Source organism: Rhizobium sp. 007 (genome assembly GCF_015353075.1).
Taxonomy (GTDB): Bacteria; Pseudomonadota; Alphaproteobacteria; order Rhizobiales; family Rhizobiaceae; genus Rhizobium.
The window spans coordinates 1-230,686 of record NZ_CP064188.1 but is presented as its reverse complement, the minus strand read 5'-3'; the positions used below and the strand labels follow the sequence as shown (position 1 = coordinate 230,686).

Annotated in this window: 189 protein-coding genes, 39 pseudogenes and 1 riboswitch (1 of these 229 cut by a window edge); of the genes and pseudogenes, 113 read left to right on the top strand and 115 right to left on the bottom strand. The window is 59.2% G+C overall.

The window, feature by feature from the left end:
- Window positions 1-358 carry the final stretch of an adenylate/guanylate cyclase domain-containing protein gene (locus ISN39_RS22055; protein WP_246763381.1) on the top strand. Its footprint begins 1,079 nt before the window's first position, so the window shows 358 of its 1,437 coding nt (coding positions 1,080-1,437); its start codon lies off the left edge, out of view; the stop codon is at window positions 356-358.
- A 566-nt stretch (window positions 359-924) separates the two neighbouring features.
- Here the strand turns inward: ISN39_RS22055 and ISN39_RS22050 are convergent.
- A complete protein-coding gene (locus ISN39_RS22050) occupies window positions 925-1,146 on the bottom strand; it encodes a hypothetical protein (RefSeq protein WP_194730438.1) in 222 nt (73 codons plus the stop codon).
- A gap of 233 nt (window positions 1,147-1,379) precedes the next feature.
- On the opposite strand from ISN39_RS22050, the gene ISN39_RS22045 reads away from it, so the two are divergent.
- From ISN39_RS22045 to ISN39_RS22030, 4 genes are all read left to right on the top strand, one after another.
- Window positions 1,380-2,045, top strand: coding sequence for a hypothetical protein (locus tag ISN39_RS22045; RefSeq protein WP_022713150.1), 666 nt, complete (start codon window positions 1,380-1,382; stop codon window positions 2,043-2,045).
- Between the two features lie 943 nt (window positions 2,046-2,988).
- The gene (locus tag ISN39_RS22040) at window positions 2,989-5,118 is read left to right on the top strand and encodes an OmpA family protein (protein WP_246763380.1); all 2,130 of its coding nucleotides are present in this window, start codon (window positions 2,989-2,991) and stop codon (window positions 5,116-5,118) included.
- A 12-nt stretch (window positions 5,119-5,130) separates the two neighbouring features.
- Entirely contained in the window at window positions 5,131-5,625 is a 495-nt protein-coding gene (locus ISN39_RS22035; protein WP_194731870.1) for a Rab family GTPase, read from the top strand.
- A gap of 3 nt (window positions 5,626-5,628) precedes the next feature.
- On the top strand, window positions 5,629-6,699 hold the full coding sequence (locus ISN39_RS22030; RefSeq protein WP_194730436.1) for an adenylate/guanylate cyclase domain-containing protein: 1,071 nt from the start codon (window positions 5,629-5,631) through the stop codon (window positions 6,697-6,699).
- Between the two features lie 470 nt (window positions 6,700-7,169).
- Here ISN39_RS22030 and ISN39_RS22025 read toward each other — a convergent pair.
- Window positions 7,170-7,592, bottom strand: a pseudogene (locus tag ISN39_RS22025) (nucleotidyl transferase AbiEii/AbiGii toxin family protein); the annotation flags it as partial.
- Between the two features lie 342 nt (window positions 7,593-7,934).
- Window positions 7,935-8,885 (bottom strand): AraC family transcriptional regulator, encoded by a 951-nt coding sequence (locus ISN39_RS22020; protein WP_194730434.1) that lies wholly within the window; start codon window positions 8,883-8,885, stop codon window positions 7,935-7,937.
- Between the two features lie 112 nt (window positions 8,886-8,997).
- Here ISN39_RS22020 and ISN39_RS22015 point away from each other — a divergent pair, with 112 nt between their 5' ends.
- Window positions 8,998-10,125, top strand: coding sequence for a zinc-binding alcohol dehydrogenase family protein (locus tag ISN39_RS22015; protein WP_348651979.1), 1,128 nt, complete (start codon window positions 8,998-9,000; stop codon window positions 10,123-10,125).
- A gap of 54 nt (window positions 10,126-10,179) precedes the next feature.
- On the opposite strand, the pseudogene ISN39_RS22010 reads toward ISN39_RS22015, so the two are convergent.
- Window positions 10,180-10,500, bottom strand: a pseudogene (locus ISN39_RS22010) (TetR-like C-terminal domain-containing protein); the annotation flags it as partial.
- A gap of 171 nt (window positions 10,501-10,671) precedes the next feature.
- Complete coding sequence (locus ISN39_RS22005) at window positions 10,672-11,628, bottom strand: LysR family transcriptional regulator (protein WP_194730432.1); 957 nt, start codon at window positions 11,626-11,628, stop codon at window positions 10,672-10,674.
- A gap of 144 nt (window positions 11,629-11,772) precedes the next feature.
- On the opposite strand from ISN39_RS22005, the gene ISN39_RS22000 reads away from it, so the two are divergent.
- Window positions 11,773-12,735, top strand: a complete 963-nt coding sequence (locus ISN39_RS22000; protein ID WP_194731869.1) for an MBL fold metallo-hydrolase — start codon at window positions 11,773-11,775, stop codon at window positions 12,733-12,735.
- Window positions 12,736-13,011: 276 nt separating this feature from the next.
- Here ISN39_RS22000 and ISN39_RS36580 read toward each other — a convergent pair whose 3' ends face one another.
- Window positions 13,012-13,104 carry a hypothetical protein gene (locus ISN39_RS36580; protein WP_246763379.1) on the bottom strand — a complete coding sequence of 31 codons (93 nt, stop codon included), beginning with the start codon at window positions 13,102-13,104 and terminating at the stop codon, window positions 13,012-13,014.
- 293 nt (window positions 13,105-13,397) lie between these two features.
- Between ISN39_RS36580 and ISN39_RS21990 the strand changes: the two genes are divergently transcribed.
- The 9 genes and pseudogenes from ISN39_RS21990 to ISN39_RS37950 form a co-directional block, all read left to right on the top strand.
- A complete protein-coding gene (locus ISN39_RS21990) occupies window positions 13,398-14,618 on the top strand; it encodes an ATP-binding protein (RefSeq protein ID WP_194730431.1) in 1,221 nt (406 codons plus the stop codon).
- 166 nt (window positions 14,619-14,784) lie between these two features.
- A pseudogene (locus ISN39_RS21985) lies at window positions 14,785-15,309 on the top strand (substrate-binding domain-containing protein); the annotation flags it as partial.
- A gap of 375 nt (window positions 15,310-15,684) precedes the next feature.
- Complete coding sequence (locus ISN39_RS21980; RefSeq protein WP_194730429.1) at window positions 15,685-17,640, top strand: SARP family transcriptional regulator; 1,956 nt, start codon at window positions 15,685-15,687, stop codon at window positions 17,638-17,640.
- A 40-nt stretch (window positions 17,641-17,680) separates the two neighbouring features.
- Window positions 17,681-18,718 carry a phosphatase PAP2 family protein gene (locus ISN39_RS21975; protein WP_194730428.1) on the top strand — a complete coding sequence of 346 codons (1,038 nt, stop codon included), beginning with the start codon at window positions 17,681-17,683 and terminating at the stop codon, window positions 18,716-18,718.
- Window positions 18,719-18,749: 31 nt separating this feature from the next.
- Window positions 18,750-20,444, top strand: a complete 1,695-nt coding sequence (locus tag ISN39_RS21970) for a S8 family serine peptidase (protein ID WP_194730427.1) — start codon at window positions 18,750-18,752, stop codon at window positions 20,442-20,444.
- Between the two features lie 241 nt (window positions 20,445-20,685).
- Window positions 20,686-22,131: an HEXXH motif-containing putative peptide modification protein gene (locus ISN39_RS21965; RefSeq protein WP_194730426.1), complete on the top strand. Its 1,446-nt coding sequence runs from the start codon at window positions 20,686-20,688 to the stop codon at window positions 22,129-22,131.
- A complete protein-coding gene (locus ISN39_RS21960) occupies window positions 22,131-23,108 on the top strand; it encodes a ThiF family adenylyltransferase (protein WP_194730425.1) in 978 nt (325 codons plus the stop codon). Before ISN39_RS21965 ends, ISN39_RS21960 begins: the two co-directional genes overlap by 1 nt.
- Before the next feature lie 160 nt (window positions 23,109-23,268).
- On the top strand, window positions 23,269-23,463 hold the full coding sequence (locus tag ISN39_RS37955) for a hypothetical protein (protein WP_348651997.1): 195 nt from the start codon (window positions 23,269-23,271) through the stop codon (window positions 23,461-23,463).
- A gap of 74 nt (window positions 23,464-23,537) precedes the next feature.
- Window positions 23,538-23,840: pseudogene (locus ISN39_RS37950) on the top strand (DUF982 domain-containing protein); the annotation flags it as partial.
- Here ISN39_RS37950 and ISN39_RS36570 read toward each other — a convergent pair.
- Window positions 23,827-24,249 (bottom strand): hypothetical protein, encoded by a 423-nt coding sequence (locus tag ISN39_RS36570; protein ID WP_246763521.1) that lies wholly within the window; start codon window positions 24,247-24,249, stop codon window positions 23,827-23,829. The pseudogene ISN39_RS37950 and the gene ISN39_RS36570 overlap by 14 nt on opposite strands.
- Before the next feature lie 563 nt (window positions 24,250-24,812).
- Here ISN39_RS36570 and ISN39_RS36565 point away from each other — a divergent pair.
- The 11 genes and pseudogenes from ISN39_RS36565 to ISN39_RS21900 all read left to right on the top strand — a co-directional run.
- Window positions 24,813-25,003, top strand: a pseudogene (locus ISN39_RS36565) (integrase); the annotation flags it as partial.
- A 301-nt stretch (window positions 25,004-25,304) separates the two neighbouring features.
- On the top strand, window positions 25,305-26,054 hold the full coding sequence (locus ISN39_RS21945) for an SDR family oxidoreductase (protein WP_194730423.1): 750 nt from the start codon (window positions 25,305-25,307) through the stop codon (window positions 26,052-26,054).
- Between the two features lie 139 nt (window positions 26,055-26,193).
- A pseudogene (locus tag ISN39_RS21940) lies at window positions 26,194-26,459 on the top strand (SDR family oxidoreductase); the annotation flags it as partial.
- A gap of 424 nt (window positions 26,460-26,883) precedes the next feature.
- Window positions 26,884-30,246 carry an adenylate/guanylate cyclase domain-containing protein gene (locus tag ISN39_RS21935; RefSeq protein ID WP_194730422.1) on the top strand — a complete coding sequence of 1,121 codons (3,363 nt, stop codon included), beginning with the start codon at window positions 26,884-26,886 and terminating at the stop codon, window positions 30,244-30,246.
- Window positions 30,247-30,345: 99 nt separating this feature from the next.
- Window positions 30,346-30,445, top strand: a pseudogene (locus ISN39_RS21930) (ATP-binding protein); the annotation flags it as partial.
- A 230-nt stretch (window positions 30,446-30,675) separates the two neighbouring features.
- Window positions 30,676-30,903, top strand: coding sequence for a hypothetical protein (locus tag ISN39_RS21925; RefSeq protein ID WP_194730421.1), 228 nt, complete (start codon window positions 30,676-30,678; stop codon window positions 30,901-30,903).
- Between the two features lie 44 nt (window positions 30,904-30,947).
- Window positions 30,948-31,844, top strand: a complete 897-nt coding sequence (locus ISN39_RS21920; RefSeq protein ID WP_194730420.1) for a LysR family transcriptional regulator — start codon at window positions 30,948-30,950, stop codon at window positions 31,842-31,844.
- Between the two features lie 55 nt (window positions 31,845-31,899).
- Window positions 31,900-32,295 (top strand): annotated as a pseudogene (locus tag ISN39_RS21915) (TrbI/VirB10 family protein); the annotation flags it as partial.
- 8 nt (window positions 32,296-32,303) lie between these two features.
- On the top strand, window positions 32,304-32,450 hold the full coding sequence (locus ISN39_RS37945) for a DUF2274 domain-containing protein (protein WP_348651978.1): 147 nt from the start codon (window positions 32,304-32,306) through the stop codon (window positions 32,448-32,450).
- Window positions 32,451-32,789: 339 nt separating this feature from the next.
- Complete coding sequence (locus tag ISN39_RS21905; RefSeq protein WP_194730419.1) at window positions 32,790-33,419, top strand: isoprenylcysteine carboxylmethyltransferase family protein; 630 nt, start codon at window positions 32,790-32,792, stop codon at window positions 33,417-33,419.
- Between the two features lie 149 nt (window positions 33,420-33,568).
- Window positions 33,569-34,261 carry a DUF3313 domain-containing protein gene (locus ISN39_RS21900; RefSeq protein WP_194730418.1) on the top strand — a complete coding sequence of 231 codons (693 nt, stop codon included), beginning with the start codon at window positions 33,569-33,571 and terminating at the stop codon, window positions 34,259-34,261.
- Window positions 34,262-34,540: 279 nt separating this feature from the next.
- Here the strand turns inward: ISN39_RS21900 and ISN39_RS21895 are convergent.
- Window positions 34,541-34,741, bottom strand: a pseudogene (locus tag ISN39_RS21895) (transposase); the annotation flags it as partial.
- Window positions 34,742-34,880: 139 nt separating this feature from the next.
- Here ISN39_RS21895 and ISN39_RS21890 point away from each other — a divergent pair.
- Window positions 34,881-35,633 carry an IS6 family transposase gene (locus ISN39_RS21890; RefSeq protein ID WP_194730417.1) on the top strand — a complete coding sequence of 251 codons (753 nt, stop codon included), beginning with the start codon at window positions 34,881-34,883 and terminating at the stop codon, window positions 35,631-35,633.
- A gap of 106 nt (window positions 35,634-35,739) precedes the next feature.
- Here ISN39_RS21890 and ISN39_RS21885 read toward each other — a convergent pair whose 3' ends face one another.
- On the bottom strand, window positions 35,740-36,171 hold the full coding sequence (locus ISN39_RS21885; protein WP_194730416.1) for a helix-turn-helix domain-containing protein: 432 nt from the start codon (window positions 36,169-36,171) through the stop codon (window positions 35,740-35,742).
- An 89-nt stretch (window positions 36,172-36,260) separates the two neighbouring features.
- Between ISN39_RS21885 and ISN39_RS21880 the strand changes: the two genes are divergently transcribed.
- The gene (locus ISN39_RS21880; protein WP_194730415.1) at window positions 36,261-37,076 is read left to right on the top strand and encodes an oxidoreductase; all 816 of its coding nucleotides are present in this window, start codon (window positions 36,261-36,263) and stop codon (window positions 37,074-37,076) included.
- A 275-nt stretch (window positions 37,077-37,351) separates the two neighbouring features.
- Here ISN39_RS21880 and ISN39_RS21875 read toward each other — a convergent pair whose 3' ends face one another.
- On the bottom strand, window positions 37,352-38,029 hold the full coding sequence (locus ISN39_RS21875; RefSeq protein ID WP_194730414.1) for a TetR/AcrR family transcriptional regulator: 678 nt from the start codon (window positions 38,027-38,029) through the stop codon (window positions 37,352-37,354).
- A 105-nt stretch (window positions 38,030-38,134) separates the two neighbouring features.
- Here ISN39_RS21875 and ISN39_RS21870 point away from each other — a divergent pair, with 105 nt between their 5' ends.
- The 3 genes from ISN39_RS21870 to ISN39_RS21860 all read left to right on the top strand — a co-directional run bounded on the left by ISN39_RS21870 (window position 38,135) and on the right by ISN39_RS21860 (window position 40,472).
- Window positions 38,135-39,100 (top strand): SDR family oxidoreductase, encoded by a 966-nt coding sequence (locus ISN39_RS21870; RefSeq protein ID WP_194730413.1) that lies wholly within the window; start codon window positions 38,135-38,137, stop codon window positions 39,098-39,100.
- Window positions 39,101-39,204: 104 nt separating this feature from the next.
- Entirely contained in the window at window positions 39,205-39,627 is a 423-nt protein-coding gene (locus tag ISN39_RS21865) for a DUF2147 domain-containing protein (RefSeq protein WP_348651977.1), read from the top strand.
- A gap of 440 nt (window positions 39,628-40,067) precedes the next feature.
- Window positions 40,068-40,472: a hypothetical protein gene (locus tag ISN39_RS21860; RefSeq protein WP_194730411.1), complete on the top strand. Its 405-nt coding sequence runs from the start codon at window positions 40,068-40,070 to the stop codon at window positions 40,470-40,472.
- A gap of 185 nt (window positions 40,473-40,657) precedes the next feature.
- Here ISN39_RS21860 and ISN39_RS37680 read toward each other — a convergent pair whose 3' ends face one another.
- Together ISN39_RS37680 and ISN39_RS36555 are read right to left on the bottom strand one after the other, a co-directional pair.
- Window positions 40,658-41,530 (bottom strand): methyl-accepting chemotaxis protein, encoded by an 873-nt coding sequence (locus tag ISN39_RS37680; RefSeq protein WP_281438322.1) that lies wholly within the window; start codon window positions 41,528-41,530, stop codon window positions 40,658-40,660.
- A gap of 77 nt (window positions 41,531-41,607) precedes the next feature.
- Window positions 41,608-41,785 (bottom strand): annotated as a pseudogene (locus ISN39_RS36555) (DNA mismatch repair protein MutT); the annotation flags it as partial.
- A 4-nt stretch (window positions 41,786-41,789) separates the two neighbouring features.
- Here ISN39_RS36555 and ISN39_RS21850 point away from each other — a divergent pair.
- Window positions 41,790-42,088 (top strand): annotated as a pseudogene (locus ISN39_RS21850) (penicillin-binding protein); the annotation flags it as partial.
- Between the two features lie 119 nt (window positions 42,089-42,207).
- Here the strand turns inward: ISN39_RS21850 and ISN39_RS21845 are convergent.
- The 5 genes from ISN39_RS21845 to ISN39_RS21825 form a co-directional block, all read right to left on the bottom strand.
- Window positions 42,208-43,842: an FGGY-family carbohydrate kinase gene (locus tag ISN39_RS21845; protein WP_194730409.1), complete on the bottom strand. Its 1,635-nt coding sequence runs from the start codon at window positions 43,840-43,842 to the stop codon at window positions 42,208-42,210.
- 50 nt (window positions 43,843-43,892) lie between these two features.
- Complete coding sequence (locus ISN39_RS21840) at window positions 43,893-44,621, bottom strand: SDR family oxidoreductase (protein WP_194730408.1); 729 nt, start codon at window positions 44,619-44,621, stop codon at window positions 43,893-43,895.
- Window positions 44,622-44,642: 21 nt separating this feature from the next.
- Window positions 44,643-45,893 (bottom strand): sugar ABC transporter permease, encoded by a 1,251-nt coding sequence (locus ISN39_RS21835; protein ID WP_194730407.1) that lies wholly within the window; start codon window positions 45,891-45,893, stop codon window positions 44,643-44,645.
- The gene (locus ISN39_RS21830; RefSeq protein ID WP_194730406.1) at window positions 45,890-46,708 is read right to left on the bottom strand and encodes an ATP-binding cassette domain-containing protein; all 819 of its coding nucleotides are present in this window, start codon (window positions 46,706-46,708) and stop codon (window positions 45,890-45,892) included. The genes ISN39_RS21835 and ISN39_RS21830 overlap by 4 nt, the downstream gene beginning before the upstream one ends.
- 73 nt (window positions 46,709-46,781) lie before the next feature.
- Window positions 46,782-47,828, bottom strand: a complete 1,047-nt coding sequence (locus tag ISN39_RS21825; protein WP_194730405.1) for a sugar ABC transporter substrate-binding protein — start codon at window positions 47,826-47,828, stop codon at window positions 46,782-46,784.
- 282 nt (window positions 47,829-48,110) lie between these two features.
- Between ISN39_RS21825 and ISN39_RS21820 the strand changes: the two genes are divergently transcribed.
- A complete protein-coding gene (locus ISN39_RS21820) occupies window positions 48,111-49,157 on the top strand; it encodes a LacI family DNA-binding transcriptional regulator (RefSeq protein WP_194730404.1) in 1,047 nt (348 codons plus the stop codon).
- 232 nt (window positions 49,158-49,389) lie between these two features.
- Here the strand turns inward: ISN39_RS21820 and ISN39_RS21815 are convergent, their stop codons facing one another.
- The 10 genes from ISN39_RS21815 to ISN39_RS21770 form a co-directional block, all read right to left on the bottom strand.
- Window positions 49,390-50,430, bottom strand: a complete 1,041-nt coding sequence (locus ISN39_RS21815; RefSeq protein WP_194730403.1) for a glycerol-3-phosphate dehydrogenase — start codon at window positions 50,428-50,430, stop codon at window positions 49,390-49,392.
- A 45-nt stretch (window positions 50,431-50,475) separates the two neighbouring features.
- Window positions 50,476-52,524, bottom strand: a complete 2,049-nt coding sequence (locus ISN39_RS21810) for a bifunctional aldolase/short-chain dehydrogenase (RefSeq protein ID WP_194730402.1) — start codon at window positions 52,522-52,524, stop codon at window positions 50,476-50,478.
- A 70-nt stretch (window positions 52,525-52,594) separates the two neighbouring features.
- Window positions 52,595-53,659, bottom strand: a complete 1,065-nt coding sequence (gene ugpC, locus ISN39_RS21805) for a sn-glycerol-3-phosphate ABC transporter ATP-binding protein UgpC (protein WP_194730401.1) — start codon at window positions 53,657-53,659, stop codon at window positions 52,595-52,597.
- Between the two features lie 58 nt (window positions 53,660-53,717).
- Window positions 53,718-54,443: an SDR family oxidoreductase gene (locus tag ISN39_RS21800; protein WP_194730400.1), complete on the bottom strand. Its 726-nt coding sequence runs from the start codon at window positions 54,441-54,443 to the stop codon at window positions 53,718-53,720.
- 83 nt (window positions 54,444-54,526) lie between these two features.
- Entirely contained in the window at window positions 54,527-56,026 is a 1,500-nt protein-coding gene (locus tag ISN39_RS21795) for an extracellular solute-binding protein (protein WP_194730399.1), read from the bottom strand.
- A 73-nt stretch (window positions 56,027-56,099) separates the two neighbouring features.
- Window positions 56,100-56,981: a carbohydrate ABC transporter permease gene (locus tag ISN39_RS21790; RefSeq protein WP_194730398.1), complete on the bottom strand. Its 882-nt coding sequence runs from the start codon at window positions 56,979-56,981 to the stop codon at window positions 56,100-56,102.
- Window position 56,982: 1 nt separating this feature from the next.
- Entirely contained in the window at window positions 56,983-57,870 is an 888-nt protein-coding gene (locus ISN39_RS21785) for a sugar ABC transporter permease (RefSeq protein ID WP_194730397.1), read from the bottom strand.
- A 166-nt stretch (window positions 57,871-58,036) separates the two neighbouring features.
- Window positions 58,037-59,584 carry a glycerol-3-phosphate dehydrogenase gene (gene glpD, locus ISN39_RS21780; protein WP_194730396.1) on the bottom strand — a complete coding sequence of 516 codons (1,548 nt, stop codon included), beginning with the start codon at window positions 59,582-59,584 and terminating at the stop codon, window positions 58,037-58,039.
- Window positions 59,581-60,393 (bottom strand): HAD-IIB family hydrolase, encoded by an 813-nt coding sequence (locus ISN39_RS21775; protein WP_194730395.1) that lies wholly within the window; start codon window positions 60,391-60,393, stop codon window positions 59,581-59,583. The genes glpD and ISN39_RS21775 overlap by 4 nt, the downstream gene beginning before the upstream one ends.
- Window positions 60,394-60,397: 4 nt before the next feature.
- The gene (locus ISN39_RS21770) at window positions 60,398-61,753 is read right to left on the bottom strand and encodes an iron-containing alcohol dehydrogenase (RefSeq protein WP_194730394.1); all 1,356 of its coding nucleotides are present in this window, start codon (window positions 61,751-61,753) and stop codon (window positions 60,398-60,400) included.
- Window positions 61,754-61,888: 135 nt separating this feature from the next.
- On the opposite strand from ISN39_RS21770, the gene ISN39_RS21765 reads away from it, so the two are divergent.
- From ISN39_RS21765 to ISN39_RS21750, 4 genes and pseudogenes are all read left to right on the top strand, one after another.
- Window positions 61,889-62,845 (top strand): sugar-binding transcriptional regulator, encoded by a 957-nt coding sequence (locus ISN39_RS21765; protein WP_194730393.1) that lies wholly within the window; start codon window positions 61,889-61,891, stop codon window positions 62,843-62,845.
- A 104-nt stretch (window positions 62,846-62,949) separates the two neighbouring features.
- The gene (locus tag ISN39_RS21760) at window positions 62,950-64,437 is read left to right on the top strand and encodes an FGGY-family carbohydrate kinase (protein ID WP_194730392.1); all 1,488 of its coding nucleotides are present in this window, start codon (window positions 62,950-62,952) and stop codon (window positions 64,435-64,437) included.
- Between the two features lie 150 nt (window positions 64,438-64,587).
- A complete protein-coding gene (locus tag ISN39_RS21755) occupies window positions 64,588-65,007 on the top strand; it encodes an RpiB/LacA/LacB family sugar-phosphate isomerase (RefSeq protein ID WP_194730391.1) in 420 nt (139 codons plus the stop codon).
- 180 nt (window positions 65,008-65,187) lie between these two features.
- Window positions 65,188-67,832, top strand: a pseudogene (locus tag ISN39_RS21750) (Tn3 family transposase); the annotation flags it as partial.
- Between the two features lie 145 nt (window positions 67,833-67,977).
- On the opposite strand, the gene ISN39_RS21745 reads toward ISN39_RS21750, so the two are convergent.
- Entirely contained in the window at window positions 67,978-68,700 is a 723-nt protein-coding gene (locus tag ISN39_RS21745) for a LuxR family transcriptional regulator (RefSeq protein ID WP_194730390.1), read from the bottom strand.
- Between the two features lie 473 nt (window positions 68,701-69,173).
- On the opposite strand from ISN39_RS21745, the gene ISN39_RS21740 reads away from it, so the two are divergent.
- Window positions 69,174-70,967 (top strand): PAS domain-containing methyl-accepting chemotaxis protein, encoded by a 1,794-nt coding sequence (locus tag ISN39_RS21740; protein WP_194730389.1) that lies wholly within the window; start codon window positions 69,174-69,176, stop codon window positions 70,965-70,967.
- Between the two features lie 296 nt (window positions 70,968-71,263).
- The gene (locus ISN39_RS21735) at window positions 71,264-72,244 is read left to right on the top strand and encodes a sensor domain-containing diguanylate cyclase (protein WP_194730388.1); all 981 of its coding nucleotides are present in this window, start codon (window positions 71,264-71,266) and stop codon (window positions 72,242-72,244) included.
- Between the two features lie 201 nt (window positions 72,245-72,445).
- On the opposite strand, the gene ISN39_RS21730 is transcribed toward ISN39_RS21735, so the two are convergent.
- Complete coding sequence (locus tag ISN39_RS21730; protein ID WP_194730387.1) at window positions 72,446-73,531, bottom strand: AI-2E family transporter; 1,086 nt, start codon at window positions 73,529-73,531, stop codon at window positions 72,446-72,448.
- A 244-nt stretch (window positions 73,532-73,775) separates the two neighbouring features.
- Between ISN39_RS21730 and ISN39_RS21725 the strand changes: the two are divergent.
- Both ISN39_RS21725 and ISN39_RS36550 read left to right on the top strand, forming a co-directional pair.
- Window positions 73,776-74,841, top strand: a pseudogene (locus tag ISN39_RS21725) (histidine kinase dimerization/phosphoacceptor domain -containing protein).
- A gap of 64 nt (window positions 74,842-74,905) precedes the next feature.
- A complete protein-coding gene (locus tag ISN39_RS36550; protein ID WP_246763376.1) occupies window positions 74,906-75,175 on the top strand; it encodes a hypothetical protein in 270 nt (89 codons plus the stop codon).
- 137 nt (window positions 75,176-75,312) lie between these two features.
- Here ISN39_RS36550 and ISN39_RS21715 read toward each other — a convergent pair.
- Together ISN39_RS21715 and ISN39_RS21710 are read right to left on the bottom strand one after the other, a co-directional pair.
- Window positions 75,313-75,621, bottom strand: a pseudogene (locus ISN39_RS21715) (histidine kinase); the annotation flags it as partial.
- 108 nt (window positions 75,622-75,729) lie between these two features.
- On the bottom strand, window positions 75,730-76,101 hold the full coding sequence (locus ISN39_RS21710) for a response regulator (protein ID WP_194730385.1): 372 nt from the start codon (window positions 76,099-76,101) through the stop codon (window positions 75,730-75,732).
- A gap of 241 nt (window positions 76,102-76,342) precedes the next feature.
- Here ISN39_RS21710 and ISN39_RS37675 point away from each other — a divergent pair, with 241 nt between their 5' ends.
- The 4 genes and pseudogenes from ISN39_RS37675 (at window position 76,343) to ISN39_RS21695 (ending at window position 78,784) form a co-directional block, all read left to right on the top strand.
- Complete coding sequence (locus ISN39_RS37675; RefSeq protein ID WP_281438321.1) at window positions 76,343-76,465, top strand: hypothetical protein; 123 nt, start codon at window positions 76,343-76,345, stop codon at window positions 76,463-76,465.
- A gap of 197 nt (window positions 76,466-76,662) precedes the next feature.
- A pseudogene (locus ISN39_RS21705) lies at window positions 76,663-77,297 on the top strand (hypothetical protein).
- 553 nt (window positions 77,298-77,850) lie between these two features.
- A complete protein-coding gene (locus tag ISN39_RS21700) occupies window positions 77,851-78,168 on the top strand; it encodes a PepSY domain-containing protein (protein ID WP_194730384.1) in 318 nt (105 codons plus the stop codon).
- A gap of 16 nt (window positions 78,169-78,184) precedes the next feature.
- Entirely contained in the window at window positions 78,185-78,784 is a 600-nt protein-coding gene (locus ISN39_RS21695; protein ID WP_194731867.1) for a general stress protein, read from the top strand.
- Between the two features lie 386 nt (window positions 78,785-79,170).
- On the opposite strand, the pseudogene ISN39_RS36545 reads toward ISN39_RS21695, so the two are convergent.
- Window positions 79,171-79,287, bottom strand: a pseudogene (locus tag ISN39_RS36545) (ATP-dependent DNA ligase); the annotation flags it as partial.
- A 903-nt stretch (window positions 79,288-80,190) separates the two neighbouring features.
- On the opposite strand from ISN39_RS36545, the gene ISN39_RS21690 reads away from it, so the two are divergent.
- Window positions 80,191-80,610: a CopG family transcriptional regulator gene (locus tag ISN39_RS21690; protein ID WP_194730383.1), complete on the top strand. Its 420-nt coding sequence runs from the start codon at window positions 80,191-80,193 to the stop codon at window positions 80,608-80,610.
- Window positions 80,611-80,641: 31 nt separating this feature from the next.
- Complete coding sequence (locus ISN39_RS21685; RefSeq protein ID WP_194730382.1) at window positions 80,642-81,904, top strand: PHB depolymerase family esterase; 1,263 nt, start codon at window positions 80,642-80,644, stop codon at window positions 81,902-81,904.
- A 215-nt stretch (window positions 81,905-82,119) separates the two neighbouring features.
- Here ISN39_RS21685 and ISN39_RS21680 read toward each other — a convergent pair whose 3' ends face one another.
- From ISN39_RS21680 to ISN39_RS21665, 4 genes are read right to left on the bottom strand one after another with little or no spacing between them, the layout of a single operon-like run.
- Entirely contained in the window at window positions 82,120-83,202 is a 1,083-nt protein-coding gene (locus ISN39_RS21680) for a YihY/virulence factor BrkB family protein (protein WP_194730381.1), read from the bottom strand.
- A gap of 46 nt (window positions 83,203-83,248) precedes the next feature.
- Window positions 83,249-84,262 carry a DUF3618 domain-containing protein gene (locus ISN39_RS21675; RefSeq protein ID WP_194730380.1) on the bottom strand — a complete coding sequence of 338 codons (1,014 nt, stop codon included), beginning with the start codon at window positions 84,260-84,262 and terminating at the stop codon, window positions 83,249-83,251.
- Window positions 84,262-84,678: a phage holin family protein gene (locus ISN39_RS21670; RefSeq protein WP_022714470.1), complete on the bottom strand. Its 417-nt coding sequence runs from the start codon at window positions 84,676-84,678 to the stop codon at window positions 84,262-84,264. Before ISN39_RS21670 ends, ISN39_RS21675 begins: the two co-directional genes overlap by 1 nt.
- Window positions 84,671-85,234, bottom strand: coding sequence for a nutrient deprivation-induced protein (locus ISN39_RS21665; RefSeq protein WP_246763375.1), 564 nt, complete (start codon window positions 85,232-85,234; stop codon window positions 84,671-84,673). Before ISN39_RS21665 ends, ISN39_RS21670 begins: the two co-directional genes overlap by 8 nt.
- A gap of 206 nt (window positions 85,235-85,440) precedes the next feature.
- On the opposite strand from ISN39_RS21665, the pseudogene ISN39_RS21660 reads away from it, so the two are divergent.
- Both ISN39_RS21660 and ISN39_RS21655 read left to right on the top strand, forming a co-directional pair.
- A pseudogene (locus ISN39_RS21660) lies at window positions 85,441-85,769 on the top strand (SDR family NAD(P)-dependent oxidoreductase); the annotation flags it as partial.
- Between the two features lie 376 nt (window positions 85,770-86,145).
- Window positions 86,146-86,572: pseudogene (locus ISN39_RS21655) on the top strand (helix-turn-helix transcriptional regulator); the annotation flags it as partial.
- Between the two features lie 128 nt (window positions 86,573-86,700).
- Here ISN39_RS21655 and ISN39_RS21650 read toward each other — a convergent pair.
- Together ISN39_RS21650 and ISN39_RS21645 are read right to left on the bottom strand one after the other, a co-directional pair.
- Window positions 86,701-87,324 carry a response regulator gene (locus tag ISN39_RS21650; RefSeq protein ID WP_194730379.1) on the bottom strand — a complete coding sequence of 208 codons (624 nt, stop codon included), beginning with the start codon at window positions 87,322-87,324 and terminating at the stop codon, window positions 86,701-86,703.
- The gene (locus ISN39_RS21645; protein ID WP_194730378.1) at window positions 87,314-89,224 is read right to left on the bottom strand and encodes a PAS domain-containing sensor histidine kinase; all 1,911 of its coding nucleotides are present in this window, start codon (window positions 89,222-89,224) and stop codon (window positions 87,314-87,316) included. The genes ISN39_RS21650 and ISN39_RS21645 overlap by 11 nt, the downstream gene beginning before the upstream one ends.
- A gap of 495 nt (window positions 89,225-89,719) precedes the next feature.
- Between ISN39_RS21645 and ISN39_RS21640 the strand changes: the two genes are divergently transcribed.
- From ISN39_RS21640 to ISN39_RS36540, 3 genes and pseudogenes are all read left to right on the top strand, one after another.
- The gene (locus ISN39_RS21640) at window positions 89,720-90,694 is read left to right on the top strand and encodes an alpha/beta hydrolase (RefSeq protein WP_194730377.1); all 975 of its coding nucleotides are present in this window, start codon (window positions 89,720-89,722) and stop codon (window positions 90,692-90,694) included.
- A 99-nt stretch (window positions 90,695-90,793) separates the two neighbouring features.
- On the top strand, window positions 90,794-91,420 hold the full coding sequence (locus ISN39_RS21635) for a pyridoxamine 5'-phosphate oxidase family protein (protein ID WP_194730376.1): 627 nt from the start codon (window positions 90,794-90,796) through the stop codon (window positions 91,418-91,420).
- Window positions 91,420-91,509 (top strand): annotated as a pseudogene (locus ISN39_RS36540) (DUF1348 domain-containing protein); the annotation flags it as partial. The gene ISN39_RS21635 and the pseudogene ISN39_RS36540, both read left to right, overlap by 1 nt.
- Here ISN39_RS36540 and ISN39_RS21630 read toward each other — a convergent pair.
- The 4 genes and pseudogenes from ISN39_RS21630 to ISN39_RS21615 all read right to left on the bottom strand — a co-directional run.
- Window positions 91,502-91,809: pseudogene (locus ISN39_RS21630) on the bottom strand (hypothetical protein); the annotation flags it as partial. The pseudogenes ISN39_RS36540 and ISN39_RS21630 sit on opposite strands and share 8 nt — an antisense overlap.
- A gap of 167 nt (window positions 91,810-91,976) precedes the next feature.
- On the bottom strand, window positions 91,977-94,034 hold the full coding sequence (locus ISN39_RS21625; protein ID WP_348651976.1) for an EAL domain-containing protein: 2,058 nt from the start codon (window positions 94,032-94,034) through the stop codon (window positions 91,977-91,979).
- Between the two features lie 734 nt (window positions 94,035-94,768).
- Complete coding sequence (locus tag ISN39_RS21620) at window positions 94,769-96,331, bottom strand: DHA2 family efflux MFS transporter permease subunit (RefSeq protein WP_194731865.1); 1,563 nt, start codon at window positions 96,329-96,331, stop codon at window positions 94,769-94,771.
- 75 nt (window positions 96,332-96,406) lie between these two features.
- Window positions 96,407-97,597 (bottom strand): HlyD family secretion protein, encoded by a 1,191-nt coding sequence (locus tag ISN39_RS21615; RefSeq protein ID WP_194730374.1) that lies wholly within the window; start codon window positions 97,595-97,597, stop codon window positions 96,407-96,409.
- 444 nt (window positions 97,598-98,041) lie between these two features.
- Between ISN39_RS21615 and ISN39_RS21610 the strand changes: the two genes are divergently transcribed.
- Window positions 98,042-98,692, top strand: coding sequence for a TetR/AcrR family transcriptional regulator (locus tag ISN39_RS21610; protein ID WP_194730373.1), 651 nt, complete (start codon window positions 98,042-98,044; stop codon window positions 98,690-98,692).
- Window positions 98,693-98,819: 127 nt separating this feature from the next.
- Window positions 98,820-99,181: pseudogene (locus ISN39_RS21605) on the top strand (transposase); the annotation flags it as partial.
- 217 nt (window positions 99,182-99,398) lie between these two features.
- Here the strand turns inward: ISN39_RS21605 and ISN39_RS21600 are convergent.
- Both ISN39_RS21600 and ISN39_RS21595 read right to left on the bottom strand, forming a co-directional pair.
- Window positions 99,399-99,813: pseudogene (locus ISN39_RS21600) on the bottom strand (transposase); the annotation flags it as partial.
- Window positions 99,814-100,151: 338 nt separating this feature from the next.
- Window positions 100,152-101,495 (bottom strand): PLP-dependent aminotransferase family protein, encoded by a 1,344-nt coding sequence (locus ISN39_RS21595; protein ID WP_194730372.1) that lies wholly within the window; start codon window positions 101,493-101,495, stop codon window positions 100,152-100,154.
- 177 nt (window positions 101,496-101,672) lie between these two features.
- Between ISN39_RS21595 and ISN39_RS21590 the strand changes: the two genes are divergently transcribed.
- The 6 genes from ISN39_RS21590 (at window position 101,673) to ISN39_RS21565 (ending at window position 107,623) form a co-directional block, all read left to right on the top strand.
- Window positions 101,673-101,864 (top strand): DUF1127 domain-containing protein, encoded by a 192-nt coding sequence (locus tag ISN39_RS21590; RefSeq protein WP_022713686.1) that lies wholly within the window; start codon window positions 101,673-101,675, stop codon window positions 101,862-101,864.
- A complete protein-coding gene (locus tag ISN39_RS21585; RefSeq protein ID WP_194730371.1) occupies window positions 101,861-102,640 on the top strand; it encodes a sulfite exporter TauE/SafE family protein in 780 nt (259 codons plus the stop codon). The genes ISN39_RS21590 and ISN39_RS21585 overlap by 4 nt, the downstream gene beginning before the upstream one ends.
- Before the next feature lie 749 nt (window positions 102,641-103,389).
- Entirely contained in the window at window positions 103,390-104,223 is an 834-nt protein-coding gene (locus tag ISN39_RS21580) for an SDR family oxidoreductase (protein ID WP_194730370.1), read from the top strand.
- A 55-nt stretch (window positions 104,224-104,278) separates the two neighbouring features.
- Window positions 104,279-105,634: an epoxide hydrolase family protein gene (locus tag ISN39_RS21575; protein ID WP_246763374.1), complete on the top strand. Its 1,356-nt coding sequence runs from the start codon at window positions 104,279-104,281 to the stop codon at window positions 105,632-105,634.
- A 69-nt stretch (window positions 105,635-105,703) separates the two neighbouring features.
- Complete coding sequence (locus ISN39_RS21570; RefSeq protein ID WP_194730369.1) at window positions 105,704-106,333, top strand: VOC family protein; 630 nt, start codon at window positions 105,704-105,706, stop codon at window positions 106,331-106,333.
- 339 nt (window positions 106,334-106,672) lie between these two features.
- On the top strand, window positions 106,673-107,623 hold the full coding sequence (locus ISN39_RS21565; RefSeq protein ID WP_194730368.1) for a GlxA family transcriptional regulator: 951 nt from the start codon (window positions 106,673-106,675) through the stop codon (window positions 107,621-107,623).
- A gap of 617 nt (window positions 107,624-108,240) precedes the next feature.
- Here ISN39_RS21565 and ISN39_RS21560 read toward each other — a convergent pair.
- Genes ISN39_RS21560 through ISN39_RS21555 form a run of 3 tightly spaced genes read right to left on the bottom strand, consistent with a single transcriptional unit; the run spans window position 108,241 to window position 110,044 of the window.
- Window positions 108,241-108,912 (bottom strand): recombinase family protein, encoded by a 672-nt coding sequence (locus ISN39_RS21560; protein WP_194730367.1) that lies wholly within the window; start codon window positions 108,910-108,912, stop codon window positions 108,241-108,243.
- A complete protein-coding gene (locus ISN39_RS37670; RefSeq protein WP_267903808.1) occupies window positions 108,909-109,031 on the bottom strand; it encodes a hypothetical protein in 123 nt (40 codons plus the stop codon). The genes ISN39_RS21560 and ISN39_RS37670 overlap by 4 nt, the downstream gene beginning before the upstream one ends.
- 2 nt (window positions 109,032-109,033) lie before the next feature.
- Entirely contained in the window at window positions 109,034-110,044 is a 1,011-nt protein-coding gene (locus tag ISN39_RS21555; protein WP_246763373.1) for a nitronate monooxygenase, read from the bottom strand.
- 114 nt (window positions 110,045-110,158) lie between these two features.
- Between ISN39_RS21555 and ISN39_RS37940 the strand changes: the two are divergent.
- A pseudogene (locus tag ISN39_RS37940) lies at window positions 110,159-110,484 on the top strand (sulfite exporter TauE/SafE family protein); the annotation flags it as partial.
- A gap of 238 nt (window positions 110,485-110,722) precedes the next feature.
- Here the strand turns inward: ISN39_RS37940 and ISN39_RS36535 are convergent.
- From ISN39_RS36535 to ISN39_RS21520, 7 genes and pseudogenes are all read right to left on the bottom strand, one after another.
- Window positions 110,723-111,390: pseudogene (locus ISN39_RS36535) on the bottom strand (pyridoxal-phosphate dependent enzyme).
- 141 nt (window positions 111,391-111,531) lie between these two features.
- A pseudogene (locus tag ISN39_RS21540) lies at window positions 111,532-112,290 on the bottom strand (ATP-binding protein); the annotation flags it as partial.
- A gap of 153 nt (window positions 112,291-112,443) precedes the next feature.
- Window positions 112,444-112,863: pseudogene (locus tag ISN39_RS36530) on the bottom strand (CHASE3 domain-containing protein); the annotation flags it as partial.
- Between the two features lie 1,135 nt (window positions 112,864-113,998).
- A complete protein-coding gene (locus ISN39_RS21535; RefSeq protein WP_281438332.1) occupies window positions 113,999-114,307 on the bottom strand; it encodes a tyrosine-type recombinase/integrase in 309 nt (102 codons plus the stop codon).
- Between the two features lie 405 nt (window positions 114,308-114,712).
- On the bottom strand, window positions 114,713-115,027 hold the full coding sequence (locus ISN39_RS21530; protein ID WP_194730363.1) for a DUF736 domain-containing protein: 315 nt from the start codon (window positions 115,025-115,027) through the stop codon (window positions 114,713-114,715).
- A gap of 841 nt (window positions 115,028-115,868) precedes the next feature.
- The gene (locus tag ISN39_RS21525) at window positions 115,869-116,792 is read right to left on the bottom strand and encodes a zincin-like metallopeptidase domain-containing protein (protein ID WP_194730362.1); all 924 of its coding nucleotides are present in this window, start codon (window positions 116,790-116,792) and stop codon (window positions 115,869-115,871) included.
- Window positions 116,793-117,662: 870 nt separating this feature from the next.
- The gene (locus tag ISN39_RS21520) at window positions 117,663-117,929 is read right to left on the bottom strand and encodes a DUF2277 domain-containing protein (protein WP_194730361.1); all 267 of its coding nucleotides are present in this window, start codon (window positions 117,927-117,929) and stop codon (window positions 117,663-117,665) included.
- Between the two features lie 205 nt (window positions 117,930-118,134).
- Between ISN39_RS21520 and ISN39_RS21515 the strand changes: the two genes are divergently transcribed.
- Window positions 118,135-118,596, top strand: a complete 462-nt coding sequence (locus tag ISN39_RS21515) for a ProQ/FINO family protein (RefSeq protein WP_194730360.1) — start codon at window positions 118,135-118,137, stop codon at window positions 118,594-118,596.
- Window positions 118,597-118,865: 269 nt separating this feature from the next.
- On the opposite strand, the gene ISN39_RS21510 is transcribed toward ISN39_RS21515, so the two are convergent.
- The 11 genes and pseudogenes from ISN39_RS21510 to ISN39_RS21470 all read right to left on the bottom strand — a co-directional run bounded on the left by ISN39_RS21510 (window position 118,866) and on the right by ISN39_RS21470 (window position 128,836).
- The gene (locus ISN39_RS21510) at window positions 118,866-119,072 is read right to left on the bottom strand and encodes a cold-shock protein (RefSeq protein ID WP_194730359.1); all 207 of its coding nucleotides are present in this window, start codon (window positions 119,070-119,072) and stop codon (window positions 118,866-118,868) included.
- Window positions 119,073-119,678: 606 nt separating this feature from the next.
- Complete coding sequence (locus ISN39_RS21505; protein ID WP_194730358.1) at window positions 119,679-121,502, bottom strand: HAMP domain-containing methyl-accepting chemotaxis protein; 1,824 nt, start codon at window positions 121,500-121,502, stop codon at window positions 119,679-119,681.
- Window positions 121,503-121,713: 211 nt separating this feature from the next.
- Window positions 121,714-121,864: pseudogene (locus ISN39_RS36525) on the bottom strand (recombinase family protein); the annotation flags it as partial.
- 419 nt (window positions 121,865-122,283) lie between these two features.
- A pseudogene (locus ISN39_RS36520) lies at window positions 122,284-122,465 on the bottom strand (hypothetical protein); the annotation flags it as partial.
- A 41-nt stretch (window positions 122,466-122,506) separates the two neighbouring features.
- Entirely contained in the window at window positions 122,507-122,788 is a 282-nt protein-coding gene (locus ISN39_RS21500) for a hypothetical protein (protein WP_194730357.1), read from the bottom strand.
- Between the two features lie 133 nt (window positions 122,789-122,921).
- Window positions 122,922-123,224 carry a hypothetical protein gene (locus ISN39_RS21495; RefSeq protein WP_246763372.1) on the bottom strand — a complete coding sequence of 101 codons (303 nt, stop codon included), beginning with the start codon at window positions 123,222-123,224 and terminating at the stop codon, window positions 122,922-122,924.
- Between the two features lie 231 nt (window positions 123,225-123,455).
- Window positions 123,456-124,175, bottom strand: a complete 720-nt coding sequence (locus ISN39_RS21490) for a response regulator transcription factor (protein WP_194730356.1) — start codon at window positions 124,173-124,175, stop codon at window positions 123,456-123,458.
- 14 nt (window positions 124,176-124,189) lie between these two features.
- Complete coding sequence (fabG, locus tag ISN39_RS21485; protein WP_194730355.1) at window positions 124,190-124,966, bottom strand: 3-oxoacyl-ACP reductase FabG; 777 nt, start codon at window positions 124,964-124,966, stop codon at window positions 124,190-124,192.
- A complete protein-coding gene (locus ISN39_RS21480) occupies window positions 124,963-126,678 on the bottom strand; it encodes an acetolactate synthase catalytic subunit (protein WP_194730354.1) in 1,716 nt (571 codons plus the stop codon). Before ISN39_RS21480 ends, fabG begins: the two co-directional genes overlap by 4 nt.
- Window positions 126,675-128,036, bottom strand: coding sequence for an aspartate aminotransferase family protein (locus ISN39_RS21475; RefSeq protein WP_194730353.1), 1,362 nt, complete (start codon window positions 128,034-128,036; stop codon window positions 126,675-126,677). Before ISN39_RS21475 ends, ISN39_RS21480 begins: the two co-directional genes overlap by 4 nt.
- Window positions 128,037-128,125: 89 nt before the next feature.
- Window positions 128,126-128,836 carry a GntR family transcriptional regulator gene (locus ISN39_RS21470; protein ID WP_194730352.1) on the bottom strand — a complete coding sequence of 237 codons (711 nt, stop codon included), beginning with the start codon at window positions 128,834-128,836 and terminating at the stop codon, window positions 128,126-128,128.
- Window positions 128,837-129,049: 213 nt separating this feature from the next.
- Between ISN39_RS21470 and ISN39_RS21465 the strand changes: the two genes are divergently transcribed.
- The 4 genes from ISN39_RS21465 to ISN39_RS21450 all read left to right on the top strand — a co-directional run bounded on the left by ISN39_RS21465 (window position 129,050) and on the right by ISN39_RS21450 (window position 132,968).
- On the top strand, window positions 129,050-130,147 hold the full coding sequence (locus tag ISN39_RS21465; protein WP_194730351.1) for an ABC transporter ATP-binding protein: 1,098 nt from the start codon (window positions 129,050-129,052) through the stop codon (window positions 130,145-130,147).
- A 113-nt stretch (window positions 130,148-130,260) separates the two neighbouring features.
- A complete protein-coding gene (locus ISN39_RS21460; RefSeq protein WP_246763494.1) occupies window positions 130,261-131,061 on the top strand; it encodes an ABC transporter permease in 801 nt (266 codons plus the stop codon).
- 40 nt (window positions 131,062-131,101) lie between these two features.
- Window positions 131,102-131,881, top strand: coding sequence for an ABC transporter permease (locus ISN39_RS21455; RefSeq protein WP_194731861.1), 780 nt, complete (start codon window positions 131,102-131,104; stop codon window positions 131,879-131,881).
- 43 nt (window positions 131,882-131,924) lie between these two features.
- Window positions 131,925-132,968 carry an extracellular solute-binding protein gene (locus ISN39_RS21450; RefSeq protein ID WP_246763371.1) on the top strand — a complete coding sequence of 348 codons (1,044 nt, stop codon included), beginning with the start codon at window positions 131,925-131,927 and terminating at the stop codon, window positions 132,966-132,968.
- A gap of 34 nt (window positions 132,969-133,002) precedes the next feature.
- On the opposite strand, the gene ISN39_RS21445 is transcribed toward ISN39_RS21450, so the two are convergent.
- A complete protein-coding gene (locus ISN39_RS21445) occupies window positions 133,003-134,244 on the bottom strand; it encodes an aminotransferase class I/II-fold pyridoxal phosphate-dependent enzyme (protein WP_194730349.1) in 1,242 nt (413 codons plus the stop codon).
- A 120-nt stretch (window positions 134,245-134,364) separates the two neighbouring features.
- Window positions 134,365-135,054 carry a response regulator transcription factor gene (locus tag ISN39_RS21440; protein ID WP_194730348.1) on the bottom strand — a complete coding sequence of 230 codons (690 nt, stop codon included), beginning with the start codon at window positions 135,052-135,054 and terminating at the stop codon, window positions 134,365-134,367.
- A 303-nt stretch (window positions 135,055-135,357) separates the two neighbouring features.
- On the opposite strand from ISN39_RS21440, the gene ISN39_RS21435 reads away from it, so the two are divergent.
- The gene (locus ISN39_RS21435; RefSeq protein ID WP_194732002.1) at window positions 135,358-135,573 is read left to right on the top strand and encodes a hypothetical protein; all 216 of its coding nucleotides are present in this window, start codon (window positions 135,358-135,360) and stop codon (window positions 135,571-135,573) included.
- Window positions 135,574-135,882: 309 nt separating this feature from the next.
- Here the strand turns inward: ISN39_RS21435 and rbsK are convergent, their stop codons facing one another.
- From rbsK to ISN39_RS21405, 6 genes are all read right to left on the bottom strand, one after another.
- Window positions 135,883-136,812, bottom strand: a complete 930-nt coding sequence (gene rbsK, locus ISN39_RS21430) for a ribokinase (RefSeq protein WP_194730347.1) — start codon at window positions 136,810-136,812, stop codon at window positions 135,883-135,885.
- Window positions 136,809-137,270 (bottom strand): RbsD/FucU domain-containing protein, encoded by a 462-nt coding sequence (locus ISN39_RS21425; RefSeq protein ID WP_194730346.1) that lies wholly within the window; start codon window positions 137,268-137,270, stop codon window positions 136,809-136,811. Before ISN39_RS21425 ends, rbsK begins: the two co-directional genes overlap by 4 nt.
- Window positions 137,271-137,313: 43 nt before the next feature.
- Window positions 137,314-138,342 (bottom strand): LacI family DNA-binding transcriptional regulator, encoded by a 1,029-nt coding sequence (locus ISN39_RS21420; protein ID WP_194730345.1) that lies wholly within the window; start codon window positions 138,340-138,342, stop codon window positions 137,314-137,316.
- Between the two features lie 17 nt (window positions 138,343-138,359).
- The gene (locus tag ISN39_RS21415) at window positions 138,360-139,271 is read right to left on the bottom strand and encodes a carbohydrate ABC transporter permease (protein WP_194730344.1); all 912 of its coding nucleotides are present in this window, start codon (window positions 139,269-139,271) and stop codon (window positions 138,360-138,362) included.
- Window positions 139,271-140,389 carry a sugar ABC transporter permease gene (locus tag ISN39_RS21410; RefSeq protein ID WP_194730343.1) on the bottom strand — a complete coding sequence of 373 codons (1,119 nt, stop codon included), beginning with the start codon at window positions 140,387-140,389 and terminating at the stop codon, window positions 139,271-139,273. Before ISN39_RS21410 ends, ISN39_RS21415 begins: the two co-directional genes overlap by 1 nt.
- A gap of 72 nt (window positions 140,390-140,461) precedes the next feature.
- Window positions 140,462-142,102 (bottom strand): extracellular solute-binding protein, encoded by a 1,641-nt coding sequence (locus ISN39_RS21405; RefSeq protein ID WP_194730342.1) that lies wholly within the window; start codon window positions 142,100-142,102, stop codon window positions 140,462-140,464.
- 351 nt (window positions 142,103-142,453) lie between these two features.
- Between ISN39_RS21405 and ugpC (ISN39_RS21400) the strand changes: the two genes are divergently transcribed.
- The 4 genes from ugpC (ISN39_RS21400) (at window position 142,454) to ISN39_RS21385 (ending at window position 148,777) form a co-directional block, all read left to right on the top strand.
- A complete protein-coding gene (gene ugpC / locus ISN39_RS21400) occupies window positions 142,454-143,521 on the top strand; it encodes a sn-glycerol-3-phosphate ABC transporter ATP-binding protein UgpC (protein ID WP_194730341.1) in 1,068 nt (355 codons plus the stop codon).
- The gene (locus ISN39_RS21395; protein ID WP_194730340.1) at window positions 143,518-143,754 is read left to right on the top strand and encodes a hypothetical protein; all 237 of its coding nucleotides are present in this window, start codon (window positions 143,518-143,520) and stop codon (window positions 143,752-143,754) included. The genes ugpC (ISN39_RS21400) and ISN39_RS21395 overlap by 4 nt, the downstream gene beginning before the upstream one ends.
- An 860-nt stretch (window positions 143,755-144,614) precedes the next feature.
- Window positions 144,615-145,643, top strand: a complete 1,029-nt coding sequence (locus tag ISN39_RS21390; RefSeq protein ID WP_194731860.1) for an efflux RND transporter periplasmic adaptor subunit — start codon at window positions 144,615-144,617, stop codon at window positions 145,641-145,643.
- Window positions 145,640-148,777 (top strand): efflux RND transporter permease subunit, encoded by a 3,138-nt coding sequence (locus ISN39_RS21385; RefSeq protein ID WP_194730339.1) that lies wholly within the window; start codon window positions 145,640-145,642, stop codon window positions 148,775-148,777. Before ISN39_RS21390 ends, ISN39_RS21385 begins: the two co-directional genes overlap by 4 nt.
- 561 nt (window positions 148,778-149,338) lie before the next feature.
- Here ISN39_RS21385 and ISN39_RS21380 read toward each other — a convergent pair.
- Window positions 149,339-150,235, bottom strand: coding sequence for a DUF3313 domain-containing protein (locus ISN39_RS21380; protein ID WP_194730338.1), 897 nt, complete (start codon window positions 150,233-150,235; stop codon window positions 149,339-149,341).
- Between the two features lie 42 nt (window positions 150,236-150,277).
- On the bottom strand, window positions 150,278-151,435 hold the full coding sequence (locus ISN39_RS21375) for a patatin-like phospholipase family protein (protein ID WP_194731859.1): 1,158 nt from the start codon (window positions 151,433-151,435) through the stop codon (window positions 150,278-150,280).
- 387 nt (window positions 151,436-151,822) lie between these two features.
- On the opposite strand from ISN39_RS21375, the gene ISN39_RS21370 reads away from it, so the two are divergent.
- Complete coding sequence (locus ISN39_RS21370; RefSeq protein ID WP_194730337.1) at window positions 151,823-152,017, top strand: hypothetical protein; 195 nt, start codon at window positions 151,823-151,825, stop codon at window positions 152,015-152,017.
- A gap of 84 nt (window positions 152,018-152,101) precedes the next feature.
- Here ISN39_RS21370 and ISN39_RS21365 read toward each other — a convergent pair whose 3' ends face one another.
- Window positions 152,102-152,842 (bottom strand): response regulator, encoded by a 741-nt coding sequence (locus tag ISN39_RS21365; RefSeq protein ID WP_194731858.1) that lies wholly within the window; start codon window positions 152,840-152,842, stop codon window positions 152,102-152,104.
- Window positions 152,843-153,159: 317 nt separating this feature from the next.
- Window positions 153,160-153,993: a MipA/OmpV family protein gene (locus tag ISN39_RS21360; protein WP_246763370.1), complete on the bottom strand. Its 834-nt coding sequence runs from the start codon at window positions 153,991-153,993 to the stop codon at window positions 153,160-153,162.
- A gap of 383 nt (window positions 153,994-154,376) precedes the next feature.
- Between ISN39_RS21360 and ISN39_RS21355 the strand changes: the two genes are divergently transcribed.
- Both ISN39_RS21355 and ISN39_RS21350 read left to right on the top strand, forming a co-directional pair.
- Window positions 154,377-157,208 carry a glycosyltransferase family 39 protein gene (locus ISN39_RS21355; protein ID WP_194730336.1) on the top strand — a complete coding sequence of 944 codons (2,832 nt, stop codon included), beginning with the start codon at window positions 154,377-154,379 and terminating at the stop codon, window positions 157,206-157,208.
- Between the two features lie 540 nt (window positions 157,209-157,748).
- Window positions 157,749-159,128 carry a HAMP domain-containing sensor histidine kinase gene (locus tag ISN39_RS21350; RefSeq protein WP_194730335.1) on the top strand — a complete coding sequence of 460 codons (1,380 nt, stop codon included), beginning with the start codon at window positions 157,749-157,751 and terminating at the stop codon, window positions 159,126-159,128.
- Between the two features lie 189 nt (window positions 159,129-159,317).
- Here the strand turns inward: ISN39_RS21350 and ISN39_RS36515 are convergent.
- The 4 genes and pseudogenes from ISN39_RS36515 to ISN39_RS21335 form a co-directional block, all read right to left on the bottom strand.
- A pseudogene (locus tag ISN39_RS36515) lies at window positions 159,318-159,432 on the bottom strand (peroxiredoxin); the annotation flags it as partial.
- Window positions 159,433-159,486: 54 nt separating this feature from the next.
- Window positions 159,487-160,806 carry a HAMP domain-containing sensor histidine kinase gene (locus tag ISN39_RS21345; RefSeq protein WP_194730334.1) on the bottom strand — a complete coding sequence of 440 codons (1,320 nt, stop codon included), beginning with the start codon at window positions 160,804-160,806 and terminating at the stop codon, window positions 159,487-159,489.
- On the bottom strand, window positions 160,803-161,543 hold the full coding sequence (locus tag ISN39_RS21340) for a response regulator (protein ID WP_194731856.1): 741 nt from the start codon (window positions 161,541-161,543) through the stop codon (window positions 160,803-160,805). Before ISN39_RS21340 ends, ISN39_RS21345 begins: the two co-directional genes overlap by 4 nt.
- A gap of 100 nt (window positions 161,544-161,643) precedes the next feature.
- Window positions 161,644-162,687, bottom strand: coding sequence for an alpha/beta hydrolase (locus tag ISN39_RS21335; RefSeq protein WP_194730333.1), 1,044 nt, complete (start codon window positions 162,685-162,687; stop codon window positions 161,644-161,646).
- Between the two features lie 322 nt (window positions 162,688-163,009).
- On the opposite strand from ISN39_RS21335, the gene ISN39_RS21330 reads away from it, so the two are divergent.
- The 4 genes and pseudogenes from ISN39_RS21330 to ISN39_RS21315 all read left to right on the top strand — a co-directional run bounded on the left by ISN39_RS21330 (window position 163,010) and on the right by ISN39_RS21315 (window position 167,593).
- On the top strand, window positions 163,010-164,785 hold the full coding sequence (locus tag ISN39_RS21330) for a cytochrome c biogenesis protein DipZ (RefSeq protein WP_194730332.1): 1,776 nt from the start codon (window positions 163,010-163,012) through the stop codon (window positions 164,783-164,785).
- 50 nt (window positions 164,786-164,835) lie between these two features.
- Window positions 164,836-165,603 carry an alpha/beta hydrolase gene (locus ISN39_RS21325; protein ID WP_194730331.1) on the top strand — a complete coding sequence of 256 codons (768 nt, stop codon included), beginning with the start codon at window positions 164,836-164,838 and terminating at the stop codon, window positions 165,601-165,603.
- A gap of 60 nt (window positions 165,604-165,663) precedes the next feature.
- A pseudogene (locus tag ISN39_RS21320) lies at window positions 165,664-165,822 on the top strand (cupin domain-containing protein); the annotation flags it as partial.
- A 433-nt stretch (window positions 165,823-166,255) separates the two neighbouring features.
- Complete coding sequence (locus ISN39_RS21315; RefSeq protein ID WP_194730330.1) at window positions 166,256-167,593, top strand: epoxide hydrolase; 1,338 nt, start codon at window positions 166,256-166,258, stop codon at window positions 167,591-167,593.
- Between the two features lie 254 nt (window positions 167,594-167,847).
- Here ISN39_RS21315 and ISN39_RS37935 read toward each other — a convergent pair.
- The 9 genes and pseudogenes from ISN39_RS37935 to ISN39_RS21275 all read right to left on the bottom strand — a co-directional run.
- Window positions 167,848-167,961 (bottom strand): annotated as a pseudogene (locus tag ISN39_RS37935) (IS66 family insertion sequence element accessory protein TnpB); the annotation flags it as partial.
- 28 nt (window positions 167,962-167,989) lie between these two features.
- Entirely contained in the window at window positions 167,990-168,223 is a 234-nt protein-coding gene (locus ISN39_RS21310; RefSeq protein WP_246763369.1) for a hypothetical protein, read from the bottom strand.
- Window positions 168,224-168,334: 111 nt separating this feature from the next.
- Window positions 168,335-169,567, bottom strand: a complete 1,233-nt coding sequence (locus ISN39_RS21305) for a cyclopropane-fatty-acyl-phospholipid synthase family protein (RefSeq protein WP_194730329.1) — start codon at window positions 169,565-169,567, stop codon at window positions 168,335-168,337.
- A 395-nt stretch (window positions 169,568-169,962) separates the two neighbouring features.
- The gene (locus tag ISN39_RS21300; RefSeq protein WP_194730328.1) at window positions 169,963-171,036 is read right to left on the bottom strand and encodes a histidine kinase dimerization/phosphoacceptor domain -containing protein; all 1,074 of its coding nucleotides are present in this window, start codon (window positions 171,034-171,036) and stop codon (window positions 169,963-169,965) included.
- A 937-nt stretch (window positions 171,037-171,973) separates the two neighbouring features.
- Window positions 171,974-172,114, bottom strand: a pseudogene (locus ISN39_RS21295) (IS630 family transposase); the annotation flags it as partial.
- 330 nt (window positions 172,115-172,444) lie between these two features.
- Complete coding sequence (locus tag ISN39_RS21290) at window positions 172,445-173,176, bottom strand: transporter substrate-binding domain-containing protein (RefSeq protein ID WP_194730327.1); 732 nt, start codon at window positions 173,174-173,176, stop codon at window positions 172,445-172,447.
- Between the two features lie 35 nt (window positions 173,177-173,211).
- Window positions 173,212-173,979, bottom strand: coding sequence for a 4-hydroxy-2-oxoheptanedioate aldolase (gene hpaI, locus ISN39_RS21285; protein WP_194730326.1), 768 nt, complete (start codon window positions 173,977-173,979; stop codon window positions 173,212-173,214).
- A gap of 8 nt (window positions 173,980-173,987) precedes the next feature.
- Window positions 173,988-174,770, bottom strand: coding sequence for a 2-oxo-hept-4-ene-1,7-dioate hydratase (gene hpaH, locus ISN39_RS21280; RefSeq protein ID WP_194730325.1), 783 nt, complete (start codon window positions 174,768-174,770; stop codon window positions 173,988-173,990).
- Between the two features lie 21 nt (window positions 174,771-174,791).
- Window positions 174,792-175,685 (bottom strand): dioxygenase, encoded by an 894-nt coding sequence (locus ISN39_RS21275; RefSeq protein WP_194730324.1) that lies wholly within the window; start codon window positions 175,683-175,685, stop codon window positions 174,792-174,794.
- Window positions 175,686-176,001: 316 nt separating this feature from the next.
- Here ISN39_RS21275 and ISN39_RS21270 point away from each other — a divergent pair, with 316 nt between their 5' ends.
- The 11 genes and pseudogenes from ISN39_RS21270 to ISN39_RS21220 form a co-directional block, all read left to right on the top strand.
- Entirely contained in the window at window positions 176,002-176,709 is a 708-nt protein-coding gene (locus ISN39_RS21270; protein ID WP_239597283.1) for a GntR family transcriptional regulator, read from the top strand.
- Window positions 176,710-177,540 (top strand): TIM barrel protein, encoded by an 831-nt coding sequence (locus ISN39_RS21265; protein WP_194730322.1) that lies wholly within the window; start codon window positions 176,710-176,712, stop codon window positions 177,538-177,540.
- Between the two features lie 76 nt (window positions 177,541-177,616).
- Window positions 177,617-178,285, top strand: coding sequence for an amino acid ABC transporter permease (locus ISN39_RS21260; RefSeq protein ID WP_194730321.1), 669 nt, complete (start codon window positions 177,617-177,619; stop codon window positions 178,283-178,285).
- An 11-nt stretch (window positions 178,286-178,296) separates the two neighbouring features.
- On the top strand, window positions 178,297-178,947 hold the full coding sequence (locus ISN39_RS21255; protein ID WP_194730320.1) for an amino acid ABC transporter permease: 651 nt from the start codon (window positions 178,297-178,299) through the stop codon (window positions 178,945-178,947).
- Window positions 178,948-179,000: 53 nt separating this feature from the next.
- Window positions 179,001-179,843: a transporter substrate-binding domain-containing protein gene (locus tag ISN39_RS21250; RefSeq protein ID WP_194730319.1), complete on the top strand. Its 843-nt coding sequence runs from the start codon at window positions 179,001-179,003 to the stop codon at window positions 179,841-179,843.
- 25 nt (window positions 179,844-179,868) lie between these two features.
- Window positions 179,869-180,630: an amino acid ABC transporter ATP-binding protein gene (locus ISN39_RS21245; protein WP_281438320.1), complete on the top strand. Its 762-nt coding sequence runs from the start codon at window positions 179,869-179,871 to the stop codon at window positions 180,628-180,630.
- Window positions 180,631-180,642: 12 nt separating this feature from the next.
- Entirely contained in the window at window positions 180,643-181,518 is an 876-nt protein-coding gene (locus ISN39_RS21240) for a shikimate dehydrogenase (RefSeq protein WP_194730318.1), read from the top strand.
- 25 nt (window positions 181,519-181,543) lie between these two features.
- Window positions 181,544-181,912, top strand: a complete 369-nt coding sequence (locus ISN39_RS21235; protein WP_194730317.1) for a 5-carboxymethyl-2-hydroxymuconate Delta-isomerase — start codon at window positions 181,544-181,546, stop codon at window positions 181,910-181,912.
- A gap of 28 nt (window positions 181,913-181,940) precedes the next feature.
- Window positions 181,941-182,390: a type II 3-dehydroquinate dehydratase gene (aroQ, locus tag ISN39_RS21230; protein ID WP_194730316.1), complete on the top strand. Its 450-nt coding sequence runs from the start codon at window positions 181,941-181,943 to the stop codon at window positions 182,388-182,390.
- A gap of 26 nt (window positions 182,391-182,416) precedes the next feature.
- Window positions 182,417-183,442 (top strand): Gfo/Idh/MocA family oxidoreductase, encoded by a 1,026-nt coding sequence (locus ISN39_RS21225; RefSeq protein ID WP_246763368.1) that lies wholly within the window; start codon window positions 182,417-182,419, stop codon window positions 183,440-183,442.
- Window positions 183,443-183,525: 83 nt separating this feature from the next.
- Window positions 183,526-183,717, top strand: a pseudogene (locus tag ISN39_RS21220) (transposase); the annotation flags it as partial.
- Between the two features lie 194 nt (window positions 183,718-183,911).
- Here the strand turns inward: ISN39_RS21220 and ISN39_RS21215 are convergent.
- Window positions 183,912-184,814 carry a LysR family transcriptional regulator gene (locus ISN39_RS21215; RefSeq protein ID WP_194730314.1) on the bottom strand — a complete coding sequence of 301 codons (903 nt, stop codon included), beginning with the start codon at window positions 184,812-184,814 and terminating at the stop codon, window positions 183,912-183,914.
- Window positions 184,815-184,923: 109 nt separating this feature from the next.
- On the opposite strand from ISN39_RS21215, the gene ISN39_RS21210 reads away from it, so the two are divergent.
- The 4 genes from ISN39_RS21210 (at window position 184,924) to ISN39_RS21195 (ending at window position 188,661) form a co-directional block, all read left to right on the top strand.
- Window positions 184,924-186,006, top strand: coding sequence for a 4-oxalomesaconate tautomerase (locus tag ISN39_RS21210; protein ID WP_194730313.1), 1,083 nt, complete (start codon window positions 184,924-184,926; stop codon window positions 186,004-186,006).
- 47 nt (window positions 186,007-186,053) lie between these two features.
- The gene (locus ISN39_RS21205) at window positions 186,054-187,055 is read left to right on the top strand and encodes an ABC transporter substrate-binding protein (RefSeq protein ID WP_194730312.1); all 1,002 of its coding nucleotides are present in this window, start codon (window positions 186,054-186,056) and stop codon (window positions 187,053-187,055) included.
- 75 nt (window positions 187,056-187,130) lie between these two features.
- Entirely contained in the window at window positions 187,131-187,901 is a 771-nt protein-coding gene (locus tag ISN39_RS21200) for an ABC transporter ATP-binding protein (protein ID WP_194731854.1), read from the top strand.
- On the top strand, window positions 187,885-188,661 hold the full coding sequence (locus ISN39_RS21195; RefSeq protein ID WP_194730311.1) for an ABC transporter permease: 777 nt from the start codon (window positions 187,885-187,887) through the stop codon (window positions 188,659-188,661). The genes ISN39_RS21200 and ISN39_RS21195 overlap by 17 nt, the downstream gene beginning before the upstream one ends.
- Window positions 188,662-188,805: 144 nt before the next feature.
- On the opposite strand, the gene ISN39_RS21190 is transcribed toward ISN39_RS21195, so the two are convergent.
- Entirely contained in the window at window positions 188,806-189,402 is a 597-nt protein-coding gene (locus tag ISN39_RS21190; RefSeq protein WP_194730310.1) for a TetR/AcrR family transcriptional regulator, read from the bottom strand.
- An 88-nt stretch (window positions 189,403-189,490) separates the two neighbouring features.
- On the opposite strand from ISN39_RS21190, the pseudogene ISN39_RS21185 reads away from it, so the two are divergent.
- Window positions 189,491-190,398 (top strand): annotated as a pseudogene (locus ISN39_RS21185) (saccharopine dehydrogenase).
- Window positions 190,399-190,831: 433 nt separating this feature from the next.
- Here ISN39_RS21185 and ISN39_RS21180 read toward each other — a convergent pair.
- Window positions 190,832-191,731 carry a LysR family transcriptional regulator gene (locus ISN39_RS21180; protein ID WP_194730309.1) on the bottom strand — a complete coding sequence of 300 codons (900 nt, stop codon included), beginning with the start codon at window positions 191,729-191,731 and terminating at the stop codon, window positions 190,832-190,834.
- Between the two features lie 119 nt (window positions 191,732-191,850).
- Between ISN39_RS21180 and ISN39_RS21175 the strand changes: the two genes are divergently transcribed.
- The 7 genes and pseudogenes from ISN39_RS21175 (at window position 191,851) to ISN39_RS21145 (ending at window position 199,307) form a co-directional block, all read left to right on the top strand.
- Complete coding sequence (locus tag ISN39_RS21175; RefSeq protein WP_194730308.1) at window positions 191,851-192,783, top strand: ring-cleaving dioxygenase; 933 nt, start codon at window positions 191,851-191,853, stop codon at window positions 192,781-192,783.
- 107 nt (window positions 192,784-192,890) lie between these two features.
- Window positions 192,891-193,577, top strand: a pseudogene (locus ISN39_RS21170) (hydrolase); the annotation flags it as partial.
- A gap of 74 nt (window positions 193,578-193,651) precedes the next feature.
- Complete coding sequence (locus tag ISN39_RS21165) at window positions 193,652-193,942, top strand: XapX domain-containing protein (protein WP_194730307.1); 291 nt, start codon at window positions 193,652-193,654, stop codon at window positions 193,940-193,942.
- Window positions 193,942-195,924, top strand: coding sequence for an amidohydrolase (locus ISN39_RS21160; RefSeq protein ID WP_194730306.1), 1,983 nt, complete (start codon window positions 193,942-193,944; stop codon window positions 195,922-195,924). The genes ISN39_RS21165 and ISN39_RS21160 overlap by 1 nt, the downstream gene beginning before the upstream one ends.
- A 207-nt stretch (window positions 195,925-196,131) precedes the next feature.
- A complete protein-coding gene (locus tag ISN39_RS21155; protein WP_246763493.1) occupies window positions 196,132-196,572 on the top strand; it encodes a DoxX family protein in 441 nt (146 codons plus the stop codon).
- Window positions 196,569-198,164 carry an MFS transporter gene (locus tag ISN39_RS21150; protein ID WP_194730304.1) on the top strand — a complete coding sequence of 532 codons (1,596 nt, stop codon included), beginning with the start codon at window positions 196,569-196,571 and terminating at the stop codon, window positions 198,162-198,164. Before ISN39_RS21155 ends, ISN39_RS21150 begins: the two co-directional genes overlap by 4 nt.
- Before the next feature lie 162 nt (window positions 198,165-198,326).
- Complete coding sequence (locus tag ISN39_RS21145; RefSeq protein WP_194730303.1) at window positions 198,327-199,307, top strand: alpha/beta hydrolase; 981 nt, start codon at window positions 198,327-198,329, stop codon at window positions 199,305-199,307.
- A gap of 168 nt (window positions 199,308-199,475) precedes the next feature.
- Here the strand turns inward: ISN39_RS21145 and ISN39_RS21140 are convergent, their stop codons facing one another.
- On the bottom strand, window positions 199,476-200,204 hold the full coding sequence (locus ISN39_RS21140; RefSeq protein ID WP_246763367.1) for an AraC family transcriptional regulator: 729 nt from the start codon (window positions 200,202-200,204) through the stop codon (window positions 199,476-199,478).
- On the opposite strand from ISN39_RS21140, the gene ISN39_RS36510 reads away from it, so the two are divergent.
- Window positions 200,178-200,537 carry a hypothetical protein gene (locus ISN39_RS36510; protein WP_246763366.1) on the top strand — a complete coding sequence of 120 codons (360 nt, stop codon included), beginning with the start codon at window positions 200,178-200,180 and terminating at the stop codon, window positions 200,535-200,537. The two genes, ISN39_RS21140 and ISN39_RS36510, sit on opposite strands and share 27 nt — an antisense overlap.
- A gap of 135 nt (window positions 200,538-200,672) precedes the next feature.
- The gene (locus ISN39_RS21135; protein ID WP_194731852.1) at window positions 200,673-201,506 is read left to right on the top strand and encodes an AraC family transcriptional regulator; all 834 of its coding nucleotides are present in this window, start codon (window positions 200,673-200,675) and stop codon (window positions 201,504-201,506) included.
- Between the two features lie 334 nt (window positions 201,507-201,840).
- Here ISN39_RS21135 and ISN39_RS21130 read toward each other — a convergent pair whose 3' ends face one another.
- The 4 genes from ISN39_RS21130 to ISN39_RS21115 are packed head-to-tail and all read right to left on the bottom strand — an operon-like array spanning window position 201,841 to window position 207,237.
- Complete coding sequence (locus tag ISN39_RS21130) at window positions 201,841-203,364, bottom strand: adenylate/guanylate cyclase domain-containing protein (RefSeq protein WP_194730302.1); 1,524 nt, start codon at window positions 203,362-203,364, stop codon at window positions 201,841-201,843.
- 35 nt (window positions 203,365-203,399) lie between these two features.
- Window positions 203,400-203,765: a response regulator gene (locus tag ISN39_RS21125; RefSeq protein WP_074071048.1), complete on the bottom strand. Its 366-nt coding sequence runs from the start codon at window positions 203,763-203,765 to the stop codon at window positions 203,400-203,402.
- Between the two features lie 14 nt (window positions 203,766-203,779).
- Complete coding sequence (locus ISN39_RS21120; RefSeq protein WP_246763365.1) at window positions 203,780-206,452, bottom strand: response regulator; 2,673 nt, start codon at window positions 206,450-206,452, stop codon at window positions 203,780-203,782.
- Window positions 206,453-206,490: 38 nt separating this feature from the next.
- Window positions 206,491-207,237, bottom strand: coding sequence for a DUF3365 domain-containing protein (locus ISN39_RS21115; protein WP_194730300.1), 747 nt, complete (start codon window positions 207,235-207,237; stop codon window positions 206,491-206,493).
- Window positions 207,238-207,531: 294 nt separating this feature from the next.
- Here ISN39_RS21115 and ISN39_RS21110 point away from each other — a divergent pair, with 294 nt between their 5' ends.
- A complete protein-coding gene (locus tag ISN39_RS21110) occupies window positions 207,532-207,687 on the top strand; it encodes a hypothetical protein (protein ID WP_246763364.1) in 156 nt (51 codons plus the stop codon).
- A 3-nt stretch (window positions 207,688-207,690) separates the two neighbouring features.
- Here ISN39_RS21110 and ISN39_RS21105 read toward each other — a convergent pair whose 3' ends face one another.
- The 3 genes and pseudogenes from ISN39_RS21105 to ISN39_RS21095 all read right to left on the bottom strand — a co-directional run bounded on the left by ISN39_RS21105 (window position 207,691) and on the right by ISN39_RS21095 (window position 209,778).
- Entirely contained in the window at window positions 207,691-208,770 is a 1,080-nt protein-coding gene (locus ISN39_RS21105; protein ID WP_246763363.1) for an alpha/beta fold hydrolase, read from the bottom strand.
- 193 nt (window positions 208,771-208,963) lie between these two features.
- Window positions 208,964-209,146: pseudogene (locus tag ISN39_RS21100) on the bottom strand (gfo/Idh/MocA family oxidoreductase); the annotation flags it as partial.
- A 200-nt stretch (window positions 209,147-209,346) separates the two neighbouring features.
- Window positions 209,347-209,778, bottom strand: coding sequence for an Lrp/AsnC family transcriptional regulator (locus ISN39_RS21095; RefSeq protein WP_194730299.1), 432 nt, complete (start codon window positions 209,776-209,778; stop codon window positions 209,347-209,349).
- Window positions 209,779-209,917: 139 nt separating this feature from the next.
- On the opposite strand from ISN39_RS21095, the gene ISN39_RS21090 reads away from it, so the two are divergent.
- Window positions 209,918-211,021, top strand: coding sequence for a saccharopine dehydrogenase family protein (locus tag ISN39_RS21090; protein ID WP_194730298.1), 1,104 nt, complete (start codon window positions 209,918-209,920; stop codon window positions 211,019-211,021).
- Between the two features lie 331 nt (window positions 211,022-211,352).
- On the opposite strand, the gene ISN39_RS21085 is transcribed toward ISN39_RS21090, so the two are convergent.
- Window positions 211,353-211,814 carry an NUDIX domain-containing protein gene (locus ISN39_RS21085; protein ID WP_194730297.1) on the bottom strand — a complete coding sequence of 154 codons (462 nt, stop codon included), beginning with the start codon at window positions 211,812-211,814 and terminating at the stop codon, window positions 211,353-211,355.
- A 167-nt stretch (window positions 211,815-211,981) separates the two neighbouring features.
- On the opposite strand from ISN39_RS21085, the pseudogene ISN39_RS36505 reads away from it, so the two are divergent.
- A pseudogene (locus ISN39_RS36505) lies at window positions 211,982-212,180 on the top strand (EF-hand domain-containing protein); the annotation flags it as partial.
- Window positions 212,181-212,324: 144 nt separating this feature from the next.
- Here the strand turns inward: ISN39_RS36505 and katG are convergent.
- On the bottom strand, window positions 212,325-214,526 hold the full coding sequence (katG, locus tag ISN39_RS21080; RefSeq protein WP_194730296.1) for a catalase/peroxidase HPI: 2,202 nt from the start codon (window positions 214,524-214,526) through the stop codon (window positions 212,325-212,327).
- Between the two features lie 234 nt (window positions 214,527-214,760).
- Here katG and ISN39_RS21075 point away from each other — a divergent pair, with 234 nt between their 5' ends.
- The gene (locus ISN39_RS21075) at window positions 214,761-215,699 is read left to right on the top strand and encodes a hydrogen peroxide-inducible genes activator (protein WP_194730295.1); all 939 of its coding nucleotides are present in this window, start codon (window positions 214,761-214,763) and stop codon (window positions 215,697-215,699) included.
- Window positions 215,700-215,715: 16 nt separating this feature from the next.
- Here ISN39_RS21075 and ISN39_RS21070 read toward each other — a convergent pair whose 3' ends face one another.
- The 3 genes from ISN39_RS21070 to ISN39_RS21060 form a co-directional block, all read right to left on the bottom strand.
- Entirely contained in the window at window positions 215,716-215,946 is a 231-nt protein-coding gene (locus ISN39_RS21070; RefSeq protein ID WP_194730294.1) for a hypothetical protein, read from the bottom strand.
- Between the two features lie 282 nt (window positions 215,947-216,228).
- Window positions 216,229-216,810 carry a cysteine hydrolase gene (locus tag ISN39_RS21065; protein ID WP_194731850.1) on the bottom strand — a complete coding sequence of 194 codons (582 nt, stop codon included), beginning with the start codon at window positions 216,808-216,810 and terminating at the stop codon, window positions 216,229-216,231.
- Between the two features lie 17 nt (window positions 216,811-216,827).
- Window positions 216,828-217,058, bottom strand: coding sequence for a hypothetical protein (locus ISN39_RS21060; protein WP_194730293.1), 231 nt, complete (start codon window positions 217,056-217,058; stop codon window positions 216,828-216,830).
- 228 nt (window positions 217,059-217,286) lie between these two features.
- Between ISN39_RS21060 and ISN39_RS21055 the strand changes: the two genes are divergently transcribed.
- A complete protein-coding gene (locus ISN39_RS21055; protein WP_074071038.1) occupies window positions 217,287-217,784 on the top strand; it encodes a ferritin-like domain-containing protein in 498 nt (165 codons plus the stop codon).
- Window positions 217,785-218,015: 231 nt separating this feature from the next.
- Here ISN39_RS21055 and ISN39_RS21050 read toward each other — a convergent pair whose 3' ends face one another.
- The 6 genes and pseudogenes from ISN39_RS21050 to ISN39_RS21025 form a co-directional block, all read right to left on the bottom strand.
- Window positions 218,016-218,504 carry a metallophosphoesterase family protein gene (locus tag ISN39_RS21050; protein WP_194730292.1) on the bottom strand — a complete coding sequence of 163 codons (489 nt, stop codon included), beginning with the start codon at window positions 218,502-218,504 and terminating at the stop codon, window positions 218,016-218,018.
- Window positions 218,505-218,572: 68 nt separating this feature from the next.
- Window positions 218,573-218,700, bottom strand: a pseudogene (locus tag ISN39_RS21045) (IS630 family transposase); the annotation flags it as partial.
- Window positions 218,701-218,872: 172 nt separating this feature from the next.
- The gene (locus ISN39_RS21040) at window positions 218,873-219,379 is read right to left on the bottom strand and encodes a hypothetical protein (RefSeq protein ID WP_194730291.1); all 507 of its coding nucleotides are present in this window, start codon (window positions 219,377-219,379) and stop codon (window positions 218,873-218,875) included.
- Between the two features lie 6 nt (window positions 219,380-219,385).
- Window positions 219,386-219,769, bottom strand: coding sequence for a type II toxin-antitoxin system VapC family toxin (locus ISN39_RS21035; protein ID WP_194730290.1), 384 nt, complete (start codon window positions 219,767-219,769; stop codon window positions 219,386-219,388).
- The gene (locus ISN39_RS21030; protein WP_194730289.1) at window positions 219,766-220,023 is read right to left on the bottom strand and encodes a type II toxin-antitoxin system prevent-host-death family antitoxin; all 258 of its coding nucleotides are present in this window, start codon (window positions 220,021-220,023) and stop codon (window positions 219,766-219,768) included. Before ISN39_RS21030 ends, ISN39_RS21035 begins: the two co-directional genes overlap by 4 nt.
- A gap of 194 nt (window positions 220,024-220,217) precedes the next feature.
- A pseudogene (locus ISN39_RS21025) lies at window positions 220,218-221,320 on the bottom strand (RHE_PE00001 family protein).
- A gap of 144 nt (window positions 221,321-221,464) precedes the next feature.
- Here ISN39_RS21025 and ISN39_RS21020 point away from each other — a divergent pair.
- From ISN39_RS21020 to ISN39_RS21010, 4 genes are all read left to right on the top strand, one after another.
- Window positions 221,465-222,661 carry a metallochaperone AztD gene (locus ISN39_RS21020; RefSeq protein WP_246763492.1) on the top strand — a complete coding sequence of 399 codons (1,197 nt, stop codon included), beginning with the start codon at window positions 221,465-221,467 and terminating at the stop codon, window positions 222,659-222,661.
- Window positions 222,662-222,700: 39 nt separating this feature from the next.
- A riboswitch (cobalamin riboswitch) is annotated at window positions 222,701-222,935 on the top strand.
- A gap of 249 nt (window positions 222,936-223,184) precedes the next feature.
- Complete coding sequence (locus ISN39_RS36500) at window positions 223,185-224,225, top strand: ABC transporter substrate-binding protein (protein ID WP_246763362.1); 1,041 nt, start codon at window positions 223,185-223,187, stop codon at window positions 224,223-224,225.
- A 59-nt stretch (window positions 224,226-224,284) separates the two neighbouring features.
- Window positions 224,285-225,262 (top strand): iron ABC transporter permease, encoded by a 978-nt coding sequence (locus ISN39_RS21015; RefSeq protein WP_246763491.1) that lies wholly within the window; start codon window positions 224,285-224,287, stop codon window positions 225,260-225,262.
- Window positions 225,259-226,023, top strand: a complete 765-nt coding sequence (locus ISN39_RS21010) for an ABC transporter ATP-binding protein (protein ID WP_194730286.1) — start codon at window positions 225,259-225,261, stop codon at window positions 226,021-226,023. The genes ISN39_RS21015 and ISN39_RS21010 overlap by 4 nt, the downstream gene beginning before the upstream one ends.
- A 714-nt stretch (window positions 226,024-226,737) precedes the next feature.
- Here the strand turns inward: ISN39_RS21010 and repC are convergent.
- The 3 genes from repC to repA all read right to left on the bottom strand — a co-directional run bounded on the left by repC (window position 226,738) and on the right by repA (window position 230,462).
- Window positions 226,738-228,000, bottom strand: coding sequence for a plasmid replication protein RepC (gene repC, locus ISN39_RS21005; RefSeq protein WP_194731849.1), 1,263 nt, complete (start codon window positions 227,998-228,000; stop codon window positions 226,738-226,740).
- A 149-nt stretch (window positions 228,001-228,149) separates the two neighbouring features.
- Window positions 228,150-229,196 (bottom strand): plasmid partitioning protein RepB, encoded by a 1,047-nt coding sequence (gene repB, locus ISN39_RS21000; RefSeq protein WP_194730285.1) that lies wholly within the window; start codon window positions 229,194-229,196, stop codon window positions 228,150-228,152.
- A gap of 51 nt (window positions 229,197-229,247) precedes the next feature.
- A complete protein-coding gene (gene repA, locus ISN39_RS20995; protein WP_040116398.1) occupies window positions 229,248-230,462 on the bottom strand; it encodes a plasmid partitioning protein RepA in 1,215 nt (404 codons plus the stop codon).
- Window positions 230,463-230,686: the final 224 nt, after the last annotated feature.

The following is a 230,686-nucleotide window of genomic DNA, read 5'->3' as shown; positions in this document are numbered from 1 at the left end:
GGCAGCGTTCCTGAGGCCTGCCGATGCCGTGCGCGCGGCGCTCGACATGCGCAGCGAAATCGCCTCGTTCAACAAGCGGCAGCCAGACAAGGCTCTGATCCTCAAGATCGGCGTTCACAGAGGCGCGGCAATTGCGGTCACGCTGAACGAGCGCCTCGACTATTTCGGCCAGACCGTGAACATTGCTGCGCGCGTCCAAGGCCTTGCCGACGCCGACGAGATTTTTGTCAGCCAGGACGTTTACGACGCGACCGGGGTTCGCGACGGACTGGCGGCTTTTGCGGTCGACCCGAGAACTGCACATCTTCGAGGCGTGCGGCAGGAACTGCCGGTGTTTCGGGTGGGAGGGGCCGTTTAAGGCGAGCTGAGCGATTGGCCCACGGACCATGCGTCAGAAAAGCAGTGTGTGTGTGTGTGTGTCGAACCCCCGATCACCGAAAACTCCCGAGGGAATTGGTTCGACCCGCTCTGTTGCCAACGCGACTTCGTTCGGGGAGGTCAAAGTGGCCAAGGTCAGCGCTGCGATCTATCTCAGCCCACCTGTGACGATGTTGTGGGGTTGGATGCTGTTTTGCGAACCGCTGACAACAGCGATGTTCGCGGGGCGGCCCTGCACATTGCGGGGCCGCACCTCCCAGAACGATTTTCCGTGTTTCCAAGTTGAGCGGTCGGCTATACGCCGTCATGGCAGCCGTTGGACACAGACTTATTCGATCCCGTAAGCAGGCGTTCGGACATTGTAGCCGCACGAGTTGCGCCCGCACCTTTCGGCTCCGCCATGCTCGTCGACATGACTTTCGTCGCCTAGCCGCTGCCGGGCCAGTTCGGCGAGTTCAATCGCCTCGACTTCAAGGTAAGTATGGCCCAAATGGCAACGCAACAGCCCGTCTACCGAATTGGAATCCTGAGGCCGCTCCAAAGGCGCTACGACCCCTTCTTGACGTCTGGAAGGTTCGTCACGCCATCCGCGAGTGCGCGCGCAAACGCCCGCAGTGTTGCCGTGTAATTGGTGAAGCGCTTCTTATCGAGCTTGATGGGATCGCCCTCCTTGAGCGCGATATTGCGCCCTGCCGCCGTCGTTACTCGAGTGATCGCCTTGCGGTTGAACACCGTGATGCCGTGAGCGCAGAGATTGCGGACCGTCACTGCTCGACGACCGTGCGCGCTTGCCGCCTTTGATCCCCGACCAGTCGCGGCCGCCCGCTTTTAAGATGGCATCGCCCCAAACTTCCATTGCTACGTCAGTGACGTAGCGCTCGGCTGCGTCACGAATCGGCTTGAGTCAAGAAGATTCCGGCTTGTGGGCCGGCTATTTTGCTGACATTATTCCCTGTTAACGGGGTTGCACTGTGGCAGGTGTTCAAATGGGGGGCATAAGGATGGCAAAGGAACCTTCGAGTACCGCTTCTTCTGCGAATAAGGCGGACGAAAATCTGATAGGTAATGCAGAGGGAAACGGGCTGAACTTCATGGCGGCCCAGGCCCGCGAGGGCGGGATCTCCGGTGACGCTGTAGGTGTCGACAAGATACGCGATCTGCTGTTCGGCAACCAGATGCAGGACTATGACCGCCGTTTTTCCAAGCTAGAAGACCGGTTCTTGCAGCGCTTTAAGGATGTCGAATCCGAGGCCAAGCGCAATCTTGAAACGTACGAGTCAAATGCAAAGAAGCAGGTCGAATCGCTCGCGGCGCAATTGCGGAGCGAAAAAGATGCACGAGCCGAGGCCGACAAGGAGATTGACCGGAATCTTCGCGAGCAAAATCAGGCACTTGAAAAGCAGGTGCGCGCGTTGTCGGATCAATTGAGCGAGCTTGAGCGCGACGTTGCGGACCGGATAAATCGAAGCGATCATTTGCTGCGTGAGGAAATCAAGCAAAAGAATGAAAGCATTCAGATGCTAATGGAGAAAATGTTTTCCGATCTCAGCAACGTCAAGACCGACAGAAATCTTTTGGCTGGCCTGTTTGTCGAGGTTGCAAAATGCATAAATCAGGATTCCGGCGGTAGCAAGAGCAACTCGGAACGTGGCTGGAAAGTGAGTTGATCGGAACTTGACGTCAACCGTCGACCCAATCAGGCTTCCTCAAAAAGCCGCCTCGAACGATACCGAGATTGATCGCGCGGCTCTGGCTATTCTTTTGGTCGAAATTGCTCGGAACATTGATCCGGACCATCATGCGCGTTTCGACGGAGTTCCAACCGCCGATCGTCGCATGGAAACGCTGCGCCAGTTGCTGGTCGGCCGCGAAATTTCGGAGCTTTCACGAGTTACGCATCTGCTGGGCGAACCGGAGCAGCTTGCGGAAGCAGTGGGCGGCGTTCTTCCCAGTGCAGCCGCACGGGCGCCTCATGCGCAGCTCGGCGAGGCCCTTGCGCCAGCCGTCGAGAGGGCTGTGCAACGGTCGATCCAGAAGAGCCCGCGCACGCTGACGGATATATTATACCCGGTGTTTCTGCCGGCAATTCGCAAGTCGATCGGGGAAAAGATCGACCAGACCTTTCAGTCGCTGAATGAAACTTTAAGACATATATTTACCTGGCATGGGCTCAAGTGGAGATTTGAATCTTGGAGAACTGGTGCCAGCTTCTCGGAAGTTGTTCTGAAGCATTCTCTTGTCTATCGTGTAGAACATGTCTTTCTCATTAACCGAAATTCCGGGCTTTTGATCGCGCATGTAACTGCCGATAATGCAACGAGCGAGGATCCTCAACTCATTTCTTCGATGCTCAGTGCAATTCAAGACTTTGTTAAAGACTCATTTAACGAGAAAGAACAGAGCGGCCTGGACACTATCCGCTTTGGGGAGCTTCGTCTCTGGTCAGAAGTTGGACCGTTTGCGACCTTGGTTGCGGTGATCCGGGGAAATCCGCCAGAGGAATTACATGAAATAGTTCGCGATGTGTTGCTTCGCATCCATGATGAATACTCACAGGCTTTAGAGCAGTTTGACGGCGACGGTTCTCAGTTAGCCGGCATAGAGACGCAGTTGCAGACCTGCGTTGAACTGAAGCAGGAGGACTCAAACCAGGGATTTCCGTGGCTGGTGGCGGCTGCAGTCCTGCTGGTTTTGATTCCGGCAGGCGGTTGGTTCTTTCTTTCCTGGCAATCCGGGCAGCGCTGGCAGGCCTATGTGTCGCGACTGGAGGCCCAACCGGGCATCATCGTTGCGGAACAAAAGGTGCGCGATGGCCAATTCTACATTTCCGGCCTGAGAGACCCGCTTGGCGCCGACCCGCAGTCGCTGTTGTCTGGAACGCATGTCGATCCCGCCCGCGTTCATTCGCAGTGGCAATTCTATCAGAGCCTTGAGCCGGAGTTCGTGTTGAAGCGGCTGACGGCGTCGCTGGCTCCGCCGGATACAGTACGACTTTCGATCGTCAAGGATCGCATCGTTGCCGAGGGTGAGGCTGCCGACACCTGGATAGATCGGGCGCGCGCAGCGGCCCGACAGCTTTCGGCAGGCGGACCGGAATTCGACATCTCCAAGGTTCGTGATGTGAGCCCCGAAGCACGCGCGGCGGAGCACTGGCAGGCCTATGTGTCGCGACTTGAGGCCCAACCGGGCATCATCGTTGCGGAACAAAAGGTGCGCGATGGCCAATTCTACATTTCCGGCCTGAGAGACCCGCTTGGCGCCGACCCGCAGTCGCTGTTGTCTGGAACGCATGTCGATCCCGCCCGCGTTCATTCGCAATGGCAATTCTATCAGAGCCTTGAGCCGGAGTTCGTGTTGAAGCGGCTGACGGCGTCGCTGGCTCCGCCGGATACAGTACGACTTTCGATCGTCCAGGGTCGCATCGTTGCCGAGGGTGAGGCTGCCGACACCTGGATAGATCGGGCGCGCGCAGCGGCCCGACAGCTTTCGGCAGGCGGACCGGAATTCGACATCTCCAAGGTTCGTGATGTGAGCCCCGAAGCACGCGCGGCGGAGCACTGGCAGGCCTATGTGTCGCGACTTGAGGCCCAACCGGGCATCATCGTTGCGGAACAAAAGGTGCGCGATGGCCAATTCTACATTTCCGGCCTGAGAGACCCGCTTGGCGCCGACCCGCAGTCGCTGTTGTCTGGAACGCATGTCGATCCCGCCCGCGTTCATTCGCAATGGCAATTCTATCAGAGCCTTGAGCCGGAGTTCGTGTTGAAGCGGCTGACGGCGTCGCTGGCTCCGCCGGATACAGTACGACTTTCGATCGTCAAGGATCGCATCGTTGCCGAGGGTGAGGCTGCCGACACCTGGATAGATCGGGCGCGCGCAGCGGCCCGACAGCTTTCGGCAGGCGGACCGGAATTCGACATCTCCAAGGTTCGTGATGTGAGCCCCGAAGCACGCGCGGCGGAGCACTGGCAGGCCTATGTGTCGCGACTTGAGGCCCAACCGGGCATCATCGTTGCGGAACAAAAGGTGCGCGATGGCCAATTCTACATTTCCGGCCTGAGAGACCCGCTTGGCGCCGACCCGCAGTCGCTGTTGTCTGGAACGCATGTCGATCCCGCCCGCGTTCATTCGCAGTGGCAATTCTATCAGAGCCTTGAGCCGGAGTTCGTGTTGAAGCGGCTGACGGCGTCGCTGGCTCCGCCGGATACAGTACGACTTTCGATCGTCAAGGATCGCATCGTTGCCGAGGGTGAGGCTCCTGCCAACTGGATCAACCGGGCGCGGGCAGCCGCAGAACAACTTTCGGCGGACGGAGTGGTTCTGGATGTCTCGCAGCTGCGTGAGCTGAACCTTGCAGAACTTAATTATTTGAGAGAGGCCATCCAGGCGACCGATATTTTCTTCTATTCCGGCAAAGCTGTGCCGGGACCAGAGCAGATGCCGGTCCTCGACAGGTTGGCGGATCAAATAAAGGAATTCGCCCAAAATGCCCGCAAGTCAGGCGTAACATCGCGGTTCATGTTGACCGGCCATGCGGACGCCACGGGCCGTGAGACGGCCAACGTGTCGATCAGCGCCGCCCGCGCCGAGACAGTTCGTGCGCTTCTCAACAAGCGCGGCGTCGCTCCGGAACTGCTGCTGGTTCGGGGCGCTGGCACCTTTGAGCCGGTGGTGCCTGAAAATAGTCGAACTGGGAGCTCCACCAATCGCCGGGTTTCGATTACGGTAAGCCTAGAGTAGTGCGGAGCTAGGATATTGCAAAAAAAGATCTGCATGTTGGGTGGGTTCGCTGTCGGAAAGACGAGTCTGGTTCGCAGGTTTGTGCAAAGCATCTTTTCAGATACCTACTTGACCACGGTGGGAGTGAAAATCGACAAGAAGAGTGTCGCACTCCCGGACAAAACCGTGGATCTAATTTTGTGGGATTTGGCCGGCGAAGACGATATCGGCTCATTCCGCGTCAGCAATGTGCGGGGTGCGACCGGGCTCGTGCTTGTCGTCGATGGAACCCGCGCCGCTACTCTTGCCGTGGCGCTCACTCTGCGCGAGCGGGCCGAGGCCGAATTCGGCGCTATGCCGTTTGTATTGCTGTTCAACAAATCCGACCTGGCCGATCGGTGGGCAATATCGGATAGTGAGATTAACGAACTCAGGCAACTTGGATGGCAAATCTATCGAACAAGTGCGCTTTCGGGTGAACATGTTGATGATGCGTTTCGTCAGCTTGCTTCGATGGTCACCAAATAGACCATGCATAGATTGCCAAGAGAAGTCGGAAGCTGGATTTACGATTTCTTCTACAATGAGCACTCTGTCGCATATCTGAAAATTGACGCCCAGCTTTGCATAGCTGCGAAGGGCGGTAACGTTAAACATTACGGGCTCTCATCGCTTCGCATTGGCAAGCCTGTTGCCGATCAGCTTGAATTTATGGAAGGTTTGCTGCCTTGCCCGGAGCTTCCATATCATATGGCCATGGTCGAACTGCCCAGCGGGCGTGTCGCGGACCTTCATCTTTTTGCCGGCAATGCCTGCGTGTGGCTGCTCTTTCTTGACGCCACTGCCGAACGCGACAACAAGCAGCGGCTTCAACAGAAGGCCTATGAAATGACGCTCCTGCAAGAGAGGGAGCGTCAACTCAACGAGAAATTACAATCGACGAACGAGGCGTTGAGGAAGAGCCAGGAGGGATTGTCGCGTGAATACCAGCGCGCCGAATCCCTACTCCTCAACATTCTTCCGGCGTCGATCGCGGAGCGGTTAAAAGCGCACAAAAAAATTGCAGACAACCACGCAGAGGTGAGTGTGCTTTTTGCCGACATCGTCGGTTTTACGGAAAGAACGCGGAGCGTCGGAGCCGTGACGACGCTCGCTATCTTAAATTACTTCTTCAAGGCGGCGGATCGGCTCTCGGAACGATACGGCTGCGAAAAGATCAAGACAATCGGCGATTGTGTGATGGTGGTCGCTGGCCTGCCCACCGCGCGATCCGATCATGCAGAAGCCCTCGCGCACTATGCACTTGAACTGCGGAAGGCGGTTAAGCGCGAACGCTTCGCAGGAGAACCGCTGAGACTCAGAATTGGAATTCACTCGGGACCAATCGTCGCTGGCGTCATAGGCAAAAGGCGGTTCGCCTATGACCTGTGGGGCGAGACCGTTAATCTCGCCTCACGCATTCAAACGTCCGCGGAGCCCGATGAGATCCGTATTTCGGATGCAACTCACCAACTGCTTGGACCAAAATTTGCTTGCGACCTACTCGAGGAAACGGAATTGCGTGGTACAGGTCGTGTGCGAATGTGGCGGCTCCCGGCTTGATTTGCCGCTTGGCAGTGCCGACCCTGGAACGCATTGCATCTCAAACTAATCAAACATCATGGTTTCGAATGTCCGCAGAGGTGCGCGAAGCAGTCGACCACCGAGCGACCGCCAAAGGTCTGTCCTGGGTCAACTCAGAACATCGGATCCTGGAGATTTAAGTCCGCTATCGTTCTTCCCTGCGCCACAAGCGGACCTACTGCTCTCGGCCCCTTTCCAGTCATTCGTCGAGACCGCAACGAGTAGCCTTTCCCGCCCTTATTTGCCGTCTGTGCTCTTGAAAGGATATGAACCTTCGACCTCTCCCAGACGATAGGTTAAACATTTGGTGCGAAATTGGACATGACCGGCTTTCGACGGCCGCCCAAGTCCTGGCAGGTCGATGATGAAATGCGAAAAATCGACTAGGCCTCCACGGCCGCCAGTGTCTTCCGGTTTTGCTGATTATCGAGATTGCGCGCTTCTTCTTTGAAGAAGTCCGGAAAATCGGCCGTCGCATAGGGATGAATGATCTTCTGCTCGGTGGGCGATCGACCACCCCGCGCGCGCCGAGCTCCAGCTTCACCCGCGGGGTGATCTAGGCCCTCGACGATGGCGGACCGAAGCGCGGGAAGCAGCTTCTCGGCAATATGCCGCTCGACATCACCCACCAGGGCTTCAATGAGTTTGTTCGCTTGTTTTTTGCTGATGCCTTCCTTTTCCGGATCGCGGTCGCCAGTATAGCCGAGCTCTGCTCGATCGAACGAAAGGTCGATATCCTCGGAAAAGCGGCGGATGGCGCCGAATGCCTCGGAAAGGGATGTACCACCCTTGAAAACAAGCGTGGCCGCATCCTTTTCCTGCAGGCCGAAAAGGCGCTTCAAAGTCCAGCAGACCCAGAAGTCTTTTTCGATGGGTATGGCGCTGACATATCTCTCGCTCATCTCGTCAGCTTTGGTGACTGGCGGTAGCATATTGCTCTCGTAGCCAATAATAACCCGGTCCCCGAGTTCAATTGTTTTCATCGGACTGCTTGGCAAGCTTGGACTACGTTGGCTCGAAAGAGGCCTAGCCGGTGAAGCTCTTGACGAGAATCGAACCGCAGATCAGTAACGGGTTGCTCGCCTAAACTGGTTGCAGGGGCTCGCAACCATCGTTACTTGCTTTGTCGAGAAGCAGCCTAGGTCATTGTTTATATGAAACATTCCTGCGGTGCTTGTCCATTAATAGCGCAAAAAGTATGCGCCTAGAGGAAGTCAGAGATCGCCGCTTGGTAGATGTTCGACAAAGGAGCGCGCATCGGCGGCTTTGGAATAGCGCCGCGGTGACGACCCCATAACGCGCGTAAACGCTGTGTTGAATGCGTTCTCGGATTCGTAGCCGACAGCGCGCGCGATACGCGCCAGCGTTTCGCTGCTATTCACAAGTCGCTCGGCGGCCAGCATCATCCGCCAGCGCGTGAGATAGGCGACCGGCGTCTCTCCCGTCTTCTTTCGGAAACGTCGCGAGAAAACGGTTCGTGACATGCCTGCATGTGCCGCAAGTTCTTCAAGCGTCCAACCATGTCCCGGATCAGCGTGGATCGCTCCTATGGCGGTGCCGACCTGCGGGTCGGCGAGGCCCGCGAACCAGCCGATCTCAGCGCCGGATTGCTGCGACAGATAAAGGCGGAGCGTCTGCGCCAGCATTATATGCGCAAGGTGCTGCGCCACGAGAGATGCGCCCGGCCTAGCTTCCCGCAGTTCCTGCATCATCAACTCGATCGACCAGCGAAGCGCCTCCTGGTCCCCGGCAGCCTTGAGGTGGATGACGGGCGGCAGCGTCCGGAGCAGCACGTCGGCATGCCGACCGCTAACTTCGAAGCGGCTTCCGGCCAGAAACACGTCTCCGCCGCCGTTGTAGGTGACAGTCTCTCCATCCCGGTCCGGCGCAAGGGCCTCGCTTGCAAGCGTCGGGGCCAGCGCCGGGTCGCTCGATATCCGCACTGGGCGTCCGCTCGGCAGGACGAAACAGTCGCCGGCGACGATTTGGACGGACTCTCTGGCGTCCTCGAGCGACAGCCAACAACTGCCGCGTATCACGGCGTAGCATTTGATCCGTCCGGCGAGATCGTCGAGCCGCAGCGACCAGTCGCCGCCGGCGTCGAACCCGGCGGTGATGTAGCTGCGCGGCTTCAGCAGCGAGAGGATTTCGGAAAGCGGGTCCATGGAAAAGGCACGTTCGCGAAGAAATTGATACTTTTAGCTAGAGAGCGTACCACGGATCGCAGCTATCTTCCTCTCTAAATCGACAGTTCGGTTGTCCATACGGAGAAAAGAGATGAAAGCTGCAGTAGTTACGGATTTCGGCAAGCCGCCCACCTATGGCGATTTCCGGGAACCCGTCGCGAGTGAAGGGGAAACGATTGTGCGGGTTCACGTTGCGCCGCTAAGCCCCATCGTCAAGGCGCTGGCGTCAGGCAGACATTATACAAGCGGCGCGCAGGCTGGCTTCGTGCCGGGTGTGGATGGCGTCGGCACTGATCCGGAGGGCCGGCGGGTATATTTCCTTTTTCCCAGGGGCCCCTTCGGCTCGATGGGCGAACTGGCGCTGGTCTCGAACGAAATGATCGTTCCTATCCCTGACGATATCTCCGACGTACGCGCTGCGGCGGTCGCGACCGGCGGCCTGGCCTCATGGGTTGCCCTGACGCGCCGGGCGCCGATCCAGCCCGGCTCTACCGTGCTCGTCAACGGCGCGACCGGCGCTGCCGGCGGCATGGCGGTGCAGGTGGCGCGGCACTTCGGCGCCGGCAGGATTATCGCGGTCGGTCGCAGTCGCGAGCGGCTGGACCGGCTCGAAGTCGAAGCGCGAATTGCTCTCGACGACGTCGCCGACGAGGCGCTGCGCGCCGAGTTCGACCGGGGCGTCGATGTCGTGCTCGACTTTATCTGGGGCGAGCCTGCCAGCCGGGTGATCGCGGCCGCGACGAAGAATCGCGGTTCCAGACTGGGCGAGCCGAGGGTGCGTTACGTCCAGCTCGGCACGGTTGCAGGCGACGAGATTTCACTCCGTGGCGATGCTTTCCGCGGTTCGGGGCTCGAATTGATGGGCAGCGGCATCGGCAGCGTCGCCATCCGGGAGTTGTCGGCCGGCGCCCGCGAGCTTCTGACGGAAATGAACAAGGCAGGGTTTGACGCTCCCGTCACGACGCTTCCGCTCACGGCCGTCGCCGACGCGTGGGCCGGCCCCTCTGATGTTCGCTACATCCTGTCCCCCGGCAAGCCACACACGTTGACGCGGAAGGGCAATGTCCGTCTACGGCTGTTGAAGCGGAGGGGCAGCGCCTTGCACAGAGCCCCGGCTGTTTTGAGGACGTCGGTCTTGACCAAGGTTCTGGGAGAACACGTCGCAAGCGCGCGGCTGCTTCCTCGGCCATGCATCTATGCTCCTCGGGATCGACGATAGGCGTCGTCAAGACGGCGGCGCATGTGAAAGAATTAAGAGCGTTACGGCGATATGCTACTCTTCCGGCCAGGTCTCCTGCACAAGCAGCTGCACAAATTTCTTCGCGAGTGCGCGCTCTCTATCGCGGGCGACTTTCTGGTGAAGTAGGCCCGAATTGTCGCCGAGAAGCACAAGTCCGTGCAGCGTGCTCCAGATCCCTACGGCGCGCTCGATTGCTTCCTCCTGTGAAAACCCTTTGCGATCCACCCGGACGCCGACCACCATCTGGAAGCAATCATCGGAAACTCCCTCTACGTGGCTGATATTCTCCGGAAGAATGTTCTCCGGCCGGAACATCATCCTGTATGTGCCGGATTGGATCGCGCGAAATTCACGTAGGCAGTAGCCAAGGCCTTAAGCCTGTCCCCTTCGTTATCCTTCTGGCTGCCGTCGTCTGCCGTGGCGTTCCAGTGGGATATGATAAAAAATAGTGTAACGAAAGTGTCTTTAGCGGCGCAATAATCCTGGGCTTATGCGGCGCGCTGAGCATTACTTGATGATTGGAGATCATCTCTGATTGCGGATGTATTCGAGAAAAACTCGCACGGCCGCGCTCGTATGCCGCCGGCTTGGATAATACAGATACCAACTCGGCAGCTTCTGCTTCCAGTCGCTGAGCAATTCGATAACTCTGCCTTGTTCGACTTCATCACGGACATAATCCTCAAACAGGTGAGCGATTCCCGATCCCGCAAGCGCGGCCTGGAGCTCTTGATGCGCTGAACTCAGTGTCAACCGACCTTTCGGGGTGATTTCCACTTCGTCGCCGTCCCTTTCAAATTTCCACGTCACCATGGTTCCGCCGGGGAAACGGCGACGAATACAGTCGTGCTGTAAGAGATCGTGCGGTGAGTCCGGTCGACCGCGCTTGCGAAGGTAATCAGGCGAGGCCACGATCGCATATCGCAAGGCGGGGCCCAGGGGCATGGCGATCATGTCCTGGGCAAGTTGGTTCCCGAAACGCACGCCAGCGTCGAAACCTTGCTCCACGATATCGATGATCGCAGCATCGCTGACGATCTCGACGTTGACGTCGGGGTAAATCTTCATGAACTCAAAGGTCAGAGGGCACAGAACGTGGTCGGCGGCCGGACCCGGTGCATTGATCCGCACGGTGCCAGATGGGCGCTCGCGAAGCTGATTGAGATCGTCGATCGCTGTTCTGATGTCGTGAAGAGCGGGCCTTAGTCGCTCGAGAAGCTGCTCGCCTGCTTCAGTAGGCGCGACGCTGCGTGTCGTTCGGTTCAGCAGCCGGATGCCCAGTGCGTCCTCGAGCACGCTGATCGATTGACTGATAGCGGACGACGAAACGCCCCTGCCAAGCGCGGCGGCTCTAAAGCCACCGCAGCGCACGACGTCCTCAAAGATCTCCAAGCTGTCAAGGCGTAGTGGCCGCATTGCAAAGTCCTGCTTAATAAGCTGATCCATTTTGATTAGCTTATCCACACGGCCGATCTGTGTCATCCCTAGAGAACAAGTCGCGAGGCGGCGCGCCACGGATAATCGCGGCCCTTACCGCCGACGCTGAAATCAAACGAGGCACCTGCGATCAGGTATTTGGACGGGATCAAAAACATGGGTGAAATCACACTGAATCGTAGGAAGATCATGCTGACAGCCGCATCGGCCGTGGCGGGACTGGCCTTGCCGACCGGTATGACCCTTGTGCAGGCTGCTCCCGTCGTGTCGCCCGCAATCCAGGGCGGAAATGCCGGCCATTACCGCTTTCGCGTCGGCGACATCTCAGCAACCGTGTTGAGCGACGGGCTGATCGGCGGCCCTCCGAGGGTCTACGCCAGCAATGCGCCGGAGGCAGAACTGCAGGAGGTTCTAAGGCGCGCCTTCCTGCCGACCGACCGCCTGACGCTGAATCTCAACACGCTTCTTATCGAGACGAATGGCAGGCGGATCCTCCTCGAAGCCGGAGCCGGGCAAACCATGGGTCCGCAAGGCGGTCGCATCTTCGAGAACCTGGCCGCCATCGGATTACGGCCCGAGGACATCGACGTTGTGGTTGTCTCGCACACGCACCCGGACCATGTCGGCAACCTTCGAACGGCCGACGGCGGCAAGGCATTTTCGCGGGCGGCCGTCTTTGCGCCTCGTGCCGATTGGGACTTCTTCGTCCGTAACGATCCGGACCTTTCCTACATGCCGGTGCCCGAGGATTTTCGCCGCAATTTCGCAGCGGCCATTAAGCGGAGCGTCGAGCCCGTCACGAATGGGATCGAGTTGTACGAAGCGGGCGAGGAGATCGTCCCTGGGCTGACCACGCTTCCGGCATTCGGCCACACGCCCGGCATGGCGAACTTCCTTGTTCAATCCGGGAACGGTCAGCTCCTGCTGACGGCCGATCTCGCCTACCACCCGATCGTCAATGTCGACCGGCCATGGGTGCCTGGGCCAGATCGCGACAAGGAGACCGCCCTCGCCTCCCGCCGCCGGGTCTTCGACATGGCGGCGGCAAACCGGCTCCTCGTTCTCGGCTTCCACTATCCGTTCCCGGGGCTTGGCCGAATGCTCAAGACGGACGCCGGCTATGCCTGGGTCCCGGTCAATTGGCAATTCTAATCCGGTGAATCACGGGGGCCCCGCAATGACGACATCAAGGCGCGCACTTCTATCGGGTTTTCTGGCGATGCCGCTCCTGCCGCTGGCTGGAGCGATCGCTTTCGGACAGGAGGCGCCGTTGCTGCCGTGGTTGCGGGGGCTCGCAACACCCGATTCCTGCGATTGGTCGAGTACCAGATACCGAACCTAGCGGCGTGTGTGTTCAAGGCAATCGTTGAAGGCCGCCTGAGGCGGTGGGGCTCAGACCTCTCCGAAATCGAGCAATCGCCTATTCAATTAATCTGCCGACAAGTTCCGATACGGCACACCACTTGCCTCCAGAACCGTCAGATAGATGCTGATATTCGTGAAGCCTGGTATGTTGTTCAACTCGTTGACGACGAGTTCCGAGTCCCCCGTGAAAAAGTCGACGCGGACCCATCCCTTAACAGCCTTAGTGCCTGAAAAGCACGTACAGAGGCGTCCCTAAATCCCACCCACACCCCAACTCTGAGGGTGCGTTGCGGGGTCTCCCCGCTGCAGGGGTGCACTGGCAACGAACCGCCGGTCAGGGGGAGGCGTTCCTCCTTCCAGATAGCGACGTTGAAAGTTCCAATTAGCGCCCCGTTGACTTCCAATCAGCCGAGAACCATAGTTCCAATCGTCCGAGATTCGGGGAAGACATGTTCGAGAGGTTTGTAGAGCAGAGGGCGGAGGAAGCCCTTTCGGATACCCCAGTCGTCCTTATCGTAGGACCTCGCCGGGCTGGCAAGACCACCCTCGTCCGAAAGATGGGAGACGCCAGACGAAGCTATATCACGCTCGACGACCAGACGGTTCTGGAGGCCGCCCAATCCGACCCTGCTGGCTTCATTCGGGGCCTCGATCGAGCCATCATCGACGAGATTCAACGCGCACCCGACCTGCTGCTGGCGATCAAGAAGACAGTCGATGAGGACTATCGTCCGGGCAGGTTTCTGCTCACCGGGTCGGCGAATGTGCTGACTCTGCCGCGGATTGCGGACAGCCTAGCCGGCCGGATGGAGACCATCCGAATGCTGCCACTGGCGAGAGCAGAGATCGCGGGTCAGGCGCCGACCTTTCTGGAGCGCCTTTTCGATGGGAAACTAAAGAACCAGCAGAACTCGATCATTGGAGATGATTTCGTCCAGCTCGTTCTGCTCGGCGGCTTTCCCGAAGCGATCAGCCGCGACAGCGAACGGCGACGGCAGGACTGGGCTCGTTCTTATCTAACTTCGATCCTGACCCGAGATTTGCGGGACATTGCCGATGTGGAGAAGCTGACCGAGCTGCCAAAGTTCGTGCGGCTATTGGCCGAGCATGCAGGCCAATTGGTCAACTACTCGCAGTTCGGCGGCAGCATCAACGTCAGCCACAAGACGGGGCAGCGTTATGTCGGGCTGCTCGAACAGGTGTTCTTGGTCGCGACGCTGCAACCCTGGTTCACCAATACACTGAAGCGCATCGTCAAGACACCCAAGCTGCATTTCCTCGATTCCGGTCTACTGGCCAGCGTGCGCGGACTTACCTTCGACCGGGTGAAGGCCGATCGCGGAACATTCGGCGCGCTGCTGGAGAGCTTCGTGTTCTCTGAAGTGCTGAAACTGATGACGGCCTCAGACCTGCGGCTGACACCATATCATTTCCGGGATCGAGACATGCGCGAGGTGGACATCGTGCTGGAACGCGACGACGGGATGATCGCTGGCATCGAGGTCAAGGCGAGCGCAACGGTCAAGGCCAGCGATTTCGGGGGGCTTCGCGCACTTGCTGAGGCCTGCGGCGATCGTTTCGCCTTCGGCGTTGTCCTCTATGACAGCACGGATGTCGTGCCGTTCGGCGACAAGCTGGCCGCAGCGCCGCTATCCAGCATGTGGGGTTGAGAATGGTCGCGGAAGCCACAGGGAGGACCATGCAACACATCGTCGAAGGTAAAGACGCCATTAACCAGTGATATCTGCCTTAGCTTCCGCTATGGCTCCGGATTTTAAATGAGATGCTCACTTCCGATAAGTATCGCTTATCGGAAGTGAGTAGTCTGACGGCAAGAAACCCCTTCTGCCGTCCCTACCGCCGACGGTTCTCCTCAACAACATGCCGACGCAGCGATTTCCCGCTGCGGTCACGGCCGACAACCGCCGCGCTGGACGCGAACTTGCCGACTTTCTGATCGCTATGGGACACCGACGCATCCTCTTCGTATCGGGAAATTTCGTCGCCTCCGACAGAGCTAGATCCCGCTATGCCGGTCATGTCGACGCCATGCATGTAAGGGGCCTTACGCCGCTGGATGCGGTCGAGATCCCGTTTGTCAGCGGTTATGAGGAGCTTGATCTGCGCGAGGCGATGACCACGTTTTCGCCGACAGCGCTCATCGCCTCCAATGATCTTCTTGCCTTCGGCGTAATCGGCGCGCTCCGGCGCGAGGGCTTCTCGGTGCCCCGCGACGTTTCCGTCGCCGGCTTCGACGGTATCGCGATCGGCCGGCTGATGGACCCGCCGCTGACGACGATCGAGATGCCCGATGCCAGCATGGGAGCGACGGCGGCCTCGCTGCTCCTCGATATCTCGAAGAGAATTCTTAGCTTCGTTACTGCTTCTTCGATGCGTTGCTCCGTCGTTTTTCGGCGGCTTGCGATACGGTCGTCGCCTGTTCCGACGTGATGGCTGCAGATTGGCCCAGCAGGTCGACATCAATGCGCAGGAGTTCTGTGTCGTCCGAGCGATTGATTAACCCTCGCTCTGCCAGTGACTGCTTGCGCTGGAGCTCGTCTTTTACGACGTCCGCCTGCTTTTGAATGGCAGCCTTCTGTTCCCTCAAGCCGTAACGAGTCTCGTCAAGCTCTTCGAGGCGTTGCTCAAGGATAAAAATAACATTGCTTTGACGCTGCTTTGACGGCAGGGCGCTACGACCGGTTGCCAAGTCACGTAGAGGGATCTCAGCCGGTTATGCTTCAGTTTAATTATCACCAAAGCATCGATCTTCCTTTCGGAATCCCGATTTCCCTTCCCGGTTGCTTGCCAGGCGCCGCAGGTATGGCAGACTGGTCTCCAGATGCCAGGTCTTCGGCCTGCCAAACGAGCGCATCGGAGGCAACGGGGGCGGGGCCGGTGGATCGCATGAACAAGGAGCAAAATCCGTTTCGGATGTTCCTGCTCGGGCCTTTTGCCCTTGTGGACGCTGAAGGGCGATCGGTCACTCCGAAATCCAAAAAAGCCCAGGCCCTTTTGGCGATGCTTGCATTGTCCGCCCGGGGCTCGCGCTCCAGAATCTGGCTTAGGGACAAATTGTGGAGCGACCGCTCTGACGACCAGGCGGCAGCTAGCCTGCGCCAGGCCCTTTTGGACATTAATAAGACTCTAGGACCTGCACGTGATCTCTTGATTGCGGATAAGAATACCGTTTGGCTGGATATGGACCGACTCGTGCTTGATACCGACCTGGCGGTTCGGACAAAGCGGTCCGCGGATCAAATCACCGACGAGTTGCTCGAAGGTATAGACATCCGCGATCCAGAATTCGAGGACTGGTTAACGCTGGAACGGCAGAACTGGTATAGCCGGCTCAATGTAGGACAAGTCCACGATGTCTTCGAGCCGCGACAGCAGCCGAGCCGCGATATCGCCAAACATTCCGCCCTGCTACCTTTGACAGGCGCCCCGGATATGCCAAGACGAGGCAAATCCGTGGAAATCGCCAGCAGCAACCCATATCGGCGGACGGCCGACGGTGACTGGCAATGGATCATGGTCCTTCAGCCCCCTATCGTGGTGGGTGCTGGAGAGGGCGGACAAATTGCTACGACACGGTTCCAGAATCTCATTGCAAAAGCAATCATCGATGGGCTGGCCATTGGCGTCAGCGACCTCTCCTTCAGCTTGCCCGATATTGAAGAGAGCGAACAGCAGATCAGCCTTCCGATATGCCTACAGCTTCGCCTCACGTTTGACGGCGACATGGTGATGATCGAACTGGTGATGAAGCACCTGATCAACAACCGGATTCATTGGCTGGGCAGTCAGGCAATCAACCGCATGCAGTTCGAGCGGGCCGAGTTCGGCACCGCCGCTGCGCTAATCAGCCAGGCCGTCGATCAGCTGGCCTATTTCCAGGAGACCCAGGCAAACGACAGTCGATTGTCGCAAGACAGCCTCCTGATCGACGCCGTCAATGCGATCTTTCGGCTGTCGCGCGGCGATCTAGATAACGCGGAGCGGCGCCTGGAAGAACAAATCCGGTATCAGCCGCGGTCATCGACTTTTGCCTGGCTGTCATTCATCCGGACGTTCCAGGTTGGCCAACGTTTCAACGCGCTTGACGCGCATCTGATCGAGGAAGCTCAGGCCTATGCGCGCAAAGCGCTGGAACTCGATCCGCAGAATTCCGTATCGCTCGCGCTCGTCGGCCACGTCCATTCGTTCCTGTTCTGCGAATATGACTATGCGGCCAACCTGTTCGAAAAATCGATCCGCCTGAACCCGGCCCTGCCGCTCAGCTGGGATCTCTATGCGATGCTTCATTGCTATGCAGGCCAGCCCGACAAGGCCGTGGCCATGGCGCGTTGGGTACAAGAGCTCGGCGTCTACAGCCCCCATAAGTATTACTTCGACACGACCAAATGCATTGCAGCAGCGCTTGCAGGCGATCATGCCGCAGCGATAGCTGCAGGCGAAGAAGCCCTACGGGCACGGCCGAACTTCAACAGCTTGCTGCGCTATCTTGCCTCCAGCCATGCTCATTTCGACGATCTAGGTGGCGCGCGCCATTACCTGCAGCGTCTTGAAGCGGTCGAGGGCAGTTTCTCCATCAATGCCTTTCAAGGCAGCGGCTATCCGCTGCTCAATACAGGCGGCGGCCAGATCTTGATCGACGGCCTGCTCAAGGCGGGCGCCAAGCTGCGCTGAACCCGGACAATTTTTCAGAACTTCGCGCAAGGAGGCTGCAATGGAAGAAGCAGACAATACTGTGGAATCGCAATCAAAAATTGTTTTATTTCTAAACACTTATAGATTCAAGATTGAGCCGGATACGGTTCTTCCATGCGAACCCAGGGACGGGGCCGGCGCTGATCCTCTCGCCGGTGCATCGCCGGTTGCGCCTGATGCAGTCTCCGAACCTGCGCTCTTCCTCGGCACGGATGAAAATGCACCGCCCCTGGCTGAGCCAATGATGGCGACGATGGCCGCAGCCTCCGTCCTCAACAAGAGCGTGGCGAATAAGTCGGTGCTCAACAAGGCATCGCTGAACAAAAACAAGAACAAGAACAAAAATAAGAATAAAAACAAGAACAAGACGACGATGGACGGTACCAGTTTTGGCGTGTCGCAGCTTATCCCTTCCTTCGAGTTGCGCAGGCTGCACCAGCAGCCGTCACGCAACGCCTATACCGCGGCGCGGCGCTTCACCTGGGAAACGCTTGATATACTGCCGCCGCCAGGCCCCGATTATACCCGTCTCGAAACGACGGTGCTTCTCTCCATGCAACGCCGCGACCGGGAACGTGCGCGGCGCCTGCCCGACATCCAGATCGAGTCGACGATCTCCGTGACGGAATTCACCCGCGCATTGCATATCGAGGATCTCGGCGGTTTCGAGCAGACGGAAGGACTTTTCCAGGCGATCCTGACGGCCTGCGAATATGTAGGACTGATCTACAAGAGTCAGTTCAACCGGCTGCGGCCAAACCAGTTCGAGCCCATGCTGCGGCCGTTGCTGGCCGTGCCCGTCCACGAGTCCTATCCCAGCAACCACTCGTTCCAGTGCTTTTCAATCGCCTTCGCTTTCTCGACGATCCTGCCGGAACATCCGGCCACCGACGAGCTTGCCCGCATCGCCCAGAACGTCGCCGAAAACCGTGAATGGGCTGGCCTCCACTATCCCAGCGACACGCAGGCGGGGCGAGATCTCGCCCGACGCTTCGCTCCCTACCTCCACGACGCGTTCGGTCCTCTATTCCAGGCCGTACACGACGAATGGGTCTGAATTCGCCAGCTGCACAACAGGGATTATGAACATGACGGATCAATCACAAATGCCTGGGCCCGCGCCGATCAACTACTATTATCTCTGGCACCTGACTGCGCTTGGTGTGGTCGACGCGGAATACGGATCGGCTCCGCCTGCTCCAGCCGCGCTCGATGCGAGCGCCGCACGCGCGCTCCCCGATCCCCTCATCACCGGCACGGTCTGGGATGCAATCGCTTCCGCCGGCCCGTTGCGACCCGCGCGGGTCGCGCTGATCGATGTCGGCGTATCTCCGGACCATCCCAATCTGGCAACCCGGCTTGACCGGGAAGCGTCAATCGATTTGACGACCCATCGTTACGGCGCGCGCGTGCTCGAAATACTCGGTACGACTACGTCGTTTGACCGCGAAGAAAGGCATGCCTTCTTTGCCGGGCTCAACATCGCTCCGCTCGGCAATATCGGCCTTTCGAATGACGACCGGGATTATCTCAGTGACCTGGTTGCCGAATATGCCACGTCGGAGGGTGTTCTCCGGCGGCTCTACAATCCGGAATCGCTTTTTGCATCGCATGGTACGTGCTGCGCAGGGCTGATCGTCGGCGAACCCGCCGTTGTTGCGGAAGAAGGCACAGCAAGCGCTCCGCCGGAGGGAGCCTTCTACGGCAATGGTGACGAGTTGCGTACGAGCGGTAATCGCAATGTCATCCCCTATTTCGGCGTTGACCCTTTTTCAAGGATCATCTCTATCAGGACGTCCTTCGAAGACGATGTCAGGCAGTTCATCGCTGCCTTTCTTTATGCCTATCATCAGAAGGCGGACGTGATCGTCTTGCCGCGTGGTCTGCCGGACCCAAAACGCAGCGTCGTTGATCCGAAGAATGAGCTGAAGGCCGACTTGGAACTATGGAAAAACCAGGATGCCGCCAATCTCTTCACGCGCATCGCCTTCGCCGACCAGGGTGGGCCTGAACTGGAGCCGAAGGCTGCGCAGAAAGGCTCCAATCCGGATCGCCCGTGGCATATCCTCAAACAGCTCATCCTCGCCATCAGCCGGCACATTCCGATCGTCTGCGCCGCGGGAAACAGTGGCGAGAGCCAGCTGATCTATCCGGCAAGTCTTGCCGACGACGACAACGGCATCATCGCCGTCGGGGCCGTTACCGTCGAAGGTTTCCGTTCGGGCTACAGCAATTACGGCGAGGGATTGACGGTTGTCTCCCCCTCCGACGACGGTGAGGTCTTGAACCGGCATCAGTTGCGCCTCGACCGGCTTTCTCCATTTGCCGCACAGCACGACTACAGTGCTTTTCGAATGCGGGAATATTGCTATTCGCACTTCTCGCTGCTGACGACGGACCTGCCGGGGATTTTTGGCTATGATCACGGCTCCGATCCATGGTCGGCGATCGTGCCGTTCGGAACCAATCCCGGCATCGGTGGAGGATACTACACCACCTTCGGGGGCACCTCCGGCGCGTCGGCGCAGGTGGGGGGGCTATGCGCTCTGATTCAGCGGGCCTACAAGAGCCGCCACAATCCCGGTGACCGCCTCTCGGGTCCTCATGTCAAGTCCATTCTGAAAGCCGCGTCCCGCCTGGACGCCATTGTCGCACCCGGAACGAGGAAACTGACGGCGGATTGCATGAATGCAGAAAGCGAGGACGCTCTCGAGGCGGCCTATTTCTTCGGGTCAGGCCTGCCGAACGCGCGGGCGGCGATACAGGCTGCTCTGGCGATCTGACCGCTGCGCGTGCGTTTTCCGAATTTAAAGCCTCCTCGATCGAGGAGGCATTTTTCTTTGTTTAGCTCATTTTTACGGATTTTTAACGCGGAACTGGCGGGCGAATGACGCCCTTGGGGAATAGTGCCTCTCAACCGAAGACGCGCAACGTTCCGATGCCGGACGAAGCCGTCCGAACTCGGGCATTTTCGCCCGAGATGCAACCTTGATCCGTCCGAAGACTAACCCACGGAGGCTGCCGATGTCCGAGTCCCGTATACAAGAATTAGCAGATGAGGCGCGCCTCCTGCTCAAGCGCAATCCCCTGATGGCAAGTACCGTCTCCCTGCAGCGCGTGGCAACTCGCAACCTTTTGAAGCGACGCTTCCAGTATGGCCGCACGCTTGCGGCGGCTTCGAAGCTCGCTGATTGTTCGGTCGGGATAGAGGCGCTGGCAGGTTATTTCCCCGATCTTGCAGATGGCGGATACACTCGTCTGCTGGAGCTTCCGTCAGCGGTTGCCGGACCGGTCGGTGCCGACCCATACCGTTCATCCGCGCTTGCAGCCTGGATGGGTGGGCTCGCGCGCAGTCTGGAATGGCAGGCAGCCCGCCCCGATGTGCAAGTCGTCAGCGGTTATCTGCAGCCGGATCTGATCGCATCGGATCTTGAACTCGAACGTCAGCCGGCGTGCCGGCTCTCTTGCGGCATCGGCCTCGTCCGCATCGAAAGCCCGGCGCGAAGCCCTATCATGCAAGCCCTCCTCCGCCAATGCATGCCGGACTATCCCGGGCCCGACCGCCCCATCACGGACGATGCGGAATTGGATCGCATCGCCGGCCATCTGGAGAAGGCCTTCGCATTAATCGCGGAATTGGACGAGTGCGGCTATCAGCGTCTGATCGCCGGCCTGCACACGCTTCACGTTGGCGTGCGGCGCGAACCGCAGTGTTCCTTTTCGAGTTCGAACGAATTGCCGGGCAGCGCGCTCATCGCTCTTTCCAGAGGAAGATTGCGCGACGGCGATCATGCCGCGACAGCGGCCCAACTGCTTCACGAGGCGGGGAATATCCTGCTTGGGTTTTATACGACCTCCGCGGCGGCATCCCTGCCTGGGGAGCTCCAATATGTTTCCCCATACAAAAACGACCTACAGACGCTCGAGAGCATCCTGCATACGGCCTACACCATTCCCTGGGAGTGCGCCATGCGCATGGCATGCCTATCCACCGAGGCGGATCCTGAGCGCCGCGCCCGGAAAACGGCATTCATAATCGCCTATGCCGCGCCGCAAATCCCGCTCATCGACATCGCTCAGAAAGGAATCGAACGTCTCGACGGCGATGTCCTCCTCGACCTCCCAGACATCGCCGCCATTCCTTCCTGGAGTGGCCGTATCCTGGACCTCGTGGGCCAGTTGCTTGCCGAAGAGCCTGTCGCGCGCCGCCAGGCCCATCTTGCCGAGCGCCAGCGAGTTCTCGATCGCCAAGCCTGGGATATCGGACAGATGCTCCTGCGCGGCAAGGAGCCGATCGATCCTCGGATGGGCCGGCGAGAGATCGATGACAGCGGCGACAATATCAGCCTCTGGTACGACGGAAAATTCCACGTGATCCCGAAGGCCGCCGTCCATGCGGTGAGCAAGGATTACGGTCGCTACGCCGCGACGATCCGCGGAATCGCGCCCAGCGAAATGGAGGCGATGTGATGATCAATTATCGGTCTAGACGATTGTCAGCGGCAGTCCGTGCGCCCGTCGACTTCCCGAACTTCTTCGCCCACAGCCTTGGGTGGGGCGGCAGGCGGGCTCTGTTCATCGGCAATAGTACCGATGCTGTCGAGGAACAGAGCCCCCCTGTTACTAGGCCTGCGTTCGGAGGCGCGTTGGAGGGTTCCAACATGCCGGCTGAGAACGAATATGTCTCCGCCGCAATCGATCACGACGACGCCTTCCTGACGCCTCGTTGCCATCGGCAACGCGGCTTCGCAGGGTTTCGCGAAATCGACTTCGTCATCATCGGATGCGGCGGCCTGGGCTCGCAGATTGCCATCCAGCTTGCGGCCCGCGGCGCGCGCCATTTCCTTCTCGTGGATGCCGATCGTATCGACGAGAACAACTTGAACCATCTCCCATGGGCGAGCGAAGCTGATCTCGGCTGTCTGAAGACGGACAAGCTGGCGACCTTTCTGGCCGCGTGTTTCTCGGCCAATGTCTTCGCGCTGCCGGAATTTGCGGAAGGGGCCGCAGCGCTCCGATTAATCGCAGATTACGCCCACAATCCGTTCGTCGTTCTTGCCGGCGACGATTCTCATCCGGCCCGCGAGTTCCTGACGGCCTGCCACGCATCGAAAGCCGGCCTTCCGCCCCACCTGCATGTCGGCCGCTCCAGGGCCTATTGCATGGAAGGTCCCTCGGTCGCAGTGCATGAGGACGCAAATCCCGTCTGCCATTGCGCCGCCCAGGTCGCAACCGACGACAGCTTTCTCGCCCCACCGGCCGCTGCCGACAACGCATTTATCGCTGGCCTTGCCGTGTCGCAGATCACCGAAGAGTGCCTTTCTAAGCACTCCGCATCACGGGCACGCCAATGGATATTGGACCTCAAAAGCAATCCGGCCGAGTTCCGTTGTCTTTCCAAACACCTTGAATGTGCGCACCTGTTTCGCCGCTACGAGAGGCACTGATATGGATCATATCGAAATCGCTGATGCCATCTATCCGGCTGCGACAGATTCGGAGCCGCGGTCGCTCGCGCTGTGCTCAGTCATCGGCTATGTCGGGGCAGCTGGCGGAAAGAACGATGAGCTGACCATATCCGAAGCTCTTCGTGATCCACTGATCGCCATGGTGATGCGCGCCGATGGCGTGACCTCCGAAGAATTCAAGCGAGTTCTTCAGACGGCAGCCCGTGAGATGGAAACTAAACTGGCCAACCCTATCAGAGGAGATGGGAAGGAACAGGCAATGAGGACGCCCCCGCCTTCTCACCAATGGGAGAACACGCGACGTTTTTGTCGAAACGACGCGGAGGATGGTTGACGAGCATGTAGTCAATCCCGGTTCGAACCATAGCACCGGGATTCACATTGGCTGTCCGGCGGAGTTCAGGGGCAATGAAATTCGATATGTCGAGAAGGTTCCCAACGATAATTCTTGCTTTCGCGGAAGGCAAAGATCGCAAGGTGATCCGTACCGCACGCGAGGCTGCCCAGCTCTTGCTGAAGGAATGGCCCACCGACGATGGTGAGGAATTCTTCACGGCGGTGAGAACCTGTTTGGAGGTCCTTACCGGAAAAACCGAACCCGAGAACTTGCACGAGGCGATCGTCCGCGCCGCATATGAAGCGGGTATCGCGGCGATCACGACTGATCACCACCTGGGTATCCTTAGGATCTATCCAGTCAGCGAGGTCCGCCGCGCATGCGCTCATCGCAATCCCGCTCCCATCGAACCGCTTCGGCTATCGCCATCAGTGCGCCGACGTCGGCAGCGAAAATGGTCGGGGCGAACCAAAAAGGCATTGATCGGAAATGCATCGGGGCGTTTCGAATGAAGGCGAAACTGCCCCGCCTGCTGGGCAAGTTGGGTTTCAAATTCCGCTGGCGAACGATAGCCGAGGGCAGGTACGTCTCGAAAGAGAGTGGCTTTTCATCAACATCATTGGCGCCATGACGCGATAGCCGCCGCGCAAATCTTCGATACGGGAATCGCATACAATGATCTCCTTTATTTAACCGTTTTCCATTCAATGATTTGGCAGTCACGCGCTCTTGAATATCTCCCCAGTGCTCCAGCTGTGACGCTGGATAAACCAGTTGCACCAAGAGACCCCCCTAGACGAAATGATGCGTGCAGTTGGGAGCCGGGACGGTTCCTTCTCCTTTGCAGGCAATTGCCACCGTCGGCTCGGCGTCCCAGCGATCTCGGTAAAGGGTCTGCCATTGCCACCTGCCAGTCGACGGTGGGATCTGCTTGATTGCTTGCAGGCCGTAAGTCGTCTCAGGCCGACTTTTTTTGTATTGTGATACGTCCGCATCAAAAAGTGTGGCCACATCTCGCAGACCACCCATCGGCGATGTCCAGGCTCGCAAGAAAATCTGCAAAATCCTTCTGGAGCCAGGAACTCTAAACTCGGCCTGATTTCGCGCCGTCTTGTGACTGACCTCTGGGAGCAACGCGATTAATAACGCTGAATCAACCAGCCTTGAGGGGAGAAGCTTTTGCGGGCCGTAGAAATACTGGGATGGAATGCGAAACGATATCTCGCTCCCTCGAAGGTGATAACTTTTTCCCCGGCATCATCTCCTCGGCCACAGTGAGGGCAACTGAACTAGCGCCCGCAACCATTAGCACAAGTGTCACTGTATAAACGCTGATCGTGGCACTCGCGGAGCGGCTGAACGAAAGGAGGTTGCGCGCCTGGTCAAGCGTGCCTCCATTGCCGGAGTTCGTGGTGATCTCAGCGAACTGGAGCGCGCGTTCAAATTCTCAGGCCACTCGTTGCGCGCGGGCCTCGCCTCTTCCGCCGAGGTCGATGTACGCTACGTCCAGAAGCCGCTGGGACATGCCTCGGCGGAGTGACTCGCCGCCTACCGCGGATGTCAGCGGACACGACGCCGACAGAGAACTCGATAATGGTTGCGAGAAAGTCTCGCCATTGTCGCCTGTCGACACCATAAACATTGCAACCTCCGGAGGCGGCGCAGCCTATCGCTGGGAGATTGTGCATTTCCTATATGACGTGCGCTCCTCGGATCGTTCGGCTCTGCCGAACAGCAGATTGGCGGTCTGCAGACTAATCCGGACGGGCATTTCGGTTTAAATCAGTGTCATCACCCCCGGTCTGGGGCGAGCAACCGATCAACGAAAGGAATTCATCATGTCCAGACTTGCAAACAAGACCGCCCTCATCACCGGCGGCACCAGCGGCATCGGCCTTGAGACCGCCCGTCAGTTTATCGCCGAAGGCGCTCGCGTCGCCATCACGGGCAGCAGCGCAGCCAGCGTTGAGAACGCCCGAAAGGAACTCGGCGACAAGGCGCTCTTCATCCAGTCCGACGCCGGAAACGTCGAAGGACAGAAGGAAGTCGCCCGGCAGATCGAGCAGGCGTTCGGTCATCTGGACATCCTCTTCGTAAATGCCGGCGTGGCCCAGTTCGGTCCGGTAGAAGGCTGGACGGAGACCGACTTCGACAAGTCGGTCGCGACGAACGTCAAGGGTCCGTATTTCCTGATCCAGGCGCTGCTGCCGATCTTCGCCAAGGGTGCGGCCATCGTGCTGAACACCTCGATCAACGCGCACATCGGAATGCCCAATTCCAGCGTCTACGCCCTTACCAAAGGTGCGCTTCTCACCTTCGCCAAGACGCTCTCGGGCGAGCTGATCGGCCGCGGCATCCGCGTCAACGCCGTCAGCCCCGGCCCGATCGCAACGCCGCTATACGGCAAGCTCGGAATGTCGGAGGCAGACTCGAAGTCCATGGCCAGCCAGATCCAGAGCCAGATCCCCGCCGGCCGCTTCGGCGATGCGGCCGAGGTGGCTAAGACGATCATCTTCCTCGCTTCGGACGAAGCTTCCTACATCGTAGGCAGCGAGCTGATCATCGACGGCGGGATGAGCAACCTCTAAGGGGTAGCCATCTCGCCAGCGTGCTCGGGAGTTTCGCGCGGCCTCACTGTCCTTCTCGTTCGCTGGCATCTGGCAGCCCGTCATTCTCGATCCGGCCGCCTATAACGAACGGCTGGATCCAGCGACGCCGCGGGCTCGGGCGAAGGAAGCGGAGCGCGCGCCGACCCGGACCGCAGCGCGCGAATGGGGTCCAGACGGGATCACCGTCAACAACGTGCTCCCGGTTGCCGATACATGGGGCGCGGGAGCCGACACTCCACCCGCCACAATGCCCTCGGACGGCACGGGTCGCCCGAAGACGACATCGCGCCGGTCGTCCTGTTCCTGGCAAGCAGCGATTCCAGGTTCATCACCGGATCGAGCCTCACACCTGACGGTGGTCAGAATATCGACGCCGCCCGCTGATCCTCGGGAGTGCGCGTCTATCAAACCGCGCACTCCGTTTTCTCAGGAGTAACAGAATGACCACTCTTCCGATGACGTCACTGTTTGCCGCCGGCTTCGCGCTGGCCCTGATCGCGCTTTCAATTCCGATCTCCCTCCGACGCGTCAAAACGGCCGCGTTCTTACAATAAAGTGCCTGTCTGCACAGATTGGGCGATCTCCGGAGAGCATTTCTGATGCTTTTCAATCCCGCTCCGGAATTTAGCTTCACGGGGCAAATCGTGAACCCGGACGAGACTTGATGAACCGCGGTGGTGGTCGTGCAGCTCGTGCGATTGAATTGACGAGGACTAAGCAGGGTCACAGGTGTAAACTGAATATCCTGAACCTGTGGGACAGCTCATCAGAACAACCGTATTCGACCATGTCAGATGGATGCTAGGTCATGCCCGACATCGGAGACTGGCTTGCCAGCATTAGGCTTGAGCGGTATCGCCAAACCTTCTTGGAAAATGGCATCGATCTCGATGTCGTCGACGATCTCACCGATGTCGACCTGAAGGAGCTCGGACTGTCCCTTGGTGACCGCAAGCGGTTTCTCAGGGCGGCCGCGGCCCTAGCTCACCAGTCGCCTCCTGCGGCGACACCGCACCCCTCGGTGTCCCCGATCCACAGCGAGGCGGAACGGCGACAGCTTACGGTGATGTTCTGCGATCTCGTTGGATCGACAGCACTCTCCACGCGTCTCGATCCAGAAGACCTCCGGCAGTCGATCGTCGCGTACCATTCTTGCGCCACCCAGATCGTCGGCCGGTACGACGGCTTCGTTGCCAAGTATATGGGCGACGGCGTCCTCGTATACTTCGGCTATCCGCAGGCTCACGAGGAGGAAGCCGAGCGGGCCGTGAGGGCCGGCCTCGCGGTTGTTGAGGCAGTTGACCGGCTGGATGCGGCAGGCGAACGCTTAGCTGTTCGCATCGGAATTGCCACTGGCCTTGTTGTGGTGGGCGACATCATTGGCGCCGGTGGGGCCGAGGAACGTAGCGTAGTGGGTGAGACGCCGAACCTAGCGGCCCGCCTGCAGGCGCTGGCCGAGCCCGGCACAGTCGTCATTGCCGAAGCGACGCGCGCGCTGCTGCGGGGCCAGTTCAAGCTAGAAAGCCTCGGGGTGCGGCCGATCAAGGGGTTTGCTGAGGCGGTTGAGGCCTTTCGGGTGCTCGGCGAAGTGCGGAGCGAGGACCGCTTCGAGGCCGGTCACGCGACTGTGCTACCGTTGGTCGGCCGAGATCAGGAACTCGCACTGCTGGTTGATCGCTGGACTCTGGCCAAGGCCACCGAAGGTCAAGTCGTCCTGCTCGAGGGCGAGGCCGGAATCGGCAAGTCGCGTCTTGCGCTGGCACTTCGCGAGCGCATCTTCAGGGAGCCGCATCTGTTGCGCCGCTACTTCGCCTCACCCTACCACATCAACAGCGCGCTTCGTCCGGTAATTGCCCAGCTCGAACAGGCAGCGGGCTTTGAACGCAATGATTCATCGGCCGTCAAGCTCGCCAAGCTCCAGGCACTGCTCGCGGAACAGGTGGGTGAGGTGAGCGAAGCTATCCCATTGCTGGCAGAGCTTCTCGGAATCCCAAGCAGCGGCCGCTATCCAAGACTGAATCTTGCGCCCCAGCAGCGCAAGAATCGCACCTTCGAAGTGCTCATCGCCCAGCTTGCCAGACTGGCTGCCGAGCAGCCGGTGCTCATGATACTTGAGGATGCGCACTGGCTGGACGCGAGCAGCCTTGAGCTGTTCGGCTTGTTCGTGGACCGCATCCAGCAGCTCTCGGTTCTGCTGGTCATTACCTACAGGCCCGAGTTCGTGCCGCCTTGGCGTAGTTACCCGCACGTGACAAAGGTGGTCTTGAATCGTCTCGACCGGGTGCAAGCTCAATTGCTGGTCGAACGGCTCACCGGTGGAAAGCTCTTGCCTGTCGGAGTGCTCGATTCCATCGTGGCCAACACCGATGGCGTGCCGCTGTACCTTGAGGAGTTGGCCAAAACCATGCTCGAATCTGGCCTATTGGGAGTGGCCGGCGATCAGTTTGGACTGCCTGCACCTATACCGCCGCTGGCGATCCCGGTAACGCTCCACGACTCGCTTATGGCCCGCCTCGACCGCCTCGGCGGGGCCAAGGTGGTCGCCCAGATCGGCGCCTGCATTGGGCGCGAGTTCTCCTATGAGTTGATTGCAGCGTTGGCCGTGCTCGATGAGCCTGAGCTGCAGCAGGGACTCGATCAACTGGTTGGTACTGAGCTGGTTTTTCGGCGCGGAAGTCCCCCTAAAGCGATCTACAGCTTCAAGCACGCGCTTGTTCGCGATACCGCATATCAGTCCCTCCTCAAGAGCCGTCGTCGGGAGCTCCATCGTCGTATTGCCCAGGTCATCGAAGAGCAAGCTCCACACGTCGTGGCCGCCGAGCCGGAGGTCTTAGCGTATCATCTCACGGAGGCCGGACAGCTACCGCAAGCGGTCGTGTTCTGGCACCGTGCCGGCGAGCACGCCAATGACCGGGCGGCGAATGCCGAGGCCGCCGGCCATTTGGCCAAGGGCCTCGATCTGCTCACTCAGATGCCCGAGAACCCGGAGCGCCTCGAGCATGAGCTGACATTGTTGACGACCCTGGGGCAAGTGCTTACCGCTGCGAAGGGCTATGGCCACCCGGAGGTCGAGCGTGTCTACAACCGTGCTCGCAACCTGACGGAGCGGGTCCAAGATACGCCCAGGCTGTTCCCGGTGCTTCTCGGCCTCACCATCAACCATGCAGTGCGATCTGAGCTTTCCGCGGCGCGGGGCCTTGGCGAACGGCTCTTGGCGTTGGCGCAGCAAGCCTCGGATCCCGTGCTCATGGTGGAAGCGTCCTACGCGCTGGGCATCACATGCTCCTGGCTTGGCGAATTCGCCTCGGCATGGCAGCACCTCGAACGCGGGATCAACCAGTACGACATCGCCCAGCACCAGGCGCATCTGGCGCTTTATGGACAGGATGGAGGACCGATCTGCCTGTCCCGCGGAGCCATGGCGCTGTGGTATCTCGGCTACGACGATCGGGCGCAGGAGCTGATGGACGAGGCGCTCGCCATTACTGCGAAGCTCGGACATTTGTTCAGCCGCGCCTATGTCCTAACATGGGCGGCGATTCTGCACGTGCATCGACGGGACGTCGCGAAGGCGCAAGAGGCGGCGGAGTTGGCGTCAGCCTTCGCGGCCGAACACGGATTTCCATTCTGGCACACCCAGGGAGTCTTCCTGCAGGGGTGGGCGCTGGCCGAACGGGGCCAGGTCACGACAGGCATCGAGCGGTTGCGAGAAGGGCTGGCTGGCATGCAGGCGATCGGGTCACGAATGACCGAGCCTTGGGCGATGGGCTTACTCGCGAAAGCGTATGGCAAGGTCGATCGTTTTGCTGAGGGCGACACCTTGGTTGCCGAGGCGCTTACCATTGTCGCGCGCACTCGCAACCGCTGGTGCGAGGCGGAGCTGCATCGGCTCAAGGGCGAACTCATATCATCGCGCTCGGAGCGCGATCCTGCCGAAATCGAGGCGTGCTTCCGCCGCGCCCTTGACGTCGCCCGCATGCAGGATGCCAAGATGTGGGAACTGCGCTCGGCGGTGAGTTTGGCCCGGCTTTGGCGAGCACAGGGTCTTAGGGCGCAGGTTTGCGAGTTGCTCATGCCGCTCCTCGGCTATTTCTCGGAGGGCCACGGGACGCACGATCTTCAGGACGCCCAAGCGGTCCTTGAGAGCTGCGGAGGTAAATTGAGCACCTGAACACGAAGCGCTGTTTTAACGCCACGTTGAAGGGATGCCTAGGTCGGCGAGTAGGGCTTCGGCACGCGGTGCGAGAGTCAGCACTACAGAAGCATGACGTTGACCACCGCCCTTCTCGACCGGCTGACGCATCACTGCGAGATTGTAGAAAACGGAAACGAACAAATCCTGGCGCGTCAAGAACCGCTCGCAAGGGTAAAACCGGAATCCTCCATCACCCGCACTTGGCCCGCCCTCTGCAACCCCGGCCAGCGCCGGGCGGGCCAATTGCTGATCCGCAATGCGCATGGGTGTCATATTGTATGCCAGGGTCAAAAAGAGCTATGACGCCAACCATGCCGAGATTCTCATCCGCCGCATGACAGCTCGTACAGAAAGGGTGATCGCAAGACGGCCGGCCACCAGCCAGCGACGTCGCAGGTGCACGGCATGATCGCCAGCATCCTGGCGTCGATGGAAGTTCTCGACCTGATGACCAAGCGCTATCTCGCGGAAATACAGAACGATTTCGAGGAGAAGCTGGCGGCCTGCGAACTTGCTACGGAGGCCAAACGCAAAGAGCTCCTCAACCGCTATGGTGAGGAGCTCAAGGGCAAATGCGCCCTCCGAGGCGCTGCCGCGGGACGAAACTTGTCATTCCTGTTTGTGATGCGGTAGTGCTCGTTCCTGATGAGCTGTGTCGCAAAACGGGGAACGCCAAAGTGGACATTGAGGACTTGCGGACTTTTGTTGAAGTAGCGGATGCCGGAGGCGTTTCAGCTGCCGCGCTGCGACTTGGCATCTCCAAGTCGATGGTCAGCCGACGGCTCATGCGGCTCGAAGCGGAGCTTGGTGTCCAGCTCCTTGCCCGATCCACCCGCGGGGCTTCCCTGACCGAGGCCGGCGCAACGTTCCGGGACTATGCAGCCAGGGTTTCCGCCGAGATCGATGTGGCCAGGGAAACAATTGTGCCCGCCGGTGAGCTCCGCGGCCGCCTCAGAGTTGCCGCGCCTCTTTCCTTCGGTCCGACGCATTTCGCAGCGGTGATTGCGCAAATGGCACGCCGCCATCCTCATCTCCAGATCCAGACCTGTTACAGTGATCGCTTCGTGGATCTGATCGCGGAAGGCTATGATTGTGCGATCCGCGTTGGCACACTTCAGGACTCCAGCCTGATCGCAAGACGCGTCGGTCCCCTCTATGGGAGTTTCGTTGCAAGCCCGGACTATATCAAAGCCCATGGCTCTCCGGAGACACCGGACGAGCTTGTCGCCCATCAGGCTCTCATGCAGGGAACGGAAACCTGGCAAGTGATGGATGGAGACAAGGTGATAACCGTTCGCCCACAGGGACGCTTCAAGGCCGACAACGGGGTTGCTCTCGCTGTCGCCGCAGTAGCCGGTTTGGGTATCGCCGCGCTCCCTGACGAGCTTATAAAAGATTATCTGGCCTCAGGCGAGTTGGTTCCGGTCATGAAACGCCATCCACCAACCCCGATCGGGATATATGTCGTCAGACCGCCCGGGCAGCATCCTGCAAGAAAAGTCCGGGTGCTGACCGAAATGCTGATCGAGTGCTTCGACCATGGCCCGGCATTGCCGAAAACAGCTTACCCGTAGTATCGCGGCACTCTTCCCAACGACGTCCGCGATGCCTCGGCTAGCGATCAGCAACGGCCAGTACGATAACAACGTGCAGTTCGGTCAGAGACGGGCGCTCCTGGTCTGGAACCGTCTGATCTTTCCGAACGGTCGTTCTATCGTGCTCGAACGCCAGCCTGGCGCCGACACGCAAGGCTACGCCGGTCTTGAGGATGGGGTCGATTACCACTGGTGGGATCTCGCCAAGGCGGCCGGTCTCTCCACGCTGCTCGCTGTTGGCACTGAACTGGCCGTTAGCGACGAGGACCGCCTGGTGCGCGCCATCCGTGACGGCGCGCAGGACACCATCAACGACGCCGGCCAGCAGATCGTCCGACGCCAATTGCAGGTCGCACCCACCCTGACCCTTCGGCCGGGCTTCCCCGTCCGCGTCATCGTGACGCGCGATTTAGTCCTCGAACCCTATTGAGGTTGACCATGGCAAAGCTCAAACTTGGTCCGATTGCCGACGACAAGCCTCTCAAGGTCACGGTAGAGTTGCCCGCACAGCTCCATCGCGATCTTGTCGAATATGGTCGTCTGCTCGCAGAGCCCGGAACCCACCCCTCGAGCCGGTTCGCCTGATCGTCCCTATGCTTGAGCGCTTCGTTGTGACGGATCGCGGGTTTGCTAAGGCACGGCGCTCATCCCACTCTCCGAGTGGCGTGGGATAGCACCGCTGGCCTTGCCGACCCTTGCCATCGAGCGTGCCAAGCTGAGCAGTCGTCTGAAGGCCGGATTGTCGTTTCGGGGGGACCAAAAGGTTGCCCCGCGAGACAAAGATCGAAGCCGGGAACGTTCGGCGTCGTGGAGCGAGCCCATAGTCGAAGTTAAAGGGCGCAAAGCGCATCAGGCATGACTGAGGCTCGCACACGCGAGAGCGAGAGCCTGTGTCGGTACTCGAAAATTACAGAGTTGAACACAATGACCATTTACACGACATCTTCTGATCGCCCTTTCAAGCAAAAGCGGCGAATCTGGACGCTTTGGGCACTCGCTGCGGCGTTTATTACTTTCCACCTTGTCGCTGGCCCGGGTTTCCCCCTCGAAAGCCTCGCTTTGGCGCTCTTCGCCCAGATTGGAACATTGCTGATCGCGTTTGGCGTCATCGGGCGCATCTGGTCGATCATCTATGTGGGAGGATTAAAAAACTCGGAGCTTGTGACCGAGGGGCCATATTCGGTCACCCGTAATCACCTTTATCTCTTTTCCCTATTTGCGATCAGCGGCATTTGCCTGGTGTTCGGAAGCCTGCTTGCGACGGCAATTTTTACGCTGCTCGCATATCTTGTATTCAGATACACGGCAAAACGGGAGGCACTGCATTTGTCGTACCTGTTCGGCGAACAATACGCAGAATATGCCCGTCGCACACCGTTGTTTTGGCCAGATTTCTCAATGTTTAGGTGGGGGAATGTCCATGCCGTTTCTCGAAAAGCACTGCTGGTGACAACTCGGGACGCCCTTTTCATTTTGGCGATGATCCCTTTTTCCGAGCTGGTCGAATATCTCCGCGAAAGCGGCCTTCTTCCGGTAACGATTGCCGTCCCCTAAGAGCAAAAACGCATCAAAACCCTAACCGTGCACTGCATATCAAAGGGAGACAACGCATGTTGCGACGTCTTTCTCTTTTTGGACTGCGGCACGACTTTTCGCGCGTCATGCACCTCTAAACTACTTCGTAGCCCCATCTGGAGTTTCTCATGTCATTAAATCTTATAGGTTTTTCCCGGTCTGCTCTGATTGCGCTGACGGCTATCTCGGCTGGCTGCGCTAGCACCGATCCGGTGGCCTACCAAGGCATCTCGTCTTCTAAACAGCTATCTGTCAACACCCAGAATAAGGACGGAAAGGTCCCACTGCTCTATTCCGGCGGTGGTGTGAATTTCAGAGCCTACTCTGCGGTGATCGTTGAGCCTGTCGAAGTTTATAGAGGCCGCGATCAACAGTTTGGCAGTACAAGCGATAAGAACAGGATTGTCCTTGCCTCCTATATGAAGGACACATTCGAAAAGCGGTTGAAGTCAAAATACACACTGACCTCGATACCGGGCCCTGCCACGCTAAGGCTCAAACTCACATTGACAGGTGCGAAGGCAAACGCTCCTGTCCTCTCCACCGCAGCAAAACTTATGCCCGTCGGTCTGGCCGTCAACAGCGTTCAGGCTGCCCGTGGAAAAGAAGGGACACTCAGCGGTTCCGTCAATTACTCTGTCGAGTTGTACGACAGTGCCACCAACAAACTGCTCTTAGCCTATGTTTCGAAGCAGTATCCCGGTGCACTCGATGTGAGAGCAAGCTTGGGACCGCTGGGTGCGTCCAAAGTCGGAATCCAAAAGGGCGCCGATGATCTTGTTGGACGACTCCAGCCCACTGTGGCCACTTCGCCTCAGTGATTCCGTTCGGTGTTTCCTGCGCGCCGGACGGCTTCGGTGGTCCGGATCGCGCAGCCACCAGCGCTTGTGATCAAGAGATCTGTCCAATAACCAAGACGCATCAGGATCCCCTGCGGATAAGGGACATGACCTGCCACTGAACTTTCATCCAGCGGCGACTAGAGTCCCGGCAGTGGTTGAACCGCTCCCAAACGTTGGACCGCCGGAGGCTAGAGTTTTCCGGCTTGTGAACCGCCCCAGGATTCTGGACCACTGGAGGCTGGAGTTTTCCGGCTTCATTCAGGGAGGTGGGCTGGTTGCGCCTCCCGGATTCATCAGTAAGATTGGCACATTATTGCCGATGGCACCATGTGGCCGAACCTCATTGTAGTCTCTGCGCCAATCCTCCATCGTTTCGCGGGCATCCGCAAGGGTCAGGAACCAATGCTGGTTCAGACATTCGGCTCGGAAGCGGCCGCTGGAGGCGACGCCCCAACTCGATCTCGGTGCGGTACCTATGCGTAGTCAAGCGTAATTGGCGGAAGGATGGTTTTGAGGGGCCCGTCGCAAATTTTCGTGGTTAACGAGCTGTTGACCGTCGGCGAGGAAATTGCCGCTCCCGATGTTGTGGAGCGTGTCAATGATTCTGAATGCCATTGCTGAGAAACTGAAGCGCCAGTCGAAGGATGACTTCAAAGGGCGGCATTTCGAGGCATGGCTTATCGTGCAGGCAGTGACCTGGTATCTGCGCTATCCGCTCAGCTATCGAGACCTTGAGGAGATGTTCCGAGAGCGCGGCTTCGAGGTCGACCACAGTACAATCAATCGCTGGGTTCTCGCCTATGCGCCTATGATCGAGAAGCGGCTGCGCCAGTTCCGCAAACCGCATTGCGGCTCCGTCCGGATCGACGAGACCTACGTCAAGATCCGCGGCAAGTGGCGCTATCTGTACCGCGCCATCGACAAGCACGGAAACCCGATCGACTTCCTTCTGACTGCAAAGCGCGACCTCGATGCCGCCAGGCGTTTCTTCAGCAAAATGCTGAAGGACGAGCCTTTGATGTCGCCACAGAAGATCGGCACAGATGGCGCCAACACGTTCCCGGCCGCAATAAACTCATCGGTCGGCGACCGGCTGCTCCATCCCGATCCCGTGCACTATGTCACCAAGCATTTGCAGCAGGGCATCGAGAGCGACCATTTCAGGGTGAAGAAGAACATGCCGAAGATCGGCGGATTCCAATCCTTCAACACCGCGCGCCGAACGATCGCTGGGTTCGAAGCGATGCTGTGGTTGAAGAAGGGCTTCGGCTTCACTGGCGATTGGACCGTCAACGATCAGAACGACCTGCTCGCGCGCCTCTTCGGACTTCAAAAAGTTAATAAAGCGTGAAGCGCACCCCATTCAGGGGTGAACTGCGGGTCGAACCTAAATTTGCGACAAGCCCTTGCCGAACCATTCCGATTCACGAAATACGTAGCGTCTCGGCATTGATGACTTACTCGGGCGCGACGATACAAATAGCACGGGTCCCGACCGGCGCACCGGTCGACCGGTCAATGGTGACGGGATCGATCTCGGTTCCGGTCTCGGCGTCGAAGAAGCGGATCACCTTGCCCCCGCCACGATGTTTGCGTCCCCACGCCCCGATCGCAAACAGCACCGGCAGAAAGTCGCGGCCGGCTTGTGTCAGCACATATTCGTCCCGCGGCGGACGGTCGGAATAGCGACGTTTCTCCAGCAGTCCATCGTCAGTCAGGGCAGAAAGCCGCGCCGTCAGCATTGTCGGCGCGATACCGAGGTTCTTGCGGAACTCGTCGAAGCGGGTCAGCCCTGCATGGGCGTCGCGCATGATCAGCATGCTCCATGCGTCCCCTACAAGCGCCAGGCTGCGAGCGATCAGGCAGGGGTGGTCCGAAAGATTCTTCATGTTAATATCATTTTCGTAGTGACTTGATATTTTTTTGATAGTAACATTGCGCTCATGGTTACGCCACCACAAAATGGAAGTAGGAGCAAATGAGTAAAAGAGATCGAGGCATTGCCCTGGTCACAGGCGCGTCTTCCGGCATCGGGCTGGTCACGGCACAAGCTTTGCGGCGCGACGGCTACCGTGTCTTCGGTACCAGCCGAAAGCCGATGCCTGATACCGCAGATGGGATCACGATGCTGATCTGCAACGTGATCGACGATGCCTCCGTGCAGAGTGTCGTCAACGAGGTCGTAAGCCGAGAAGGGCGGATCGATCTTCTCGTCAACAATGCAGGGATCGGACTGCTTGGCGGCGCTGAGGAATCTACGACGGAACAGGCTAAGGCTGTATTCGACGTCAACGTGTTCGGGACCATACGAATGACCAATGCGGTCCTGCCGGTGATGAGACGGCAGCGTAAAGGCCGGATCATCAACCTCAGTTCCATACTCGGGCTGATCCCCGCTCCCTATAATGCACTCTACGCATCGACGAAGCATGCCATTGAAGGCTATTCGGAATCTCTCGACCACGAAGTGCGGACGCAGGGCATCCGCATCGTGCTTGTCGAGCCCGGTGTGACGCGCACTTCCTTCGAAGAAAACATTACGCGACCCGACCGGCCGCTCACTATCTACGACACGGTTCGCGCCAACGCTGAGAAACTCATGCGCGAAATCGTCGCCAAGGGCGATGCACCAGAAATCGTCGCCAAAGCCGTCGTAAGGGCCGCCAATGCAGCATCGCCAAAACGGCGTTATACCGCTGGAAAATCTGCAGGACAGATCCGTTTTCTGCGTCGCTTTCTGCCGGAAGCAATGGTCGATAAGAGTCTTCGGAAATTCAACGGGCTTCCCGCATGAGCTCTCATCCTTATCGATCACCATAAAAAGCGCTGCGTCCTGCGGCGCGGCAAAAAAACCGTACCAAGCCGCAGGACAATACGTCTCGGTAGAGCTCTCACCCTTAAGTCGACACAGAAGTCAGCTGACCGTCGAGCTATCGGCCGAGAAGCCCACCCCGCCAGATCGACAGACACTACAATAAGCGCACGCAACTCGATCGGATGCGATCCATGCAGTCCATCCTCTACTTTGAGGACTATCAGGTCCGCACGCCGCTTTGATAGTCGCTCTACTTAGCCGGCTTGATTCGTGCTCTCTTGCGATAGCCCCCGTAGAAGTAGGAGAAGTACGCGCGCAAGTTCGTCGTGGAAGCTGTAACGAAAAGCAGCAAGTTCGGGTGCTTCGAGCACCACAGCTGTCACCGGTGATGGATGTGAAAGCGGCCAAAGCCCTGTAATTGAGATAATGGTTCGATGAATGAATTCCTCACAGGCGGAAATCGATAGGTACGGGGCTCGCTCATGAAGGAAGCGCGCAGCGTCCTGCAACAATTGCAGTGATGATGTCTTGAATTCGCGGACACTCTCGATCGAGACGTTATGTTCGATAATCGAAGGCATTATGCTTGTTAGATGACCTAGGAGCGGTCGAGCTGTGGCGGTCCTTGCGACGGCTTCAGCAATCTCCTCCAGGGCAATGGGATGGCTCAGTGCGGAAAGTTCTGCTCCCAGGGCCTCGTACCACAGATCCCCCTCCTCCCGCAGCAATTCCAGCAGAACTGCTTCTCGGCTTTCAAAATAGCGGTAGACATTGGATTTGGTCATTCCGGCATGCCGAGCTAGCTCATTGAGACCAAAAACGGGCGTACCCGAATTCTCGCTGAGCAGTGCTCGCGTCACCTCCAGCAAATGAACGCGCCGCTCCTCCTTTTGCTCCGGGCGACGGGCGCGCTGAAATTCAACTGGCGTCATTTCGATCTCCTGGCTTGACAAGAGCCCATCGGTCTCTTATTTAGAGACCATCGGTTTCTTAACCGGTATTTACCCGATCGTCATAAAAATGGAAAGCTTTTCGTTATGGCAAAAGCCCCTCTCATGGTCCGTCCGGAATTGCTGTCTCGGAACCTTGCAGGCAATATATATATCGTCACAGGTGCAAATTCAGGCATCGGGTTCGTCACCGCCAAACAACTGGCAAAGCAGGGCGCCACAGTGATTATGGCCTGCCGTCGTATAATCGACGGCGAGCGTGCCGCTCGGGAAATATCCAATGACCACCCCAAGGGCAAACCCGAAGTAATGAAACTTGATTTAGGCAGCCTTGCCTCCGTCCGCGCCTTCGCGGCACTGTTTCAGCAGCGCTACAACCGCCTTGACGGGCTTGTGAACAATGCCGGCGTCATGAACACCCCCAAAGGCTGGACAAGGGATGGTTTCGAAACCCAGTTTGGCGTGAACTATCTCGGTGCTTTTCTTTTGACTGCACTGCTGACGAACCTTCTCAAGGCGAGCGCGCCTTCTCGCGTCGTCAATGTGTCAAGCTCCTACCACGAGCAGGCCATGGGCCGCGTTGGCTCTATCCACTTTGACGATCTGAACTACATACGGCGGCGCTTCGATAGTTGGGAAGCCTATGCCCAATCAAAGCTAGCGAATCTTATGCACGCACGAGAATTTGCTCGGCGATTGGACGGGACTGGGGTCACTGCCGTAAGTCTAAATCCCGGCTTCGTACGGACCAATCTCGTCAAATTGCCAGTCCCCCCCTCCGCTGCAAAAATTCTGACCTTCATTCTGACTCCGGTCCTTCGGCTCGGTGGTATGATTGAGCCTTGGGAAGGCGCGCAAACCACGCTTCATGCTTTGCTGGCCCCAGAAATTGTTAATCAGAACGGCGCGTATTTCAGTCAAATCGGTCTCTACAAGGACAAGGCTTCGCGCCGCGGTGGATGGCCGATGCGCTCGCCCAATCCTGCCGCCTATGATGATGATGTAGCGCGGCGTCTGTGGGACGTGAGCGAGACGCTCGTCGGTCTGGCATGAGGTCGGCCGAAAGCCGCGCCAACTACCAAAGTAACCCTGCCACCACTTCCCGATATGGAGATAGGTCGATGCTTAGATTTGAAACCGCAGGCGCTCTCGCGCTTATGCTCGCCACAGCAGTCATGCCCTCGTCAGCTTGGGCCGACAATACGTCCCCTGTTGGCTTGTGGAAAAACATTGACGATGCCACGGGAAAGCCGCGGGCGCTGATCCGTGTGACGGAAACGGCTGGCACACTGCAAGGCACGGTCGTTAAGGTGTTCCCCGGCCCCACGGAGGATCAGAATCCGAAATGCACAAAATGCGAAGGCGCTCGCAAGAATGCTCCGATCGTCGGCATAGTCATGATAACCGGCATGAGGAAGGATGGCGACGAATACTCGGGAGGTGAAATTCTCGATCCGGAAAACGGCAAAGTCTACAGCAGCAATATGCATCTACTCGACGGCGGCAAAAAGCTGAGTGTGCGCGGCTATATCGGCGTGTCACTGTTGGGCCGTTCACAAACCTGGATACGGCAGGAATAAAAAGCGATTTTCCGCCGATGCTTCCACCCGCATCGGAGTCGACCGTGCTGAGCACTTTGCGCGTCTTGAGAACGACCTCGTGCCTGTGGTGCGGCACAATGGGGGCTCTGGGAGCCATCTGCGACAAGAAACGGGCGCAGCCGTCGACATCATCCAGGCAGATGTCACAGGAGCAAGGAGCTTGAGAGGATGGAGAGGCGGCTGCGCGACGACATCCTGCGGACCGCCCCATTAACACGACGGCGCGTGTGCAGCTCTCCAGCACTTCGCTCCCCGCCTTGCAGAGGCAGGCAATGGCGCCATCATCAATATCGCTTCCGTCGCGGGCGACCCTTGCTCACGCAGGCGGTTTAGGCCGAGGTCGCCGTTTTTTCTCGCCAAGCAATAGATCTCACGACGTCATCGTCTTACGGAAAAACTGGAGCAGGAGACACCATGCCATGAAACTGACCTTTCGAACTGTCGCAATTCTAATCGCGCTGAGCTTCTTCGCCTTAGCGCTTACGTTGATGTTTACACCAAATCTCTTGCTCGCAGACTGGGGCCTCGAAAACACGTTGTCGGTTGGCGTCATTTGCCGTCGCGCGGCGGCGCTGTTTGCCGGAATCGCTGTCATGTTCTTCTTGGCCAGGAATGCAGAGCCCTCGGCGGCTCGATCGGCTTTGATCAACGGGTTGGTAGTTTCCTGTTTTCTCTTGGCGGCACTTGGAGGCCTTGAACTGGCGCTCGGCCATGTCACTCCCAGAATCCTGGTGGCCGTTTTCATCGAGGTCGTGTTCACCCTAGCATTGCTGCATGTGGGCCGCGCTGCCGATCCTGTAACTCAAATGCATCTCGACCGGTGAATTTCCGAGGCGCGCTCCGCGTTGCTCGCAACGCTCAGTGGTAAAAGCACTGGAGATCGCCCGGTCGGTGGCGGACAGCAGCCGCTTCCTCGGCGATCGCAGCGTAATGGTGCGTTGACCTTTCCACTTCGTTAATCGCGGTGCTCACTTGCTCAATCCGGCGAGTTGGTCGCTTGACGATTGCGCTACGGCACCCATATGAAGTTCCATGGTTGCGACGGAAACGGAGATTGACGACAAAGCTGTTCTGACACGCCATCAGCGAGCGTGACGCCAACGGCAATTTCGGATGTCGATGCGTCGATCAGGATCTTTATTTCTTCGCCTGCACAAGCCGAACGCCGTGGAAGCTCACGTACCTCATGGGCAGCCACCGCAAAACCCTTGCCGGAGTCACCGGCTCGTGCCGCCTCGACGCCGGCGTTCAGCGCCAGGAGATCTGTCTGAAAGGCGATCTCATTGATCACGCCTAATATTGTGGAAATCTCGCGAGAACAATTTTCGATGCGCCGCATCGCGGCCTCCATGTCCTCGGCGACAAGAGCCGTGGCAGCGGCATTACCATTCGCGTGATGCGTCAATGACCTTGCATCCTCGACCCTCCCCAGCCAACGAGGATCCAGAGATTGTTGACCGTCGCCTCCGCTCCCGCCTCGCGCAGGGCCGCAACGATGGCTGCTACATCGGTCGGAGTATCCGGCTGGGCAAAGGCCGGACTGGTCAACAGGAACGGCTGATCTTCGGCGAGCCTGGCCCGTGCCCCACTTGGTACGGGCAATGTCGGCGATCTCCTCTAGGCGGTCGCGGGTGTATACCTGGTCGGCCGACGAATGCCAAAAGTGCCCTTCCAGGGCGTGTCCTTGGAGTTGTCGTCGGAAGAAAAAGCCGCCATTTCCCCCGATCACACCGTCCACGGGCCACATGCGTGCCATCTGATCGCAACAGCCTGCCGGAGCAGCCGTTACCGGAATGACTTTCACTCCATTTGCCTGCAGCTGCTCCAGCGCATCGTAGGTCGCTGCGGATAGTCTTCCGTGATGTGTCGGCGTTTCATCCATATCGGTAAGGACTCCGCATTGTCGGCCTCGGAGAGCGGCCCTCATTTGGCGCTCGGTCCGTGCGCTTTAATCAGATTTCATTGTTTTCCACTCGGTTTGAATTCCACAAGAAGCAAACTTCAGCTCAATCTCACGAACGCGTCTTGCTGCCTCGCCCGGACAGACCCATGCCAAGGTTCGTTCACCTCGCTCCTTAAAATTGCCGTTCACCTTCGAAACCTCGATCGAGAAAACATCAACGATGCATGGAGTGACCCGCGCTCCCTACCAGTCCGATCTCGTCGGGCTCCTGCAGTTGGCAGTCGAGCCGCGGGCACCGGGCGTGGAGCAGATCCCGGCACGTTTGCGGCCGGCAAGACCGGTACCAGCCAGAACAACCCTGATGCCTGGTTCGTCGGCTGCACGGAATCGCTCGTCGTCAGTGTCTGGGTCGGCGATGATGACGACGCGCCGATGAAGGGGGTGACGGGCGGCGCCCTGCCAGCGCATATTTGGCGGGACTTCATACGCGAGGCGACGGCAGAGCCACTGAATGGAGTGCGATCGACAGAAGCGGCAAGCGGTACCCAAGGCGCGGCGGATTCGGCACGGCAAGTGACCAATGCCCCGCGAGGGGGATGAGATTATACGGTGAGTCCGTATGTGAGTCGCCCGATCGGGGCGGGTCTCAGCAAAACTCAACTATCTTTCAGCCCTCTGGCCAGCTTCTGTAATGCAGCAAAGGCCGAGTAACGTTTGGCATGAATCTCCGCCAACGCGCCCACCGCCGGCCCATAAACATGCGCGGGACTGCACAACCGTTTCATCGCCGAGACTACGTCCGGAAAGGCACCGCCCGCAACCGCTCCAAGGATCGCCGACCCAAGCAGAACCGGCTCTTCCGATACGGTCCCCACCACCGGCGCGCCACAGGCGTCGGCAAGTATCTGTCGGACCAGTTCATGCTGCCCCGCACCGCCACTGATGACGACGCTTTCGATATGCGCACCGGCTTGAGCTTGGGTCTCGATGATCTGTCGCAGACCGTAACCGATGCCACAGAGCCCTGCCACATACAGCGCCACGAGACTGTCGAAACCGCGTTCCATGCCAAGGCCTGCGATCACCGCTCGGGCATGCGGATCGGCAAAAGGCGCGCGATTGCCAAGAAATTCGGGAACGACATGCAGGCCCCTTGCCAGACGTACGGCCTCAGACGTGGTGCCGGCTTTTTCAGCGGCGGCATTTGCGATCAGGACCGGTAGCGGCACACGTCGTTGTTCTGCCATTGCATGCGCTTCGACTGCGGCAGGATGAAAGTCCAGCAATTGATCGATCGCCGCACCGGCAGCACTTTGTCCCCCTTCATTGAGCCACATGCCAGGGACCATGGCTGAGTAATACGGTCCCCAAACACCCGGCACGAAGACGGGCTCGATGGTCGAAGTCATGGTACAGGACGAGGTTCCGAAGACGTAGGCGAGATTGGCTCCCGGGCGGCCACCGATACCAACCGTGCCGATGCCTCCAGCATGAGCGTCGATCATACCAGCGGCGACTGCAGTTCCTGACTGCAAACCCATGGCCATCGCAGCCTCCGCCGTCAGCCCCTGTCCTAGCGGTGTTCCTGGCTCGACGATGCGCGTGCCGATCCGGGCGAAGCCTTCGTCGGCAAGCGACCCGAGACCGATTTCTTGGAAATAGGTTGAGTCCCATCTTTGCTCGTGGGCGAGATAGGTCCATTTGCAGGTCACGGTGCAGGTGGAGCGCGCAAGGTCGCCGGTTGCCTTCCAGGTGAGGAAATCGGCGAGGTCGAAAAATTGCCACGCCGCATCGAACGTTTCCGGACGATTCTCCTTTAGCCAAAGGATCTTCGGCGTCTCCATCTCCGGCGAAATCCGTCCGCCCACATATCGCAGGACATCGTGCCCCATATCGTTGATCCGTTCCGCCTGGGCGAGAGCGCGGTGGTCCATCCAGACGATGATGTCGCGGTTGGGATTCTCCGACGGACCGACAGCGAGGGGGCGCCCGCCCTCGCCGAGCACGACCAGCGAGCATGTCGCATCGAAACCAAGACCAATGATCGCCGCAGTATCCACCCCGGCAGCCGTGACCACCTCGCGGATAACAGTACAGACGGCGTCCCAGATCTCAGTACTCGACTGCTCGACAATGGTGCCGGCTTCCCGGAAGAGGGAAATGTCGCGCTTGGCCACCGCCAGCAGCTGGCCCGCCAGATCAAAGAGCCCGGCACGTGCGCTTCCAGTGCCGACATCGACGCCGATGAGATAGCGTGAGGCGGGCGTCGTGGTGTTCGCTGCGTCGATCATGATTGGCTCTTGCATATCTTGGGATGTTGGGAAGGTGCCGTCGGCGTCGATCAGAGATCGACGCTGTTGGGCAGGATGACGAGGTCGCGGATGGTGACGTTGCGAGGGCGAGACAGCATGAAGAGCACAGCATCCGCTACTTCCTTCGGCTGCATCAGACTGCCATTAGCTAGTGCTTCCTCCATCTTGGCCTTCGGCCAGTCATCGAGCAGAGCGGTGACCACCGGACCAGGCAGAATTGCGCCCACGCGCACCCCATCCTTTGCGACCTGTCGGCGGGTCGAATGAACAAAAGCCTGAACGGCGAATTTCGAAGCCGTGTAGATCGGCTCCCAGACAACCGGCACTACACCGGCAATCGAACTGGTGAACAGGATGTCGCCCGACTTTTGTGCGATCATGTGCGGCAGCACTGCGTGAACCGAGCGGAAGGCGGCGTTGATATTAAGGCTGAGCATCCGGTCCCAGGCATCCGGATCGCCTTCCGCGACCGGACCGCCAATATATCCACCGGCATTGGCATGGAAAATATCGAGACTGCCCGCGACCTCGAGAATGCGCGGCAGAATGCCGGACAATTCTTTACCGTCGAGCAGATCGACCACGAGCGGCTTGGCGCGGTCTCCGAGTTCCGCGCACAGCGCTTCGAGCTTTTCCTTGGCCCGGTCGATCAGCACCACGGTTGCGCCTTCCGCCAGCAGGGTACGGGCGCATTCCAGACCGATGCCCGATGCGGCGCCGGTGATTGCGGCAACTTTGCCCTTCATGAGTTCAGCCATGAGATTTCCTCCAGTTTGTTGTTAGGCACGGCCATGGCTGACACGCGAACGGCGTGCAAGCGAGTCGACGATGACAGCAATCGCCAGCACGGCGCCGGTGATCATGTAGCGCAGGGACGAACTGAGATTGAGCAGGGTAAGGCCATTGGAGATCGCCTGGATGACAATGATGCCTAGCAGGGCCGAATAAGCGCTGCCACGGCCGCCAAACAGGCTTGTCCCGCCGATGACGGCTGCCGCGATCGCATTCAGATTGACATCGCCAGTGCCGGCCTGCTGGCTGGATGATGCCAGGCGAGATGCCGAGAGGATGCCACCGAGGGCGCCCAAGGTCGAGCAGAGCATGAAGGCGCTCAGATAGATGCGACGGACATTGATGCCCGAGCGGCGGGCCGCTTCACGGTTTCCGCCGACGGCGAACATCGACCGCCCCCACTGCGTCTTGGTCAGCGCATAGTTCAAGATGACGACCAGCGCGACGAACAGGCCGAACATCCACGGCACGCCGCGGCCGAGGTTCAGATAATAAACAGCGAATTCCAGAGCGACCGTTAGCACGGCCACCTTGACCAGGAGATTGCTCAACGGTCGCGAGGAGAGATTGACCGATTGCCTGCGCTTGCGAATGGCAAAGCCGGCAATGACCATGACGAGACCCGGCACCAATGCCAGAGTATGCGACATCCAACCCGGCATCACCAGGATCTGACCGAAGCGCACCAGGGGTGAGGCATAGGGAAGATTGATGCTTCCGGTCGCACCAAGGATATAGAGCTGCAAACCGAGGAGTGCGAGTAGGCCTGCAAGCGTGGCAACGAAGCTCGGCATGCCCAGTCGGTTGTACATAAGCGCGTAGAGCGCGCCGACCAAAGCACCGGTGGCGAGCGCCGCGAAAACCGCGACGATGACAGGCAGACCCGAGTTGACCCAGAGCACACCGATGATAGCTGATGACAGGCCGCTCATCGAACCGACAGACAGGTCGATCTCGCCCAACAGTAGAACGCAGACGATGCCGAGCGAGATGATGCCCACGGTCGCGCAATCGAACAGCAGATTCACGAGATTGTTCGGTGCCAGGAAGATCGGGTTGAGAATGCTGAAGACCGTTGAGATGACGATCAGCCCCACCGCCACCGGCAGCATGCCGAGATCGCCGGAGCGCACGCGATTAATGAAACTCCTGAGCATGCCGGCCAGGCCATCATCATGTTTGACCCTGATGTCGCCGCGGTCCAGGGCCTGATCCTTGTTTGACATTTTCTCGCTCATACGACGCTCCCCCTGCTTTCGTTTTGGCCCACCTTACGATCCAGGCGGCGCGACACGGAGTTTTCCGTGGCTCCGGTGATGGATGCGACGAGTTCCTGATTGGATGCGTCGGGGCTGAAGATGCCGTTGTTGCGCCCGAGACGCAGGACAACGATGCGGTCAGCAACCGCACGCACATCTTCCATATTGTGGCTGATGATGATGACGCCTAACCCGCGATCACGGACGCGTTCGATGAGGTTCAGCACCTCGGCTGTCTGCGCCACGCCGAGAGCCGCGGTGGGTTCGTCGAGCATGATTATTTTCGGGTCGAGAAGCAGGGATCGCGCGATGGCAACTGTCTGGCGCTGACCACCTGACAGTGAGGCAATAGGCTCTCGTACCGACGGAATGCGCGCCGCCAGCTCTTTCAAGAGCGTCCAGGCGCGGACCTCCATGGCGATTTCATCGAGATTCCACGGCGACAGTTCATGACCCAGGAAGAGATTGGCGACGACGTCGAGGTTCTCGCAGAGGGCCAGATCCTGAAACACTGTGGCGATGCCGAGTTCAAGGGCGCGGCTTGGACTGTCGAGCGCCACCTCCTGGCCACAGAACTCGATTTTTCCGGACGAAGGCTGGTGAACGCCTGCCAGCACCTTGATCAGGGTCGACTTGCCCGCGCCATTGTCTCCGACGAGAGCAACGACTTCACCGGCACGCACTTCCAGATCAATATCGGTCAGCGCCGACACCGCACCAAAATTCTTTGAGATATTGGTGAGCCGGAGAATGGGACTATCTTTCTCCGGGTTCGCCCTGTGTTCTTGCACCATGGTTTGACGCTCTTTTTAGGTTCGGGGTATCTCCGACCACGCCTTGGCGCGGCCGGAGATCTCGGGAGAACTATTACTTGGTAATGCCGAGCTTTTTGCAGCCTTCGGCGTATTCACCGGTGCAGACCTCGTCAGGAGTCTGGATCTTCTTGTCGAAGACTTCCGCCTTGATGTTGTCTGCCGTCACGACGGCCGGCACGAAGAGTTCGGACGGCGTGTCGTAAAGCGAGGTCTTCGCCTTCGGCTTTTCGCCCTTCAGAAGCTGTACCGCCACCTTGGCAGCAGCGGCAGCCACGATTTCCGACGGTTTGGAAATCGTGTTGTACTGATCGCCGGAGATGATCAGCTGCAAGGCTGCGATTGTCGCGTCATTGCCTGTGACGGGCGGAACAGGGTTTACGCCTGCAGCCTTGAAGGCAGCGATCGCGCCGCCACCCGTGCCGTCATTGGCGGCGACAACGCCCTTGATATCTGCGCCAAAGCGGGTGATCTGACCGGCGGCCCATTCCTGGGCCTTCGGCGGCGCCCATTCCGGGGTGTCGAATTCCGCAAGTGTCTTGTAGCCGGAATCTTTCAGGCCGCGATGGATACCGTCACGGATAAGGCCAGCCGCCGCGTCGGTCGGAGAGCCATTGATCTGCAGCAGGCCGGAGCCCGCTGCAACGCCGCTTGCCTTGAGATGCTGAACCAGTGACTCGGCGATGGCATGACCGATGCCTTCATTATCGAAGGACACATAGAAATCCGCCGGCTTGGCAGGGATCGGACGGTCATAGGCAATGACCTTGACGTCCTGGGACTGTGCGATCTCGACGAGCGCGGCCGCAGCGGCCGAGTCGACCGGGTCGATCACGACAACCTTGGCGCCCTGGGCGATGACCGAATTGAACTGCTGCTGTTGAAGCGCCATATCGGCATTGGCATTTTGGTAGATGACCGTGCATTTCGCGCACAGCTTGTCCATCTCCGCCTTGAACCCTGGATAGTCATGGTTCTCGTAGCGCGTCGACGCCTGGTCCGGCATCAGGAATGCGACCGTAGCGGCGTCTTGCGCATAGGCCGAACCGGCAATCATGGCGGCGGCAGCAACCGACACCCTCATCATTGAACGGAATTCCATTGTTTCCTCCTTTTGAAATCATAACACGTGCCGAGAGGCGCGTTCCGGTTTCATGTCCAAGCCTCTCCTCACGCCTTGCTGCAGAGGCAGCAAAGCGTGCATATCACCGCCCCCGCCAACCCAGGTCGACGCGGGTCATGATCGTGGATCTTCCCGGACACCTCCCGGTCGACTCTCCACAGCCAACCAACTTCATCGATTGAGCATCCGTGCTCAATCGATGAAGCAACAATTGCCACCTTCCTTCAATAATGTCAAGCTGCGATCGAAGTGGAGATATCAGTGAATCAGGACAGGCCGACAAAAAAGACCACGATCTATGATCTGGCGGAGCTAGCGGGAACGTCGGCCAGCGCTGTCAGCGCTGTGCTGAACGGAAATTGGAAGAAGCGCAGAATCAGCAGTCAATTGGCGGAGAAAATCACCCGGCTCGCGGAGGAGCAGGGGTATGCCATCAACATGCAGGCTAGCCTGCTTCGACGGGAGAAGTCGAAAATCATTGGCATGATCGTGCCCAAATATGACAACCGCTACTTCGGATCGATCGTCGAGACCTTTGAGACCATGGCACGCGAGCGAGGTCTTTTCCCGATCATCACCTGTACCCGCCGCGACCCTGAACTGGAGGTCGATGCGGCCCGGACCATGCTTTCCTATCAGGTCGAATGGCTGGTCTCGACTGGCGCCACGGATCCCGACCGCATCAGTGATATCTGCGGGGCCGCGGGCGTGGGAAGTCTCAATCTCGATCTGCCCGGCACCAAAGCGCCTTCCATCATTTCCGACAATTTCACCGGCGCCAGAGAATTGACGCGGCGCATTCTCGTCAACAGCGAGCGCAAGCTGGGCGCGGCTCGCCCTCTTCTATTCATCGGTGGCCGCGGCAGCGATCACAACACCGCAGAACGCGTGCGCGGTTTTCGCGCGGCCCATGCCGATATCGGTGTACGGATCGACGAGAGGCATATCCTGACCTGCGGATACGCACCGGAAAAAGCCGAGATGTCTCTTCAGGCGCTGGCCATGGTAGAGCGTGAGCTGCCGAGCGGCATGTTCGTGAATTCCACCATTTCGCTCGAAGGCGTCATGCGTTGGATCAGGCGCTCGGGCCACTACGTCAATCACACCCCGGTTATGGGGTGCTTCGACTGGGACCCCTTCGCGGCACTGCTAGGCGACGAGATCGAGATGGTGCGCCAGGACGTCCAGGGCATGCTCAACGCCGTGTTCGAGGTCATCGACAATGGAGTCACGGGCCCCTCGCTGATCGAGATCCCGCCTATCTTCGTGGATAGCAACTACGCCCTCATCAATGATCCAATGGCGTGAGAGGCATCGAGCCGATCGCACCGGCGTCTTGATTTCCGTTGCGAGCCGGGCACCCACTGCCTCGACGATTACCTGCCTGCTCACCCTTTGGAGGGGGCGCTGTCCATCGTCCGCGGCTGCGATACGCAAACTTCTCCAAACCATGGACAAAATCGACCGCCCCTTCAAAGGAGGTGGCTCGGTTGTCCGGAAAGTTCGAAGCGTTTCTTTGATAAGTGGATTTCGGCCCCGTTTACCGCACAATCAAATTCGCAAAGTCCAGCACAAACGATTTCTGCTCAAGAATCGAATCCATAATGGCGAAAGTGAGCGGAAAATAGTCGTCACTTTCCATCTTAATAGCCGCATTGCCCAAAATCATCGTTGCCAAGGCGCGGGCCGTGTCCACGCCTTCCACCGTTTCGCCCGCCAGTTCGTTGGACATGAGGTCCATGATGGTTTGGTTGCGGCCCAGACCGTGGCCAAGCCGGCTGTTGCGCCCGCCGCCGACGGTGACATGCAGATCGCCCAGTCCGGCAAGGCCGAACGCGGTGGCGGGATGTCCCCCCAGCCTTTCGCAAAGTCTCGCCATCTCAAGTGTTGCCTGGGTAAAAGCGGCCGCCGTTGGATTTTTCGATTGTCCACCCCCGCGTTTTTTGTCGGGGTATCGTGTCTGCATGGCGCTGACGCCAATTGCAAAGAAGTTTTTGAGGGCGGCGCAGGCTTCGACACCGGTATCATCGGTGGTAATCGACAGCCGATAATAGTCGGTCCGCATCAAAGCAGCGAAACGTTCGGCAACCTGCAGGTCCTTGCAGGCATAGATGCTGGCCGTCGGCTGACGGTTGGCGAGTTCGCGCGCAATGCACGGACCGCCGATCCCGATGAAGGCATGCATTTGGCGCAATTGTGGAGGAAGCGTTTCGGCATAGGTCGCCAACCCCTCGCCCCGGACAGCGAGCCCCTTGGTCACGAACGCCACCGGCAGTCGATTGGCCATCAGATTGTTCAGGACATCGACCGCCCACCCTATGCCCGGGCTGCTGACACCGACAATGACAATGTCCGCACCCTCCAGATGCTCCGGTCCCAAATCATCAACCGATATCGCTGTGACAAGCCGTGAACAGGGCTCGTCAAGCTTCGGATGGCTCCCACCGCGGCGGTGCAGTTCGGCGATAACTTTGCGGTCCAGCGGCGTGCCGACAAGCAGAACGTTATGGCCGTTGTCCGTTGCCGGCACTGTCAGCGCTGTCCCCATCACACCGGCACCGAGAATGACTATTTTCGCCACGATCCTGATCCTTTGGCTCTCTTCGATACTGAGCGGAAGCCCAATTTACCGCATCATGGCAGCGACATTGCCGCCATCGACGGTGATCACCGCACCAGTGCTGGTGCGTGCCTTGGCAAGATGAATGAAGGCCGCTGCAACGTCCGCACCGGTCACTTCGCGGCCGACAAGGTTGCCGCGCATATAGGCCTCTGGCGTCAGGCCACGCGCCCGGCTTCTCTCGACCACCATCTGATCCGTCATCAGTCCGGTGCGTATCCGGTCGGCATTGACCGCGTTCGCCGTGATGCCCGATGGGCCATGCTCAATGGCATATTGCCGCATCAGCGCCATCAGCGCAGCCTTCGATGTGCCGTAAGCTCCGAAATCGGCGCCGGGATTGACCGCCTGTTTGGACACGTTGAAAACGATGGCGCCGCCGCTTCTCTGCTTTTCCATCACTCGGACAACCGCCCGCGCGACATAGTGGTGGCTCCAGAAGTTGAGATCGAACGCCTTTCTGAAAACGTCCTCCGATACCTCAAGCAGACCTCCTTGGAAGGCAGCGCCTGCATTGGAGATAAGAATGTCCACACCCCCGAAATGCTGCGCCACCCTGGCGATGGCCGCGTCCACCGCGGCGGGATTGGTGACGTCGCAGGCGACACCCAGCCCGCCCAGCCTTTTTGCCTCGCGTGTCACACTGTCTTCGGCAATGTCAATCAATGCCACTTCCGCACCTTCGGCACGCAGGGCTTCGGCGATCGCCAGGCCGAGCCCGCCGGCAGCACCCGTGACGATCGCCACCTGGCGCGTCAGCGGCTTTTCTACCTGCTTGGTAAGTTTGACCTGTTCCAGAGACCAGTATTCGATATCGAAGAGGTCCGCTTCCGGCAGCGCCTCAAACGACGAAATCCCTTCTGCGTTGGTGATGACCGCGATCGTCGCTTCGGCCACATCAGCGCCGACAAGCGCGTTCTTGCGCGTGGCCCCTGCCGCAAATAGTCCGACGCCCGCAACATAGAAGACACGCGGCATCGGATCCAGCATCGTCTTGCCACCGCCGGCGCGATCGTTGTTGCGCTGGAAATACGCCCTGTAGTCCGCCTCGTATGCCTCAACGGCGGCCCGCACCGTGTCGCCCCATTCAGCAAGGCGTCCGGACTCCGGCGCCGGCAGAGCGATGCCGAAACGCTTGATGTGAATGACATGCTCCGGGGTGGCATTGCCGCGCTGCACGAGGCTTTCGGCCGTTTCTGCATTGCAGAAATCCAAGATTTTCTCACTGCTGCGGTGTTCGAGAATGAGGCGTTTTGGCGCGCCCTCTATCCCAGTATCGATGGCAATGGCACCCCTCAGGATTGGCGCGATGTCCTTCGCTGCCGCGATCTCCTGCGGAATGGCGACCGGGACGAAAGGCTTCGCGCGGCCCCGTGCCAGACGCCGTTCAGCCTGATCGATCTTGGCGATCATATCTTCATAGGCTTCGCGCGGATCATTCGACCAGGTGAAAATCCCATGTTTCAGAAGGATCATGCCGTCGCCCGTGGGATTGGCGCGAAACGCCGCGTCGCAGGCCTTCGCCAGGACGAACCCGGGCATCACATAAGGGACGATAATCGAATTGGGAAACAACTCCCGCACAAGGTCCTCACCATGCGGCTGGTTGGTCAGAGAGACGATCGCATTGGCATGCGTGTGATCGATGTGCCTGAAGGGCAGGATCGCATGCAGTATCGCTTCCACCGATGGATTCGGCGCATTCGGGTCCATGAGCAGCCGTCGCTGCAGCATCACCATCTCGTCGTCGGTCAGTGCGTCGTAGCCTACCATCGCCTTCAGCGGGTCGAGCCGTACGGCCGGCAGCCCCTGTGGCTCGATTGTGCCCATGTCCCAGCCGCTGCCCTTGACACAGAGAACATCCACCGACGACCCGTCGCGATCGATAAACGCGGTCTTGACCGACGTATTGCCACCGCCGTGCAGAACCAATTCCGGATCCTGACCGAGAAGACGTGTCGTATATGTCCTGATTGCCAGATCGCGGTTGATGCCCTTGGCCACGTAGGCATTGAGCAAGGAGGCAAGTTCGCCGTCGTTCCATCTTGATTTCATCGGTATCACCTTTCATTCCCGCATCCTTCTGGAGCGGGTCAAAGTATGTTGAATGAGCCGCAGTGGCGGGTCAGATGCGATCTTCCGTTGCCGCGTCGAAAACGTGGACTTTCTCTGAAGCGACCGAGAAACGGACTTCGGCCCCCTCGTCAAATCGTGCCGACTTGTCGACAATGGCCAGAAACTGGCCTTCCGGTCCTTGGCAGCAAAGCTGGGCTTCGTGTCCCATGCGCTCGATCAGCAGCGAACGCGCCGCAACAGAGCCATTCGGGTCGACCAGGACATCGGTCGGGCGGATGCCGCAAATCACCTTTTGCCCCACAGATACCTTGAGCGCCGGGTCGAGACGAATGAGGCCGGCACTGGTTTGAGCCGCCGGTACGCCCTGATCGGCGACAACCACGCCGCCGAGGAAATTGATCGCCGACGAGCCGATGAAGTCGGCGACATATTTGCTGGCCGGCCGGTCGTAGACATCGTCAGGCGTGCCGATCTGCTCGATCTTGCCCGCGCGCATGACGACTATCTTGTCGGCCATGGTCATCGCTTCGATCTGGTCATGGGTAACGTAAATCGTCGTCGTCTTCAGGCGATTGTGCAACTGGCGGATTTCGGTGCGCATATGGGCGCGCAACTTGGCATCGAGATTGGAAAGCGGTTCGTCGAAAAGAAACACCGCCGCTTCACGCACCATGGCGCGCCCCATCGCAACACGCTGGCGCTGGCCGCCGGAAAGCTCCTTCGGGTAGCGCTGCAGATAAGGCGTGAGATTGAGAATCTCTGCAGCGTGTTCCACCCGCCTCTTGATTTCGGCGGGCGGCAACTTGGCCACCTCTAGGCTGAAGGCGATATTTTCATAGACCCTCATCGTCGGGTAAAGTGCATAATTTTGGAACACCATGGCGATATCGCGGTCGCGCGGATGTACGTCGTTGACGCGGCGTCCCGAGATCATAAGGTCGCCGGCAGTCACGCTCTCGAGCCCGGCCGTCATGCGCAAAAGGGTTGTCTTGCCACAGCCTGACGGCCCCAGCAGAACGACAAACTCATGGTCCTCGATCAGGAAGGAAATGTCGCGCATGATGGTGAAGGCGCCGAAGGCCTTGCCGATATGCTTGTATTCAACGGTTGCCATTGCAGATTCCACTCTCTGTTTTATATCGGCCGCGCATGTGGGCTATGCACATCCGCGCTCAGTATTTCTGCCGGGTCGGCGTGATGACGATTTCCTGCACGATCGCCCCTTGCGGAAGCTGATAGGCATTCAAGATCAGGTCGGCGACGATGTCAGCGGTAATCCCGCCGCCGATCGCGGCCTTGTTGGCCTTGTAATTGGCGAGCGTCGCCGGATCCTTCACGTGATCCAACACCTCGGTTTCGACGATACCGGGCGACAAGACGATGACCCGCACATCATGCGGAGCAAGATATTCGCGCAGGCTCTCGGAAATCGCGTGGACGAAAAACTTGGTGCCGCAATAAACGGTGTGGTCCGGATAGGTTTTGCGACCGGCAATCGAGCTCATCATCATCAGGGTCCCCGATCGGCGCGCAATCATGCCGTTCAACACCGCATGGACGCTGTTCATCACGCCCTTGGTGTTGATGTCGATCATCTCGTCCCATTCCTCCGGGGGCTGTGTCGCAATATCCCCCAGCCGGGCGATACCTGCATTGGCAAACATCATGTCGACCGGCCCGAACCGGGCCTCGGCCTCAGCAACGGCCTCAATGATCGCCGCGCGGTCCCGAACATCGACCTTTTTCAAGACCACTTCGGGGAGATCGAGCGCCTCCAGCCGGTCCAGCCGACGCGCCATCAGAAGAAGCGGATGACCGGCTGCCGAAAAGGCGCGCGCGGTAGCTTCGCCGATACCGGAACTGGCGCCGGTGATCGCAATCAGGGATTTTCTGGTCATTCCTAAAACTCCAAAATGCACAGGTACGGCGATCCTTGCGGCGACGATCGCGGCAGACGCCACGATCGTCGCCGCGCGGTCAGTCAGCCCTTGAGAACCTCGCCCACCTGCTTGGCGATGTCATCGAGTGCTTCCTTGGGAGAACCGTAGCTGCCTGCAAAATACTTGCCCAACGACACCGGGATCGTGTCGCTCGACAATTGCGCCCATTCCGGAAGATCCGGCTCGGAGCCCATATGTTTCGCGATGGTTTCGCGGACGACCGGCAGGTGTCGTGTGGTGCCGGCACCGACACGGGCCTGCGCCAGCACGCGCGGATCATCATAGACGCTGGCGCGCGTCGGGCCTGTGCCGCCCCCGAGCGTTGTGATCAGGGCCTGGGTATCGGCGCAGGTCGCCCATTGCATGAAGATCCAGGCAGCATCCGGGCTCTTCGAGTATCGGGAAACCGCAAGCGATGAACCACCCTGGTGACCGACGCCGGGGATTTCGCCATACCCGGTTTCCTTGACGGTGCGAAGCGACATGGCCCGGGGCGGGACGGCGACTTCGCAAAGGCCGGAGACCTTCGTCTGAGTCGGATCGTCGAAATACGGGAAGAACTCGCCCCAGGACAGCATGGACGCAGCAACGCCCTGCGCCACCGACTGACCCTGGCCATCCCAGGTCCAGCCGTCGACACCCGGAGGCATCGTCGCCTTGAGCTTGGTCCAGTATTCCAGCGCTGCAACGCCCTTCTCATCATTGCCGGTAAACTTGCCATCCGGTCCGAAGATGGAACCGCCATGCCCCCACAACCATGCCGTCCAGTCGCATTCGAGGCTGTAATGCCCGGACTTCATCTGGCCGGTCGTGCCGTAGACCTTCGGCCCCATCTCATCAGTGATGATCTTGGAGTTGGTGTAGAGCTCCTCAATCGTTTCCGGTGCCTTGAGGCTGAGCTTGTCGTAGATGTCCTTGCGGTAGATCATGATGAAGATCGGGATATCGTAGGGCACGCCGACCCATCGATCCTCGTATTTGGCGATCCCGTCGACCAGGGCGGGCAGGAAGTCGTCGAGATTGTAGTTCGGCATGGCAAGGTCAGCCTTGGCCGAATATTGTTCGCGTGGATCGAAGACATCCTGGCTGAAGCTTGCCGCCCAGCTTTGGTCGATGTAGTAGAGATCGTAGGTTCCCAGATTGGACGCCACGTCGAGCGTCAGCTTCTGCAGCACCTGCTCAAGCGGAAGCACCTCGATCTCGACCTTGATGCCGGTGGCTTCCTCGAAATACTTCTTCAGCTGGCCGTTGATGGCATTCGATGGCGGGGTTGATTCCGTCGCAAGCTTCAATGTCGTGCCGGCAAAAGGCTTACCGACATCCGCGAGCCATTTGAGGATTTCAGGGTTGGGGGTCAATTCCTCGGCTGCCCTGGCACTGGAAAACGCACCAAACGGACGATTGCCGAAACCCATCCCGAGCGCACCTGCCCCAAGGCCAAGCTTTCCAGCGGCTCGCAGGAACTCCCGGCGCCCCAATTGACCCCGGACGAACTTGTCCGTGATCGACGCGAGGTATTGTTTTCTCACACTGTCTTTCATCAACTTCTCCTCCTCTAAATCGGCCGACGGGATCGCCGTCCGGATGCTCCAGATGCGCCGCTGGCGCACCCTCCTATTGCTTCAGCGAACCCATCGTCAGGCCACGAACCAGATGGCGCTGCACGAGCAGGACGACGATGAAGGCGGGAACGATGGCTGCCGCTCCCAGGGCAGCCATGTTGCCCCAGGCCGTGCCGATGGACGTGACGAATGTCGATGACACGACCGGGACAGTCTTGATGCCGGTCTGCGTCAATGTCAGCGCAAACAGAAACTCCGTCCAACTGAAGATGAAGCAGAGCACGGCGGATGCGGCGATGCCCCCCTTGGCCATGGGTAGGACAATGCGCTTGAAAATCGTCCAGCGGGACGCGCCGTCGAGCAACGCACTTTCATCGATCTCAGCGGGAATGTCGTCGAAGAAGCTCTTCAGCAGCAATACGGCCAACGGCAGGTTCATCAGTCCATGCACGAGGATCAGGCCCAGATAGGTATCGAGCAGGTTCAGCTGCTTGAAAATGAAGAACATCGGAATGGCGACGGCAACCGGCGGCATCATGCGGGTCGACAGAACCCAATTGACGAACTCGTGCCGCCCACGGAATTGCATACGCGACAGGCAATAGGCGGCCAGCGTCGCCACCATGATCGCAAGCACCGTCGACATCGAGGCGACGACGATCGAGTCCCACAGGCGAGGCGCCATGTAGAAATTACCGCCACCCGGATTGACCGTCTCCTGTGTGCCGAAGCCGAACCCAAGCGAGATGCCGAAAACCTGCTCGAAATTTCTGACCGTCGGCTCGAACTCGAAGAACTTCGGCGGCCACGAGAAAATATCCTTAGCGTCGCGGAAGGCGACCGAAGTCCAAAAGAAAATCGGGAAGAAGAAGAAGGCAACGACGAGCCAGCCGGCGAGCGTTCTGAAAATCCGCATGGATTTGCTTTGCGGCATGTTACCACCTCACCTTGAAGGCCCGGATGAAGAGATTGGCAAGGATCATCACGATCGCCAGGCTGACCAGGCTCAGCGTTGCGCCATACCCCCATTTCAGGAAGCTGAAGGTTTGCTGCCAAGCGTAGAGACTGAGGCTGTAGGTCGATGTGCCCGGCCCGCCGGAGGTCATGACGAAGACGTAGTCGAAGACGCGGAAGAGATCGATGCCGCGCAACAGGACCGCGACTGCGATGACGCGCGACATCATCGGCAGCGTCAGGCGCCGGAACATTTGCAGCGAGGAGGCACCGTCGATCATCGCCGCCTCGTAGGGCTCGGGCGGCAGGGACCGCAGCCCGGCCATGAAGATCAGCACCATGAAGGGCGTCCATTGCCAGATCTCGGCCACCAGCACGCCCGCGAGCGCCAGTGAGGATGTGGCAAGGATTGGCGTTGCCTTGTCCAGCAGGCCCAGCATGTTAAGAAAATAGGTGAGCACGCCGAATTGCGGATCTTCCATCAACAGGAACATCATGCCGGCGATGGCCGGCGGTATCACTAGCGTCATCGACAAGACGGCACGTAATGCGCCAAATCCGGGCAGTTCCGCATCCAGCAGCAGGGCGACCGCCATGCCCAGCACGATCTCGCAGACAAGTGCGATGGTGAAATAGACGAAGGTCACGCCGAGCGCGCCCCAGAAGCGCGTGTCGTGCCAAAGCTGCACCCAGTTGGCGAAACCTACGAAGACAAGTGCACGCTTGCGCGGCACGAACTCGTGAAAACTCAGCCAGATATTGTAGATTAGCGGATAGATCGTAAAAACGACCAGCAGACTGACCAGCGGCAGAAGCCACGGCCAAGGCGAATCCGAGATCGCTATACGCTTTACCTGTGTGACGGACATTCGTACTCCTCCCTGGAGCGGGCGATGGCGTTGACGCCTCGCTCCGGCGCTTTGACCTTCTCCCGATCCGGCCCGGCACTCCTCTGCCTGTCCGGATCATTCTCCACTCTGTTGCTCTTCGTCGCCGGCGAACCCGGCTCATCCATGCGTCTGGGCGCCGATGCAGCTATCCCACTCTGGCGATCCCGTTCTCTTCATTTTCTTGGGCGGCGCGCTCCCGTGCCATCCATGTGTCCAGTTCGGATATCTCTTCAATGCGCATGCGAATTCCGGCCTTTGTCCGCCGAAACACCACGTCTTCGGCGGCCCGTGCATATTCGTGCCGCATGAGGAAGCGAACTTCAGCTTCGCTGAGATCGGGGCCGAAGCTACGCCCAAGATCGGACATGCTGCGCGCACCGGCCAGGATTTTGCGTGCATCGACGCCATAATGCCGGACAAGCCGCCGGGCGGCGCGTGGACTGAGAAACGGGTATTCCTTGCCCAGATCATGCGCGAGCCGATCGGCGGCGCCCGCTTCAAAATTACCGCCTGGTAGGGGTGTCCGTCCGGTCCATCCCGCACTGATCATCCACTGCGGAAAATGAGCCGACAGTTTACGCAGCGCGTCCTCTGCAAGGCAGCGATAGGTGGTGATTTTCCCGCCGAAGACGCAAAGAAGAGGGGCCTCGCCGGTCGCTGCATCGATTGTCAGCACATAGTCGCGCGTGGTTTCCTGCGCGTTGGCGGCGCCATCATCGTAGAGAGGCCGAACGCCGGCATAGGTCCAGACAATATCGGCCGGTGTTACGGACCGCTTGAAATATGACGATGCCGCCTCGCAAAGATACGCAGACTCGCTTGCCGAGATCGATGCTTTTTCCGGCTGGTCCTTGTAGTCGACGTCTGTCGTGCCGATCAGCGTGAAATCGTCCTCATAGGGTATGGCAAAGACAATGCGCCCATCGGAGTTCTGGAAAATATAGCATCGGTCGTGCTCGTAGAGGCGCGGCACAATGATATGCGATCCCTTGACCAGCCGGATTTGTCCCGCGGCTTTGCGATCGCTCACTGTTGCCAGCACCTGATCGACCCACGGACCGGCAGCATTGACCAATGCACGCGCACGGATGGCCTGACGTCTTCCTGTTTCCACCTCTTCGATGGTGACGTGCCAGAGACCGTTTTCACGCACGGCGCCGGTGCATCGCACATGGGTGCGGATGTGTGCCCCATGGGCTTCGGCATCCCGGGCGTTCAACACCACGAGGCGATTGTCCTGCACCCAGCAGTCGGAATATTCGAACCCGACCGTTGACACGTCGCGAAGCGGTTCGCCGGCAGGATCGCGTAACAATCTCAGCGTCTTCGTGCCCGGCAGTGTCTGCCGCCCCCCAAGGTGGTCGTAGATGAAGAGACCGAGCCGAAGCACCCACGCCGGACGCAGTCCCTTGCGATGCGGCAAAACGAACCGCAACGGCCAGATGATATGCGGCGCGATCCGCCAGAGAATTTCCCTTTCGCGCAGTGCATGGCGTACGAGCTTGAATTCGTAATGCTCCAGATAACGCAAACCACCATGGATCAGTTTGGTCGACGCCGACGACGTGCCGGAACCGAGATCCGATTTTTCGCAGAGAAACACGCTCAACCCGCGCCCTGCCGCATCGCGGGCAATACCCGTCCCGTTGATGCCGCCGCCGATAATGGCTAGATCGTATACCCGGGCGGTCATGCGACAGCTCTTTCTCTGCGCGCAGCGAGAATGCGATTGGCGACCTCGACGAAGCCATGTCCACCTTCAGCGCGTGTCACATAGGTCGGCTCAGCCTCGATGCGTCCCTGGAACTGCACGACGTTTGCCACACCGCAGGCATTCGGAAAGAAACGGAACATCGGCGCGTCGTTGGGGCTGTCGCCAACGAAGACGATCTTCTCTTTCTCCACATCGATATCCAACCCGAGTACATCGGACGCAAACCGCCGCGTCATCGTCAGTTTGTCGTAGGTGCCATACCAGCCGTTGACGTGAATGGAGGACACCGTGGCGACCGCGCCCTCCTCTTCGAAAATCCGCTTGATGCGCTCCACCTCGCCGGTCGGCAATGGCGGCACATCCTCGCAGAAGTCGATAGCGAGATCTGCCTCGCGATAGTGCTGGTCGGCTGAAATGGCGGCGCCAGGGACCTCAGTGAGAATGCGCGCTCGCACAATTTCCAGCTTTTTTCGGTCATCGGCGCGCTGGCCATCATTGATCGCAAACACACGGCGCATCCGCCGGCTGTCCTGATGATAGGAGAAATAGAATGCGCCGTTTTCGCCGACGACACCCGAGACCGGCCACATTCGCGCGATCATGTCGCACCAGCCCGCCGGACGGCCGGTGATCGGCGCCACCGCGATGCCCGCGACAAGCAGCTTCTCGAGTGCTTCGTAGGCGCACGCGGGCAGACGACCGTCATTGGTCAGCGTATCGTCTATATCGGCAAACAACGTGGTGATCCTGCTTGCAGCGTCTGCCGGCATGTCGGAAATCGCGCGCATGGCCTCAGATCTCCTCGCTCGCGAAATCCTCGAGGAGGCCGGCGTCTGCGGCAATATCGAGGAAGGAGTACCGATTGCGCATCTCGCGCGAGTGAACAACTGCCTCCCGGTAAAAGTCGACGGGTAGGCCCAGCTCCCGTGCTGTCGTCGGACCACCTGCCGCTTTCAGCAACCGCGTCATTTCGTCGACCGGAACGACGAAGCTTTTCAATTCTTCCCGCAGCACCGGCCAGAAATCGGCGATTTTCTCATTCAGCGCGCCGATTGCCTTGTCATTGAAAATTTTCGGCTGGATCTCGTCGAAACACTGCCTGGCAATGCTCGGTCCCATGCGCCGGACCATGCCATCGAAGCTGATCTTCGTTGCTTTCATTCTTGGGGCTGCCGCGCTGTTCAGATAGTGGCGCTGCAACCGGCCCATTGTCAGCACGCCGACACCCACCTGCTGCCCATGCAGCGTCCCGGGGTGCCTGTCCCCCGCAAAGCAGTCGATGTAATGCGAAATCTGGTGTTCGCCCATCGAGCCATGGTTGGACATGCCGGTGAAGGAGACGCCAAGGCCGCATTCGGTCAGCACGCGGTAGAGATAGCCATGGGCGTCAATATCACCGCTGCCGATACCGGCGGCATTCCGGTTGAGCGCGATCTCGTCATCGGCCTGGATGATATAGGGCGCTTCGGAGTATACGGTTCCAAACAGCCGGTGCGACAACCACCAGTCCACTTGGGCGACGGAGCGCACCAGGCAGTCGGCGAATCCGGCAGCCGCCAGGTAGGCCGGCGCGGCCGCCGACACCGAGAGGTCGACGAAAAACCCCGCCGGCGCGTGGGATGGCAGCGAGACTTTCAACCCGCTGTCGAGGGTGATCGAGGCTGTGGTGGATGTATACCCATTCATCGATGCCGCGGTGGCGAAGACACAATACCGGCGGCCATCAAGTCCCGTCACATATTTGACGAGGTCGTTGATTGTACCGGAACCCACCGCCACCACGCCTTCAGCACCCTTCAATTTTTCGGTCACGAGCGCGATGGTTGCCATGTCGGCATGCGGATGATCGAGAAGGATCGTCTTAACCGGGCCGAGCTTTTCCAGCGCGCGGGCAACCCGCGCGCCCATCGCGTCCCAGGTCGCTTTATCGGCAACGACGGTAAAGGTGTCGCCCAGACCAAGGCTTGAAACCAGCTCCGCCTCGCGCCCTTCGAGGCTCTCGGCGATAACGATGGATTCATATGGCACGACAGCGCGCTTTCCAGTCTCCGGGTTCGTCCAGCGGCCTGCCACGATGTCATCAATAAGCGCGGTCCAGCCGCCCTTGGGAGCGCTTGTCGCGCCACCCCGGTTCTTTGCCGTTTCCATTCTGCAATCCGTATTTCACTCGATTTGTACAAGTGACAACATGTGGTGACACTTGTCAACACATAAGACAACGCATGTTGACATTTGTCATAAGATGCCGTCAGATACGCCAGAACAACGAAATCGAGGAATCACATGCTTGATGCGGGCGTCCCCCTGCCCATGGAATTCGACGACGCCGTCACATGGGCTGCATGGCTCTACTACGCCGATGAGATGACCCAGAGCGAAATTGCCAAGACGCTACGTGTATCGCGTGCGACCATCGTCAATTATCTTCAAGAGGCGCGCGATCGGGGTATCGTCTCGATCCGCATCAACACGAATGCGAGTGGGCGTACACGGGTCGCAAGGGGCCTGGTAGAGAAATTCGGCTTGCGCGGCGCGCTGGTGATCCCGCACGCCGAGGATCGCGACCTGGTCTCTCGCCTGGGCGATGCCGGTGCGCGCGTCCTTGCCGAGCAGATCGTGGCGGGTGACGTGATCGGTGTCGCATGGGGACGCACCGTCTTGTCGGTCGCGGACCAGATTTCGCTGCCCGAAGCTGTGCAGAATCTCACGGTGGTCCAGGTCTCAGGAAGTTCTACCGGCGAACCGGATTTTTCACCCGAACTCTGCACGTCGCTACTGTCGAGCAGGATCGGCGCGCGCTGCGTCAACCTTCTTGCGCCGGCGGTTCTTTCGACCAAGGAATTGCGAACGATGCTGCTCGACGAACCGATCCTGAAGAAGCAGTTCGATCTGATCCACTCCACCAACCGCATCCTTTTTGGTGTCGGCGACGTCGGTACGAAAAGCACTGTTCGGGCGTCGGGCATCGCAAGCCAGGCGGAAATCGACAAATATGTCGAGGATGGCGCGGTAGCGGTCATTATCGGCCGCTTCATCGATGCGCACGGCCGGGCTGTCGGCGGAGACCACGACGAGCGCATGGTGGGCATTGCGCTCGAGGAATTGAAGCAGACTCCCAACAGGATCTGCGTGGCCGGCGGATCCGGAAAGATCGAAGCGATCACCGCAACGCTTGAGGGCGGCTATGCCACCCATTTCGTCACCGACTTGATTACCGGAGAGGCCTTGCTGGCGGCTTAACATGCAAAACCGGTGGCCGATGCGGGCGTCGGTTGCGGAGAATAGAACAGACCGGATGCGGCGTGCCGCTCGATAGTCGGTCAGCGGAAGGAGGAGCCGCTTTCATGCACCGGAACGAACGCTATGTCATCGGCATCGATTCGTCGACGCAATCGGTCAAGGCGATTGCCTGGACGCGCGAAGGCGAGCCTCGATTCGAGGGGCGTGCACCCCATACACTCTCAAGCCCGGACGCCTATAGGTCCGAACAGGACCCCGACGAATGGTGGAGTGCGGCGACGATAGCGCTCAAGGCTGTAACGGATGCGATCGATCCCGCCCGCATTGATGGCGTGGCGATCTCAAACCAGCGCGAAACTATGGCCTTACTGGGGGCCGATCGACGTCCGCTTGCGCCCGCCACGATCTGGCTCGACCGTCGCGCCCGTGACATGACCACCGTTCTCTCTGACGAAATAGGCGCGGAAACGCTGCATTCGATATCTGGCAAGCCGGTGGATGTTATCCCCTGCATCTATCGCCTGCGCTGGTTGCGTGGCCACCAACCGGACCTGCTCGACAGAGCCGCCTATATCCTCTCCGTCCACGACTACCTGGTCATGCGGCTGAGCGGGCAACCCCAGGCAACGTGGACCAGCGCCGATCCGTTCGGCATTTTCGACATCGTCACCAAGACCTGGTCGCGCAAGCTCCTCGATCACCTGAAAATCAGCGAGGACAAGCTTCCACCGCTGAACCCACCTGCGTCCCAGATAGGCGTGATTTCGCAGGAAGCCGCCATTGCGACGGGGCTCGGAGCGGGAACACCGATTTACGCCGCCGGTGGAGACGGCCATTGTGCGGGCCTGGGGGTTGGCGCAATTGAACCGGGAACGGTCTATCTCAATCTCGGCACAGCCGTGGTTGGGGGAGTCTGGTCTGCCACTCCCGAACTCAGTTCCTATTGGCGAACGCTGGTGTCCCCGACCGGTGAAGGCTACATGCTGGAAAGCGTGCAGCGCAGCGGCGCCTTTTTCATCAACTGGCTGCTCGATACTTTTGCCGGCGGACGGGCCGATCCCACCGTGTTCCAACGGTTGGAATCCGAAGCCATGCGTCTGCCAGTCGGCTCCGACGGGTTGACAGTCTGCCCTTATCTGGTGGGTTGCATGGATCCGCATTGGGATGAAAATGCCCACGCGACCTTTACAGGTTTCGGATCTGACCACGGCATGGGACATCTCTATCGCGCATCCTTGGAGGCCATCACCCTGGAATTCACCCGCGCCCTCGAACAGATGCAGGCGAAGGGCCTGGCCACTCATCGCATCTTCGTGATCGGAGGTGGTGCCTCAAGTGCGCTTTGGCGCAAGATGGTCGCGGACGCGACCGGCCTTCCCGTTCACCGAAGCCTGTCCAACGAAGCCTCCGCGCTTGGCGCCGGCATGTCGGCAGCCGTCGGAGGCGGTTGGTTCCGGACCTTCCAGGAAGCGGCTCGCGCCATGTCCAAAACGACAGAGGCGACAGCCCCCGACCTTGCCGCCCATGGCGATTGGTCCGGCCTATCCAAACGGCAAGCCCGCGTCTATCTCAACAACTGTGGAGAATTCTAAAAACCTTATCGGCATTGCCATGCGCGATCGGCTGGCAGCACTTGGATGGTCACACATTGATGGCCGAGTGCCAGGGGCACAAGCCTATCAGCCGGGCCTGAACTCGACATCCTAGCGCGCTGCGCCGCAACGATTTGAAAGGACACGACAATGAAACTCGCTGTAGGCGGCGATAGCGCAGGCGAAGGCCTGGCAAAGATCCTCGCCGATTACCTCAAGGACCGCCACGAGGTACATGAAGTATCCCGCACTGATGCCAGTCCTGACGCCTTTTACGCCCATCTCGCCGACCGCGTCGGCTCGGCCGTGCTCAGGGGCGACTATGACCGCGCGATCCTCGTATGCGGCACCGGCATCGGCGTCTGCATCGCCGCCAACAAGGTGTCCGGCATTCGCGCCGCATTGACCCATGACACTTATTCCGCTGAACGCGCGGCGCTCTCCAACAATGCGCAGATCATCACCATGGGCTCGCGCGTCATCGGTCCGGAACTTGCAAAGTCAATAGCAGACGCCTTCCTGGGGTCGGAACAGGAACTGCTCAAAATTGTACGTTTGTACAAAAGGTGAAAATTCTCGCCGGATACGCCTTGCGCGGACTCCAAGTGTGCGAACTTCTCTGTGGATAGGCTGCCGTAAACCATCTGGTCTCGTTTTCCCTGTTCAAGAATCGGCGGACCATAACGGTCGCGCCGACAGCAATTGCATTGCCATCGACTGCTTGTGATCGGCTGACGTACGGAGGTCAGGATGGGCAGACGCAAGCTTCTCAAGGTTCATGAGCGACAAGAGCTCTTCGGTATTCCAACCGATGAGGAGAGTCTGATCCGGCACTATTCGTTGTCGCTCGCAGATCGGTTGGAAATAGAAGTTCGCAGACGTCAGCACAACCAACTTGGCTTCGCGGTTCAACTTTGCCTAATGCGATATCCTGGCCGAGTGCTTAGGGCAGACGAAATTCCACCGAGAGCGATGCTGGGATATGTCACTCAGCAAATCGGAGCTGATCCTGCATCGTTCAAACTCTATGCCCGCCAAGACGAGACGCGTCGCGATCATGTCGCCCGATTGATGGATTACCTAAAGGTCGGAAGCGCAACGGCGCGGGATCGCCGAGCTGCGCTCCTTTCGGCGATCGACGCGGCTGCGATGACGGACAAGGGGCTTCTGATTGCCAAAGCCGTTGTGGGCACGCTGCGAGAACGTGGTGCATTGTTACCTGCCTTGGAGACAATCGAACGAATTTGTCTTGCTGGCCGGGCCATTGCCCGCCGACGCGCTGAGACGGCGCTGATCAAGGATATCGCGCCCGAGACCCTGCAAACGCTTGATAGATTATTGGAGGTCGACCCGACAATCGGGCAGACGCGCTTTCATTGGCTGCGATCAGCCGCAGAGGCGCCAGGAGGCTCGAACCTGGTCGGGCTAATTAATCGGATTTCGTTCCTGCGAACACTCCGCATCGATCCAGGTCTGCAGTCCCGCGTTCCTTCCGGGCGGTGGGATCAGATGATCCGTGAGGGTGACGCGACAACGACTTCAACGCCAGTCGCCGGCACGCGCTGATTGTCGCGCAAGTTATCAAGCTTGGCCAGAAGCTCTCCGACGATGCGGTCACGATGTTCATCAAGCTGATCGGCCGACTGTTCTCTCAGGCCCATAGCCGGAAGAAGCGGCGGCATATGGACAGTAGGACAGAAACATCCAAAGCTCTCCGACTGTTCCTCGATACAATATCCGCTTTGCAGTCCGCGAATGATCGCGGACTGGACGCTCTTCAGGTTATCGATCGCGAGATCGGCTGGCATCGCTTGCTTTGTATGAAGCCTGAACTCGCTGCAATGGTCGATGACAATGAAGCCTCACCTTTGATCCTTGCGGCCGAACAATACGGAACAGTCAATAAATATGCAGGGGCGTTCCTGCGGACATTCACGTTCCACTCGGCGCGGAGGCACGATCCGCTGCTGGCAGCAATTGAAATGTTGAAAAGGCTTCACGCACAGGGGCGTCGTGTACTTCCAGACCGCGTCCCAGCAGCTCATCTCGGCCACGCAGAGCGAAAGCTCATCCTTGGAACCGGGAAGCCTGATCGCAAGCTGTATGAAATTGCGACCCTTGCCGTCTTGCGCGAGCGGCTTCGTTCGGGGGATGTTTGGATTGATGGCAGCCGATCATTCCGACCTATCGATGAACACCTCATGCCGAAGCCGGCATTCATCGCCATGAAAGAACAGGACAAGCTCGGGCTCGGTGTTGATAGCGATGGTGCGGCCTGGCTGAACGAGGCGAGACAGGTGCTGGACTTCAACCTCAAGCGCCTCGCCTATCGCGCACGGGCCGGAAAGCTGGAAGGTGTTCGCCTTGATGCCGGAACGCTGATCGTCACACCTAACGCAAGCGATGTTCCTGCCGCGGCCGAAGATCTGAACGCCGAGATCAGTGAGATGTATCCGTTGGTCGAGGTTCCAGACCTGCTCAGAGAGGTGCATGAGTGGACCGCGTTTGCCGATCAGTTCACCCACGTCCGCACCGGAGACGCGCCGCATATATCTGCCATGTTGGCCGGCGTATTGGCGGATGCCACAAACCTTGGTCCGAAGCGGATGGCCGTCGCGTCGAAAGGCATCAGCGCCCATCAGATCGGCTGGATGCGAACCTTTCACGCCCGGTCCGAAACCTATCGGGCGGCGCAGGCATGCGTGACCGATGCCCATACCTGTCATCCCCATTCCCGCCTCTGGGAAAATGGAACGACCTCTTCGTCCGACGGACAGTTCTTCCGCGCCAGCGATCGGGCTGCAAAGCGCGGCGACGTCAACCTGCATTATGGCAGCGAGCCAGGCTCCAAATTCTACAGTCATCTCTCGGATCAATATGGCTACTTCAGCATCTTGCCGATCAGTCCGACCGAGAGCGAAGCAGCCTATGTGCTCGATGGTCTGTTCGACCAGGATACGATCCTCGATATCCAGGAGCATTTTACCGATACCGGTGGCGCCAGCGACCATGTCTTCGGGCTGTTCGCCTTAGTCGGCAAGCGCTTTGCACCACGATTGCGCAATCTCAAAGACCGGAAATTCCATACATTCGACAAGGCTGATGCCTACCCGGCGCTGACCAATCAAATCGGCGCGCCGATCAACGCTTCTCTCATCTTCGACAACTGGGACGATCTGCTCCATCTCGCAGCATCGATAACGACACGAACCGTTGCGCCCTCGACCATACTCAAAAGGTTGTCAGCATCGCCGCGCGCAAGTCAGCTAGCCAAAGCTTTGCGCGAACTCGGCCGGATCGAGCGCTCTCTGTTCATGATCGAATGGTATTCCAGCCCGGCACTGCGTCGACGGTGTCAGGCTGGCTTGAACAAGGGCGAAGCAGCTCATAGGATAATTCGCAAGAGCGACTGGAACCAAACCCTGCCGTTTTCCGTTGCGGCTGAATGAAGTGGAAACAGAACACGCGCGGCGTCGCCGCCAGAAGAAAGCGCTTGCCAGATTTAGGCCCTGCCGGTGGTGGGGAAGGGCGAGGAAGGGTTCAGACACGAATGATATTGAGTCGCAGAGCGCTTACGACCGCCTGCGTTCTTGTCGTGCATCCCAGCTTCTTGATCGCGCTGCCAATGTGATTATTGACCGAATTCTCTGACAGATCGAGAAGTTTCGCAATTTCATTGCCCTTCTTACCGCCGGCAGTCAGCCTCAGACAGTCCAGTTCGCTTGGCGTAAACTCGATGGGCTTGTGTTTCTCGTTCAATGTGAGCTGCGAGAGCCGGTCGTAGATGAGCGTGGCTATGAACAGGAGCTTCGCCATTTCGATCATGCTGAAATTCCGTGGCCCCGAAATCGACATCGCACCGCGTCCACCCGCGGCATCGTGAACCGGAAAATAGGCTCCTTTTTCCATGCCATATCGGTTGAACAGCTCAATGACCGTGGATTTTTTTCCTTCTCCACGATTGGTATTGATCGCCTCGACATCATAATTGAACGGGCTGGTTGATCTCATCATCCGGCGGATGACCGGACTGTCGATCATCAGATTATGGGCGTCATAGTAGTCCACCATTTCCGCCGGCCAATTGGTGATGATCTTCGTTGCGCCGATTTCAACGATGTCGACAGTCGGTAGCGTCATGAATAGGAAAGCATTCATTCCAAGGTCCTGAGTGAGACCCTTCATATATTTGAACACTTCGTAGTGCGTGTTGAAGCCTGCGGCGACTTCCTCAATTCGATTGAATTCGGCCTCGAGCTTCATGTCTTTCTCCGATCAGCAGTCGCCTCCGGGCGCTTGGCGACTGGTGTGCCTAGCGAATCCGCTCGCATCGGAAGTGGATTCTACACCCATAGACGACAGTGCAACATGCATTCGGGGGGCATAATTGCAAGGCCCGCGAGGGGGCATAGTGCGGCTATTAACTCTTAACAACTGGTAAACACATCTTCCTATTTCATGATGCAACAATGCGGAAAAATGCCCGAAACAAGCTTTCCAAGCCCGCCTTCGCGAAGTCTTCTATTGGGCAGGGATCCGCAAAGGAAAATCTTATAACGAACTGAGTTCATTTATATATTTCTCTTACATCCAATCAACTCGAAGGAATCATTTTCGGGAATTATGCGGTTAATGGATCCTTAAAGTTTTTAATAGATTTTATCTTCAGATTGCTCGTCCAATGCGACCGCGTGGGGGTGGAAGCAGTCGCTCTCTAGTCTTGAGTGGGGAACAGCATGACGGGAATAGCATTCGGCTTCGGATCTGATGCCAAGGCCATACTAGCCGCGATGAACCGGTCACAGGCCATTATCGAATTCGACCTCACCGGCAAGATCTTAAAGGCCAATGCAAACTTCTGTGCCGCACTCGGCTACGAATTGTCTGAGATCGTCGGCCAGCACCATCGGATGTTCGTCGAGCCGGCAGAAGCCTCTTCCAACGACTATCGCGAGTTCTGGGCTAGACTCAATCGAGGTGAGTTCGACCAGCGTCAGTACAAGCGCATCGGCAAGGGGGGCAAGGAGATCTGGATCGAAGCCTCCTACAACCCCGTCATCCGCGGCAGCAAACCCTACAAGGTTGTCAAGTTTGCAACCGACATCACGGCACAAAAGCTCAAGGCCGCAGAGGATGCCGGCAAACTGAATGCACTTTCGCGCGCCCAAGCGGTCATCGAGTTCACACCGAAGGGCGAGATCCTGTCGGCGAACGAGAACTTCCTGACCGCGCTCGGCTATCAGCTCCCGGAAATCCAAGGCCGGCACCATTCGATGTTTTGCGACAGCGCTTACACCAGCAGCGATGACTATCGACGCTTCTGGCAACGTCTGGAAGGTGGCGAATTCGTGACTGACGAATTCCTGCGCATTGGCAAGGGCGGCAAGAAGATTTATATCCAGGCCTCGTACAACCCGATCTTCGACATGAACGGCAAGGTCTTCAAAGTCGTCAAGTTTGCAACTGACGTGACTGCCCGCGTGAACAATGTCGACCAGTTAGCCGGGTCTTTGCAGGCTCTGTCCGATGGGGATTTGACCCAGGAGGTCGCAACCCCATTCATCCCCACGCTGGAAAAGCTCCGGATCGACTTCAACGCGGCGACCAGCAAGTTGCGAAAGGCGATGCAGGGCGTGTCGGAAAATGCAACGGGCATCGCTGCCGGCGCCCAGCAAATTCGTTCCGCCTCAGACGATCTGTCAAAGCGAACGGAACAGCAGGCCGCATCCGTCGAGGAAACAGCGGCCGCCCTCGAAGAAATCACTACGACTGTCGCCGATTCCAGCAACCGTGCCCAGGAAGCCGGCCAACTGGTGCGAAAGACACGCGATAACGCCGAGCGCTCCGGCACGGTGGTCCGAAGCGCAGTCGATGCGATGGGGAAGATTGAAACGTCGTCCGCGGAAATCGGCAACATCATAAGTGTGATTGACGAGATCGCGTTTCAGACCAATCTTTTGGCGCTCAATGCGGGCGTCGAGGCGGCACGCGCCGGCGATGCCGGCAAAGGTTTCGCGGTCGTGGCGCAGGAAGTCCGCGAACTGGCCCAGAGATCAGCAAAAGCGGCAAAGGAAATCAAGGAGCTGATCACGGCGTCCAACGAGCATGTGAAAAGCGGGGTGGCTCTCGTAGGCGAGACCGGCAAGGCGCTGGAAGAGATCGTCGCCCAGGTTAACCAGGTCAACGCAAATGTTATCGCAATCGTCGAAAGCTCAAAGGAACAGGCGACGGGATTGAAAGAAATCAACACGGCCGTAAACACCATGGACCAAGGCACGCAGCAGAATGCAGCCATGGTCGAGGAATCGACGGCCGCTGCTCACAGCCTCGCGAGAGAGGCCGATGCACTTTTCCAGCTGCTGGGTCAGTTCAACATTGGAGGCGGCATGACCTCACGTCACATGCGCCCGGTCGTGGCAACCGCCGCGTCCAAGCCCGTCATATCGGCGGCGCGGACAATGGCCGCTAAGGTCGCTGCCGCCTTTCAAGGCAATGCCGCGGTCGCCGGTGGCGACTGGGAAGAGTTCTGATGCCCGCGACGCGGCAGTTGATCTCGACGTGATAGGCTCGAGATCGGCGGCTTCTCCATTCAATCAGGTTTCATCAACGAATGTACAATAAGCTATAGCTAATACCGAGGGAACAGGTCGTGCCTTGGCAAGTCTTCAGGAAATGTGGCTGCGGTCTCGCTGTTAGGGACATTGCGCACGGTGGATCGGCGCACATCGGACACCGTCAAGCAGCAAAACAAGCGTGGCAGCCAGTATCGGCGTGCAGCGTGAGCTTGAAGAATGTCTCTGACATTACGCTCAATTAGAGAACAATCATGTTTTTAGACGAAGATCATGAAGCACTTGTTGCAGCCGAGCTTACAAAGCAAACTCTCGTGGACACGCAGGCCCGCATGGGGATGATGCTGGACCTCATGCCCATGGGGCTGCTCATCCACACCAGGCAGGGAATTATCTTCGGAAACCAAGAAGCGGCACGCCTCCTCCAGGTGTCACAAGATCAAATTGTAGGCCGTCATTTTCTCGATTTCCTTCAAACGCAAATCGATGACGCCGCGCAACAAATGGAAGAGGCGTTCGAGGGGCGGATCTGCGAAAACTCAACGGAAGCCGACATACGCACGGCAGAGGGGATGGTGCGCACGATCAAGCTGATCGCCGGGGCGTTGCCCTGGGACGGCAATCCGGTGGTCCAGCTTCTCCTGCAAGACATCACAGATCTCAAGACCATCCAGAAGGCATTGCATCGCTTGACCATTACGGACGAGCTCACTAGCGCCTTCAACCGCCGCCATGCCTTTGCGGTTGCGAACACGTTTTTCAACAGCGCGCATCGCAGATCTCATGCCTTGGCCGTTGCTGTCCTTGATATCGACCATTTCAAGCGCGTGAATGATACCTACGGTCATGCTGCCGGCGACATCGCGCTCAAAACATTTTCGCAAACTGTAGGAGAGTTCATTTCGACACCGCAGTTCACCGGCGCGACATTCGCTCGGGTCGGCGGCGAAGAGTTCCTCCTCCTACTTCCAAATATGGACGAGGACGCGGTGATTGCTGTTTGCGAACGGGTTCGGTGCTCCGTCGAGCAGCAGCCGATTGTTACCGCATCTGGCGTATTCCACACGACGGTATCGATCGGAATTTCGGTGCGCCGTCCTACGGATGATTCCTTCGACACGATGTTTTCGAATGCGGATCGTGCCCTTTACCGAGCCAAGGAAAGCGGCCGAAATCGGGTCTGCGTCGATGACGAAAGTCTGGTATCGGCTCAAAGATCGACGGTTTCCAAGTGAATCAATGGCCTGTCGCAGCATCATGAGGCGGCATTCGAAGGGTATCATGATGAGCAAGCCGCACTGTTATCTTTCACTTGGCCTGATTGTCTTGTCCTTGAACTCACCGCTCTCCTTGATAGGATCCGACCGCGAAAACCCGAACTCAACTGCCCGGCCTGCCCTATTCCGAGCCGCGGTAAAACTCTCACTGAAATTCGCTCAGTCGGAGTCGGAAGGCGGAGTGGGGTGGCTGCGTTCCTCGACTTCGGCCATGCTCCACTCACGGAACAGGCTGTAGGCGACCGCCAGCAGCGTTGGACCAAGAAAGATTCCGATGAAGCCAAAGGCGATGACGCCGCCCAGGAGCCCGAAGAGGCCGAGCAACACGGGCAGGTTATTGGTCTTTCCGAGGAGGTAGGGTCTGATGAGATTGTCAATGCTGCTGATGAGGAGCAAGCCCCACGCTGCGATGAAGATGCTCCACCAAACGGCTCCCTGAACAAGAAACCATAGCGCCACCGAGCCCCAGACGAGTGGGGGGCCCACCGGCACAAACGACAGGATGAACGTAAGGAAACCAAGTAGCAGGGCCTGAGGTACACCGGCGATCCAGAAACCAAGGCCGGCCAAGAGGGCCTGGGCAAGGGCTGTGCCGATCAAGCCGTAAATGACGCCCTTGACGGTCGCGCCCACAACAACAAGCAGCTCTCGGGCCCGAGGGCCGGCGAATCTTTCGCCGACTGCGCGCACGTGGGCCGCCATCCGCCGGCCGTGAAGGAAGAAGAAAAAGGCGATGAACACGCTCAGTCCGAGTTCTAAGAGCCCAGCGCCGAGCACCGCCCCGCCGGCTACTGCTAAGTTTGTGGCGGGGCCGATCAGCTTCTTGAGCTCAATGGTGAATGCGGGCGCATTGTGGGCCAAACTCTCCCAATAGGCAGCCAGGTTTTCGCCGATTAACGGGAGTCCTGCGACCCAACGAGGCGGCGTCGGCGGGCCCTGCTCGAGAATCTGGTTCATCGCCGCGAGCAAGTTGCCTACGCTGTCCGTCAATGTCGGCACCATAACGGCGAACGGTGCGACCAGAACGAGGGCAACCAGCAACGTCATCATGGCTGCGGCCAGACTTTTATTGCCACCGACTGCGCGCTCGCACCTCCTGTAGACGGGCCATGTCGAGAAACAGATCACCGCCGCCCACAGGATGGCTGAGAGGAAGGGCTGAAGCACGAGAGCGCAACCGAACGCAAGCAGAAGAAGGGCGCCGACCCCCAGAATTTGTTCGATTGGCTTGCCGAGTGGTATCATGCCCAATCTTCCTGTTGCTTCCGGCTAGATTATCAGCGAACGACGCAATGTGCAGCCAGCGGAAATGTCGGCGTGTTGGGCCTCACTGAGACAATCCGCGCGACAATTCTGGCGACAATCCCAGAAGCGCCGACCCGATATGGCATCTGGTCCACAGCTTAGCCAGGCGGCGACATTTGGCGGGGAGGGGTATACTATGCGTTGAATCGAACCCTCATTGCGAACAAGTGATCCGCAGCCGCCCATGATCGATTTTCAAAATATTGAAGACGCGCAGACGTTGGCGCAAGCAATTGACCATTCCAGAGCCCTTCATTGTCCTCGATGACCAGTTTCGTGTGCTTGCTGCCAGCCGTTCTTTTCATGAGACGTTCAAGTTCGATCCCGAACATACAAGAGGGCGTCTGCTTTACGCCCTCGGTGGCGGTCAATGGGATATTCCCGCCTTGCGCGTTGTTCTTGAGACGATCATTCCCGAACATGCCTCGATGGAGGGCTTTGAGGTTGCGCATGATTTTCCCGATCTCGGCCGCCGGATCATGCTGCTAAACGCCCGACAGGTCACCTACGGAGATAGCTCCCGCTCGACGATCCTCCTGGCGTTCACCGATGTCACGGAGCGCCGCAAGATCGAGTGCGAAAAGGAAGAGCTCCTTAAGCAGACAGAGCAGTTGCTACATCAGAAGGAAATCCTGCTGCAGGAAATGCAGCACCGCGTTGCCAATAGTCTCCAGATCATCGCCAGCATATTGCTGTTGAAAGCGCGGGCGGTCACGTCCGAGGAAACACGCCGTGACTTGCGCGATGCCCATCAGCGCGTCATGTCGGTCGCCGAGGTGTAAAGGCACCTCCACGTATCCGGCATCGACCAGATCGAGGTCGGATCCTACCTGACGAAGCTTTGCGAAAGCCTGGCATCCTCGATGATCGGCGAAAGCCAACCCATTGCGATCAACGTGATAGCGGACGAAGGAAGGATCGGGTCCGACAAGGCCGTCGGCCTCGGCTTGATCGTCACCGAGCTCGTGATCAACGCGATAAAATATGCCTTCCCCGTCGTCAAGGCGGACGCCGTGATCCTCGTTACCTATGAGATCAGGGGGCAGGATTGGAAGCTGATCGTTTCCGACAGCGGCATAGGAAAGCAAGCCGATAGTGCAGCCGAAACAAGTGGCGGACTAGGCACGGCGATTGTTCAGGCTCTTGCCAAACAGCTCGACGCGCGAGTGGACATGGTCAGCAGTCCCTCCGGCACGAGCGTGTCGGTTACGCGAGCGACCTTCACGTCGCAATTGCAGCGAGGGGTGTGAACTTCTTTCCGTGATCCGCCGACCGCTCCTTCACCAAAACGCCAGGTGCCTATGAGCGGAACCCTTGCTTGTAATCGGTGCCGATCAGTTAGCCGCCGGCGCATCAGAAGCCCTGGCTCCCGACGTCGAACTTCAGGTGTTCGGCAAGAAAATTCACGAATGCCCGAATCCTTGGAGAAAGCTGACGGCTCGTCGGCCAAAGGGCCGCGAACTCTCCTGGCTCCCTGACATAGTCGCCCATGAGCGGAATCAACGTTCCCTGCTCGATCTGCGAGGTGACGGCGAATGGGGGCAAAAACGCAATGCCCAGACCCCCGCTCGGCGAGATGAATGAGCGGTTCGATTGTCGTGGCGCTCATGGTTTCCGGAATCGCCAGATGGGTGCCCTCATCCACGATCAACGGCCATTCAGCGCCAGCTTTCCGCTTGCAGGCGAGCGCTGCCGAAGGCACGCATGTGACGCCAAATCTTAATCCAACGGACATCGGAGGCGTCCGTCAATATCCTGAAGTCAATCTCATAAGGGCCGGCTATCACTCGGGTGGCGACGAAGGCGGATCGTACTCTGTCGCGGTCGGCCGGATGAATCTTTGCCGACAAACGCTCGAACGTCAGCGGGCTCCCCCGCAAGACGTCCCAGAGTTCGTATCCTTTGGCGTCCATCAAAAAGGTACCATCGTCGACGTTCCAGGTCCAAAGGGCGACGCCTGCGGCCTTGATCGCACTGCGTAGCTGCTCGGGGTTCCAGTCTGGCTCGTCGCCGGTTTCGTGATCGGTCACAAGATCTCTCTGCGTCGGAGGAACTTTACTCACCGTATATAGTTGTGATGCGCTCAGATTTCCTGAAATGCGGTGGATTTTATCGGCAGCGCGTGTGATTCACGCCTGCTAAGCGGTCAGCCGCCGAAGCGTGTGAGCGAGCTCATCGACATCGTAGGGTTTGGAGAAGAACACTCCGCGCTCAGGGAGGTCCTCCCTGCTGATCGCCACCCTCCCCGACACGATGATGATCCCGATCAGCGGCCATCTTTGGCGGACTGAAGCGGCCAGCGCCAAGCCATTCATCGTACCCGGTAACTCGATGTCGGTCAGGACGACGGCGATGTCGCTCCTGCCTTCTAAGATGAGGACCGCATCTTCCGCGTTGGTCGCCTCGAGCGCTTCCAGTCCGACCGCTTCGACCACGTCCACCGCCATCATCAGCAGCAGGGGCTCGTCCTCGACGACGAGAACTACGTGTCTTCCGTGAGGATGCGTCATGCCATATTACCATGGATCATAACCGTGAACCTCCGCACTTCAGTTTGGTTCCCGAACGTCCATGACTTCGAGCGTCGCGGCCGTGCTCATCGAACTCGCCGACAACGACATGCTTGGCGTCCCTGCCAATTGCGACGAACGCGATCTTGCCGGGATGCCTTGAGCGGGGCGGGTCGATAGGCTCATTGCCCCCTTTGATGCGTGGCAGGTTTACAGCGTCCGTCTGGCCGGGCGACTTGAATTGAACACAATCCGAGCCTATCTGGTGATCATCGGCGTTGCTGGTGAGTGCTCCACGCGAGTGTTCGCGACTGCCGAAGTCGCTTATCTGCTTTTGACCACGGATGTACTGGCACTGGTGTGAAGAGCGATGTTGGAAAGGTCGGTGCGGTTTCGCCCCGGCCTTTTTTATTTGCCCGCTGGTCAGGGTAAAGAGCTTCGCCACGCGTTTGACGACTCCTCGGTCTACGCATCTGGGCGATCGGGAAACCGGTCGTGGGGAAGTTCCAGCGTCCCGCGCTCGTTGACGCTGCAAGATGGGAGGCCCATCTAGGCCTCACGATGTCAAAGCAAATGAAGACTGACGCTCCGGAACTGATCGATGCGTGGACGCTGCCGTCTGCTGCGACGCTCGGGTCATCCGTTCGCGCCAAAGGCATCCTTCTCGAGATACGTGCGCGTCGTCCTTTGGCCGTACGAAAATCCCTCGATCTCAGTGGACGGGATCTTGTCCTGACGATGCCGGAAAGCTTTAAAGACGGGTTCCGCGCCGCCTCGGCAGTCGTTGCCAACACGCTCGAAGGCATCGAAAGCCTGCCTGTGATACCCCGCGAAATCCAGGACATCCTTACGATCTCCGCGACCGAAAGACATCGATGGCTCGCTGATGCCGCCTGCCTAGCGCTGGGACACGGACGGTAAAATTGCGAGGCCGCGCCAAGAAGATTACGTTCCACGTCTTCGATCCGCGGTTGGCCGAGGCGTTGCTCGACCGGGGCGTCGTCGAAGAATGGCGCGAGGAGGACGCGGTCAAGGCTGCGGAAAACAGGAGGCGGGCCGCCTGGAAGGCAAAGGTCACGCGCTCGCTGAAGGGCGGAGGCAAGCCCACTTCGTCATCTGGAGGTAGCCCTGACGACGCTAACTGTCCGGACTTGCCAGGCTGGGAAGAGTTCGGGCGCGACGGGTTCCTGCGCTGAGTTTTAAGGGGAAATTTCCGAGCAATCCGATCGGGCCACTGCCGGTTCGAAGTCAGGCCGTTGACGCGCTGTCTCTCATAAGGTGTTGAGTTCGCGGCGAACGGGTAAGGTGCTCGCCTGGCGTTTCGTTGCCCGCACCGAGAAATCGGAAAACCCGGTGCGTTCACCATCTCCGTCGCGTCCGATTGGCACGCCGCGACCTCGGCGAATTAACCGGCAGCCGCAGGAATGGTTCCGCCGTCCCGAGACTCTTTAGCCCTGTGAAAAATCTCTCGCCTTCACCTCCAGCGTGCGTATGAAGCACAACTTTAGGGGTTGGAGGTCCTATTGCCTATCTGAGGCTTCTTTGCTCTGCCCAATGGATCGGTTACTGCACGCCTTGTTGTCCGCTCGTTTTGCCTTGGCCCCCGAAGAGATAATCCGATTGGAGTCTCGTCGCCATATATTAAAAAAAATCAATTGCATACTTCCTGCTGCGGCAAGGAACAAAAAACTCTTCTGTGGGTTTTCAGCGCATGGATCTGCCTGATCCGCAAAATGGAGGAAACACCATATGAAGAAGATCATGTTGGCAGCGGCAATTCTTGGCGCCTCTGCCGTCGCAGCCTATGCTCAAACACCGCCGGCTCCATCTCCGGATGGAAATACACCTGCAGTTGCAACCCCAGACACCAAAAATCCGACTGCGCCCGTTGAGGGTGCCAACAGCTTTACCGAAGCTCAGGCGAAGGATCGCATTGCGGAAGCGGGCTACACCGACGTCAAGGATCTCAAGCTCGACGACAAGGGGATCTGGATGGCCTCCGGCATGAAGGACGGCAAAGCCGTCTCCATTGCCCTTGATTATCAAGGCAACATCGTCGCCAAGTAACCCAAGGAGAAGCATGATGAGAACTGTAACCGGACTTTTCGACGACTACTCGGACGCTCGCTCCGCCGTCAACAAATTGGAAGCGGCAGGCGTCCCCTCAAACGACATCAGTATCGTCTCCAACAAGGCTGGCCGCATCGATCGCGACTCTGACGTTGGCGAGGATGCCGCGACCGGCGCCGGCATTGGCGCTGCCGTCGGTGGCGCTGGGGGCCTACTCGCCGGACTGGGCCTGATGGCCATTCCTGGTGTCGGACCGGTGGTTGCCGCAGGCTGGCTTGCCGCGACTGCAGCTGGGGCTGTCGCCGGCGCCGTCGCTGGTGGTGCCGCTGGTGGCCTGATCGGTGCACTCACCGACTCCGGCGTCTCGGAAGATGATGCCCACCTCTATGCCGAAGGTGTCCGCCGCGGTGGAAGCTTGGTCACGGCCAAGGTCGACGACGCCCGCGCCTCGGAGGCGCAGGCTATTCTGCAGGGTTCAAACTGGGTCGACCCGGTCGAACGTCGGCGTGCCTATAACGAACAGGGATGGACCCGGTTCGACGACACGCTCGATCCATACGCCCCTGAGCAGATCGCGCAAGAGCGCGACCGGTACCGGCGGACCGCCATCTAACCGGCTTCGAGTTCAACCCTCCTCGTAGGTGGCAAGGAGGGTTGAAGCGCATCTTGCGCATCGAGAACTATCTGGAGATAGCGGCGAAAGACCACTCGTCGCTGAAAGACATGGCGTTTTCGCCGAGGGGATCGATGGCCGCGATGGGCTATGCCATAGCCGGGGACGAAATCCGAAGAGCTGCTTCGCGAACTTCGCCTTGGAGCAGCAACGCCGATAGCGCGCGATTTCCCGAATTTTTAAATCGATTCTTAACGAGTTACTCTGACACCAGAGCTGGCGCGGCGAGCTTGTGTTCAAGAGGCGACCGGGAAAATTCATCTTCGTCAGCGCAAACGCGAAAATAGGTCTATGCACCCGCTGATGTCGAAGATCGCGGCGTGATCCTAAACCTCACGAAGGCCTTTATAGGATGCGTGGCGGCAACTGCCGCCATAGTTTCCAGTCCGGAACTCGATCTGGGCGATCAGCGTCGGCTCCGAGAAGACTAGGTTCTTGCATTTCGATGATAACCACTTTTGCGGTCACGGCGCCGCTTTTGCGCGTGTGGCTCGTCAAGGCTTGAGCTTTACAAGCTGCTCCCCGCTTCTTGCGTCCCAGATCGTTAGGTCGACTACAAAATCTCCCCTCTTCGATATCAGGTCGAGCAAGGCTGCGGCCAGACACCCCGCGCAGATAGGGTTGGTCGCAAGGTCGAGTGTTTCATTGCTCGTCAGCGCCAACCGAAATGAAAGGTCACCGTCTTCCACGGGAGAAAATGGAGTGGCACTGTCGAATTCAAGATAGGCGTCCGCTTCACCGTCGGCAGAAGGCCGACGACGTTCGGCGAGCTCAAGACGTCCTTGCAGCGCAATTTTGCCTTGGCTTTATCTGCCGTAGACATCTCGCTCAAGGCCATGGACGTGCTGCGAGGAATGCCGCCCGCCCCCACACCACTCGTGGCCGCAGCGCCTTCCGAAAGCGTCCCGAGAGTGGATTGGACAGGAGCATCTTCCGAAACTCCAAGCCTTGCTGCTGCGGTGGCCAGGCGCGAGCCTCCGATGTTCGCGTCGACATCAGCGTTGACTCCGTTCGATCCGCCGATGCTGGCGGTCGTGCTTACGTCGAGGGCGGGTCTGCGACGGCTCACGGATGTGCTGCTGTTGATCCCGTTGGAGCCCCCAACCGATGCGTCCACTCCGAGGCTGCGTATCGGACAGCATCGCGGACCTGTGGCGCGGCGCGAAGCTGCGAGAAGCCGCTCAAGAAGCGTCTTTTGAGGCAAGGACGCGCACACCGACTGCGCGAATTCGCTTTGCCGCCGCCCCGCCCAACAGAAATGCTCCCGAGGCAGACGCCATAAGACCGCAAGCCTTGTAAACCATCCTACTACCATCTATATACCATCTGATTGGATGGAGAAGCCGATGGCTGATAATGTTTACAAGCTCCGCGACAAGGCTGGCGAGTCGGAGAAGATCACGGTCAATCTTGGCTATATCGACCTCGGCCGGATCGACCTTCTCGTGCAGGAGGGGTTCTACTCCAATCGCACCGACTTCATCCGCACCGCAATCCGCAACCAGCTGACAGCGGAGGGGGAGGCGGTCAAACAGTCGACTATCCGGCATACGTTGGAGTTAGGGCTGCGCGACTATAGCAGGGCCGATCTAGAGGCCGTGAGGGCAGCCGGCGAAAGGCTTCACATTAAGGTGCTCGGACTTGTCCGCATCGCCCCCGACGTAACACCCGAACTCGCCTTGGCAACAATCGAATCCATCACCGTGCTCGGCGCGCTTCAGGCCAGCAGCGAACTGAAATCAACGCTGGCGGAACGCATTCGCTAGGGCTGCATCCCGACCAAACAAGGATAGGTCCATGAACGACGATTTCTTCACCACCATGCGCCGCGCCACATCGTCCACACGCGCCTTGAACCTCGCCGAGGCGACCCGCGTGATCCAGGATGCACTTTCTGGTCATCCGGCCTCCGGCGCCGGCAGCTCAAATCCGGACATCACGCCACCTCCACCAGTGCGTCGTCCGAAACCCTTTCCAGTCGATCCTGACGCTGAGACTATCGAGGCGGAAACAAAGCAGGCCGATGAAACCACTGACAGGATTAGCGGTGTCGCGCCGTCGCAAAGGTTACGAAGACCGCTCGAGGAGATACTACGGATCTTGCGGGAGGGACGACTGGCTGCCAGTGCGTTTGAATCGATGCCTGGCAGGAGCTTCTCCGGCGTGCCGAAACATGGCCCCTCGCCCACGGTTCCAGACGGGGCGCGGTTCACGGCGCGATCCTTCACCTGCGCGGCGGGCTCGCGAAGCTACAAGCTCTATGTTCCCGCGTCCGTTTCCGATCGACCGCGCGGCCTGGTTGTTATGCTTCACGGTTGTAAGCAAAACCCCGACGACTTCGCTTCAGGAACAGGCATGAATGCCGTCGCCGAGACGCACGGCCTGATAATCGCCTATCCTGGCCAGACCGGGGCGGACAACGCCTCGTCCTGCTGGAATTGGTTCAGGCCAGCGGACCAGATGCGCGGTGCTGGAGAACCTTTAATCATTGCGGGGATCACCATGGAGCTGATGTCCGAGTTTCACCTCGATCGCAGCCGGGTTTTCGTTGCAGGGTTGTCGGCCGGCGGCGCAATGGCGGCCGTCATGGGCGAGACTTATCCCGATCTCTTCGCAGCCGTGGGTATCCATTCCGGGCTAGCCTATGGTTCGGCCAACGACGTTATGTCCGCATTTTCCGTCATGCGCGGGGACGCAAGTTTGCTATCACCCTCGAAACGGCGCGCTAACGTGGCGTACCCTGTCCGCACGATCGTCTTCCAGGGCGCCGCAGACCTGACCGTCCATCCATCCAACGGCGAACGGATCGTTGCGGCGGCCAGTCCGCCAGGCGCCGACAGCTTCACCCGAACGAAAACCGGCCGTTCCGCTGGCGGACGGACCTATAAGAGAACAATTGTCACAGATGCGGAGGAGCCGCCAATGCTGGAGTACTGGCTGGTAGAGGGTGCTGGTCACGCTTGGTCAGGCGGCCATGAAGGCGGTTCATACACCGACCCGTATGGGCCTAATGCCACGAGCGAGATGGTCCGTTTCTTCCTTGGAAAGTCAAACCTTTAAGGTTGGTCGCAGGAGATCGCATTACCCCGATCGCTCCGGACCAATGAGGCCCTTTCCGGGTCAAGTCGATACCGCGTCGAAAGCGTTCCGAGGGTAGTGGATTCGTCAAGAGCGTCTTCCATGATGCCAAGCCTGCCGAGGCGGTTAACAGTCATTTTCCCAAGGAAGCAGCGATCGGAGCCATTAGTATCGCTGCAAGGCGGCGTCCCTGCTGGTCAGCGCAGCCGGTCTGCGGTCTCGCCGAGAGTGTCCGCCACATAGGCTCCGCGTGATCCCATCGGCAATGGTGCCCCCGTGGTAGTGTCCTTCGCCGTCTGGTGTTCCAGCTCGGCATTCAGCTCGCCTCCCACGATCAGGATGACGATCGACAGCCAAATCCAGACCAGGAAACCGATCAGCGCACCGAGGGTGCCGTAGGTCGCGTCGTAGTTGGCAAAGTGGTTGAGATAGAACGAAAATCCGACCGACATCGCAAACCATGAAAAGGTCACGAGAAAGGCACCCCACGTCATCCATCGGAGCTTGGCGGGCTCGCGGCTCGGACCGAAGCGGTATACGGCGGTGGTCGCTGCGGCTGCGATCAAAAGCAACAACGGCCACCTCAGAAGCAGGGCCATGTGCTCCTTGAATAGGTCGAGCCAAAGATAGGAAAGCACCACAGGCATGACAGCGACCAGTCCTATTATTGTGGCGGCAGAGAGCATCGCGCCGAAAGTGAAGCACAGCCCTACGAGGTTAAGCTTGACCAGTCCCCGCTTTTCCTTTTCTTCATAGGCCACGTTCATCGCATCGAAGATCGCCAGCGTCCCGCTATGCGTGCTCCACAGGGCGATGGCAAGGCCAACGAAGAAAGTGATGCCCAGCGTCGAATCGCGGCTTTCGGCGAGGCTCTTGATGCGATCGGCGATGAGATCGAACGCGCCCGGCGGAAGCAGTCCTGACAGTTCCCGGAGATGGTCAGCCATGGTGGCCGGATCTGCAATCAGCCCGTAAAGCGCGACGAGTGCCGACAGCGAGGGGAACAGACCCAACAAGAGGTAGAACGTCACTCCGGCTGCTATGAGTGTCACACGATCATCGATGACTTCGTGAACCACCCGCCAAAAGACATCGCGCAGGCCCTTCACAGGTATCGCCTCGGGGACGCTTGCGCCCCTTCCTCGCCCAGCCTCGAGCTCAGTCTCCACTGATCCGTCTGGCGTGTCTCCATGCGTGCCCTTCAGTGCGACCAGTACGCCGCCCACCGCGACAAGGAGGGTGGCGACGCTCGACAGCTTGATGTGCGGACGACTGAGCATGGGCAATTCCGTTTCAGCGGGGTGTGATGGCGGTTTGCAACGCTTCTTACTGGGATTGCGGTTCCCCCTTACTCACCCCTGATTTGAACGCGTCGGCCTCCTCGACCACCCGAGCCTTGGCGGCATCGTGAACGTCGGACGCGGCGGAAACAGCCCTGCCATAGACGTCGGACGCGATCTCCGTTCCTTGATCCATCATCGAAGACGCCTGGGCCGCAACCGTGTCTTTTGCCGCGTCGGCGGCTTCGCCGAGATACTCGTCTTCGGCCTCGGTATGCGGCAACGCCGCACCGATCGCCGCGCCCACTGCAAATGCGAGAGCGCCGCCGACAAGCGGTTGGTCGCGGAAGTGGATTAGAATGGCGTCGTTCAATCTGCTCGCCTGCTCTTGCATGCTTGTTCCTGCCGAAGCGGAGCGCTCCGAGATCGAGCTCGCGGCATCCGACGCGCGCGTTCCGATATTGCTCGCGGTGTCTTTGACTTGAGCCCATGTTTTTGAAGCCCATCCCGACGCAGCGTCAAACATCGCCCCCGTCTCGTCGGCGATCTGCTCGACCTGCCTGCCGGTGGCATCCGCAAAGCCGCGGTACGTCTTTCCCGCGTCGTCGATGAAATGCCCGGCGCGGCGTCCGGCATCGTCGGTCAGGGCCTTCAGCCGTTTGCCTGAAGCGTCGGCGAAATGGCTGTAGCGGACACCGTTTTCGCTCTCCGGCGGGCCGAGGCGCCGCACAGCTCCCTCGACCTGATAAAGGGGGTATTCATTATCCAAATCGGCGCCTGATGCGGTGGCAGACGAAGACGGAGCTTGCTGCTTTGCCATGAGCCAAGCCAGGCTGACGCCCATCAAGGCGACCGGCACTGGATTGTCCTTCAAAGCCTGGCCGAGATTTCTGACGTACTCGCCCCCACCGCTACTCCTCGCGTAAGCCAGGACTTCGTCGATGAGCTGTCCCGGCGACATGCGTTCCTGGATGACGTCTATGCGATCTCCAATGCGCTGGCGATCGGCGTCGATCTCTCGCTGGAGGTCGGAGGAAGTCTTTTCAATCGAGTTGGCCATCAGATCTTCTCCTTCACGGCATCGACGTCGCGGCGCAGCGATGCCGTCGTGCGATCAAGCTTCAAGTTGCTTCCGCGCAGTGCGCTCAATCCTCGCGACACCATCGCCCAGGCGATCACTGCAATGATGAGGCCGACGATGAGCGCGGCAAGCGCGCTGGCGTTCGGTTGCGTCATGCCTTGGCCGACCAAAAAGGATGCAAGGCCACCGACGAGCGCGCTCAGAAGCACGCCGACGGCGCCGATGGCGAGCACTACACCAACAATTAGAACCTCGATGCCGCTCAGTGCCTGTGTGAGTTTTTCGGACGCCTCGGTCTTCGCAAGGTCGATTTCTTTGCGCAGAAGCCCTGTCACATCGGCGACGAGTCCGCCCACCAGTTCGGAGAGCGGAGTGTTTTCGGATGAGTTAGCCATTTGCCGGCCCTCCGCTCTTCAAGGAGGACTCTTGGGTCGCCTGAGGCGCGCGGCGGGAGCTCGCACTCGTGGATCGATTTGCCGAGGCGGTTAGAAAGCGGCTGGCCGCCAGCCCTGCCAATGCCGCGATGCCAAGGAACGCCAGTGGCTGCTTGCGTCCGAAGTCCTCGGCCATTGTTGCTACTTCGCCGAGGTCGCGTCCCTCCATCTGCTTTGCGAAACTTTGCACGCTATTCCCGATCTGCCTGGTATATCGACCGACCTCGGGCTGGTTGGAACTCTCGAGTTCCGAGCCGACCTTTTCGAGAGCGCTTGCGATGCCGCCGACCTGACGGGCAGCAAAATTTGTCTGCTCGGAGACGGCTTCCTTCACCTTGACGACCGCGGTCTCGGCACCTTCCTTGATGGTGTCGCGTGCAGCGCTGAGATCTTCGGCGACCTTCTCCTTGAGGTCCCCCAACTGTGCCTGGTTTGTCGTCGGCGGATTCGAGCCGCCGTCGTGTGACGGCGGTTGGCGTAAGGGCGCTGCCCCGCCTTCTGAAAACTCGTTTGACATTGAAGCCTCCCATGCATGGTTGACGGCGGCTGCCGCATCTCAGGAACCATCGATTGGAAGATTTGTTCCGCTCCGGTGATATGGTTCGTGGAACCTCTCGCCTGCGATCGTTTTTGTAAGGCGGATCCTGCGGATGGCCGCGTTCAAGCCGGCAGCGAACTCAGTGGATGAGCCGTTCCAATGCCGTCACAAAGTCGTCGTGGACGATGCCCAACGACGCGCGCCGTCCCACGCCACCCTACCCCGAGCAGCATCAGGAACCACCGGGGAAGACCGCCGCGATGCAGCCGGTTCCGGATCACGGGGAACACTCCTACAAGGGCAGAGGAAGCTGGAAGGCAAGGTTGCTCTGATTACCGGCTCGGATTCCGGTATCGGGAAGGCCGTGGCGATCGCGTTCGCGCGCGGACATTCTCATTTGAACGAAGACGAGGATGCCAAGGACACGGCAAAATGGGTCGAGGAAACCGGCCGCAAGGCTGTCGTCGTCCCCGGCGATATCAAGTCGGAGGAGCGCTGCAAGGCTCTGGTTGAGCACGCCGTTGCGAAAAGAACCCCGCAGAGGGCGGCGCAGGCTGTGGAAGGAGGATCGCGCGGCGTTCCAAGGGCAAAGGAAGGAGCAAAACAGCAAACCACACCACGCGATCCCAACGGCTAGAACAATGAAAGCATTGCAAAGGTTCCGGTGCGGCAGCGTACCGATCATAATCGGCTTAGATGAGGTCGGATAGCGCCGCCAAACTTCCGATGACGCCGGCAATCGCGCCAAGCATAGCCAGCGCTATCAGCAGGCACATTCCCCATCCCGGTTCGCGCGGATCGCTTTGATCTTCCGGCCTCACGTGCTGATTTCCCTTCTCGATGTCACGATATTGGCCGCTTCCGGACTCGCATTTCTGCGAGTTGCAGGATCAGATTCGGCCGAATCGCGCTGCGGACGCAGCGCCGCCCTTAACCGGCTTTGCGAAGTCATCGTGTTGCTTATCCTGAGGTCGGCGATTGACCACGGGGCGACCGGACGGGGTTTGCTGGCGGGGGTCTGTCCCATCCCTCGTTACACCGGGCGTTGGTGGCAATGCATGATGCGCCAACGCGAGCCTGGATGACCTTGCTACGACGGCGGGGATGTCACGAAGCCATTTCATGGCCCTGTTTCGCGACGTGGTCGGCACGACGCCGCAGGCTTATTTGACCGGATGGAATTTGATTCTTGCTCGACGCAAGCTTTCACGAGGGGCGAAGGTGAAGGCAGTGGCGCGTCAGGTCGGATTTGGCAGTGCGGCGGCATTCTCGCGCGCATTTTTCCGGAAATTCGGAGACTGGCCGTCAGTCCGATAGGCGCGCGATAGAGGTTGCCCACTGGTCCGATGGCTTGAGCGCTTCAGGTGGAGCCGGCTCGCAAAGGCGATTTTCCCGCGTCTGAGCTCCCTCATTGCAGTTGAAGGGATCCGACCCGACGGCTGCTCTCAATCACCCAAAATACTAGCAATTCTCACCAAGTCAGCGACTGATAATGCGTGCATTTTCCGCATCATGTGGTCGCGGTGAAGCTTCACGGTGGCCTCCGCGAGCTGAACCTCAGCCGCAATCTGCTTGTTCAGCTTCCCGGCGACAACAAATGCCATGATCTGCCGCTCACGCTCGGTAAGTTTGGAATACCTTTGGCGCAATGCAGCAGTTTGATTAGCCTCTTCGCGTCGAGCATTATCACTTGCCAAAGCACGGTTTACCGCTTCAAGCAAGTCCTGTTCGCGCACGGGCTTGGTAAGGACATCAATAGCCCCGGCTTTCATTGCGCGAACAGCCATAGCGACATCGACATGAGCGCTTATCAACACAACCGACCTTGGATACCGGCTTTTCGCCAGAGCCTCCTGAAACTCCAGTCCACTCTGGCCTGGCAGCCGAATATCCAGAACAATACAACCTGCACGGTCGGGATCATCGGCAGCAAGGAACTCCGGCACCGAGCCATGGGTTTCAGTGGCAAGCCCTACGGATTCGAACAGTCCTCTCAAAGCTTCGCGGACGCTTTCGTCGTCATCTATAATGATGACGGTCGGCGGACCTCTTTTGCGATCATCGATCATAGTCGGCTGCGACCTCCGCCATTGGCAATGTAAACGTGAACACCGTGCCAGCTTGGCTGTCTGCCAGCGAAACCCAAATCCTGCCGCCATGGGCTTCGACGATTGAGCGACATATCGAAAGTCCCATCCCGATACCGTCGGCCTTTGTGCTGTAGAACGCTTCGAAAACTCGGTCCAATTCGTCGGGCGGAACACCGCGCCCCGAGTCCGAGACACTCACTCTCACGAATTGCTCCTCGTCCTTAGTGCATCTGATGCCGATACGTCTTTCGCTCGAAGAAGCGCCCATCGCTTCGGCGCTATTCATGACCAAGTTCAGAACAACCTGTTGCAGCTGGGTGCGATCCCCAATGACCTCCAGAGGCCATTTCGGAAGATCGAGATCGAGTTCGATATCTCGGTGGCGGAGTTCCCCCCTCAAAAGATCCAGTACATCACGCAGGGCGCCCTTTAAGTCAGTTTGCTCCATCCGGGCTGGTGACTTCTGAGTCATTGCTCTGATACTCGCGATGATGTCGCCGGCGCGATGACCATCCTTGACGATCCTCTCGGCCGCGAGCCGCGCCTGATCGATATCGGTATGTCCCGGTTGCAGCCAGCGCAGGCATGTGCCGGCATTTGTGACGATTGCCATCAGCGGCTGGTTAACCTCATGGGCGATCGAAACCGCAAGTTCACCCGTGGCCGTCATTCGCGTCACATGCGCCAGATCACTCTGGCTTTGTCGCAAAGACTCTTCCGCTCGTTTCCGATCCTCGATATCAACGACGACACCGTACCATCTCACGACATTTCCATCCGAATCCAGAAGGGGGCTTTGTCGAAGGTTGAACCAACGATATTCGCCGTCTGCGCGTCTAATGCGGGCGTCTACCGGACGACTTTTTTTCGAGGCCACGATATCGTCCCAGGCCACACGCATCGGCTCGACATCATCAGGATGAAACATGCTATAAAAGCCGAAACCCACGATTTCTTCGACAGGTAAGCCGACATAATCAATCAAGTTTTGATTGAAGTATTCAAGCCGGCCATCCGAAGTGCAGGACCAAGCCATCGCGGGTATCGTGTTGATGATAAGATGGAGCTTGTGTTCACTCTCCCTCAGTGCAGCCGCGCTTTCTCGAAGAGCATTCTCCGCGGATTGCAGATCCTCTATGTCGATATTGCAGCCGAACCAACGCACAACGCCGTTGGCATCGATCAGCTTGCGGCCTGAGAAGTAGAACCAGCGGTAGTTGCCGTCCGCTCCGCGAATACGCCCCTTCAGAACAGTCTGGTCGGAATGCTCGAGGTCTCTCTTCCAGATGTCGATCATACCTGGAATATCGTCTGGGTGGTAAAGGTCGAGGAAGCCCCATTCGAGGATTTGGTCGGCCGGACGACCAGCATAGTCCAACCAGCTTTTATTGACGAAATCGGCGCTACCATCCGGCCGCGCTGACCAAACGAGGACAGGCAACGAATTGATGATGAGGCTCAGGTTCTCTTCGCTGGCCGCAAGTGCAGTCTTCGTCTCTTTCAGTGCGTTTTCGGCCTGTTTGCGGTCTTCGATGTCCAGGACCACACCATACCATCTCACGACATTTCCGGCGGCATCGAGCCGCGGCTTTTGTCGAAGCGTACACCATCGATACTGGCCGTCTGCTCGCCTGAGCCTGCCCACGACCTCTCTGGCCTTCTTCGAGGCCATGATGTCATGCCATTCCGAAGCGAGATGTGACGTGTCGTCGGGGTGAAATAGCTTGTAGAATCCCACTCCGGATATTTCTTCAAGCGGCGCCCCGATAAACTCGAGAAAGTGCTGGTTGGCGAAATCCAGCATGCCATCGGATGCTGCGGACCACACCATGGCGGGGATCAGATCGATAATGGGATCGGTTTCCGGCTCTCTATCCACAACACTCTCCGCTCGGAATTTGTGACGCTCCGGCTACCGCGTTCAATCAACAGCAATGCGTATCGATAAGCTCCGGGGAACCGACAGTGCCCAAAAAATCCCGCCTCTATGACAGGACATGTCCAAGCACAGTCGATCGTTCGAAGGAAATAGTTACGGGATTTCTGTGAGTTACGTAAGGACAAATCGATATACCAAGGTCTACGTCGGCAATGCGATCGTCTAGTTGCACGTGACCTAGATCGCAATTGAGAGCGATCACCAACCGGCTTACTCCTACATATCGAAGCCCCTCGATGAACGATGACGTTGGCTGATCCAGCTTGACGTACAAACCGAACATTTACGTGCATTGAAATTAGACCTCACCGCCGTTTCCTGACCCGGGGCAACAACTTCGGATAGCCGTTTCCGTCAAATTGGCACGGCCTGAATGAGCAAAGCAGCCCCATTCGAAACCAACTTTCGTTTTATCTCGATTATTGGGAGACCATCATGCGTAGTTTGATCATATGCCTCATGCTGGCGACCGCCAGCATGACTGCCGCAACAGCGGTAAGCGCGGTTCCCGCACAAGCCACACCGGAAGACCGCAAAGCTCCGGTTCCCATCCACTACCGAACCGCGAAAATCGAGGGCCTCGATATCTTCTACCGGGAAGCCGGTCCGGCCGAGGCTCCGGTGGTACTGCTGCTCCATGGCTTTCCGACGTCCTCCCACATGTTTCGGAATCTGATCCCGCTCCTTGCAGACCGGTACCACGTCATTGCGCCGGACTATCCGGGTTACGGGCAAAGTGCATCTCCCGATCGCAGCAAATTTGCCTATACGTTTGGCGGGATTGCCAATATCGTCGACAAGTTGCTGGATCATCTGGCGGTCAAAAGCTACACGATGTACGTCATGGATTACGGCGCGCCCGTCGGCTATCGTCTGGCGCTGAAACATCCGGAACGGGTCAGCGGCCTGATCATCCAGAACGGCAACGCCTATGAGGAAGGGCTGAAGGAGTTTTGGGATCCGATCAAGACCTATTGGTCCGATGGGTCAGAGAAGAGCCGTGAGGCGCTCTCCGGTCTGGTCACCCTTGAAACGACCAAATTCCAGTATCCCGACGGCATGGAAGACGTGTCGCGCATCAGCCCCGACAACTGGGTTCATGACCAGGCTCTCCTGGACCGCCCGGGCAACAAGGACATACAGCTCGATATGTTGTATGACTACCGCACCAATGTGCCGCTCTACCCTGACTTTCAAAGCTTCTTTCGTGAGCGAAAACCGCCCACGCTGATCGTCTGGGGCAAGAACGATCATATCTTTCCTGAGGCCGGCGCTCATCCTTATCTCAAGGATCTTCCGGATGCCGAGATTCATATCCTGAGCTCGGGTCACTTCCTGCTCGAAGAAAAGCTGGACGTCGCTGCTCCGCTCATCAACGATTTTCTTGATCGCAACGTCGCAGAGAAGTGACCATCATGCATTGTCGCCGGCGGTGCGACCCAGGTTCCGCCAAGCCAAGGTCGCGCCTCTGAACAACGAGACGAACATTCCGGATTTTGGAGATCACCCATGCCGTACCACTTTTTGGAAGTTGCAATCACTCCGAATGTGCGGCTGGCACAGGCCGAGATGGGTGCGGATCAGATCTGGTTGGGAGATCACCATCGCGAGTCGGATAGTTTCACCGAGAGCGAGCTTGCCTTCATTGCTGCACGGGACAGCTTCTACATTGCATCTGTGTCGGATACCGGGTGGCCTTATGTGCAGCATCGCGGTGGGCCACGGGGCTTTTTGAAAACCGTTGACAAGAAAACCGTTGCCTTCGCCGACTACAGGGGGAACCGCCAGTACATCAGCACCGGAAACTTTGCCGCAAATGACCGGGCCTGCCTTTTTCTGGTGGATTACCCCCGGAGAGCGCGTCTCAAGATCTATATGCACGTAGAGAAGCTGACACTCGATGCCGACCCGGCCCTGACTGACCTTGTTTTCGACGCCGGCTACCGAGCAAAGGCGGAGCGGATTTTCCGGCTCAGGCTGGAGGCGTTCGATTGGAATTGCCCTCAGCATATCACGCCTCGCTACACCGAACCCGAAATCGAGAAGGCCGTAACACCATTGCGTGACCGTTTGGCGCAACTGGAAACGGAGAATGCAGAATTACGTGCTCGGCTCAAGGCACTTGGAGAACAATGATGGACACGACAAGCCCGCCTCTGCCACGTTTTTCGATCGCCTCCGCAACGGAAAAGGTGCGTCCTGCCGAGGATGGCTGGAATATGCGCGCATGACGTCATAGGCGCGCAGACTGCTGGGCGGCTTGCGCATCGCGAGCTCGATTTCCGCGCTGCGAATGGCTGGATGGACTGCGCCCGCGACCTGCGCCGCGATCCTGTCCTGGAATTCGAAGATGTCCTGGATCGCGCCCTCATAGCGCTCGGACCAAAGCTGGGTCCGCATCTCAGCTTCAACAAGTTGCACCGAAATACGCAGCCGGTCCCCTCCCCGGCGAACGGTCCCTTCGACCACTAAGTGACTTCAAGTTCCCTGCCAACGTCACGCACGTCGACGAAACGTCCCTTGTACAGCAAAGCCGGCAGCTTGCTCAGCTGCCGAGCAGCGCTTGGATCACGCGTATCGCAAGAGGAACCGCGCCAATTCGTGCCGTGCTTTCCTGCGTCATGACGCTACAACTAGCGAAGTCGTCGACGTTCCAGACTGACAATCTGCCCCGACGACGATTGTAAGCGAGCTACGATTTCACAGACGCCGCCTTGCGCTGAAACGAGCTCAGTTGCCCGCGTGTCAGGGGTCTTGAAAGCAGATATCCCTGGAGATGGTCACAGCCGAGGGCGCCGAGCGTCTTCCGCTGCTCATCCGTCTCAACACCCTCGGCAGTGATTTCGAGCCCCTTCGCACGCGCCATGCTGATCATGCCGGCGATGATTCCCTTGTTGCCGCTGCGGCTCAACTCGTCGACGAACACCTTATCGATCTTGATACGATCGATGCTGACGTCCTGCACGCGCCCGAAGGAGGAGTAGCCGGTCCCAAAATCATCGATGGCAAAGCGCACACCTGCCTTGCGGAGCGCCCCGATCGTCCTTTCGCATTGACCGGAACCGTCCAGCAGCAGGCTCTCGGTGATCTCGATCTCAAGCCTGTTCGGGTGAATATTATGCCACGCCAGGGTGGAAAGTACACGAAGCGGATAGGAGTCCAATTTCAGCTCGGCCGCTGACGCATTGACGGAAACTGGGAGATCATCCCAAGCAGAGATCGTCGCACACGCGTCATCCAGGACAATGGTTCCCAGCGCCGTGATCAGTCCTGTTTCTTCCGCGATCGGGATGAAGATATCGGGTCCGATCAGCCCTTTCTTGGGATGCCGCCACCGCACGAGTGCCTCCACAGAACACATCTCGCCAGTCGTTGCCGAATAGACGGGCTGATAATGGGTTTCGATCTGCGTCTTCATCTCGACGGCATGGCGAAGATCGTTTTCAAGCTCGCGGCGCGCGCGCAACAGTTGATCCATGTGCTCGCCGAAAAGCGCGTAGCGGTTCCGGCCGGCCGCCTTCGCGTGATAGAGCGCAATATCGGCCTGGCGCATTAATTCCGTTGGATCCGCCTTTCCAGCGGTGGATGCCGCCCCGACACTCGCGCCAATCGTTGCCATGGCGCCGTCGAGGTCGAATGGCTGCTCCATTGCGCGGACCACGTCTTCGGCAGCTTTCACGAGATCCTGCTCCGTGAACCTCCGCAGAAGTGCAGTGAACTCATCGCCACCAATGCGGCCGATGATTGCGTCAGGCAGCACCTCCCGCAGCCTCTTTGCAACCATTGCTATTAGGCGATCTCCTGCGGGATGGCCAAAGGTGTCATTGACCACCTTGAACCGGTCGAGGTCGACGAACAGCACGCCATGAACATCCTCAGGCAAAGCGGCTTTCATCTTATTTTCGAGAGCTTCGTTGAAACTGGCGCGGTTGGCGAGTCCAGTGAGTACGTCGTGATGGGCAAGGTGCTGCAGTTCGGCGCGGCTAGCGGAAAGCCGCTCCGACCGGCGGAACAGCAAGGATCCCAGTATGCTCGTGGCGCCAAAGATACAAAGGAGGCCGACGCCAAGGGCGGGCAAGGTCTCGTTCCGGACGGTAGCGCCGGGCCGGAAGGGCGTCCAGCACAAGTAGCCGATCGTCTCGCCCTTTGACGAGATCAGCGGAACATCGGCATGGTCGCGATCATCGACCAGGCGGGTGAAATGCATGTCTTCGAATTGATACTGGCTCCCGATGATACTCGGGAAGGTACCGTCGAGGAAACGCACCGCAACATGCAGGTTTTCCTGGCCCGGCTGCTGTTCCAGTTCTCCGGTATCCGAGACAATCGGCTTAACGCTGACAATGGCGGGCCTGCCGTCCACGATCTTCAGGTCGCTCTCGCCGATCGACAGAACACGATCGGTAACGCCGGTGGTGTCGCCCGACAGCAACCGTTCCCGCAATCGTGTGATGAGTGGGAGATAAGCCTGACGGAACTCATCCGGTGCCACCGCTTGGCTTTCCGCAGCCACGAATTTGTAGATGTCTGTGTCGTCCGCAGCGACGACGAACGCCGCATCATGCTGGAAATAGGTATGCATCCAGCTGCCCAGGTTCGTCTCAAGCCAGTCGGCATCACGCTCGGCCGTCTTTGTGACCGCGTCGTCCCAGACCGTGACGCTTTCCTGGTCGTGTGCGATCGCCGCCCGCATGTTCGAGACGATCAGAGTAACGAGATCCTGCTGCCGTCTCCCGGCGGCCGCGTCCATTCGGGCGGCTGACCAATACAGGCTTCCAAGGACGAGCGACCCGATGATCATTGAAATAATGAGGGGAAGCAGGCCCAAAAGGAATAGCTTCGACCGTAAGAACCAACCCATGCGACCCCCGGCATCTATAATTTTGAATATGATAAAGCAGGAACGCTTAATGGCGTTGCAATGGCTATCGTTCCTGAAACGTTAATCAACAGCAGCGCGCCCCACCAGCAATCTGGACTGTAGTTTCGTTGATGTGCTCGCCACTTGGACGGCTCAGCATCGCCGGCAGTTGTTGAACGACACGGCCGCGCGGCAAGCTGTCGCGCGATTAGCCTTGCTCTTGATGATATGAACCGGCAACCCCGCTATTTCGATCGCATGGGATAACAACGATTTATGGAACATCCACTCAGCAACCACGACCAGCGGAGTCACGGCCTTAGCGTCGCGTCAGCGCCGGCCTGGCGCACATCGTCTACGTCTGGGTGTTTCCGGCTGCGATGGCGATCGATCCTGTAACATCGTCGTCCTTCGATGAGCGCATGCTCGTCAAGCGGACGGCGACCTGGTGAACGGGTCAACTCGAGTCCAGCCTCGGCACGATCAACCTTTTCCGCTATAATGACATGCTCAGATGTCGGCTTCATGATACCGTGACACCGCCGACCATCAGCTCTTCAAGGCAGGCTTCACCCTGATCTCCCGCGCGATCACAATATACAGAGGTATAGTGGGTGGCGGCCTCAGTGCGCTCCGGCGCCGCCGCCACTCGTACGCTTGGTAAGCAGAAGCGCGACCGCTGCGATCGCCAGGACGACGCCGATGACCGCGAACGTGTCGCTGAAGCCCATGATGAGGGCCTGGCGCTTCACGATCCTGCCCAAAGTGACCACCGCCTGGCCCGTAGCCTTGGCGTGGTCCGAGACACCGTGGGACTGGAAGTAGCCCGTAAGCTGGTCGAGGCGCTGCCTGACCTCGTCTCGGCTGGCCGTGATGGACTGGCCAATGATGTTCGAATGGAACTGTTCGCGTTTTGTGAGGACGGTTCCCAGAGTGGCCGTCCCGACGGCGCCGCCGAGGTTTCTCAGCATGTTCGTCAGACCTGAAGCCGCAGCAGCGTCCGCCTGGGCGATGCTGCCCGTCGTGATCGCGGTGATCGGCGTCAGCACGAGTGCCTGACCGATGGCTCGCACGATGTTCGGGATCCAGAACTGATCGCCCCCATTGTCCGGCGACAGCATGACGTTCATGAAGCAGCTAATCGCAAATATGCTGATGCCAAGGAAGCCGATATAGCGGGCGTCGAAACGCTTCATCATGATCGGGACCAGCGGAATGAGCAGCAGTTGCGGCAGGCCTGTCCATGCCAGGACGTTGCCGATTTCCTGCGCGTTGTAGCGCTGCACCTGCCCAAGATATTGGGGAAGGATGTAGACTGTGCCGAATAGAGCGACGCCGACGAGCACGTTGACTGCAACGCCGATGCCGAAGTTCCGCTGCTTGAGCAGCCGCAGCTTCACGAGTGGCTTCTCGACAGTCAGTTCGATCCAGATGAATGCTGCAAGGAATACGAACGCCACGACGCTGAGCTTCAGAATGAACGGCGACGAGAACCAGTCGTCCTTGTTGCCCTCTTCGAGCACCGTCTGCAGTGCGGCCAGACCGATCGCCATGGTGAAGATGCCCGCCCAGTCGCCTTCGCGTAGAAGGCCGAGACGCATGGGCTGCTTGTCGAGGGTCGCGGCGAGCGCGAGCGCCATAATCGCGCTGGGGATCGTGTTGATGAAGAAGATCATCTGCCACCCGTAGTTCTCGGTCAGGTAGCCACCGATCGTCGGGCCGATCGCAGGTGCAAAGGTGACCGACAGTGCGAAGATCGCAAGGCCGATCGGCTGCTGCGGCTTCGGCAGTTTCGTCAGGACCATGGTGAATGCCATGGGAATGAGGATGCCACCGGCGAATCCTTGGAGGCCACGCATCGCGATCATGGAATTAAGGTCGTGGGTGAAGGCACACGCCATCGAGAAAAGTGGGAACAGGATCGTGTTCACCAGAATATATCTCCGGAATGAGAACACGCTGCTGAAGTAGGCCGTCAGTGGAATGACGATGATCTCGCCAATCAGATACGAGGTCGAGATCCAAGCTCCGTTGTCGATGCCCGTCCCGATGCCGCCTTCGATGTCGAGCAGGGAGGCGTTTGTGATCTGGATGTTGAGAATTGCCATGAAGGCGCCGATCATTCCTGCGAGAACGGCGATCCATTCCTTGGCGCCGGCCTTCTGCGAGCCGGCCGATACCGGCATTGCGGCTGATGTCGGCAACGTTGTGACGTTAGTCATGACTTGATCCTCCTGGATCCTTGTCGGTTCGCCGGGCGGCTATTTGCCGGTCTTGGTATCGATGGTTGGGGTGACGGACATGCCGGGGCGGAGATCGCCCGAGGCTGCACTTTCCACGTCGAGCACGATGCGCACCGGAATGCGCTGGACGACCTTCGTGAAGTTGCCGGTCGCGTTGTCGGGAGGAAGGAGAGCGAATTCCTGCCCGCTGGCAGGGGCCAGGCTTTCGACGCGACCGTGATAGATATGACCGGGGAACATGTCGACGTCGATGTCGACCGGCTGTCCGGGGTGCACGTCCGTCAACTGCGTTTCCTTGTAGTTCGCGATGACATACGCAGCCTTTGTCGGGACAACCGTCATGAGCTGCGTGCCTGCCTGGACGTACTGGCCGACGCGAAGAGTGCGGTTGCCGACGACGCCATCGATCGGAGCAACGATATTCGAGTATGAAAGATTGAGTTCGGCCTGATGCTGGATCGCCTGATCGCGTGCCAACGCAGCGGCCGCCTGGGCCAGTTCGGCCTTGAGGATGTCAACCTGCTTCATCGCTCCTTCGAGCGCCGCAACGTCGCGAGCCGTGGTGGCTCGGTTGGCAGCGATCTGGGCCGACGCCTGCTGCGCCGTCTGGACCGGAGCATAGCCGTTGGTGGCGAGCCGCGAGTAGCGCTTGTCGTTCTGCTCGGCGAAGGTCTCGTTGGCGCGGTCGACTTCGACGGACGCCTGTGCAGCCGCAATCACGGACTGCTGTGTTTCGAGCGCAGCCTTCTTGGCGGCGACCGTGGCGCGCGCCGCATCGACGTCCGCCCTCGCCTGCTCGAGCGCCGTCGCGTAGTCGCGATCGTCGATCGTCGCAAGGACCTGCCCGGCTTCGACCGTCTGGTTGTCGCCGACGAGAACCTTGGCAAGGTAACCCGAGATCTTGGGCGCGATCGCGCTGTTGTCGGCCTTGATATAAGCGTCGTCCGTCGCGACTTCGAAGCGTCCGACCGTCCAGTAGTTGTGGCCGTAGTAGGCAGCGCCTGCGATGACTGCGAAGAGCGAGACGCTCATTGCGAGCTTCTTGATGCCGCCGCCCTTTTTCTTGGCGTCGATCAAAGCAGTCGGCGCGGCAACCGGTGTCGCGATAGCCGGCTGTGCGGCTTCCGCAGTTGCAGGCTGTGCGGGTATTTCGGATACGGCAGCCTTGCGGTCGGGCTTGCCAGTCAGTGCGATAACGTTCTCGTCCATTGAGATCACTCCTGATTTTCGGTTGCCGTCGCTTGGGCCGCAGCCGCTTGGTCGCATTAAGGAAAATTTCTATTTTCCAAAATATGCGCTATGTTTGCGATGTCAAGAAGAATTTGGAAAATTATCATGTTCCAAAATAAAAGTGATCCGCGCGCCCTCCCGGATGGCCAGTGCGATCGCGAGCACGGCTCGGCATAGCCTTCGGCTCGAAAATGGCGGGCGCCTTCGCTCGGTCGCATGGCCCGAAAGGGTCTCTTTCTGGCTCTTCGCCTCGTCTCCGTGTTGTCGGTCGGCCCTCGTTTTACGATCCGCTCGGTGCTGACGAGCTTTTCCAGCCGCTTGGAAACGATACCGACGTGGACCGAAACGATCGATTAGTTTAGGAAACTTGATATTTTCCTAAATTATGACTATGGTGCGCCAATAGGAACATTGGAATTAAAGATGCACCAAAATGCCCAGGTAGAGAAACGTTCGCGCGGCAGACCGCAGGTCCGGTCGGACGAGGAGACGCGAAGTGTCATCATCGACGCGGCGAACGACCAGTTCAAGAAAGCCGGATATGCGTCCGCCAGCATTCACGCGATCGCTCAGACCGCGGGCGTCTCGACGAAGACGCTCTATAGGCTGTTCCCCGCCAAGGCGGACCTGTTCTCCGACGTCATCTCGACCAAGATCAGCAGGTATTTTCTCGGACTCGACGCCCAGAGCCTGTCTGGACTCTCTCTTCAGGAAGGATTGGAACGTCTTCTGGTCGCCTACGGAAGGCTCACCCTGTCTTCCGAAACGATCATCATCACGAGGCTTGTCCTCAGTGAGTCCGATCGCTTTCCGGAGATCGCGTCCGTGTTCTACGAACAGGCAATCAAGCGCACCAGCAAGGCGATGGAAGAGTGGTTGACAAGACAGGTAGAGCTGAAGGCTGTCCGTCTCGACGACGTCGCGCTGGCCACCGGGATGCTGCGAGGAATGATGGCCATGGAACCCCAGCGCGCTGTCATGCTGGGACAGGTCTCCGACATCTCCGACGACCAGATTATAGCCAGAGCCCGCGCATGCGCCCATCTCTTCGTCGACGGCTGTATCGACCGGTAAATGAAGGTTCATGACACAGGCGGTCTCGGCGCGGTCGGGCCTCGAAAAGGCGTCCCGCTTAACGCAATCGCGGGACATCATGAGCAGAGCCGTCACCAAGTCATTGGTGTGCTCAATCTCGCCCTTTCTGACATTTGTGTCGGCCGTTGACGCGCCTGAGCGTTTTCGATCATCACGAGCGGTGGGGGCCGCATTTCGGATTTGACGCCGAAGAAGCTCCAATCGGGCGAGACCGACTATAGTGGTCGCATCTCGAAGATCGGCGATGTGGGCATGCGAACCGCGCTCTACGAGGCGGCCAACGTCATCTTGACTCGGCCGGTCAAAGGCTCGGATCTTAAAAGCTGGGCGCTGGCGGTCGCCGGACGTGCAGGTCCCAGAAAGGCGCGTGTTGCGCTGGCCCGCAAGCTGGCGGTGGTGTTGCACCACATGCTCAAGGACAGAACAAACTTTATTCCCCACAAGGCGGCGGCAGCCATGGCCGCCTGAGCGGGAAGGAGACAACACGGCGTTAAAGTGGGAGCAGCACTCAGGTGACTGCGCGTCCCTAGATTGCCCAGCCGGTCCTCTGCAGACCCCATAGAGCAGCGGCGCAGCGTCGACTGCGGACATATGTGGACGGCCCCCTCCTTGCAAGAACTCTTATGAGGATTTTGATCGGATCGCTGCGTTCATATGTCCGGCCTGTTGTTGCGCTCACAAATGAACGCTGGCCAATCATCTTCCAGGAAATCCGGGCGATCTTGTTGGCCAGCGCGATAGCACGAGCTTGTGTGACTTGCGCTTGAGCAATTCGACAAGCCATGGTGAAGCGTTCCTTCCTCGTCCCGTTCGCAGGTGCTGCAACACCGCGGTCGCGCCCACAACCAGTGTTTTGCGCAATGCCTCATCTCCGGCCCTCGTAATGACACCAAGCCTGACCTTACCCGCAGTCGAATGGTCCCGGGGCGTCAGCTCCATCCAGGCGGCAAATTGCCTTCCCGACGCAAACAACTCCGGCGCCGGCGCTTTCATCACCAGTAGTACTGCCGCCGATCGGCCCGACACCCGGGATTTTTTGCAAGACGACGGCAGCATTCGTTATTTCGATACCAGGCCATCAGTTTTGCCTCCACTTCCTTCCGGCGCCCATCTAACTGCACAAATTCGTCAGCGAGAAAGACATGTTTTGACGTATCCATGCCAATACGAATAATCTGGTCCACGGACGGCTCCCTTTGCTTGAGTTCACAACGACTCACTCTGGCACATTTCGATGCCGTTCGGGGGGCCGTCCACCCCAACAGAAGCAAGCACTCGGCGAGGGATTAAGCTAAAATAAAAAGGGATTGACTCGGGAAAGCCCGTTACAGAAGACCCAGTTTAATCCGACAGATATTTCCTAGCGACCCTCAAAAACCCAGCGTTTCTGGGGTTTCAAATCCGGTCCTTCCTTCGTTTTTGCAGCCGACCCACCTTCCTATTCAGTCGAGTCGAAATCGTGCTCGCTGCTATTGAGCATCGCGGCAAGCGTGTGCAGGCCGCTATCGAGTTGATCCATTGTCGGCGCCGCCAGAGCGAGCCTGACGGCGTTGGGCGCATGGCCTGGCGTGACGGCGAAGGTCGTAGAAGGAGTCAACGCAATGTCGCGTCGGGCCGCGGCAGCGACAAAACTCTGCGAGCGCCAGTGGGCTGGCAACGTCAGCCACAGATGATAGCATTTCGGGTTGGCCTGGATCTCGAAATCCGAAAGACGATCGGCCGCCAGATTCTGGCGCGCTCGCGCGTCGAGGCGCTTTAGCCTGGCAAGCTCGGCAACGGTGCCGTCGCCTATCATCCGCTCCGCCGCCGCAAACGCGAATCCCGATGCGGTCCACCCACCCGAACGCACCGAAGCCATCACGCTTTCACGCAGTCGCTGCGGCGGCACGATGAAGCCCAGCGTTAAGCCCGGCGCGGCCTTCTTGGAGAGACTGTCGATGACAATGCAGCGATCGGGCGCGAGAGCGGCAAGCGGCGGCTCGTCGTCGAGGAAGCCGTAGACATGATCTTCGATGATCGGAAGATCGAGATTCTCGACGACGTGCAGGAGATCGGCCCGGCGCGCCTTGGTCATCGTCATGCCCAACGGGTTCTGAATCGCGGGCTGAATGTAGATCGCCGAGAGATGGGCCTCGTGATGCGCCTTTCGCACCGCGTCGGGCCGTACGCCGCCTTCGTCCATCGCCAGCGGTACCAGCGAAATACCCAGCCGGGCGGCGATGCCCTTGATGAAGGGATAGGTCAAGGCCTCCACGCCGCAGCGGCCGCCCGTGGAAACGACTGCGGCGAGCGCGGCGGCAATGCTCTGCCGCCCATTACCGGTGAAGACGAGCTGTTCCGGATCGGGGGACCATGTGCCCTGCGAAAGATGGGCGGCCGCAAGGCTTCGCACCGCTGGTGTTCCGGCGCTGGTCGCCTGTCTCAATGCGGCATCGAGCGCAGCCGGCGTCTCCAGACCGTCCAGACTTTTCGCTATGAGCGCGGTCTGACCCGCAAGCACCGGGTAGTTGAACTCGAAGTCGATCCGGATGCCGCGTGGCTCGCTTGGCGCCGCCGCGCCGCGCCTGGCCTCCCCGGAGATGAAGGTGCCCCTGCCGACTTCGCCAACGACAAGCCCGCGGCGCAATAGCTCGGCATAGACGCGGCTCGCCGTCGAGGCGGCGATCTTGCGCTCGTAGGCAAAGCTGCGCTGCGGCGGCAGGCGGTCGCCGGGTTTGAGCGTGCCATCGGCAATCTCAGCGGCGATGGTGTCGGCCAGCTTCAGATATTCGGACTTCGACATTATTGCACCGAGTTCAATGTTTCCATTGCACCGAGATTTTATCGGAGCATACTGTCTACGTCAACCGGATTGCACCCGGCACTACCAACGCTGCAGTCAATGAGCACCCGGCCGCGCTTCACAAGCGCTTGTGCCGACGGCGTCGCATTGCCGCAGAGTAACCACTGGAGAACAACAATGTCTACAATGCTATCAACCATCATCCGGCCCGCAGAAGAAATCGCTCGCTTTCTCGTCCGCCGCGCCGCCATTGCGAGGCTTTGCGAACTCGACGACGACGCGCTGAAGGACATCGGTCTCGCACGTTCCGAGATCGAAGCGGCGGCCTACGGGCTCATGACCGCTTCCAAGCGGGCGAGGCTATCATGATAGCCTCATCGGTTGCGCCGGAGCTGACGGCGGCCACGGTCCTCGTCGCCTTTGCCGGCGTGTTCCTGATCTGCTTCATGAAAGGCGCATTCGGCGGTGGATTCGCCATTGTCGGCATTCCACTGTTGTCGATCGTGATGGATCCGGTGACGGCCGGCGGCCTGCTCGCACCGTTGTTTGTCGCGATGGATCTGTACGCGCTGCGCTACTGGAAGGCCTCGACCTGGTCGAGGCCGGACCTCGTCCGGTTGCTGCCTGGACTGCTGATCGGCATCGGGCTCGGCTATCTGCTGTTCCGATTTCTGGATCATCACGCCATCGCGATCATCATGGCGGTTGTCACCTTGATGTTCGTCGGCCTGTGGCTTGCCGGAGGCGGGAAGGTGGCGTTCCGGCAGCGATCGACGCCGAAGGCGATCACCGCCGGTCTCACCTCTGGAATTACGACGATGGTGGCGCATTCGGGCGGACCGCCCCTTGCGATGTATCTGTTGCCCCTCGGCCTCAGCAAGGAAGTCTATGCGGGAACGACGAGTCTGTTCTTCACTGTCGGCAACGCGACCAAGGCCGTACCATGGCTGCTTCTGGTGAGACCCGCGGGCAGCGACTGGACGCTGATGGCGATTTGTCTGCTCGCCATTCCCAGCGGCGTTTGGCTCGGCTGGCGGATTCACGGCATGCTGGACCAGCACCAGATCTATCGAGCCTGCTACGGATTGCTGGTGGTGACTGCGTTGAAGTTGTTGTGGGATGGCGTCTCCGGGTACCTCGGGTGAGTTCCTCCCGCCTGCGATTTTCTATCGGACGCACGCTTGGTTATGCGGCCGACTGTAGGCCCACCAGATCGGCCCATACTCGAAGGCCACACGCGGCAATATCGACGTCACGATCCGGCTGCTTTGACCGGATCGTAAACGGAGTCGCGCTTGAAAGCATCATTGCCGGCTTCAACGGCCGGCGATGATACCCCCATCCTGGCGCCGAAAACCAAAACCTTTCATCACTGATACGATCACGCCATGCACATAGAAGTTTCCCGTCCCACCCGCGCGTGTCGCTCCGTATCAACCGCGCAGGCGGTCGCTGAAATCGACACTTGCCGCGATCATTGCCGGCTTCGCCGACAGGGAGGTAGGCGAATCGGTTGCGACGATTGCCCCCTCCGTCGCCCTTCAGAACCGCGTACAAACGGGTCATGGGCCGCTCGCCTCGGCGACCCACCGCTGTTCGATAGTTCATGCCGCCCGGCCGGAGAGTTTAGCCTCCGTTTCGATCGAGCGCGACCAACTCCGTAGCGCTCCTTCAGGTCAGATAAGCCCGAGCGCCAAACCTTGGTCCATTGTTCAGCCCCTGTCTTTACCTTCCCGTCTTTCCGGGAAGGGTGCCCGACCCTCAAGCCAAACTCCTACTTGCCTTAAGACGACGTAGTCGCCCGGATGTCCCGAATCGACGGATATACGACATTTGAGACGTGTAAGTCTTGGCCTAATATCAGGATAAGAAATTCCAACCTATGGAGATTGTTATGACTGAGAACTCGAATGGTACCGCACTCATCACTGGCGCTTCCTCTGGTATTGGCGCGATTTATGCCGATCGGCTGGCGCGCCGGGGCTATGATCTGATCCTCGTGGCCCGCAACAAGGAGCGCCTCGATGCGCTCGCCGAGCGTCTCACCGACGAAACAGGCCGCGCTGTCGAGGTGGTCGCGGCGGACCTTGGCAACAAGGATGATCTCGGCCGCGTCGAGAAAGTACTTCGGACCGACGCCAGCATCACCACATTGGTCAACAATGCCGGTATCGGCGCGACCGCCCCGCTGCTGGCGTCCGATATCGACAAGATGGAAGAGATGATCACGCTGAACGTCAATGCGCTGACGCGGCTGACCTATGCTGCAGTGCCCGGCTTCGTGAAACGGGGCACCGGCGCGATTATCAACATCGCCTCGATCGTCGCTATCGCGCCGGAACGGCTGAACGGCGTGTACGGCGGAAGCAAAGCCTTCGTGCTGGCCCTCACCCTGTCGCTCCAGAAGGAGCTTGCCGACAAGAATGTCCGAGTCCAAGCCGTTCTTCCGGGCGCTACGGCAACCGATTTCTGGGGCATAGCCGGAAGGCCGCTGGAGCATGTGCCGGCCGAGATCGTCATGTCCGCCGAGGACATGGTGGATGCCTCCCTTGCAGGCTTCGATCAGGGCGAGCGGATCACCATTCCCTCGCTTCCGGACACGCGCGACTGGGAGGCTTACGAAGCGGCGCGGCAGAAGCTGATGCCGAGCCTTTCCCGCAGTGCGCCCGCCGCCCGATATCGCGTCGGACGTAACGCGCTCGCCACCGCCAATGACCTCACCAATTGAAATGTATGGCTATGTCGGCGGCGTTCCGTCGATCCCCGAAACAAGGAGAATGATCATGTCGAGATCCTATTCGATAATTGGCAAGCGCAGTCGTCTTGCCGCTTATGCATTGGCTGGAGCGATCACAATCTTTATTCCCACAGTCGTGGCTCATACCGAAACAAACTTTCCTGAGCGAAGTGGCGTCGAGGTTGCGCAGGCTTCCGCAAAGGGTGCGTCCGAAGCCCAGCCGGCTATCGACGAAACCATCCGACCCTTCCAGTTCCGTGCCACCGACGAGGCCCTAGTCGACCTCCAGCGGCGGGTCAAGGCTACGCGATGGCCAAACCAGGAGCTTGTCGGAGACGACACCCAAGGCGTGCGACTTGCCACGATGCAGAAGCTCGCCGACTATTGGGCCAACCAGTATGACTGGCGAAAGGTCGAGGCGAGGCTGAACGCCCTGCCCCAGTTTGTGACGAATATCGACGGCGTCGACATCCACTTCATCCATGTGAAGTCGAAGCACCCGAACGCGCTGCCGGTCATCATCACCCATGGCTGGCCCGGTTCGATCATAGAGCAGCTGAAGATCATCGATCCGCTGACCAATCCCACAGCGCACGCCGGCACGGCAGCCGATGCGTTTGACGTCATAATTCCATCAATCCCCGGTTACGGCTTTTCCGGTAAGCCCACCGAGCTCGGCTGGGACCCGCAGCGTGTCGCCCGGGCCTGGGCCGTTCTGATGAACCGCCTGGGTTATAAGAAGTATGTCGCGCAGGGCGGCGACTGGGGTGACGCCGTCAACGAGCAGATGGCGCTACAGAAGCCTGCAGGGCTGCTTGGCATCCACACCAACATGCCCGGCACGCTTCCCGACAACATTTCAGCGGCGCTGGCCGGCGGTCCGCAGCCGACGGGCCTGACGGGCGACGAGGACTATGCGTGGAAGCAGCTCGATTTCTTCTACAAGCACCGTGTTGGCTATGCACAGGAAATGGGGGCTCGGCCACAGACACTCTACGGCCTGGACGATTCGCCCATCGCCCTTGCCGCGTGGATGATTGACCATGATCCGGAGAGCCAGAAGCTGATCGGCCGCGTCTTTGACGGGGCTTCTGAAGGGCTGACGCGCGATGACATCCTCGACAACATCACGCTCTACTGGCTGACTAACACGGGGCTGTCTTCGGGGCGCCTCTTCTGGGAGAGCAAGCTCGCATTCTTCGCTCCCAAGGGCGTTACCATCCCCGTCGCGGTGAGTGCTTTTCCTGACGAAATCTACACCGCTCCCCGCAGCTGGACCGAGAAAGCCTTCCCGAAGCTGATCCACTACAATCGACTGCCGAAAGGCGGGCACTTTGCGGCCTGGGAGCAGCCGGAGATCTTCACCCAGGAGCTCAGAGCCTCGTTCAAGTCGCTGCGCTAGTCGCTTTGAAAAACCACGGCGCGCTCGGCGCGCCGCTTTCCCAGCCACGTTCCTTCATTGGAGAAAACCATGACCAGTGCAACCAAAACCTCTACGACCGACCTGAAACTTGAGGTCTTCGTTATCCCCGTCTCGGACGTCGACCGCGCAAAGCGCTTTTATGACGGTCTGGGTTGGAGGCTCGACGCCGACTTCGCTGTCGGTGACACATTCCGGGTCGTGCAGTTCACACCGCCAGGCTCGCCGAGCTCGATCCATTTCGGCACGGGGTTGACGTCGGCCGCACCCGGCTCGGCAAGCGGGCTCTATCTCGTCGTGTCGGATATCGAGGCCGCGCGCGCCGAACTCATCGGTCGTGGCGCCGACGTGAGCGAGATCATCCACCGCGCCGGTCCTGGACAGCCGCCGGTCAGCGGTCGCGATCCCGAGCGGCGCAGCTACCGCTCCTACGCCTCGTTCAGCGATCCGGACGGCAACGGATGGCTACTCCAGGAAGTCACCGAGCGATTGCCTGGACGCGTGGATACGGACATTACGACGTTCACCTCGTCGACCGAGCTTGCGGCGACACTCCGGCGCGCGGCGTCCGCCCATGGCGAACACGAGAAGCGAACCGGCGGCAGGCATGACGAGAATTGGCCGGACTGGTACGCCGACTACATTGTACAGGAGCAGGCCGGCAAGCCGCTGCCGTCATAAATCTTCGCGATGACGTCTACGGGTACGCAATCTAGCGAAGGCCGGAGTGCGTACCCGCCCGCTCCTTCTCACCTGCGTGGCGACCCCGCAACAAGGCCGGGGTGGCAAAGTCGCCGGTGGCTTTGCGACCGCACAGCGCGTCTGAGATTACGACGAGGCCGACGGCATCCGGTTTCCGAAGAAGCGCCGCGCCTTTCTCCGGGCGCGCCATGGACGATAACGTCATCGAAGATCCGCCGCTGGTGTCAATCGATCTGAGCAACGTCCGGTAGGACACAGGACTTTTTGCGATGGCGTAAATGTGATGTATACTGCAGTTACAGACAAGGGTGGTGCGTCATGCACAAAATCGGCTACGTCGTCTTTCCAGGATTCCAGCTCTTGGGTTTTGCAGCGGTAACTGCCTTCGAGATGGCCAATCTCCAGCTTGGAGAGCCGGCCTACCAGATCGAGCTGCTTTCGGAACCCGGCGGCGAGATCAAGTCGTCCGCTGGCTTTGGGGTCAACACGAAAGCCTTCGACGAGCACACCGCTTACGACACCGTGATCTTCGGAGCCGGTACGACGATTGAGCCGGTGACAGCCGGGCTGATCGCATTCGCGCGTCACTCCCTGCGAACCGCGCGACGGCTGGCCGCGCCCTGTACCGGCGCCTTTATCCTTGCGGAATCCGGATTGTTGGATGGGCGCCGGGCGACGACGCACTGGTTGTTCGCACGCCAACTCCGGGAGCGCTTCCCGGCCGTCAGGGTCGAGGAGGATCGCATCTTCATCGTCGACGGTACCGTGTGGACGTCGGCGGGGATGACAGCGGGCATCGACCTGGCCCTCGCCATGATCGAAAAGGACCACGGCCAGGACGTCGCTCGCTCGGTCGCACGCAAGCTGGTGGTCTACCACCGCAGGGCCGGCGGCCAATCGCAGTTTTCGGCGCTGCTCGAACTGGACCCGAAGTCGGACCGGATCCAGAAATCCGTAGAGTACGCCAAGGCCAACCTGCGCGGCGTTCTGTCGGTTGAGGAGCTCGCGGATGCGGCGGGCTTGAGCGCGCGTCAGTTCAGCCGAGCCTTCCGGTCAGAGACCGGTCAGTCGCCCGCCAAGGCCGTGGAGAACCTGCGCGTGGAGGCGGCACGGCTGATGATGGAACAAGGTCGCCACTCCATGGACGTGATCGCGGAGGAAACCGGCTTTGCCGATAGTGATCGCATGCGCCGGGCTTTTCTGCGGACGCTTGGACAGCCGCCCCAGACGATCCGGCGCAACGCCCGCGAAAACGCAATGGCTTCCTGAATGAGGAGAGCGTGAGAAGATCGCCACCGGAGATGGAACGATTTAGCCGCCCTACCGGTGTCGACGTGGAGGCCACGGACCGGTCCGAGGTCGAGAGCATGATGGCAACCGCATGACCCGCTTCGTGGATCGCGAAACGATAGCGCAGATTGATTGGTAAGGGAGGACGGTTGCTCCGGATCCCCTCCTCGATGTCATCGTAGCGGATAGCCCGCTTGCCGCGGAGGCCTTCTTGCGCGCAGACGATGAAAGATCGTTTCGGGTCAGAGAGTTTTCCGTGTTTGTCAGCGGCCGACTGGGCTATGAGGCGACAATCTGGGAACCAGACCTGGAGGGCCATCTCATCAAGAGGTTCAACGATCATTACGATCTGGTCAGGCAACCACTCGGCATGGGATGGGACTTTGTAAACGGATACGTGGAGAGACATCTCTGAGCGCGGCGGTGCCGCCGCCACTTTTTCGGAAACGGCACAGGCCCGATTGCTTCGGCTTGCTTTCGCACGGAGGGCAAACGCGCGACTGCTTACATTTGGTAATTTCTTGTCGCTATGGCGCGCTCCTAATGCCGGTTCTGCCGCAAACGATCGAATTGCGACCTATTCGACTTTGTATGGTCTAGGTTGCATTTTCGCCGACGCGCATGCCGCCTTCTGAGCGTTGATGCTCCGCCCAAACGCGTTTGACCTGGCTTTCACTGCATCCTACGAGTTTAGCAGTGCGAGCGATGCTGTTTCCGCCCGTTCGCAGGGCGACGATTCTTTCGTGTGTCGCCGTGTCCGCCTGTCGGCCAGCGTATTTGCCGTTGATCCTGGCTCGATCGATGCCCTGGCGCTGGCGCTCACGCCGATCCTCGAAATCGTCACGAGCGACCTGCAGGGCGAGTTTCAGCAACATCTCTTGCACCGACTCGAGGACGATCTTCGCGACCCCCTCAGCGTCGGCCGCGATATCGCTCAGATCGACAATACCGGGCACGGCAAGCCGTGCGCCCTTCGCGCGGATTGTGGCAACGAGCTTTTCGGCCTCTGGCAACGGCAGGCGGCTTATGCGGTCGATCTTCTCCGCAATGACAACCTCGCCCGGCTGGAGCTCAGAGATGAGGCGTAGCAGCTCCGGCCGATCGGCGCGAGCACCCGACGCCTTTTCGCGGTAGACGCCGGCGATGTAATATCCGGCCGCTTTGGCTTGGCCTACCATCGCCTCTTGGCGAGCCAGGTCCTGTTCTTCGGTGCTGACCCGCAAATAGATACGCGCGACGCGCAAACTGGGGATTTCTCGCCTATTCATGCCTTACCCGCGACGTGCTCGTCTTCGTATTCCAGCACGCGCGCTGCTTCGGGAATCAGGGCCAGCCGCTTCGAACTGTTGCGGAGCCGCTTCGTTTCGACGGCATTGAATCGGCTCACCGCTATTCCAGCGAACGCAGACGGGCGAGTGCGTGTCTGGCGTCATTGACCATGTCGCGCACGACATCCCCTGCGGGACGAACTTGCTTGATTTGACCGCAGACCTGTCCCGCGTACAGCGCCAGGGGTTCCATTTCGCCGGACATGCCGCGCAACGGTGAGTGAGTGCTGAAGCGGTAGACCGCGTCGTCGCCGTCGCGGGCGATGACTTCGAGCGGAAAATCATCGGGACCATGTCCGAGTAAGTCGTTCTCATATTGCTTGGTGACGCTGTTTTCGATCGTGCGGACCGGGGACTGCGGCGGCCAGCCTATCGCGAACACGTCGTTGTAAATCGCGTCCTCCGAGGCGGCGTCGATGACACGCTGTTTATGATAGTCGTGTGCGTAGCATTCGTCGGTCGCCAGAAAAACCGTTCCGCAATGAATGCCTTCAGCACCCAGCGCGAGGGCCGCGACCAAACTCGCCCCTGAACCGAACCCTCCGGACCCGACGACCGGCACACTCACCGCGGCGACCACCTGGGGAAGGAGAACCATCGACGTCACCTTGCCACGAACGTGACCACCCGCTTCGACACCCTGGCAAATGATTGCATCAGCCGCGGCGCGTTCGGCGGCGATCGCATCGGCGACGCTTCCAACCTGATAGAGAACCTTGCAACCTGCTGCGCGCGCTCGGGCGACCAAATCCGGCCTTACGTCCCAGAAGAACACGATTACCTTGACCCGTTCAGAGAAACAAACCTCCAACTCCTCCTCCAGGAGAACCGGATCGGTGACGGAGGGAACGAGATTGACGCCGAACGGTCGATCCGTTCTGCCCCTCACCGCCTCGATCTCGCTCCTGATCAACTCCGGCTTCTCTTTGACCATGCCGATGCAGCCGAACGCCCCGGCCGAGCTGACCGCCGCACAGAGTTCGGAGCGACCCGGCCCGCCCATTCCGGCTTGGATGATGGGATAATCGCAGCCTAGCACCTTGGTGAGACGCGTATGCACCGGTTGAGACATGCTGGGCATCCGGAAGCCCTCCGCTATGAGTTGGCCAAAGCAAGGAATTCGCAGTAAAGCTCCTCGCCGTGGTCAAAAGCAACAGGCCTCGCTCGCCGCACTACGTGGCCTTGGCTGCAATTCATTCTTGGAATTTATGGCGGCTACTTCGGCGGCGCGGTCGGTTTGATGATGATTGCGGCGTGGAGTCTATTGCAGGACATCGAGATCAAAGCCCTCAATCCGCCCCGGATGTTACAAACGGCATAGCTGTTGTGGTCTTCGTGATTTTTGGAGCTATCAGTTGGCGGAACTGTTTTCCCCTGATGGGTGGGGCAATTGTTGGCGGTTGGCTAGGTGCGCACCTCGGCAAGCTGTTACCCGCGTCAGTAGTGCGAGCCGGCACGTTGACACTTGCAGTTATCACGTCAGCCATATTTTTCGCCCGGGCCTATTTGTGACGCTACTGGCTTTCATGCCCGGCGAGGTGCTGGTCGCCGTAACCGTCACGGCCTTGACAGACTGCGGCCCGAACGCCCCGAGGCCCTTGCCGCCGAGGAAGCTGGCCAGCCCAAAGGTCAAAGCGCACGCACGAGTATAATGTTCGAGTTCACCACCAACCTTGTTCGGGCGGAGCAGCACAATCTCGGCAATGCCCTCTAAATGCTCCACACAGCGCGAACTTCACTGTCGGAAAACTTAAAGCAGGTTTCTCAACGTCTTGAGGCCAATGCGTGAACCACAAATGACAAGAACGATTGTCTTTTCTTTGAATCGAGCAGGATTGCGCTCCGCCGTGTCAAGCAAAGCGGCGATGGCCAGCCCCGCCGATCCCTCCAAGAGATGGTTCTCATTCTCAATGTAAAGCCGCATGGCGGCTTTTGTCTTTTCCTCGGAAAGCAGATGCCAATCGTCGACGAGCTGCGAGACCAGAGGCAGGGTCAGCGCATCCTCCTCCATGCCACCGGCGCATCCGTCAGCAATTGTTGGCTCAGCGCCGAAAACAACCACTTTGCCGGCTTGGACCGATGCGTACATCGCATGATCGGTTTGGGGAGAGCACGCGGAAACGCGGACCGACCAATTCCCTTCAGGTACCCCGCAATACCACTGAGCAGACCACCGCCTCCGACCGATAGAAACACTTCGTCGATGTGGCCGACTTGTTCAATCAACTCCTTGCCAATCGTCCCTTGTCCGCCGATAATTGCCGGGTCATTGTAGGGGGAAACGAATGTGAGCCCTTGCTCGTCCGCGAAAGCGCGGGCGTAGATCTCAGTTTGTCCGCTGTCATTCGAATAGAAGCGAACCTCTGCGCCCAGACCACGAACTGCGTCGACCTTAACAGTCGAGGCGTTTTCCGGCATGAAGATCAGACTTCTTGCTCCAAACGTATTTGCGGCATACGCAACAGCAGCACCATGGCAATAGGAGGGGTCAATTCCTCGATTCGCTTGACAACTGCTCCAGAGGGATCCGGATGCGCTGCGCTCCCCTGACACGCAACACTACATTACGGGCGCTTGGCCGGCTTGCTCGGCAGGTGGGGCGTCGGCCGTTTCTGGAGGCAGGGTGAACTGGAACACTGCCCCCCGCGGTTCGTTCGCAGATGCCCAGAACTGTCCGCCGTGCGCTTCGATGATCGAGCGGCAGATCGACAGCCCCATGCCCAGGCCACCGGGCTTGGTCGTGTAAAACGCCTCGAACAGGCGCTCCACTCTTTGCGGGTCGAGCCCCGGGCCGGAATCGCGTACGCTGACGCGCACGGCGCCCGAAGCATCCGCCTCGGTGCTGATCAGCAAGTCCCGTGCCCCGTCACCGAGGCTGGCCATTGCTTCGATGGCGTTGACGATCAGGTTCAAGATCACCTGTTGCAGTTGCACCCGATCGCCTTGGATGAGCGGCAGGCCCTCCGCCAGCCGCGTCTGTATCGAGACGCCGTGCTTGACCGCTTCGCCCTGGAGGAGCGCAAGGACTTCGCGGATCGCCTCGTTGATCGCCAAGGCATCCTTCTGCGGCGGCGCCTTGCCGATGAGGCCGCGGATCCGGCCGATGACGTCGCCGGCGCGGTTGGCGTCCTTGGCGATGCGAGCGAGCGCCTGCCGCACCTCCTCCAGCTCCGGCGGCTGGGCGCCGAGCCAGCGCAGCGCGGCTTGGGCATTGGTGAACGTCGCGGCGATCGGTTGTTTGACTTCATGGGCGATCGAGGCGGTGAGCTGGCCCATCGTAGCGACGCGGTTCGCGTGCGCCAGCTCCATCTGCATTTCGTGGAACCGCTGCCCGCTCTCCCGGGCCACGACCTCCGCCGCCCGGCGCGCCTCCGCCGCGGCAGCCATGGCCCAGAAGGCCAGCCCGACGAGCCCGAGGCCACCCACGCCGGCGAGCATTGCGGCGCGCAGTTCCTCCGCCCGGGCCGCGGCCGCCTCGGCGGCTATCGCACCGCTCAACGCGCCGGCCGTGGCACGGATTTCGTCCATGATGGCCCTGCCGCGGCCCGTTTCCGCCACCGCCAGCGCCCCTGCCGCGTCGCCTGAGCGGCGAAGGGCGATGGTCTCCGCCATATTCGCCAGCTTCGCGTCGGCGAGCGTCTGGAGGTGCACCAGGCTGGCCGACTGCCCCTCGGGCAGTTCCACGTCGGTGGTGGCCAACTCGTCCGGCAGACGGGCAAGCGCGGCCCGGTAGGGCTGGAGGTAGTCTTCGTTGCCGGTCAGGAGGTAACCACGTTGGCCCGTCTCGGCATCCTTGAGGGTGGAGAGCAGCACCTCCAGCCGCAGGGCCGCTCCCACGGCGTCCTGGGCCGCGGTGCCGGCTCGCAGGGTGGCCTGGGCGCCATAGGCCATCAGCAGAACGGCGGCGCCGAGCAGCCCGGCCGCGACCCAACCGGCGCGGCCAAGCTTAGCCACGCTGGACACCCAGCCCACCTCGGGGCGAAGGGCGAGCGCCCCGACCGCCAGCAGGCCAAGGGCGATCCCCGTGTGCAAGGGCGGGACATGCTTCATGAGTAGGGCGTTGAGCGGCTCCAGGCCCAGGGCATAGCCGAGCAGTGTAACCCCGGCCGTCATCAGCCCTGCCGTGGCCAGCATGGAGAAGGCGAGGCGCCCCACTCGCCCCCGCGCACGCAGCGCGAGCAGCATCGCCGCGGCTATCGTCAGGTGGCCCAGCGCCGTGAGCGGCGTCATGCGTCCGGGTGGGGTGAAACGGCGTGTCTGCGACGCGACAACGGACTCCGGGAACAGCAGACGGTCGGTGCCGAGATCGAGGCCCGTGACATATTGGATGAGCGGCGCGCCCGCAATCGCGACCAGCGCAAGTGTCAATACGGCCAAGGCCACCTGGGTCCCGCGCTCGGGAGAGGCGGCGAGCCAGAGTGTGAGGGCGCCGAGGACCAAGCCCACCGCGGTCCAGGGCTGCATGGCGCGGCCGATCCCGGCCGTCGTCAGCACGCTGAGGTCGAGCGCCCAGCCGAGCAGGACGGCAAGGCCGATCGCCCCGGCCGCCGCGGCCGCGGCGCGGGCGAGCTGCGCGGCCAGGGCGGGAGGAACGGGCACAAACTGGGCCGCGGGAGCTGCCTTGTCCATTCCCCCTCCTTCCCGGCTTTCTCCACTGCCGGTCGCAGACGCCGTCGTTCCGAACAAGACGGGATACGAGTGGCAGTGTAATCCTGCCTCGGATCGGGCACAATCCAGTTGCTATGTTACGTTCCGTATTGATCACGCCAGTGGAATGCTGGCGGAAAACGATCAGGTGGCCGCATCGGAAGTCCCGTCTGCATCCTCGTCAAGCAAGCCGTTTAAGAGCCGTGCCCGCAAGGAGAGTAACGAGTGTCTCTTCCTGGCACCATACGTCCGCTTTGAGCATCGGAATTGTCACCCGGAACGGCCGAAACGAAGGAACAACGCCGCTCGATTGCGGACTTCAGAATTGAGAGGTCGCTCGACACGGGGGGGCCCCGCATGGACGGGGGGCCGCCCGCTCTCATATCTCCGTATGCTCCGCTAATTCCAGCGCATCCTCAATATTCACTCCCAGATACCTGACCGTATTTTCGATCTTGGTGTGGCCCAACAGGATTTGGATCGCGCGAAGATTGCCTGTCGCCTTGTAGATCATTGCGGCCTTGGTGCGCCGAAGCGAATGCGTGCCGTAGTCTTCTCTCCGTAGCCCAATTGCAGTTACCCATTCGTCCACCAATCGAGCATACTGACGAGTACTCAGATGATCGGTGTGGTCGACTCGTAGGATCGTATTGTGCAATACCCATTTCAGTTCTCCTTCGGCCGACATTGGCCGGGAGGGGAACGCATGGGTGCAGTGATTGAAGGAGCCGCAAACGGATAAGTCAGCTTTCAAGTTGGACGGGCTTGAAAGCTGACCAGCGCGTTTGGTGTGGTAAAGTTAGCTTCGCGCCTCGGAGAGCCTTGCGTCCGAAACCAACCATTCAGCCACGATCAGCCCGTGAGGCGCGCACGAAACAACGTGGAGCCGTCCGTCAGGCGCGACCTAGAGATATCCCGCAATCCAGCCTCGGTCATCCACGCACGATACTTCCGCCATGGCACGCTTGAACGGACTGAGCAGACATTTCAGTTCCCCTGTGGCACCCGAAAAGCCGGAAGCGGGCTCGATGCCTGCTTTCGGCTTCACCATGCGGGGAAGGCCCGGCCTTTCGGCAGGGCCTTCGGTGCTGGATCAGGCTGATTCACGGTTCAGGCGAGACCAGACGAGGACATAGTCGCCGTCTGCTTCTGCCGGCCACAGTGCTGCGCTGATCGGAGCGTTGAAGCTCGGGTCGTCGAGCTTGAGCGAGATATAGGGCTCGCCACTGCCCGAGACCGCCTTCCAGCCGGCTCCGACTTCGGCGCCGTTGGATACGGCTCGGAAGTCCGGGGCGTCGCGCGAGACGCGCTCGATTGAGTGCAGGCGGACCTTCATGTTAACCGTCAGAGTGCGGACGTTGCCCTGGATGACGTTGCCGTTGGTGGTGAATTCGCCGATGACTGCCATGATCTGGTTCCTTTCGGTTGCTCGAGCCGCGCCCATCGCGGCCTCGATGTCGGTGGAAGGACCGGGGGCGATCGGCAACGCACCCTGCGGGGCCCCGTTGCGCCTGCGCATCGGGGTGGCAAGGGCTGGAACGCAGTGGAAGGCGGGCGGGCCTGGCTTTTTTGTTTCGCGATGCAAAGCCGAAGGTGGCGGAAAAAAGCCGGAGACGCCCGTTGCGGTCGGCTGATCGAGACTCTAGTCGTCCGTCGGTCACACCAGCCTCATCGAGGTCTGCGTCGGTGCGCGCATGTACAAGAGGAGGGGAGGGGAGCGGGCCGGCGCATCGTCGTTCAACAGCCTGCGCAGGCAACGTCATTCAGGGCGGCGTTTTCGGTACACCAGGGAGCGTGTCCGTCTTTTCGGTCGAGGCCTTTGCTGATGCTGCCGCTTGTTGTGGTCGTCCAGCGGCCAAGTCGTGGCCGGGATGAAAAAACCTCGCGGCGAAAGTTCGAGACCCTCTCGTCAATCGGCAATCTCAACCTCCTGCGATCCTGCCTTGAGGGCCCGGCCGCAATCTGCGGAAACCAGCTCATCTGATCATGGCGACGGGCAAAGCCGATACGGCTCCGGCCCACCGCAAGGCGAGGATATCCCCGCGTCATCATCGGGTGCGGTCGATCCGTCGGCGATGGGCAGCCAGGGCTGGACGTAGCGCCTGGCGGATGTGCATCCACAGGTTTCATGCAATTGCGTTTTTGCCGAGCTCAGGCCTCTGCAGGTCTTCGGCGTCGACGATCGTCGGAGCGCCGCCGCGCACTTTGCGCGCGGCAAGCATCGGTCGTCGGACGGAGTGGAAGGCGGCTTACACCGCCGCCCCTTCGTCTATCTGATCTGGTTGCAAGTGGTGCAGGTAGCTGACAGCGCGCTGCGCATGACCGGCCGCGACAAAAATTGCACGCTTGTCGCTGGCGAGAACCTTGCGCCAGGAGTCAAGATAGCTCGCATGATCGGGCCGCGGCTCGAGTTCGGGAACGATGCCGAGATCAGCGCAAAGGAAGCAACTGCCGAGCTCGGCGATCAGTTCCTCGCGGGCGCGTTCGCTTTGATCCCCGGCATAGCGGCTGAGATCGCGATCGAGTCGATGCGGTGCCGCCGTCCAGTGGGTCAGTTCGTGACTGAGGATCGCAACATAGGACGCAGCGTCGCGGAAGGCTTCGAAGGCCGGCATCTGGATGTAATCACGGGCTGGGGCATAGTATGCCGCCGATCCGCCGTGCCGGATCAGTGCGCCGGTGTTTGCAAAGAAGCGATCGGCATGTCCGATACGGACAATTGGATCCTGAACCGATGTGACCTGATGGAAGCCCGCATCCAGTCCGGCAATCTGATCGACATTGAAGACCGTGTACGGCTTGAGAAACGGGATATTGCGCTCGATGTCTTCGCCCATGTCGTTGGTTTCGGTAAGGATGAAGGAACTGGCGAAGACGATCAACGTGCCGGTCTCGCCCTTGCGGACCGCAGCTCCCAGTTCGCGGGCCTGGCGAAACGTCATCCAGGTCGGCGAGGTGAAGCCGCGGGCGATCGCCTCTGACCACAGAAGCAGGACGTTGATGCCCGAATAGGGTTGGCCGTTGTGGCGTAAAGGCCGGGTGATCCGGTCGTTCGCATGTGCTGAGCTCCAGGGCTTAATCCAGGGCCGCACCCCCTGTTCGAGCTCGGCGATGATCTTGTCGGTGATGCGGCTGTAGATGTCGGATCGTTGGTGAGTTTGTTGCCTGCTCATGTCGGAACCTCCGTTTTGAGGCCGCGACCATCGCGACCTGCTACGGCGGTCCGAATGCCGGGCTTTAAGCGCAGGCCAGCACCCGATAGGGCCGGAACGGAAGAGGAGGACGGCAAAGCCGTTGCGGGGCGGCGCGGGCCCGGCAGGACCTAAAGCCGGGGCAGGACGCGATGGTCGCAGCACCGCAAGGATTGTTCGACGGCTGGGCCAAACACCCTGCCAAATCCGATGGCTCGAAGAACGACCTCGCAAGATCGTGCCGGTAAGAACGTCGCGGTGACCTCGTCAGCGCTCGGTCGTGCCCATGACCATGCGGATGTCGATGATTCGGCGTCGTGTGATGCGGTGGATCTTTCCAGCCAACCCACGCCTTGGAGTCGATTCCACGCACCGACTTCAGCTCAAAGGCGCGGTTGGGCAGATCAAGCTGTCCAGTTTTGTGCAAAACCGTCGCAAAGCTGCCGCGCCGGCCGCGGCGATCAATGGATATTTTTATTGCACGACAGCCAGCAACCGGATTCAGTACGCAGGGCGATTTGCCCTAGGAAGGCCGCAGACGTTTGACATGCCGCTGTCCTTCGGTGATGCGAGGACGCCGATGATAGGACGCCGGGGCATCGTCCAGGTTAGCGATTCTGTATGCCTTGGCGATCGGTGCGGTGACGTGCCCCCGTCAAATTAGGCCATTTGGAACTGGAATTTTTCACCGACTGCGCCCGGCAAGCTGTCCGCGGGAGGCCCCGAGGGTGCCTCCTCACCTTTTAGGCGGAAGTCGACGTGTCATGCGGGCCGGACCGCTCTTGTGAGGCCTGCCTCTCCCCCACCCGGAAGGCCGAACCCAGCTCGCGGTGGCGCCGACCGTCGGCACAATCACGCGAACCGGGTCAGCGTTCTCGCGCGGGCTTTTGCGGCTTCTTCCTCACGGTTGCGCGGCTGTTGCGAAGTTTCGAGCGAATCGAGCAGTTCGCGGGCACATGCCGCGATCGAACCGACCGCGCGGTCGAACGCCGCTTCATTGCGTTTCGCCGGTTTGGTCGTTCCGCTCAGCTTTCGCACGAACTGCAGCGCAGCGTCATGAATTTCCTCGTCCGTCGCCGGCGGATCGAAATTGAACAGCGTTCTTATGTTTCGGCACATGGCTTGCTCCCCGTCTTCTTCATCTTCATCTTCATCTCCTTCCCACCTTAAGGGCGGGGCGGCCGCTTAAGGGGCGCCAGGGCTATTGCGAAATGCTCGTGTACGTTTAGATAAAGCGCCGCCAACGGAAATCTAGAAACAGACCTGCTGTCAACGTCTCTTCACAATCGATCCGTAGTGAAAGGAAGCGCAAGGTAAGGAGCTCATGGACAAACCCTGGACCGCCAGCCACGGACCGATCGCAGCAACAGAGTTCGATGTTCAAAAGGCAGGGGCAATCAGCGTACTGCTGATCCGTCCGATCGGCATTCTCCCCAATAAGCCAGGCGATCCGATCCGTCCCTTCGCGCTCGGCCTCTTCAACGATATCCGCGCGCTGGCAAAGCCTGATGTCAAAGCGACGGCATTGCGCCGAGCCGTTGGCTCCTTTGTCCACTCAAAACGGTACTATTTCGCGAGCGCCCAACCTTGCTCGATGCGCCATGACATCGATGGCAATCCCGTGGAACCACTTTCAACCGAAGACCGACTTGTTGCGCAGCGACGCTTTCTCAGCCTGAAACGAAGCAATGACGAGAATAGCGCCTCTAGTATCGAGCCGGCCGCTCCGCCAAGCAAGACTGAACAGATCCGCGCCGCCCTTCTCAGACGGGATCGGCGGACCTAACGAGCGCCATCCATCTCGGCTTGGTGGGCAGGTCTCCCACGATCCGTGCGTGAAGATCCTTCGATGAAGAGCGAGTGCGCACAGAGCGAGCCGACAAGAACTCCGTCCCCGGGGCGCCCCGCGTCAGGCGCTTAACAAGGTCGAAAATCGCGCCTGCGTTTGAGGTTGCCGCCCAAACGCGCGGTAACAGAGCTGCTTCGATATCCGAAACGTCTGCAAGCGGAAAAGGCCGGGCGAGCCCGGCCTTCGTACTGTCGGATCAATCGGCGTCAGGCCTGCAGGTTGTCCGCCGACATCTTGCCGGACTTGCGATCCTTGACCAGCTCATAGGTAATCTTCTGGCCGTCGTTGAGGCCACGCATGCCGGCCCGCTCGACCGCGGAAATGTGTACGAAGACATCGCCGCTGCCGTCATCGGGCTGGATGAAGCCAAACCCTTTTGTTGCATTGAACCACTTCACGGTACCCGTCGCCATAGCGTCTTCCTTTGATCATTAATCCTGCCGCACCCTGGTGCGGCAATCGCAACTTGCGGCGACATAAATAGACGCTTCTGAATGCAAGGCAAAGGCAAAAATCCGGTTTGCGGCATCACACTGCCCATTCAGAGCGTTAATGTCTAATTGGCTGTCTGCCGCCGCGCTGCCTTCCTCGACGACAATGCTCAGGCAATTCCAGGCTGCAATCCGCGCGGGCCCCTGCTTTGCAAAGTTTTCGCCATATCAATCGAGCGAGCCAGTCTCATGAGCAAGCAATTCAGAAGTATCATGATGTCCTCGACACAATTCGAACGGCAATTTCAATGCCGCCCGCCAAGCAATGGAAAATTCAAGTGGCGTCTCGCGGGGGCCAAAATTCCCGACGCGCTAAAACATATCCGCAGCATTGCCCAGCACGTCTGCCGACCATGCGTCTGTGATATCGAAGATCCAACTGTCCGCCTCGATAAGAAACTACGACGCGCTTCCGACCAGGGAGTAGCCTTCCCCTCGCGCCGTTCGGATAGCCAACTTGAACGCGCGGCGGGCGAGAAACGGCATCAGAACCGGGTCTTAACGGGATGCGACGGTGGTTCATGGCAACTACGCGGTCTCGCGGAACGGATAGGCTTGTTGTCGCGTTGCACTCCCAACGTTGAACTGACCAATCAATTCGCGTAGCGTGGCGCTCTCGTTGGCCAGGGATGCGGAAGCGGCACTCGCTTCCTCGACCATAGCGGCATTCTGCTGGGTCGTTTGATCGAGGCTGTTAACTGCCGTGTTTATCTCCGCGAGACCCACTGACTGCTCGCGCGACGATACAGCAATCGCGTCGACGTGTCGGTTGATCACCACCACGAGTTCCCCAATCTGCTTCAGGGCACCGCCGGTTTTCGAGACGAGTTCCACACCTGTCGCCACCTCACCGCTCGACGTTTGAATAAGCGCCTTGATTTCTTTCGCCGCCTTGGCGGAACGCTGCGCCAGTTCGCGTACCTCCTGGGCCACGACCGCGAAACCCTTGCCAGCTTCGCCCGCGCGTGCAGCCTCAACACCTGCGTTCAACGCGAGCAGATTGGTCTGAAAGGCGATTTCGTCAATGACACCGATAATGTTCGATATCTCGTTGGAAGATTGCTCGATCCGGCTCATCGCGTCGACTGCCTGGGTGACAATCTGGCCCGACGTCGCTGCGCTGGCGTTGGCCTCGGCTGCAACCTTCCGAGCTTCCTCGGCGCGTCTCGAAGATGAGGCGACGTTTGCCGTGATTTCGTCCAGCGCGGCGGCCGTTTGCTCCAGGGCGGCCGCCTGCTGTTCGGTGCGTCTTGCGAGGTCATGCGCACTGTTGGCGATCTCGTTCGATCCGCTGTCGATGCCTCCTGTCGACCCGGCCACTTTGCTCAGAGTGCGACAGAGTTGGGCAACCGCGCTGTTGAAGTCGCTTCTTAGCGCCTCGAAATCAGGATCGAACGTCTCGCTGATCCGGATTGTGAGATCGCCGTCGGCCAGCATCTTCAAATTTGCAGCCAATCCATTCGTCGCCTTGGCCATCGCTGCCGCGCGCGCCCGGTCGATTTCCTCCCGCCGCTGGCGCTCACTTTCTGAAAGGGCTCGGTTTGCCTCGATTTCCTGGTCAGCTTTGATCTTATCGAGTGCCGTCTGCCTGAAAACTTCGACTGCTCCGGCCATCGAGCCGATTTCGTCCGTTCGGCTCGCATAAGGAATGGCCGAGGCCGTATCGCCTGCTGCAAGCCCCGTCATCGAACTCGTAATCGCCTTGATTGGACGGGAGATTTGCACGGCAACGTAGGCAATGGCTCCGGCGACGAGCGCCAGGACAAGGGCGATGAGCGCCCAGGTGCTCCAAAGGATCGTCGCATAGGTCAGCCTGCTGCTCTCATATGAGGCATCCGAACCCCTCACGTTGATGTCGAGCAGCTGGCTCGCATCCTTTTCGGCTTCCTGGACAATGGGCTCCATATCCTTGTAGAAAATGCTCTTGGCTGCGTCGTTATCGTTCTTTCGGGATTTCTCGAGCATCGGCGCGGCCGCACTGGCATAGTCGGCGGCGCGTTTTCCGATCTGCTCCAGCAATTCCTTCTCGCGAGGCGACGATATCAGTGCACTATAGGCTTCGATCGCTTTTGCCAGTTCCTCCCTCTGCTCGGTAACGTGCTTTTCCGCGGCTGCGATCGCCTCATCGCTGATGGACATAATATGATTGGCATACGCAAACTTCATTTCCTGGAGTTTGAGTTGCATATTCCGGACTACGGAAACGCTCGGCAGCCAGTTCTTGGCGATGGCAGTGGTGTCTTCATTTACCGCTCGCACGCTACTCAGCGAGAATAAGGCGAAGGCGAGAAAAATGGACGCAAACGTCAGATTGATGACGCTCAGGGAAGTTCGGACGGTAGGCCTGCGCATTTATTCTCACTCCTTTAGAACGATGACAGGCCAGGTCACCAGACTTGGCTTTTGGTAAGCATTTTATGAATTTTAGTCTTGTCTGTTTAACTAAACGTCAAACTCGCATTTGGTGTGCTAGCCCTTTGGCGCTCGCCAAATAGCAGTTTCAATGCGCGCGTCGGCCCAGCAACCGAAGGCAAACTCGACCGGCGAAAAATTGGACGGATTATGCCAGCTCGAGCTGGGCAACGGCCTCGCCGAGCACTTGCAGCGAAAACATCCCAGGGACCGAGAATGCGCACCCTTTTCCGTAAGTTGCTCATCGCGTCGAGCAGATGGCTGACCGAGCGCGCCAAACGGTCGAGCCGGACCACGACGAGGGCCGTTATGGTCGCAAGAGCCGCAATACACACTCAGATGCGTCGTACTCCATGGCTGTACCGAGGGCCGCACGCCATCGTCGAGCGCGGCTACGATTTTGTCGGTAACGACTGCGTATGTCCACGCGCTGCGGTGTTCTTTATTGCCTTCTCCATCCTCTTGCCCATTCCTGCGAACCGCGCCCGTCGCGGTTCGTCATGGCAGTCGAGGAAGCGGAGGTCGGATGCGGCGCACCTGCTGGCATGCTGGTTGATAATTCGACCGTAGCGGGCAAGCCGAAACGGTAGTGCGGGACGACGTTCCACTGCGCGTCCATCTCGAACCGTGATGGGCAAGGCCCCACCAACGACACGAAAGACGGCCGGTGCGCTGCGCCACCAGCCTTATTTCCAAGAAGAAGGGGCTTTTGCCCTTCCGGTCAGTCAAAGGCGGACATCTGTAGCGAAGCCGCCTTCTGATCGATCGACCGAGCGGAAGGTGCCTGGCCCCCGCGCGCTCATATGGCTTCCAGGTCTCGCCGGTGATCTCTTCATAGGCGCTGAGAGCGCCTTCAGCGGCCATGCGCAGAACGTGTGCCTGCAGGGGCGCGCCCAAACAAGCGGTAAGGTGTCGCGACAAGCAGTATGCTGGGATCGTCGCCATCATTCCGTTACGACCGCAATGCGCTCCTTGCGTTCTACGAGCCGCCAATCCGCACGTTCGTCCGGGAAATTCATGATTTCGAGAAGCAGCGACGTGTCGATTGGGTTCAGCCAAATCTTGTAGATCGTCGTCGGGATCTTGATTTTCACTCTATCCCTCACCCGCAGTTCGCGCAGATGCGCCAGGGCAGCTTTGTGCGCATCCTCTTCGGTCGCTTCATATCCGAGGAGTTCGTCGCTTCCGGCAATCAGCTCGAACGCATAAACTGGATCGATTTTCATAATGTGCTCGCCTCCCGTGACGATTTGAGTGATGAAGATGGCAGGACCACAAAAGTTGGCAGACTAAAAAAGATGCAGTTTCGTTAGGTCAATATCGGCAGGAAGCACGGTGATTGCAGTGTCGTCGTCTTTCTTAGACTTCGAGTTCATGCAGCTTGCCTTCGACAACGTGAATGAGCAGATGGACAGCTGGTCCGCCGTCTTCGTTGGGTCCATCAAAATAATGCGCTTCGGTTGGAACGCGGGTTTCAACCGGTGCAGCGGGACCAACGATGCGAAACTGCAAACTGCCCTGACGATCAATCGGACTGTCACGGGCCGAAAGCAATTGCATCCGCAGCTCATGGCGTCCGGGAAAATCCCGGGACAGAAGCTTTTCGGTGATCAATACTTCCCTTTTGGAGAGTGCACGCCAGCTTTCGGTATTGGTCGACATGCCACTGGTTCCCATTCTTCGACGACCGCTCCAAACACCAAGCTTGCCATAAAGAAGTCGGAGGCATATCCCTAAATTCTCGGGGAAAGTGGCACAAAGTTGCACACGGCGGTGAGAGACTAGAACGATCGAACTCCGGCGTCGACGGCGACTACATCTGTGATCTTGCAGGGGAGCCTCGAGCAACGTAAGCCATTGATTGCCTAGATCTTTTTAAGGTTGATAACGACATTATCGCCTCGCCGCGACGCGTAACTCCTCACCCTTTCTCGTTGAAACAAGCGCATATCCTTCGCCATAGACTGTCTTGATCCGGACGTCATGACAGGCGGACAGAGCCTTTCGAAGGCGAGCGATATGGACATCCACAGTGCGGGTGCCAACGTCGTGCGGCTCTCGCCAGACGGCAGTCAGCAAATCGCCCCGGGAGCAGGTCCTGTTGCCGTGGCGAATGAGTGTCTCAAGGATTCGACCTTCGATCGAGGTTAATGCCAGATGCCTTCCACTGATCGTGACGTGCTGTGAATCGGACGAAACCGATATATCGGTGGGCAAAGCTGACGGCGGGACTTCACCAAAGGCAGACGGATTACCGGCCGCACGACGTGCGTGCCGGAGAAAGGCAAGCAGGCGTTCGGGGGCGAGCGGTCGCATGATGCCGTCATCAAGCCCGGCCTTGATCATCTGCAGATGCATGGTTCGCATGTGGCCGGCGATCAACGCGCCGACGGCAAGTCCAGCCTGTTTTGACAGGCTGCAAAGGGCGACGATATCGCCGCGCCACGCAACACCATCGAAGATGACGGCAAGCAGCCCGCCTTTCTGCAGACAACATTCGACATCGGCGTCACTGTCGGCGAGCTGGCTCGGAAACCCCTCTACGGACAGGATGTGGTTTAAGAGAAGATAGAGCTCCGGATCCTCTGTGCAGATCAGCACCCGATTTTCCATCGCAGCCCCTCCTCTCAGCTTGGCGTAAACTCGCCGCCATTGACGTCGAGTATCGCGCCATTGACGAAGCCTGCCTCGTCGGATGCGAGAAACACGATGGCGGCCGAGACCTCGTCGGTTGTCCCCAAGCGGCCGGCCGGAATTCGCGTAATTGCCTCACGATTGGTATCGCTTGAAGCCGGACCCGTCATTCCGGTCAGAATTCGGCCGGGCGCAACAACATTGGCGGTGATACCGAAGCGCCCGTATTGGGTTACAAGCGAACGTGACAATCCGGCAAGGGCTGCCTTCGAGACCGCATAGGCCGGCCCGGCAATCAATGGTCGCGTCCGGCCAGCGAGCGATCCTACGAAGATGATGCGCCCGAACCGGTTGTTCTGCATATCGGGCAAAACGTACTGGCAGCACAGCATAGCACCTGTCAGATTGATGGAAAGCACGTCATCCCATTCCCCGAGCGGAATGGTACTTACCAGTGACGGGCCATTGTTGCCTTTCGGTGAGACCCCGGCGCAGCAGACCAGGACCGACGGCGCACCAAAGCGAGCACGGATGTCATTGAAGAAGCTCTGAATGGCTTCGGGCTTGCGAAGGTCGACCTGCGAGGCGACAGCGCGACCCGCTTCGACGCTCTCGGCAAGACTGGCGCCGGCTTGCTCGACGCTCTCGGCGCTGTGCCCGAAAACGCCTACGCGATAGCCGCCCCTCAGGAGCCGACGGGCAGTTGCAAGGCCGATGCCAGTGGTCCCGCCGCTGATGACGGCAACCCGCCCCGTCCCGCCGGTGCTCATGCCGCCTCGTCCATTGCGGCAAAAAGTGACAGCGGCGGATGGGCCTCGGGATCGGTCAAGACCTCGATCATCAAGGGTTTATTGCCGGATAGCCCCGTGCGGATATGGTCGGCAAGCCCGTCGGCGACGCTGACACGGACGGCCGGGCATCCGCACGCTGCAGCGATTTGGCTGTGATCGACATCGACAAAATGGCAGGCGCTGGTGAAGCGTCCGAACTTTACGGTCTCTGCATCGCGCTGAAACCCCAGGATGCCGTTGTTGAGAACGATGATCAGCACAGGGATGTTGCTTCGGACCATTGTCTCGAGCTCGGCCCAGCTGTGGGCAAAACCGCCGTCGCCGACGAAGACGACAACAGGCTTGTCCGGATCGGCAAGCTTTGCGCCCAGCGCAAGCGGCAATCCCCAACCGAGGCCCGCAAGACCGCGCGGCGTCAAAAACCGCATCCCGGCTGAAAGCGACCGGAGCTGTCCTGCAACCCACATTGAGGAGTAGCTCGCGTCTGCGACGACCGTCGTATCTGCTGTCAATTGCGATTGCAGCTCGCGCATGATCCGTTCCGGCCGGATCGGAGTTGCACCTGAATGACTGACGCGTTGCCGTTCGGCGTCAAACATCGCCCAGCAATTGGCGATGCGTTCGACCAGTTCCGCACGCGCGGCGTGACGTTTCGACAGATCGCGCGTCGCAAGGGCTGCCCGTAACGTGTCAATGGTCTCGGCCGCATCACCTGCTAGCCTGACGGCTTCATAGGTGCGTCCGATTTCCGAAGGGTCGACGTCGATATGGATGACGGTCGAGGCTGGGTTAATCTGACGCCAACTGTCGGTGCCGTTCTGATTGGTTCTCGTTCCGATGAGGAGAACGACATCCGCCTCCTGGACAAGGGCAAGCGTATGGCGGCCGAGCGAATTCGGACCGACCAGCGCGCCCAGGACACCAGCCGATAATGGATGATGTTCGTCGACGGCCCCCTTGCCCATATTGGTCGTGAGAACGGGAAGGCATGCTTCCTCCTGGAGCTTTGCGAGCGACGGAGCGGCGCGGCTCGCATGCACGCCGCCGCCGGCGATGACGACGGGCGCCCGTGCCGCGGCGATCATTGCCGCGGCCCGCGCGATATCTGTGTCCGCCGGACGGTTGCGGTCAAGCGGCCATCGTCCCAAGCTCACCGACCGGCGCAGCACCGGCTCCTCGATCTTTGCGCGCAGGAGGTCGGCGGGAAGCAGCAGGGTGACAGGCCCCGGCCGCCCCGATACCGCGGCGGTAAACGCGGCGTCGATATAGTCGTCGATGCGTTCGGGAACGATCACCTTTCTCACCCATTTTGTGCAGGACTGGAAGAGCGCCAGATGGTCGAGTTCCTGGAACGCGTTGCGATCCGCCTGATCCCGTTCGACGTCCTGAACGAGGGCAACGATCGGCACGGAGGCCTTCAGGGCTTCGGCGAGCGGCGGAACGAGAAGTGTTGCCGCCGGACCGTTCTGGGCGGCGACGACCCCGACCTTTCCCGACCGCCGCGCATAGCCATCGGCCATCGTGCCGCCCATGTTTTCCTGCCGGTAGGCAACCTGCCGGATGCCGATCGCCTCGGCTGCGAGAATGACGGCGGACGGAAGGCTTTGGGCAAAGATCATTGAAACGTCGTGCCGCTTCAAGCTGAGCGCAATACGCTCCGCGACTGTCAACATGTCAGGGGAATGTGTCATCGGGAGGCCTCGAATTCTTGAGCGGCAGGGGTCGAGAGGAAGTCGGAGAAGGTCGTGACGACCGCATCGGCGTCGTAGGCCGTCATTGCGGTCGACAGGCAGGCGGCGGCGCCGTTCGGCAGCAGGATGCCGCGGTGAAGGAAACAATCGGAAAGCGCGGTATTGATGTCGTTTTCGGCCTGTGTCGGATAGCCGCTTCGATAGTCGCTGGGCACCTGCTTCTTCGGATGGATGCGAAACAAGGAGGCGGCACCGCTGACGCTGAAGGGCGCGCCGGTGCGATCGATTGCGTCCTGCAATCCGGACCGGACGTGATCACCAAGGCGCTCCAGACCGTCGAAGGCGTCCTCGGTCATCGCCTCCATCGCAACACGGCCGGCCACCATCGACACGGGGTTTGCCGAAAATGTTCCGCCCTGCGGCAGGAGCGGCTTTCCCTTGTCGTTGGCGAAAACGCTCATGACGTTTGCCCGTCCACCGACAGCGCCTACTGGAAAGCCGCCGCCGATGATCTTGCCGCAGGCAATCAGATCCGGTTCAAGGCCATAGCGGGCCGAGGCGCCGCGATAGGACTGCCGCAGATTGAGCACTTCATCGGCGACGAGGAGAACGCCATGCTTGCGCGCGGCAGCCTGCAACGCCTCCAGGAAATCCGCCTTCGGCTCGATCAGCCCCGCGCGGCTCGGCATGGGATCGATAAGGACGCAGGCCGTTCTTGCGCCAACGTCCGCCATTCGCCGTTCGACGCCCTCGACATCATTGAAGCGAATGACGGCAACATCGTCGGCGACCGACGGGGGCGTCCCGCGATAGGCGGGAATCGCATCGGGTCTCGACCCGTCCCCCCAACGTGTCGGTGAACTCGACTGACCGGCCTCGGCCCAGTCATAGGCGCCATGATAGGCGCCCTCGACGCGGACGATGCCGGTCCGGCCCGTAAAGGCACGCGCCGCCTTGATCGCAAACATTACGGCTTCCGTCCCGCTGTTGACGAAGCGAACGTGTTCGATCGCCGGAATGCGCTCGGAGAGGAGTTCGGCAAGGGCGATTTCGTGTTCCGTCGGATTGGAAAAGCAGGTTCCGCGGTGAAGGAGGTCGGCAACGGCGTCGGCGACGGGCAGGAAACCGTGGCCGTGGATCAACGTCGTAAAATTGTTGTTGAGATCCAAGAACCGGTTGCCGTCGACGTCGAGCACATAAGCCCCTTCGCCGCGGGCAATGTAGAGCGGCACCGGTTGACGCTCGACGGTCACCCGCGTCACGCCCGAGGGAAAGATTTTCCGCCCTCTGTTGAAAAAATGATGGGACCGGGCGCGCGACAGCGGCCGGTCCCCGGAAATGTCACGTGTATGAAGCATCTTCTTCCTCCGGGACGCACCGTGCGTCCGAACATTGCAATTATGTTACAACAAAAATCACAATGGCGAAGGAGATGCAACAAAAAAGATCAACCGGACGGCGCAGCGCGATGTCCGACGCGCGACATGGCCGCCTTCTTGAGGCGCCTGTAGCCGTCGCGAATGTCATTTTCCATGGCCGCTCGCACGAAAGACGCCTCACCCTCGGCCAGCGCCTCGATGGCGACCATGTGGTTGTGGACGCCGTATCGCTGCTCGGCAAATTCCGGATAGAGATCGTGGAAGGATGATCCGACACGCAGCCATAAAGCTTCGATCGTCGAGAGAAGATGCGGCATGCCACAAAGACGATAGATGGTAAAATGAAACTCTTTATTGACGTGTAGCGCATCCCTGTAGCGCTTCTCGTCGAGGGAAAGACTGATTTTCTCCTGTAATTTCAAAAGAGTTTCGACGGTTTCGTCGGTTGCGCTGGCGGCACCTTTTTCGGCCGCAAGCCCCTCGAGGGCAAGCCGCATCTGCGTCACCTCATAAAGCCCCGCAAGATCGAGATAGGGAACGATGACGGTCTTCGGACCCGACATCACCAAGGCGCCTTCGAAGACCAGTCGATTGATCGCTTCGCGCGCCGGAGTAGACCCGACGCCCAATGTCTCGGCGACAGTGCGGATCGGCAGCTTCTTGCCGGGGCTGTAAGCGCCTCGGGTGAGCTGATCCTTGAGCGATTCATAGACATAATCGCTGAGCCGCCCCTGGTGGCCTTCCGCACCAGAAGCACTCGCAGTTGTACTTTCGTCCATTTTTTCTCCCCCCCAGCATTGACATGCCGCGTTTTTGTTGCAACAAAACACATATTACAGGAATATTACGGTTTAATGTAACAGCATAACGAGATTGTGAACATTCGCAACGCTAGGCGGAGATTGCGGCGCGCGTGCTTGGAAAGACCCGCCGCCGGAGCGGCAAAGCCATGTCTTCAGACCGTACGGACGGCTCAAGTAGGAGGAGAAAACTTGATCGGTGCCCCCATACTCATCGACGGCGCATGCAAGCAGTATGGCGCCCATACCGCGGTCCGAAGCGTGACGCTTGAGGTCGAAGCTGGCGAATTCGTTTCGATCCTCGGGCCATCGGGCTCGGGAAAGACGACGCTTCTGACCATGATAGCCGGTTTTGAGACGCCAAGCGCCGGGCGCATCGTCATCGGCGGGCGGGACGTCACGCAGCTCGCGCCTAACCGGCGCGACATAGGCATGGTGTTCCAGCGCTACGCGCTTTTTCCGCACATGACTGTTGCCGAAAACATCGCCTTTCCGCTGAAGATGCGCCACCTGCCGCGAAACGAACGGGAGCGCAAGGTGGCCGAGACGCTCGAACTCGTGCAGCTCGGTGACCTTGCTCGCCGCTATCCCCATCAACTGTCAGGCGGCCAGCAGCAGCGCGTCGCGGTTGCCCGTGCCATCGTCTTCGAGCCACCGGTGCTCCTCATGGACGAGCCGCTCGGCGCGCTCGACAAGAAGCTGCGAGAGGCCATGCAGTTGGAGATCAAGCAGCTTCAGCAACGCCTTGGGGCGACGGTGATCTATGTCACGCACGATCAGGAGGAGGCGCTCACCATGTCGGATCGGGTCGCCGTCATGGCTGCCGGCGAGATTGTCCAGGTGGGAAGCCCTGCAACGCTTTACCGGCAGCCGCAAACCGCATTCGTTGCCGATTTCATCGGCCGAATGAGCTTTGCCGAGGGGATCTATCTTGGCCTTCATGAGGGTTTTCATGCGGTGAGGCTTGGCGAGACCGTCGTGCTGCAGGCAAGCAGCGTCAACGGCACGATCCGTCCAGGCGCGCGGCTGAAGCTTGCCATGCGCCCGGAAAAGCTATGCCTGACGGCACGCGGCAAAGGCGGAAGGAACGTCATTCCCGGAACGCTTGAAGCGAGTGTTTTTACCGGAGCCTGCGACCTGCATCTGGTGCGCGCCGAGACCGATGGCCGTCCGCTCATCCAGGTCCAGACGTCGGTCGATACCAAACCGGCCGGTCTCAATGCCGGCGCGCGGGTCGACATCGTGGCAGACCAAGACAGCCTGCATCTGTTCGAAAGGCAAGGGTCGTGAGCATGGATATGTCGGCCGCACCAACACCTGGACGCCTCATCAGACCGGCGCTACGCCTTAGAGCAGCGAGACCGGCCGGGCGCTACGGACCAATATTGACACTCGTTCTCCTGATGCCGTTGACGGTCCTGTTTTCGATCGGCTTCCTCTATCCGATTGCGCGACTCGTGATCATGAGCTTCGGCGACGCCGCAGCGGATCTCGAGCAATACCGGCGCATCTTTGCGACACCGCTTTACCTCGGCGTCTTGTCGCGCACGATCTCGACTGCCGCTATCGTCACGCTGCTCAGCCTGATGTTCGGCTATCCAGTCGCTCTGGCGATGTCCAAAGCGCGGGGCCGCCTGGCGCTCGTCATTGCCGCGGCGGTCCTCGTTCCATTGTGGACCTCGGTGCTCGTGCGCTCCTACGCCTGGATCGTGCTCTTGCAGCGCAGCGGCCTCGTCAACGCCTTTCTGGTCGAGAGCGGTTTCATCGCCGCGCCGCTGAAATTGCTTTATACCGACGGCGCGGTCATCCTGGCCATGACGCATGTGCTGATGCCGTTCATGATCCTGCCCATCGCCAATGCGTTGCGCTCGATCTCCCCTGACTATGCGCTCGCGGCCCGCAGCCTTGGCGCAGGTCCGCTTGCGACCTTCCTGCGCGTCGTCCTGCCGCTCTCGCTACCCGGCGTGTTTGCCGGCTGCGTCATGTGTTTCATCCTGGCGATCGGCTTTTACATCACTCCAGCACTCGTCGGTGGACCGGAAGCCATGACCATGGCGACCCTCATTGCCCAGCAGACGACGGTCGTTCTCGACTGGCCGTTTGCAGCAGCTCTTTCGAGCGTCCTGCTCCTGGTAACGCTGCTCTTCGTCCTCGTGTTCCGCCGCGCACTTTCGATCAGCAAAGGAATAAACAGTGTCGCCTGATCAATCCGTTGCAGCAAAAACCATTGGCCATCCGCTCCGCATGACGATCGTTCGGCTCGCGGGCGGTGTCGGAATCGGCGCCGTGCTGTTCTTCCTGCTGATGCCCACGCTTCTCATCGTTCCAATGTCGCTCAACGGAACGGCCTATATCGAGTTGCCGCCCCGCGGGCTGACGCTGCGTTGGTACCTCGATTATCTGGCCGATCCGGACTGGCAGGCAGCAACCGTCTTCAGTCTGAAGATTGCGCTTTCGACCGCTGTCGCAGCGACTGCGACAGGCACGCTGGCGTCGCTTGCGATCGTGCGCGGGAGCCTGCCCGGCCGGAACGCTCTGAAGGCGTTGGCGATGGCTCCGATGATCGTTCCGCATGTCGTCTTCGGCGTCGCGCTTTATCTCGCCTTCTCGCCGATCGGGCTTACCGGCAACTTCAGCGGCTTTCTGATTGCCCATTGCGTCCTGTCGATCCCCTATGTGGTGATTACCGTCAGCGCAGCACTCGAGCGTTTCGATCCGGCGCTCGAGCGTGCGGCGCTCAGCTGCGGCGCTTCGCGAACACGGGCATTTTTCAGCGTGGTCCTGCCGAACATCGCGCCTGCCGTGGCAGTGGCCGCCGTCTTCGCCTTCCTCGCCTCCTTCGACGAGGCGACGGTCGCGTTCTTCATCTCGGATACAGGAGGCAAGACGATCAGCCGGAAGATGTTCGAAGACATCGATTTCAACCTGACGCCCGTCATCGCCGCGGTCTCGACCCTCGTGGTCGCAATCTCGCTTTTGTTGATGGGCTCGGTCGAACTCCTGAAGGGCCGCCGGGAGGAGTAGGCGGTCGAATTTTTATCACGTGAGGAAAGACATGAAGAGGTCAATGACATTTATCGCAGCCTGCATGGCTGCCCTGCAGTTCGCTGTGGTTTCGCCGGCACTTGCTGAGGAGCGCGTTGTAGTGGCAACGACGGGTGGCTCTTATGACGCTGCCCTGAGGAAGTTCTGGTTCGATCCGTTCACCGCGAGCACCGGGATCAAGGTCGTTTCGGTGGCTGCGACCAATGCCGAGATGCGCGCCAAGGCAACGGCCATGGTCAAAACCGGCAATGTGACCTGGGATCTTTATCCCGACGGGGAAATCCAGGCGGATTCCGACAATCACAAGGCGACATCGGAAGACCTCGCTGTGTTCTGCGAGGCGTTCAAGGACCGGCCGGACCTCGTTGAGGACGCCTGCATCGGTGCCGGCGCCAGGCTGTTTTCGACGGCAACGTTGATGGCCTATAAATCCGACGCGTTCCCCGATGGAGCACCGACGACATGGGCGGACATGTGGGACACGAAACGCTTTCCGGGCGGGCGGGCTTTTCCGAATTTCGACGATCCCTGGCGCGTTATGGCGGCTGCCCTGCTTGCCGACGGTGTCGCGCGGGAGAGGCTCTTCCCGCTCGATATCGATCGGGCGCTCGCCAAGCTTGAAACCATTCGCGGCGACATCTCCGTCTGGTGGAAGACCGGCGACCAAAGTGTGCAGGGCTTCCGCAACGGCGACTACAGCATCGGCCAGATCTGGCTGACGCGAGCCAATGCGTTGAAGGCCGAGGGGCGCGCCATCGGCTGGTCCAATCAAGCGTCCTTCCTGGTCGGCGATCGTCTGACCGTCATCAAGGGAGCGCCAAATAAGGAAAATGCCCTGATGCTGATCGCCTTCTGGCTGAACAGTCCGGACGCGCAGGCGCGCGTCTGCGAGGAGCTACTGTGCACGCCGCCAAGCAGCAAGGCGATCGCGGCGATGTCGCCGGCGGCCCGTGCAGCGCTTCCGAGCGAGGAAGACATCCGGGATCATATCGTCATCCCGGATGCCACGTGGATCAACACCAATGCCGCCTTGCTGCTGGAGCGCTGGAACGCCTGGATACGCTGAAGATGTGTCGGGTCGAAAGACCCGGCTCCCTTCCCTACCGCTCCAGTGCCTTGTCGGTTGCCAGGGCAAGCGCCCTGATCTCATCGACAGTATGATCGGCGGTCGGGCAGACGCGCAGGCCGGCCCGCCCGGAAGCAACTGTCGGAAAGAAGATGGCCGACACATAGCTGCCGGCGACCAGAACACGTCTTGCGGCGTTGATCGCTGCCAATTCATCGCCGATGAGAACGGTTCGGATCGGGAGTGTCGATCCGGACTGGGCGGTCGGCACCAATTCGTCGAAGAGTGCGATGTTTGCCGCAAGCCTCTGCTGCCGATGCCTGAGCTCATCCGTGCGATGGAGGCTTTGAGACGCCATGGCAGCCCCGATTGCGGCAACATTGATCGAAGCGGAAAAGGCATGGGCAATGGCGAAACGCCGAAAGATCTCCTCCTGTGGCGCCGTGCCGAGCATCAGGATGCCGCCGGAAGCACCGAAGCCCTTGCCGAGAGAGGCTGCAACGATCGTCCGGTCGCCAAGGCCACCTGGCATCTGCGAACGGGCAAAACCCGCGCCCTTCTCTCCGAAGATCGAAACGCCATGGGCGTCGTCGATATAAAGGAATAATCCATAGCGCCGCTGGAGCTCCAGAAGCTTGGCGATGGGCGCATTGCCACCCATCGAATAGACGCCGTCGCAGATATAGGCGACGCATGGGTGTGCCTCGCAGATCTCTTCGAGCGCGGCAAGGTCGTTATGAGCGATCGTGCGGACATCTGTCTCTTCGGCGACGACCGGCTTGTTGAAGGCGAGCGTTGCATGGGCCAAACGATCGAAGACCATGACGGGCTTGACACCCTCTGTCAGCGCGCCCGAGGCGATCAGTGGCAATGCACTCATGTTGGCGGCAAGCACCGTCGTGTATGTAATGACACGCGCACCGAAGAGATCCGATAGGGCTTCCTCGAGGGTGCCGAGAGCGGCAAAATTCAGGCGCGTTCGCGCGCAGGACCAGTGAAGGGTCCCGTAGTCCAGGACTGCTGCCATCGCACCGGCCGCGATCATCGGATGATTGTCGAGCCCAAGATAGGAACACCGCACGAAATCGGTCACAATTCTCGTCTTGCCATTTGCCGATCGTATCTCGGCCTTTCGCCCTGCGAGCGGCCTCGCATAGAGCGCCATAAGGCCCTTCGAATGTGCCGCGGTAAAATGCGGCGCCGAGGTATGGATGAGACTTGCGGTGTTGCGATGCCGCGTAGGCATCGGCGCATTGTGCTGTTGTTCGTTCTGCATTGAACCCTCCCGCCCGCTTCTGATCCATTAAGCGTAAGGAGGAGCCCCGCCTTCATACAACGAAGCCAGCCCGAATTTTTCCTTAAGATTCTGTGACGGCCCGAAAGGCTTGCGTGACGTTCATTCCTTCATTTCGACAGCATATCCCTCGCCGCGAACGGTCCGGATGACCTCGCGCCCGAGAGCATCGTGCAAGGAGCGGCGCAATCTCGCCACATGCACGTCGACGGTTCGTGGGTCCACGAAATTCGCCTTTGGCCAGACTGCCTCGATCAATTCGGGCCGGCCAAACACCCGCCCGGGTATGCTCATCAAAGTGCTGAGTATCCGGAATTCGATCGGGCTGAGGCCTACCGGCTTGTCGTTTGCAAGCGCGCGTCTTGCGCCGGCATCGAGCCGGAGATCGTCTGGACCGGAAGTGGCGGAGCGACCGGCAGCGTCATTGGTGCCTCCTTTAAGACGGCCATGAAGGTAAGACAGCAGCCATTCGGGCTTCATCGGGCGGATGAAACTCTCATCGACCTCAGCCTTGAGAATGTCGATATAGGGAACTCCTTCGGCAACGAGCGCGACGACCAGCACGTCTGTTGAATGGCCTGATGCCTTCAGCCGGTCGGAAAGATCTGAAAGGATGGAGGACGCCGGCTGGCAGTCGATCAGCAGCACTTCGATCTTTTTCTCGGCGATCAATGCCAGTGCTGCCTCGGATCCATCGGCCAGAACTGTTGAATAGCCTGCGGCCAAGAGAACGTGGGACAGCATCAGGTAGTAGTCCGCATCCATTGATAGGATTGCGATACGGGGTGTCATTTGGTACCTCGCGGACGTCCTGCGATGAAGAGCCATTTTTGATGTTACATCATACAAGGCAGATAGCGGCAAAACCACCTCCAATAGGCGTATAAACGAGAATTTACTTCAATAAACACGTTTTGCGTGATTCATAAAGGCTTGATCTTCCGTTTATGTTACAACATAATGTGAGCCGCGTTACTTTGAACGCAAGCACTCGTGGCTGATTGCCAAGGACGGCACGTGATCGTGGCCCGCAGGGATTGACGTCCGGCAATCGTCTTTCGATCAACCCGCGCCGGACGGTGACGGGACGAGTGGATGCGTGACAAGGTTCTGAAGCAACAACATTGTTTTGAAGCGGCGCTTGGCGCTGGTACTACAATCGAAGCGGCGGCGGCCGCCGCCTCCTCACTCTACGGCGCCGGCGCGAAAACGGCTGTCGCATGGTGCGCCATTCACGCGCGCAGTGACGGGCGGAGAGGCGACTTCGCCTTTTGGGTCCGGGTGTTTCGTCATCTTGGCGACGACGGCTAAGGCCAAGTTTTCCTGGAGGACCTTAGAGAGTTCTGTTCGACGGGCAAAGTGATCGAAACCTTCGGTGACAAAACGCGCTCTCCAAAAGAATTCTCGGGCGAGGTGCGCGCCGACCTGTTCGGGCCAAAAACCGTGGCGTGAGCCGACGCCGCTCTTTTCGGCTAAGACTTTCCGTGTCGCACTCGCCGGCCACAGTTGCCTAACGAGCGGCACGTTGCGGTTCCCACGTCACGCCGATGACAAACCGACCATTCTCTCGCTCCGCGCATCCAACAGCCGGGTGATCTAGATTTCCCTTGCGCTGTTCAATCATGATGAGCGCAGCAAGGCGTTGATCTCGGCGCGCGAAGGCATGGCGGGGGCCGTGCCCGGCCGCGTCACGGCGATTGCCGCGGTCGCGCAACCGAATCGGACAGCCTCGACCGGCGCACATCCTTCGGAAATCGCCGTCGCGAAGGCGCCAAGGAAGGCATCCCCGGCTCCGGTTGTGTCGATGACATTGCCCGCCGAGAACGCGGGTACGAATTCGCTCTGCCCGGTGCTGTGATAGAAGGCGCCGCGTGCGCCGAGCGTGATGATCACCGCTCGCGCCCCTCGATCAAGCAAGCTGCAGGCCGCCCCACGTGCCTGTTCATCGGTTTCGATCGGGTGGCCCACCATTTCCGCTGCTTCGACTTCATTCGGGACGATGAAATCGCACAAGCCGTAGATGCTGTCCGGGATGGCGCGGGCAGGCGCGGGGTTGAAGATCGTCGTCGCTCCTGCCCTTTTCGCCATCGACAGGCCATGTATGGCCGCCTCGAGCGGCTGTTCGAGTTGGGTCATGAAAATGGCAGCGTTTTCGATCTCCGTCCGGTTCGCGTCGACATCGTCGATGCCGATAAGGCCTGCGGCACCCGGTGCGACGATGATGGCATTGTCGCCGCTCACTTCGTCGACGAAGATGAAGGCCGCGCCTGTGGATACGCCTTCCATCTTCATCACATTGGCTTTGACGCCCGCCGCCGCATAGGCCGCAAGCGCCATTTCGCCGAACGGGTCGTTGCCGACCCGGGAGATAAAGGTCACCTTACCGCCGGCTTTTGCCGCGGCAATTGCCTGGTTGGAGCCCTTGCCTCCCGGCCCAAGCGTAAAGCCCGACCCCATCAGCGTCTCGGCAAGATGGGGCAGGCGCTTGGCCTTGTAGGCGGTGTCGGCGGCAAAAATGCCCAGAATGACGATCCCACTTTTTTCGCTCATCTGACGGTCTCCGCCGCGGCAATGACACCCTTGGTCAGAAGGAAACATCCGTAGAATCGCAGTTCCCCGGTTGCGATCACACAATAGGCCTTGCTGGCGATGTCATAGAACGCCATCCGTTCGACGGGATACATCGGCGATGGCTTGCCTTCGGCGCGGTCGACAATGGCCTGGACTTCCTGTTGAATCGGCGGAATTTCATCGGGCTTGCCGATCACTTCCATGCGCCCCACCGAAGGCTGGATCGGTGTGTCCAGCGGGAAGACGGAAAGGACCGCGTCTATCGCCTGCGGCGCGGGGATGTTTTCCATAGTCAAAAGCTTACCCAGACGCGTCTGTCGGGCTATCGAATCCGACGGAAAGTTCATGTCGGAAATGACGAGATAGTCGCCGTGTCCCATGTTGCAAAGTGCTTGAAGAATGTCGCCGTTGAGTTCGGCCCTGATTCCCTTGAGCATTGATCTTCCATCCCTTTCTAATGGCCGCAGTGCCGGCCTTGCTTCAATTTTTATGCCCAGCGATATCCGCCTTAGGTTGCGCGGGCGGGCCGCTCGAGCCACGCACGATCAGCGACCCGTCAACCATCTCGTCTCCCCTGCCCGGTGGCTCCTCAAGGAGAAGGCCGACGGCGCGCCGTGCCAGCGTGTCGGCCGGCTGGCGTATGGTTGTCAGCCGCGGCACGACGAGATTGGCGAGCGAAATGTCGTCGAAACCCGTCACTGAGAGTTTGCGCGGCACGTCGATCTTGAGGTCGCGGGCAGCGCGCAGCGCGCCGATGGCCTGCTGGTCGCTGGCAGCTGCAACCGCCGTGGGCCGGTCCTGCGGCGAACGCGAAAGCAGGTCGCGGGCAATTCTTTCACCGGACTCGTAGTCGAATCTGCCGTAGGCGATTTCGAGTTCAACAGGTTCGCCGGTCTTGCCGAACCGGTCGATTTGGCTGACGAAGCCCTCCTCGCGCATGCGCCCGGCCTCCGTGTCGGGCGGCCCGGCGATATAGGCGATGTGGCGGTGCCCCAGCCCATAGAGATGGTCCGCAATCAGCGCGGCCGCTTGCGCATGGTTGGTCGATACCAGGGGAAAGGAGCCGAAGCGCCGGTCCAGCGATATGATCGGAACCGCTGCCTCGAGGTGGAGCCCCGAACCGTCGCTCGAAGCCACCACGATGATGCCGCGCACCGACCGGTCAAGAAACGCAGAAACGTGGCTCTGTTCCGCCGCGCGATCGTTATGCGAGCTCGCCAGCATGAGGCTATGCCCGCATTCGAGCGCCGCCCGCTCGACGCTTGCGGCAAGCTGCGCGAAGAAAGGATTGGTGATGTCGGGAACGACGAGGCCGATGACATCGGTCCTGCTGGTACGCAGCGCTCTCGCGGTCACGTTCGGACGGTAACCGAGCGCAGAAATGGCGCCGTTGACCTTTTCGCGCAGCAAAGGTTTGACCGCGGCTTCGCCCGACAGCACGCGCGAAACGGTGCCCACGGATACGCCCGCATATTCGGCGACATCCTTGACTGTGGGCATTTTTGACATTTTCGAGCGTTCCGCAGCTACTTTACTGCTCCTGCGGTCATCCCGGCGATGATGTGCTTTTCCAGCACAACGCCAACGATGACCAGCGGAAGGATGCCGGCAGTGGAAAGGGCTGCCATCGACCACCAGTTGATGCCCTGGCTGCCCGTCTGGCTGGCAATCATCACCGGCAGGGTGTTGGTATTGGTGGAGGTCAGCAGTGCGGCGAAGAAATATTCGTTCCAGCACAGGATCAGCGCCAGGAGGAAGGCGGCAACCATGCCCGGCAGAACGAGCGGCACGATGATGCGGGCAAACGCGCCCCAGATCGACAGCCCATCGACGAGCGCGGCCTCCTCGAGCTCTACTGGCACCGTGGCGAACTGGTCGCGCATGATCCAGACGACGATCGGCAGGACCATCAGCGTGTAGACGGCGATCATGCCCACATAAGTGTCCAGCAGCGCCAACTCCTTGTAGAGGACCAGGAACGGCAGGGCGAGGACGACGGGCGGCATAATGAGCTGCGACAGGAAGAAGAAGGAAATGTCTGAGTTGCGCATATGGCCGAACTTGTAGGAAAAGCGGCTGAGGCCATAGGCTGCGAGCGATCCGAGCACGACTGCAAGGGCAGACGCCGTGACCGAGATGATGACGCTGTTCCAAAGCCTGCGCATGAACTCGTCGCGTACCGTCGATATCTGGAAAATCGTATCCGGGGAAAGCCCGAGCGAGCGCCAGCCCAGCCAGCTGGGCGAAAAGTTGAACCAGGGGATCAGATTGCCCCGCATGACATCGGCGGCAGTCTTGAACGAAGTCGAGACCGTCCAGAACAGCGGGAAGACGCATACAAATGCCCATATGACGAGCAGGCCGTAGACGGCCAAACGCATGGCCCACCAGCGAATGCGCTGGCCACGCGCGTATTTTTCGAAATCGATGCGAACCATCAGAGCCTTCCTGTCATACGCTTCACAATGCGGTCGGAAAACTTCATCAGCACCGTCATACCGACGACGATGATCACCAGATAGACGAGTGCGAGAAGGGTGCCGTATCCGACATTCGAACGGTCGCGGTATTCGCGATAAATGAAACTGGTGACGGAATCGGTCGCCCCGCCGGGACCTCCTGATGTCACCGTGATGATGATGTCGGCGAGCTTGAGCTTGAAGATGATGCGGATCATCACCGCCGTTACCGAAACCGGCAGCATGAGCGGGAAAATGACCTTCCAAAAGCGTTGCCACTTGGTGGCACCATCGACTTCGGCCGCCTCCAGCACCTCCCGCGACAAGGCCTGCAATCCGGCGAGCAGCATGATCATCATGAAGGGAATGAAGGTCCAGGCATCCATGATCATGATCCAAAGCCGCGCTGTCACCGGGTCGCCGAAGAAGGATGGATTTTCTAAGCCGAGCCAGCGGGCAAACCGCGCGACCGGGCCGAAACGGGTCTCCAGCATCGACTTGCCGACCATCCAACTCACCGCGACCGGCGACAGCATCAACGGCACCAGGAAGGTCACGCGCCAGAACTTGCGTGCGACGATTTCCTGATTGAGGAGCAAGGCCAGACCGAACGCGATTGCATATTCGACCGCAATCGCCAGGCAATAAAGGATCATATTGAGCAAGGCGTTGGTATAGAACGGATCCGCGATCATCCGGCGCACATTGTCGAGGCCGTTGAAGCGGCGCCCGGTTGAAGAGGCGAGGTTCCAATCAGAAAAGCCGATCCAGAGCGCAAAGATCAGCGGGAATACCACCATCGACACAACGAAAAGCGCTGCCGGCAGAACAAAAAGCGCCTTCTTGCCTGCTTCGCCGTAAATGACGACGCGCGTGACGCACAAAACGGCGGCCCAGAGAAAATAGGCATAGAGAACCGGGCGCCAGTTCGCAAATCCCCAATCGGTCCAGCCCAGCTCATGGGCACCCTGTAATACAAACGATGCTACGAACCATATAGCGCTCAGCCACAGAACCGTGCGGCCCCAGAAACGACGGCTCGTGGAAATGGAGCCGGCTTCGACCGTGTGGAGCAGGTCGCCTTCGACTGTCGACATGATATTCCTCGCCCGGACAGAATGGGCGCTGGCGAAATCGCTTTTGATGCGCCAGCGCGTTTAGTCAACCGGTCAGAGCCCGAGGCTCGCCCGATAGAGTTTCAGCTGGCTATCGCGGCCGATCTGGTCGGTGATCTTCTCCCAGGCGCCTGCAATCGCATCCGCGGTTTCCTGTGCCGACTTGTACTGTCCGGCAAAACCCTTCGCCAGTTCGTCCTCGGCGACAGAGTAATATTGGAAGATGCCGGGGATGCGCGGTTCGATGGCCGCGTTCGGGTGGTTGTAGCTGTCGGCGTTCGAGCCCAGATAGTCCTCGATATAGGCGCGGTCGTAACCTGCCTTTTCCCATTCGTCATAGTTGAAGTTGGACTGACGGTAGGGCTGAAAGCCGGAAGGATAGGCCGACGTCCACAGGGACAGATCCTTGCCGCCGAGATGGGCAGCAGCAGACCAAGCCGCCTTGCGCTTCTTCTCGTCGCCGGAGACCTGCTTGGTGACGTAGATGCCCCAGCCGATATAGGCCATGTTCGGCGCTTCGTTATACTTGTCTTCCCATTGCCCGGTCTTGCGGTTGAAGACGCGGTTGGAACCGCGGTTGATGCCGAAGCCGACCACGTCGCCCACAACTGAGGTGTCGGAGGTGCGCGCGCCGGAGCCGACATCGCCCCACCACATCAGCATTGCGCCGGTTCCTGCCAGGAACTGCGAGAAGGCTGTGGTTCCAGGATCAGCATTGATCTGGTCGGCCGGATAGGCCTTAGCCGCGATCAGATCCAAGACGTCCTGGATCGCCTGAACCCACGCGGGGTTATTGACGAGCGGCTTCATGTTTTCAGGATCGAACAGCCAAGCCGGGTCGCCCGGATATTTGGCATAGGCGGTGGCGCGGTTCTCGATGAAATAGAAGCCGAAACCGCCCCAGCCCTTGAGCGGGTCGAGATAACCGTAGGCTGGCTGGCCGGTCAGCGGATCGGTCTTGCCGATCAGCGCCTTGGAAGCTTCGTTCACTTCCTGCCACGTCTTCGGCGGCTCGGCCATGCCGCTGATCGAGCCTTCGCCGAAGTAATCCTTGCGATAGGCGAAGGTGTGGCAGTCACCGTCAATCGTCACGCGATAGGTTTTGCCGTCCCAGGTGCCGACCGGCGGCTTCAGGTAGGTCACCAGGTCGTCTGCCTCGATCTGCTTTCCAACCCAGTCGGGCATCTCGTCCAGAAGCCCGCGCCCGGCGGTGTCGCCTTCGAAGGGTGCGCCCATTTCAAGGATGTCGAAGTCGACCGTGCCCGTTGCGATCGACTGTTGAAGACGGGCGTTATAGTCGGCTTGGGCAAGGTCGATCCAGTTGATCTTGGCTCCCGTATAAGCTTCCCACGGCTTCAGGAAACCGCGGAACAGGAAGTTGTGGAGATTCTGGTTGTTGAGCCCCATGAAGGTCAGCTCGACGCCGGCGAACTCGCCCTGCTTGACATTCGCCTTGGTCGGACCGAGGCAGAGCTCGCCCACCTTCTGCCAGTCTGCGTCCGTCGGCGAGCCCTTGCCGACACCCGGAATTTGCAGGATTTGAGCGCGCAAATCATCGGCGGCAAACGCGGTGCCGGCAATCCCGCCCATCGCGCCCGACAAGCCGAGCAGAGCCGCGGCACTTGCCGTTCCGCGCAAAACGTCGCGGCGACTTGCCTGACGGCGCATTAATGCATCGTATAATTCGACTTTCATGTCTTCCTCCTCACGTTTCGTTGTGCTTCCGCCAACCGGTGTTGCCGGGCCGGCTCCAGTCCCATTTAAGACTGGCCTCGTGCAGAACTATCTGGTAAACAAGAATATGAAACGTTTCATATCTTGTCTTGAAACCGCTCCTCCCGGTCTCGCCATCGAGCATTAGACGGCAAGCGGAAAAAGTCAATGAAAAATGAAACGTTTCATGGAGGAGATCGTCGGGTGTTTTTGAGCAGACGCAGGAGGGGCAGTTTTTACCCCGGCCGGATGCTCGAAATTCCACGGCAAGACATGCATAAGTCCCGGGACTCTCCGCAAAAGGGAGGCCGCCGGAAAGCAAGTGGGAGTGAGATGGCTGAGGTCAATATTTCAGGGGCGCAGAAGGCCTACGGCGCCGTAAATGTCCTGCATGATGTAGATATAGAAATCCGCGACGGCGAGTTTGTAGTGCTCGTCGGCCCGTCCGGTTGCGGGAAGTCGACTCTGTTGCGAATGGTCGCAGGGCTCGAAAGCATCACGGGCGGCACCATCTCAATCGGCGGAAAGGTCGTCAACAATCTGCCGCCCAAGGACCGCGACATTGCGATGGTCTTCCAGAGCTATGCGCTTTATCCGCACAAAACCGTTGCCGAAAACATGGTCTTTGCGCTGCGCCTACAGAAGCAGCCAGCCGACGTCATCAAACAGCGCCTGCAGGCGGCGGCCGAAACGCTCGATCTCGTGCCCTATCTGGACCGTTATCCGCGGCAGCTTTCGGGCGGCCAGCGGCAGCGTGTGGCGATGGGTCGCGCCATCGTCAGGTCGCCGCAGGTATTCCTGTTTGACGAGCCTTTGTCGAACCTGGATGCCAAGCTGCGCGTGCAGATGCGCAAGGAGATCAAGGAACTGCACCAGCGGCTGAAAACCACGACCATCTATGTCACTCATGACCAGGTCGAAGCGATGACCATGGCCGACAAGATCGTGGTGATGCAGACCGGCAAGGTCGAACAGATCGGCACGCCTCTGGAACTTTACGACCGTCCCAGCAACACATTCGTGGCAACCTTCATCGGCTCGCCGTCGATGAATCTCCTCAAAGGCTGGTACAAGGCCGATGGTGCAATCTTCGTCACGGAGAACGGCGACGAGATCGCGCTCGGCTTCACCCCGGAAGCGTCCGACGGGCAGTCGGTCCTCCTGGGCATGCGGCCTGAACATCTGTCGCTGGCCGAAAGCGGCCTCACGGCGACTGTCAACGTCACCGAACCCACCGGCCATGAAACGATGGTGTTCCTTCGTTACGGGCCGGGCGAGCTTGTCGCGGTCTTTTCGGAACGCCACGATTTTGAGCCAGGGCAGGTCGTGACGATAGCCCCTCGTACCGGAAAGCTCCATCTATTCGATGCGGGATCGGGCAAGACGTTGCGGCCGGATTGAGCCTCGGACTTTCCGCCAACTTAAGCTTTAACGCCATCGTCCTGGCGGAAGGCGGGATCAGCCAGGCCACCCGTTTCGACAAGGCCGCTTCCCCGGGCTACATCGACGGCGACGACTACGTCGGCGGCTTCGACGTGGACCAACTCGAGGAATTGATGGACTTCCTCCCCTCCAACCGCCTCGGCTGGTGTGCCGCGATAGCCAGCAATCATGCGCAATCAGCACATTCGTGACATTGGGGGCATAGAACCTGAAGTGCGGTTGTCATGGTATGAACCTCCATGTCCGGCGACCCAATCGTGCGCATGATCGGGGATACCATGTAAGAGAGGCCTGGCCGACCGTTTCCAGACTGAATCGCGACTTTAAAGACGCTCGCCAATTTCAGGCGCCTGAAAATTTGTCCGCTGCTGTGGCGGGACGAGTTTGATGTCAACAGCCTTGCCACGAGGGTCGGACTACGCAGTCGGCTTTAAGCCGGCACTTGGCGCGCCTGCACCAATCCGGGCCGGTGTCCGTCAGAAGAAGGCGCAGTACCGCTACGATAGCTGCAGCCATCCGAGCGTGCTCGCACTCTTGACAACACTTTCGGCGCTCCAACGAGCCGGCCACTTCACCAGAGACCCCTCAGCCCCCTCCCAGCCAGCACAGTAAGCAGCGACTGCATAGCAGGGGCAAACGTCGCAGGCCTGTCACCACGGCTGCCCGGCTTAGATGCGGCGGGTAAGCGGTGCTTGGGAAGAGGGAATAGCACCGCACACGCGCGCTCCGATCGGACAGGCGTTCTCATCGTGCCGCTTGGCAAATTCAGGGGTTGCCCGCGGGCCGGCCCTGCAGCCATCGGCTTAATCTTACTTAACCAATCTTTGCCGATCTTTGACCGCATCGAGCGGTCGATCCGCTACACCCCATGCGGAAAAAGGCGGCTTTCAACCGTCGCCCGGCCGAGGCCCATCGCGGTCCAATGCGTCGCGAGGTCGCCTGCCATCGGGAATGCGAGCGCACTTGACGCACCGGCTGCAAGAAGATCACGAAAAGGAACTCTGCTTTGACGCAACGTCTCCCCTTAGTCCTTGGCCTTGTACTGGGCGCTTTGCCTGTCTCCCAGGGAGCAGCGTTCGCGCAACAGAGCAGTGCTACGGCACTCACCGTTGCTGTCGAAAAGCCCGCGGAACGACTATGGCCCGAAACTGTCCCTGCCAGCGGCTGGCTGAAACCCTGGCATGAGGCGATTAGCGCTGCGGAGGTCGGCGGCCTGCGTATCACAGATGTTCTCGTCGACGTCGGGTCTGTGGTGACGAAGGGCCAGCCACTCGCGCGGCTCACCGACGACACCGTCCGCGCCGATCTGCGGAAGGAGGAAGCCTCTCTGGCAACGGCCAAAGCCGATCTTTCCAAGGCCGCGACAAATGCCGAGCGCGCGCGCAAGATGAAGGGAAGCGGCGTTCTGTCGGATGAGAAGATAATCGAATATCTAAGCACCGAGCAAACGGCGATCGCTGGCGTCGAATCCGCCGAGGCTTTGGTCGAGAGCCAAAGGATCAAGCTTTCCCAGACCACCATTGTGGCCGTCGACGATGGGCTTATTACCTCTCGCTCCGCCCAGCTCGGCGCTGTCGTCGCATCCGGCACGGAGCTGTTCCGCCTCGTGCGCCAACAGCGCATCGAGTGGCAGGCCGAGGTCTCGGCGCGATACCGCCCTCTCATCAAGGAAGGGTTAGCGGCGACGATTCATCGTCCGGGCGACCAGCAGATGGAGGGAATGGTTCGGCTTGTCGCCCCAACTATCAGCGCCGATACTGGCAGGGCGCTGGTCTATATCTCCCTGCCAGCCGGGGCGCATCCGCCGATCGGCCTCTATGCGACCGGGCAAATCGAGCTCGGGGACGAACCCGCCCTCACCGTGCCTGAGACCGCGCTTGTTGTGCGCGACGGTATCAGCTACGTGGTTGCCGTCGATGGAGACAAACGCGTTACACGCGTCCGCGTCGAAACCGGTCGCCGTAACGGCGGCGAAGTCGAAATCCTCTCCGGTCTCGACCCCTCAGCAGAGGTCGTGTCAACTGGCGGCGCCTTCCTTTCGGACGGCGCGCTCGTGCGCGTGGAAGGAGAAGCACGATGAACTTCTCCGCTTGGTCCATCCGAAATCCGGTTCCCGCCGTCCTTCTGTTCATCCTGCTGACTGCCGGCGGTCTAATCGCCTTCGACCGGCTCTCGGTGCAGAATTTTCCCGACATAGATCTTCCGACGGTTCAGATCAACGCCACTCTCGAGGGCGCCGCCCCGGCCCAACTTGAAACTGAAGTCGCTCGCAAGATCGAAGACAAGCTCGCCTCGCTCAGCCTGCTCGACCACATAACGACGACGATCACGGAGGGGACGGTCCTGATCAGTGTGTCCTTTCAGATCGGCAAGGACGGCGAGGAAGCGCTTAACGAAGTGCGCAACGCCGTCGACAGCGCAAGTGGGAATCTACCCCCTGCCATGCAGGCCCCGAGCGTAACGAGGAACATGATTCAGGGGTCGACCCTGATCGCTTATGCCGTGCGGTCCACCCGGCTCGACCAGACCGAGCTTTCCTGGTTCGTCGACAACGACCTAACGAAAGCGCTGCTTGCCGTTCCAGGCGTCGGCAACGTCACCCGCGTCGGCGGCGTCGACCGTGAAGTCCATATCGATCTCGACCCGCAGCTGATGAGCTCGCTCAATATCAGCGCGGCGACCATCTCCTCGGGACTGCGGTCCGTGCAGTCCGACACCTCGGGCGGACGAGGGGATGTCGGAGGCATCAAAGAGGCGATCCGAACGCTCGGAGCGGTTTCCTCGGTCGAGGAACTGAAGGCGCTCGCAATCCCACTTCCGAGTGGGGCGCTGGTGCGGCTCGACGAAATCGGCACGGTAACCGACAGCTTTGCCGACCGATCGTCGATCGCCTACCTCGACGGCAAACCGGTGATCGCCCTAGAGATCAAGCGCTCAAATGGCTTCTCCGACACGGCCGTCGCTACGGCCATCGAAACAGCTATGCAGGACTTCGCCAAGGCCAATCCCGATGTTGAAATCGTCGAGGCATACAGCACGGTCGGTCCGATCATCGAGAATTACGATGGTTCAATGCAGATGCTCTACGAAGGGGCTATCCTGGCTGTTGGTGTGATTTGGCTCTTCCTGCGCGACTGGCGAGCGACGTTCCTGTCGGCGGTGGCGCTGCCGCTGTCCGTCATTCCGGCCTTCCTTGTCATGTATCTGGCCGATTTCAGTCTTAACACGGTGACACTACTGGCGCTCTCGCTGGTGGTCGGCATCCTCGTGGACGACGCAATTGTCGAAATCGAGAACATTGCGCGCCACCTGAAGTCGGGCAAATCGGCGAAGAACGCAGCCCTCGAGGCGGCCGACGAGATCGGCCTTGCCGTCATCGCCACGACCTTGACACTCGTCGCTGTCTTCCTGCCGACAGCTTTCATGAGCGGCATTCCGGGACTGATCTTCCGGCAATTCGGGGTGACGGCGTCGGTCGCGGTTCTTGCCTCGCTGCTGGTCGCACGGCTTTTGACGCCCATGATGGCCGCCTACATGATGAAAGCCCATCCTGTCGAAGCCAAGGACGGTCGGATCATGCGGGACTACATGGCCTTCGTCAAAACTTGCCTCCATCACCGCATGCTGACCATGATCTGCGTCTTCGTCTTCCTCGGTCTGTCGCTGGCGACGATCCCGCTGCTCAGCTCGGGCTTCCTGCCGGCTTCGGACGATGCGCAAACGCAGGTCACCATCACGTTGCAGCCTGGCACACCGATCGAACAGACCGACGCGACCACGCGGCGCGCGGCCAATATCATCTCCCATCTGCCGGACGTGACACATGTGTTTACCGCTGTCGGAACCGTTTCATCAAGCGATCTCCTGGATTCCGCTACAACGGTCGATACGGCGAGCGCATCCCTCGTGGTCAACATGAAGAAGATCAACGAACGGCAGCGGTCGCAGCTAGATATTGAAAACGATATCCGGCAGGCGCTCGGCGTTCTCCCCGGCGCGCGGATCCAGGTCGGCTCGGGGGGCAACGGCACCAGGCTGGACATTACGCTTGCCAGTGACGATGCCGGCCCACTCGGCAAGGCGGCTGGCGCGCTCGAGGAACAGCTTCGGACGCTGCGGGGCATTGGGGCGGTGACATCAAGCGCCTCGCTCCAAGCTCCGGAAATCCAGATCGTTCCGGATCTAGTCCGGGCTGCCGCCCTCGGGGTAACAGCGGACTCGATCTCCGAGGCGGTCCGCGTTGCAACCAGCGGCGACTATTCCTCCGCTCTTGCGAAGCTGAACCTGCCGCAACGCCAACTCGCCATCCGCGTGCGGTTCGATCCGAGCAACCGCAAGACGCTCGACGACATCGCCAATCTTCGCGTCGCCGGCAGCAGAGGCAGCGTCGACCTCGGCTCGGTCGCGAGTATCCGTATCGGTGGCAGTCCGTCGGAGATCAGCCGCTTCGACCGAACGCGCAACGTCATGCTCTCGGTCGAGCTCAACGGTCGCGTTCTCAGCGACGTTTACCGCGAGGCCCAGGCCCTGCCTGCGCTCCAGAACCTTCCTGAAGGCGTGAGGCTTGTCGAACAGGGCGAACTCGAGCGCAGGTCCGACCTCTTCGATAGCTTCGGCATTGCCATGGCAATTGGCGTATTCTGCATCTACGCTGTGTTGGTCCTGCTCTTCCATGACTTCCTCCAGCCGGCGACAATTCTAATGGCGCTTCCCTTGTCACTCGGCGGGGCCCTCCTGCCGCTCGTGCTGACGGGGATCAGTTTCTCCATGCCTGTTGTCATTGGTCTGCTGATGCTGATGGGGGTGGTGACGAAGAATTCAATCCTGCTGGTCGAATATGCGATCATGTCGCGACGCACAGGTGCCTCGCGCTTGGATGCTCTGGTGGATGCCTGCCACAAGCGCGCCCGTCCGATCGTCATGACGACGATGGCGATGGGTGGCGGCATGCTCCCGGTGGCTCTCAGCCTCAGCGGTGGCGACGCAAGCTTCCGGCAGCCAATGGCGATCGTCGTGATCGGCGGCCTGATTACCTCGACTGTCCTCAGCCTCTTGGTCATTCCCGTCATCTTCACCGTCGTCGACGACTTCCTCCAAATCCTCAGGCGAATTGTCGGCGCACGGCGGCAGGAGGCTTTGCCGGCAAGTGAAAAACGGGAAGAAATTCCAAAGGATTCAAGGCGCCATGGCGGAAAAATCAGCCTAGCGAAATGATGCTCTTGCACGGGCAAACGGTGCGTTCGGTACTAGCCCCGAAGGGCTCCGCGGGGGAGGTCGCCAATAAAGTGCAATCGAGCCGGTATCGACAGAGGAGAGACCGCCTCTCCCACTCAAACTGTCAGCCTATCGACGAATTCCCAGTACCGGCACGAAACGGGGTGCATCCCGCTCTGGCTATCGGCGACGGATCGAAGGAGAGATTCGTTCCGCCTTCGGGCAATCGGCAGACTAGACCTGCGGGGTAGCTCCGGAGGCCGGAAAGGCTCGCTGAATCACGCCAGAGACGCTCTAGGAAATGCAGTCTCGGCATGCAGCCAATTACCATCGAAGTCCTTGTTTCCACGCCAGGTCGCCCGGACGAGACACTCGCGCGAATGGCGGACGGCGTCTCTCGAACCGCGTCAGCCGCGTGGCTACAGACAAATCCGCCGACATCCGGGATGTCGGCGAGGGATCACACGAGGTTCAAATTCCGCGCCGTTTTACATATCGAGCGGTGTAGACTTGATTGTCCGGTCCGACAGACCCGACGAAGCCGGCTCACCGGCTAAACTTCTATCGTCGTGCCTCATCATGGGGACCTTGGCCGACAACCGCAGGCCGCTTGTCCGTCCAGGATGGTGGCAGGCCAACCTGCGAGGCCGCGAAGTCCTTGACCCCAGGTGACCGGCCGAACCGCTCGCAGGCCGGATATTTCGGCCTTCCGCCGAGGTTTGACTTGATCTTCTGTGCCGATGGGAATTTGGGCAGCCCCTTATAGGGTGTCTTGCCGGTGACGAGCATCTTGGAGAAATCGCTGCCGAAGCTCGAGCCGAGCGAGTAGGCGTCGCCAACTTGCGAAACACGTGCGCTCGTGGTGATGGCGTTGGCGCCCTTCGCCCAGACCATGGCGCCCACCTGCTTGCCGTCTCTTGTCATCGCTTCAGCCTCGACCGCAAGTCCTCCGAGACCCATCGGCAGCCGAGGCACGGGAACCGGAACTACCAACGACGCTCCGAGCGACGTCGCGGTCGACACACCGGCCATCGCGGCGTTTGTCGGTACGATGCGGGTGACGGTGGCGTGAACGACGACGTCTGCGTTCTCCCTTCGATCGACAACCTGGAAACGGTCGCTGACGCCAATGCAGAGGTTACGGCTGATCACATTGGCGACGAGGGCCTGATCGGAAGGCTTCTTGATCGACGGCGCCGCATTGGGCGAAACCGTCGTCGGCTCGATGTATATGGTCTTGGTTGCCGCGAGTTCGTTGGGATCGATCTTAAATTTCGCCTTGGTGATCTTGCCATTGTTCGACGTCAGGCCGCCGTAGGATACCAGCGTGTGGGCCTCCTCCAGCGGCACCGCGGCGCAACCGGCGGCGGCCGAAACGATCAGGCAAGACAAGAGTGCTGAGGCTGCCGGACTACAATGGCGTCGATGGGTGGCCATGCCGATATGGGAATGTGACATTTCGGTCTCCTATGGTTGGAAAGTTTGGGACAGTCGGCCCGACTATTGCGAGGGTTGGGCGGGCTCTGCAGAGACAAGGTCCGTGAAGATCGGCTCATCCTTCCACAGGCTGCCGCTCGCCATCTTTGCGTATCCGAGGTGGTAGACGGCACGCATATAGTTGGTGTTGAAGGGGTCGGTCATCTTGTAGGGGATTTGCCTGTCGATGGAGGCGACACGGAAGCGAATGCCGTTCTTCTGGGCATAGACGTAGGTCGCCACGAGTGCGCTGCGTGTCTGTGACTTGATAAGGGCTGCGCTCGCCCTGGCCATGACAGCCAGCGTGTTGTTCGTCGTCGTCGAGAACTCCGGCATGAGGGCATTGTTGACGATGACATACATGTTCAGCTTGAAGCCCGTCGGCCAAGCGGCCTGCTGCGGACTTGCCATCCAGCCCTCGGGGATCGTCAGGATCTGGGATGACGAGCCGCCGTCCGAGTGCATTTCCTCGAACTCCTCGCCGCTTGCCTTAACCTTGATGAGCACCGCCGGGAAAACCCCTGGGATGCTGGCCGAGGCAATGATGACATCCTGAAATAGCTTCAGCGCATCGGGCCGACCGCTATTGGCAATCGCGCCCATGTTCCAGATCACCGGTCTCTGTGAATCGAGATTGGAGGTAAGGACCAGAAGGCGCCTCCCCGCTCGGTGTTCGGTGGCTATTTTTCTCAGGATCTCCGGTGTGAGATGGCGCTCGACCATCCGGCGAAGCGGCTCCTGCTTCAGCAGGCTTGGGCCAAGCAGCCCCTTGGGCAGAAAATCCGCGTCCACCAGTTCTTTTGCGACCCCGCTCGTATAGAGATCAACGAGCGTGTCGTCATAGGCGGGACCGAGGAAAGCCATTGGTGCGATCAGCGCGCCGGTACTGACCCCGCTGACGATATCGAACTCCGGCCGCTCTTTTCTGTCCGACCAGGCCTTCAGTGCTCCGACGCTGAAGGCTCCTCCGGCCCCGCCGCCAGACAAGATGAGATAATTGACGTCCTTGTGTCTCGGGACGGCGAGCCAGGCGCGCGCATCGGGCAGTTGCCGGCCGGTATCCGCATAGGTGCGGATATCGCCGAACCCTTCGATATTGGCGGTGGCCGCCGCCTTTGGGCTATAGGCAACCCGGTCCGGCGCCATGCAACCAGCAAGAAGGACCAGCATCAGGATGGCCATCAGTCGATTCAATTTTGTCGCCCTGTCTTCGACCACGGCGAGAGCGGCAAGATCGCCGCCCGCCGTGGAGCGTCGCCCCGCGAGCTTCCTTCCGGATCGCGTCTGATGGCATTAATCCGGATTCGCTATTGCCTTGGGTTTTGTGATGTTAAGAGTTGTTGCGGACCCCGCAGGCTTTCAGCGGAGAAGGGCGTATTGCCCGTCCCGTCTTAGCCGCGGCTCCACATCACGCTTTACCGTCAACATCGCTGCTGCGACCTAGGGCTTCGCATGCTGGGGCGAGAATCGACCGGAAACATATCTTCAGCAACCGCCTTGATTTCGTCCGTTTTGACATCGCCAGGCTCCTTGCACCGACTATTCGTGTCGGCGACAAAGGAGATTACCATGCGCCATCATGAGATGACCGTCGCCGAGATCCTGAACGACCCACTGATCGGCCAGATGATGCGGGCCGACTGCGTATCTGTGGAACAGCTGGAAAAGCGGCTTGGGGAAGCAGCCACGAGGCAGTCTGTGTCAGAGCATTTCCAGCATGTTCCGCAGGCGGCAGAAATCGATGCGGCTCGCGCAAGGCCGTGACGCTCATAGACGTAAAGGACACAGATCCATGTTCAACCGGATCATCGAGGCCGACAACGCTGGTGAAATCGGGCTCGGCTTATACTAATCGCGCGTCACCTCAGGCGTGAAGATATAACCGCCCAGCCGTACCGTCTTGATGAACGTCGGATCCTTATAGTCTGGCTCTATCTTTTGCCGAACGCGGCTGACATGCACATCGATACTGCGCTCGACCGGGCCGGCGGAACCGGCATGGGTGCGGGCAAGGATTTCCTGGCGATTCATGACCTGTCGCGGGTTCTGGCAGAACACCAGCAAGACATCGAATTCTGCTGTCGTCAGGGACACATGAACCCCATCACTGTCGATCAGTTCGCGCGTGACGGGGTCGATGCGCCAGCCGGCGAAGGTCATGGCCTCCTGAACCGGTTTGACTTGCATGGAATAGGAAGAGCGCCGCAAGAGCGCCCTGATCCTTGCCAGTAGTTCCCTCGAATTGAAGGGTTTCGTAACATAGTCGTCGGCGCCGAGTTCCAGACCGATCACCCGATCGACTTCCTTCGCCAGGGCCGTCAGCATGAGGATCGGAACAGTATTGGTAGACCTGATTCGCCGGCAAATGCTGAAGCCGTCCTCACCCGGCAGCATGCCGTCCAGGACGATGAGCTGAAATTCCTTCTTCTTCAGGACCCGGTCCATCTCCATCGCGGAGCCGACCGCTTCGGCAATGTAGCCCGCATCCTTCATCAGGTCGATCAACATGCTCGCGATATCTCGATCGTCCTCGACGATAAGAATTCGGACGGGAGCCTGCGAGGGCGCGTTGGGTGCGATGTTGTTCATACTTGGTGCCTGGACTTGGAAAAGCATCCGCTTCAGATCCTGTTTAACAGAAAAATAGAGTCGATCTCGTTTAGCTTCGGCTAAAAAGGGTCGACCGCTGAGAATATCTCCGCCCATTACGTGGAAAGAGATGCGCGGTTGGACCAGCGCCGTCGAAAACAAATTATCGGCGTTTGAGGCGATCTCAATCACCGGCCCGATGCGGAGCTTTACGAATATGCCCGCGCCGAGCCGGCCGACACTCTGACATGGCAATCGACCATGTAGTCGTCGGCCCGCACCTCGGCTCGGACATGATCTCGGTTGAGGCGTTCCTTCTAGAATTTGTAGCCGACGAACATCATGACGGAAGGCTGGGTTTCCTTCTGAACCACCGGACTATTTCGTGCGTCGCCGGTCAGGATCCCGAGTTCCGCCTGGCCGCGGACGAACCAGTGCTCGGATGCCAGGTATGTGACGGACGCGGTGAGGTCGATGCGTTTGAAGCCCGCTCCAGGGTCATAAACCTCGAGGCCGGACCTTGCCGACTGCAGAGGAGTGACGCCGAAATAGGACTTCATGTAATTCTTGTCCGCCCAGGTCGCAGAAGCCCCCGCGGAGAAGATAAACCGACCTACCATATGGGAATATTCTGCGCCGAATGTGCCGGTGAGACCGTCGCTGCCACCGATGATTTTGTCAATCCCGGCGGTGAGCTCGATCGGTCCCAGCTCATAGGAAATGACACCTCCGATTTCCGCACCGGAATCGATATCGCCCAGTCCCTTCAGATGATCGCTCTCGTCTTCGTCACGGCCAAATTCCATACCGCCCTTAGCGCTGATCTTGATATTTTCGACCTTGTAGATATCGACGAGCACGCCGGTCGGGCCGACGTGTACGTAATCGTTGAAGAAGCTTGCAGAAACGAAAGGGGCCGGCATGACCTTGAAGTCCTTCGACCCCTCGAATTTCGGTCCGTATATGGCTCCAGCCCCAACAACGACGTTCCAGTCGTGAAGCTTGCCGCGAAAACCGCTGGGCCGTTCGCTGGATGCTTCAGGAGGTTCGCCGGCGCCAAATTCGCCCGGATCCGCGGCCCGTGCCGCAGTGCCCGCTGCAAGAGGCACGGCAAGCGCCGACAATAACATCAAACCAGCATTTTGCTTCATAGAAGACAACATCCGCTCCTGGGTGTTTTAAAGGGCTCGCCGCCCCCCGACCGGCTGCACCGTGCAGGAAATCCGTTTTGGGATGGATTTTGTCTTGTTAAGAAATGTTTCTAAGCGCCGTCGGCGGAAGCCGAGCCATGCTTCAGGACGGGCGAACGCTGAGACCTTCACCGCAGGCGCAAGCAGCTTCCTAGGACCGGAGACCGTGCTTCTGACGCTCCAGTTGGGGGGACCACCCGCATCCGGGCAGCGGGCAGGGAAACAAATCGGAGCACACATTAACATCACTTAAAACCACTTGGCGGCCAGAACCGCTACTTCCAGGCCCTTGCGTCTCCGGGCCCTCCGGTTGCGCCCTCATCGAAATTACCTGGAGAAATTCAATGTTGTCGCATGTGAAGCCATTGCGGGGGACCATGGCGTTCGAGGGAACGCAGCCCTCGGAATCAGAGAGAGGCGCGCCTTGCCCGTCCATCTCGATCGTTGTTCCCACTCTGGACGAGGCCGAAAACATCGACGAGACGATTGGCGAAATCATAGACAATGTCTACCGCCACTTTACCTTCGAAATCATCGTGGCGGATGGCGGTTCCACGGATGGAACCTGCGAAAAAGTCCAGCAATGGCAGCGAGCCCACCCGGTGACCCTCATCCAGAACGGCCGAGGCGGCAGTCTGGCCGAAGATGTCCTGTCGGCCGCCGCTCAGGCAAGATTTTCGATCGTCGTCGTCCTCGACGCCGATGGGAGCCATCCCGCCCCTTCGATCAAGGCCTTGGTGGATGCTGTGGCGTCCAGCCGCTATGACATGGCAATTGGCAGCCGCTACGTCGATGGCGGAGCGACTGTCGGCTGGCCCTTCTACCGCAACGCGCTTTCCCGTCTCGGCGCGGCGCTGGCGTCCCCGTTCACCGATGTCAAAGATCCGCTGTCGGGCTTTTTTGCCATACGCCGAGAGCAGCTCCTGGATGCAGGCACTCGTGCCAAGGGGTTCAAGATCGGATTGGAGACGCTATTTGCAGGCGGCGACTCGCTCAAAGTGTGCGAAGTCCCGATCTCTTTCTTCGAGCGGCAAAAGGGAAAGTCAAAAATCGGAGGAAGGCAGTTCGCCGCCTATCTCAGCCAGTTGATAAGGTTCTGCAAAGGAACCTCTTCCTTTGAGACCCTCCAGCGCTTTTCACTGGTCGGTTTGGTGGGCTTCTTCCTCGACCTTCTGATCGTGGCTTCCGCACAGACGCTCGGCGCCGACATCATGGTCGCCCACATCTGGGGTTTTTGCGTCGCAACAGTCTGCAACTACGTTGCACACGCCCATTTTTCATTCCGCGATCGCCCGAAGGGCGGCATGCAGTTGCTGCGCTTTGTGCTCGTAGGGATCATGGCCCTGGCGATGCGCGGGGGCGCGATCGCCACGGCATCAGCGCTTGGCCTGCCAATGATCGTCGTATTGGTCGCTGGCATCCTCGGCGGAGGCATCGTCAGCTACATCGGAAATGATTTCTACGTCTTCCGAGGCGGTGGCCAGCACGCCGCCAAGACCCGATGGAGAATGGCCACTGTCGGACTCGTCTGCTACGTCGTCGCACTGCGGCTGCTTTACCAGGGCGCCATCGACCTCATGCCGCAGGAAGCCTATTACTGGACATATGCGCAATATCCGGCTTGGGGATATTTTGATCACCCGCCAATGGTAGCCTGGCTGATATGGCTGGGAACGGCGGTCTTCGGCGACACCGAATTCGGCGTGCGGATCGGTGCCACCTTGTGCTGGCTGGTGACCGCATATTTCGCGTTCCGGTTCGCGGACGGTCTCTTCGGCCGCATGACCGCTTTCCTGACGCTTTTGCTGCTGTCAGTCCTTCCGTTCTTCTTCATGATCGGAACCGTGACGACGCCGGATGCTCCGCTGACCGCCGCATGGGCCGGCGCTTTGTATTTCTTGCAGCGGGCAATTCTTCAAAACCGTCCGCAAGCGTGGCTGCGCGCGGGCGTTTGCATCGGCCTCGGCATGCTTTCGAAATATACGATCGCCCTCCTTGGACCCGCTACGCTCGTCTTCCTGGTCCTCCATCCTATGCATCGGCGGGGGCTTCTTACGAAATGGCCCTACCTCGGGGCAGTTCTGGCATTTGTTTTGTTCTCGCCCGTCATTGCCTGGAATGCCCGCCACGATTGGGCATCGTTTCAGTTCCAGGGAAGTCGGCGGTGGGCATTCGAAGACCTGGTCTTTTCGACGCCGAGCCTTCTCCTCTTCATCGCTATATTGCTTGGGCCCGTTGGACTGCTTCTCGCCGGCGCTGGCGCCGGCAGGATCGCTGTGCTTTCCGACAGGTTTGACTTTCGTGGCAAGGAGGCGTTCCTGGCCGTCTTCACTTTGGTGCCGCTCTTCGTCTTCATCTTTTTCAGCCTGTTCCATAGCGTCAAGATGAACTGGACGGGTCCCGTCTGGCTTTCCTTGCTGCCGGTCATGGCGAATGTGGTCGAGACGGCGCTGTCTCGGGGCACAATGCCCCGTCTGCTGGCGGCAGTGAAAGCCGCCGCGGGGGGCAGTGTTTTATTCTTCGCGATCCTCTTCCATTATCTAGCGCTCGGCCTGCCCCTGGTCGGCTATACCACCGGCCTGCGCGGGCTGCCCATCGCATGGGAAGAATTCGTCTCCGCCGCCGAAGACATTGAGACAAAGGTCGCGGCCGAGACCGGTTCGCCGCCGCTCCTTGTCGGGATGGACAAGTACAACGTCGCCAGCGAACTCGGCTTTTACAGCAGAGGTCGCACGGCGTTGAACGACATTACCAGTCGGAACCTCTTCGGAGAGAGTGGGCTGATGTTCGAGTTCTGGCAAGCCGATCGTTCATTCAAAGGCAGGTCGGTGATCATGTACGGTGTGAAGGAAGACAGCCTGTCCACCGACGGCCTACCGGAGTGGTTCGAAAGCATTGGCCCAGTTGAAAGGCGCACCGTGTATAAAGACAGGGCTGCCGCCGGTCAGTTCTTCTATAGGATCGGCTATGGTTTTCGCAAGCCGAGCGTTGTTCCGGGATGGTGCCTGAAGCGCGCGATCGCTGGCGCTGCTCGCGGGCAAGAAAATCCGAACAACATGCCTGAAGAGGCGATATCTTCTGCGGTGGCTGGGAAGAGAAGCGACTGTAAATGTGTCGGCTTACATGTGACGCTCGATGCCGGTGCTCGCATGATGTCTCGGCAGAGCACGCAATGATTGTCCGCGTGCGGTGAGATTCCCTAATCGATCATCGCTCGGGAACAGTCGCCGACGAAAGCGGGTCGCCTTTGCTCTTTATGATCGCTCCGCTAGGTCGTCATCCGCCGATTTCAGCGCCTAGTTTTGGCAGTCCGATCGGGCACGTCGCCTCACTCAGGGCGTCCGCAAGGATGTCAATGAAGCTATGAGACGGTAGGCGCATAAGCAATAGCGACGTCATTCCTTTGGGTATCGCCGTGAGAAAATCGCGCGGATGTGTTTATGGATCTTCAAACGGATTGATCCTTCGCCGACCTTCCTTCGTTCTTCGTTCTCGCACGCCAGTTGCTTCGTTCCTGGCGACGGATTGCCGAAGGAATTGCTGCAGTGCCCATCTCTCCGCTCGATGAACGGTATGTAATAACAAATAAAAACATCTTTCCGGCTGAAATAGATACCGTTGCGACCGATATTTGATTCCGGTTTGCGGTGTCTGCCGACAGGCGAACGGTCAGCGGCGAGCCCTAGCGGCTGTTGCCGTACCCATGAGAAGGATTGATGATGCTGGTGCGATTTTTTGCGGGTTCCATCCACCGACAGATTGCTCTGCTTGCTGTCATGCCAGTGGCCCTGTTTGCAATCCTCGGCATCATTAGTGAACACCTGACGATCAAGGAGCCTGAGAGCGTTTCACAGGCGCGCTCCGTTGCCATGCGCATCGAGCTCGTCGTCGACATGATCCGATCTGCCGAGACAGCGGATCAAGAGGCGACCATCCTCGGCGCTGTGACAAGGACCGGGCTTCAGGTCGAAGAAGTATCCGCAACGGAACTCCAGCGCGCCGAACAGCCGACGGAAATGGGCGACTTTCGTTCCGAGATTAAAAACAACCTGTCGCGGCCAGATGTCAACGTCAAGCTTAGCGCTGGAACCGTGGCCGGTCACCTGCAGCAGGTGCTGGTCGTTGGCATCGATCAGGACCGCGCTTTGGCTTTTGCACCGCCGTCCGCCCTGCCTGACTCCCCTATTACAGATCGTGAAATCAGCGATTTCCTCGCGACCATGGCCATGTTCGTGCCGGTCATCCTGTTGTCCCTCTATGGAAGCCGCATGATCGCCTCGCCGCTTCAACGATTTTCCCAAGCAGCGCGGGATCTTGATCCGGACAAGGGGTCCGAGCGCCCCTTCGAGGAAACGGGTCCTCCAGAAATACGGACGCTTGCGAAGTCGCTAAACGATATGCGGAGCCGGGTCCGTGGGATGATCGAAGCACGCACGCGCATGTTGCGCGCTATCAGTCACGATCTGAGAACGCCTTTGACGCGTCTACGCCTCAGAGCCGAGCGCTCAAATGAGCCCTCGCTGCGCAACGCCTTGCTGGCAGACATTGACGCCCTGACGCTGATGGTCGAGGAGACATTGGTTTACCTGAGAAAAGACACATCGAAAGAAACCCATCTCAGGGTTGACCTGCCGAGCCTCATCAACACGGCTTGCAATGATTTTGCTGATATGGGCTACTCGGTGATCTACCGTGGACCTGATCGCTTCGCCTACCCCTGCAGACCCCATGCGCTCAAGCGCGCTATCGCCAATCTCATCGACAACGGCACCAAGTTTGCCCGGCACGTGAATGTCGAACTTCATGTCAAACCGGATGGGGCGATCAGCATCGGCGTCAGCGACGACGGACCCGGCATTCCCCCCGAGTTCCATACTGACGTCCTGGAACCGTTTTACAAGTTGGATTCTGCGCGCAACGACCGGGGCGGATTCGGTTTGGGTCTATCCATCGTAAACGACATCGTTGGAAGCCATTTTGGAACGCTTAGGCTCGAGAATGTCACGCCAACGGGTTTCATTGCCGAAATCAACTTGCCGTCAGCCGATTCCATCGAGACGATCCGACAAGCAGAAGCGGCTTCCGTGGCGCCATGACTATCGGAGCTGGCGTGCAAGTCATCCTGCGCCCCGTTAGGCACGCCAATCCTTGAAGACCAACGGCTGTGGCCAGCGCGGCCATGGGGGATGGTTCCGGCGAGAGCACGTCATAGACGCAAGGCGCTGCCAAAACCGCGAGCGCCAGCATGCCAACGATCAGGCGTTACATTTGGATTTGCGAGACGCTCAGGCAAGCTTCAACTCGACCGCGATATTCCCCCGTGTCGCCTTGGAAATAGGGGCAGGTCTGGTGGGCTTCGTCGATCAGCGCGCTCGCAAGTTCCGGATTAAGCCCCGGAAGTCCGCGTGCGGGGCTACTTTTTCATACAAAATGCACAACAAAACCGGGCATTCTTCAGGGCAGCGATATCTCTGCGGCGAGGCCTCCGCCGGGGCGGTTGTAGATCCTCACTGCGCCGCCAACCGAGACGGCAAGCTGCTGAGCGATGGCCAATCCAAGCCCTGTACCCCCGGTGGCGCGGTTGCGCGAAGTCTCAAGCCTGTAGAACGGTTGCATGGCGGCCTCCAGCTTGCCGTCCGGAATACCTGGCCCACGGTCGGTGACCGTAATGATGGTACTTCCATCGCCCTTCCGTTCGACGCTGATCTCGGCAGCACCCGCAAACTTGAGGGCGTTGTCGATGAAGTTGGTCAGGATACGCCGCAACGCGTGCGGTTTCGTCACGGCCGTGCCGTGAACGATGCCGGCAACGGTGACCGCCTTTCCAGTATCCTGGTAGTCGTAGGCGATGCTGTCGATAAAGGAAGACAGATCAATGCGAGATGTCGTTTCGCCGTTGCCGTGAGAGCTGCGCGCATAGGCAATTCCGTCCTGAACCAACCGCTCGATCTCCCGCAGGTCGCTGACCAGCTTGTCCTTTTCGGGGGTATCGTCCGCCAAGTCGGCCCGCAGGCGCATGCGCGTGATCGGCGTCTGCAGGTCATGCGAGATCGCCGCGAGAATCTGCACGCGTTCTTCCAGGTAATGGGCGATACGGTCGCGCATGGCGTTGAAGGCGCGCGCCGCATTGGCGACTTCGCTCGGCCCGCTCTCGCTCAATGGGGACCCCTTCTTGTTGGGATCGAGTGCATCGGCGGCGGCCGCGAGATCGCCAAGCGGGCGAACTGCCTGGCGCACCGCAAACCAGGTGCAGAGGATCAGCAGCACCATCTGGGCGGCAAAGACATATGGCAGCCATTCGGCCAACGGCATGACGCCGCGCGGCGTCACGTCAATGGTGAGCGGTGCACCGTCTGAAAGCGTCAGATGTCCCTGCAGCCGCTTGCCGTCACCTGGAATGGCTTCGACGCGGAGCGGAAACCTGTTGCCTGCCGCCTCCTCTATCCGTTTTGCAATTTCCGCTCCGCGGCCCGACATGTCCGGCACACCGGGAAGACCCGGCCCAAGAACAAGGCGATAGTTGCCACGGCTCAGGCGGTCCAGCCATTCGGCCCGCTCGCTGGCGGGCAGTCGGTCGATCACGGCGATCGACGTCGCTAGATCGCTTTCCAGCGTACCAAGCATGACGGCCTTGGCCGACATGTAGCGCTCGGCAAAAAGGATGCTGAACGAGAGGCTATAGGCGATCGCCAGTCCGGCAAATAGGATGAGGAAGAGGCGCGAGCGTAGCGTGCTTGGCCACCAGCCGAACCGGAAATTGCCCTCCTCACTCATGTCCTGGGCACCGAAATCTCGACTGGTACGGAGAACACATAGCCTTCAGCCCGCACCGTCTTGATGTAAGTCGGCTCGCGTGCGTCGTCGCCGAGCCGCTGGCGCAGACGGCTGACCAGAAGGTCGATCGATCGGTCGAAGAGCTCGGCATCGCGGCCCTGCGTCAGGTTCAGGATCTGATCTCGGTTGAGCACGCGTTGGGGATGATCGATGAAGACCCGCAACAACCGGTATTCGGCACCACTTAGCGCGATCTCCGTGCCGTCCCTGTCAAGAAGATGCCGGCCAACCGTGTCGAGCCGCCACTCGCCAAAAGTCAGCAGCTGTCCTGCCTCGCTGATCTGAAGGTTGGGCGGCAACATTCGCGTGCGCCGCAGCACCGCCTTGATGCGGGCAAGAAGCTCGCGCGCCGCGAAAGGCTTCGGAAGATAGTCGTCGGCCCCCATTTCAAGCCCGATGATCCGGTCCATCTCGTCGTCGCGCGCCGTCAACATGACGACCGGCGTCGCCTTGTGCTTGCCGGCGCGCAGTTCCCGGCAAAGGACCAGCCCGTCATCGCCCGGCATCATCACGTCGAGCACGATCAGGTCGACCGTGCTGGTCTCGAGGAACCTGCGCATCTGCCGGCCGTCGGCGGCAACCGTCGTGCGAAGACCGTTCTTCTTCAGATAGCTCGATACCAGTTCGCGAATTTCACGATCATCATCGACAATCAGGATGTGGTCGACATGCTCCATCTTTTGTCTTTCAAACAATATCGGTTGTCTGCTATGCAGCCGTTATTTGTCCGTGTCGGCAGCCGCGAGTAAAGGAGTTTTTTCGCGGCAGCCTGACCAGTCAGGGTTTGGCGACATCAAGGATGGCTTGGGCGAACGCCTGCGGCGCTTCCTGCGGCAGATTATGCCCGACACCGCCCGTTACATTTCGATGCTCGTATTTTCCGGAGAACCTCTTCGCATAGGAGGATGGTTCCGGATGCGGCGCGGCGTTGGCATCGCCTTCCATGGTAATCGTCGGGATCGTGATCATCGGCCCCATCGCCAGCTGCTTCTCGTAGGCATCGTATTTCGGCTCGCCTTCTACGAGACCGAGCCGCCAGCGATAGTTATGGACGGTAATTTCCACATGGTCTGGATTGTCGAACGCGCCTGCCGAACGGTTGAAGGTCTCGTCGTCGAAGGCCCAGGTTGGCGAGGCCGTCTGCCAGATCAGCTTTGCAAACTCGTGCGTGTTGGCGGCATAGCCGAGCCGGCCGCGCTCGGTGGCGAAGTAGAACTGGTACCACCAGGACAGCTCCGCCTTCGGCGGCAAAGGCTTCTTGTTGATTTCCTGGCTGCCGATGAGATAGCCACTGACGGAAACCATTGCCTCGCAGCGTTCCGGCCAGAGAGCCGCCATGATGTTCACGGTGCGCGCACCCCAGTCATATCCGCCGAGGATCGCCTTTTCGATGCCGAGTGCGTCCATCAAGGCGATCATGTCGGTCGCCAGTGCCGCCTGCTGGCCGTTTCGCGGTGTCTCCTGCGAAAGGAAGCGCGTCGTGCCATAACCGCGCAGATAGGGAATGATGACGCGGTAGCCTGCATCGGCCAGGATCGGTGCGACATCGACATAGCTGTAGATGTCGTAGGGCCAGCCGTGAACAAGCAGGACGACGGGACCATCTGCCGGACCGGCTTCTGCATATCCGACATCGAGCACACCTGCCTTAATCTGCTTCAGCGCTCCGAATGAAGTATGCCTTCCTGGCTTGACCGCTGCTAAGGATACCGCGGACGACTGAGCGTTTGCGATCGCGGTCATGCCGAATTCGGCGGCGGCCACGGCCATGGCGGCGACACCAAAGAAGCGGCGGCGCTGGTGGTTGAATTCAGGGGACATCGTTCTCTCCATCTCGATTGATCGTGACCTGAAGAGAGCCGGCCGCATGTATCCCCAACGTGTCCCGCAAAGCCCGCAATCGAATGCAGATGTAGCATCCGGCCGCCTTGATACGTTCTGATACAATCTGCCCTGCGTCTCGAACCCGGGCCGCCGACGATTTGTGTCACTCTGTAGTCGCCCGGCGGTTCCCTACACTGCGGTACATTTCTTATGGAAGCCGGACACATCCGGGATACGTCGCGCCGACCAGATTGGCCCCGTTGCTGGTCGTGCCCCATCGCCGTCCAGAACCCGACCAACCGGTTTCAAGGAAACGACGATGACACTTCTCATCATTGCCTATCTCGGAGGAGCGCTAACCATACTCAGCCCGTGCATCCTTCCCATTCTCCCCTTCGTCTTTGCCCGCGCAGGACAGCCCTTTATCCGAAGCACGCTGCCCATGCTGATCGGCATGAGTGGTACTTTCGCACTTGTCGCGACGCTTGCAGCGGTCGGCGGAAGTTGGGCGATCCATGCCAATGAATACGGGCGTTTCGCCGCAATTCTGATACTTGCGGTCTTCGGGGTAAGCCTTCTTTCGCCACGCGTTGCAAGCGTCATCACCCTGCCGGTCGTCGACTTCGGCAACAGGCTGCTGAACGCGTCGGGCAAACCCGGCTCCGTACCGACTCCCGCAAGCTCCTTCATCCTCGGCATTGCGACCGGTCTGCTCTGGGCACCCTGCGCTGGGCCGATCCTTGGCCTCCTGCTGACGGGTGCGGCATTGCAAGGCGCCAATCTCCAGACGACTTTCCTGCTCGTCGGCTATGCCGCTGGTGCCGCGACATCGCTTGCCATTGCCCTTCTTGTCGGGGGCAAGATCTTTGCCGGCATGAAGCGGTCGCTCGGCGTAAGCGAGCGTATTCGTCAGGTGCTGGGTGCCGCGGTTCTGGCCGGCGTTGCCGTCATTGCGCTCGGTCTCGATACCGGCCTCCTGGCACGGCTTTCCTATGCCAGCACAGCCGCCTTCGAACAGACCGTGCTTGACCAACTGCACGAGAGGCCTGCGGCGAACTCGTCCTCAGAAGCTGCCGATCGTGGCGCGACGGCTGCCCTCGCTGACAGGAATCAACCGTTTCGCAGCAGCCTGCCTATCGAAGGTGGTTCGCCGTCTTTAAATGGCGCCGTCGAGTGGTTGAACTCGCCGCCGCTGACGACTGAACAGCTGCGCGGCAAGGTCGTCCTCGTCGATTTCTGGACCTACTCGTGCATCAACTGCATTCGCACCGTGCCTTACGTCCGTGCCTGGTCGGAAAAATATAAGGATCAGGGCCTGGTCGTGATCGGCGTGCACGCCCCCGAATTCGCTTTCGAGAAAAAGATCGATAACGTCAAAAAGGCGGTCGAGGATTTTAAGATCGGCTATCCGGTTGCGATCGACAACGACTACAAGATCTGGCGCGCCTTCGAGAACAGCTACTGGCCGGCGCATTATCTGATCGATGCAAAGGGCAATATCCGCTACCACCACTTCGGCGAAGGCAACTACCGCCAGACCGAGCAGGCGATCCAGGACCTTCTGCGCGAAGCCGGCAGCGAGATGCCCTCGACTGCGCCAGTGACGCCGGACGCCAAAGGAGCCGAGGCCAGCCCGGACCTCAAGAACGTCCGTTCGGGCGAAACCTATCTCGGATACAAACGCGCCACCAGCTTCGCCTCTCCGGAAAACCTCCGTGCCGGCGCCGCCAACGCCTATTCTATCGACGAACCGGGCCTGAATGAATGGGGCCTCTCCGGAACCTGGACGGTTGGCGCTGAGCAGGCCGTCCTGAACCAGCCGGATGGTAGCATCGTCTACCGATTCAGCGCCCGCGACCTGCATCTGGTTCTCGGACCCGGTGCTGCCGGCAAGCCAGTCCGCTTCCAGGTGACGATCGACGGCAAGGCTCCCGGACCCAACCATGGCGCAGATACTAACGCCGACGGCCAGGGCACGGTGATGTCCACCAAGCTCTACCAACTCGTCCGCCAGTCCGGCGACGTGGAGGAACGGACGTTCGAAATCCGTTTCCTCGATCCAGGCGTCGAAGCCTACGCCTTCACCTTCGGCTGAAAGTTCATCTCCCCTACCAAAACCACCCCCAACAGACAGGAGTCAAACCCATGAACCGCCATTACATCTCGACCCTAGCACTCGCCTTCGCCACGAGCGTGATTGCCTTCGCGGCACAGGCCGCCGACGTGAAAAACATCGTTATCGTCCATGGTGCGCTCGCCGATGGTTCGGGCTGGCGCAAGGCATCTGATATCCTCGTCGAGCGAGGCTTCAATGTCACGATTGTACAGGAGCCGATCACGTCGCTTGCCGACGATATCGCCGCAACCAATCGGGTGCTCGACCTGCAGGACGGCCCAACGCTTCTCGTCGGTCACAGCTATGGCGGCATGGTGATCACCGAAGCTGGCCACAGTCCCATTGTCGCTGGTCTCGTGTATGTCGCGGCCTTCCAGCCGGACAGTGGCGAAAGCCTCCTCAGCCTTGCAAGCTCCAAGCCGGCCGGCGGCATGAATATTCGCGAAACGAAGGATGGCAAATATCTCTATCTCGACCCCGCCGCGTTCGCGAACGACTTCGCCGCGGACCTGCCGAAAGACGACGCAGCGTTTCTGGCGAGATCGCAGGTCTACGCCTCGAAGGAAGCTTTTTCCGCCAAGATCGGGGATCCCGCTTGGAAGACAAAGCAGAGCTGGTCAATTGTTGCTTCCGAAGACCGCTCAATCAATCCTGAACTGGAACGCGAAATGGCTAAGCGCGCGGGCAGCGTGGTGACCGAGATCAAGGCAAGCCACGCCGTGTTCGCGTCGCAGGCCGAGAAGGTTGCCGACGTCATCGAAACAGCGGCGCGGCAAGCTGGTGCAAAGAGCAAGTAGGCGCATCCCCTAGTGCCGCACCCGCGATCACCTCCACAAGTATCCTGAAAGGACACAGTCATGAACGGTCGCGAGCCGGTCACCCTTTCCGCAGGTCAATCACTCTTCATTCCGACAGGCGTTGCTCATTCGGCGCAAAATGTAGGCACTGTCAAAGCCTCGGAGCTTGCCGCCTATATCGTCCAGAGAGGCCAGACCCTGGTCGTGCCGTCAGAATAACGACTAATCCGGCAAGATGCGCAAGGAGCGGTGGCGCTGCCTGCGCATGTCGGCACTATCCAAGACACGACAGCTATCGCCGCTCGGCATTGCCAGAACACATTTCGCCAAAAATTACGTCTGGAACGACAGGACAAGATTTGCCTCAGCGATGCCGTATCGCTCTTAACCCGCTTCGCGAGCACATTCGATCAAGCAAACAAGTCGATCCTTGCCCTACAGTCGCGTGATCCGGATCCCCGGCAGAACCGCAGTGTTCACCATACTGTCAAGAACCTGATACAAAAAGGCTTTTACGACCGATGCGTGGAGCGGGCTCACGATCGCGATGCTACGCTCTGATACACTTCCGGCAATTTTCAGAACATGCTGGATACGTCCGCCCTCTAGCCTGCTCTCCGTCACCAACAGGCAAAACAACGGAGAGTATCTTATGACTAGAACTGAAATCGCCTCTATTCGGGTGCATTTCGCTGGCCGCCTGATCGCAGTTGCGGTTGGCTCCCTCATGCTCGTTCCTGCGGGATACGTCCTGCCGGCGATCGCCGCCGATGCCATTTCGGCCACGTCAGCAAAAAGCACCAGCTCGGATGAGAGTATCCGTCCGTTCCATATTTACGTCCCCCAATCCCAACTCGATGATTTACGCAAGCGCATTTCCGAGACACGCTGGCCGGACAAGGAAACCGTCGATGATTCCTCACAAGGCATTCAACTGGCGCAAGTTCAGGAACTGGTTCGCTATTGGGGCACTGAGTACAACTGGCGTAAAGCCGAGGCGCAGCTTAATTCATTGCCGGAATTCATCACAACGATCGATGGGGTCGAGATCCAGTTCATCCATGTTCGCTCCCGTCACCCCAACGCCCTGCCCATGGTTCTCACTCACGGCTGGCCGGGTTCAACATTCGAGTTCATTAAGTCCATCGGCCCTCTTACCGATCCCACAGCTTACGGCGGCCGCGCCGAGGATGCATTTGATGTTGTCATCCCTTCCATCCCCGGCTACGGCTTTTCTGGGAAGCCGACGGATTTGGGCTGGGGTCCTGATCGCACTGCACGGGCTTGGGACACCCTCATGAAAAGGCTCGGATATGAGCATTACGTTTCCCAGGGTGGGGATCATGGCTCGGTAGTATCCGATGCGCTGGCTCGCCAGGCACCAAAGGGTTTGCGTGCAGTCCATCTCAATATGCCCGCGACGGTTCCAGGCGAACTGATTAGAGCGATCAATAGCGGCGACCCCGCTCCGTCTGACCTGGAGGCACCAGAACGCGAGGCCTTCCAGTCGCTCAGCACATTTTTTGGACGCAATGCCGCGTACGGTGCGATGATGGTGACCCGCCCGCAGACCATTGGCTACTCGCTGTCAGACTCGCCCGCGGGTCTTGCCGCATGGATGTATGAAAAAATTGCCCAGTGGAGCGACAGTGATGGCGTCCCTGAGCGTGTCCTGTCCAAGGACGAGATGCTCGATGACATCACTTTGTACTGGCTGACGAACACCGGAGCGTCATCCTCTCGTTTCTATTGGGAAAACAACAACAACAACTTCAGCGCCGATGCGCAGAAGACCAAAGAAATCAAGATACCGGTCGCCATTTCTGTTTTTCCTAAGGAAATCTACAAAGCACCTGAGAGCTGGAGCAAGCAAGCGTATCCGACTTTGTACTACTATAATCAGGTAGCGAAAGGTGGACACTTCGCTGCGTGGGAGCAGCCCCGGCTCTTTGCCGAAGAGTTGCGTGCAGCGTTCAAGTCTGTCCGATAATATCAGCTAACACGTAGTAATCGCGGCCCCCCTCATTTCGGGCCGCGAACATGTATACAGCTCATTCAGATTCTTGAGCTGCCGCGCCGCCTCAACCATTGCGCTGTTTATCGCATTCGCTGGGGTCGATGAATCCTCCGGTCTAGGAGCGGTAATCGAACTTCGACGGGAACAATCTTCGACGGCAGCAACCGGTGATCACGGACAGAAGTGGTCGTTTTGCCTGAGCCATTTGGCCTCGCGACAGCGACCGGTCGCTGGTGCCGACCGGCGATCACCTCAATCCGACGATATTTTCCCTCATGCCTGGCTTCATGCATGCCTTCATCCATGGCTTCAAGCATGGCATCAGCGCGATCTCCAACCATCCCGTTCCACTCCTGTCTATGAAGGAGCTTATCCCGCGGCCTCGATCACAAAAGGAAAGGTGGGGCGTTCGTCGCGCTCGCGGATGATCTCCATGTGAAAGTTCGTGGCGCGCGACAGCCCGCCACTGAGATGGCTGGCTACCAACGCGCCGGATGTGAGTTTGCCAGCGAACGCGATCTGGTCGGCGACGTCGAAGGGAACTACCTCCCGGCTCTCCATCATCCTGATCGTGGGGCGGCCAACGATCGACTGCGGCAGCAAAATCGTGACCAGGTGCCGGTCTGTGTGTGCACGCCGGCGCGCAGATTTGCTTCTGTTTAGCGCTCGGGCTACCGGCGATCTCAGGTCCACGTGCTTGTTGGTGGTGCTACCTCATTCCGCAGCCCGTACACCAGAGTTTGCCATCATCCTATGGGCCTGCTCCCAGTTCACCATGTAGTCACGGGTGAACGGGACGGCGTCTGCCCGCTTGGCAAGCTGAATCTGAAACACCATCATCGAGCGAAAGCGAAAGCCGATCTCGCACAGAACGAGATAGAATTCCCACATGCGACAGAACCGTTCATCATAGAGCGCCGCAATGCGCTGACGGTTAGTCATGAAGCGCTCACGCCAGTGGCGGAGGGTATCCGCATAGTGCAGGCGCAGGATTTCGACGTCAGTGACAATTAGACCCGCACGCTCTACGGACGCGAAGACCTCGGAAAGAGACGGAATATCCGCTCCTGGGAAAATGTACTTGCGAATGAACGGATTGATCGGAGCAGGCGCATTGGAATATCCGATCGAATGCAGCAACGCGACGCCGTCGGGGGTCAGGAAATCGCCGAGCCTGGCAAAGAACTCGTCGTAATTCCTCTTGCCTACATGCTCGAACATGCCGACCGAAACCACCCGATCATATTGACCAAGTTCCTCACGATAATCACGGAGACAAAAACGTGCGCGATCAGCGAGGCCCGCAGCCGTAGCGCGCCCCTCCGATACCTTGTGCTGCTCGACGCTCAAGGTCAGGCCGGTGACGTCAGCTCCGGTCTCCTTGGCTAAGTACAAACCGAGGCCGCCCCAGCCGGAGCCGATATCGAGTATCTTAAGGTCCGGTTGGTCGAGGAGCAGCTTTGAGGCGATGTGGCGTTTTTTATGCTCCTGCGCCGCCTCCAGATCATCGTCCGCGCTCGTGAAGTAGGCGCAGGAATATTGGCGGTCCTTATCGAGGAAGAGATCGTAGAGCTGGCCGGACAGGTCATAATGATGGGCGACGTTGCGCCGTGCGCGATCGATCGGATTGCATTGCTTTAGCCGACGCATGATGCGGGACAACAGCGAGAACCAAGCCATCTGCTCGAAGTTGCGGTAGTTTTTGGCAGCGATTTCGAGAAAGTCGAAAAGGGTTCCCTCCTCGATGGTCAGCAAGCCATCCGTGTAGGCTTGCCCTATCGACAATTCGGGGTTCAGGGCCAACGTATAGTCAAGATGGCGAGCGCCAAGCCGGATCGTACAGTGAGGTGCGGTGCCGTCTCCATACTCGTGAACCTTGCCCGCCCCATCGATCAACCGAACACTGCCGGTCCGGACAATTGATTTTAGGATTGCAGGAAACAGCATGCGGCAAGTCCTCAGCTCTGATCGCCGATCGAATGCCTTTGGCGCACTTCTCGCAATGATCGAACACCCTTGCGACGAGCGACAATGCGCCGAAAGATCCGTTGACTTCGATAAAACGTTGCGGATCCTCTCAAAAGACTGCGATTTTCAACTCTCGCCGGTCGTGTGGAACTATAACCACTGTAGCCATGGCTGTCGAGATTCCCGGAAAGGAGGTCATGGCCAGATCACTCCATTTCGACAATCAGGTCAGGAGACAAAGTAACCCAGATCCTATCTGGGGAGCCCGACCCGGATCGCTGACCGGGCGGGAACGGGTCACATCTAGCATGCGTTCCGTTCATCGGCACCCGGCGTTTGATCAAGTGAGCGGCGCCCGGATCACGGAAAAAAGTTCACACCCCGCGTTGCAATTGCGACATGAAGGTCGCTCGCGTAACCGACACACTCGTGCCGGAGGGACTGCTGACCATGTCCACTCGAGCGTCGAGCTGTTTCGCAAGAGCCTGGACAATCGCCGTCCCCAGGCCGCCACTTGTTTCGGCTGCACCATCGGCTTGCTTTCCTACGCCATTGTCGGAAACGATCAGCTTCCAATCCGGCCCCCTGATCTCATAGGTAACGAGGATCACGGCGTCCGATTTGACGACAGGGAAGGCGTATTTTATCGCATTGATCACGAGCTCGGTGACGATCAGGCCCAGGCCGACGGCCTTGTCGGACCCGATCCTTCCTTCGTCCGCTATCACATTGATCGCAATTGGCTGGCTTTCGCCGATCATCGAGGAGGCTAGGCTGCCGCAAAGCTTCGCCAGGTAGGACCCGACCTCGATCTGGTCAATGCCGGATACGTGGAGGTGCCTTTGCACCTCGGCGACCGACATTACGCGCTGGTGGGCATCCCGCAAGTCACGGCGTGTTTCCTCGGACGTGACCGCCCGCGCTTTCAACAGCAATATGCTGGCGATGATCTGGAGACTATTGGCAACGCGGTGCTGCATTTCCTGCAGCAGGATTTCCTTCTGATGTAGCAACTGCTCTGTCTGCTTAAGGAGCTCTTCCTTTTCGCACTCGATCTTGCGGCGCTCCGTGACATCGGTGAACGCCAGGAGGATCGTCGAGCGGGAGCTATCCCCCCCGTAGGTGACCTGTCGGGCGTTCAGCAGCATGATCCGGTGGCCGAGTTCGGGAAAGTCATACGCAACCTCAAAGCCCTCCATAGAGGCCTGTTCGGGAATGATCGTCTCCAGGAAAACGCGCAGGGCGGGAATGTCCCATTGGCCGTCACCGAGCGCGTAAAGCAGACGCCCTCTTGTATCTTCGGGATCCGATTTGAACGTCTCATGAAAAGAGCGGCTGGCAGCCAGTACACAAAACTGGTCGTCGAGCACAATAAAGGGCTCTGGAATGGTATTCACAATCGCTTGCGCCAGTGTCTGCGCGTCTTCAATGTTCTGAAAGTCGATCATGGCTTGTTCGCAATGAAGGTTCTAGTTTCAACGTATAGTATACTCCTCCTCGCCAAATGTCGCCGCCTAGCTAGGCTGGACTATGGGCCGGTGCTTCCGAGATTCTAGCAGAATTGTGCGCTGCGAGTTTGTCCTATCGAGTCCACACCCCGACATTTTGTTGAAGAACATTCGATCAGGCTTGAAGCGATGGATGCCGTCCGTTTTTAATCCCTGCGTCAAATCCAATTGATTTCAGTTGGTCCGTTGCCGGACAAAGTGACCAATCCTGAATGACGGCATGGCTTAAAGTGGGGCCAGGGGGCTCGGTGGCGCTATGGCTTTTATTATCCTGCGAGCCGTTTGGTAGAATAACTTCGTCGCAGCGTGGAGCATGATCCCCTACGGCTCTTCCGTAGTGGATCAGCGGACAGCACTTCACCCCCTCCCGCCTCCGGCACTCGGATCCAACAATCGCAGGATAAGTGCCATTAATGGCGGTGGCTCCGGAATAGGGAGGCCGTTGCGGCGTTTTTTTGAGGGCGCGGAGTGGCTTACCGATGGCCACAGTTTGCCAGTAACTTCATATCGGGGAGTCAAGTCTCCGCGGCGTCGTTAATACCAGCGTCCTCGGCCGTACCAGCCGCCGCCAAGCAGAACAACGATCAGAACTATGATGAGAAGCGTGGTGATATCCATATACGTCTCCTAGGAGTGTCTAGCACGGTGCATTTACTCGTAACTACACTCCGACGTCATTCAACGTTTAGCGCTTGGTTATGTTCCATTTGACCGACGCGATTGCCGCTGACGTGATCATTCTCCTGGACACAACAAAATCACGAACGCAGCCCGTTGTGATCGCTCCCGCACAATGGTGCGGAACGTAAGTCGGGGCAGCAAGATTGGTGATCTAGAGCGCATCCACCGTAGTCGGGGTCATATCCGCAGCAGCCAATTAATTCGCGCATTCCTGCGGCTCGAAGAGCTTGATGATGTCGCCGACAGAGAGCGTCGACGGATCGCTCAGCTTTGGCCCGAAGAAGCGCCTTGAGCTTAGAGCAGGCGTCTCGATTGGGTTGAAGTCAGAACTATAGGGGGTGGGGCCCATTCCACTCGCGTTATGTACTTGCGATAGAGAGTGCCGGATGTTTTTGAGCTCCTCAGCTGCTTGTGAGGCGTAGTCGCGTGTCGAGGGAATGCGAAGAAGCTGGTCGTAGTTAAGGGTAAGAGCGGAAAGATCAAACGCTAAGAATCTCTTCGGCAGGTTTGCCGCCGATATGGCTCCGGAGACGGTGGACAGCAGCTATCGGCCGCGCAGTCCTTCGCCTTGAACGGATACGAACTGGCGACACACCCATTGACTCATACAAGACGCTGAGCTGCGGTAAACCGTAGACTTTGAGGCGTAAGACTATTTATGGCATTGCTACTCCCTTGCCAAAGCAACACCATTGCTTTGTGCATCGCGAACGACATTTTTCGAAAAGCCTTGTTGAAGAGCCTCCTCGACAAATTCGCGCACCAAACGACCTGCGGCATGGCGGGAACAACTAACAGCGATCGTTTGCCTGATAATCAGGAACGGTTCCGCTAAGACGCGGAAACCTTTGCGCTCGCCCGCAAAGCGTTCAAGCGCCTGCCGCACACCCGCTGCGGCGTGGTGTCTGCCTTCGACAAGCATTTCAAGGGCTTCCCCCGGCGTAGACGAATGAACGATTTTGGCATGCGCGAGACGCCGGGACAAATAGAGGTCATAGGCAGCGTTTCGGGTGACGCAAATTTCCACGCCCTCCGCGTCGACGTCCTGAAACGTGCGATACGGTGTTGCCTCTCGAACCACAAGCGTACCCTCGATCAGCGCATAGGCAGGCGAAAACAGCAGCCTGTCTTCGCGCGCCGGGTCGGCGGCCAGGAAGGCGATGTCCCACTCGTTCTGATCGACCCGGTCCAGGATACTGGCTGCCGAAGGGTAGGCGACGAATTCGACGCGACAGCCAAGGCGCTCTGCAAACTCTCTAGCGAGTTGTGGGCTGACACCTTCAAAGGCTCCTGTCTTCGGATCGAGCCGCACCAAAGCGATATTGGCGAGGTTAACCGCCGCCCGCAGATAGCCTTGCGGGATCAGTGCGCTGAGCGAAGCTGCGATATCGTCGGTCATATCTCGATCTCCTGCCGGACAGCGCAATCTTGCGGTCACCGTTGCCTGAATTTCGCTGCCAGCGCCTCGGTTCCGCGTGCGAGAAGGCCAGCGTCAACACCGACCGCGGTAAAAGTGGTACCAAGTTCGATGCAGCGGGCAGCAAAGGCTGTGTCCGGCGTCAGGATGCCTGCGGGTTTACCGAGACCTGCAAGGCGGCGGATCGCATCCTCGACGGCAGCCACGACCTCAGGATGGCCGAGCTCCCCCGGATATCCAAGGCTGGCGGCAAGATCCGCCGGGCCGATGAAGACACCATCGACACCATCAACCTGTGCGATGGCCTCTAACGCCTCCACTGCCGCACGGGTTTCCAACTGCACCAGCAGGCACAGCTCCTCCTCTGCCCGCTTAGCGTAGCCGGTGACCCGCCCAAAGCGCGTCGCCCGCGTCAGCCCCGACACACCGCGGATACCGGCAGGTGGGTAGCGCATGGCGGAAGCCGCAGCTTCGGCTTCTTCCCGGTTCTGCACATAGGGAATGAGCAGTGTCTGCGCACCGATGTCGAGATAGCGCTTGATCAGCACCGCATCGTTGCTGGCAGGGCGCACGATGGGCGAGACGTCGTAGGCCGCAACTGCCTGCAACTGCGGCAAGACCGTCAGGACGTCGCCCGGCGAGTGCTCGGTGTCGAACAGCAGCCAGTCGAACCCGGAGGGCGCGACGATTTCGGCGGCATAGCTACCCGGGAGGCTGCACCAGAGACCGATCTGCTGCCTTTTCTCGGCCAGTGCACGCTTGAAGCGGTTTTTCGGAAGATTCATGACACCACCTATAAGAACGATACGCCGAGCGCGCCGATCGGACCGTAATCCGCCTGGATGACATCGCCGGCGGCGATATCGACGGGCCGCGTAAACGAGCCCGCAAGCACGATCTGCCCCTTTTCCAGCTTGCCCCCGACCGCATGGAGCTTATTGACAAGCCAGGCGACACCCGCTGCGGGATGCCCCATGACGGCGGCCGAAACACCCGATTCCTCGATGATCCCGTTCTTGGAAAGCGTTGCCCCGATCCACCGGATGTCGATGTCCATCGGACGGATGACGCGACCTCCGACGACGATGGCGCCGAAGGCTGCGTTATCCGCGATGGTATCAGTGATCGCGCGCGGAACCTCGGTTCTGTAGTCGATGATTTCGAGCGCCGGCACAATGAATTCGGTGGCGCGCATAACGTCGTAGATTCGGGTGCTCGGGCCCTCGAGATTCTCGCCCATGATGAAGGCAAGTTCCACTTCGAGGCGCGGCTTGATGAAGAGGTCGGCCCTGATCTGGGCGGCGTCATTGAAAAGAGCATCATCAAGGATGCGCCCGTAATCCGGCTCGGTCATCTTCGATGCCATCTGCATGGCCCGTGATGTCAGGCCGATCTTGTGGCCCGCGACGCGCGCACCTTTGCCAATCCTGCCTTCCGCCCACAGGTCCTGGATGCGATAGGCATCCTCAATCTCGATGTGCGGATAGGTCTTGCTGAGCTGCGGGATCGGCATGCGGCTTTCCTCGGCGCCCAGCAATGCCTGTGCCGCGCTGCGGCGTTCTTCATCCGTCAACATGGATGTGGGTCTCCTGATTGATTACTTGATTGGCGCGCGCGGCAGAACCGCGTCGCCCGGCTCCATTACGTATGTGTATTCCAGGGAAAACCACGGAACGTTCACGTTTGGATCGTCCGGATGCGGTTCGTCATGCTGCACGAAATCGCCCGTGAGTGCCGACGTCACCCCGAATTGCACGTCCGTATCGATATGCGGATCGCTCGGGTCGAAAACCTGCGAGATGAGGGTCTTGTAGCCCTCCTTGAAGATAAGTGCGTGCAGATGCGCCGGGCGATAAGGGTGACGTCCTTGCGTCTTCAAAAGCCGACCGACGACACCGTCCACCGGGATCGGATATCCGATCATCTTCACCGTGCTGAACCAGAAGCGGCCCTCCGCATCCGTCGTGAATTTACCTCGCAGATTCATTTCGGCCTGGTCGGGATCCTGGTTCTCGTAGAGGCCGACGGGCGAGGCATGCCAGACGTCCACGTCGGCGCCGGCGATCGGACTTCCGTGTCTGTCAACAACCCAGCCCCGCACAAACAGCGGAGACCCGGGCGTATGCGAACGGATAATCGTGCCGCCGTTGTCGACCCGCGGTGAGTTGAGGCGCCAGAAGGGACCAAGCAGCGACTGGGACGTTTCCGTCTGTCCCCGATCGCCGTTGTTGAGCAGGCAGACTAGCGTCGAAACGCCCAGCGAGCCCGAGATCAGGACAAACTCGTTATGGCTGTCCATTTGCAATTGGCCGATTTCGTTGAGGACCGCCGTGGCATCGCGAAACTCCGGCTCCGTCAAGCGGACTTCACGAACAAAGGCGTGCAGATGCTTCACCAGCGCCGTCAGGATCTCGCGAAGCCGGTGATCCGAGGTCTGTTCCATAGCCTTCAGAACAGCCGCCGTTACATCCTCTTGGGTCCGTATCACCATCTCACACCTCCCTGTGGGCGTGCCTGTTTTGATAAATCATCGATTATTTGTCAAGCCGCCATTGCTTACGGCGGGGAGGTTCTCCTTAAATTCTCTTTATAGAACCGCGATGGCTATCAGTATATAATTGATTTTATTATAGCAAATTCACCTCTGGCAATTCTAATGGAGCTCAACTCCACATTTCATCAAAACTATTTGACAAAAATAATCGTTTATTATACGGATCGTCGATAAATGAAATCCGCGACCAGAAAACGTGGCGGAAACCATCTGGGGAGGATGTCAATTGCGATCAGGGCCTGGGAGCCTCATTTTGGAAAGTGGCGCGGAGGCGGCAACGCCATCCTTTCCCGATGACGGCAAGAACACGATCGCCAGTCAGCTCGTTTCACGTCTGCGCGAAGCGATCATTTCCGGCCAGCTCGAGGCGGGCAGCAAGATCAATCTCGATCGCGCAAAACAAAGCTTTAACGTCAGTCTCAGTCCTTTGCGGGAGGCGTTGGCGCGTCTGATTTCGGACGGGTTGGTCGAGTTCGAAGACAATCGCGGCTACCGCGTGTCGCCCGTTTCACTTTCGAACCTCGAAGAGATCACCAGTTTGCGTGAGGAATTCGAAACCTACGCGCTGCGGGAATCCATGCGCGTCGGCGATGTCGATTGGGAAGGCAATGTCATGCGTGCGCTGCACCGCCTGAACCGCACGGAACGGGATGCAGCAAAACCCGAAACGCTTGAGCAGTGGGAAGCCGTCCACCGGGAGTTTCATCTCACCCTGATTTCGGGCTGCCGTAAACCGCTGCTTCTCAGCTTCTGCAAGACCATGCTGAACTTGAACGACCGCTACCGGCGCACCTTTCTTACCCGCACGTCCGGCGACCGCAATGTCAGCGTTGAACATAGTGAAATCGCGCAAGGGACCGTGGCGCGGGATATGGACTATGCCTGCGACCGGCTGCGCGAGCACATCCATCGTACCGGCACAAATCTGCGACGGCATCTCGCTGAAAAGGGAATTGCCTGAATGGAGACCCGGGAGGGAACCATACCACCCAACGCTTCGGCATCGCCGCTGGGGGTCGCGCATTTTTCAGCGATCGACGTCGAGCCGGCGAAATTCGTGTCGCTTGCCGCAGCAGCCGGTTTTTCGTCGGTTGGCCTGCGCCTTCATCCGGCCTTTCCCGGCGCTCCCTATTATGAGCTGCCGGCGGGAAGCGATGCAGCTCGAGACGTCAAAGCACGTCTGGATGGTGAAGGGATTTCGCTCTACGACATCGAATTCGTTGTCATCGGCCCGGACTTCGATGCCGCTGCTCTGACGTCGATGCTTGAAGCGGCAAGCGCGCTCGGCGCGCGACGTCTCAGCGTTTGCGGCGACGACCCGGATCGGGAGCGCCTCGTTGGCAATTTCGCAGCGCTTTGCGACCTCGCGGCCACCTTCGGCATGGGCGTAGACCTGGAGAATATGGGCTGGCGCACCGTCGCCAGCTTTCATGACAGTCTGTCCATCGTGCAGGAATCAAACCGGAACAATGCCGGCGTGCTGGTCGATGCGCTGCACTTTTTTCGCAATGGTGGCAACGCCGAGGATGTCTCTACCGCCCCGGAAGGCATGATCCGGAGCATACAACTCTGCGACGCGCGGGGGCGTGCACCGCCAACCTCGGAGCAAATGGTCAGTGAGGCCCGAACGGGGCGCTTTGCGCCGGGGCTGGGTGACCTTCCAATCACCAGCCTGATGCAAGTGTTACCCGCGGGCGCTTCGGTCTCGGTGGAGGTGCCTATCCGTTTTAACCGGGCGCCGGAAGAACATTTGCGCCACCTCAATGATGCCACGCGTGCGTTGACCGGCTAACCACGGGCAAAAGCGCAACTGCTACTACGACACGGAGACGGGCAGAGGAGCCTGTCGACGGGAGAGAGATATTGTCATGAACTACGTGCTGAATTTCAGCGTTGTTTTCGAAAAGATGCCCGATCTTCTGATGGCGGCTCTGGCGACGATCGGCCTTGCGTTGGCCGGCATGCAGCTGGCGCTGGTGATCGGCGTGATCGGCGTTGCGGCCCGGACATCGAATATTGCTCCTTTGCGTGCGGCCGTCATCGCCTTTGTCGAAGTGGTCCGCAATACCCCGTTCCTGGTGCAGATCTTCTTCATCTTCTTCGCCCTGCCGATGATGGGCATTCGCCTCAATCCCACCGTCACGGCGATTATCGCGCTGGCCATCAATGGCGGCGCCTATGCGATCGAAATCATTCGTGGCGGTGTCGACAGCATCCATAAGGGTCAAGTCGAAGCAGGCCTCGCGCTCGGCCTGCATAAGGCGCAGGTGTTTCGCCTGATCGTCCTGAAGCCGGCGCTGAGGGCTATCTATCCCTCGCTTACCAGTCAGTTCATCATGCTGACACTGACCACATCGGTCTGCACGTCCATTGCGGCTTACGAGCTAACCTCCGTCGCACAGATCATCGAGTCCGACACGTTTCGCAGCTTCGAGGTCTATTTCACGATCACGCTCATGTACCTCGTCATCTCCTGGATGATGATGGGGCTGTTTGCGCTGATCTCGCGGCATTTCTTCAGCTATCCGGTGCGGTGAGGAGCAGAACAATGGGTGTTATCGGCCAAAACGAAATGCTATTCCTGCTGCAGGGCCTGAAGTGGACATTGCTTCTATCTGCGATCGGCTTCATCGGCGGCGGGGTATTCGGACTCGTCATCGCGCTTGCCCGCACATCTGAACTCTCAGCCCTCCGCAAGACGGCGGCGGGCTATATCTCCGTCTTCCAGGGCACGCCGCTGCTGATGCAGCTTTTCGTCGTCTACTACGGGATCGCGCTTCTGGGCGTCAGCATCGAGGCCTGGGTGGCGGTCGCAATCGCCTTCACGCTCCACGCCAGCGCGTTTCTCGGGGAAATCTGGCGCGGCGGCATCCAGGCGATCCCCAAGGGCCAGACCGAGGCCGCCAATGCGCTGGGTCTCCATTACGTCTCGCGGATGAAGGACGTGGTCCTTCCGCAGGCCTTCCAGGTCTCGCTGCCGGCAACCGTCGGCTTTCTCGTCCAGCTCATCAAGGGCACATCGCTTGCTGCCATTGTCGGCTTCATCGAACTCGCCCGCGCCGGGCAGATCGTTTCCAACCAGACTTACAGGCCGCTGCTGATCTTCGGCATCGTCGGCGCGATCTACTTCATCATTTGCTGGCCCCTGTCTCTCTATGGGACCCGGCTCGAAAATCGGATGGCAAAGGCCGCCCGGTAAGTTGGCAATCCAACAGACGCATAAGCTTTTAATCAACCAAGGAGGAGAAGGTAATGATCAGCAGCTTCAAGACCGGCCTGAAGCGCCGTGGAATTCTGTTCGCAGCGGCAGCCCTGGTGATGGCGCCGTGGCTGTCGCCGATGTCTGCACAGGCTGCAACGGTCGAGGAGGTCAAGGCCAAGGGCAAGATCGTCGTCGGCATTCAGGGCGACAACGCACCCTGGGGTTTCGTCAATTCGAGTGGCGTTCAGGACGGTTTCGATGCCGACATCGCCAAGCTTTTCGCCAAGGAACTGGGCGTCGAGGTCGAATTCGCACCGCTCGCGGTCGCCAATCGCATCCCGGCGCTTGTCACTGGCAAGGTCGATATCCTGTTTGCCACCATGGCAATGACGGAGGAACGGGCCAAGTCGATCCAGTACAGCAAGCCGTATGCGGGCAACACGATTTCGCTTTATGGACCGAAGGACAAGAAGATGGCCGAAATCGGCGATCTCGCAGGCCTGGAGATCGGCGTTCCAAAGTCAAGCTCGCAGGATAAGGCGGTGACCACCGCTGTCGGCGATACGGCGACCGTCCGGCGTTTCGACGATGATGCCGCGTCCATCCAGGCGCTGCTTTCCGGCCAGGTGCAGGCGGTCGGCGGCAACCAGTTCTACCTCGACCGTCTGGAAGCAGCCAGTGCCGGCACATATGAACGCAAGATCGATTTCCTGACGACGTACAACGGCGTCGGAACACGGCTTGGCGAGAAGGACTGGAACGAAACTGTCAACGCTTTCCTCGACAAGATCTTGGCGAACGGAGAGCACGCCAAAGTCTACGCGAAATGGATGAAGGTGGAGGTTCCGAAGTTCCCCGAATCCATTCCGAACATCCCCTTCACCATCAACTGATACATGTTCTACGCAGGAGATCGCCGTGCCGCACGCCGCTGACACTCAAAGCCCGCTTCTTTCAATGGAAAGCGTGGATAAATGGTACGGCGCATTCCATGCGTTGAAGAACATCAACCTTACGGTCCGCAAAGGCGAGAAGATCGTCCTTTGCGGACCGTCCGGATCCGGCAAGTCGACGCTGATCCGTTGCATCAACGCGCTCGAGAAAATCGAGAAGGGCCGTATCACGGTCGAGGGTACGACGCTCGACGACAGGACGAAGACGATCGACGCTGTCCGGCGCGAAGTCGGCATGGTGTTCCAGAGCTTCAATCTGTTTCCGCATATGACCATCCTCGAAAACTGCTCGCTGGCGCCGATGCGCGTCCGTGGCACCAGCAAGGCGGATGCTGAGAAAATCGCCCGCAAATATCTCGAACGCGTCCGCATTCTCGATCAGGCCGATAAATTCCCGGCCCAGCTTTCCGGCGGACAGCAACAGCGGGTGGCCATTGCACGGGCGCTCTGCATGGAGCCGAAAGCCATGCTGTTCGACGAGCCGACCAGCGCGCTTGATCCGGAGATGGTCAAGGAAGTCCTCGACACGATGATCGGTCTGGCGCGGGACGGCATGACGATGATCTGCGTCACCCACGAGATGGGCTTTGCCCGGCAGGTGGCCGACCGCGTGATCTTCATGGCCTCCGGCGAGATCATCGAAGAGGCGCCGCCAGAAATTTTCTTCCGCAATCCATCGCATCCGCGCACCCAGGCTTTCCTCGGCGAAATCCTGGCTCATCACTGAGGCGATCCGCATATGACTGTTTCAAACGAAACGATGAAGCGCGCTGTGTTGGTGGGACTGATCGGCGCGGATATCCAGATGTCGAAGTCCCCTGCCCTGCACAAGCGCGAAGGTCTGCTTCAGGGGCTCGACTATCGCTATGAACTCCTCGACCTTGCGGAGCGCGGCCTTCCGGCCACCGCCCTGCCTGACCTTCTGGCGGAAGAGGAGGCACGCGGCTTTGCCGGCAGCAACATCACCCATCCCTGCAAGCAGACGGTGATTGAGTACCTCACGGATCTCTCCGACGACGCCCGTATGCTGGGCGCTGTTAACACCGTTGTGTTCAAGGACGGAAGACGGATCGGTCACAACACCGACTGGTACGGTTTCTACGAAAACTTTCGGCGCGGACTTCCTGACGTCCCGCGGCATCGGGCTGTTCTTCTCGGCGCTGGCGGCGCCGGCGTCGCGGTTGCTCATGCCGCGATGAAACTTGGTATCGAGCATCTCGCGATTTTCGATCAGGATAATGCACGCGCCAGAAAGCTGGCGGAGGATCTGAATAGCCGCTTTTCCGCAGAACGGGCCTTCGCGGTCACCGATGTTGGTGAAGCGATGCGGATCGCTGATGGCCTCATCCATGCGACGCCGACTGGCATGAAAAACCATCCGGGTCTGCCGATCGAAGAGAGCTGGCTGGAGTCCCATCATTGGGTTGCCGACATCGTCTACATGCCGCTCAAGACCGAGCTTCTGGCGCTTGCAACCCGTCTCGGCTGCCGCACCTTGCCGGGTGGAGGGATGACTGTGTTTCAGGCGGCAGCAGCCTTCAAGCTCTTCAGCGGTATCGAAGCGGACGCCGAACGCATGAGCAGCCATTTCACCGAACTGTGCAAAGCCTCCTGATCCAGGCTGGCGAAGGAGAACCAGGATGCCGCACATCGTGATCGAATACAGCGAGGGAGCCGGAAGCCGCATCGACATGCCGGCGCTGGTGAAGGCCGTTCATCGCAGCGTGCGTGACAGTGGCGCGGTCAAGCCGAATACCGTGCGCACCTTTGCCCGCGAGGCCACGCATTCGCTGGTCGCCGACGAGCATCCCGCCAACCAGTTCGTGCAGATCATCCTGCGCATCGCGCCCGGACGCTCGGCGGCCGAAAAGCAAGCGATATTGCAGACGGTCTATGACGCAGCCGAAGGCGTCGCACGTCTGGCACTCGACGAGGGCCGCTGCGGCCTGCGAGCTGATCTCATCCAGTCGGATCCTGATTTTGCGATCCACGAAACCACACTGCCGTGACCATTCCGGCAATTCGAAAGGAAGACACATGAGCTTGATCTATGTTCTCAACGGTCCGAATCTCAATCTGCTCGGCAAGCGCCAGCCGCATATCTACGGTTATGAGACGCTCGCCGATGTCGAGGCCGATTGCCGTCGGCTCGCCTCTAAACTCGGTCACGACATCCGCTTTCATCAGAGCAACCGCGAATACGAGATCATCGACTGGATCCATGAAGCGCGCGAGGACGGCGCCGGTATCGTGATCAACCCAGCCGGCTTCACCCACACCTCCGTTGCCATTCTCGACGCGCTGAACACCTTCGAGCAGACGGTCATCGAGGTGCATATTTCCAACGTCCACAAGCGAGAGGCATTCCGCCATCATTCCTTCGTCTCGTACCGCGCCGACGGGATCATCTCCGGGCTTGGAACCGAAGGCTATCAGTTTGCGATCCGCCGGGTGGCAAGCCTGATCACGTCTGCCGAAAAGAAGTGACGGGAAGGGCTCAGCATGAACGGAAAGTGAGACTTGCGGTGCTCGGCGCCGGCCTGATCGGCAAGCGACATATCCAGCATGTGCTTGCCGAGCCGCAGGCGGAACTTCTGGCCGTCATCGATCCGATGCCGCTTGGGCAGAAGATCGCCCAGGAATCCGGCGCTAGATGGTTTCCAAGCTTTGCGGCAATGATCGAAATGCATCGTCCCGACGGCATCATCGTCGCGACGCCCAATCAGGTGCATGTCGCCAACGGCCTCGAAGCCGTAGCCGCAGGGGTGCCGGCGCTGATCGAAAAGCCGATTGCCGACGATATCGCTGCCGGTGAAAAGCTGATCGGCGCGGCGGAAGCCGCTGGCGTTCCGATTCTGGTCGGCCACCATCGCCGCCACAATCCGATGATCCAGAAGGCGAAAGAGATCATCGACAGCGGCGCGCTTGGCCGCATCCTCGTGGCCAATGCGATGTTCTGGCTATTCAAGCCGGACGACTATTTCGACATCGACTGGCGGCGCCAGGCCGGAGCCGGCCCGGTCTTCCTCAACCTGATCCACGACGTCGACAATTTGCGCTACCTGTTCGGCGATATCGTTGCCGTGCAGGCACGTGAATCCAACGCCGTCCGCGGCAATGTTGTCGAGGAAACCTCGGTGATCCTGATGGAGTTCGCGAGCGGTCTTCTTGCCACGGCCACCGTTTCGGATGCCGTCGTCGCACCCTGGAGCTGGGAGATGACGACGGGCGAAAATCCCGCCTATCCGAAGACGGAAGAGGCATGCTACCTGATCGGCGGGACGCACGGATCCCTGACGATCCCGTCGCTCGACGTGTGGAAGAACGGCACGAAACGCAGCTGGTGGGAGCCATTCGAAAAGCAGCGCATCGCCGTTCAGCACGAAGACCCGCTGGTGCTGCAGATCCGGCAGTTCTGCAAGGTGATCCGCGGTGAAGAAGCACCGCGGGTCAGCGGGCGCGAAGGGCTGAACACACTGAACGTCATTATGGCCATCAAGCGATCGGCAGTGAGCGGCGAACGCATTGTCCTGGGATAGAAACGATCCAGAAGGACGCCCCACTCGTATCCATCTGCGCTATCCGCTCCGTTCCGGGACCTTGAGGAGATGTTCCGAGAGCGCCGCGTCGCATGGCGGAAAAGGCTCTGACGACAGTTATTCAGGAGGCCTACATTCAGGGCATCTCGACGCGCTCAGTCGACGATCTCGTCAAGGCGATGGGGATGAGCGGCATCTCCAAAAGCCAGGTGAGCCGCCTGTGCGAAGAGATCGATGTCAAGGTGAAGGCGCTTATGGATCGTCTCATCGAGGGCGGACCATCGTCCCTTGCCGCTGCGTTGCAGGATGCGAAAACCATCCTGTTGGATGGTTTCGGCCACAACCCGCATTGGGAAGATCCCGAGCAGGTGGCGCTTCATGTCGAACGTTCAAGGCGTTCTGGTCGCGGAAAAAAGAGGCCATTTGACTGAAAGGTAGTTGGGATACTATCCCAGCAGTTCTTAGTTGCTCAGTTTCCTTCGGCCCACGTCCCAATCAACATGGTCATGAAGCGCTCTGCTGCCGGCGAAAGCGTCCCACCGCGACGGCGTACAATGCCGATCGTTCGCGAGATTTGAGGATTGCGAATAGGTCTCGTGACGAGGAACGGGTGCTCTTCCTGTGGTGTAGCGAGTTTCGGCAGAACCGAAATTCCAAGCCCCGCTTCCACCAAACCAAGCGACGTCGAGAGATGCGTGACTTCATAGGACCAGCGCAGTTTCAGGTTCGATTTCGCCAAAGCTGCATCAAGAAGCGTACGGTTTCCGCTGGACCGGTGAACCGTGATCAGTTGATAGGGCGCCAAGTCGTCCCATTCGAGTTCGCTCTTGGCCGTCAGCGGATGATCCTTGCGTGCAGCCAGTACGAATGGATCTTCGATGAGCCGGTCGAAGACAAGGTCGGGATCTGAAAAGCCCATGATATTGATGCCGAACTCGACTTCCCCACGGGCGACTGCCTGCAGACCGTCGGTAGCCGGCAGATCGAGAATGCGAAAACGAATATTCGGATACTCGGCGCTGAATTGCTTAATGACGGTCGGCAAAAAATAGAAAGCAGCCGTTGGCAGACATGCGATCGTCACAAGGCCGCTGCGCTGAGATCCGACATCGCGCACCGCAAAGAGCGACGTGTCGAACTCCTCAAGCATTCGTCGCACCAACGGGATCAGTTCCGCGCCAAGGGCGGTTGTCGAGACATGACGCGTGGTGCGCTCGAGCAAAGGCGCCCCGATTGCCAGCTCCAGCTTCTGAATTCGACGGCTGAGTGCGGGCTGTGACAGATTGAGCGCTTCGGCAGAGCGATGGAAGTTTTCCAATTCGACGACCGATAGAAACGCGCGCAGATCCAATATCTCGCAATTAATGCTCATAGCGCATCATTCCCTCTGATATTCGCATTTCACATATCAATCGTTTTGCCGCTTACTGCAACAAAGAAGCTGATTGATATTTAAATCACATCAGTATGCGGACACAACCATGAACGACCTGATTTCCATTCCCTGTGTTCTGATGCGAGGCGGCACCTCCAAAGGACCGTTCTTTCTCGCATCCGATCTTCCATCGGATTCGCGTCAACGCGATCAGATCCTGCTTTCGGTCATGGGGTCTGGTCATCCTCTGCAGATTGACGGTATCGGCGGCGGCAACCCCGTCACCAGCAAGGTTGCCATCGTCGGCCCGGCAACCGTGTCCGATGCCGATGTGGATTATCTGTTCGCCCAGGTCCGCATCGATCAGCAGTTCGTGGATACCTCACCTAACTGTGGAAATATGCTGGCGGCCGTCGGGCCGTTCGCGATCGAGGCCGGCCTGGTCAAGGCGGCGACGGGCGTAACCCGCGTGCGCATTCACAACGTCAATACCGGTAAACTCATCGAAGCGGAGGTTCCGACCCCTGATGGCCGCGTCGCCTATATGGGAGATGCCTCGATCGACGGCGTGCCCGGCAATGCTGCGCCGATCGCGCTGACCTTCATGGATGCTGCCGGGGCACGCACCGGCAAGCTTTTTCCCACCGGCAACCCGCGAGACAGGATTGACGGCATCGACGTCACCTGCATCGATTGCGCGATGCCGATGATGCTGCTCGAGGCCGCCGCGCTCGGTGTGACGGGCAATGAATCGGCTGCCGAGCTCAATGCCAACGGGGCAATGCTGTATCGTCTCGAAACGCTACGGCTTGAGGCAGGCCGGCGCATGGGCATGGGTGATGTCAGTAACCAGGTGACGCCAAAGCCGGTGCTGATCTCCAGGCCCAACAACGGCGGCGATCTCGGCGTACGCTATTTCATGCCGCACCAGTGCCACCCTTCTCTCGCAACGACCGGTGCGGTCGGTATCGCCACGGCCTGCATTAGCGACGGAACCGTCGCCTCGCAACTGATCGGCGACCGCAAGCCGCCGGTCGTCCTCGTTCTGGAACATCCAAGCGGTCGTTTGGAAGTAAAACTGGATACCCGCGACGGCAAGACAGTTGCCGGAATCCTGCGGACGGCCCGACGCCTCTTCGAGGGCCGGGTCTTTGCAAAACCTATCGTGCAAATGGTTTGCGCGGCATAATCGAAAGTGGTTGCCGGGAGGGCGCCACGCATCAGGGAGGAATACACATGCGTAAACTCATACTCGCCCTTGCGGCAACGGTCGCCTTCGCCGGTTCGGCTTTTGCGGAACCCGTCCGCATCAGCGTCGGGTCCTACAACCTCAACAACCTGCCCTTCCCGGTCGCAGCTGGCCTAGGTCTCTACGAGAAGGAAGGTCTTGAGGTGACCGTCGAAAACTTCGCATCTGGCGGCTCCAAGACGCTGCAGGCGCTTGTTGCCGGCTCCACGGATATCGCTGTCGGCTTCTACGACCATACGATCCAGATGCAGTCGCAGAACAAGGCGGTCGTCGGCTTTGTCCAGCTTGCGCGCAATTCTGGCCTGGTTCTGGCCGGCGGGAAAAACTCATCCTTCGATCCGACCAAACCGGAAACGATCAAGGGCGCGAAGGTCGGCATCACCGCACCGGGATCATCTTCCGACTTCTTCGTGCGCTACTACCTGCAGCGCAACAATCTTTCGGCCGACGACATCTCGCTGATCGGCGTCGGTTCCGGCGCGGCCGCAGTCGCGGCGCTCGAGCAAGGGAAAGTCGATCTTCTGGTCAACTACGATCCCGCGGCGACCTTTATCGAGGCCAAGGGTGTCGGCAAGATTTTGATCGACGCCCGCAGCGACGAGGGTGCCAAGGAGATCTATGGCGGAATTTATCCGACCTCCGTCCTCTATGCGACGCAGGCCTATATCGATGAAAACCCGGAAACCATCCAGAAGGTCACGAACGCGACGGTCAAGGCACTGGCATGGATGAACACACATAGCGCTGAAGAGATCGTCGAAAAACTGCCGAAAGAATTCATCTCCGGCGACCGGGACACCTATGTGAAGGCCGTCCAGAATGCCAAACCGATTTTCTCGGTGGACGGCAAATTCAGCGAGACCGACACGCAGACGCCGTTGGCCGTTCTCAAGAGCTTCAACGAAAAGGTTGCTGCCGCAACAATCGATCTTTCCAAAACCTACACGAACGCTTTCGTGGACAAGGTAACGGATAAGACCACCAACTGATCCTAGGAGGAGGCCATGTCTTTGGCTGTCGTAAATCCCATGTCTATCCAGACGGGACAGCAAAACGCAAAGTCGATGGTATCGATCGATGCCGTGACAATGTCGTTTGGTGCCTACGTCGCGGTGCAGGACGTCAATCTGACGGTTGCCGATGGTGAGTTTCTCGCCATCGTCGGCCCAACCGGTTGCGGCAAGAGCACCATTTTGAACGCGATCGCAGGTCTTCTGAAACCCGCGAGCGGAACGGTGACGATCGACGGCACGCCGGTAAAGGGCGTGCAGAACGACATCGGCTATCTCTTCCAGCAGGATGCGCTGCTCCCGTGGAAGACATCCATTGAGAATGTCGAACTCGGCCTGATGTTCAGGGGTGTTGCAGCCGCCGAGCGCCGCGAGCGTTCGATGAGCTGGCTTGCAAAAGTCGGGCTCAAGGGCTTCGAACACCGCTATCCGCACCAACTGTCCGGCGGCCAGCGCAAACGTGTCCAGATGGCACAAGCCCTCATTGCCGGTCCAAAGGTCATCCTGATGGATGAGCCCTTCTCCGCGCTCGACATCCACACGCGGCACCTCATGCAGAATGAATTGCTGCGCCTTTGGCAGGAAGAGCGTCGCGCCGTGGTCATGATCACGCACGACCTCGAAGAGGCGATCGCGCTTGGAGACCGCGTCGCCATTCTGGCCGCCGGCCCCCGTTCGCGGGTCATCGAAAGTTTCCCGGTCGATCTCGAGCGGCCACGGGATGTGGCTGAGATCAAACTCGACTCACGCTTTATGGACCTGTATCGCAATATCTGGGCTTCCCTGCGCGGCGAAGTGGAGAAAAGCTATGAACGTCGTGACTGAACGCATCATCCAGCTCGGCATGCTGGTTTTTATCCTCGGCGGCTGGCAGCTCGGCGTGACCGCCGGCTTCATCGATGTCTTCTTCTTTCCAGCGCCGCTCGACATCTTCAACCAGATCGTCAGCTGGATCGTTGACCCGGGCTTTTACAAGCACGTCTCGATAACCCTGACGGAAACAGTGCTCGGTTACATCATCGGCACGGGTCTTGGTGTCGCCGCCGGTGTGTGGCTCGGTCTCAGCCGGAGCGCCGCCCGGATCCTCGATCCGTTCATCAAGGGGCTCAACGCCATTCCCCGCGTCGTTCTCGCGCCGATCTTCGTTCTTTGGCTCGGGCTCGGTCTTTGGTCCAAGGTGGCGCTTGCGGTAACGCTGGTTTTTTTCATTACCTTCTTCAACGCCATGCAGGGTGTCCGCGAAGTCAACCCGGTGGTCCTCGCAAACGCAAAAATCCTCGGGGCCAAACGTTCCGATCTATTGCGGCACGTCTATTTCCCCGCAGCGGCCAGCTGGATCTTGTCCTCGCTCCGCACGTCTGTCGGCTTCGCGGTGGTCGGTGCCATCATTGGTGAATATCTCGGCTCTTCTGCAGGGCTCGGTTATCTGATCGCGCAGGCAGAAGGCAACTTCGACGCGGTCGGCGTGTTTGCCGGCATCATCATCCTGGCCATGTTCGTGCTCATCATCGACCGAATTCTCGATGTTCTGGAAGGCCGGCTCATCAAGTGGAGACCGAACGCCGCAGAAGAACGGGCGGCGTAGCGACCCGGGTTCGGTTTTCGTGCGAGTCAGAATTGGGGTGCCACCATCGGCACCCCGTTCTTTTGGCTCTGTTGCAAATTGTCGATCTGGCTGAGAAAGAGACGTTTTGGACGCGCGGTCAGAAGGCAACGGCCGTGAGTCCAATCAGCTGCGGCTTGCGGCAATCAGCGCATGGGCGGCATCGCGGAGCAAGCTGGTAGCCTCGCCGGATTCAAAGAGTTGCATGCTGACAAAGGCGCCATTGATCAGGACCGCGAGCTGACCGGCAAGCCGGTCGGGTGCGGCAACCGCCAGACCCTCGGCGATGGTCTTCAGGCGCCGCCGCATCTCGCGCATGTGGGCCTCGGCGACCTTGCGGGCAGGGTGATCCGCTTCTGGAAACTCGGCGGCCGTATTGATCTGCGGGCAACCCCGGTAGTTGTCCCGTCCGATCCGCTCGCCGATCCACTCGAGATGGGCGTCGAGCTCGGCTCCGGTATCGTCCGGATGCAGTTCCCTCACCCGGTCCCAAGTGCTCCAAAAGTCCAGGTCCTCACGCTTGAGGAAGGCGGCGATCAAGTCGTCCTTCGTGCCGAAATGGCGGTAGAGGCTGGTTTTGGCGACACCGGATTTTTCCACCACCAGATCGACTCCGACAGCGCGCACGCCACGCCGGTAAAAGAGCGACGATGCTGTCTCTAGAATTCTGTCCCGCACCTCGTTCGTACCGGAGGCGGGAGAGTTCGCTGTGTTCTTTGCCATATTTCTCCGGTCTAACAGAAAACTGATTGACACGCTACAGACCTGTATGTTTTATTAGATACAGACAGGTCTGTAGCGAAGGAGAGCGATGACCATTAGCCAAGCCGATATCACCAGGACACCACATTCCGTAGCGGTCATAGGCGCGAACGGCCATACCGGCCACTTTGTCGTCGCCGAACTGTTGCGGCGCGGGTTCAAGCCGATTGCGATCGGTCGCAGTATACGGCCGACGCTGTGGTACGCGCCGCCTTGCGGGCGGGCATCCACTATCTGGACGTGACGGCAGAGCAGCCGAGTGTGCAGGCGACGTTCGAGCGCCACGAGATTACGGCCCGCGACGCAGGCGTCGTCGTCATCCCCGCCATGGGCTTTTACGGCGGCCTTGCCGATCTGCTCGTCGCAACCGTCATGGGTGAGTGGGATCACGCCCACGCCATCGAAATCCACGTCGCGCTCGACAGCTGGCTTCCAACAAAAGGCACGCGCATCACCGGTGAAAAGAATACTGCGAAGCGCCTTGCCGTCAGCGGCGGGCAGATGGAGCCAGTGCATCAGCCACCTGCTGAAAAGGTATCCGTCCTACCTGCCCCGTTCGGTCGGCAGACCTTCGTCGAGCTTCCGTTCTCGGAAGTGCCGCTGATCGCCCGTCACGTTCGGACGAAGGAGCTGCACGCCTTTCTCAGCACGACAGCCCTGCGGGATGTGCGCGATCCGTCCACGCCTGCGCCGGAGCCTGTCGACGAAACTGGACGTTCGGCGCAGCGCTTCGCCGTGGAGGTGATCGTCACGCAAGGAGACCTGCGTCGCCGGATCATCGCGCAGGGCCAGGACATCTACGCCGTCATGGCACCGATCATCTGTGAAGCGGTCCAGCGCATCCTGTCGGGCGACATCCGCGATACCGGCGCAAAGCCGCCGGCCGCGATTTTCAACGCCGCCAGCTTCCTGCGCGCGCTTGACCCGCATCTGTCGATCGAGACATTGGAAATGTAGCTCGGAAACGCTAGATCTAGACACCAGAAAGTCCCTCACAACGGTGTGGGACCTTTCTCACCGCTCATTTGAGAAAGCGGGGCTCGCAAAAAACGCAAGAGGCCCGACAGGTCTTGACGGCCTTCTTGAATCACACCGACAGAGCGGCACACAGACGCAGACGCCCAATGCTAAAAGATGGCTCGACAACCCCAGCGGCGAAGCCTGGCGACATGGCATAACGACAGAACAACGAATTATCAGCCATTTAGGTGCGGCGTGTTCAGCGCCAAATAATGTAGCTACATTTCCTTCGCCTTGAACGGTATCGAACTGACGGCCCGTGATGGGATGCGGTTAAAACCTCTATCCAAAACCTGGCGACCAGGATGCTGTAATATTGTCTTAAAAGGCTTTTGTAATAGCAGCGGAGTCCACTTTATCACGGCGAAGGTCATTCCATCCCCGTCATAAACGCCGGTACTTGTTGTTCGAAGAATTTCGAAAACGAGGCAATGCGCGGTGGCAGCGCCTGGTATGGGGGGTAATATAGGGTCAGCCACAAATCCGGCGGCGACCAGTTCCGCAGGACATGGACCAGCCTTCCCGTGCGCAGATGCTCGGCCACGTGGAACCTCGGCAGCATGGCGACACCCGCCCCGTCGGCAGCCATGCTTGCGAGGACTTCGCCGCTGTTGGCGCTAAACGCGCGGCCCGCCGATATGGTCGCGCTGCCACTACCGTCCGACAAGGACCAAGTCTCCCGCTTGCTCTCGCCGCTGTATGCAAGGCAGTCGTCAGGGGTCAGCTCGCTGGCATGCTTCATGTTTGCGAATCGGCTCCCCGGAGCGGCGACGAGGATACGGCGCACGACACTGATCTTCCGCCAGATCGTGAACTTGTCGGACGGTGCGGCTGAGATGCGGATCGCCAGATCGTAGTCGTCATCGATGATGTTTACGAGACCGTCCGTCAGGGAGATTTCGAAAGTGATCTTCAGATAGCGCTCCCTGAAGCCCGACAAGATAGGTGGCAGGATTTGCTGACCGAACCAGGTCGGCGCACTGATCCGAAGCCGACCGTGATCGGCCTTATGGGTGTTCATCACATCCTTGCGGGCGTTCTCCAGCGCAGCCATCGCCGGCTGGATTTGCGCAGCGTAGATTGCTCCGTCGGTCGTCAGCGACACCTGACGCGTGGTCCGGACAAAGAGCTGCACCCCAAGGTCTTCCTCCAAGGCGGCGATCGCTCTGGTGACCGCTGCGGGCGTCATGTCCAGTTCGCGCGCGACTTGCGCAAAGTTTCGCTTCTCGGCAGCCAGAAGAAACGTCCTCAGAGCCTTATAGTCGTTCATCTATTATTTCATCCCGGACAATTCACTCGCAAGTTTTATTGCAATTCCGACGGCTGATCAACTGGCGTAGATTTTCAATCACACCACACGAACAACGCAGCGACGGAAAGACAAGCATCATGATCAAGGAAATCAACGGACTGCATCACATCACGTCGATGGCAACTGATGCCCGTCAGAACAACACGTTTTTCACGGACACCCTTGGGCTACGCCGCGTAAAGAAGACCGTGAACTTCGACGATCCGAACGTCTACCACCTCTACTATGGCGACGAGGCTGGTACCCCCGGCACTGTCATGACCTACTTCCCATTCCCCGACGTGATGCGCGGCCGGGCCGGCGTTGGGGAAGTCAGCGAGACACAGTTCGCCGTCCCGGAAGGCTCGCTCTCCTTCTGGCAGGATCGCCTGACCGCGAAAGATACGAACCTCCTCGAAGCAGATAAAATCTTCGGCGCCAACCGCCTGCGCTTTATCGGTCCGGATGGTGAAGGTCTTGCCCTGATCGAAACGGCCGGTGACGTCCGTACTGCATGGAACGGATCCGGCATCGCCGACAGCGTCGCCATCCGTGGTTTCTCCGGCGCGCGTTTCCGCCTGCACGACACAGCCGCCACCGCTGAACTGCTCGAGTTCATGGGCTACCAGCGCACTGAGACCGAAGGTGCCGTCACCCGGTTTATTATCCCCGGCGGCAATGGTGCCGACACGATCGACCTTGAGGCCCTTCCACAGACACCCTTCGCAAGGCAGGGCGCGGGTTCGGTTCACCACATCGCCTTCGCTGTCGAGAACCGCGCAAAACAGCTTGAAGTCCGCAAGGCGCTGATGGATACGGGTTACCAGGTCACCCCGGTCATCGACCGCGACTACTTCTGGGCGATCTACTTCCGCACCCCCGGCGGCGTGCTGTTCGAAATCGCCACCAACGAACCCGGTTTCAACCGCGACGAAGACACAGCGCACCTTGGCGAGGCTCTGAAGTTACCGAGCCGCTACGAGCCTTACCGTGCCCAAATCGAGGCGGGGCTTACGCCACTTGCGGCCTAATGTTCCAGCCAGGTCGCTTTCCGACAATCCAGCGTCCCAACGTTCAAGACGCGCAGCGATCCCTGCCCCATTTGCTATCTTCAATCCAACTAGAAGGAAAACACGAGATGTCTAACAAGCTTCAGGTCCTGACCCCGCAGAACAGCCAGATCATCTTCATCGACCAGCAGCCCCAGATGGCCTTCGGCGTCCAGTCGATCGATCGCCAGACTTTGAAGAACAACGTCGTGGGCCTTGCCAAAGCAGCCAGGATCTTCAATATCCCGACCACGATCACCACCGTCGAGACCGACTCTTTCTCGGGCAACACCTTCCCCGAACTGCTCGCCGTCGTCCCCGACAACGACATTCTCGAGCGCACCTCGATGAACTCCTGGGACGATCAGAACGTCCGCGATGCACTTGCCAAGAACGCCGCCAACGGCCGCAAGAAGATCGTCGTCGCTGGCCTGTGGACCGAGGTCTGCAACACGACGTTCGCCCTCTCCTGCATGAACGATACCGACTATGAAATCTACATGGTCGCGGATGCCTCCGGCGGCACGTCTGTCGATGCGCACAAATACGCCATGGACCGCATGGTGCAGGCGGGTGTCGTTCCGGTCACCTGGCAGCAGGTCCTGCTGGAATGGCAGCGCGACTGGGCCCGCAAGGAAACCTACGAGGCGGTTACTTCTCTGGTGAAGGAGCATTCCGGTGCTTACGGCATGGGCATCGATTATGCCGTCACCCACGTTCACGGCGGCTCCGAGCGGGTCAGCCACGGCAGGCGCATCGGCCCCAACCCGGCCAAGCAAACCCGGCATCGCTCCGGCGGGACGCCACCTGCCGGAGCGAATTGCTTCCTCCAAAGCGAAGGGTCTCCTCCATGAAAATCTATCTCCTGTCACTCGGTGCCGGCCTGCTGGTGGGCGTGATCTACAGCCTGCTCAATGTCCGTTCGCCCGCCCCGCCTGTCGTCGCTCTCATCGGTTTGCTTGGGATCCTCGTCGGCGAGCAGCTCGTGCCGCTGGCAAAAAGCATCTGGACTCGCGAGCCTGCTGCCCTTTCCTGGCTTCATCAGGTAAAGCCGCACATGTTCGGCCACCTCCCGCAAGGCGGTCCGAACGTGGTGGAGGTGACCTCCCCCCGCAAACATCCGACCTCGGGGAAAAGCTGATGACGACGCGCCGCACCTTCCTGGGCGCAGCTTCGAGCCTCGCCTTTTCAAATCTGTTTTCTACGGCCCATGCCGCCGATCCCGTCAAGACCGGAGTCGCTCCAATGTATCCAGATATCGTCCTTCATCATGGATTGATCACCACGCTCGACCGCACCAACCCGAATGCCACGGCGATCGCCATCAAGGATGGCTTGTTCATGGAAGTGGGCAGCGACAGCGAGATCATGGCGCTTGCCGGACCGAATACAAAGGTGATCGATCTAAAGGGCAAACGTGTGCTGCCCGGCCTGATCGACAACCACACCCACGTCGTGCGTGGCGGTCTCAACTACAATATGGAACTGCGTTGGGATGGCATCCGCAGCCTTGCCGACGCCATGGACATGCTGAAGCGGCAGGTGGCGATCACGCCAGCCCCGCAATGGGTGCGCGTCGTCGGCGGTTTCACCGAACATCAGTTTGTCGAAAAGCGCCTGCCGACGATCGAAGAGATCAACGCGATCGCGCCCGATACTCCGGTTTTCCTGCTCCATCTCTATGACCGGGCGCTCCTGAACGGCGCCGCACTTCGTGCCGTCGGTTACACCCGCGATACGCCGAATCCGCCGGGCGGGGAAATTACCCGCGATACCAATGGCAACCCGACTGGCATGCTGCTGGCAAAGCCGAATGCCGGCGTTCTTTATTCGACGCTCGCGAAGGGGCCGAAACTGCCGTTCGACTACCAGGTCAATTCCACCCGCCATTTCATGCGCGAGCTGAACCGGCTCGGCGTCACCGGCGTCATTGATGCCGGGGGCGGTTACCAGAACTACCCGGACGACTATGCGGTGATCCAGAAGCTGTCGGATGAAAATCAGCTGACTGTCCGGCTTGCCTACAATCTCTTCACGCAGAAGCCGAAGGCGGAGAAGCAGGACTTCCTCAACTGGACGCAGACGGTCAAATACAAGCAAGGCAACGATTATTTCCGTCACAACGGTGCCGGCGAAATGCTGGTCTTCTCCGCCGCGGATTTCGAAGACTTCCGCCAGCCGCGCCCGGACATGGCCCCGGAAATGGAAGAGGACCTTGAGGGTGTTGTGCGCATTCTCGCCGAGAACCGTTGGCCTTGGCGTCTTCACGCGACCTATGACGAAACGATCAGCCGCGCGCTCGACGTCTTCGAGAAGGTCAACAAGGACATCCCGCTCGAAGGCCTGAACTGGTTCTTCGATCATGCCGAGACCATTTCCGATCGCTCGATCGACCGCATCGCGGCCCTTGGCGGCGGCATCGCCACGCAGCATCGCATGGCCTATCAGGGCGAATATTTCGTCGAGCGATACGGCCACGGGGTCGCCGAGGCGACGCCGCCGATCAGACGCATGCTCGACAAGGGTGTCAACGTTTCGGCCGGCACGGACGCGACGCGTGTCGCTTCCTACAATCCTTGGGTCTCGCTTTCCTGGATGGTGACTGGCAAGACCATCGGCGGCATGCAGCTTTATCCGCGTTCCAATTGCCTCGACCGTGAAACGGCGCTGCGCATGTGGACTGAAAAGGTTACATGGTTCTCGAACGAGGAAGGCAAGAAGGGCCGCATCGAAAAGGGCCAGTTCGCTGACTTGATCGTGCCCGACAAGGACTTCCTCTCCTGCGCCGAGGACGAGATCTCCTTCCTCACCTCCGACCTAACAATGGTCGGCGGCAAGATCGTCTACAGCGCCGGCGACTTCAAGACGCTGGACGAAAACGACGTGCCACCCTCCATGCCGGACTGGTCGCCGGTGCGCAAGTTCGGCGGTTATGCCGGCTGGGGCGAACCGGAAGGGGCTGGTCGCCATTCCCTGCGTCGTACTGCAATCGCCTCCTGTGGCTGTGCCAGCGATTGCGGCGTACATGGTCACGACCATGCCAGCGCCTGGACATCGAAACTGCCGATAGCCGACCTCAAAGGCTTCTTCGGAGCTCTCGGTTGCTCGTGCTGGGCGGTGTGAAGCGACGTCCGCATCGTGCTCAGCGAATGGAATGGGTAGCGGATTGCGCTGCCCGTTCGACCTACGAGCGCAGATTTATTGCGATAATCGCAATTAATTCAAAACTATTGATGCAATTGTTGGCGGCAATCTTTCCGGCCAATATCGCTCCACAAGCCGAAAAAGTGCCGCTCGGTTCGACCGGCCAACACTACAGGAGCAGACATGATTGATCATTCTTCATCCACGGGCCGCCTAGGCGCGCTTCTCGCGGGTGCCGTCGCGGCGCCGGCAACGCGGTCCCTAGCGCTTCTTGCTCTCTGCGCCGCCTACATCCAGGGGCCGCTAACCAAGATCTTCGACTTTAACGGCGCCATTGCCGAAATGGAGCATTTCGGGCTTCACCCGACAACGTTCTTCGCCGTTGCCGTCATTGCCTTCGAGCTTGCGGCCTCCGCCATGGTGGTTTCCGGCTTCGGGCGCTGGGCGGGTGCTCTGGCTCTCGCCGGTTTCACCTTTATCGCGACCCTCGTTGCGCTTCGATTCTGGGAAATGCCTTCCGGGATGGATCGCATGATGGCGACGAATGCCTTCTTCGAACATCTCGGTCTCGCTGGCGCGTTCGTGATCGTAGCAACAATCGATATCGCCAAGGGAACGAGCAAATGAGCGTCACAAAATCCTCCGGTAGCTTCGCACCGCTCCGTCAACCCGTCTTCGCGGTGCTATGGGCGGCCACGGTTCTGGGCAACACCGGCAGTTTCATGCGCGACGTCGCCAGCTCTTGGCTGATGACGGATCTTTCCGCTGCCCCTGCGGCCGTCGCCATGGTGCAGGCGGCCGGCACGCTGCCGATCTTTCTGCTGGCAATCCCGGCAGGCGTTCTCTCGGACATCCTCGATCGTCGTAAGTTCCTGATTGCCGTGCAGATCCTGCTTGCCTCGGTCAGTCTCACGTTGATGGCTCTTGCCCATACAGGATTGCTTACGATCAGTTCACTGATCGGACTGACCTTCCTTGGCGGTATCGGTGCGGCGCTCATGGGACCGACATGGCAGGCGGTTGTGCCCGAACTCGTGCCTCGCGAAGATGTGAAGAGTGCCGTCGCTCTGAATTCGCTGGGCATCAATATTGCGCGCTCAATCGGCCCTGCGGCTGGTGGCTTGCTGCTCGCCGCTTTTGGTGCCGCCGTTACCTACGGCGTCGACGTTGCGACGTACGTCCTCGTCATCGCGGCGTTGATCTGGTGGCCGCGCGCCAAGGATGCCAACGACGCGTTGTCGGAAGGGTTTTTCGGCGCCTTCCGGGCAGGACTGCGTTACACCCGCGCCAGCCCGACGCTTCATGTCGTGCTGCTTCGAGCGACGATCTTCTTTGCGTTCGCCAGTGCTGTCTGGGCGCTGCTTCCGTTGGTCGCCCGCCAACTCCTGGGCGGTGACGCCAGCTTCTACGGCATCCTTCTCGGCGCTGTCGGTGCAGGTGCAATCGGCGGTGCGCTCGTCATGCCGCGGCTGCGGCAGCGTTTCGATGCCGACGGCCTGCTACTCGGATCTGCGCTCGTGACGGCGTTGGTCATGGCGGCGCTGTCGCTGGCTCCACCGCAATGGCTGGCGGTCGTTATCCTTCTGTTCCTCGGTGCAGCATGGATCACCGCCCTCACCACGCTCAACGGCGCCGCGCAAGCGATCCTGCCGAACTGGGTGCGGGGGCGGGGCCTTGCCGTCTATCTGACTGTCTTCAACGGTGCGATGACGGCCGGCAGCCTCGGCTGGGGTGCTGTCGGCGAAGTTGCTGGCGTGTCGGGCACATTGGTGATCGGTGCGGGCGGACTGCTCGTGGCTGGACTGATCATGCACCGTATCAAGCTGCCGTCGGGCGATGCCGATCTGGTCCCGTCAAACCACTGGCCCGAACCACTCGTCGCAGAACCGGTTCCGCATGATCGAGGCCCGGTCCTGATCCTGATCGAATACAATGTCGAAAAACATCATCGCACCGCCTTCCTGCATGCGCTGGACAAAATGTCCCACGAGCGGCGGCGTGACGGTGCCTACGGATGGGGTGTGACGGAAGACTCTGCCGATCCGCAAAAGATCGTCGAATGGTTCATGGTGGAATCCTGGGCTGAACATCTCCGACAGCACAAGCGGGTGTCGAACGCCGACGCCGATCTTCAAGGTCAGATGCTTGCCTATCATTCAGGGACGGACAAGCCTGTCGTCCGGCATTTCCTGGCAATCAACCGGCCCGGCGCGGCTTAAGATGGCCAGCAGAGAGCGGCCGGGCCGCACCCTCCATTGTTGCGAAAATCGCAATCAAATCAAAACTGTTGGTGCAATTGTCGGCATTGGCTCTCGACGGCATATCGCGCTAACGGACGAACACAGCCTGAGGGCACAAGACAGGGATCGCAGGACGCGAAAATGACTGAGAACGCCCCTTCCATCACGCGCCGCGGCGCATTGCTTTCCGGAGCTGCCGCCGCCGCGGCCATGGTGCTCCCCTCGTCGTTCGGCTTTGCGGCCAACATTGCTTCCACCACCGCCTCAATTAAAGGAGACAATACAATGGGCTACATCACCACCAAGGACGGCGTCGAAATCTTCTATAAGGATTGGGGTCCGAATGATGCCCAGCCGATCGTCTTCCACCATGGCTGGCCGCTCTCGTCGGACGATTGGGACGCACAGATGCTGTTCTTCCTATCCAAGGGCTATCGCGTCGTCGCCCATGACCGACGCGGTCACGGACGCTCCGCGCAGGTCGCAGACGGTCACGATATGGACCACTATGCCGCCGACGCCTTCGCTCTCGTTGAAGCCCTCGACCTGAAGAATGCCGTTCATATCGGGCACTCGACAGGTGGCGGTGAAGTCGCCCGCTATGTCGCAAAATACGGTCAGCCTTCCAGTCGCGTCGCCAAGGCTGTTCTGGTCGCCGCCGTACCGCCGCTGATGCTGAAGACCAAGACAAATCCCGGCGGCCTTCCGATGGAAGTCTTCGACGGCATTCGCAAGGGCGTTGCCGAAAACCGCGCGCAGCTCTTCGTCGACTTTCCCACTGGTCCCTTCTACGGATTCAACCGTCCCGACGCTAAGATCTATCCTGGCGTCATCCAGAATTGGTGGCGGCAGGGCATGATGGGCAGCGCCAAGGCCCATTACGATGGGATCAAGGCCTTCTCGCAGACCGACCAGACGGAAGACCTGAAGGCAATCACCGTTCCGACCCTCGTCATGCATGGCGACGACGACCAGGTCGTGCCGATCGACAACGCCGGCAGACTGTCCGTGAAGCTGGTGCAGAACGGTACTCTCAAAGTCTACAAGGGCTATCCGCACGGCATGCTGACAACCCATGCCGATGTCCTGAACGCCGATCTCTTGAAGTTCGTCGAGGGCTGATTAGTGAGTCCGGGTGCGGCTGTTAGCGCCGCATCCGGATTCGCGCGAAACAATCCCATCCAAAATAGTCCTCATCAGAACATTCCTCGGCATCTTCCTCAAAGCCGAGATCGACGGGAATGGACGTGGGAAAGATCGGAGCGTAGCGCCGCTCGATCGTGAAATCAGTTAGTGCCGGTTGCGTGAACGCCACTCCCGCGGAGTGACTCCCACGGCCTTCGTGAAGGTCTCGACGAATGTGTTCTCATCCGCAAAACCGCACGTTTCAGCCACTTGGGCGATGGTCTCACCGGTCCGGCTCAGTTGTGATTGGGCCTTATTCATCCGACACGCCGAAATCCATTCGAGAACGGACTGCCCAGTCGTATTCAAGAAGCCGGAACGGAGCTCATCCGATGAAAAACCGGTCGCGTCGGCAATCTTATCGACCGGTATGTTGCCCGATAGGTTCGCAGCTATGTACGTCTTGATGCGCTTTTCCTGCATAGGAGACAGCTGACCGCTGGCCAATAGGCGCTGGGCGGGCGACCGTCCGTAACGGTGCGCGAGATGGGCGTTTAACGCCAGCCCGATATGCGGAAGCAGCGTATCCCTTACCTCTTCCGGCATATCGAACATCGGCATCAGTGCTCCACCAATATTGCGGATCACCTGATCGTCAACCCCGCGACAGGTCGCAAGGTCATCGACGCGAGGTTCTCCTGCGTCCTTCGCCAGCTCGGCAAAATGCGAGCTCGGGATATGAAACGCAAGGGCCTCAAACCGACCGCGAATGGAGATTGCGGCTCCATCCTTCAGGCTGATTAGACAAATCGAGCCTCTGGGATACCTCTTGAAAGGTGCCGGAGGTCGGTCTGGCCAGATGTCGGAATGGTCGACATCGACGAGATAAAGCATGACCAGGAAGGCGTCATCGGCCGGAAGGAAAACAGGATGCTCGCCGTCTTCATAGGAGTGGTCAAGATGAACGACAGAGAGCTTCGCCTCGCGAAGAGGCCTGATCGCCAGCGCCCTCGCTGCCTCGACACCAAAACATGCCGCAATTCTCTCACTGGCCGCCAACGCTTCACTCACATGTGTCTCGATCATCCGGGCTGGGGACTGTATAGCCGTCCGCTGAAATGCCACGCCTTGAAGGTTCCTATACACCTTTCAAACGTCTATCTTGAACAAAAGCATCCTCGTCGAAGAGATTCGGCGACCTACCAGAAGTCAGCGCGGAAGGCCTGAGCCACCAAAGTGGGTCAGAACCCAGCTCCAGCGACTTCAAAATGAAAGTTGTGCGTCTTGGTTCCTATTTCCGACCGTCACATCAAATCACCCGCTGGACCGGCGACGGACGGTTTTGGATGTCCTCTGAAGCAGTTGTCGATCAACCAGGCTTTGGCAGGATCGGATATCGCGGTCTTCCGCAAGGGAACGAGCGTCATGCAGCTCGATCAGGTCAAGACATCGGCAAGCGATCGAGGTTTCGTTGTCGGCGTATCTTCGCTCGGTGGCCATACGCGGCGCATCTATCATCAACATCATGCGACCAACCACGATTTTACGGAAAACTCGATCTATATCCGCGATCTCTCCGAAGGCTACAAGGCAGATCTTAGCGGTCCTTTCGATTTCCTTCTGCTTGAAATTTCGCCTGCGTCTCTCATCAGGATTGCCGAAGGCGCTGAACTTCCCGGTGTGACGTCGCTGGCAGCCGAAACCGCTTCAAAAGATATCGTGCTTGCCAATCTTTGTCGCGCGTTGATCCCGGCACTCGAAAAACCCGAGGAAGCAAGCGCGCTGTTCGTCGACCAAATGGCGACTGCCATCGGGACCTATCTGGTCCAACGCTATGGCGATCGGCCCATCGCAGCCTCCAACAGATCACGAAGCCTGTCGCGTTCGCATGAGCATCTGGCGAAAAGTCTGCTTCGCGAAAACCTCGACGGCAACATCTCGATTTCGGAGGTCGCGAAGGTTTGCAATCTGTCTCGAGGCTATTTCATCCGCGCTTTTCGGGAAACGACCGGGATGACACCATATCAATGGCTTCTCAGCGAGCGGGTAAATCGCGCCCGGGAGTTGCTTCGGGCCTCGAATGCGCCGCTTGCCGAGGTGGCCATCGCCTGCGGCTTCGCGGATCAGAGCCATTTCACGCGGGTTTTTTCGAGTATCGCCGGCCTGACGCCTGGCAATTGGCGCCGAAACTCCTGAGTTAATATTTTGGGCTCTGTGGATGCGATGTCCTTGCAGCTGTCCCTTGAACCGGTCTCACATAATTTTGCCTATCCACATTCAAGGCACATCGAGCAACTTTGAGAATCTACGCCAAGTGCGTCATGCCGGATTGCGGGGTCGGCATCAGTCACCCGGATTTAGTCTTGCAAGTGCGCGCTCCCGCCGCGCAATGACGGCGTTTCCACGCTATCGGGAGAGTCTCATCAGCACCTATTTCGGCGTCTACACGGCTTGAAACAGCAACCACGAACCGTTGTGCACCAGCCGTCGTTCTTTGCAACAGGGACGCATGGAACCGCGACAGGATGTGTTATTCCAAAAGGTAGGTTGTGCATCTCCCGATGCCGCGAATATTGATGATTTCCCGGCGGGCGGGCATACGCCCTTCGCCAATTGCATCGAACGTCGCTTGCGATATCTGAATTTGACCTGGTGCGCCGCAAGACTCCATGCGACTTGCAACATTCACCGTATGTCCCCAGACATCATAGACAAAGCGTTTCCGACCGATCAGGCCAGCGATGACCGGCCCGCTATGAATGCCAATCCGCAAGGTGAGCGCTGATCCATCATCGACTCGTCCAGACATTTCGGCCAGCAGTGCCTTGGCGAACGCAACGCCGGCGACGGCGTGATCCACGCGAGGGTCCAGTAGTCCCGACGCGGCCATATAGGCATCACCGATGGTCTTGATCTTTTCGATGCCATATTGATCAGCAAGTTCGTCGAAACGACTAAACAGGTCTCCCAGTCTCCGGACTAATGCTGCAGCCGGCGTTCGCGCTGCAAATTCCGTGAAGTTGACGATGTCGGCGAAAATAATAGTCACCATATCGATGCGATCGGCGATCACTTCCTCTCCGTCCGCAAGCCGCTTCACCACCTGCTTCGGAAGAATCGCATGAAGCAGGGCGTTTGCCCGCTCCTTCTCGAATTCTATCTGCGCCAGATATTGCTTTTCGCGCGTTCGCCAACGACGACGCTCGAGGCAGGCGGTAATGCGGGCTTTAAACAGGACGGGATTGATTGGTTTGCGGAGATAGTCCTCGGCCCCCGCCTCAATGCAACGGGCAACGGCGTCGTCATCCTTCAGGCCGGAAATCATCACGACCGGGATCTCGCGAGAGTGTCGGTCCGATTTAAGCTGGCCGAGAAGCTCTATACCGTTCATGTCCGGCATCAGGACATCGGCCAATACGAGGTCGAATTCCTGCTGATCGAAGATACGAATCGCCTCTTCGCCGGAGCTTGCCGCTACGACGGTGTGTCCATCGCGGCGGAGCCGTCTGGACAGGAGATCGCGATTTGACGCCGTGTCGTCGACGATGAGGATACGTCCTGCGCGTTCCGTGACGGCCGAAGAACGGGTCGCCATTGTCCTAGCCAGATCGGCGGCAATCGTTCCATCGAATTTAGGCTGAAATTCCTGATCCGCATCAGGAGGCGACCCATCAAGTGTTTCGTCAATCTGCGCAAGCAAATTGCGGCTTTCACGAATGACCTTCGACACATCCTCCAGCAGACGCGCCGGCAAGGTATCGGCGAAGTCCTCGATCAACATCTCGGAATAGCCGAGGATGGCATTCAGGGGCGTTCTGAGATCATGCCGTAAAAGCCTATCGAACGAGGGGGCATTCCCACTCTCCGGCGTTTCGATGTCGAGAAGCCGCTTGATCAATGTATTCAGCTCCCGGGCGGCGCTCAATATCCTTTCAAGGTCCGGCAAAGCATCACTGGGTCCGGCTTCACGCACCTCTTCCGTAATCAGTTCCTGATAGCCCAGAATGGCCTGGGCTGGATCGACGATGTTTTGGGCGATTCTGGCGATATACATCCGATGCCCGATGTCTCGAGATTGGGCCACGATCGTTACCCTCCGGTCAAACGGGCGATCTTGTCGAGCAGACCCAGTAGTTCGATCGGTTTGGTGTCGTAGTCGTCACAACCGGCCTCGATTGCCTTTTCACGATCGCCGGCCATGGCATGGGCGGTAAGTGCGATCACCGGTATGGCAGCAGTGTTGGGATTTCTTTTGATCCGCTTCGTTGCTTCCCAGCCGTCGATGACAGGAAGGCTCATATCCATCAGAACCAAGTCCGGCTTCGTGGTCACGGCCGCCTCGACGCCGGCGAGCCCGTCCGTTGCGCTGACAACTTCGTAACCACGTTTCTCCAAGCGGCGGGTGAGCATATCGCGGTTCATCTCATTGTCCTCGACAAGAAGAATCTTGACCATCCGAACATCTCTCCTCACGCCTCTTCCTTTTGCGGAAGATGCCGCTTTAAAGCTGCAATCAGATCGGTGCGACCTTTGGTTCCTTTTCTGACTACTTCATTCGCGCGAACGCCCAACCAATCCAGCTCTTCTCGCGTCAAATCTTTCGAAGTGACGATAACGACTGGGATATCTGCCAAGTCGCGCCTGTCTTTGATCGCCTGAAGTAGCGTGAAACCGTCCATGTTCGGCATCATCAGGTCGAGAACCATAATCGTCGGCCGTCCGGCCTCGAGTTGTTCAAGACCATGGCGACCGTCGGCCGCCTCCCGAACCCGCCAACCCTCGCGGACGAGCACCCTGCGGAAAAGATCGCGGGTTGCGGGGTCGTCATCAACGATAAGCACATCATGGCGTGCTTCGCCGGCGACTGCGTTTAGGGTATCGACGAGTTGCTGAGGGTCGATCGGCTTGATCAGATGGTCCACGGCACCGAAGGCCAGGCCCATCTCGCGATCGGCGACAACCGTCGCGAGGATGACGGGAATATCGCAGATCGCCTTGTCCGACTTGATTTCACGCAGAACGGACCAACCGTCTTGACCCGGCATGATCACGTCAAGGACGATTGCGTCCGGGTGCAATCTACGGATTTTTGCCAAGCCCTCCTCTCCACCCGTCGCCTCGATCACGGTAAAGCCTGCGCCGCGAACGGCGTCGGAGACGAAATTGCGAGCCCGCGCCTCATCATCAATCACGAGAACTGTTGGATGCGCGCTCGCACTGTCCAAGGTATCGATTTGCGGCGCATTTTCCTGGACGATATCTGTTCTGGTGATCGCAGGGATTGTGAAGCGGAAGGTCGAGCCCTTTCCGAATTCGCTCTCGACGGAAATGGCACCACCCATCATCTTGACGAAATGCTGCGTGATGGTCAGACCGAGGCCGGTCCCGCCGTAATTGCGCGTCGTCGACGAATCCACCTGTACGAATGCATGGAACAGCTTTTGCTGCTGCTCCTTCGTCATGCCGATTCCACTATCACTGACGGCAAATTCAAGCCATTCACCAACTCCGTCCTCGTAACGCCGCACCACAAGCTTAATCTCGCCGTTCTCCGTAAATTTGGCGGCATTTGAGAGAAGATTAAACAGATTTTGCCGCAACTTGGTCTTATCGGTCTCGATCTGATCCTGCTCGACGGGGGCACTCACCATCAGACGGTTGCCCTTCTTGGCGATCAACGGCGCTACGGTATTTTGAACGTCGGCAAGAAGCTGTCTTAGACTGAGGCGCTCGATGTAAAGCTCCATCTTGCCCGCCTCAATCTTGGAGAGATCGAGAACGTCGTTGATGAGCGCCAGGAGATGGCGTCCCGAGCCCTCGATCTTATTGAGATCCTCAATGAATCCGGTCTGTCCGAGATCGCTGGCATCCTCGATGAGCATTTCGCTATAACCGATTATCGCATTCAAAGGAGTGCGCAGCTCGTGGCTCATGGAGGCGAGGAAACGGCTCTTTTCTTCGCTGGCGACCTCTGCGCCACGCCTTGCCTCCTCCAGCTCCGCCTGTCGGTTCTTCAAATCCGAAATATCCGTGTAGACCGCCACGGTGCCGCCCTCCGGCGTCTTTCGCTTGGCGATGCGCAGCCATGTTCCATTGGCGAATTGCCGCTCGATCATGCCCTGCGGCTGGCGGTGACGCTGCATGGCCTCAGCGACCCAACTCTCAATGCTGCCGCCTCCGATATCGGTCGTGCCGCGTTCTGCCTGCGCACGAACGATATCTTCAAAGGCCCTTCCAGGCGTCATCAGGTCCGCAGTCTCCGGAAACAGTTGAAGATAGCGTTGGTTGACCAAAACCAGCCGGTCGTCCGCGTCAAAAAACGCGAACCCATCGGGAATGGTCTCGATCGCTGTCATCACCGTATTGCGCTGGCGCTCGGCAACCGCTTCAAGCTCTCGACGCTCGGCCTGGCTGTCACGCAGCAATCGCAACGTCTTTGAAAGTTTTCCGAATTCATCGCTGCCTTCGGGCGGCAGTTCGACATCCTCCTGCCCCCTCGTCAACTGCGTCATCGCCCTGTCGATCCGGCCGAGCGGCACCAGGATGGAGCGCAGCACCAGCCAGGTCATCAGAATGCAGGCCAATGTCGTCACGCCGGCTGCGATCAGAGCTCGTATATAGGTGTTGCGCGCCGTCGCATCGGCAGCGTCGCGCGCCAGATCGGCTTCGTTCTCGAGACGCTGTTCGAGTGACATAAGCACGGAATCGATTTGATCGCTGTAGCTTCTGGCGGCCGCCAGCCGGGAGTTGCCTATGACCCTGTTGTCATTGGTGTAGGCGTCAACGGCCTCCATCGCCTTTTCAAAGTACGCGTTCGAACCTTGTAGGATCGTATTCGCTTCATCAGGCGCGAAGACCTTGATGCGGGCCAGATCTTGTTCCAGCGCTTTGCGGGCTTCTTGCGCGCGCCGTTCCGAGAGGGTCAACAGGCTGACCGATAGATCCGTCAGCCAATAGCGGACCTCGCCAAAATGGCGATGCGCCTTGGCAGCATCGTCGAACATATGGAAGCGCGCATTCGCCTCCTCAACACGCCCCTGATTTTCACGCAAATCATGCGCCATGAAGGCGACGCTAAGGAGCAGCGCGCCCAAAAGCGCGGCCGAAAGGCAGATAAGGCGAAGCGGAATCTTTCGATCCATCAAGCGGCCGATCCGCATTGGAATGGTAACGGAGGCTCTCATTTGAACAGCGTGATGCTGATCGCACCGGCCAAATCGCCTTCAGCTTTACCCTCCTTCGGGTAGCCCGTTACATCGACCTCGCCTTTGGGTCCCCCGTGACACGTCAGGCAGGATGCCGAGTAATATTCAGGGATCAGCATGCGAAAAGACTGGCGGCTGTTCACCTCCACCTCCTCGGTAAACGATTTGCCTTTTGGCCAATCGGGAGACAGAAAATTGCTCTCTATGACGCGCTGCTCCCAATCATCCGGCCGCGCCTTGCGATTGCGGATCAGCTCTTCCGGCGCCGTCACCTTCATCCTCGCCTTGTCGCCGACCTTTTCCTCGAAACGTTCATTGACCAACCGGCCGAAGGTCGAGGGAATGAACCCCTTGAAGCCTACACCCTTCATATCGATCATGCTTTGATGTTCGTCGACAACTTCCTTTATCGCGGCGACCTGCGCATCGAACAATTGCTTATCGAGAGGGTTGAAATTCTGATCCGATACGGAATCGCCCTTGCGCTGGGCAAAGATCTGCAACGCTTCGTTGACGACACGTTGGCCCGTGAGATCCTTTTTTCCTAGGGATTCGTCGTTGATAAGCTTTTGATGACCCGAGATGACAGTCCGGCTGGCGCGCAATAATGTAGCGAGCCGTTCACCTGTAGTCATGTCATCTTCGTCGGCAACAACAAAGCCCGCCAAAACACAGATCGCGGCCCATGCCAAAAAGACACCATATATCAGGCCACGCCGCATGTTGAGCCTCGTCGTATAGTAGCCGCACCGCGATAATATCAGTTTGTGCTAAAATTCAAAAGTCATTAGTAAAAGTCAGTGACGCCAAAGGCCCCTTTCAGGTCGCGACGACGATGCATATTGCGCCAAGTCGTCGGCCTGCTTCCACGGAGAATATACGGCGCTATCGTTTGCCCTGCGACTCGCTCCGAGACGGGCCAAAATCGGGGGCCCGGACCATTTCAACCCGCTATCCCGAAAAAACCTGTCGTTCCTTCTCCGAGACGAAAAGGGGCGGGTGGCGCCTGGGGGGTCGTGCAATTTTCAACGGTGTTCGGCGCCGGCCGCGACTATTGGACCGTCGCCAGAACCGGATCGGATGTCCGCCACATGGTGGACGATTACGAATATCTGGTCCGGATTGCCTTGCCGGAGGCCGATATCATTTCTCTAGCGCAGGCCGGCGAGTGAGCATCAAGTGGGGAAAGCACGACTGCTGCCGGCAATCGTTGCCAAACCTTCTCGTCTGGATTTCGTCCTGGTCTTCGCGCGAAACACGCAGAGAACGTGGTTAGCGGTGGGCTCACGGTTGGGTCGATGACCGGCACTTGCTACGAGCACCCTGCACTTCCTCCGCGACCTCACTGGCCTCAAGACCTCGCTCGCCCAGCAAGAGATGCCGGCTCGTTGGATGGGTGAACTCGGCCGAGAAAGTCGCGAACGAGCGAGACCACCTCGTCCAGGTTGGTTTCCAAAAGCCAATGACCGCCATCCAGCAGGTGGAGCTCCGCGTCGGGGAGATCCCGAAGATAGGCACGCGCCGAGCGCTCTGGCATGTATCTGTCCTGCGGCCCCGATACGATCATCGTCGGCGGACGGTGCTTGGCGAGGTAGTTCCGATGTTGCGGGAACCAGGCGCGGTTCTCCTTCAAACCAGCGATCAGGTCGACCGCAATCTCCTTGCGCTTTGGTGTCATCAATGAACCAGTGCAGCTTCCACAAATCGGGAGGAATCCGTTCGGCGAGCTCAGACCTGACATTGTTCAGGAATTCCTCCTTGAATATTTCCTCTTTGACCGCCTCCGCCAGTGTCTCCCGCATTTCGGACCTTGGCAGCCGCCAGGTCTTCTCGATCTCGGCATATTTTGGCCCTAGTGCATCTTCATAGGGGATGTCGCCATTCTGGATGACGAGCGCCACCACGCGTTCCGGCGCCTTGATCGCCAGCCGCACGCCGATCGGTGAACCGAAGTCATGCAGAAAGAGCGCGAAACGCTCCACGCCCAGCGCTCTGACGAAGCCGTCGAGAAACTCGGCGTAGCCGTCGAAGCTGTAGTCGAAGTCATCTGGGGTTGCGCTGTAACCGGCGCCGGGAAAGTCCGGCGCAAGCAGCCGCCAGCGATCTGCCAGCCGAGGCATGAGATTGCGGAACTCGTACGATGAGCAGGGATAACCGTGCGGAAGCAGAATCACGGGCATGCCCTCGCACCCTGCCTCGCGGTAGAATATGTCGATTCCTTTGATGGTCACGTATCGATGGGTAGCCGGCGTCATGGCGTTCCTCCTGGCTGATCCGGCGCTGCACATACCCTCCTAATCCCTCAAGCATCCATCCGTTCCCGTGACTGACAACGGCGAGCGCCGGCCGCATCGAAGGCTCTCTCAACAGGAGAGCCGCCGAACCCGATGGCGGCTTTTTCATAAACCCGCCAAGGCCGCGCTCCAGAGCCGCCTTGCCGAAAGCGAGGTGTTGATCGAGACCGACGGCCATGCACACGGCGTTGAAGCCGGGCGTTCGAAGAAGCGTCTCGAAATCAGTGGGCATGGCCGAGACGCCAAACTGGCGACCTGCATTAGCAAGCCGCCTTCCGTCGATATCGCACAAGGCTGCGATCTGAACTTCATGGCGGACAAGTTGCGGAAGCAACATCTGGGTGGTCGATCGCTTTCATCCTCGTAAGGGGCACGCCGCTGCTGTGCTCAGCGAGCATCAGAGCGAGAGCTCAAGACGTTCAAGCTCGTGGAGTTCCTGTTCGACCACAGCGAAACCTTTGCCCGCCAAGCGGCGAAGACGTGCCTACTTTCGATATCTGCCGGGCACCGGCGAATAAAGGCGACGCTCTGGCATTTTCATCGTGCGATGCGGGTCGAGAGAATAATGGAGGAGAGCGTTCGTTCAACGCCGTCAATTGTTCCGATCTGGTCGATCAACTGATCGAGTTCGGCGATCGATGGCGCGGTGATGATTGCGATCAGGTCAAACGAACCACTTACTGAATGAAGCGTCGTCACCTCCTGGATCTTGTCAAAGGACGAGGTGACCTGCGAAAGCGCTTTAGGAGCGATGGTAATAAGAACATGCGCCCGCACCAGACCGGCCGTGTAGCGCTCCGACAACCTCAAGCCATAGCCCGCGATCACACCTTCCCGCTCCAGTCGCTCAAGCCGTGCTTGGACCGTCGTCCGAGACAGCGACAGCCGCTTGGCAAGCGTCGCCACCGGCAGGCGGGCATTCTCCGCGAGCAACGCCAGCAGATCGCGATCCTTCCCTGTGATTTGCATCGTTCCCACCCTACATTTCGCTCAACTGGTTCATCGTTTTGCATAATATTATACAGCGAAATGCTCGTTTCATAGCTATGATTCGACCTTGCGTTGACATCATCTACGTTCATCGAAGGCAAACGACCAGGGGACGTCTATGAAGGAAATCGTGATCATTGGGGCAGGCAAGATCGGTGGTGCGGTCGCCGCAATGCTTGCAGCGACAGGCGATTATCGCGTTACGGTGGCTGACCGTAGCGAAACGCAGTTTTCAAAGATCGATCGTCACCTCGGGATTTGCACGGTCGTCCTCGACGTCTCAGACCGCGAGAGTCTTGTCACTGTCCTTAAGGGAAAATTCGCGGTGCTTTCCGCTGCACCCTTTGATCTTACGGGATTGGTGGCTGAGGCTGCCCTCGAAGCCGGCGTACATTATCTCGACCTGACGGAGGACGTGGCAACGACTAAAAAGGTGGAGGCGTTGGCCAAAGGCGCACGGACGGCTTTCATCCCACAATGCGGATTGGCGCCCGGTTTCATCTCCATCGTCGCCAACGATCTGGCAAAGCGCTTCGACAGTCTGGACAGTGTTCGCATGCGGGTGGGAGCGCTTCCGCAATATCCCTCCAACGCGCTGAACTACAATCTGACTTGGAGCACGGATGGGCTGATCAATGAATATATCGAGCCTTGCGAGGCAATCGTCGAAGGAAAGCTGGTGAGCGTGCCGGCGCTGGAGGAGCGGGAAGAGTTTTCGCTCGACGGTGTAACCTATGAAGCCTTCAACACCTCCGGAGGTTTGGGAACCCTCGCCAAGACGCTGGAAGGGAAGGTACGCACGATGAATTACCGCACGATTCGGTATCCCGGGCATCAGGCGATCATCAAGGCGTTGCTCAACGACCTCAATCTAAAGAACCGGCGTGACGTGTTGAAGGATCTGTTCGAGAACGCCCTGCCGGCCACCATGCAAGACGTCGTGGTTATTTTCGTCACTGTCTGCGGCTGGCGCGAGGGCCGCTACATGCAGGAGACTTATGCCAACAAGGTCTATGCTGGGACTGTTGGAGGGAAGAAGATGAGTGCCATCCAGATCACCACCGCAGCCGGCATTGCCACCGTTCTCGAACTTTTGTCGCATGGTAAGTTGCCCACCAAGGGCTTCGTCCGCCAAGAGGAAGTCGATCTTACAACTCTCCTGAACAACCGTTTCGGGCAGGTCTACAATCCGGACGCAATCAAGGTGAAAGAAGCTGTCTGAAATCCTGGAACATGAGGTCCCGGCTGCTCCAAAGAGCCGCGCTTTTGGTTTCCACCGGCGTAGTCTGTTTGATGAGCCGTTGAACATCGATTGACCGGATTAAGCTCCTGTTTGCTGAAGATGCAGTGAAGAGCCATGCCCATTGAAGCATAGGGCCTTCAACGCCGGAGCGAAGACGAGAAAGAAATCGACGCCGGCCGTTCGCTCCGCGCCACGGACGGCGCAAGGCGTGCGAAGTGCGAGCGAGGGGTGCGCTTCTGCCGTTCGCCAAATGCTCACGCACAATGATCGCCTTGTTCCTGTTGGCTCGAGCCGGTGGAAAGCCGCCCAGCTAGGGTTGCCGACGTGCTGCAAAAGCGAGAAGCACCTGTTGCTGACCTTTCAATATCTTGTGTTCGGCTTCGTCAAGACGGAACCATCCGGCTCGATCAACCTCTGGAAACGCCCGCATTTTCCCTGATCTCGGAGGCCATTCGATCTGGAATGTATTGCTGACGATTGCGTCGGCGGCGATATCGGCCTCTATTGACCATACCAGCACGACTTTACCTCCGGGCTGCCGGTATTCGCCGAGCCAGTTGAAGTTTCCTTCGATTTTGGACCCCACCTCCTCGAACACCTCCCGTTTCGCAGCCTCCAGCGCATCCTCACCTTGGTCCATAAGGCCCTTCGGGATCGACCAGGCGCCTTCGTCCTTCTGCGCCCAGAACGGCCCACCCGGATGGACCAGAAACACTTCCAGATATCCGGCGGTCTGCCGGAATATCAAAAGGCCTGCGCTACGTTTCGGCATGACAAGAGCCTCCTTGGGAGGCAGGAACGAATAGCTCCTACTCTACAAGATCCGACTATACGGCGTTTGAAACTCCGCCGTTACAGTTTGACGAATATCATAGTTTCCCTCCGCCATCGTCCTAAGCTCCTGTCACCAGGCCACCATTTCAATCCAGCCGGAGAGGGCCAGGGACGATGGGTCGAGATATGATGCCGTCCGGCATGATGGGTGGAATGTCGATGGGGGCCATGCGTGGTCATATGATGAAGATCATGTTCGCCATCGCTGACGCAGATGGAGCGCTTTCCTTCGAGTAGGCAACCGCGATCCACAAACGGCGGCAAGGTCACACCCGAGGAGATGCAGGCGTTCATGCGGCAATAACGGCCGACCTGTGACAGCAAAGGCATGCACCAGGTCCCGGTCTTTATTGGTGCACGCCGGCGCGCAGATTTGCACGGAGGCAATTTGCCTCTGTTTAGCGCTCGGGCGCGGCTGGACTTCAGCCGCGCCCGAGCGCGTTTCATCTCAAGCGACGAGATCGAAGCGATCGGCGTTCATAACCTTCGTCCAGGCCGCCACGAAGTCGTGCACGAACTTCTCTTGCGTGTCGCTTTGACCGTAAACCTCGGCAAGCGCCCTAAGCTGAGAATTCGAGCCGAAGACGAGGTCGATACGGGTACCGGTCCACTTCAGCTCATCCGTATTGCGGTCGCGTCCCTCGAACACATACTTTGATCCTGGAGCCGCCTTCCAAACCGTTCCCATGTCGAGCAGGTTGATGAAGAAGTCGTTGGTGAGCGCTTCAGGGCGCGTGGTGAAGACGCCATTCTGGGATTGTCCCGCATTGGCGTTCAACACACGCAGGCCGCCGACGAGAACCGTCATTTCCGGTGCGGTCAGCGTCAGCAATTGCGCCTTGTCGATCAGCAACTCCTCGGGCGAAATGGAATATTCGCCCTTCTGATAGTTGCGGAACCCATCGGCGATAGGTTCGAGAACGGCAAAGGAGGCCACATCGGTCTGCTCCTGCGTCGCGTCGGTGCGGCCGGGTGTAAACGGAACCTCGATGTGATGACCGCCGTTCGCCGCCGCCTTCTCGACGGCCGCTGCGCCACCGAGCACGATGAGATCTGCAAGCGACACCTTCTTGCCGCCAGGCTGGGCATCGTTGAACGCCTTCTGGATGCCTTCAAGTGTGTCGAGCACGGCTGCCAGCTGGGCCGGCTGATTGACCTCCCAGTCCTTTTGAGGCGCAAGACGGATGCGCGCGCCATTCGCGCCGCCGCGCTTGTCGGAGCCGCGGAAGGTCGACGCCGAAGCCCAGGCGGTCGAGACCAGCTGGGAGATGGGCAGTCCCGATGCGAGGATCTTGTCCTTGAGATCGGCGATATCCTTCGTATCGATCAGGACGTGATCAACGGCGGGAACAGGATCTTGCCAGATCAGTTCTTCTGCCGGAACCTCCGGGCCGAGATAGCGTGCCCGCGGGCCCATGTCGCGGTGGGTCAGCTTGAACCATGCACGGGCAAATGCATCGGCGAACTGATCCGGGTTTTCGAAGAAGCGCCTCGAAATCTTTTCGTAGGCAGGGTCGAAGCGCAAGGCAAGGTCCGTGGTCAGCATGGAGGGCGCGTGACGCTTGGACTTGTCGTGCGCGTCCGGTACGGTAGCGGCACCGGCACCGTGCTTCGGTGTCCACTGATGCGCACCGGCCGGGCTCTTCGTCAGTTCCCATTCGTAACCGAACAGGTTCCAGAAGAAGTTGTTGCTCCACTTCGTCGGTGTCGTGGTCCAGATGACTTCCAGGCCGCTGCCGATGGTGTCACCGCCCTTGCCCGTTCCGAAGCTGCTTGTCCAGCCGAGGCCCTGCTCCTCGATGCCAGCCCCCTCGGGTTCCACGCCGACATGTGAGGCGTCGCCTGCGCCATGCGTCTTGCCGAAGGTATGTCCGCCTGCAATGAGCGCAACGGTTTCCTCATCATTCATGGCCATGCGCGCGAAGGTCTCACGAATGTCCCTGGCGGCGGCAAGCGGATCGGGATTGCCGTTCGGACCTTCCGGATTCACGTAGATGAGGCCCATTTGCACGGCGGCGAGAGGATTCTCGAGGTCTCGTTCGCCAGAGTAGCGCTTGTCGGCAAGCCAGGTGTCCTCGGCGCCCCAGTAGACGTCCTCCTCGGGCTCCCATACGTCCGCGCGACCGCCGGCAAAGCCGAACGTTTTGAAGCCCATCGACTCCAGCGCAACGTTGCCAGTGAGAATCATAAGGTCGGCCCAGGAGATCTTGTTGCCGTATTTCTGCTTGATCGGCCATAGCAACCGGCGCGCCTTGTCGAGGTTGACATTGTCCGGCCAGCTGTTGAGCGGTGCAAATCGCTGCTGACCGGCTCCCGCGCCGCCGCGCCCGTCGCCGGTCCGGTAGGTGCCCGCGCTGTGCCATGCCATGCGTATGAAAAGCGGGCCATAGTGACCGAAGTCCGCCGGCCACCAGTCCTGCGAATCAGTCATCAGCGCGAAGAGATCCTTTTTCAGGGCTTCCAGATCGAGTTTCTTGAACGCCTCGGCATAGTTGAATCCTTTGCCCATGGGGTCGGATAGCGAGGAATTCTGATGAAGAATTTTGAGATTCAACTGGTTCGGCCACCAGTCCCGGTTCGACCGACCGCCATGGGCCGTATGTGTATGGGCAACCGGACACTTGCCCGCGGTCTCGACTTTTGAATCCATGTTTTTATCCCTTGCGATAACTTGTACTGGGTGACCCAGTGGAAGACGGTCCCTGCAGGAAAAGAGCTTACGGCGTTAGGCGTTGCGGATATTTGGACATCAACACGCTGCAGACCGCCGTCGGTCACAAACGGGTCAGACAGCGGCCGCATCTCCTCTCTGCTTTGGGCACTATATCCAAGCTGCTTCATTAATTTAAGTTGGATTTTCTGATTGCAGCGATAAGGTGAAGTTATGACAAATTTGACGCTCAAGCAGCTTCGCTATTTTGAGGCGCTGGCCCGACAAGGCCATTTTGGACGCGCGGCAGATGTCTGTGCGATTTCCCAGCCCGCCTTGTCCATGCAGATCAAGGAACTCGAAGAAACGCTGGGGACAGAGCTCTTCGAAAGAGGCGCGCGTCAAGTCCGGCTGACCAGCTTCGGGGAAGCCTTTGCGCTTCGCGTGCGCGACATCCTGCGTTCTGTTGATGAACTGGCAGACCTAGCACGCGCTTCGCAGGACCGGCTGGTGGGGCGGTTGCGGATAGGCGTGATCCCGACGGTCGCGCCCTACCTGCTGCCTGCGATCATCGGCAACCTCACCCGCATAAATGACGGGCTTGAGATCCACGTGCGCGAGACGTTGACCTCCAAGCTGGTTCATGAACTGGCGGAAGGCAGGCTCGACACTGCAATTGTCGCGTTGCCGGTATCCGAACCTTCGTTGACCGAGGTTCCATTGTTTTCGGAGAATTTCGTGCTGGTCCGACCAAGCGAGGATGAAGGTAAGCCTGTACCCAACCGCGAGGCCCTGCGTGAAATGAGGCTGCTTCTACTGGAAGAGGGGCACTGTTTTCGCGATCAGGCTTTGTCATTCTGCAACATTCATTCGGCGCTGCCGCGAGAGCTGCTGGACGGCAGCTCTTTGTCGACGCTGGTCCAAATGGTCAGCGCCGGCATTGGCGTCACTTTGATCCCCGAAATGGCCGTTAGAGTAGAGACGCGCTCGGCGTCAGTCTCTGTCGCTCACTTTCAGAGCGTTCAACCCTCACGAACGATCGGCATGATCTGGCGCAAGACGAGCCCCTTAGCCCAACAGTTCTTGAAGGTTTCTGAAATCGTTCGTCAGTCAGCCGATGCGATGCGCAAGCAATACAAATCCAGCATCGTGGACGTGGGTGCCGAGCAATAACTGGCTCCCGGCGCCGTTATTTGGGTACGCCATGTGCCTGACCTTCATCCTTGACTTCCCGCGGCGTGGGCGTGGGGATAACGCCATGATCCGGGGCCCTCACATCCTGCCCCATCGAACCATCCGAACCTACTCGACGCTCACCTTCACGGCTGGCACGTCTAGTGTCTCGCAGGGTTGTTGCCTCATCGATGAGGGAGGCCAGTTCCTCATCGGACAAGTTGGACAGGTCAAAGGTCTTGGTCATAATTCTCTCCTGGCGGGCTCTGTTTCTACGATGGTAAACGCACAACTTCGCGAAACGACCCAATGGCGGGAAGAAATTTGACCGCGCCAGAACGACCGACGAGGCGAAAAACCCTTCCTAAGCCCCACCGTTGAAAAAGGTGCGGCAGCATGGCAATGCATTATCCCGGAACTGATGCGCCATTCTCCGAAAGAACGACGAAACCCCCTGACGAGAAGCCGTGACATCGACGTCAGCCTTTGCGTGTTCCTGTGTGTACGGCCGGAGCGCGAGGAGCGTCGACTAGATGCACTGCAGAAATCGATCGGTTTCCGTCAGCTCAAGCTGCACTGAAAATCGCTCGCCCAGGAGTTCCAATGACGCCTCATGCGATTCATCTGCACCGCTACAGACAGCGTCCGTCAATAAAATGACCCGGTAGCCGAGATCGATTGCACCCAGGACCGCAGCCAATACGCAGACGTCCGTCTCGCCACCGCTGATGACAAGGGTCGACACGCCCTCTTCGGCAAGCGTCGCATGGAGCCGTCCACAGATCCAAGGTGAGTAGGTGGCCTTGTCGAAGACCCGAGCAGGCGGCACAAGGCGGGCAAGCGAAGGGACAAGCTCTATCAGACCGGACGGCAGCTGCTTGCGCGTCATCATCCACCATTTCTCATAATAGTGTTGCCACGTGCCTGGCATGTCGGCTGCGTTTTCCGGTGGAATAAATCGGGTAAAGACCGTCCGCTCGGCATGATGGCCTGCCACCGCCTCAACCAGCGGCAAGACGCGCTTCATCCATTCGACGTGCCATGGCGTCGCCTCGAAGAACAGGCACTGCATGTCCACGCACAAGTGACGCCATTCGCCAAGACTGTGCATATGCTCGCTCAGCGGCGTCATTCCTTGCTAATTTCCTCTAGGATTAAACGCAGCTCAGTGATTGGCAGGCGGTTTTCGTCGAACAGTTCGACCGACAACATGTGGACAGGGGTTTCAGGCAATCCGCCGGCGGCAGTCTCGGTAAGAGCGTTGCGGGCTTCGGCCTTTGCAGCTTGCACCCCGTCAAACTCGCAGCTCGTCTCTGCCAATTCCCCTTTCGCGCCGACGACCCTGTAAAAGTATTTCATCTGAGCTCTCCATGGGTTGTCAGTGAAACACTTTGCGTGAGCGCTGGTTCCGCGTGAAACGTGATGCCCTTGGACAATCATTCCGAAGACGACCGGCAGCCGGGTCATCTCGCAGAGGTTTTGCGTTTCGCATGTCGGTGCGCAATGGGCTTGTTGTCAGCTGATCGGAACATCCCGCGCTGCGTCGCGTTCAGGTTGGTCACTTACCCCCTACCATAGGAGAGCAGAATGGCTGCAAAGACGCTAAACGACTTGTTTGTCGACACGCTGAAAGACATTTACTTCGCCGAGAAACAAATCCTCAAAGCCTTGCCGAAGATGGCGCGCGCGGCGCAATCGGAGGAAGGCAAAGCGGGTTTCCTAAAACACCGTGACGAAACCGAAAGTCAGATCGAGCGGCTCGTGCAGGTGTTCGAGATCATCGGCAAGCCCGCTCGTGGCAAGACCTGCGAGGCGATCCAGGGCATCATCGCCGAAAGCGAAGAGATCATCGAAGAGTTCAAGGGCTCTGTTGCACTCGACGCGGGACTGATCTCTGCGGCCCAGGCCGTCGAACATTATGAAATCGCCCGCTACGGCACGCTGATCGCCTGGGCCAAGCAGCTGGGTCTGAAGGACGCGATCCCTCTCCTTCAGGCAAGCCTCGCGGAAGAGGAAGCCACCGACAAGAAGCTCACCCAGCTTGCGCAAACTTCGGCAAATGTGAAGGCAACGAAGGCTGCATGAGTCATTATTTCTGATTGCTTGGAGGGCCGCCATTCCCGCGGCCTTCCAGCATGCCCCCGCGTCGGCGCCGGAGATTGCTCTTTCATTCGACCAGGCCCGGGCGGGACATTTATGCGCTACGACCATTTGCTCTGTCCAAACGCAATCCGTGTCACGCGGTCGCAACAGGGATGGGGAACGCAGCGCCTTTCGGCATTGTCAGTCGCCATCGAATGATCGAGACCGCAAGTGTCACGGCAATGACAGCAGCTGCGCAAGTGTGACCGGTCGGAGAGCCCGCGCATCAACGCCGACATCATATTGCCGGGGCATCGGCTTCAGCCGGCCATGCGAATGCCCATGAAGGTTGATCGAGTTCTTGCCCATCTTGTGCCAAGTCCGGAACGGAAAATGACATAGCACGACAAGATGCGCGTCTGTAACGAGCTCGGCATAATGCTGAACGCTGGTCCAGTTCTCAGCCTTCGTTGTCGTCTCGGGATCACAGTTGCCAATAATCAAGTGCTTGCGGCCGTTCAGCATCGAAAGAAGCTGATCGCAGTCGCCCCCTTTCGCCGACATGAAGTCGCCGAGATGCCAGATGTCGTCGTCTTTTCCGACGATGGCATTCCAGTTCCTGATCAGCGCAACGTCGTGCTCTGCCATACCGGGGAACGGCCTGCGATCGATCCGTAGCACACGTGGGTCGGCGAAATGGGTGTCACTCGTAAAGTAGATCATGAATGGAACAATGGAGCGGCGGCGGCCAGAGTCAAAGTGCCCAGCAAAAAGCCGCGCAAAACGCTTGCCTTTCGGGCCCAACCATCGAGTGGGCCATGTTCGTCTTGATCCAAGTCGCGTCAATACAGACCAGTCGTGCCGGATCGAGGCGTGTCTGCCATCCTTTCCAGCGACGGGCAATATCGGCACGCGCTTGCAAGGCAGGGCGTCAGTTTCCCGGACGAGAAAACAGCAAAATCCAGTCGTCGGACTAATCTGTTCCGAAGGGGTGTCCCGCGCGGCCGACGATCACGGGATCATCGATGAACAACGGCTCCTGAGCGATGTCTTGGGACCATCGCTCAAAGATGGTTTTGCCGCGCTTGCTGTTATTGACGCCTACAAATGTTGGATGAATGTCGACTTCGGCTTCCTTCAGCGTCGCCAAAGGTCTGAGTCTGTGATGAGGAGCCGTCGGCTACCCCACGGGGCCACTTCCCCAAAGGCACCACTTCCGCCATACGCCGAAAAACGAGCAGGGCGAATTCAGGGACAACGGCGTGAGGACGAACGCGAATAACGGTGTTTTGAAAACAGCCGTCGGGTATTTCGCCCTGCCAGATTGCCGCGCGCCCTACCTGCTTGGGGCTGCCGGCCGCCTCTGCAAGCAAGATGTCGCCGACTTGAAACTGAAATACCTGACGCTCCGCTGGCGAAAAATCCATTTCCAATACGTCGGCAACATCTATTCCGTTAGCCGTGATGTTGGCCGCACGAACGTACTTCGTGGCAAATTGTCCGGTGTGTTGGTCCGGCGAACGCTGTCGCACCGCCCAAATCTTGGCGACGGTAGTCATCACCCACCCTTCTGGCAATATCATCGCTTCTGTCACCATCGCCCCTCAGATAACTCTTTCAATATCGGTCTTCGTAAAATCATCGCCGACAAAGAGCAGGCGGCAAGCATGTTCCTTCGCCACTTCGTAGGCGAAACAGTCCCCGAAATTCAGCCCCGCTGGATGGACGCCCTTACCCCACATTTCATATGCATGGGCGACCCGCCTCGCAGAAGCGGGCGTAAGAGATACAATTTCGAAGCCCAGCCCGTCGATAAGGCGTGCCATCTCCTCCCCAACATTCCGCCGAGCAGACACGATGAGAGCTTCCGCGACTGTGCCCGCGGAGATTAGAAGGTCGGCTTCGGTTTCGAGCGCACCGATGCAGAAATTCGCTTCAGGTTCATCTAGCACGATCGCCATCAGCGCCGACGTATCTACGGCGATCATTCCGGAAGGCCATCAGCACCGTAGAGAAAATCCTGGCTACGCGCTGCGTTGGGTCCGGTCGTCGCCTTCGTGGACGCGGCGGTACGAACCGCCTCGAGTAGCGCCCGACGAGATCTTCTGTCAGGCCCCGTCTTTACGGGAACAAGACGAACTGCCGCATGGCCATGCCGGGTCAAGATAACCTCATCTCCCGCTTCGGCACGCCGAACCAACTCTGTCAATTGACCTTTCGCTTCAGTAACGGACACCTGCATCGCCTGCTCCCTATTCCGGACCACTTAAAGGTCCAATAACGTAAGATATCTAGACCATATCTTGGTCCAGAATCAATGCCCTTTCTTTTTAGAAGTTTAGGGTGCGCTGGCACTGCTACGCATGTTCAGCCTGCAGCTCGATAACTCACTGTTCACGGTTGTCACAGCGTTGCCCACGCCCCTATGCCGACCACTCAGACCACTCCCCACGCCCGAAACTTCTCCCTCCCCGTCAATCTCCCTCAAGCCCAGCTCGCCGACGATTCTGACCGCTGTTTGCGGCGTGACGTCGATCGCCTTTGCGACCATGCCGGTTGACAGGAGCGGCCTCGACATCACCAGCTCGATCAGCTGCGGCAGTTTTGACGACGTCCGCCGTCCGGTGAGCCTCCGCTCCATCGACTGCCGGGCAAGCGTCAGCCGATCGTGTTCATTGAGGTCAAGCTCGGCCGCGGCGATGATGGCGGCGAGCAGCGCCAGCAAAGGGGTTTCGCGGTCGCGATGCCGGCGGCGATCGACCGGAATGGATTTCAGGCCGAGATTGATCGCGGCCAGATGCCCTCCAGTCGTCAGGCCGGCCTGACGTAGCAATGACGCTGCCCGCGGCCGGCCGAGCCAAGGCGCATGCTGCAGGACCTCCAAACCATTCCAGGCATCGAGGGCGACAATCGCCTGCAGCACGCGTGGAGAACTGTCGAGCTCGCGCAGGACGGCTCGCCATTCGCCGAGCCGTTCGTCCTCGTCCCAATCCAGATCATAAGCGAATGGATCCTTTTCGCGGCCGCCGGCGCGGCTGGGCGCACTAGCCTGTGTGAGCGCCGCCTCGGAGCGAGCGAGCACCGCGTCGATCGCCGCCAGCTCTGTGGCGAGCGGATCAGAAGCATCGCTCCGCTCCCCTCCTCCGTTCACTGCCTCATCAGCGGGTATCGGCTCGCCATCGGCCACGGCAGCACCTTCGACGGTAATTGTTTCGCTGGCACCGCCGTCGGCGACGATGTGACCCTGGCCGCGCAGGTTTCGCAGTCCCTCGGGACTGAAGCGCCCAACCATGCGGCTGGGCCGCAATCCGCCGGCGGGTTTTCAGAACGTCGCGGGCGATGGTCAGTTCATGGGTCGGCGTGCGGATGTCATGACTGGCATCATGCAGCACCAGGTCTTCCAGATGAACCAGCTCGCCGTCGATCCAAAGCGAGGCGCAGGCGTCGGCGAAATGCGAGCGTTCGACAAAACCCTGCCCGACTGGCGAGCGGGCGATGCGCTCGTCGAGCCGAGCCAACGCGCGGCCGGCGTCGGACATAGGTCGCAGCAGGCTTGTGGGGGGCAGCTCGAGCGCTACATCGCCTTCGGCCCCGACGGCCTGGACATGTTTCTGGAACTCCGCTAGAGAATGTAATGTTATTACATATCAGAAAAGGGATTTCCTATGATACCCAGATTGACGATGGCCGGAGCGTTTGCAGCAAGCCTCTTGGTGAATCCGGCCTCCGCTCAAGAGGAAAAGCAGACATGGCGCCTGTTCATCGCCGACCACACGGCTCCCATGGTTCGTTCATTCGACGTCAAGACCGGTGAGCAGATCGGCGAGTTTGGGCTAAAGGGTTATGCGGCGCTGGCCGCCAGTCATTCCGGCCAGACTGTTTTTGCCGTTCAATCAGAAGCTAATACCGTCCAGGTGATCAAAACCGGCGTGACGCTTTCCGACCATGGCGAGCATCGCGATCTGGAAACATCCGCACCTTTGCTGCTGCAAGCCACACTCGACGGGAAACGGCCGGTCCACGCCGTCATGCATGGCGACGACGTGGTATTGTTTTACGATCGGGAAGGCAAAGCCAAGCTCGTTTCCGAAGAAGGTCTTCTGGAAGGCGCAGCATCCGAAAAGCTCATAGACGCGACGGCACCTCACCATGGTGTCGCCGTGCCCATGGGGCGGAATATGCTGGTCTCGGTTCCCGATACCAAGGCGGAAACCAAACCGGATGAACTGCCGCCACGTCTGGGTTTACGTGTTCTAAGCGCAAACGGAAGACAGGTCGGCGACGTCACGCCCTGCACGGCGCTGCACGGAGAAGCCTTCTCGGCAAAGCTCGTTGCCTTCGGCTGCGAGGAAGGTGTCCTGATTGCCCGTCCTGGCAAGGAGCAGACCGTGCAACTTAAAATGCTGGAATATGGCGACAAGCTGCCGAAGGGAAAAGTGACGACCTTGCTCGGCAGTAAGGTGATGCAATTTTTCCTGGGCAACTACGGCGAGGACAAGATTGCCCTGATCGACCCAGACGGCACCGAACCGTATCGCTTGGTCGACCTGCCGACCCGCCGTATCGATTTCGCGCTCGATCCTACTCGGGTCAAGAATGCCTATGTACTGACCGAAGACGGGCAACTGCATCTTATCGACATTCTAAGCGGTCAGATCATGACGTCGGCAAGCGTCACCGAGCCTTACAGCAAGGATGGTCACTGGCGCGATCCGCGCCCCCGGCTCGCAGTTGCAGGCGATCAGATTGCCATCACCGATCCTCGCCATAGCGTTGTGCGGATGATCGATATTGAGACCATGAAAGAGGTTCGAACCCTTCCAGTTGAGGGACTGCCTTTCGGCATCGTCGCCGTCGGGGGATCAGGCGCCGTCCATTGATCGCTCTTGTCTCCACGGCTTGACGTGACTGTTGCGCTCGGCATAACTGAGCGCGACGGTTCCCCGAAGTAGACTCCGAGGGGATTAATAGGGAACACGGTGCGGACGACCCAAAAGGGACCAAGACCGTGGCTGCCCCCGCAACTGTAAGCGGATTGCCGATCATCCTCGTGGCGCCAAGCGCCATGCCACTGTGAGCTCGTTCTCACGGGAAGGCAGATGGTCCGGTGTATATCCGCGAGCCAGGAGACCTGCCGTCAAAGAGAGATCCAATTGAACGGGCGGGGTTGCCCGGAACAGGAGACGAGATGATTTCTTTTGCCGCCCCTAATCGGCGCAGACCCCTTCCGCGTGAGACGGAACGGATCGCTCTTTTCAATAAACCATAGTCGCTGCAGGTAAGCCCGTCGTGCCGGACGGCTCGCCCGCCCGTATGGCGGCGGCCACCTTGCGCGTTTCCCATCAACATCGGAGCGATCAGGCCGCCGTGCCGACGCATCCTCAATTCCCTATGAGTGTTTCCATGTCATCCGATCCAAAACTTCGGCGGTTCATTCTGCGCCTTGCCTTCGCGGTATTGGCAACCTCAGCGATTTCTGCACCTGCTTTTGCCGCTTCGACCACCTACCCCCTGACAATTGCCAATTGCGGCCGATCCATCACCTTCGATAGAGTGCCGGACAAGGTGGTATCGATCGGCCAGGCGATGACCGAAATCCTGCTGTCGCTCGGCCTTGCGGATCGCATCACGGGCACGGCTGTCTGGTTCAGCCCAGTGCTCAAACAATTCGACGCGGAAGACAGCAAAATCAAGCGGCTCGCCGACAATGATCCGAGCTTCGAGGCGGTGGTCGGAACCGGCCCCGACCTGGTTGCTGCCGAGTTCGAGTGGCATGTCGGCCCGAACGGCTCGGTTGGAACCTACGATCAGTTTTCGAAGCTTGGCATCAACACCTATGTCGCGCCGGCCGATTGCGCCGCCAAGGATAATACGACGGGTGGTGATGGTGTCCGCAAGGAAATGCTGAAGACCGAGGTCATCTATCAGGAGATCGCCGAACTTGCCGCGATCTTTAACGTTCAGGACCGCGGCGAGGCATTAGTCGCAAGGCTGAAGGAACGTGAGGATAAGGCGATTGCATCCGTTGCCGGGGCAAGGGTAAGGGATATCCCGGTCGTATTCTGGTTCTCCAGCAAGGAAGTCGACGGGGAAGCCTTCATGGCCGGCCGCAACGGCGCGCCCGCCTATATCATGCAGGCCCTTGGGGCAAAGAACGTGATTGCCACGAACGAGGAATGGCCGTTGGTCGGCTGGGAAACGGTCGCCGGCCTCAATCCCGCAATCATCGTCATCGCCGGGATGGATCGTCGCCGCTACGTTGCCGACGATCCGGCCATCAAGCTTACGTTTCTGAACACCGATCCTGTGGCAAGCAGGATCAGCGCTGTGGAAAAGAAGCAGGTGGTCGTCATGGACTCGCAGGCAATGAGCCCATCGATCCGCCTTGTCGACGGCATCGAGAGGCTTGCAGCAGCCATACGGCAGTTTGGACTGGCGAAGTGAGCAAAGACGCCGGGCAACGTAACGGATGGGGCGGCTTTGCCGCCTTATCCCTGCTTTCAATGGCTGCACTGACATTGGCGATAGGCCTCGCCGTGTCGATCGGCGAAATCGTCATACCGCTGCGGACGATTGCGCAAGCTATTGCCAACCGAATGTTCGGCGCCTCCTTCGCAATCAAGCCGATCCATGAGGGTATCATCTGGGACTATCGACTGAGCCGCGCCCTGGTCTCTGCAAGTTCCGGCGCGGCTCTTGCGATGACGGGCGCCATGCTGCAGGCCCTGCTTCGCAATCCGCTTGCCGAACCTTATGTGCTTGGCATTTCGGCGGGCGCCTCGACCGGCACGGTCGCCATCATGATCCTCGGCATCGGGTCCGGCGTGCTGACGCTTTCCACCGGTGCTTTTTTCGGTGCGGTGGCAGCCTTCGGTCTCGTCTCCCTTTTGGCCGCAGGCGCAGGCGGCGGCGCCGATCGGATCATCCTGGCAGGCGTTGCTGGTTCGCAGCTCTTCAATGCGTTGACGTCCTACATCGTCACGACCTCGGCCAATGCCGAGCAGGCAAGGGGTATCATGTTTTGGTTGCTCGGGAGCCTCAGCGGCGTGCGCTGGACGGATGTTTTGCTCGTCACCCCCATTGCCGGCGGCGGCTTTGTCATCTGCATGCTTCACGCACGTGTGCTGGATGCCTTTGCCTTCGGTACGGACTCTGCCGCAGCGCTCGGCGTACCGGTACGGCGCGTGCGTCTTACCCTTCTTGGACTGACGGCGGTGATGACCGCTGCCGTCGTCAGCATCGTCGGTTCGATCGGCTTCGTTGGTCTTGTCATTCCGCACGCGGCGCGCTTTCTGGTCGGTCCGGCTCACGAGCGGTTACTGCCGGCAACAGCGTTGATCGGGGCGATCTTCATGGTACTTGCCGATATCGTCTCGCGCACGATCATCCCGCAGCAGGTGCTTCCAATTGGCGTGGTCACGGCACTTTTCGGCGCGCCTGTCTTCGCCCTCATCCTCTACAAGGCAAGGAGGCCGGTATGAGCATATCGATGCGCAACGTCGCCTGGTGCGCCGGCGGCACAATGATCGTCGATGGCGTCAGCCTTGATGTTGCGCCCGGCAAGACGCTTGGTCTGCTCGGACCCAATGGCTCTGGCAAGTCGAGCCTGCTGCGTCTCATCTGCCGGCTGCGGCAGGTTGAGAGCGGCGTCATCAGACTGGGCGAGAGCGATATCAGCACGCTGGCGCGTCGCGAGATTGCCCAGCGTATCGCACTGGTCGAACAGCAAGCGACAACCGATGCGGACCTTTCGGTGAAGGATGTTGTCCGCCTCGGGCGAACACCGCATCGAGGCGCGCTCTCCCCCTGGGATAGGACGGACGAAGACGCCGTCAATGCGGCACTGGAACAGGTCGGCATGACGGCCAAGGCTTTACAGCTGTGGCGCACGCTGTCAGGTGGCGAGCGTCAGCGCACGCACATCGCTCGCGCCCTTGCGCAGACGCCGACCGAACTGCTGCTTGATGAACCAACCAATCATCTCGACATCCAGCATCAGTTGGAGCTGCTGGATCTCGTCACGACGCTTCCGGTCACCAGCGTTATCGCATTGCATGATCTCAATCTGGCGGCAATGTTCTGCGATAGCCTGGCCGTCCTGCATAGCGGCCGCGTGGTTGCTGCCGGGCCGCCCGAAGCGGTTCTGACCGAAGAGCTCGTTCGGGATGTATTCGGGGTTCGGGCTCATATCGAGAAGTCGGCGGTTCACGGCAGGCATTTCATCCAATATCTCACCCGTTAAGGACGGCCCTCGTCTGGAGCGATGTCCGCTTCCAGGCTGGCGCCGACCTGTCCATCCCGCCGGTTTTGCCGCAAGGATGCTTCGATGTCGCATCTTGCCGATCTCCGGCGCTAGACGACATGCTTTCCTTGACCATAAGGCCCCGTTTAGGTACCATAGCAGCATGATTTCCGGGAGATCAGATCAAGTTTAGTCGATCTCTAACAGTTTGTTATCACAGACTATTCAACATCTAACGGAAACAATCACGACATTTCGTTCGGTCACTGCGGCCCCTGTTTCAGGCCTTGCGATGCCTTGATTTCTCGGGCTTGAACGAGTGACGCGCCTCCTGCGGCTTCTCCACCCCTGCCGGACTTCCGAATTTCGATCCTATCGCAACTCCATCAGTTGCCTCAGGCCGTTTAGGGTCGCACCGTCGGCTCCGTTGATCGCTCCTGCCGCATCAAGGAGGCGGGTACACTTTGCCTATTGCAGATCCGAGGAAGCAGCATGGTTGGATCTGAAGTACTGATTGCAGCGTCTGGCCGATCAGCGCGTCGGCGGGCATTATGTCCTACGAGGCTTTGATCGTTCCGACCGGGCCGTAACCCGCACCGTTGGGCGTGCCGGCAAACGAGGAAGAGCCGAAGTAACGTGGATGCGGCGTCGGCCGACGAAGGTTGCGGGGCTGTCGTTTTGGGGCCGGTCAAGTGTGAGTTTACTGCAGTCAACTCAATGATGGGCGTCATGATGTTCCCGTGTCCTTGCAAGCGCCATCAACATCGATCCGATCGCAAACTCGCCGCGTTGGGCGCGCCGCGTGAGGTCGCGCAAATAACCGCCGGCTGAATTTATCGTCCCCGACCGTTCGAAAATGCAGGCCAGCACGGCTGAGGCAGCTTGCGGACCCATGACACGGCAAGCGTCCCTGTATGCTGAGGGACTGATATGAAGCATTGAACTGACGATAGCTCCTGCCGCAATGAGGTCCTGCCAAGTTCTGATAGTTCCGGCAGGACCATAGCTACGCACTTCCGGGCATGCCTGCAGGACGAGGGAGAGCGGAAATATCGTCGATACGGTGTTGGTTCTTGCCTGTGGTTGAGGGAGCTCAGCGTCGCTGTCGTTTGCCGGATCGATCATTGGCGAGTTTACTGCAGTCAACTCAGGGGCTCCAGATTCAACATCGGCTTCAGAATCAAGATTAGATTCGGATTCTGTTATCTGTATGTGCCGCTCATTTTGTGAGTCATTGGCGCTCAGATTGTCCGTTTTAATTTGTATTTCCAGTCGCTTGACGATTTCATCGCGCAATGTGTCGAGGAGATCCAAGGTGGATGCAACCGCATGGGCACCAGCTGCGCGCGGCAATTGGTTCAGGATATCGTGAAAGCGTGTGTTGACCGCTTGCCAGTCTCCGGGAAGCTCTTCACTGATCGCTGCGTGGACAAGCTTTGAGATGTCGCGGCGGGTGAGCGTGAGACGTTCCTTGAGCGTTTGGATGTAGAGGCGGTCGGCAGAGACTTTCGCGGCCAGGAGTTCGATTTCGCAGGCGCGCGCAAGCAAAGGGGCGAGTGAGAAGCCAAAAGCTTCGTGGATCCCGCCATTGCGGTTCTTGCGAGCGTAGCGCTTTCCGTTGGGGCTGTCCTTGCGGATCACGAGGCCGGCAGCGACGAGGACGGCCATATGCCGCCGGATCGTTTGCTCGGCCATGCCATGGCAGCGAAGTGAGAGCTGGGTGTTGGAGGGAAAGACGACAAGACTGTCATCTGCAGCAAGCTCGCCTTTCGGGTAGAAGCTCAAAAGCGCGTTCAATACCGTGAGCGCTCTGTCGGATATATCGAGCAGAGGCTTGGCTTCACAAAGCGCACGATAGATTTTCCATTTATCGATTGAGGCGCCTGGCTCAATTTTTTGGCTGGTGACCTGACTTGCGAGCATGCCAAGTGTCATCGGCCGCCGCCCAAAAGGCGTCGTCACACTTCCGCTTTCCATTTTCTTCGCCTTCTTCAAGGCAAAAGATATCAGCTCACCGAAAATAGGTGCCGGAGACTCTTGACTATGTTGTGCGGAAATGTGATTCTCTGGGTGTCTAGATCAGAGAGGGCTTCCGCTACGGCAACGTTCGGGGGCCTTTTCTTTTGCTAATGATCTCCGTTCTTTCCTGTCGTCCTGCTATCCTCGAACGCCTCGTAGAGCCGATCGAGATTATCCGCGATATAGGTGCCGAAGGCCGACGCCTTCCCTGCCCTCAGCGCGATGGTGAATTGCTTCCCGTCATCCTTGATCTTCGCCTTGACGGAGCCGTCCCTGCGCTGCCACTGGGTCACGGCCGAAGACGGCGTTGCGGTCTGGACGGCTGATGCCGGCTTCTTGCTGAGGAATGCGCCAAGCATGTCGAACCGGGCATCCGGCTCGGCAGCTTCAAAGGCTGGCGTTTCGATAAACAGCATCGCCCGCTCGGCAGCGTTGTCTTCTTCGAATTTCGCCGAAAGGTCATGCCAACGGTCGCGGCCGGTTGCGCGTGCTGCGCCAATTGCCGAAAGAATCTCGGCCGGAATGCGCCGGGTGACCGACAGCATCTTGGAGATGGTCGTCTTGTCAGCGTTGAGCGCTGCCATGATCGTCTCCCGATCGAAGCCGAGCTTGTCGAGTTTGTCGGCAAACATCGTCCGTTCGATGAAGGAGAGATCCGCGCGTGCGGAGTTTTCCTGTCCCTGGGCAATTACATGATCACGATCGGCAAGCTTCTTGACGACGGCGCGAACCGGCCGCCCAAGTTCCTTGGCAGCGCGCGCGCGGCGATGGCCGAAGGCGATCTGGAACTTTCCATCCTTTTCCGGATGCGGGCGGACAAGAATGGGTGAATCCTGCCCTCGCAGGCGGATGGCTTCCACCAATTCCTGTAACTGCTCATCATTGTGCCCGAGACGGTCGCTGACGAAGGAATCTTCGATGAGTGCCGTGTCGAGATCAATCACGGTTTCGCCATGGGCGAGCCTTTCTTTGATTTCGCGCGCAGCGTCAGCCCTTGCAGCAAGGGCATCGATACTGCGGGTAACGGCACCGAGCGCGCCAATTCCCTTGAAGTTCATCTGCTGCTTATCGGGGTCGTTTACGGGCTCGCTGTTTACGGCAGTAAACTTCTTGGAATCGTCCATCAGGCCCGAGAGGATATTCTTACGTGCCATTCTTTCTCCTCCTGGCGGTTGAACGGTTGGTTGCTGTCAAGCGGTGCGCCGTCATCTGCGCCCCCATGCCTTATGGATGAGCTCGGCGATTTCGCCATTTACGGCGCTCATGGCCTCCATGGCGCGGTCATAGGTCGCGCGGGTAAACTGATTGCGCTCCACCTCGTAGAGGGTCTGGTTTGTCATGGCAGCATCCGAAATCGCCACGCTTCGCAGCATGGGATTTGTGAGCACGTGATTGCGGAACATTGAGCGCATGAAGGCGACCATCTGCGTCTGTGGCCCATCCTGCGGGTCGTAGCGCGTCACGAGATAACGCAACCAGTCGAGATTCATGTTGCCGCCGGCGCCTTTCAGCGTGTTCAGCACCTCGCCCAGCATCTGCAGGAACTGGCACATGGACATCACGTCGAGCATTTGCGGATGAACGGTGATGAGCACGGCGGTTGCGCTGCAGATGGCGCTCATCGTCAGGAAGCCGAGCTGGGGAGGGCAGTCGATGACGACGACATCATAGTCGTCGGCGACGGAAGACAGCGCCTCGTCAAGGCGGGCAAAGAAGATGCGGCCGTAGTCGCTCGCTTTGCCCTGGGCAAGCACGCGCGGCGTATCATGCTCGAATTCCATCAATTCGAGATTGCCTGGAACCAGGTCGAGATTGGGAAAATTGGTTTTGCGAATGATTTCCTTAAGCGGTCGCCGCTCGTCGTCGTAACGGATTGCCGCATAAAGCGTCTCGTTTTCGTCGACGTCGAATTCCGGCTGGAAGCCGTGGATCGCCGAAAGCGAGGCTTGCGGGTCGAGGTCGACGGCAAGAACGCGGTGGCCAGTCAGCGCCAGATGCTGGGCGAGATGGGCAGCACTCGTGGTTTTGCCGCTGCCGCCCTTGAAATTCACGACGGCGATGACCTGCAGATGTTCATTGCCTGTGCGGTGCGGGACGTAACGCGTGCTGCCTCTGGCATTCTGATCCAAGAACAGCCGCATTTCATCCATCTGCCTGGCGGTATAGGATCTGCGCCCGGATGGCGTCACCTGCGGCAGGGGCCCCTTGCCCTCCAGCGAAAGATTGCGAAGATAGCCGCTCGTGACGCCAAGGAAACGCGCCACCTCGGCAAGCTGGAATTCGCGCAGGCTTTTCATCGCACGGGGCGGAAACATTTCCAGGCGATGCTGCTTCAACTTGTCGGACAGTTCCTGTGCCTGGCCGATGATCAGCTGGTCGACATCAGAAATTGCTTTACCAATTGTAGGTGCCATATTCATGGAAATCTCGAAAATGCGATTTTAACGCCGTGAGGCCAATGAAACCGCATTTAGCGCCGATTCTCATTTTCTTGCAAGGCCGCTGGCTTAACAGGCGGTTAAGCACCTTCTAAACGGGCTTTTTCGCGCAATACTTACCCGCGTCACCGAAGCATGGCTTGCGGAAATGAACCTCTTTTTAACTTCAGTAATGAACTGGAAACAAATCATATCAGCGCATTAGC

Excerpts from the sequence above, each read along its gene's own strand:
- ISN39_RS22045 (WP_022713150.1), top strand. The coding sequence starts at position 1,380 with ATGGCAAAGGAACCTTCGAGTACCGCTTCTTCTGCGAATAAGGCGGAC.
- ISN39_RS22030 (WP_194730436.1), top strand. The coding sequence starts at position 5,629 with ATGCATAGATTGCCAAGAGAAGTCGGAAGCTGGATTTACGATTTCTTC.
- ISN39_RS22020 (WP_194730434.1), bottom strand. The coding sequence starts at position 8,885 with ATGGACCCGCTTTCCGAAATCCTCTCGCTGCTGAAGCCGCGCAGCTAC.
- ISN39_RS22015 (WP_348651979.1), top strand. The coding sequence starts at position 8,998 with ATGAAAGCTGCAGTAGTTACGGATTTCGGCAAGCCGCCCACCTATGGC.
- ISN39_RS22005 (WP_194730432.1), bottom strand. The coding sequence starts at position 11,628 with ATGACACAGATCGGCCGTGTGGATAAGCTAATCAAAATGGATCAGCTT.
- ISN39_RS22000 (WP_194731869.1), top strand. The coding sequence starts at position 11,773 with ATGCTGACAGCCGCATCGGCCGTGGCGGGACTGGCCTTGCCGACCGGT.
- ISN39_RS21990 (WP_194730431.1), top strand. The coding sequence starts at position 13,398 with ATGTTCGAGAGGTTTGTAGAGCAGAGGGCGGAGGAAGCCCTTTCGGAT.
- ISN39_RS21980 (WP_194730429.1), top strand. The coding sequence starts at position 15,685 with ATGCTTCAGTTTAATTATCACCAAAGCATCGATCTTCCTTTCGGAATC.
- ISN39_RS21975 (WP_194730428.1), top strand. The coding sequence starts at position 17,681 with ATGGAAGAAGCAGACAATACTGTGGAATCGCAATCAAAAATTGTTTTA.
- ISN39_RS21970 (WP_194730427.1), top strand. The coding sequence starts at position 18,750 with ATGACGGATCAATCACAAATGCCTGGGCCCGCGCCGATCAACTACTAT.
- ISN39_RS21965 (WP_194730426.1), top strand. The coding sequence starts at position 20,686 with ATGTCCGAGTCCCGTATACAAGAATTAGCAGATGAGGCGCGCCTCCTG.
- ISN39_RS21960 (WP_194730425.1), top strand. The coding sequence starts at position 22,131 with ATGATCAATTATCGGTCTAGACGATTGTCAGCGGCAGTCCGTGCGCCC.
- ISN39_RS37955 (WP_348651997.1), top strand. The coding sequence starts at position 23,269 with ATGGTGATGCGCGCCGATGGCGTGACCTCCGAAGAATTCAAGCGAGTT.
- ISN39_RS21945 (WP_194730423.1), top strand. The coding sequence starts at position 25,305 with ATGTCCAGACTTGCAAACAAGACCGCCCTCATCACCGGCGGCACCAGC.
- ISN39_RS21935 (WP_194730422.1), top strand. The coding sequence starts at position 26,884 with ATGCCCGACATCGGAGACTGGCTTGCCAGCATTAGGCTTGAGCGGTAT.
- ISN39_RS21925 (WP_194730421.1), top strand. The coding sequence starts at position 30,676 with ATGATCGCCAGCATCCTGGCGTCGATGGAAGTTCTCGACCTGATGACC.
- ISN39_RS37945 (WP_348651978.1), top strand. The coding sequence starts at position 32,304 with ATGGCAAAGCTCAAACTTGGTCCGATTGCCGACGACAAGCCTCTCAAG.
- ISN39_RS21905 (WP_194730419.1), top strand. The coding sequence starts at position 32,790 with ATGACCATTTACACGACATCTTCTGATCGCCCTTTCAAGCAAAAGCGG.
- ISN39_RS21900 (WP_194730418.1), top strand. The coding sequence starts at position 33,569 with ATGTCATTAAATCTTATAGGTTTTTCCCGGTCTGCTCTGATTGCGCTG.
- ISN39_RS21890 (WP_194730417.1), top strand. The coding sequence starts at position 34,881 with ATGATTCTGAATGCCATTGCTGAGAAACTGAAGCGCCAGTCGAAGGAT.
- ISN39_RS21885 (WP_194730416.1), bottom strand. The coding sequence starts at position 36,171 with ATGAAGAATCTTTCGGACCACCCCTGCCTGATCGCTCGCAGCCTGGCG.
- ISN39_RS21880 (WP_194730415.1), top strand. The coding sequence starts at position 36,261 with ATGAGTAAAAGAGATCGAGGCATTGCCCTGGTCACAGGCGCGTCTTCC.
- ISN39_RS21875 (WP_194730414.1), bottom strand. The coding sequence starts at position 38,029 with ATGACGCCAGTTGAATTTCAGCGCGCCCGTCGCCCGGAGCAAAAGGAG.
- ISN39_RS21870 (WP_194730413.1), top strand. The coding sequence starts at position 38,135 with ATGGCAAAAGCCCCTCTCATGGTCCGTCCGGAATTGCTGTCTCGGAAC.
- ISN39_RS21865 (WP_348651977.1), top strand. The coding sequence starts at position 39,205 with ATGCTCGCCACAGCAGTCATGCCCTCGTCAGCTTGGGCCGACAATACG.
- ISN39_RS21860 (WP_194730411.1), top strand. The coding sequence starts at position 40,068 with ATGAAACTGACCTTTCGAACTGTCGCAATTCTAATCGCGCTGAGCTTC.
- ISN39_RS37680 (WP_281438322.1), bottom strand. The coding sequence starts at position 41,530 with ATGGATGAAACGCCGACACATCACGGAAGACTATCCGCAGCGACCTAC.
- ISN39_RS21845 (WP_194730409.1), bottom strand. The coding sequence starts at position 43,842 with ATGATCGACGCAGCGAACACCACGACGCCCGCCTCACGCTATCTCATC.
- ISN39_RS21840 (WP_194730408.1), bottom strand. The coding sequence starts at position 44,621 with ATGGCTGAACTCATGAAGGGCAAAGTTGCCGCAATCACCGGCGCCGCA.
- ISN39_RS21835 (WP_194730407.1), bottom strand. The coding sequence starts at position 45,893 with ATGAGCGAGAAAATGTCAAACAAGGATCAGGCCCTGGACCGCGGCGAC.
- ISN39_RS21830 (WP_194730406.1), bottom strand. The coding sequence starts at position 46,708 with ATGGTGCAAGAACACAGGGCGAACCCGGAGAAAGATAGTCCCATTCTC.
- ISN39_RS21825 (WP_194730405.1), bottom strand. The coding sequence starts at position 47,828 with ATGGAATTCCGTTCAATGATGAGGGTGTCGGTTGCTGCCGCCGCCATG.
- ISN39_RS21810 (WP_194730402.1), bottom strand. The coding sequence starts at position 52,524 with ATGAAATCAAGATGGAACGACGGCGAACTTGCCTCCTTGCTCAATGCC.
- ugpC (WP_194730401.1), bottom strand. The coding sequence starts at position 53,659 with ATGGCAACCGTTGAATACAAGCATATCGGCAAGGCCTTCGGCGCCTTC.
- ISN39_RS21800 (WP_194730400.1), bottom strand. The coding sequence starts at position 54,443 with ATGACCAGAAAATCCCTGATTGCGATCACCGGCGCCAGTTCCGGTATC.
- ISN39_RS21795 (WP_194730399.1), bottom strand. The coding sequence starts at position 56,026 with ATGAAAGACAGTGTGAGAAAACAATACCTCGCGTCGATCACGGACAAG.
- ISN39_RS21790 (WP_194730398.1), bottom strand. The coding sequence starts at position 56,981 with ATGCCGCAAAGCAAATCCATGCGGATTTTCAGAACGCTCGCCGGCTGG.
- ISN39_RS21785 (WP_194730397.1), bottom strand. The coding sequence starts at position 57,870 with ATGTCCGTCACACAGGTAAAGCGTATAGCGATCTCGGATTCGCCTTGG.
- glpD (WP_194730396.1), bottom strand. The coding sequence starts at position 59,584 with ATGACCGCCCGGGTATACGATCTAGCCATTATCGGCGGCGGCATCAAC.
- ISN39_RS21775 (WP_194730395.1), bottom strand. The coding sequence starts at position 60,393 with ATGCGCGCGATTTCCGACATGCCGGCAGACGCTGCAAGCAGGATCACC.
- ISN39_RS21770 (WP_194730394.1), bottom strand. The coding sequence starts at position 61,753 with ATGGAAACGGCAAAGAACCGGGGTGGCGCGACAAGCGCTCCCAAGGGC.
- ISN39_RS21765 (WP_194730393.1), top strand. The coding sequence starts at position 61,889 with ATGCTTGATGCGGGCGTCCCCCTGCCCATGGAATTCGACGACGCCGTC.
- ISN39_RS21760 (WP_194730392.1), top strand. The coding sequence starts at position 62,950 with ATGCACCGGAACGAACGCTATGTCATCGGCATCGATTCGTCGACGCAA.
- ISN39_RS21755 (WP_194730391.1), top strand. The coding sequence starts at position 64,588 with ATGAAACTCGCTGTAGGCGGCGATAGCGCAGGCGAAGGCCTGGCAAAG.
- ISN39_RS21745 (WP_194730390.1), bottom strand. The coding sequence starts at position 68,700 with ATGAAGCTCGAGGCCGAATTCAATCGAATTGAGGAAGTCGCCGCAGGC.
- ISN39_RS21740 (WP_194730389.1), top strand. The coding sequence starts at position 69,174 with ATGACGGGAATAGCATTCGGCTTCGGATCTGATGCCAAGGCCATACTA.
- ISN39_RS21735 (WP_194730388.1), top strand. The coding sequence starts at position 71,264 with ATGTTTTTAGACGAAGATCATGAAGCACTTGTTGCAGCCGAGCTTACA.
- ISN39_RS21730 (WP_194730387.1), bottom strand. The coding sequence starts at position 73,531 with ATGATACCACTCGGCAAGCCAATCGAACAAATTCTGGGGGTCGGCGCC.
- ISN39_RS21710 (WP_194730385.1), bottom strand. The coding sequence starts at position 76,101 with ATGACGCATCCTCACGGAAGACACGTAGTTCTCGTCGTCGAGGACGAG.
- ISN39_RS21700 (WP_194730384.1), top strand. The coding sequence starts at position 77,851 with ATGAAGAAGATCATGTTGGCAGCGGCAATTCTTGGCGCCTCTGCCGTC.
- ISN39_RS21695 (WP_194731867.1), top strand. The coding sequence starts at position 78,185 with ATGAGAACTGTAACCGGACTTTTCGACGACTACTCGGACGCTCGCTCC.
- ISN39_RS21690 (WP_194730383.1), top strand. The coding sequence starts at position 80,191 with ATGGCTGATAATGTTTACAAGCTCCGCGACAAGGCTGGCGAGTCGGAG.
- ISN39_RS21685 (WP_194730382.1), top strand. The coding sequence starts at position 80,642 with ATGAACGACGATTTCTTCACCACCATGCGCCGCGCCACATCGTCCACA.
- ISN39_RS21680 (WP_194730381.1), bottom strand. The coding sequence starts at position 83,202 with ATGCTCAGTCGTCCGCACATCAAGCTGTCGAGCGTCGCCACCCTCCTT.
- ISN39_RS21675 (WP_194730380.1), bottom strand. The coding sequence starts at position 84,262 with ATGGCCAACTCGATTGAAAAGACTTCCTCCGACCTCCAGCGAGAGATC.
- ISN39_RS21670 (WP_022714470.1), bottom strand. The coding sequence starts at position 84,678 with ATGGCTAACTCATCCGAAAACACTCCGCTCTCCGAACTGGTGGGCGGA.
- ISN39_RS21665 (WP_246763375.1), bottom strand. The coding sequence starts at position 85,234 with ATGTCAAACGAGTTTTCAGAAGGCGGGGCAGCGCCCTTACGCCAACCG.
- ISN39_RS21650 (WP_194730379.1), bottom strand. The coding sequence starts at position 87,324 with ATGATCGATGATCGCAAAAGAGGTCCGCCGACCGTCATCATTATAGAT.
- ISN39_RS21640 (WP_194730377.1), top strand. The coding sequence starts at position 89,720 with ATGCGTAGTTTGATCATATGCCTCATGCTGGCGACCGCCAGCATGACT.
- ISN39_RS21635 (WP_194730376.1), top strand. The coding sequence starts at position 90,794 with ATGCCGTACCACTTTTTGGAAGTTGCAATCACTCCGAATGTGCGGCTG.
- ISN39_RS21625 (WP_348651976.1), bottom strand. The coding sequence starts at position 94,034 with ATGGACGCGGCCGCCGGGAGACGGCAGCAGGATCTCGTTACTCTGATC.
- ISN39_RS21620 (WP_194731865.1), bottom strand. The coding sequence starts at position 96,331 with ATGCCGGTATCGGCCGGCTCGCAGAAGGCCGGCGCCAAGGAATGGATC.
- ISN39_RS21615 (WP_194730374.1), bottom strand. The coding sequence starts at position 97,597 with ATGGACGAGAACGTTATCGCACTGACTGGCAAGCCCGACCGCAAGGCT.
- ISN39_RS21610 (WP_194730373.1), top strand. The coding sequence starts at position 98,042 with ATGCACCAAAATGCCCAGGTAGAGAAACGTTCGCGCGGCAGACCGCAG.
- ISN39_RS21595 (WP_194730372.1), bottom strand. The coding sequence starts at position 101,495 with ATGTCGAAGTCCGAATATCTGAAGCTGGCCGACACCATCGCCGCTGAG.
- ISN39_RS21590 (WP_022713686.1), top strand. The coding sequence starts at position 101,673 with ATGTCTACAATGCTATCAACCATCATCCGGCCCGCAGAAGAAATCGCT.
- ISN39_RS21585 (WP_194730371.1), top strand. The coding sequence starts at position 101,861 with ATGATAGCCTCATCGGTTGCGCCGGAGCTGACGGCGGCCACGGTCCTC.
- ISN39_RS21580 (WP_194730370.1), top strand. The coding sequence starts at position 103,390 with ATGACTGAGAACTCGAATGGTACCGCACTCATCACTGGCGCTTCCTCT.
- ISN39_RS21575 (WP_246763374.1), top strand. The coding sequence starts at position 104,279 with ATGTCGAGATCCTATTCGATAATTGGCAAGCGCAGTCGTCTTGCCGCT.
- ISN39_RS21570 (WP_194730369.1), top strand. The coding sequence starts at position 105,704 with ATGACCAGTGCAACCAAAACCTCTACGACCGACCTGAAACTTGAGGTC.
- ISN39_RS21565 (WP_194730368.1), top strand. The coding sequence starts at position 106,673 with ATGCACAAAATCGGCTACGTCGTCTTTCCAGGATTCCAGCTCTTGGGT.
- ISN39_RS21560 (WP_194730367.1), bottom strand. The coding sequence starts at position 108,912 with ATGAATAGGCGAGAAATCCCCAGTTTGCGCGTCGCGCGTATCTATTTG.
- ISN39_RS21555 (WP_246763373.1), bottom strand. The coding sequence starts at position 110,044 with ATGTCTCAACCGGTGCATACGCGTCTCACCAAGGTGCTAGGCTGCGAT.
- ISN39_RS21535 (WP_281438332.1), bottom strand. The coding sequence starts at position 114,307 with ATGTCGGCCGAAGGAGAACTGAAATGGGTATTGCACAATACGATCCTA.
- ISN39_RS21530 (WP_194730363.1), bottom strand. The coding sequence starts at position 115,027 with ATGGCAGTCATCGGCGAATTCACCACCAACGGCAACGTCATCCAGGGC.
- ISN39_RS21525 (WP_194730362.1), bottom strand. The coding sequence starts at position 116,792 with ATGAGCAGGCAACAAACTCACCAACGATCCGACATCTACAGCCGCATC.
- ISN39_RS21520 (WP_194730361.1), bottom strand. The coding sequence starts at position 117,929 with ATGTGCCGAAACATAAGAACGCTGTTCAATTTCGATCCGCCGGCGACG.
- ISN39_RS21515 (WP_194730360.1), top strand. The coding sequence starts at position 118,135 with ATGGACAAACCCTGGACCGCCAGCCACGGACCGATCGCAGCAACAGAG.
- ISN39_RS21510 (WP_194730359.1), bottom strand. The coding sequence starts at position 119,072 with ATGGCGACGGGTACCGTGAAGTGGTTCAATGCAACAAAAGGGTTTGGC.
- ISN39_RS21505 (WP_194730358.1), bottom strand. The coding sequence starts at position 121,502 with ATGCGCAGGCCTACCGTCCGAACTTCCCTGAGCGTCATCAATCTGACG.
- ISN39_RS21500 (WP_194730357.1), bottom strand. The coding sequence starts at position 122,788 with ATGAAAATCGATCCAGTTTATGCGTTCGAGCTGATTGCCGGAAGCGAC.
- ISN39_RS21495 (WP_246763372.1), bottom strand. The coding sequence starts at position 123,224 with ATGTCGACCAATACCGAAAGCTGGCGTGCACTCTCCAAAAGGGAAGTA.
- ISN39_RS21490 (WP_194730356.1), bottom strand. The coding sequence starts at position 124,175 with ATGGAAAATCGGGTGCTGATCTGCACAGAGGATCCGGAGCTCTATCTT.
- fabG (WP_194730355.1), bottom strand. The coding sequence starts at position 124,966 with ATGAGCACCGGCGGGACGGGGCGGGTTGCCGTCATCAGCGGCGGGACC.
- ISN39_RS21480 (WP_194730354.1), bottom strand. The coding sequence starts at position 126,678 with ATGACACATTCCCCTGACATGTTGACAGTCGCGGAGCGTATTGCGCTC.
- ISN39_RS21475 (WP_194730353.1), bottom strand. The coding sequence starts at position 128,036 with ATGCTTCATACACGTGACATTTCCGGGGACCGGCCGCTGTCGCGCGCC.
- ISN39_RS21470 (WP_194730352.1), bottom strand. The coding sequence starts at position 128,836 with ATGGACGAAAGTACAACTGCGAGTGCTTCTGGTGCGGAAGGCCACCAG.
- ISN39_RS21460 (WP_246763494.1), top strand. The coding sequence starts at position 130,261 with ATGCCGTTGACGGTCCTGTTTTCGATCGGCTTCCTCTATCCGATTGCG.
- ISN39_RS21455 (WP_194731861.1), top strand. The coding sequence starts at position 131,102 with ATGACGATCGTTCGGCTCGCGGGCGGTGTCGGAATCGGCGCCGTGCTG.
- ISN39_RS21450 (WP_246763371.1), top strand. The coding sequence starts at position 131,925 with ATGACATTTATCGCAGCCTGCATGGCTGCCCTGCAGTTCGCTGTGGTT.
- ISN39_RS21445 (WP_194730349.1), bottom strand. The coding sequence starts at position 134,244 with ATGCAGAACGAACAACAGCACAATGCGCCGATGCCTACGCGGCATCGC.
- ISN39_RS21440 (WP_194730348.1), bottom strand. The coding sequence starts at position 135,054 with ATGACACCCCGTATCGCAATCCTATCAATGGATGCGGACTACTACCTG.
- ISN39_RS21435 (WP_194732002.1), top strand. The coding sequence starts at position 135,358 with ATGCGTGACAAGGTTCTGAAGCAACAACATTGTTTTGAAGCGGCGCTT.
- rbsK (WP_194730347.1), bottom strand. The coding sequence starts at position 136,812 with ATGAGCGAAAAAAGTGGGATCGTCATTCTGGGCATTTTTGCCGCCGAC.
- ISN39_RS21425 (WP_194730346.1), bottom strand. The coding sequence starts at position 137,270 with ATGCTCAAGGGAATCAGGGCCGAACTCAACGGCGACATTCTTCAAGCA.
- ISN39_RS21420 (WP_194730345.1), bottom strand. The coding sequence starts at position 138,342 with ATGTCAAAAATGCCCACAGTCAAGGATGTCGCCGAATATGCGGGCGTA.
- ISN39_RS21415 (WP_194730344.1), bottom strand. The coding sequence starts at position 139,271 with ATGGTTCGCATCGATTTCGAAAAATACGCGCGTGGCCAGCGCATTCGC.
- ISN39_RS21410 (WP_194730343.1), bottom strand. The coding sequence starts at position 140,389 with ATGTCGACAGTCGAAGGCGACCTGCTCCACACGGTCGAAGCCGGCTCC.
- ISN39_RS21405 (WP_194730342.1), bottom strand. The coding sequence starts at position 142,102 with ATGAAAGTCGAATTATACGATGCATTAATGCGCCGTCAGGCAAGTCGC.
- ugpC (WP_194730341.1), top strand. The coding sequence starts at position 142,454 with ATGGCTGAGGTCAATATTTCAGGGGCGCAGAAGGCCTACGGCGCCGTA.
- ISN39_RS21385 (WP_194730339.1), top strand. The coding sequence starts at position 145,640 with ATGAACTTCTCCGCTTGGTCCATCCGAAATCCGGTTCCCGCCGTCCTT.
- ISN39_RS21380 (WP_194730338.1), bottom strand. The coding sequence starts at position 150,235 with ATGTCACATTCCCATATCGGCATGGCCACCCATCGACGCCATTGTAGT.
- ISN39_RS21375 (WP_194731859.1), bottom strand. The coding sequence starts at position 151,435 with ATGGCCATCCTGATGCTGGTCCTTCTTGCTGGTTGCATGGCGCCGGAC.
- ISN39_RS21370 (WP_194730337.1), top strand. The coding sequence starts at position 151,823 with ATGCGCCATCATGAGATGACCGTCGCCGAGATCCTGAACGACCCACTG.
- ISN39_RS21365 (WP_194731858.1), bottom strand. The coding sequence starts at position 152,842 with ATGAACAACATCGCACCCAACGCGCCCTCGCAGGCTCCCGTCCGAATT.
- ISN39_RS21360 (WP_246763370.1), bottom strand. The coding sequence starts at position 153,993 with ATGAAGCAAAATGCTGGTTTGATGTTATTGTCGGCGCTTGCCGTGCCT.
- ISN39_RS21355 (WP_194730336.1), top strand. The coding sequence starts at position 154,377 with ATGTTGTCGCATGTGAAGCCATTGCGGGGGACCATGGCGTTCGAGGGA.
- ISN39_RS21350 (WP_194730335.1), top strand. The coding sequence starts at position 157,749 with ATGATGCTGGTGCGATTTTTTGCGGGTTCCATCCACCGACAGATTGCT.
- ISN39_RS21345 (WP_194730334.1), bottom strand. The coding sequence starts at position 160,806 with ATGAGTGAGGAGGGCAATTTCCGGTTCGGCTGGTGGCCAAGCACGCTA.
- ISN39_RS21340 (WP_194731856.1), bottom strand. The coding sequence starts at position 161,543 with ATGGAGCATGTCGACCACATCCTGATTGTCGATGATGATCGTGAAATT.
- ISN39_RS21335 (WP_194730333.1), bottom strand. The coding sequence starts at position 162,687 with ATGTCCCCTGAATTCAACCACCAGCGCCGCCGCTTCTTTGGTGTCGCC.
- ISN39_RS21330 (WP_194730332.1), top strand. The coding sequence starts at position 163,010 with ATGACACTTCTCATCATTGCCTATCTCGGAGGAGCGCTAACCATACTC.
- ISN39_RS21325 (WP_194730331.1), top strand. The coding sequence starts at position 164,836 with ATGAACCGCCATTACATCTCGACCCTAGCACTCGCCTTCGCCACGAGC.
- ISN39_RS21315 (WP_194730330.1), top strand. The coding sequence starts at position 166,256 with ATGACTAGAACTGAAATCGCCTCTATTCGGGTGCATTTCGCTGGCCGC.
- ISN39_RS21305 (WP_194730329.1), bottom strand. The coding sequence starts at position 169,567 with ATGCTGTTTCCTGCAATCCTAAAATCAATTGTCCGGACCGGCAGTGTT.
- ISN39_RS21300 (WP_194730328.1), bottom strand. The coding sequence starts at position 171,036 with ATGATCGACTTTCAGAACATTGAAGACGCGCAGACACTGGCGCAAGCG.
- ISN39_RS21290 (WP_194730327.1), bottom strand. The coding sequence starts at position 173,176 with ATGACCGACGATATCGCAGCTTCGCTCAGCGCACTGATCCCGCAAGGC.
- hpaI (WP_194730326.1), bottom strand. The coding sequence starts at position 173,979 with ATGAATCTTCCGAAAAACCGCTTCAAGCGTGCACTGGCCGAGAAAAGG.
- hpaH (WP_194730325.1), bottom strand. The coding sequence starts at position 174,770 with ATGTTGACGGATGAAGAACGCCGCAGCGCGGCACAGGCATTGCTGGGC.
- ISN39_RS21275 (WP_194730324.1), bottom strand. The coding sequence starts at position 175,685 with ATGGTGATACGGACCCAAGAGGATGTAACGGCGGCTGTTCTGAAGGCT.
- ISN39_RS21265 (WP_194730322.1), top strand. The coding sequence starts at position 176,710 with ATGGAGACCCGGGAGGGAACCATACCACCCAACGCTTCGGCATCGCCG.
- ISN39_RS21260 (WP_194730321.1), top strand. The coding sequence starts at position 177,617 with ATGAACTACGTGCTGAATTTCAGCGTTGTTTTCGAAAAGATGCCCGAT.
- ISN39_RS21255 (WP_194730320.1), top strand. The coding sequence starts at position 178,297 with ATGGGTGTTATCGGCCAAAACGAAATGCTATTCCTGCTGCAGGGCCTG.
- ISN39_RS21250 (WP_194730319.1), top strand. The coding sequence starts at position 179,001 with ATGATCAGCAGCTTCAAGACCGGCCTGAAGCGCCGTGGAATTCTGTTC.
- ISN39_RS21240 (WP_194730318.1), top strand. The coding sequence starts at position 180,643 with ATGACTGTTTCAAACGAAACGATGAAGCGCGCTGTGTTGGTGGGACTG.
- ISN39_RS21235 (WP_194730317.1), top strand. The coding sequence starts at position 181,544 with ATGCCGCACATCGTGATCGAATACAGCGAGGGAGCCGGAAGCCGCATC.
- aroQ (WP_194730316.1), top strand. The coding sequence starts at position 181,941 with ATGAGCTTGATCTATGTTCTCAACGGTCCGAATCTCAATCTGCTCGGC.
- ISN39_RS21215 (WP_194730314.1), bottom strand. The coding sequence starts at position 184,814 with ATGAGCATTAATTGCGAGATATTGGATCTGCGCGCGTTTCTATCGGTC.
- ISN39_RS21210 (WP_194730313.1), top strand. The coding sequence starts at position 184,924 with ATGAACGACCTGATTTCCATTCCCTGTGTTCTGATGCGAGGCGGCACC.
- ISN39_RS21205 (WP_194730312.1), top strand. The coding sequence starts at position 186,054 with ATGCGTAAACTCATACTCGCCCTTGCGGCAACGGTCGCCTTCGCCGGT.
- ISN39_RS21200 (WP_194731854.1), top strand. The coding sequence starts at position 187,131 with ATGGTATCGATCGATGCCGTGACAATGTCGTTTGGTGCCTACGTCGCG.
- ISN39_RS21195 (WP_194730311.1), top strand. The coding sequence starts at position 187,885 with ATGAACGTCGTGACTGAACGCATCATCCAGCTCGGCATGCTGGTTTTT.
- ISN39_RS21190 (WP_194730310.1), bottom strand. The coding sequence starts at position 189,402 with ATGGCAAAGAACACAGCGAACTCTCCCGCCTCCGGTACGAACGAGGTG.
- ISN39_RS21180 (WP_194730309.1), bottom strand. The coding sequence starts at position 191,731 with ATGAACGACTATAAGGCTCTGAGGACGTTTCTTCTGGCTGCCGAGAAG.
- ISN39_RS21175 (WP_194730308.1), top strand. The coding sequence starts at position 191,851 with ATGATCAAGGAAATCAACGGACTGCATCACATCACGTCGATGGCAACT.
- ISN39_RS21165 (WP_194730307.1), top strand. The coding sequence starts at position 193,652 with ATGAAAATCTATCTCCTGTCACTCGGTGCCGGCCTGCTGGTGGGCGTG.
- ISN39_RS21160 (WP_194730306.1), top strand. The coding sequence starts at position 193,942 with ATGACGACGCGCCGCACCTTCCTGGGCGCAGCTTCGAGCCTCGCCTTT.
- ISN39_RS21150 (WP_194730304.1), top strand. The coding sequence starts at position 196,569 with ATGAGCGTCACAAAATCCTCCGGTAGCTTCGCACCGCTCCGTCAACCC.
- ISN39_RS21145 (WP_194730303.1), top strand. The coding sequence starts at position 198,327 with ATGACTGAGAACGCCCCTTCCATCACGCGCCGCGGCGCATTGCTTTCC.
- ISN39_RS36510 (WP_246763366.1), top strand. The coding sequence starts at position 200,178 with ATGGTCGACATCGACGAGATAAAGCATGACCAGGAAGGCGTCATCGGC.
- ISN39_RS21140 (WP_246763367.1), bottom strand. The coding sequence starts at position 200,204 with ATGCTTTATCTCGTCGATGTCGACCATTCCGACATCTGGCCAGACCGA.
- ISN39_RS21130 (WP_194730302.1), bottom strand. The coding sequence starts at position 203,364 with ATGTATATCGCCAGAATCGCCCAAAACATCGTCGATCCAGCCCAGGCC.
- ISN39_RS21125 (WP_074071048.1), bottom strand. The coding sequence starts at position 203,765 with ATGGTCAAGATTCTTCTTGTCGAGGACAATGAGATGAACCGCGATATG.
- ISN39_RS21120 (WP_246763365.1), bottom strand. The coding sequence starts at position 206,452 with ATGGATCGAAAGATTCCGCTTCGCCTTATCTGCCTTTCGGCCGCGCTT.
- ISN39_RS21115 (WP_194730300.1), bottom strand. The coding sequence starts at position 207,237 with ATGCGGCGTGGCCTGATATATGGTGTCTTTTTGGCATGGGCCGCGATC.
- ISN39_RS21105 (WP_246763363.1), bottom strand. The coding sequence starts at position 208,770 with ATGACGCCGGCTACCCATCGATACGTGACCATCAAAGGAATCGACATA.
- ISN39_RS21095 (WP_194730299.1), bottom strand. The coding sequence starts at position 209,778 with ATGCAAATCACAGGGAAGGATCGCGATCTGCTGGCGTTGCTCGCGGAG.
- ISN39_RS21090 (WP_194730298.1), top strand. The coding sequence starts at position 209,918 with ATGAAGGAAATCGTGATCATTGGGGCAGGCAAGATCGGTGGTGCGGTC.
- ISN39_RS21085 (WP_194730297.1), bottom strand. The coding sequence starts at position 211,814 with ATGCCGAAACGTAGCGCAGGCCTTTTGATATTCCGGCAGACCGCCGGA.
- katG (WP_194730296.1), bottom strand. The coding sequence starts at position 214,526 with ATGGATTCAAAAGTCGAGACCGCGGGCAAGTGTCCGGTTGCCCATACA.
- ISN39_RS21075 (WP_194730295.1), top strand. The coding sequence starts at position 214,761 with ATGACAAATTTGACGCTCAAGCAGCTTCGCTATTTTGAGGCGCTGGCC.
- ISN39_RS21070 (WP_194730294.1), bottom strand. The coding sequence starts at position 215,946 with ATGACCAAGACCTTTGACCTGTCCAACTTGTCCGATGAGGAACTGGCC.
- ISN39_RS21065 (WP_194731850.1), bottom strand. The coding sequence starts at position 216,810 with ATGCACAGTCTTGGCGAATGGCGTCACTTGTGCGTGGACATGCAGTGC.
- ISN39_RS21060 (WP_194730293.1), bottom strand. The coding sequence starts at position 217,058 with ATGAAATACTTTTACAGGGTCGTCGGCGCGAAAGGGGAATTGGCAGAG.
- ISN39_RS21055 (WP_074071038.1), top strand. The coding sequence starts at position 217,287 with ATGGCTGCAAAGACGCTAAACGACTTGTTTGTCGACACGCTGAAAGAC.
- ISN39_RS21050 (WP_194730292.1), bottom strand. The coding sequence starts at position 218,504 with ATGATCTACTTTACGAGTGACACCCATTTCGCCGACCCACGTGTGCTA.
- ISN39_RS21040 (WP_194730291.1), bottom strand. The coding sequence starts at position 219,379 with ATGGTGACAGAAGCGATGATATTGCCAGAAGGGTGGGTGATGACTACC.
- ISN39_RS21035 (WP_194730290.1), bottom strand. The coding sequence starts at position 219,769 with ATGATCGCCGTAGATACGTCGGCGCTGATGGCGATCGTGCTAGATGAA.
- ISN39_RS21030 (WP_194730289.1), bottom strand. The coding sequence starts at position 220,023 with ATGCAGGTGTCCGTTACTGAAGCGAAAGGTCAATTGACAGAGTTGGTT.
- ISN39_RS21020 (WP_246763492.1), top strand. The coding sequence starts at position 221,465 with ATGGCCGGAGCGTTTGCAGCAAGCCTCTTGGTGAATCCGGCCTCCGCT.
- ISN39_RS36500 (WP_246763362.1), top strand. The coding sequence starts at position 223,185 with ATGTCATCCGATCCAAAACTTCGGCGGTTCATTCTGCGCCTTGCCTTC.
- ISN39_RS21015 (WP_246763491.1), top strand. The coding sequence starts at position 224,285 with ATGGCTGCACTGACATTGGCGATAGGCCTCGCCGTGTCGATCGGCGAA.
- ISN39_RS21010 (WP_194730286.1), top strand. The coding sequence starts at position 225,259 with ATGAGCATATCGATGCGCAACGTCGCCTGGTGCGCCGGCGGCACAATG.
- repC (WP_194731849.1), bottom strand. The coding sequence starts at position 228,000 with ATGGAAAGCGGAAGTGTGACGACGCCTTTTGGGCGGCGGCCGATGACA.
- repB (WP_194730285.1), bottom strand. The coding sequence starts at position 229,196 with ATGGCACGTAAGAATATCCTCTCGGGCCTGATGGACGATTCCAAGAAG.
- repA (WP_040116398.1), bottom strand. The coding sequence starts at position 230,462 with ATGAATATGGCACCTACAATTGGTAAAGCAATTTCTGATGTCGACCAG.